The organism is Candidatus Saccharibacteria bacterium (assembly GCA_034521515.1).
GTDB lineage: Bacteria > Patescibacteriota > Saccharimonadia > Saccharimonadales > JAXHMH01 > JAXHMH01.
This window is the reverse complement of the sequence record JAXHMH010000002.1, coordinates 513,716-706,252: the sequence shown is the minus strand read 5'-3', so window position 1 is coordinate 706,252 and position 192,537 is coordinate 513,716. Positions and strand designations below refer to the sequence as shown.

Sequence of the window (192,537 nt, the reverse complement as noted above, 5' to 3'; positions counted from 1 at the left end):
TCAAACGTGCTTCAACTTCGTACCATATTTGCTATCGCCTTTTTCGCCTTCGTGTATACCTTCTTTTAATAAATCTAGGAACACCGCAGCCGACAAAGTTCCGCAAATGGTGTGGCATAAAACGCTAACTTATCTGCAGATTTTTACTTTCAGCAGTAATATACCGCCGATTAATGAGAAAATCCGCCGATTAATGAGAAAATATAATGTGCAATATGTCGCCATGAATAGTCCAATCTATATGTTTGTAATAATAATTTATTTGTTTATGTACTGGCATAGTTTTCAGACCGTTCCTGTGATTTGCCGCAAATAATTCGCAATTTGTCGTAAAATCGCCTATATGAATCAGGAATTCTTGTCATTCAAAAAGACTCAGAGAGTCACGGTCACTTCGTAACCAAGCAGCGTATGCGATTATTTTTTATCATGCAGAAGCATAATGCACTGACTATACGTGACCTTATCAAGCTTCTACCTCGACAAGATCAGGCAACTGTGTATCGCAATATTCGTGTTTTTGAACGTCTTGGCATAATCACGGCTACAACTCGGATGGCACTCCAAGTTGGGAGTTAACGACAAGTTCCGTGGCCATCATCATCACTTAACTTGTCTAAAATGCGGTAGCGTTACCGGCACTGCCAGAAGACAAAGCCCTGAGGCAAACCTTGATAGACTCGGCACTACAGAGGCTTTGAGAGCAACGATCACCAACTAGAAATCCGCGGCCTCTGCCACTCCTGCCAGTAAATTAGGCAAAGTTATTACTCGGGTTAGATTGCGATTTTTATGCTTTTTGCGAGTTTATTTCGCTAAATGCATGTTAAGTTCGAGGGAGAGCAGCCGGAGTTCATTAACGACATATCATCTGCGGTTTTTGGCTCCGTATGTGAGCGTAACTCGGAGTTTTGGCGTTTGCGCTTGGGTGTATAAGCGGATTTCTTTGCGAGCAACTGGCGGCCGTACTCATTATCAAATCCATCTTTCATGCGGATTTACTTCGCTGAAAGTATGTCCATATTGGGAGGAGAGCAGCCAGAGAAAATGTACTTCATTTTCCCTGCGCGTCAGAGGAGGAATCACCTCCTCTCAAATTTTTAGACCCCAGGCAGTCGCCTGCAGGTCAATGGAAGCCTCACACTTCCACCCATATAATACGCCCTTATTTTTTAGCCTTCAAGCCTTTTTGCTTACGTTTTGAGCTCTTTTTAGCCTTGCCTTTTTTCTTCCTTAACTTGTCGGTTATCCCTGGTTTTGGATGCTTGGTCTTATCAACAATATCCACATATTTAAACACCTCGCCACAAGCCCAGCCCACAGCAATACCGCCAACCACGTCCATCGGTAAGTGAACGCCTAAAAATACACGAGAGATACTTACGCCACCGATTAACACCGTCATAACCCACCATTTGTGCTTTCGCGGCAGCACGGTCGATAAAGTAACTGCTATAGCCGTTGCTAACGCCGCATGCCCAGAAGGAAACCCAGGCCCACGCACTATATAGTCACGCACCACTAAATCACTGAAAAATTCAGCCGGCCGTCCACGCCCCAATAAATCTTTTGCTACACCCGACACCACATAAGCCAAACAGCCGCTTAATAGGAGCTTCAATAATATTCCATAGCGCCGATATACGGCATAAAAAATTGCCAACCCGAATAATACAAAAATATTCCCCAGTTGGGTGATTGCCAGCAAGTAGGGCTCGACAAAATTCGGCAGATTATAGAATGTCCAAAAGGCGGCTTCTTCCCACAACGGCAAATTACCGCCACTCACCACCGCAGCCGAGGCCACAAACAGAATCATCGCCATGAAAAGCTGTAGTGTTGGTCCTGGCCTAAACCGAATATAGTGATTTTTTGTCATGTTTATTATTTATTTTGTGTAATCACAAGCATTTTAGCGCGTTTTCTCTGACTAAACAAACACCGGCACAGACTAATGTTTTCTGTCTTTACCTTCTAATCGATAAATCCTGTCGTGATCCAAGCCAAAGTAGTGCGCCACCTCGTGCCAAACAGTGTTTTTTACGGTCTTTTCTAATTCCTCGTATGTCCACGCCTGGTGTTGCATGGGTCGTTTAAATATCGTTATTTTATCTGGCAGTACGCCGCTGTAGTTATTGTTGCGCTGTGTCAACGGCACTCCTTCGTATAGCCCAAATAACGTGACACCGTGATGAAGATGCAGCCGCTCGCGTTGCTCAGGTGACGGTTCGTCCTCAACCACAAAGCCAACATTCTTGATAAAGTTCCCGTAATGCTCCGGAATATCATCAATAGCATCCGTGACCATCTTTTCAAACGCTTCGTCGCTAATATCAATCATCTTTTTGGCCTAATAATTACCCATAGTAGTGAAGCGACAATTAAAAACAAAGCCGCATAAAAGCCGACTTCGCCGTATAGCTCTACCTTGTAGCCCTCGTTAAAATTCATGACAAAATAGGCCACTGCAGTTGTGACATAGGCAGCGACCGCTAATGCAGCGGTGGCAAATATTGCCGATCTACTAAGCAGTAGCATTGACACAATAATTGGTATCAAATACAAGACAACTGCCCGACTGGCCATGCCGCGCTGAAAATATACATAAAACGATACGAACAGGAGATCAGCCGTAATGAGCGCGAAGGTTAGACTTGTATACAAAGCTACGCTGCGCTTTTTTAGCACTTTTGCTAAATACCACACCACTGTTACCGCCACAAAAAGTCCGGCGACCGCTATCCAGCGGTGTAACACCATCTGCGGGGTTATTAACCCCCAAGCATCATAAACCACGATTTGCGCCGCCAAGATAGCGATAAACGCAAAATGCACTCGCCCGATTCCAACGACACTGGCTTGCAGCCGATTAACTTGATTTTGTTTATTTGACATTACGTGCCGCAATTATAACTCTTATGCTGCTGCTAATAAAGACCTCTTAGTAGTTCAGTCACGAAACACGCCGCCGCTTATGCGTATCAACTTATCATCACCCGACCGTTCAACACCCCGACCGTCAGTGTTGGATGTGGTGATGTAGAGCTGGTCGTTATAGATGACAGTCACCGCTCGTATCCTGCCGTATTCGTCCCGCAGATGAGCCTGCAAATCAACAGATTCACCCTCGCCAAGCCTCGCTTCATAAAGCGTCACCCCGCGTAGTCCACCAAAAAAGAGTGAGCCATCCCAATATGTCAAGCTGGCCGGAGCCCATGTCACGTCCGATCCGGAATGAATCACAGGAGCTTGCATACCTTCACGCGTTTCATCGCCCTCAATCACCGGCCAACCATAGTTAACTCCACGCTCAATCAGATTTAGCTCGTCCATCCCGGACAATCTTCCCGACCGGCCGTGTTCGCTTGACCACATCCTTCCCTGATCATCCCAGGCAATGCCCTGAGGGTTACGGTGACCATAGCTATGCACGGCATTACCGAACGGGTTGTCATCAGGTATCTCGCCGTTTTCATCGACCCGTAGTATTTTGCCTGCCAGCGAGCTTGTACTTTGCGCAAGTGCCGTATCGCCAGCATCGCCAGTGGTTATATACAGGTATCCATCCGGCCCAAAAGCAATCCGTCCGCCATCGTGATAAGAGGCGCCAGGGATACCTTCTAGGATACTAGTACGTTCACTCAATCCGTTCTCGTTATATTTATACCGTTCAACTCGGTTGGTCAAACCACCTGCTGTCTCGGTTGTCATGTACAAATAAATTTGCTGGTTGCCCTCAAACTCTGGGTGCAGCGCCATACCTAAAAGACCGCCCTCACCACGGTGAGCTACGCCATCAATTTTATACCTCTGCTCGCCTTGACCTATCCTCACCAGGTTCCCGCTACGCTCAGTCACCAGTAAGTCGCCGCTAGGTAATTGCAAAACTTCCCAGGGAACATCTAGGCTCGTCGCTATCACTTCAATCTCTGATTGCTGTCTGTCTGAAACTTCACTCACGCCTTCTGTTGTCGCCGAATCTGACGGACTAAAAAATTGCTGCATTAGCCACTCCCTAGAAAAATACCAGCCAATACCTGCTAGTAATATCACTAACCCCAGCACTAGTAAAACGTTTTTTAGTTTGCCCATACACTTAAGTATAGCGCATCTAACTTACGGCGAAACGCCGTTTACTTCTTATGCTTCTTCTACCGGAATGAAATAGGCTTCACAAATATTTAATCCAGCATTTGTTATTTTACAGTTCTCGTTAGGTACGAAGAGTCCGTCCTTCATTTGAAAGTTCAACGACATCGAACCCTCTTGGTCTGGTTCAATCATAGAAAACTCTACGTCAAATATTTCGTTTTGCAACACTTTTACTGATCGAATAATGGTTAGGGTTCTAGAGACACACTCGTCCGGATTTATACGAAGTTTATTATTACCTAAAAGCTCAGTAAGCCAGTAATGTTGCCCTTCATTAAGATCCGTTTCGTGCACTCGATTGTCAACGTTTTTAAAGTATTCAACTAAGTCAAATAACTCTTTTTCACTCATAAGTGTATTATAACATTTATAACACTATTGTGCAAACGTAGCATTGACTAGTTTTGAATATTATGTTAATATGATATTATGGAATCTGTGTACCCGGATGAAGTTATCAACCTATCTGAACCACTGTCACCCTATCTTGAGAAGCAGATTACCGACAATTCAACTGTTGCCCGTCTATGGAGCGAGCGACAACCTAAACCTACACCTCAACCGACACGTAAACCTATTGAACCCAATTATACGGAAACTCAAGTACCTTCAAGTGGTATCGAATCTTATGCAGCAACTAATGAACCGACACTCCTACTTGGGCGGTTATTAGACATAAAGCTCTAGTCTCTACTAAAACTGCTGACAATTTCCTCAAACTCCAGTTGGTAATTGCCCCAGTCAGGATATTGAGTGTAGGTCAATATGTAGCTGTCGGTACCGTCAAATGCCACCACACTAACGTACTGCGTGCCAATCGGCGGGCCAACTATCGGTTCCTCAGATTGTGTATAGACAGCTCGGGTTGCTGGCATTCCGTCAAGCTCAGTTACCAAGAAACTTTGGTCATTGATATCGGTTCGTGCCATGAACGCCGTTTCTTCATAACGCCGATCACCGGATGTCTTAGTGATAGATATCAAGCCTCCGAACTCACTTGCGCACACACCTAATAAATCATCGTTTGGCGCAACAAACAGCGAATCGACTCCATCACACGTCGTATCAAGCCAGGCTTCCGGTATCATTACCTCAAAACCACCGCTCTCAGACACCGCAATGCGTGTTGCTGGTTCTTCTTCTGGAGCTGCCTCGTCTGGCTCCTCATCCGAGTCTACTTGTATAGAGGTTTCTTCCGCCGACTCTTCAATAGGTTGTGGCTCGTTACGTTGCCATAACCACCAACCAAAGGCAGCCAATAACATGATAATAATACATATAATAATGAGGTGTACTGGATGCAGACCACCCCTAGAATCAGTGTATACGTGTTTCATTCATAGCCCCCGCTTACGCCGCTAAGTTACCAAAACTACTTATAAAATACCACGAAGTATCTACATTTTGAAAAAAGATTTACACTTACGCTTGAATAAATTCTGCACTGATATTACTGTGTTGCCATGACACAAATCGATAGGCTTTCGCCAGAGACTTTTACCCTAGACGCTCAGTTCACACCTGAAATACCTTTTAAACTTCTAGAGGAGGGCTCAGGAATGTACCATGATTTCTTTGAGCGATATCACGTACACGAAAAAGCCACCCCAATAGCCGTTACATCAGGGAGCAAAGCTGCTGTATGGTTCGGTCAAAACACAGATTACATCGAAGTCCCCTCACTGGTTGTAATTACCCGCGATTCTTTACCAATAGATGACGTATTCGAATACGGTAGTTTCAAAAAATGGTTATTTGGATTTGTAAAAACAGAGGAGCTTGCAACACTCGACAGGCAAGAAAAAGCGGATTACTCAGCTGATGCATCGACATATGAAGCACCTACTTGGGTTGTCGCGCTCGATGGTCTGAAAGACAATATTTCTGCCAACAAAAGCGTATAGACTTAGTCGAGTATTATTTAGATACTCAGGTCTTTCCAGTCAGTGTTGGCTTTTACTGTTTTCTTATCGTTGTGATACTCCATATAGTAATGCCACAATTCACCCTCTACATCCGCGAGGGGAGCATTAAGGCTGCAGGTACTTTGGCTAGAAATTGTCGTTTCGTAATACTTTTTAACACTCGTATCAGATTTTTTCTTCATATAAAGTTTACATTTACCGCTGCGAGATTTGTCCAGGCTAGCCGATACTACTACATTGCTACCGGATTTTTCTGCTGATAGACCAGTCAGGCTGAATTTATAGTAATCTGGGTCTTCGTTTTCTTTTTTGTCCTTATCAGTAGTTGTGTCAGTTGGTTTCTTCTTTACGGTTTCGGTTGTGCCGCTTGTCTTCTTTGGTTCGTCCTGCGTAGTTTCATCTTCTGTTTTCTCAGATTCTGTTTTTTCCTCGCTTTGCTCTGCTAGTGCCAAATCTTTCTCAGCAGCTTGGGCAAATTTTGAATCAAGCTGGGCTTGCTCTGCTGCTTGTTGGCTGGCCTGGTTTTTGCGCTGCGTGTTAACCACGTTACCTATCACAAAGCCAATCACTCCAACCAGTACCACAATGGCAACAATATGTACCGGCGAAAACCCGGTTTGATTTTTATGTATGTTTTTCATCTAGTCTATTCCTGTTTTTATTTTTCTATTAATCGCAAGAAGTATACCACCTGACATCAACTGTGCAAGCAGGTTATACTACTGTTATGTATGGTACACCTCTCGCCGAACGAATGCGGCCAAAAAAACTGGCTGATGTCATTGGTCAAGAGCACTTGCTAGCCAAAGGTCAGATACTGCGCGAAATCATACAAAAACAAAGCCCCACCAGCCTGATTTTATGGGGTCCACCAGGCAGCGGCAAAACCACTCTGGCACGAATTATTGCTAGTGAGACAGAGTCCGAGTTTGTTGAACTAAGTGCCGTCACTGCCGGCAAAGCCGATGTAACCAAGGTTATCGAGCACGCCAAAGCTAATCAGCGTCTGGGCATGACCACTATCTTATTCATAGATGAAATTCACCGGTTCAACAAAGCCCAGCAAGATGCCTTTTTGCCTCATGTTGAGGCTGGAACTGTCGTCTTGATAGGAGCAACCACCGAAAACCCCAGCTTTGAAGTTATAAATCCGCTGCTATCGCGTAGTCGTGTGCTGGTGCTAGAACCCTTAAGCAAAACCGACATAATGCAGGTGCTTAAAGCTGCCATAAAATCAGAGAAACTTACTGCCAAGCAAGTCCCCGCCAAGAGTCTTGATCTGATTGCCGAGCTATCTGGTGGCGACGCCCGCGTTGCGCTCGGTAATCTAGAGTTGGCTCTGCAGCTGGCCGGCAAAAAACCAGTAACTAAACAAGTCGTGGAAACGGCCGCTCAACGCCGTGTACCCGGCTATGACAAAGCTGGCGAAACCCACTACAACGTCATCAGCGCATTTATTAAATCCATGCGCGGGTCAGACGCCAATGCCGCCTTATATTACTTGGCGCGCATGCTACAAGCTGGTGAAGACCCCAAGTTTGTTGCCCGTCGGATGGTAATTTTTGCCTCAGAAGATGTCGGTATCGCAGCCTCGCCGGTGCTAAACCTAGCTGTATCAACCTTCCAGGCAGTAGAACGCATCGGTATGCCAGAGTGTCAGTACAACCTGTTTCACTGCGCGCTGGTGTTAGCCAAATGTGACAAGTCCCGTACCGTAGCCAACGCTATGACCGCAGCTGCCAGCGCCGCCCGCGACCACCCCGACCTACCAGTTCCACTACATGTGCGCAACGCCCCGACCAAACTCATGAAAGATCTAGGTTACGGCAAAGATTACAAATGGGAAGCCAACTTCCAGCACCAAAAAGGCTTCTTGCCGGACGACATCCAGGATCTCAACCTATTTACCTGACATTACGCGCCTAGCCCCTGCACCGTTAATCTGTTAAAATAACCTCGTCAGAAAACGCAGCATCCCAAGTACTAGGTACTGTCTACTGTGTACTGTGTACTAGGTACTAGGTACTGAGTACTATGAGCTAAAGCTCACCTCATTGGGGATTAGCCAAGTTCCGCCATAGGCGGATAAAGTCCAGGCAACGGGTGGTGTTTATCCTGAGCTTGTCGAAGGGACCCCGTGATCGGGCTCGCCGGAGGTGAGTCGAATCATACACTCAAAATTGGTATACTTTTCTTAGCAGTAGGGCGTGGCCAAGTGGTAAGGCAACGGGTTCTGGTCCCGTGATCGGGGGTTCGAATCCCTCCGCCCTAGCCAAGCATTGTAACAGAGGAGACATTGATGAAAGGCTATTCACAAAACATAGAGGAATTAACTAGAGAAAATGATAAGTATAGAAAAGTACTCTATACGAGCAAATATTCCCAACTTGTACTGATGTGTTTGAATCCAAACCAAGAAATTGGTTTAGAAACACATCAAAATAATGATCAATTCTTTAGAATAGAAACAGGCCAAGGTAAAGTAGTGATTGACGATAATGAACACACAGTACGGGACGGTAGCGCAGTAATAGTACCTGCTGGAGCTAGACATAATGTCATTAATACTTCTGACACTGAAAAGCTAAAATTGTACACCATATACTCACCACCGCACCACAAAGACGGCATTGAATTCGACAAATTAGAACCAGCTGAAGCCAGTGAAGAAGAATTTGATGGACAAACAACAGAATAGCTATAAAACAAACCATTGAAGTCTAAAAGTTAAAGATATTGGTGTTTGTCGATAATCTATATTGGGACTTTGGTATTTCCGAAATTTATTAATTGCTTCTGGAGCACTCAGTTGTTGTGCATTAAGCAAGTTGGCAGACCTATCGACGGCCGTTAGACAATATAAAATGTACATATTTAAATGTTTCTGACCTGCATCCCCAGCCAAAAGGTTTGTTTGTAAGCTTTAGCTTGCTGACAAACCTTTTTTGTTTGGTTGCGCGGGATTCGAACGGGTGCGAAATGTCTTTGCTCCCCGGGACTTTCGGAGATTAATCGACGAAAGCGAATCCCTCCATCCCAGCCAGATGTTATAATGTAATCAGTAACTTTCAGATGGAGAGATTAATAGTGAATGAATTTAATATATTTATGTGTGGCAGCTGGCACATTAAGCCAGGAGAGGAAGACTCCTTTATAAAACTATGGCAAGATTTTGCCAATCAATCAGAGTCACCTAGTGCTGGCAGGGCTAGATTGTTACGGGATAAAACCAATTTAAGCCATTTTCTGTCGTACCGTGATTGGCAAAGCCTAGAGGTAGTAGACGAGTGGCGCCAGAGCCCGGAGTTTAAACAGTTTTTTACTCAAGTTAAAAAGGTTGTAGAAAAGGTAGATGTCTACACTCTTGATAAAGTAGCAGATTCTGAAGCTAATAAGTAGATGTTCTAGACCCATAAGGTCAGCCAAATTGCATTTCTGAGATTTTCATTTGTTGTTTCGGTTTGGTTATTTTAACAACTAAACAATATTTACTTCATAAGTTCAAAATAACTCTTCTGGGCAAAGTTCGAATCCTTTCTCTCCCAGAATGATATAAGTGTTTTACCCTGGTTATCACGCCTTATATTAAGAGACGTGACGAGCGACTGTTAGCAACAGCCTCCGCCACCAGATTGAGGGACACTAAATTCAAAGTTTATTTTCTGGCTAATTTCTATTGCTAGATCCTGCGTCATTTTCTGTATGTTGGCCTGGTGTTTGGTCAAGTCTTGTATTGCTGTAACTTTCCCGATTTCACCCTGAAGAGAATTGAGCTTATCCATGGACTCTCCGGCATCTATGCCACTACGCTGTAGCGTAATAACCGTTTCGCGAGTTTCCTGAAACTGACGAATGAGTTCTTGGGCTTTTTTGTCAGCCTGTAATTCTTCCATAGCTTTTTTATATAACTTCATCTCCTTGGTTTCGTTGATGATATCAGCTAGTTCACGGGCTGCTTGCTTGGGGGTTTTTACTGCTTTCGTTTTAGACATAGTTAACATTCCTTCCTTGGTGCAAAATCAACACCGATTTTTTGCTCTAATATATATCCGATGTATCCTGTAGCACGTTTTACAAATGTTTCAGCACGTAAATAGCGCATTATATTTGCATCATCGCGCATTTTCGCCATCGTTTCGCTCAACAATTGTTGTTGCTGGTCATCGACTGGGAGCCCGCTATCTTGCAATGTTTTCATTGTCTCCTGAATCTCTTGTTTTTTCTGCCAAAGTGCGAGCGACTCAGGATGAGCATGTAAATCGTCCTTCGCTTTCTTGAACTCGACGACTTCTGGCACATAATCAAAAACAGTAGATACAAAGCCCTGTAGCTGACTAGCTAGGCGAGGGTCCATGTATTCATGTAGTTTGTTGACCAGCTTCACTACCTTTGCCTCAATTTGTCGTACTATTTCTTCGGCGTCTACATTGCTACCGCTGGATTTATTTGGCCGATCCCATACTTCGATGTCGGCATCGACGTATGTTGATGGTGTACTCGTCTGACCAAGCGTTATGACAATACGGTATCTTTCAGAATCGCTCGGGTTTAGAGTTCTAGTATGTATACCCTCCGTCTTATATCCCTTCGCCTGCAAGGGCTCAGATATTGGATGGTTCTGGTCTACAGATTCTAAATTCAATACAGCTGCATCGGCAGTCCACTCTAGTGCATATTTTTGAACGAGTGTATTGAATATCGCTTGCGCGACTTTTACGCTTACCGCATCATCGCGGCTGACAAACAATACCTTCTGTGTCGAATTATTCTTTTCCATATAGTAAATATCCCGCTTCTCTTAGATTGTTTATACCGTTTAAATCATCAGGCATCATATCGAGGGTGGCAATCGTTCCACTGAATTTCTTTTTCATATCATCAAGGTGCTTTTGTTGCATACTACGACGCTCTTTCCAGAAATTGTTTGTTGCGTACGAATCATTAATCACTAAATTCGCAACAACGAGCGTGGTAGTGATTCCTGCAGATTCAAGCTCTTGTACTGCTCGATGTGCTTCGATGATTGGCGTTGTTTCGGGATACATCACAAAACTAAATGTTGTTTTGCGTGGATCTCGTAGCCTATCGATGACTTTGTCGTAACGTTCTTTAGTTGCTTTGTCTACTTCTGTCACTTGTTCTTGATTTAGCGTTTTTATCTCGAGCTGTTTATCCCAAGCAATTGGTAGGTTCAACAACCGCAGTGTGTGACCGGTCGGTGCGGTGTCGAATACGATAATGTCGTATTCGCTTTGGCTCATGTAGTCCATGAACTTTTCGAATGTAGCCATTTCTTCAGTGCAGGGTGAATCCAGTTCTTCTTCTATAGCACTCAATCTTTCGGCGTCATATTTTTTTCGAGCCTGAGAAAGAATTTTTTCCTTGTATTCTTCAGTAGCTTTTTCGGCATCGATGTGTGCTAGGTCGAGGTTGGGTACATCTTTATGCGGAGTGGGGTGATGATGAATCTCCTGACCGAAGACCTCCTTAAGGTGAGAGGCTGGGTCAGTGGTGAGAACGAGCGTTTTATAGCCTTTTTCGGCTAGCCACAGACCAGTTGCCGATGACACGCTTGTTTTTCCTACCCCTCCTTTACCCGCAAAGAAAATAGTCCGTGTTTGATAGTCTGGATCTGGGGTAAGTAGTTTAACTATGCTCGAGTCAGTTTTTGGATATGAAGATATGGTCTTTAGAGTTTTTGCTTTACCTGATGAAAAAGCATAGTCAGACAAACGCTGCGTTCTAAGGTGCAGATCTTCACCAATTTCTTTTAATTTCGTTAATCCACCAATCTCGCTTGAACGTAAGTACAATATTTTTGGATCAGTCTTGAATGTCTTTATGATTATACGAAGAAACTCTTTTTGCTTTTGCTGTCGCTTCATAGCAAGAGGGTTATCTACGGCTTCAGCAGGAAAGACTCCGTTGACTATAAGGTCAATTGACTCGATGCCAAGACGCTGCAGTTCTTTTATGGATCGTTTGGTTTCTTGTATTGAGGTTGATTCTGGCCGAAGCACAAACGTAAAGCTTGTCGTGTTTTTATCCCGCATCGCTTCTATGGCTCTATCGAATTTTTCTTTTGATTCAGCAAGGGCTGCTGCTGGACCTATGCATGTCTGTCCGCTACTGCCTTCTTTTGAAGCGGTTTCAATTACGCCGCTCCATTCAACCGGCAGTTCTAGTAGTCGTAGCGTGTGGCCGGTAGGTGCGGTATCAAATATAACTTCATCAAATGTTCCTTCTTGCAGAAAATCCGTAAATTTATCAAACGACGCCATTTCTGCCGTACACGGAGAATTGAGTTGCTCCTCGATAACCGTCAGGCTTTCTGCTGGCAATATGTCCCGGAGTGGGCCTAAAGTTTTCTCTTTGTACTCACTGGTTGCGATATCTGGATCAAGCTCCATAGCAAAGAGATTATCAACGCTTTGTATTGGGGTAATATCATGCCCAATCTTCTGATCAAATACATCAGCCAAGTTTGACGCGGGGTCTGTTGTGACGATGAGAGTTTTCTTACCCTGCCCAGCTAAATGTAGGGCGGTAGCAGATGATGTAGTCGTCTTGCCGACGCCGCCTTTACCTGAGAAAAAATAGAACTTAGTTGCCATATAAACTAACCTTTCTTTGCGGCATGCACTTCATCTATCGTGGGATAACTGCCTGTTTTTATAATCTCACCGTCTACGACTGTAATTGGTAAAACTTTTAGTTGCTTTTCTTGTATGAGTTTAATGATCCTTGGATCTTCTTTGAATTTTTCTGGGCTTTGATTTATTAAGTAGCGATTAACCTCAAAAGAAGACTTTTTAAGCTCTGCCAGCATGGTTTCGACATCCATTAGACTCTCGTCGGGATTTGGGCCACAAACACCAGACGAACAACACATAGGTGGATCGTATATTATTACGTTTGACATATTATTTTACCTCCGTTAATTTTTTGCATGCTTCATGGTCGACACAAAGTGACGGGCTGTAGTTTTCAATACTCAGCTCACGCTTGAATTGTTCCTCGAACCGCTTAAATGTCTCAACATTTAGCGAGTAATGCACCCATGATCCGACCTTCCTGGTTTGCACCAAGCCCTCAGTACTCAATTTTTTGAGATGGTGCGACAATAATGACTGATCCATGTCGAGCGATTCGGCCATCGTGCACACGCAGTCCTCTTGCATATTCAAGTGCCGAATTATGTTATACCTATTTTTATCGGCTAAAAGCTTAAATAAATTAAGCACGTTGTCGTCATCATCATATGAACGCATATTCATATGTTACATGAGTTTACTGCTATTGCAAACGATTAGTTACCCTCAAATGAACTTTTGTTATACAGTTTTAAATGAGTAAATCTTGCTATTTATGATGGATATAACAGCATCAAGTATTATCATCCTGCTCATTCTTCAAGAGTTTTTTAATCTGTTCAATTTCCGTTTCAGGGTCGAAGTCATCAATAGAAAAAGTTTGGTCACCGTCCCGTCTATCCAGCCATTCGACAGGCTCATGGCTTTCAGCCGGAAACTAGAGAATGTCCTGAGCTGTGTCGAAGGACTATTATGTACTACCTGTTTTAGTTATTTTGTACGATGAGCGTTGAACCGCCCTGAACGATTAACCCCAAAAAGTACAGCTTTTACCGCCAACTTACCTGCAAGCATTGGGCTCATGTTCTTAGCAGCAACCATGGATTCAGGTGTCGCGTGCCATGCCAGCAGTGCTCGATTTTTCAATATTGGCTGCACTGCAGTTTTACCTGTGCGATGGTCTTCTGAAAGATCCCAGATGCTGTCAACTACTTCTGATACTGCGCCAACGACCTGAACCCATTCTTCAAATTCTTCAAATCTATCCGTACGGCACACATCTGGGACAACGTCAGAAAACAGCTTTCCAAACAATCTACCTTGCGCCAGTCTATGGCGAGTTAGAGACTTAACGGAAGAGTCAACAGGATTGCCTGCATGTAACAACGCAAGACTAATTGAATTATCGACGAATTCCTGGCGATGACTATCTTCAAGCCCAACAAGCTTAAAGTTTTTGACTAGACCTTCAAGAGCGATACTTGCATGAATGTTAGGTAATTGAGGAGCTTCTTCTGCCTCGCCACTTATGAAGCCTACTATATCCTCGACGTTCAACTCACCTTGTTGTCCGTAGTCTCCATCTTCGATGGCGTCAAGATATGTCACTACGGACATAACCGAATGCCATGTTCTATGAAGATTTTCTGAAACTGGTAGGCCAAACTGACGTCTCGCAGAATAATCTATAATATCTACCGAGCTGAATCCAGGTAATAGCGAACCTGTAGGTATCTCTGTCATAAACTTTTCCTTTTGACAAGTTTATCATAGATTATACATAAATCTGCGGATAAACAGCTCCATCTATGGGGTACGTGCTCAGCCATTCGACAGGCTCATGGCTTTCAGCCGGAGACTGGAAAATGCCCTGAGCCTGTCGAAGGACTATTATGTACTACCTTGAGCTGTTGAACGTCGCCTAGACTGTACTTGGAATATTCGCCTAGACCACACTCCAAAACAGCATGAATCAATAATTTCACATTCTACTCCCTGTCAGAGTACGAACCTCTAGGAGCCCAGTTTGAAAACGAACCGATAAATAAGTAGTCGCTCTGGTTGTATCTATTTACGCGTTATTTCGGAAGTGAATAGTAAACTCAACTCGAGTTCTAGAAAAAATTTACTTTTTAGTTTAGTCTATAGGTAAAGTAAAGCGACTGAATTATGGAAACACTGAAATCTATCGGAGGCTCGCTCCTTGGCATCGTAATATTCATAGGTATTATTGTAGCTACGGTTCTACTATTTACATTGGGCGCAAGAGTAGCATTCACAATTCAACCATTCGTTAACTGGCTAACAGGAATATTACTTACAATTAACATAATCACCTTGTTGATCGCTATAGCTCCAAAAGCACGAGGCGTTGCAGGCATTATTATCTTTATCTCATCATACGTCTACGGTTTAAACGCCTGGATATTTGGACTTGCGGTTACGCTTGCCTTATGGGGATGGATAGCCGTTATTATTGGTCTTTTCTTGGGTGGTGTAGGCGTTGTGCCTATTGGCATGTTAGCATCAGCACTTAACGGACATTGGGAAATATTCTGGACTCTGATACTTGCAGTATTCTTGACCTATGGTGCACGAATCATTGGTGCTCTACTTGCTGAGAGTTCCGAAAAAGCCGAAGAAGATGCTGACGTAATTGATTTAGAGCCAGAAAAGGCCAAACGAACATGGAGAGATATAGAGTAATGGAGTTACCGCACTCAAAACTTCGTGAAGAATATACTAACGAGATTAAAGTTATTGAGGCGAACATAAAAGACATTGCTAGCGGTGATGCACCACAAGAACTATATAATTACTCTCAGAATAAGTTAGACAAATTGGCCGAGCGCTTTCAATATTATGAGAAATTAGGAACTGCGCGATACAAGCTATATGAGCTACAGGCAATACTTTATTACTTCCAAAATAAAGACAATGATGCACTTGCTTTCATCAAGCAAGCAATAAAAATGAAAGGTGAATCATACAAGCGAGCAGAACAACTCATAAATCAAATTAACGATACACCCAAAGAACCGCAGGCAAGTACTAAGTCGGAAAAAGAACTAACCAAGGCAAAAAAACGAAAAAAACTAGTAGGACTAGACGGCTGGCTAGCATTTTTTACATTACATACTTTATCTTGACAGCTTTGGTCCCTTTTCAGCTTCATTTCAAGAAGGCCTTGGCCTGATCTGGGTCCGACATAAGTGCACTCAACGAATATCAACCTGGGCTTGGCGATACATTTTCAACGCTAACAGCTTTTGAAAACGTTGCAGTAATTGTATATATAGGTTTGCTTATAGGTTCAGCAATTCTGATATTCAGTCGAAAAAAAGCAGCGAAAACAGTAGCTATTGCTGCATTATCATTCGGTGCTATCTATGCAATAGCCGACTATGCAATTGTTTACAACGTATTAACTGGTGCTGGGTTATCAACTGAATACATAAGCGATTATTCAAAGGATGTAGGACGCAGCATTTTTTATGCGCTTATATGGGTACCGTATTTATTGGTATCTAAACGAGTAAAGGCGACTTTAACAAAATGACCACACACAAAGAGGACTATTCGTGGATACATATTGGACTTGCAATATTAATCGGTGGAGTAATTTTATATTTACTCTTTTTCTCATCAGGCTCTGATTATGTCAAAATCAAATATCGTGATGACAAAGTAAATATTTCTGCTAGTAATTTTGAATCACTCAATAAATCCGATTCAACCGTAAAAGGCGCATGGTATGACAAGGCGCAAGAGTACATGGTCATAAAGCTAGGCAGTACCTACTATCACTATTGCGAGATGCCAAGCGTTGCGTGGAATGATTTCAGAAGCTCAAACCATCCCTACGACCATTATGAAGATAGGATTAGAGGCGATTACGATTGTAGAATTTATAGAGTTCCTAGATATTAGAGATGCATAGGAGGATAAATCGTGGCAAAGAAAGATAAGACAAAAGTAGCCGTCGATAACGGCCCGATGGGTTACGTGCTATTTGTAGCGTGGATTGGTGCGTTTGCGTACTTTTTGCAAACATCTGGCATTCTTCTACGCTTTACTAAAATCAATAGTGCGGCCAGCCTGATCGAAATGTATTACCTGTTTGAGCTATTGAAAGTCGCCTAGAGTGTGTTTGGAATATACGCCTAGACCACGCTCCAAAACAGCATAAATCAATAATTTCACATTCTACTCCCCTGTTAGAGGACGGACCTCTAGAAAGAAAAGTATATTTACATCTTTTGCAGTAATTGGATTACAATAGTTGTATGGATATCACAAGTGAGTATTTGTTCATCACACCCGATGACCTAGAGGCAGGCGCACAAGCGGATAGTCAGCGGGAATGGAACGTTGCCTGTACAACGCAAAATTTTGTACTGCACCATGAAGAATGACACTTCAAGTTAGACCTGCAACACCTCGATGAGTTCCGTGCAAGTCTTGAAGAGACTATGGCGTTATCTGAACCAGAAGGTCACAAACGACAACTTGGCAACGCACACCTAGAGCGCTGTCAAAAACTAGCTGGGGGAATGCTAGACCAGCTATTCGTATAAACCAACAATTCAACATTTTGCTCCCTGTTAGAGGACAGTCCTCTGGGTTCCCTTTGGCATAGCCGTAGCAACGATCTTCTCCGTCAAATTCCATGACGTACCATGTCCAGTTACTCCAGGGTGTGAAGAACTTGGCATGAACGATCATGTCATCGACCTTCAGGTCTTCTGACTTGTAGAGCTCTGGTATGCTCTTTAACTCTTGTTTTGTAAGTAATGATGTTGTGTGCATGATTCCCTCCTTTGGGATGTTATTTTTTATGCACCAACATCACCACGGCATAGGTTCTGGCTTGGCAAGGTGGAGATTCCCCTTAAGGCCACCAAAATAACCCTTAAACAATTGCCTTATGGGTGAATACGACCTTACCTGGGCAGGTTCTATGCGTACACTGAGAAGGCATAAAGAAGGAAACCAACCACAATAACTAAGAGTTTACTTTTGAAGCTGTTTCTGTTTTGTCTAATATTTCTAACACCATCTAGCTTGAGCTGTAAGAGCTAAAAATACTCTTATTAAATTTATATGTCGAATTTCACTAAAGAAAAAAGCTGTCTAGCGCTTAAGCTGAGTCTTTATGTTAAAAGATCTATGCAAATTGAGACCTCGCCTACCTGATACAATAAGATTAGATGAGCTGGGAGCACAACGAAGCTAAGAATGATTTAGAGAAACTACAAAAAAGTATTGCCAACACTTTGCGTGAAAATAATTTCAGCGATACATTAAAAAACTCGCTTAGAGTGACCGCTCATATCCCTGAAATTGACTACTCAAAAATATTTCCAAGAACCCAGTCCGAGCAGATCCAAAAGCTGTTATCAGAAATGACACAGCAACACATTGGACAAGTATCAAAATTAGTAAAGACGTCCCTTGAACTTATCGCGACTAGTTATCCTGATAACTGGAGAGATGGTGAATATCTGTCCTTGCCAGATAATTTAGATAGCCTTATCGCTGAAGGTATCCCTTTAGCATGGACGCCACCCAGGGATATACTAGAAAAGATATTTTTATCTGAATCTCCTGGCAATCGTAGGAAAATTTTGAGTGATAATCATAAGTCAATCGTGAGGCATGGCTTCACGGTGCTTGATTCGATAGATTCATACGTTTTGTCGGAGTACGTAGTTTTTGCAAAAAAATCTGCCACGGCATTCGAGTGTGGTCATTGGGAAGCAAGTCAGGCGCTGAGCACTAATCTACTCGATTCACTTTTGTACAGAATATTTGATGAGCAATCGCGTATAAGTATCACGAGCCAGAAGAACCCCATAGACTGGAAGGAGGAGTCAGTTGGTATAGCTCTAGTGGTTGGCGCGATATCTGCTAGCTATGGAGAGTATTGGCCAAAAAACGGTGATAAAATTCCTAAAAAATACTCTCGCAATGCTTCGACACACGGTGTATCTCCGATGCAGTATTCTAAACTGAATGCACTGATTGCGCTCATGCATGTCGTAAGCTTGCTTAAATGTACTGAGATTGACTTAATCAAGCCAGAGGATAAAAATATATGAACAAAGAGGATCAACGACAACCAAGCAAAGATAAATTAGGGGCGATACACCATTATGTACCACAAGGTTATCTAAAACGGTTTGCAACCAAAAATAATCCGGACCAAATTGTTGCTTATGAGATTGGCAAGAAGCCATATATTACGAATATCCATAATATTGCCGGACAGAGAGACTTTTATACATACACCGTCGTAGAAACCGGACAAAAAGATTCAGCGCTAGAAGATGCGCTCGCCGATGTAGATGCCGAAGGTGTAAACATGATGCGCCTACTTGATGATATGACTGATGGTTTTATTGACTTGCCTGAAAAACAGAAAGGCAATCTACTCGCGTACATAGCTTTTCAGCATACGCGCAATCTTCAAGAGCGGAAAATGTGGGCGACCTCATATGGACAATCAACAAAAATGCATATGCAAGCTGTCGCATCGCACAAAAAGTCGTACCACAAGGATGCAAAGAAAGCATTCGGTGAAAAATACGACTACGAAAAGGTTGAGAATTCTAGAAAAGCGTTCTTAGACGGCAAAGCAGAGATTAAGTTTGACCCGATGGATCAGTATTTCATGGGTGCAGCACTAGATATGAGCAGAACGTTATACGAAATACTTTTCACGCTGAAGAAGGCGGTGCTCGTTAGTAAAACGCACGACGCAGGAGTATTCGTAACCTCCGATAACCCTGTGACTCACTACCTAACAGCGCAGCAGCGCGCTAAACGACCGGCGTTCTTCCAAGGAGTAGGCTATATTGATGCGATATTTCAAATTCCAATAAGTCCGTATAGATGCCTGCTGCTTGTAAATGAAGATATGGTGATGGAAACTTTTCAATACAATCAGGATGCAGTGAATTATATCAATTACTTCACCTATCACTTTGCTGATCGATGGATATTCAGCAACCTGGAAGACAGAACTATTACAGACCATTTCAAGAAGTTCAAGCGAACAGCACCAATTACCAGCATAAGCTCCCCGTTCAACAGAAGTAGCAAATTGTAGCTCTTCCCAATCTCCCGTGCATAGCTCTAGCACATTTCCTGTATTGAGCAGTTTTACGTCTTGCTCAGGACGCTCGAGCTAGCTCTTATTGCTCGTAATAACTTCAAGCCAATCAATGCGGCCAAAAGCAGTAGAGAGTAAGTCACTCCATAGGCTTGCCTTACCTTGCTCACAAGCTAGCTGACGTCGCAGTCGAGACTCAAGCCATCCAGCTTGCTCAAAGTCGCTTACTTGAGAATCCAGAGAACCCAGAGGAACCCAGAGGACTGTCCTCTAACACTATCTCAGATTACAGTAATGGATTGAGTGAGCATGCGTTCAGAAGGGGTAGTTTAAAGGACTCTGAAGATAACATAAAATAAAATATTTTTTTCGCATCGAATCGAAATGCAAGATTAAACGTGACTCTATGGCAAATCATGTATTCCAGCATTAGTTTATGGCTTGTTTTCGTATATAATCAAAATACAAAGAGATTTTTATGAAGCGACGTTTTGAAGATTTCCACAAAACTAAAAAATATATTGAAGCACTTGACGCTGCCTATCAGCAAGACAAGTTGTCAAAAACAGAAATATTAAAAATGCAGTCGAGGCTTGATCAGCTCGCTGATAAATATCAGGAGAACAATGAGATAGGGTCTGATCGTTACCTACTATATCAGCTCCAGGCAATGATTTTTTTAGCAAAAGAAAAATTTGAAGATGCACGGGGCTTCTTAAGAGATGCCGAATCATTAAAAGGTGATGATGATTTTGATTCAGAAATGATTAGTGCGTATCAAAACGGGGTAATCGGTCTAGACGATAATGAAATTCTTGATGCTTATCTCGGACGAGAAACTACTAAAGAAACTTCGAAATCGAACAACCATAAAAAGATAAACAATACCAAGACAATATCTGGTTGGCTTGCACTCTTTGGGCTTATGGTAATTGTAAGCCCTTTCATTAACGCCTACTATTCCATAACCAATATGGGGTTGGTTTTAGACAGCAATACAGATGTCCTCCCTTCGATTGCTGTATATGTTGCAATGGTTTCACTTGGGGGTATAATCATAGCGCAATTATTTTTTGTTTATTGGTTTTGGTTTTTTAGAAAAAAGAAATCTGCTCGGGCTTTTGGAATATTTATTGTAAGTTTCTTGGTTTTACTGTTGCTCTTTGAAATAGTTGCGGGAATAATTGTATTTTCTAGATTAGGCATGTTAAGTGACTTTACGCCAGGTATCGCAGAGTCTATACCTGGACTAGCAGTTTCTGTGGCTTGGCTGTTTTATCTCATAAAAAGCCAGAGAGTGAAGCAAACATTTGTAAACTGAACGTAGAGATTATATAATATATAAGGTGAAGCGTCTTCATGAAACTCAAGATTTTGAGTTAAATAACCAAAAAACAATCGGCGTCAGCAATATCGCTGCTATCTTTCAAGGCAGAAGGCTAGTGTATGGTAGTGGTGTCTTGTTTTTAGTGCTGATGTTTGCAGGGTTCACTACTGGCCACGCCAATTATGTTTTTAATGCGTATCCACCAATGAATCTTGGAGAAAATATTACTACACTTGAGTGCAATTATGCAGATAATGAAATCACGTTAGATGTAGCTACCTACGATAGCGTCTACAGGTATTATCATTACAATTCAACAAAATCATCCAGTCTTGATAACGCACATTTCAATCGACTGGCTGAAAGCCACCCTAACGACACTTTTATCGCTGAACTGGCTGATGATATAAGAGACTTAGGGTATCAATACGGACTAAATGATGATCAGTTGGTCGAGCTCACTACTTGCTTCATTCAAAACATACCTTACGATGAACAAAAGGCTGAAGTGGTCCTAAGCGATGCTTTCATAACAGATAGAGAGTTAGCACAGTACCCATACGAGACTATATACAATAACTCTGGTATTTGTACAGGCAAAACATATCTTGGTAGTGCTCTTCTACAAGAGCTTGGCTATGGCACTGGGATAATGCTGTTTCCTGATGCACAGCACATGGCGCTAGGCATCAAAAGCCCAGACGGATATACGGATTTTGGAACTAGCTATGCGTACATGGAGATGACGGCCCCAGGTTTTGCCCCGGGAGAAATACCTAGCAGTGTAAATGAGTCTAACGGCACGCCTGCTGTTTCAATAAGCTCTATTAATGATCTAGATATATCAGATGATCCTTCAGACTACGAATACACCCCATCCGGAACAATCTCGATGCCAAATATGATAGTTGACGTTAATGAAGGGCAAGAGTATCGTCGCATTGTAATAATTCGCAACCTTGAGCAAGAAATTATAAACCGGTTCGATGGTCTTGAAAGCAGCACCGCTACGCTTAATCAGCAATATGATAAACTTATGCGCCTCGATGCCAATCAGGCAAGTGCCTATAATACATATCTCGCTACACCGTCAACCACTCTAGACTGCGGATATAGCTATGATTACTCGTATAATTCCTACTACTACGATAGTTATTACAGCCCATCCTACAGGTATTCTTGCGACACCGTAAATAATCCTAGAAAGAGTCAAACGTACAACAACTATCTTTATGCTCTTGACAGTTATAACGCTCAAGTAGACTACTATAACCAGTTAATCAGTGAGCACAACAGACTTGTCGATGCCGTTGAAATAAAAATAGATCAGTATAAGTCATTCGATTACCACGAAGCTTGATTACGATAAATGTACTGGCAGCAGGATGTTGTCTAGTTGAGATATATAAAATATACAGTATCATTACTGCACCACTTTGCCTGCCATTGAACGGAGTGTAGACTGCGAGATAAACGGGAAGAAGTTAGTGCAGGTCAGTTATCTGTCGGGAACCCAGAGGACTGTCCTCTAACAGGGGCGTGGATTGTGATTTTAGATACGTGCATATTTTCATATGACTACCTTTTTTATATGGGTTCTGTATGACGTGCAGGAGCTAATGGTGCGGACTAAAGACCGTTTACATTGGACAAATCTTGGGCATTTTCTGGTGGTGTAATAGTCACAGATACATCGTAATCATATTCGATCACAAAGCTACTGTTAGCCTCATCGCTCTCGATGCGGACAATCCGGTTACTACTGTTATCAATGTAAGTTGTGGTATCGGTATTTGTATCTTCATCAACGTATGACCAAACATCGCATGTTCCGGAGCTGCAAGGTGAGCTACCTTCGTAAGTAGCAATATCGCGGAAGTCGTTGTAGTCTTCTTCGTTAAAGTTGAACCTATCCGGGTTAAACGGGCTGGCACTATTGGCTGAATCTTCATTATTGTTGCTGAACTTTACGCAATCACTGCCATCTTGGCAGGCGTAGGTACCGTCTGGCGTGACGTACATTTCTGAACTAGTACCGTTATCGGTAAACTTATAGACTATACTTCCCTGCCCGTCAGACTCGATAGTGCCAGAAATCTCGCCGTCCTCATCAGAACCGGAAATCGTTGCAATGTAGGCGACCTCTTCTGTATCGACCGGATTAAAGCCAGGCTCGGGTGTTTGTCTGTCATTATTATCTGTTGTGGCTTGTTCTTCTTGGTTTTGTTGATTGGTTACATCATCGCCGGTGAAGTACATATATGCAAACACACCGCCGACTACAATAATGAGTCCCGCAAAAAGACCAATTAACTGCTGCTTTGTTAGTCCCATCATACCCCCTGAGTTATTTTCTTACTCCTACCATTATACGTGTCGATGCAATAAAAATGTAACTCTTAGCATTGCGGTTTTTTGTCCAAAATAATTGGTTTGCTATTATTAAGTAGTTGCTTAATCAATAAATGGCACGTGTTTAATCTGCAGAAATTAACCGTTGCTTTATACTGGACGCAATACAATTACATTTGATTTAAAATAAGCCGGGCATTCCGGTGCCAATTTAAGGGGGAACAATATGGGTACAAACAACACTTACGATTTAATCGTACTCGGAACCGGAGGAGCTGGCTATCAGGTTGCGATGCGCGCCAAAGAAGCCGGCAAAAAGGTAGCCCTCATCAACGACGGTCTTTTTGGTGGAACATGCTCTGTTAGAGGTTGTATTCCAAAAAAAGTTTTAGCTGGCACAGCAGAAATTGCTGATATTAATCGACGCCTTGCTGACCTTGATATCGTCGCATCACAACCTGCAATGAATTGGTCTAGCTTGATTACCTTCAAGCGTAGCTTTACCGATGACATCCCCTCTAGTACAGAGAACTCCATAAAAGAAGCCGGGATTGACGTATTTACCGGCAGCCCACGCTTTACTGACAACTTAACACTTGAAGTCAACGGCTCAACACTAACTGCCGATAAAGTTCACATTGCTGTTGGTGCCAAACCTGCAAAATTACCTATTGATGGATTTAAGCACATGATTACAAGCGACGATTTCTTGGAGCTTGATGAGTTGCCAAAACGAATCATCTTCGTTGGTGGCGGTTATATATCGTTTGAGTTTGCGCACATAGCATCACGTTTTGGAGCCGAAGTGACGATATTACACGGTGACGACAAACCGGTTGCCATGTTTGATGACGACATGGTAAAAGAACTCTTAAGTGCATCCGAAGAAATTGGTATTAAGACAGAACTAAACCAACTGGTGACTAGCATAGAAAAAACTGCGGACACGTTCTTGATAAAAACAAAGAGTGGTCAGTCGTTTGAAGCTGATTTGGTAATGCACGGCGCCGGTCGCCCCCCTGCTATTGCTGAGCTGAACCTTGAAGCGACAAACGTCGAGTTTGATCTTAGACGCGGGGTTATAGTTAATGAGCATTTGCAAAGTGTGTCCAATCCCAACGTATATGCTGCCGGTGATGCCGCTGCAGCCGGCCCGCCATTGTCACCCGTCGCCGGTGTTCAAGGATCAATTGTGGCCAAGAACATTCTGGGTGGCAACCTCGAGCAACCAAATTACCTGTCTACCCCAAGCGTTCTGTTCACGACACCAGTTGTGGCGAGTGTTGGCCATAACGAGGCAAGTGCTACACAGTCCCAGTTGGAGTACGATGTTATTAATAAAGATACATCAGGCTGGTTCGACGCAAAAAGACTAAATCAAATCCATTCAAAAAGTAAGGTGCTCGTCGAGAAGAAATCAGGTAAAATCATCGGTGCTCACCTTATCGGGAACCATACCGAAGACCTAATAAACATATTCAGTCTCGCGATTGAGCTTGGCCTAACCACTGATGATATAAAAAAGCCGATTATGGCCTTCCCAACGGCGAGCGATGACATGAGATCTATGTTCTAGAACATGCTAAAACACATCAAGCAATACGCCACTAAGATAATAAAAGATAGTCACGGAAATGTTGTTATAGGCCAACGTCCAAACGCGATACTTATAATATGGGCTACTTTGGCACTTGCACGCCTCTTAGTACCTGCATCACATTCCCTGCATCAAGGTCTCGGTTGGGCAACGTTGTTAGCCGGACTTATCTGGTCAGGACTAGAGCTAACTTTAGGTGTAAATTTGTTTAGACGCTTGCTCGGAGGGTTAATTATGATTTTCTTACTTAGCCGTTTTTTCACCTAAACGCTTTTACATATAATCCATTCAACTTTCGACGTGATAGCATACATATATGCCCAATAGTGAGAACAAGTACGGTACCGAGCTAATTCTTGATTTGTACCAGTGCGATGTGTCTAAATTCACCGAGCAAACATTACGCGTATTTTTTATCGAATTATGTAAAGAAATTGATATGGAACGATACGGAGAACCAATGTTTTGGATTGATAATAGCGACACCCCACACCTAAAAGGAGTCTCTGCCGTTCAGTTCATTACAACCAGTAACGTTACCATACACTGCCTTGACAAACTTCAAACTGTTTTTATTAATTTATTCTCCTGTAAACCTTACGACACCAAGCAGGCAAAAACCTTTTGCGAAAACTACTTTCAAGCCGCTGACAGTAGAGAGTCCGTGATAGGCAGATATTACAATTCTTAACGACACTCTAGGCAAATGAGCGTATAATGGGTATTACCTAAACAGGAGGAGTTAGTATGGTCTATAACTATTATCAAGGTGTGGTAAGAGAGCGTATTAGCAAGCTAGCCTTGCTAACGATAGCGCTACTCTTTTCTTTAACAGCCGCGATCGGTGTGTTTTCAAGTGCTGGCGCGAGTGATCACTGTCAAACAACACCAGCCGGCACGGCCAATTACGTCAATGAAGTACCCAATAATGCGTTTACTGTAACGTGTGAAATTGGTATTTACTTTGACCAAAACGGCACGATTAACCGCGCACAGGTTGAAGGCGCTACCGACAGTGCAATGTCAACCCAGTACGGTATTTACGTTGACGGCGCTAAAGTAGACGTCAGAAATTCTAGCGTGACGGTGGAAGAAGACTATGCCAACCGATTTGTTGGTGTAACGTACCAAGACGGAGCATCAGGTGCAGTTCGTAACAGCGAGTTAACTGGTGCACTTCGTGCCGCTGTTGTTGTTCGTGGTGCAAACACAGATGTATCCGTGCAGAAGAATTTGATAGCCGGCACCGGGGCAAAAACGAGCGGATGGGCAGAAAACGGCGTACAAGTCGACCAAGGTGCAACCGCCAGCATCAAAAACAATCAGATTGAAGGATTTTGGTGGGATGGCGAATCTAACTGGGCGTCAACCGCTATCATGTTGTTTGCAGATAAGTCTTCTGTGGTTAACAACGATGTAAAAGACAGCGAGTTCGCTTTTTATGTAAGCGGCGACAAAAATAAGGTTAAGGGTAACACAACCAACTCTACGGTTGTGAGTTCTGTATTCAGCGCTTATGGAATACTAGTTTCCGGCGAGAAAAATCATATTGCTGGCAACAAACTAACCAGCGACGATGGAGCCGTAGGTGTCTACTTCTTCCCAGGATCTGAAAAGAACCGTCTAACCGGAAACCGCGTGAGCGGCTTTGCATACCCAGTGTATGACGGCGGAGACAACGTAGTGAGAGGTCTAGTAACCCCAGTACAATAAAAACACAGTAAAAATATCTTTTAAAAAGCCGCCTGCTTAAAAAGGGGCGGCTTTTTAATGCATAGCCACAATAATAACCTGCAGTTAACGACCACCGCGATCCAGCTTGTATTTCTGATGATACAATAACCTTATGAAGCGTTTGATTGCCGGCTTATGTTCTATACCAATTCTTTTGCTGTTTATTCCAGCAACCTCGAGCGCTCAATCCGTTGATAACTTCACGTTTGATTCTTTTGATGCCGACTATTACCTATCCCAAGACGATGAAGGCCGCTCGCATATGCGGGTTGTTGAAACGCTGGTTGCTCAGTTCCCAGACCATGACCAAAACAAAGGTATCGTGCGTGAAATCCCCATAACCTATGATGGACACCCGCTTTCTTATGAGTTTGTATCGCTTACGAGGAACGGGCAGCCGGAGCCAGTTTATGATGAATCCAAAGAAGGCGGGTTTGCAATTGTTGAAACCGGCACCGATGAATACGTAACTGGCCAGCAAACGTACGAGTTCACTTACACCCTCCGGGACGTCACCCGCGATCTTGAGAACACTCAGGAACTTTTCTGGAACGTCAACGGTACTGGCTGGCGACAACCCTTTGAGAGCGTAACCGCCCGCGTACACTTGGATGACTCTACAAAAAACGCCTTCACTGGCAAAATTACCTGTTACCAGGGCAGGCCTGGTTCTCGTTATAACTGCGAGAGTCAGATCGGAGAAAGCCTCGTGACGTTTACGACTACTCGTCCGATGAAATCTGGCGAAACACTGTCGCTGGTTATGGAGTTTGAACCTGACGCCTTTTCTGCATTTGCTGAAGGTAGTGCCGGGCTTGTCCGTTGGATTATTGCTGCAATCTCGGTATTTCTAACAGTCGCCGGTACGTTTCTAGGCATAGTTGTACGACGCCGTTCACCTGATGCACCGGGGAGAGGTACTATTATCCCGGAATATACACCGCTAAAACATATTTCGCCCCTGTACTTAGCTTCAATTTATGAGAATAACAAAATGATGTCTCGCGCCGTGACTGCTCAAATTATGGATCTGGCGGTGCGCAAATTTGTGAAAATTATTGAAACCGAGCGTAAGCAACATTTTTTCAGCAGCAAACCGGTATTTGAACTGGAGCTAAAGAAGACCAAAGGTCTTTCTGACAATGAACTAAAGTTCTTGAGCGCCTTTTTTGGCGACATACTCAAACCCGGCGCACGCTACAATCTATCTAAAGCAAAACCAAAAACTACCAAAAAGCTCCACAGACTAAAGACAAAACTTGATAAGCAAAAAATAGACGACGGCTACCGATATAAGGCCAAAAATCTGTGGTTACCGCTGGTTGTTCTGGGAATCGCCTTCGTGTCAGCACTGGGAGTATTTATCAACATGTCAGAAGCCGGATTTGTGCTATTACCACACCAGGAATGGCGAACCATACCCTTACCTTTGAGTGTCATCGCCTTTATTGTTATGAGTATTATACTTGGTAAAAACGCCAAGCCGTTAACCAACAAAGGCCGAAAGGTAGTTGACTATCTAAAGGGTGTAGAAATGTACGTCAAGCTGGCAGAGGCTGATAGATTGCGATACCTTCAGAGTCCAGAAGGAGCCTTGCGCACCAGTGTTGACGCCAAGGACACCGGCCAAGTGGTAAAGCTCTATGAGAAACTACTGCCCTACGCAGTTTTATTAAACCAAGAGAAACAGTGGTTCAAGCAAATTGGCGATTATTATGAGCAACAACAGTCCGCACCAGCTTGGTACGCCGGAACAAGCAGCTTTAACGCGGCTCATTTTTCAACTGCAATGAGTCAGGTAAGTTCTACCGCTACGACATCAAGCGGCAGTGGGTTTTCCGGCGGTGCCGGCGGAGGCGGCGGCGGAGGCGGCGGTGGAGGCCGTTAAAACCCCCTAACCCAACCTTGGTTTACGCCAGTGCTGCGAAGTGCTACTATTGATGTAGACGTATAAATTAAGAGGGGGAGACTCTATATGGCGAACGACAACGCATCTGCAGACAACGACAAAAAACAAAACGGTGAAGATCTTGAGCAAGTAAAAATAATGGCAGCACTCGCCTACTTTGGCATTTTGTTCTTTTTACCACTAGTAACCAATCCAAACAGCCAGTTTGGTAAGTTTCACGCAAATCAAGGGCTGATGCTACTCATTTTTGGGTTTGCCGGCACCACAATAGGTACCATAATCCCACTTATCGGTTGGTTTTTGATTCTGCCGGTTGTGAGCATCGCATCGCTCGTATTCTTTGTTATGGGCATCATCAACGCGCTCAACAAGGATATGAAACGACTACCGCTCATCGGTAACTTCGATCTCATTAAGTAACAGGAAATATTATGGCTGAAAATACATCACCTTCTAAAGACAACCAATCACAACAAACGCCTCCACCACCAAATCAGGGTCAGAAGAAGACATTAAAAATTATCCTGATTGTACTGGCAGTGCTTGTGGTGTTAGGTGTGCTTGGCACAATGCTGCTTGGCTTTATCGGTGCCAAAGTCGGTAAAGAAATATTCGAGCAATCTACCAACACGCAAATAGAAACCGATGGAGACAATGTTTCTATAGAATCAGACGACGGGTCACTGCAGGTTGGCGGTGCTGAATTGGCAGACGACTTCCCAAGCGAAGTTCCGCTTTATGACCCAGCTACAGTTACGTCTTCTAGCTCATACAGCGCCGGGGAAAACAAGGTTTGGTCTGTACGGCTCACGTCAGACGACGAGGTGGATGACATCTACGCCTTTTACGACGACGAGTTTAGCGACGGTTGGGAAGTTCAGTCTACAAGCTCGCGCAATGATACCAGAACCATTAGCGCACTGAGGCAAGATGAAATTACACGAGTAAACGTGGTGATTGAGGCTGGCGACCAGTCTGAGCTCACGCTTTCTGTTACTCGCCTAGAGAACAACGAGTAAGACACTACTACCAAAAAATAATTTAAACGAGCAGGAAAAATCTGCTCGTTTAAATTTTATAAATCTACTTTTAATCGTACTAGACTGCTCGTTGCGCTACTAAAGCAATACTTTAATTAAGCTTGTTCAATTTTGCCGCAGGCAAGCCTTGGGCCGCCACTATGACCAGAACCAGTTTCACCTGGCGTATGTGGATCTGGATTAGCGTGCACCATCAGAGATGTGCCTTCTTCTGGCTGCAAGATTGATACCGGTCCATCAGACAACGTTACGCGAGTAGTTATTGTTTCTAGCTCGCCCTTGCCTTGCTCGTCAACAGTAATACTTGGTAAGTCACCGGCGTGATAGCCATGGTTGGCATCGGCATCAGTATTACCAGAAGGGCCTGGATCAAAATGACCACCGGCACACTTGAACCCTTCGCACTCGCAGTCACCCTTTTCGTGAATATGCACGGCGTGCCGCCCGGGCGTGAGTACGCTTGGGTCACCATCTAACGCTAACGCTATGTGCACATACTTCCATCCATCCACGTCGTATTCGGTAAACTCTGCTGTACCCTTTATACTCGGTCCATCCACCTGAGCCTTGGCCTGGTTAGTTATATTTTTATCTTCAGCATCTAGACGGACTTTCATCGATTACTCCTTTGCTTTATTGCATAAATTGCAGCTATCAGCCCCGATGCGGCGACGACACCTACTGCAATCCAGGTTAATACACCTAGACTTAGGGTGTGCTCTACAGTGTGATGCGCGAAATTTACCATGTAATACCCTCCTGTTATGACCCCTAGTATAGTGGATATGGCAATAAATTAACAAGTGAGCAGTACGTAGTACATAGTACACAGTACCTAGTGTGTAGTACTTAGAGGTTAGCGGATAGTGATGAGTGGTGAGTAGTGAGGAGTGAGTTATGAGTAATGAGGGGATAGGGGTTAGTGGATAGGGTTAAACGGTAGAAATGTAGCGATATAGTATGTTTTATTGTATTATATAGCTTATGTCGAACCCAGAGTTTTGCCCAGAACCACCACAACGGGTGACTTTTAGAGGTATTGAGACAGGCCCGAATGATCTGCAACTTGAGTTTGAAATTGATGATTATACTTATCTTAACGCGACTCACAACACGATAACCGGTATGTTTGGTATCGCCACCGTGAATGTTCGTCCAGATCTACGCAGGCAAGGTGTTGGTACACGATTATTGCAAGCGGCTTTTGATACTGCGCTAGACTATGAAGCAAGATTTATCCATGCAACACTCAGATCTCGTGAATCGATTGACTTAATGCAAGGATTTTTTGGTAAAGACGCAGTCTCAATCGACAGACTTGGAAGTTATGCTCAAGATTACGTCCCAGACTTTGCCAACAACAATGCAAAACTCTTTTTTGAGATTGACCCCAGCGAACTCTAAACCAAAAACCCAAGCACTGTGTACTATGTACTAGATACTGCGTACTAGGTACTGTGTACTGTTGTGCTGTGTACTGGTTGCTGGGTACTGGGTACTAGGTACTCACGTCTCACTACTCACCGCTCTCCACTAACACGCAATGGTATAATTGTAATCACGAACGTAATCATAATGGATAATGGGGGCTCAAGGATGAATAAGGGGTTTTTAGCAATAATAGCGATCTTTGTACTAGTGGCCGGCATCGGGATATTTATGGTATTCCAGGATAATGGTGCTACCAATGGAGCCAATAACCCAGAAACCTCCACCCAAGCTACTGACCAGCAGACAAATACGAACCCAACAACAAACAACAGCGATTCTCAAGACCCAAGCTCAACTGCTTCTGACGCACAACAGGTAACCTACGACGGAAGCTCTTTTAGCCCAAGCGAAATATCTATCAGTGCCGGCGAAACGGTAATTTTTACAAATAACGCTGATCGTTCCATGTGGGTGGCTTCCGATACGCACCCCAGCCACACTGACTTACCGGAATTTGATTCCGGCCAAATTCCAGTCGGCGGAACGTATAGTTTTACTTTTGAAGAGAGTGGAACGTGGGGTTACCACAATCATCTAGCCTCACACATTACCGGTACTGTTATTGTTGAGTAATCTAGCCCGACAAAAAATATGTTATGTTTTGCGGTAACACATTAGCGTGTTAGGGTGGTGCTTATGGAACAAAATTCAAGCAAGGATAAATCTACAGACAGCAGCGGTTTTTCACGCGGGCTGAAAAACTTTAATTATATGGTCTGGTCAACAATCGGTGTCGCCGTATTGACCCTAATGGCAGTTGCAGTTTTTGGTAGCGGCACGTGGGTAGAGAACCTTAACCTAACTAAACAACCAGAAGTCGCCCAGCAACAAGACACTCAAGGCTCTCAAACACCACCACCTCAACAACAGCAACAGCAGCCAACCCAGGAACAACTTGACTGCGTAAGTGATGAGGTCGGCGAAGAACGCTTTACTGAGTTACAACAAGGTCAGCAACCCAACCAAGAAGAAACAGCTGCTATTCAAACCTGCTTAAGTAGTTAAAGCACTGGATACGCTTCTTGCATTAAACGCGCCAGTCGACTGGCGCGTTTAGCATTATCCGTTATTTTTTGTTTTTATCGATATTCGGGGTTGTCACTTGCAGCATTAGTAACCTCTTGCCATCCCTCCGTGGTGTTACCTACTGCTGGCAGACCATTGTTGTCTTTTAACAAGCGTGCCATGTGCATTAAATTCCAAGCCATGAAAGTGGTGTTTCGATTGGTAAACTGATTATCAAAACCAGCCGGCGGATTAAGCACCTTACCGTCCCACTCGGTGTCTCCGTAACTCGGACCTGGTCCAGCCTCACCCAGCCACGCACAGTCTGCCTGCGGCGGTATGGTGTAACCAATATGCCCCATAGCATACAAGATATCCATCGCGCAATGCTTTGCTCCGTCTTCATTACCCGTAATAACACACCCGCCTGTCTTGCCATAATAAGCATACTGATTTTTGTGGTTCATGTCGCCGCTATAGGCGTACATCCGCTCAATAACTTGGGTAGCAACACTTGACTTTGCGCCAAGCCATATCGGGGTTCCAATCACCAAAATGTCGGCATCCATAATTTTTTGCTGAATCATCGGCCAATCATCAGTTTGCCCTTCTTGGTTGCCGTCTTTGACCATGCCAAAGGCGATTTCATAATCAAGCGCGTAGCGATGCTCAATCTTCACTCCTTGCTCGCTCATGACACTGGCTGCTTTATCCATCAATGTCTGTGTGTGCGATTGCGCTTTATCCTGCTTAATCGAGCAATTTATAAATAGTGCTTTTAGATCGTTATAGGCTGTATTTTGTTTATGCATACACTCATTATACGCTTTATTCGCTATGGTGTTGGTTTTACTTCGGAGTTCTGAGTATTCGTATTGTTAACAAAGATATATATAGATGTTGCAGCTGCTAAAAATGCTCCGGCAGCAATAAGTTCGAGGTTCTCCTCTACAAGATGATCCATCAAGTTAAACGCAATAGGGTACCACCAATGTGTTGCCTGAAGTGCAGCCCAAGCAGATTGCAGCCCCGGGTCGCCAATACTTAGTGCAAAGTTATAGAACTTGTCACCAGCAATCTCGTATACGTTTTGAGATACCAGCTTAGAAAATGCAGTACCTGCGAACGACAGAGATCCGGCTGCAAAATAAAATACATAAGCGATGATGATATATACCTTGGCGCGTGCCAACTGCTTCAGTGGTGCACCATAGCGAATATAGGCGTACACAGGAATGCCGCCAAGCACTATGAAGTAAAGCATCTCAAATAGTGTGCCAAACACGCCTTGATCTTGCTCATCAGCAATTGCTTGCACATAACCCATAAGAGTGTGCCTAATGCCTGCAGCATCCTGCATGAGCATCAATAGCAAAGCTACAGCTATCAGTAGCGTAAACATAAACAGTTGCGTAGTTTGGCGGCGAGCTTCCTTACTGGTTTGAGCTATTCGACGCGCATAAAGACTGCCGGCGCAATACATCATAATTAAAGCTGAGCTGCCGAGCAAACCGTATTGGAGGATCTCCGCCAACCCACCATTTCTACCCCAGTGAGCAAAAAATAGAGGCACATAGTCAGTGTAAAAATATAACGGGTTAACCGCAAAAAGTATGTCACGTAATCCAAAAACATTGCGCAAGTCTACAAAATAAAACGCCAAAAGCGACACAATAGCTACACAAACACCTGCAAAAAAAATGTAGTCTGGCAGTGTTAACCGCGACAATTGTTTTTGTAATGTCCGTTTCATAATTCTATTAGAATATCATAAAACCAGGGGCGCGTTTATATTTATATACTGTTAATCATGTGTCTATTGTCGGATATCTTCGAGACGATGATCGTGAATGATACCTCGCTGACCAAGCCGGACAATTAATATCGCGGCCACTACTATTATGATGAAAACCAAAAGTAGCTTTAGGTCAATAGACGGCAAAACATTACGCGTTAAATCACCTTCTACAATTTCTTGCCAGGGCCATACTTTACGGAGCGAGCCAATCATCATACCGATAAGCAGCGCAACTACTACGTTGTGATGAGACAGTAGTAGCCATGACAACAACCGCGAAAACAGCGCTAACCCTATTGCCCCGCCGATAACTAAAAACAGTAGTAGTGAGATATTCTTATCCGACACAGCCTGCAACACTGCCGTATAAGAACCAATTATCAACATGATTAATGATCCGGAAATACCTGGTAGTATCATGGCGCAAAATGCCACGAGACCAGTCAAGAAAAACACCAAAGGCGTGGCTGGCAAATCACCGGCAGTTAAGCCGACGATTAAAAACACTGACACTGCGCCTGCGACCAACGCCAGCTTATCCTGCATACGCCAACGTGGTAACCGCTGGCTTACAACATAGACTGAGCCGACTATCAGCCCAAAAAAGGCAGCGTAAATATAAGTCGTGTGATTATCAATCAAGTACGAGACAAGACCGGCCATAGTAAAAATAGCCAACACGATACCGCCAAGCAACGGAACCAAAAAATTAAACGGCACACTGCGAAAGGCGGCGATGATGTTACCTTTCAAAGTAAGTGTGATTGTCTTGCTTGTGACACTTTTAATGGCCGCCACTAACTCTTCGTATATACCAAAAATAAAGGCGATTGTACCGCCGGAAACTCCCGGAACCAAATCTGCCAAACCCATAAAAGCACCGATTCCAAACAGGTTAAACTTGCGGTTTGACTTACTTGAGTTATTTGACAGTTTTGTATTTTTAGCTTGTCTTGTCACCATTACAGTATAATGCCAGTCCGTAAAAAATCATAAAATCCTATTGCAGATGTTTAAGTGTATGCTAAAATACTTATATGCAATCAACTAGCATTCATAATCCACAACTAACCAACTCGGAAGAGCGGCTAATTTATATCATGCAACTACTTGGCGACAAGACGCGTTATAAGTTGTTCAAATTGCTCATGTCTCGCCAGGAAATGTGCGTTTCAGAAATAGCAGATGAACTAGATATATCACCGTCAGCCGTATCGCAACACTTTCGTAATTTTGAGATTGTCGGGCTAGTTGATAAGCAACGGTTCGGACAGCGCATATGTTATGTTTTGAAGAACCAGGATGATTTAGTTCATAAGATCGAACAAATCGCGGTTGAAGAAAGTAAATAAAGGAGGGCAACCATGTCTAAAATAACAATCTATAGTACGTCAACCTGCGGGTATTGCAAAATGCTCAAGAGCTACCTGCAAAACCACGATATAACGTACGATGAGAAGATAGCCGATGAAGACCAGTCACTCGCCAAAGAATTGTATGAGAAAAGCGGTCAACTTGGTGTGCCGTTTACAATCATTGAGCAAGATAATGGCGAAGAAGTGAGCGTGCTTGGTTTTGACAGGCACAAGATTGACCATGCACTCGGTCTTGCCAAATAATAGTAAAAATATCGACTAAATTAAGGGGATCTATGCCACGATCAATCACGGCAGCAGAACTAAAAGACCTACGACAAAACAATAAGCAAACCGTTGTCATAGACGTACTTGCGCCAGAAAGTTACGAAGCACGTCATATTCCAGGTGCTATAAACATACCTAACGGACCAGAATTAATCCACGAGGTAGAAAAGCAAAACATCGACAAGGATACGCCGCTTGTTGTGTATTGTTCTTCGGCAACGTGTGGGGCTAGTCCCGCCGCCGCTGCTTCAATCGAGAAAGCTGGTTTTACAAACGTGGCTGATTTCGACGACGGCCTAGCAGGCTGGCAAGATGCAGGCTTTGGTTTTGAAGGATCCGCTGCTTAACCAGTCTCTTATCTACCTTAAAACCCATGCTAAATTTAAACGCGCCACTCGACTGGCGCGTTTAACGTTTTAGGGTTTGTGGGCTCAATCGCCAAGCTGCTAGCTTGTAAGTAATTGCGAACATAGAGGTGAACGCCAGTCCACTGATGCAAAAAGTTGCCAGTGCAGCCGTTGACGGGCGTAACATGATTAAGCCCGCACCGGTTCCAATCATATACACCGCAGCTGTTACAACGTACTGCTTGATGCGTTGCAGTACACCTTTACGTAGAAGTGCCGATGCTATACCGTGCGCAACCACACCAAACGAGATAAAAGCACCGGCAATATGTAGGGTTAGTAAGGTTTCAGACATAACAGGTATATCCTAAAGAACGATAGTGCTTTGGACAAGGTGAATATGCAAAAGCTGTAGAACAAGTAAACCAATTAATCCAACAGCAATTAACAAAACCACTCTGACAAATTGACTGTCATTGCTCTGTTTTAAAGTTTTTATGAGCTTGCCGTTATTAGCATGTAGTTTAAGCGTGAGGTAGGCACCAACCACTCCAAATGCCATAACCATAAGATAACCGGTTATCAGCACCACCCAAGAATATTCATTCCAAACTCGGCTAAAGGCCACCATAATAAATGCGGTGTACCAGGAAACAATCGAAACCGCGCCCGTTAGTGCAAACAACCAGTACTTAGACTGAAGGGAGGCAGACCGAAACGACTTTCCGATGCTCTTTTTCAGGTACGGAAATACCTTGGTATGAAATATGATACCGTTTGCTACCAAAACACTAAATATAATTAGCTTCATCTGGAAAAAACTCCATCCCAGGCGTGGTATTTCGCCCAGTTCCCTGTATTCAAGCAACATAGCTGCCGCACCCGACACAATCAGTAATGCAACACTTGTCCAGACCAGAAAAGATAGAGTTTTTATTAACTTGTACTCGTCTTTAGATACCTGCCCGTCTTTAGTTGAGCGAATAAACACCAAGTCACTAGCAGTAGCTCCGCCTATACCAAACGCGAAACCAAGTAGGTGTAGTGCGACCAGGAATGTATGAAGTTCCATATTGTATGCCTAAATTTCTATTATTATTAATTTCTACTGTTAATGTACTACTTTTATAAAATTTATGCAAAATGCTTCCGGTTATATTGCCATAAACTTAGGTTGCATTAAAAAGTATGTACTAGGCGTGAACATCGGATGATGGCATCTCGCTCAAGGCGTTGCTGCGGGTAGTTGGATGAGCCTGGCTCATGATTCTTCTGCTTAAAATACTTACGAATATCGGAGCGACGACGCTGGTAACGATAACCATGCCGATAACAGCCGAAAGCAATTCTGGCGGTAAAATACCTTCCCCGAAACCTAGAAACGCTACTGCTAACGCAGTTGCAAGTTGCGGTATTGCTGACGATCCAACTAACATGCTAGAAAGATTATCAAGCCCACTCAGCCGTGCGCCGATCCAGCCGCTGAAAAACTTTGAAATAACCAGTGCTACCACAACAACAAATGTAATAATCAGCGGACGCAAGCCTTCTGTAAAAACCGATAAATCGGTGTTCGCACCAACTGACACAAAGAATATAGGCACAAAGAACCCGTAGCTAATGGCGTGCAGCTTGGCTTTAATAATTGCGCTATCCATAGCATGTGATAAGATCATGCCGCCGAAGAAACCGGCAATTATAGCGTGCAAACCGATGAACTCAAAGAACACCACTAAGCCGATTAAGACTAATATGGTAAAGCGTAATTCCCGCTCAAACATATCGGGAGCATCCTTAGCGGGACGCGGCACAACCAGCCACCGTACCCGCGGCAGCACCCAGGCAAAAGCTCCTAGTAGAACCATAGCGAACGGATAAACCAATAGCGAACTCACGCTTGGGCCGCCACCGGTTGCAAATTGTAAAAACACTGAAAGCAGCAGCAGGCTCAGTGCATCAATAATAACCGTTGAACTAACAATGGTTCGCCCAAGTTTGGTTGTTAATATGTTGTTGGCTTGAAATTGTGGCAACAACATGGCAATTGCTGGCGACATAAACACGATGCCCATAAGAATTGCGGGGGTTAAACCATAACCAAAACTCAAGATAATTCCTGTCCCGACCAACGGCGGTAATATTCCAATAAACAGACCGATTATCGCGATATCGGCTTTTATGTCTTTTAGCTCCGAAAGTTTTGCCTCCAGCCCCGCCATAAACATCAAAAATACCAACCCGATAGTTGCCAGGAAATCTATGGTCTCGTTACCGCTGAACCAACCGAAGCCATTTGGACCGGCAATGATTCCACCAACAATAAGCGACACTACCCATGGAATGCGCGCTCGAGCAAACGCCCAAGAGAAGACTACGGCAATGAGCAATATAATAAAAAATGGGATAAATTCTTGCATAGTTTAGCTACTCGCCTATTATTTAACCACAGGGTTAGGTCTTACCCAACAATGCTTGTGTTTTAACGGAAATCTGGGTCTATCTTTTTAATAATAAAGAACTTGTGTAATTCACCAGCAGCGATAATCGGAGCCATCGCGATAACCGTCGTGATCAAGAAGTGCTGAACTGAAATTGGTTCAAGCGACAATACCCCCTGAAGCGGCCCGAACAAAGCCAGCATCTGTGTAACTACCGCAATAGTCAACCCAACGTAGAAAGCTTTGTTCATAGTCTTGATACGGATAAATATGGATTGCCACAAGCTTCGGCCGTTAAACGCATCAGCCCATTGCATCACTACAAGCGCACTGAAAGCGATAGTTCGGGCATAATCTTCGCTCATAAACTGGTTGAAGTAATGGAACAAGCTTAGGGTTACGGTTGCCATAACGGCGGCAATAAAAATCATCCGGCTTATCACGACCTTACCAAGAATCGGCTTGTTAGGCTTGCGCGGTTTACGGCGCATAACATCGCTTTCGCCCGGCTCCAAACCTAACGGGATAACCATAGCAGTATCGGTAACCAGGTTAATCCACAAAATCTGAACCGCTAGTACTGGAACCGGCATACCAATCAGTAAAGCTACCATAAATGTTAAAGCTTCACCGGCACTCGTCGTCAGTAATAAGAAAAGCATTCGCCGAATGTTGTCAAAGATCTTCCGACCTTCGCTCAAGGCGGCAGTAATGCTCTTGAAATTATTGTCAAGCAGTATGATATCACCAGCATCTTTGGCTATCTCAGAACCGCTACCCATGGCAAACCCAATATGCGCGTTAGTCAAGGCCGGTACATCATTAACACCGTCGCCAGTCATGGCGGTAATATCATGCTCTTTTAATACTTCAAGAATGCGATGTTTGTGCTCCGGAATTACGCGGGCAAAAACTCGAGAATTCTTGACTGTTTCCGACAGTTCTTCGTCGCTCATGTCTTTTATACGACGGCTATCAAATACTTGGTCGCGTGAATCACACAGTCCGAGCTGGCGGCCTATGCTGTATGCCGTCTCAAAGTGATCACCGGTAATCATTCGTACCGTAATACCGGCGCGTTGAGCTTCGCGGATTGCCCCCTTTGATTCTGGGCGTAGTTCATCGGCAACCGCAATGAGTGCCAAAAACTCAATCGGTACGCCTTTGAGCTCATCAAGATCTTTAACTTGTTTATCGTTGACCCGACCCAGCGCAATAACCCGGAGCCCTTGTGACGATAGCTCAGTAAGCTCCGCCTCCACCTTGCTTTTTTCAGCTGCAGTCAGTGTTGTCTTTTCCAGTATACGCTCAGGTGAACCCTTCAGATAAATGCAGTGTTTGCCCTTATGTTTCCAGACGTTTCCACTCATTGCTACAACCGGATCGAACGGATGGCTGGAAACTTGTTCGTATGATTCTTTGCTTGGCGAATGTTTTTTGGCATAGGCGATGAAGGCTTCGTCCAGCGGGTCGTGTGCTACATCGTTTTTGCGGTTGGTACTTAGTAATAAGTAAGCGGCGGTCTGGCTTAAATCAGCTTTTGGATCCAGGTGCCACAAAGTGTTTACCTCCAGTAGATTCTTGGTGAGCGTGCCGGTCTTGTCACTGGCAATTGTGGTGATCAGCCCGATATTCTCAATGGCTGCCATATTCCGAACCAAAGCCTTGCGGCGAGCCATCCGACGCATGCCAAACACCAAAACAACCGATATAGCTACTGGCAAACCTTCCGGTATAACCGATACAGATAAAGCCAGTACAAAGTGAACCGCCTCTGCAAAACTAGTATCTCTGAAAAGACTTAAAATAATCAAGAATACCGCCAACACAGCAACAACACCGACAATATATTCAATTAGTTTGTCTATTTTTTGCTGTACCGGCGAGCTGGTTTCGCGGTTTTGAGCCAATACAGCAATTTTGCCAAACTCTGTATCGTTGCCGGTTGCAGTTACTAGTGCTGTAATTTCGCCGTCGACAATAAACGAACCCGAAAAGAGCATGTTTTTCTGGGAATACGTTTCTTGTTCACCGGATAATGCAGCATCTTGTTTGGTAACGGGAGCCGATTCGCCGGTCAGTAATGACTCGTCCGCACGCACATTGCTAGCATTAATGATACGAGCGTCAGCCGGAACTTTCTGACCTTCATACAATCTGATGATATCACCTGGTACCAGTTCTTCGACCGGTATTTCTGCCGTTTTATTATCACGCCAGACTTCGACCTTAGCGGCATCATATTTTTTGAGTGTTTTAAGGACTCTCTCTGTAGAAAACCGTTGGATATAATATATAGCTGCGCTAATTGAGATTATGACTAGAATTATTATAGCGTCCAGGCTTTCACCCATGAAGAAGCTGATACCGGCTGCCAAGAACAGTATGGCCATAAAAATACTACGAAATGGCTCGATAATCTTCTTCCAAAGGGGCTCGCCCTTTAAGGTCAAAGCGTTTGGCCCATACTGCTCGGTTCGCTGTTACCTTACTTCAGGCTAACAAACCCGCTTCGCTAGATTCAAGTGAATGCAAGGCCTCATTAGTGGACTGATTATAATATGGCTTCATATGTTTTGATTTAACCTGATTAAGCTTAGTGTATCATAAAATGCTTTTCGGCGAGTTAATTGTTTTATGCGCGCGAATTACGCTATACTGTTTATGATTAATTTATGGATGTAGACAAAAAAATACGGTTCAGCCCCGGACTAGCGATCAGCTTATTTATCATACTCATCCCCTCGCTCGCCTGGATGATTGGGTTCGACTTTGCCGATAAAGATCTTATTGAAATTATCGGTCATATTGTAAAACGAACGGCAGCTTTTGCCGGTATGGCAATGTTTGCTTGGTCACTAATACTAAGCGGGCGTTTTAAGTTCCTAGATACATGGTTTAGAGGGCTTGATAAAGTTTATGTGGCACATAGATTTTTCGGTACCGCTGCTTTGGCACTCCTGTTGTTCCACCCTCTTGGCTACACCATACTGCACATAGCAGATAACGGTGCCGGTAATCTTCTTCAACATTTTCTTGGTTTTAGCGACTTAGCGGTTGCGCTGGGTCGGGTTTCGCTCTACGGTCTTATTCTTATTGGATTATGGTCAATTTTTTTCAAAGTTCGACACGAAACATTTATCGCGGTTCACAGGTGGCTTGGAGTGCTATTTGTTATTGGCGCGGTACACGCCTTTTCATCCGGTCCTGAGTCAGTGCTGGCAAACAATCAGTTTATGTGGTGGTATATGTTCATACTGTCACTTACCGCTACGCTAACCTTCATTCACTATTCATTGCTGGCCGACTTCCTCCATCCTTATTATAAATACAAGGTTTCCAACGTTCACGTGTTACCGGGTGGCGTTATTGATATTGAGCTTGAGCCAAAATACCGAATCCCTAGCTTTAAACCAGGGCAGTTTTTTTACGTGGCGTTTGATGCTATGGACGCCGAAGAATATCACCCCTACTCTGTCGCTTCGAGCAATGATAGCTCAAAGATGCGATTTTTAGTCAAACAACTTGGAGACTACACTAATAAACTGGCTGATTTAAAACCAGGTACTAAAGCTCGCCTGAAAGGACCTTACGGCGGCTTCACTTTTAATGACAAAAAACATGGTAAACAGCTATGGATTGCTGGTGGTATTGGTGTAACGCCGTTTTTGAGTAAGGCGCACAGCCTTCGCTTCAGTAAACTAGCCCCCGAGGTCAAAATGTTTCACTGTGCTCGGGCAGACGAAGAGGCGATTGACAAAGATATCCTGGACATAATCGAACAAGGTCATCGAGCCTTTGATTACACCTGTCTGCCGGAAAATGAATTTGGCATAATTTCTCTGAAAGATATCGCTGAGCAGATTGGCGAGCTAGATGATTATGCGATATATATATGCGGCCCGCCCGGTATGTTGAAAGCTTATGAAAGCCAGGCACAGGAGCTTGGTCTCGACAATCAGCTATATTTTGAAGAATTTAGTTTTTAACACTGTTTTACAAGTAGCTGAAATCGCACCACTTTAATATAAAAACTTTGCTTGCAAGCGACCGACCCTTTTATGTTTGTGGGTTTGGTGTGTTTTCAAGTTCGAAAGTCGGCTCGGTCATTGGATCGGCTGGTTCATCCAAGCCCGGTAATGGCCTATTGAGTTCATCCAGTAACTGTTGAATCGGTACAGTATCAGATGGTGGTTCTATCTCAAACTCTGAGCCTAGCGGTTTGGCTTCAAAATCAAGTGTGACATAAATATCATTGTCTGCTTGTTCAAACTGCAATGTAGCTTGGGTAGTATGCGTCTTTATATTGGTCTCAATGTCAAATTCAGCCGATAAACCAGAGTCACCTTCATAAAACCGCATGAACATAGGAACACTGTCTCCTCCCTGGTAGGATTGGCCGATCTCTGTATAATTGTTTTCATTATCGTTATCGGTTACACGAATCTTGTGCACTAATTTAGTCCGAGTATCTATCCAAACTTCGATTTCATCCTCTATCTCGCTCTCTGTATCGCGCTGGCATGATTCCTGAGCCGATGATTTCCACTCCTCGATTTGCTGACTATCAACGTCCTCTTGATTTTGTACGGCATCGGTTGATAAGACCGAATCAGCCAGCTCATAACAGAACGCCGCAGCATTATCCAGGTCTACAGTCGCTTCATATCGGTTGGCTGTCACATTATCCTCAAGACTCTCTGTCCCCTTAAAATCACCCATCTTCAGTACTGCGCGTTCATCATCGGAGGTAAACAGTCTGTCACGGATAGGAGTAATTGCCGCTTGAGTAATTTCGGTAAGTTCTTCGGCCGTCAGTAGTTCGTCTTCTTGGTCGTCACGTTCAAAAGCATCAACAATATCATCTGGCGCGGACGTTTCTAGCCAATCGCCCGACACCTCTATCCATTGTCCGTCATAGTTTGAGATACCCGGCATAAACATATCAAGCCCAAACGAATCAATCCCTGTAATCCTAAAGTAGCTATCTGGGAAAACCGCATCTTCGGGTTGTTCGGTCAAAAAATCAACCTCCATACTTGCGTTTTCCCCATCAGCTGACAAATCAAACGCTAGACTACTATCAATAACCTCATCTGTATAGCGTGCACTCATCGAACCGGTAATAATTCCCCCTTCGAAAGCTGCGTCAAGCTGGGCACTAAAATCCATGCTTTTGAGAGTGTCGAGAGATTCTTGCTCGACGCTCGACAACACAATTTCTTCGAAAGCTTCACCTGATCGCTCCATGCCAGCCGCCCAAACATTTTCTGGTCGGTTGGGGATATACCAACCAAACACGCCAGCAGCTCCTAAGGCAAGTAATGATATTGTTATGGCTATGGCGACCTTAAGAGACATTTTCTTTTTCTTGTTGATTGGTTCCGGCTGTTTGGCAACCTCTGGAGTTCCTAGAGAAGGAGTACTATTTTGCACGTCTGGCTTATCTTGGCTTGGTAATTCACCTGTAGCTGATTGTGCTGGCTCCGCCGAAGTTGATTCGGCCGGCTTGCTAGTATCTGAAGACTCTACCGGGTCAGAATCTAGTCCAGTCGGTTGGTTGGTCGGATTTTGTGGCTGAATTGTTTGGTCAGGTTGCACTGATTGCTCGTTTGTGGAATCTGTTGATTCTTGTGCCTGTTGGTTTAAGTTTTCAGACTGATTGCTTACACTATCGTCTTGATTTTCTGGCTTATTCTTGTCGCCATCCATTAGCTTTATACCTCTAATTGCTTACGATTATAAATCATTGTTAAAAACTATAACACAGCACACTGTTTATGCCAGTTGTCCTAGCAGCGCCGTGGCAATAGAAAAGTAGATGACCAGACCCATCACATCGGCGACTGAGGTGATTAACGGCCCGCTAGCAACCGCTGGGTCTATCTTCAATCTAGAGAGTAAAAACGGCAACAAGCTACCAAGCAAGTTCGTTAGAACAACAATAACTGCCATAGATAGACCGACAATTAACCCAATAACCGGACCGCCTCGAATCATACCGACTCCAGCGCTGGCAATACCAAGCACTATAGCCAAACTTATACCAACCGCCATTTCCTTATAAATTGTTTTAAACCACTGAGATAAACGAACCTCTCCGGTGGAAATCGCTCGTATCATGAGCGTAGCTGATTGTGCTCCCGCATTTCCGCCGCTGTCGATAAGCAACGGGATAAAGAAGGCCAGTGCCAATGCGGCGGCAAGTGTTTCTTCGTAAGCCGCGATGACTCCGGATGAGGCCAGGTTTATAACCACCAACCCAATCAACCAACCGGCTCGACGGTGTACCAGTCGCCACACTCCGGCTTTTTGATAGCTTACATCAAGATTGGCTATGGCCGATGTTTTATGAAAATCCTCAGTTGTCTCTTCTTGGGCAACTTCGATAACGTCGTCAAAAGTCACAATACCAATCAACGTATCCCCGGAATCAACAATCGGTATAACCGACAGTTTGTGACTATTCATTAACCGAACAGCGTGCTCCCTGTCGTCATAAGCCGACAGACTAATGACCCTATCATCCATGATACTTGTCACGCCTTGATCTGATTCAGCTAGTATTAACCGGTTAAGTTCGATAAAACCCGACAGTTTCCATGTCTTGTCGACCACATACACTACATTGATGGTTTCGCTTTCTTTGGCTCGATCGCGCATGTGTTCAAGCGCTTTTTCTACTGTCCAACTATCTTTCACAGCCACAAAATCAGGGGTCATTAAGCGTCCGATACTATCTTCGGGGTAGCCAAGCAATTTAACGGCTTCTGCTCTATCTTCAGGCTCTAACATATTGAGCATCCGTCTAGTAACTTTGGCGGGCATCTCCTCAATCAGATTGACGCGCTCATCGGGTTTTAAGGAGTGCAGCAGCTTGGCTGTCTCTTCCTTACTTAAGCCCTTTAGAAGCTGTTCTTCCTGATGAAACTCTAAGCGACGAAAAACTTTTGAAGCAAGGGTTCTTGGGAGCAAGCGAAATACCAGCGTGGATTGGGCATCGCTGAGCTCATCGATTATCTCAACAACCGTCTGCGTGTGAAGGCGTTTTAAGTACGTACGCAGATTAGAAATCTGACCCGCATGGATGAGTTCCCTGACTTCATGTACGTGCTCGTGAGTTTTTGTGTGACTTTTTGGCATACACCTATTAAACCATAGTAATGAAAAAACCCGTTGAGTAGGCGGCATTTTAGTCTTTTCATGTCGATAGCGATAAAATTATCATAGTGACAGCTTTCTAGTTTAGCTAGAATTTGGGTATTAGAATGGGAGGTATATAAGATGACAATAACTAGTTCGGCCTTTCGACACGAAGAAATAATTCCAAGCTCTTACACCTGTGATGGAGATAATGTGAATCCTCCTCTTACGTTTTCCGATATACCAAAAGATGCTGCCGGTTTGGCATTGATTATTGATGACCCGGACGCACCTGCAGGACTGTTCACTCACTGGATGCTGTATGATATGTCACCAGCCACACTGCAGATACTTGAAAATTCTATTCCTAAAACCGGCCTTCAGGGCAAAAACGATTTCGGTAACCAAAATTACGATGGTCCTTGTCCACCTGACGGTAAACATAGATATTATGTAACATTGTTCGCCCTTAAATCGCCAACCAAACTTGAAAAAGGTGCCACTAGACAGCAACTAGACAACGCGCTTGAAGGAAACGTCCTAGAAAAGGCAGTATTTATGGGATACTACGAAAAACCAAACAACACTAGTCTGCCTGACGGCAATAATTTAGATAATTATACCGATGATCGAAACACCACAGACGGTCAGGTCATTGGTGCTTAATTAAGGGTACGAAAAGATAACCCGGGTGCTGCATGTCACGAAATTTATCTGACGATAACTTGTCAATCACATGAACAGAACCTTCGACTGGTATAACCGCGCGGCCGCCAACTTTCAACTGCTGCAACAACTCATCAGGCAGCGAACCAGCCGCTGCACTTACCAAAATCCGATCATACGGTGCGTGCCTTGGCAGACCATACACCTCGCCTGCCTCAAAAAAGGCAACATTATCAATCCCCTCCCGTGAGCAATTATCCTCACCAAATTTTTTAAGCTGAGGCACTTTTTCTACAGCGTAAACCCTCCCCTCTTTACCGACCAGATTGGCCAGTAAAGCACTGGTCCAACCTGAACCGGAGCCGACATCAAGAATTTTTTCGTTTTTTTGAACCTCCAGCCACTCCAACATCCGGCGTACCGTCGATGGTTGACTATTGGTTTGACCATAACCGATTGGGAGCGGACTATCTAAATCTGCTTTGTGTTTTATATCATCGGGTAAAAAATCTTTTCTTTTTATCACCCTAAAAGCTCGCTCTACTGGATCTACTTGGTTGTTCTTTGACATACCAAAACCCCTTTCTATGGTAAATTCTACGTAAAGAACACTCAATATGCAGCCGGTTTGTTCACATATCCTCCGCTTTTAATGTAATACGCACAGTTTATAAATAATAGTTAGCTTAGTAAAAACTGGTACAATAAAGCTTATGCAAATACTTTTTACATTACTGGTTCTAATTATATGGACGGCTATCTGCGCTTACGGCATACGGCAGAGTTATAAACGACGTTCTAAGCCAATATTACTGGTTTGGGTTAGCATGTTTATCATCGTTAGCGTCTACATAATACTTACGCTTATTGATTAAGCAATTTATTAGGGCTAAACGGCTCATAAATTCTATTGATTTACCGCAATAACTGCCTATTTACCATGGTTTCTATGCCACCAAGGCACCCCAAACTACAACTGCAGTCACGTATCAACCTATACGATTTACCTGCCTTAAAGCACCGGGCATGTCTTGTACAAATTGTCTCGTTGCATCATTTGACAGAGGATATGCGCTTGCCAAATCGACCAGGCTGAACCCAGCATAGCTCGCAGACTTTAACATTCGTAGTGCTCGCTGCCTATTTTCTGCATACTCCTGTACGACCTCACCAGCCGCGTCTGAATCCGCATCGAAGAACTTAGCGCACATACTTTCTAATCTGTCGATCGAAAGTCTTGACGCCACTCTATAAGGAAGGAAGGCTGCATATTGCTCAGTATCTGTGTCACTAAATTCATCGTCTTTACCTATCGTCAAAAACTTTCGAATATGTGAATCCTGTTTTAGCTCGGCGTGAAGGTCGTTAATACCAAGAGAACTAGTTACCCCTAAAGATACCGCGTATGTGTAGAGCATCTTTATTCCTGCATCTCGCGCAAAACACAAATCTGAATTATCGCCAATTGGCTTAATGGAATGATAAGCGTCTGATATAAACGCTCTCAGTGTACTGGCCGCCACACTTACTTCTACTTTTTCATCACGAACTCTCACGGCATCTACCCCTGTCTTTAGCGCACCTAAAGCATCATTTTCAAATATTACATGTAGCCGATCAGAGTCATGGACGAGCCTGTCCAGTTTCTCCACCCAAGCTTGTTCGAGCCCATATGAAGCAAGAGAAGCTACTATATACTCCCCTTCGCCAGCTACTAACTCCTTCAAATCGGGCACATTTGGCTCAATATCATCAGGGAGACTAATTATATCCTCCACGCTACTAAAAACTTCGCGTGCGTAACGCGTCTCATCGAATAAATCTTTTGGATTATCACTCTGTTCCATAGTTTTATTGCACTCTATTGTCCTGGCTATCCTGCTGATTACGCCATTTATTAATCTCGGCGTGATGACCGCTCAGCAGTACGTCCGGCACGTGTAATCCTCGGAATTCCTCCGGTCGTGTATATTGCGGGAATTCTACTGATTTGTCATCCTGCTGGAAACTCTCAATTTCAGCAGACGTTTCGCCACCGAGCACTCCAGGCAAAAGCCGCACCACGCTATCTATGACCACCATTGCCGGCAATTCTCCGCCTGTTAAAACATAGTTGCCGATGCAAAATTGTTTATCAATCCAACTTGTGACGCGCTCATCATAACCTTCATAACGAGGACAAACTAAAATCATTCCCTTAGCTTTAGCGGCCAATCGCTTGGCGTCAGACTGCTTATACGTCTTACCGCGAGGCGTCGGCATAATCACTGTAGCGCTTGGATCGTTCTTTTTAGCCTGCTCAATCGCTGATACGAGCGGCTCAACCATCAATAGCATGCCGTCACCGCCGCCATACGGCGTGTCATCAACCTGCTTTCGCGAGCCTAAACCAAAGTCGCGTAGGTTTACATACGCAAACTCAACCGCGCCCTTATCTTGCGCCTTCCAGAGCATGCTAGCGTTTAGCACACCTTCAAACATCTCTGGAAACAATGATACAATTTGCACTTTCATCCAAATCATTATACCAAATATCACACGACTTTCATATTTTCGACGGCCGTCGTAAAATTGAAAGTATGTCTCGTTTAACACCCACAACACAATATATACTCAAATCCCTTGTTCCCTATACCAAGGCAAACTTGTTGCTCAGTTTCCAGCCTTCTAAGTTTTTTGCAGAGCTAGAACGAGTAGAAAAAATTTCTGCAAACACATTGCAAACGGCCTATTACCGTGCTATTAAGTCTGGCTTGCTTATCCTAGACGATAACGGAGTTCCAAGACTGACCGACAAAGGTCGGCATCGTGTAAAACTATACAAGCCTAAACGCCTTGAGGCGGGGGCGTTTCTGCTGGTGGTGTTTGATGTACCCGAAGACGAGCGATACAAGCGTCAACATCTGAGAGATCTATTAAAGGAACTGTCCTTCAAGAAAATACAGCAAAGCGTTTGGGCTACTGAATACGATCATCGTGATTACCTAAAGGCTGAAATCAAGGAGTACAAACTTGAAAAATACGTACAGATTTTTGAAGCCGTGTCACTTAAAACATCCTGACTTTCACATTTACGACGGCCGTCGTAAATGTGAAAGTCGTGGGACTGTTGGGTGATGATACAAAAAGAACCCCTTTAGGGGTTCGCTTTGTCACATAAGGCTCCCACCCGCGACATAATCACGAGTGGCTCGCAATGAGCCCTTACAATGTTTTTGTTTTTAATTGCCGGAGGTTGCGGCCGTCGATAACTACTTAAATATACCGCAACCTCTGTTCTAATACAATACTTTTTATGGATATACTGTGGATATCTGTGTTACACGTCTAGGTCGTCAAACTCTTCCAGTTCTTTTCGTGTCTTGCTGGCCACTGAATCTTCATCATTATCGTCCGCTACAGTTTCCGTATCCTCACTCTGGGCTTCTGGTGCTTCAGCTTGATCACCGTTATCGATAATTTTTAAATTATATCGGGCATCGTTTTTAGTACCTAGTGCACGTAGTAACGTACGTAAACTCTGAGCAGTTGCCCCACGCTTACCAATAACACGTCCTAAGTCGTCCGGGTCAACAGTAAGTTCTAGTAACACACCTCTTTCATCTATAGTGCGTTCAACTGTTACCGCATCCGGTTTGCCAACCAGTGATTTGACGATATATTCGATGAATTGCTGATCAATATCTTTAGCCATGACTGATACTCCTCCCATTACTGTCTTTGCAGTTTTATTATACCAAATTAAGGTTCAATTATTTGTCAGACTCTGCTTCTTGGCTTGGCTTATCATCTGCCACTTCAGTGGCATCTTCTGTATTCTTATCCGGCGCCTCATCAGCTGCTTCGGCGACCTCTTCTTTGGGTGTTTCTTCAGTAGATTCTTCTGTTTTTTCTTCTGCGGGACGATTCTTCCGAAGTTTATCTGTATTTTTAATAGAGCGCTTCTTTGAGTCAGTCAGTTCAACCCATTTTGGCAGCTTAACGCCTTCACTTTTTAGAAGTCGGGCGACACGCTCCGACGGTTGAGCACCGTTCTGTAAATAGTAAGAAGCTTTGTCTTTATCAACAACCGCTTCCTTGCTGTGTGGATTATAATACCCCAGACTGGCAACTAGTTTACCGCTGGTAGGGGTCCGGCGCGAGTCTTGAACTACGACGCGGAATTGAGCGTGACCTTTACGGCCAGTACGCTGCATACGAATGACTAACATCCCTATCTCTCTTTCTTGTTAAATGAATAATTACTAACCTGTGCATTTTACAGGGAATGACCTCTGTTGTCAATCAATTAATCAACCAATCCTTCATTCTTTTTTGAAACTACCATGCAAGACTATGCACAGAAGACTTATATTTTTGGCGTGGTAGGCTTTCTGAGCCTAATATGTTCTTTATTGGTATTTTTTGAGTGCAGACTCGGCAGCAGAAACCTGACCAGCCTGCTTGCTTGGTCCTTCGCCCTGACCCTTCATAGCACCATCGACATACACTCCAACGGTAAACACTTTATCGTGGTCTGGACCTTCTTCACTAAGAACCTTGTACTGAGGTGTATGCCCTTCAGTGCTCTGGACAAGTTCTTGCAACTGCGATTTTGGATCCATCCAAGAACCTGTTTCAAGGATTTCTTTAAACGTCACGAGCAAACTCTCCGTAATAAATTTCTTAGCAGCTTCATAGCCCTGATCTAGGTAGATAGCACCGACAACTGCTTCATAACTGTTGGCTAAAATCTGTGCGCGAGCACGATCTGTTCCACGCTTTTCGCCGCGGCTTAAACGCAGTAGTGGCTCAAACTCGTACCTCTCGGCAGCTGCGCCAATGCTTTCAGTTCGCACCAGGGCACTACGCCAATTAGTAAGTGTGCCTTCCGGATCGGTGAAGTTTTCGTACAAGTATTCTGTAACTACCAGTTCAAGTACAGCATCACCCAAAAACTCAAGTCGCTCATTGTGCTCTCGAACTGATTTACGATGCTCGTTTAAATATGAACGATGCGTAAAAGCGGTTATGAGTAGATCTAGATCGTTAAACTCAATTTCGAGTTTTTCTTTTGCAAATTTTTTATACGGTGTGGTGTCCATAGTTTGTTACTTATGCTGACAGATAAAAGCCAGTAAACTGTACGGCATATTGCCCATTTACTCGTTCCTATCTACCTGCTTGCTCCTTTCATGAATGTGAATTACGAATTTTTTTAAGTGCCAACAAAATTAGCTTACCAATATCATCATATTCTATCCTATCAAGTGCTTCGGGCGCCGAAAACCACTGAATACCATTCATCCATTCTTCGGGTTTGAGTTTATCAGTGTCACTGAGAGCCTTCACTAAAAATATTTCGGTTGTCATTAATACAAGACTATTAGTACGTCGGTAACGGAAATTTATCTTACCTAACCAGTTGAGTACTCTAACCTGTTGAAGGCCGGTTTCTTCCCGAATCTCACGCTCTGCAGTCTGTTTTGCTGACTCACCTTCTTCGATGTGACCTTTCGGTATAGTCCAGCGGTTCTTGGCATCTTGAATCAGCAGGATCTCTACCTGCTTAGACTTTGGGTTGTGACGAAATATAACTCCGCCTGCAGTTGGCTCCCGCACAACTTCGTTGATAGCTGGACGCCGCTGAGATACAAACTTCTTAAACCCTCTTATTGGCTTTGGTCGTTTCACCATTTATCTTACTTCTCTTCCTTAGGCTTTGCTGGTTTCTCTGGTTCTGATTGCGGACTGTTTTGTTTTAAAACCGTCCCCAGCACACCATTTATAAATTTGCTTGAATTTTCTCCACCAAATGCTTTAGCGAGTTCGACTGCTTCGTTGATGACTACCTTTGGTGGCACTTCTGCTTCGTGTAGCAGCTCATACGCGCCCATCCTTAGTACCAACCGATCCATTCTCGCAATCTGATCAAGCGGCCACTCTGGAGCAATTGGTTGAATTATGTCATCAAGAGACTGCTGTCTTTGATTGACTCCATTTACCAATCTTTCAATAAACGTCCGGTCATCTACCATTGCCTTGTAGCGACTAATGTTACGCTTAAGAATGCTTGAGAGTTTTACATTCTTATCATTACACTCTTGTCGAAACTCCTGTTCGTATAGCGTTTGCAAAGCAATGATTCGGCCGAGATGTCGATTTGCGCTCATATTGTTAAACTAATTCCTAGCTCCAGTATAACCTACCGGCGAAGCGTACTTAAGCTTTTTTGCCGGTTTCTTTTTTGGTTGTATATGCCTTGACTGGCGACTTGGCGTTTACTGCGCGCGCTAACTTAACTACCAGATGGCTGCGCCGTGTACCGGTCGCACGATGACTTGTTCGCTTCTTTGGTTTACCCATACGAGTACAGAGCTCCTGCTTACCTAATTGATGAATGTTATGATGTATAGTAGCCTAAAACTACAATAAACTCAAGTAGTTAGGCATTGACTTTTTAATATATTAATGTTATAGTACAACAATGAACTTTTTTCGACGCAGCACTCTCGACACCTCATCAATCGATGAGTTTGAAGAACAAAGGCTAGCACTCCAACCCGACCTATATAAACTAGCTCATGAAACCGCAGTTGCTAACGGTGAGGTTGTAGATTTATTCCCTACCGAAAAAGACCCCTTAAGCCATCGAGTCATTGGTGATTACCCTGTTGCTGGCCATGTCAAAGTTGTTCCAGCCGCTGAACATAGACATAGCGTTGAATTATTCGATCAAGACCAGGTTGGCTAGACTACAAAGTTAACTAGTTTATTTGATACGTAGATTGATTTTTTTAGATGCTGATCTTTTAGATAACTAGCTACTTTTTCTTCGGTTTTTGCAGCCTGTAAAATAGTCTCTTTATCTGCATCAGGTGCAACACTAATATTAGCGCGGACTTTGCCGTTAACTTGCACGACTATGTTCATCATATCTGCAATCAGGTATTGGTCATCGTGTACAGGCCAGTCACTTGTATGAATAGTGCTTTTGTAACCCAGATCGTGCCACAGTTCTTCTGCAATGTGTGGTGCAAATGGCGCAAGAAGCTGTAGAAGCGTAGCTAAAGACGACCGCCACTCACGCGCATCAAAATCGTCATCGGACTTTATTTTATATAGCGCATTAGTGTATTCCATCAACGCTGCGATGGCAGTATTAAAGTTCATTTCGTGCAAATCTTCGCTCACCTTCTTGATGGTTTTATGAGTCTCCCTTAGAATTTGCTGCGAAGCAGCGTTATCTTGACTTTGGACTTTGGAGATTGGAGTTTGGACTCTCTCTAGGTACTCTTGAACAAGCGACCAGACTCGAGCTACAAAACGGTGAGTACCCCCAACTGTCTCAGAACTCCACGGCGTAGTCTGATCGTATGGTGCCAAAAACGTAATTGCTAAGCGCAAGGCATCAGCTCCGTAACCTGCATCAAGGATTTCGTTCGGATTTACAATATTACCTTTACTTTTACTCATCTTTGAGCCGTCTTCGGCCAAAATTATGCCTTGTCCGCGGCGAGCTAAATACGGCTCTGGAGTCGGCACTAGACCTATATCATAAAAGAATTGGTGCCAAAATCGGCTGTACAAAAGATGTAGCGTGGTGTGCTCCATGCCGCCAAGATATAAATCTACCGAACCCCAATACTCTAGCTTTTTCTTATCTGCAAATGCACGGTCGTTGTGAGCATCGTAGTAACGTAAATAATACCAACTGCTCCCCGCCCAGTTCGGCATAGTGTCGGTTTCGCGCTTGGCAGCTCCGCCGCATTTTGGACAGTCGACGCTCACCCAGTCTTCAATTTCTGCAAGCGGGCTTTCGCCACTATCGGTCGGTTCGTAATGTTCTACCGGTGGCAATTTTACTGGCAACTGGCTGTCGGGAACAGGCACAGCTCCGCATTTTTTACAGTGGATAATCGGAATAGGCTCGCCCCAGTAGTGTTGACGGCTAAAAATCCAGTCACGTAAGCGGTAGTTGACCTGTTCCTCAGCCATATCCTTATTGGCTAGAGCTGCCACGATTTTATCGCGTGCTTCACTGGAGGATATACCGTTATACTCACCTGAATTGACCATCTCACCCTCACCGGTGTAACAGCCTTCAAAGCCCTTTGGCGCTTGAACCACTTCTATAATCGGTAAATCAAACTTCTTGGCAAAACCGTGATCACGTTCATCATGAGCCGGGACTGCCATAATTGCGCCAGTGCCGTATCCGGATAGCACGTAGTCAGCAATCCAGATTGGAACTTTCTCATGACTGATTGGGTTAATGGCGTACGCGCCGGTAAACACACCGGTTTTTTCACGATTTGTGTCTTGGCGTTCAATCTCGCTCTTGGCCTGAGCTTGCTTGACATAGGCTTCTACGTTTTTGCGTTGTTTTTCTGTAGCAATCTGTTCTACTAAGTCATGCTCTGGTGCCAATACCATAAACGTTGCCCCAAACAGCGTATCTGGCCGCGTAGTAAAGACTTCGATTTGTTTTGACTTTGAGCCCTCAACTTTAAACTTGATCACGGCTCCTCGTGAGCGGCCAATCCAGTTGATTTGCTGGTCAGCGATACGGCTTGGGTAATCCACTGTCTCTAGTCCGTCAATCAAACGATCAGCATAATCGGTGATACGTAGCAACCATTGATTGAGCTCTTTCTTCTCCACCGGTGTGTCGCAGCGCTCGTGCGTGCCGTTTACAACTTCTTCATTCGCAAGACCTGTCTTACATTTTGGGCACCAGTTAATGGCAATCTCTTCCTGATATGCCAAGCCTTTGTTAAAGAACTGTAAAAACAACCACTGCGTCCACTTGTAATAATCCGGATCGGTTGTCTTAAAGCTACGCGACCAATCGATGCTATAGCCTAGGCTTTCGAACTGTTCTTGGAAGTTAGCAGCGTTTGTCTCGGTTGCTACTTGCGGTGCGACTTTATTCTTAATGGCAAAGTTTTCGGTCGGTAAACCAAACGCATCATAGGCCATCGGATACAGCACATTGTACCCTGTCATTCGCTTATAGCGCGCCAGTATATCGCCTAGCGTGTATTCGCGGATGTGTCCCATATGCAGACCGTCACCAGATGGGTAGGGGAACTCGGTGAGCATGACAAACTTTGGCCGCGACTCATCAAAATCCAGCGCTCTATAAATGCCCTGGCCAGCCCAAGTTTTCTGCCACTTCGGCTCTATCTCTTTCGGGTTGTAACGTTTCATATCAATTAACACCTTATCACATCTGATAGATTGTCACCACTGTTACGCTACATTACGCCAGTGCGGGAAGCGTTTATCGGTGCCGCGCTGGATGGCTTCTAGATCTTTCATCAGTTTCTTGGTAATTATACCTGGTTTACCGTCACCGATTGGACGACGATCAATCGACAAAATTGGCGTCACCCGAACCGATGTACCACACAAAAATGTCTCGTTTGCTTTATACAGCTCAGTACGGTCAATGCTCCGCTCCTCTACCAAAATATTGTCCTCCTTGGCGATTGATAGTAACGAGTCGCGGGTAATTCCCTCTAGAATGTCCGTCGATGTATCTGGCGTCACAAGCTTATCGCCGCAAACTATAAACAGATTCGCAACAGTGCTTTCGGCAACGTGGCCGTTATGATCTAGTGAAATTGCATCATCATAACCGTTCAATATCGCCTCGTTTTTCATTAGTGCTGCATTTATATAGCTCCCATTCACCTTAGCTTTGGCTGGAATTGAATTGTCTGAATTACGCACCCAACTAGAGACACACAGGTGAGCCCCAGACGAAGGTAAAATTTCACCGGCTGGATATACGTACACGCTTACACTGTTTTTCAAGCCGTGAATTTTGGTACCAGACTGGATTTCATCGATAAACACGGTAACACGCACCAGAGCATCTTCTTGGACTTTGTTGATCTTTAGTAGCTCCAGCACGACGGACTCAAACTTTTCATACGTCCAAGATTCTACAAACCCGTGTAAGTCCATAATCCGCGCAGAGTTAACCAGCCGCTTATAGTGATCTTTCATCCGAAATACATATAATTGCTGCTCTTGCTCATTCCAATTGACCGGAATAACCGTATAGACACTTAACCCATACAAAACCGGAGAGCTGGCAATGCTAAGCTTAGCCTCCTTGAATGGAACAAAACTTCCTCTTAGATAAGCTTTTGATTGTGTGAGTTTCATAACTTAACCTAAAATTGTTTGAGGTAGTTGGTGTTAAATACTGTATTTTGCCGTTGTTGTTCCTGCCAGCGCTCTTCGGCCAACCTCACTAATGTCTGCACCAGCTCAATACTGCTTAATCCAGCTGCACGCCAGTTGTGGGCGTACAACCCACCAGGCAACGGATTGACCTCATTAAAGTAGACTGTGCCATCTTTCTTATCGATAAGCATGTCTATGCGCGCTGTCCCTGCAAGCCCAAGCGCTTTGTAAGTGTCTATCCCTACCTTTTCTGCTTTTTCATACAGTGCTTTGTCTAGTTTAGCTGGTAGTTCGCTGTAGCCTTGCGCACCTTTTGACCCACCTGACTTGCCGCCTTTTTTACCGCCCTGTAGGTACTTGGTGTCAAAATCAAAGAAGTCTTCCGGGCTGGTAAGTGGGCGCTCCAATAAAGCTGGTTTTAGCTCCTCATTGCCAAGAATTGGCAAAGTTACTTCAATAAGATTTGGCACTTCTTCTTCAACTAATACTTTGGTGTCGTAGTGGCAAGCTACCTCTATAGCATTTTGTAGCTCACTACGGTTCTTGACCCGTGATATCCCTATGCTAGAGCCAAGATGAGCTGGTTTTACGAATAATGGGTATTTCAAATCTTTTTCAATGTTATCGAGAATTTGCTTGGGTTTTTGAGCAAAATTATCACGCATAAAATACTGGTAAGCGGCAACCGCTACATCTTGCGACTCGGCAACCTGTTTAGCCAATACTTTGTCCATACTTAAGACACTGCCGTCAATATCACAGCCAACAAATGGTACATTAGCCATACGCAGCAAACCCATAAGGCTGCCGTCCTCGCCGTACGTTCCGTGCATTGCCGGAAACACAAGATCTACTTTTTTGATGGTTTTTCGGCCAGCGATACCGCTGGATTTTATAAGCGTCATGCCACCGTCAAACTGCACACTGACAGGGTTTGATTTATGGAGAAAATCACGGATATCTCCAGAGGTGAACAGTTTAATATCCTTGAGTTTGTCATCCCAATACCAAGCTCCGTCTTTAGATACATATATTGATTCTACTTTGTATTGCTTTGTGAGCTCCAAAGGTTTTATAACACTGGCTAGTGCCGTAACAATTGATACATCATGCTCAGTTGATCTGCCGCCGAAAATAACCGCTATCGTTTTCATAAATCTAGCTTATATCACATTTACTACAATTTCAACCTACAATTAACGTATACAATTAGCTAACTACCTAATATCAACGTATAATTTCTTCACTTTATGTCCGATCGGACATAAAGTGAGGATTTTTGCTTAATTCTAGTCGTCAATCAGGATAGAGCAAATCCAGCGGTAACTAGCTGTAGTTGTCTGTCCAGTCGTTCTGCATTAGCACGATATCACCCTGGGCAACAAAATGCTCCAGATTGGTATAAAACTCTAATGGCTTGCCTTCTATAAGCAGCTCGCCATCAAAACCAGCTTCACGCAGCCCATTTTGTATATAACTGGTGGTTGAGTTCTGCATAAGCACCACTTTATCGGGGTGTGCAGCGGCAATTGCTCGCCCAAGCTCTTCGTGAACCTGCTGCTTCATGTCGCCTTGCTCAACAAAGCCAGGTGTAACGTAAATTTTGTTTCCATCAGCTGTAAGCTCATTTAAGAATCGCAGCCCGGCTTTGGCTCCCTCAATATTACCGTTATAAGTATCATCAATAATCCAAGCTCCGGCCATCTTGTATGGCTGCATCCTATGCTCATATGGTTGCGTGTGAGAAACACCCTGTTCGATCTGTTTATCGCTAAGCCCGAGCTGTTTAGCGATTGCCGCAATGGCGCATAATGGCCCAATCTGGTGCAAACCAAGTAGAGAAGTTTGAAGGCTAAGTTTTTGCTTTTTATGGTTTAGAGTGAACTCAGTCCCGCTTATAGAGGATTTTATGTCATCAACCTTCCACTCCCCAACCCCATTAATGGTATAGGCTATACTTTTATGCACTCTGTCACTTAATTCAAACGATTCGCCGTTGGTGTAAAGATTATCTCCGACATAATGCACAACATCCGAAAAATCCGCCATCACAGCATCGAGAGAACCATATTCATCAAGATGTGCCGGCGCTAGACCAGTGATAACCGCTATGTCCGGTTGCGTAAATGCGGCCATTTTGCCAACATCCCCCGGATACGCTTCACCATATTCTATGATCAAGACTTCTTCGTCGCCCTGAAGACGGTTAATCCAACGAGCCTGGCTAATTAGGACATTTTTGTTGCCAGGCGTTGCAGCGACGCGCTTTCCTTCTCTCAGCACAGTTTCAAGCAGTTGCTTCATGGTAGTTTTGCCGTAACTTCCCAAGATTGCTATGACCGTTACGTCCATAGATTCTAACTGTGCTTTTGCTCGAGTAATCTCTTTGCGCTCTGCAGGATTTACGACAACCAAGCGTGCTAGTAAAGCAACAGTTGCAAGAACCCCCGCGACTACGAACGGTGTACCAACAAAAATTATTACCGCGATTGGATATAATCCGTCAACAACAGACCAAGCAGCAGCCGCCAAACTAGCTACCCAAGTCATATAAGCTAGCACGAGTAACATCTTAGCTTTTCGTGTTTTAACAAGAGTTTGTCGCGCCATAACCCGGTTTAAGTCCGGGTAACGTAACAGCCAGCGCAAAAATAATTTTGGCTGATACTCCACCTGCTGCAACATATACACTAGAATGTGCGGTGCTTTTAGTCGGTAATAGCTCAAAAAATTCATGACTTTTCTCCGAGAAAAGCCTGTACTCGTTTAACGACGTCTTCGGCAGCATCCTGATGAATAAAGTGGCCAGCTTCTGGCAAAACGTCAAGCTTAGAGTTTTGAATGAGGCTGTGGAACGTTTCACCATAACTAGTAGGCGTAGCGTTATCGTGGCCGCCATACAAAAGCAATGTTCGGGCGGTAATGTTTTTGGCATCGGACTGAACATCGTCTGTAATAACTTTCTTAAACGTTTCTTGCATATGTTCAGCAACCAACATATCCGAGCCAATAGATCGGTAAATTCGATTTCTTAAACCGCGCTTAACGGACATTGGCAGTGGCATGGTAAGATATTTACCAAGCTTAACCAGATAGCGGAGTGCTTTTTTGTGCACCTTATATACATCTCGAATCCCTGATGACGCCAGCAAGATTAACTTGTCAGTCTGAAGCGTATCCGTACCTAGGCCACGGGTTGCAATTGCCCCACCGTTTGAATGGCCGATTATAGCGTAAGGCGGTTGTATGCCAACCTTTTTTACAAAGGACGCTGTAAACTCCGCATACTCATCAAGACCCCAAGCTGTGTTAGGCGTCTGTGATTTACCAAACCCCGGTAAATCAACTGAAACCACGTGATAATCGCCCGATAATTGTTTTTGCAAAATGGAGAACGTATCGGCACTATCACCCCAACCGTGCAATAAGAGTATTGCTTTACCCTTACCCCTGGAGGTGTAGTTAACCAATAGGTCGCGTACGATTGCTTGCATGTGTCAAAGTATAGATGAGCAAGGTCTTAAATGCCATGAAAGGACAACAAAAAACCTTACTGGACACTCTGAAGGCGTGTCTGAAGTTCATCAACAGATATGGTTTCTTCCGCATCGGGTATGGTAATCGGAAGCAAAGCACCGTGCGAACTGTAGCGTTCTGTACGTCCGGAATCTACGAAAACAAGTTCACGTAATTGCCGCGACCAGACATCAACCGTTATCTGAAACTGTAAGTCCGGCGAGTCGCTAAATTGAGCTGGGTCAATATCCTCCAGATGGTTAAGCTCTACGGATTGAGCGAATTGTTTGAGCATAACAATGTAATCTTCTGGTGTAACGGTTACCGTATACGTCAGCTGTGGTCGCCATCCCCAGAGACTCTTTTCGGTATCAGCGTAGTCGACTTGAAATACATCGCGGTTAGCTATAGTTTGTGTTAACTCCTGACGATCTTCGTGCGCCAACACTCCGAAAGGTACAATCCCTAAACTTGCTTCCGTGAACAGTTCACCATCCGTCTGCCCGGAGGATGACTCAGCGCGACCCCACTCATCAATTGTCTCGCTAAAATCCAGCGGTTGATTATCAGCTCCCACTTCAGAGGTTTCGATACTTCGATAACGAATAAGGTCTTCTTTTGGTGTACCCACCGCCTCTGTTACAACATGCGCATCCGATTCGTCGTTGGGATACGTTAAATCTGTAATCGACCGGGCAGCCTGTTGTCGGTAGGCTTGTAGTAGGATTGTCTGGTCTATCGACTGAAAGTCATCCGACTGCTCCACCGAACGCCCTATACCATACGTTTGAAAACTATTTTCTAACATACCTAGGAAAACGTTACGCGGGCTGCTATATACATGTTGAAACCAGAGAAAGCCAGATATAAAAAATGCACATACACCTATAACTAGCAGCACCCGAGCGGTTATGTTACTAATTTGAGGTAAAATCTGAGATTTGTTATTCATAAAGTCTATTGTATCAGCAAAGAAGTTCCTATGCTCCTTTGCCATAACGTCCTTTGTAACAATCAAATGGTGGAGACGACAGGGACTCGCCCTGTCGGCCGACAGGGCGCCATATCTCATGATATGGCGAACCCTTGACCTGTCGCCGCGGCGATCGCAATAGCTAAAAATGGTGGAGTCGGGGAGAATCGAACTCCCATCTCATCCATGCCATGGATGCATACTAGCCGTTATACGACGACCCCAATATATGTTTCAACTCCTCACGACCTCTGCCCGTCTTAAAGTACATTTCTCTTCTGTAGGCCTCTGTCCGTGTATTATAGCTTTCTTTGTAGACAAGCTCAAAAGGTCTTGTGAATTTAGTTGCCTTGGGCTTGCCATTGTCATGCTCGTGCAGCCTTTTTGCAACATCAACTGTAGAACCCGTGTATAGGCGCCCAGTCTTTAAACTTTTTAGTACGTCTACGTAATACTTATCGACCTGTCGCCGCGGCGACCGCTCTAGCCAACTGAGCTATAGCCCCACCAAGTATTTTCGATCGAGAATTCCTTTTAACTCCTTAAGTTACTTCTTTGCGAATCGAACAAATTATAGCAGACTTAGATACCGATCTCCTTACGAACCACGCTGTTAGTCGGTTATCTGGTTGTAAAATTCTTGAAGAAAATCCTGACCCCACTCGGCAATACCTTTAACCTTTAGCTCGCCGTGGTTAATTTCTTGGCATAAATCTAAAAACGATTGGTATCTAATTCCAAAAATAATATTCTCTTTACCGTAGTAGACAAGCTCGTCCTCGTTTTCGAATCTTAGATGATTGGCCAGCATACGGAATACTTTCGTTACTGCATGCCCTACAGTCTGACTATCTTGCGGAAGATTATTGTGGAAATCTACAATGTCCGCCTCTGTAACACATTGCGGATTAACAGCCGTTTCTTCTACATTAAGACCTCTGGCAATCAATGTTTTATCTATTCTATCCGAGATAACATTCGTAACTTTATCAGACGCTTGTAAGCCATGCACCAACAGCGTGTGGTATCCCAAGTGTTCGTATCGTTCTTGTGTGACATACTGACTGACCAAAATACCACCGATAGACTCAACAACCTCCACCGTTTCTTCGGTTATCCCGCGAACTACTTCGGGCGAATTGTTTATTTTATGTAAAACATCGTGGGTTGGTTGACCCAGATCATCTTGTTGGCGTTCACTCATAAACTACTCCCTAAACTCATATACTACTCTTTGCAGCAAAAACCGCTCCATCCCTTTTTAGAATCAGAGCGGTTGCTCGTGCGCGCCCACCAAAGGGCTTTTTGTTTTTGATGTTTGTTTTATCTCGCGCAAGCAGCCCTTGCGCACGATCACTTTTATAATAACCGTTTTTGCTTATTTGTCAATAATATCGAGGAGATCTTCTTCAGAAATTTGCTTTGTGCCGTATCGATCTGCTTTGGTAAGTTTACTGGAGCCAACATTTTTACCCACCACGAGATAATCCGTATCTTTACCTAAAGATGACTGAAATGTGCCACCAAGTGCCCTTATTTTTTCTGCTGCGACATCTCGACCCATTGTTTCTAGAGTGCCGGTTATAGCAAATTTTTGTCCGTTTAATTTACCTCCGGTCTGTTTTACTTCTTTTGGCCAAACGCCGAGTGCGCGAAATTTGGCCAACAATCGCTGGTTGTCGTCATCTTCAAACCAAAGCACAATTGAGCTAGCGACGATATCACCCACGCCTTCAACTGATTGCAGTTCTTGAAGAGTGGCGCTACCTAAATTATCGAGCCGTTTAAAATGATTCGCCAGATCAATAGCGGTCTGTGCACCAACGTGGCGGATGCCTAAACCATAGATAAACCGATGCAATGGCGGAGTCTTTTTTGCCTGTATACCATAGACGAGCTTTTTGGCGCTCACTTCTGCAAATCTATCTAGTTTAATAAGCTGATCTTCTTTAAGTGTAAAAATATCTGCTAAATCCGATACAAGTCCGGCATCAACCAAAGCTTCAACATTTTTTTCTCCCAAAGTATCTATGTCAAGCGCGCCTTTACTGGCAAAGTGACGTAGGCCTCGCTTTAAAAGCAGCGGCCCAGTGGCGCCTTTTACCCGATACACAGCCTCACCTTTAGGTCGCACAAATTCCAAGTCTCCGTGCTGACGCTTTAGCTCTTGCTCCATGTTAAATCGTCTGGTACCGCGAGGACGTAATTCATGTACAACCCGGTCGACTTGCGGAATAATATCGCCCGCCTTATATATAACAACCGTATCGCCAACTCGTATATCTTTACGTTCAATCTCGTCAGCATTATGCAAGCTGGCATGTTGCACGGTTGTACCGGCAACTACCACCGGATCAAACACAGCTACAGGTGTTGCGGCTCCCGTACGGCCAACGCTTATAGCAATGTCTTTTACAGCCGTCGTGGCTTCCTCCGCTGGGTATTTATAAGCCACAGCGGCACGAGGGTTTTTACCTACAACGCCAAGTTGAGCATATAAACGGCGGTCGTTTAATTTAATAACAATGCCGTCGGTGTGAAACGGCAGCTCGTGACGTTTCTCTTCCCACACGTCAATAAATTGCATCACTTCGTCCACCGTTTTTACGACTTTACGCTCCTTATTAACCATGACACCCAGCGACAAAATCGTGTTGTAGGCATCAGCGTATGTTGGCACATCTTCATTGTTGTCGCGCAACAAATCCCAACCTCTAAATTGCAAGGGTCGGGCAGCCACTAATTTTGGATCGAGCTGACGTATTGTTCCGGCTGCTAAATTGCGCGGGTTCATAAAAACCGGTAAACCCTCTTTTTCTCGTTGTTTATTGAGAGCCTCAAAATCTTTTTTGAGCATTATAATTTCACCGCGAACTTCAGTGCGGCCTTTAAGGAAGATGCTATTTGTACCATCATCATGCAGCCGGAGCGGCACACTGCTAATAGTGCGAACATTTTGTGTTACATCCTCACCAATCAACCCATCCCCCCGAGTTATCGCACGTTCCAGAACACCGTTGTTGTAATGCAACGCGCACGCCAAGCCGTCCATCTTAAGTTCACAACTAAACTCGTGCGTCTGACCAGGTGCTAATTTATCAGTCCGCTTAACCCAGGCCTCCACATCTTCACGGTTGAATACATCATTGAGACTAAGCATTCGTGATGAGTGCTCAAACTTTTCAAACTTATCAAGCGGTTGATTCCCAACCCTTTGCGACGGTGAATCGGACGTTATTAATTCCGGATTTGCTTGCTCAAGATCTTTAAGTTCACGCATCAACCCGTCATACACCGCATCACTCACCGATGGCTTATCCAGTACATGATACTCATAATTATATTTATTGAGCAGCTGCTTTAGTTCTTTGTATCTTGCTTTAGTTTTAACCATATCTATAGAAGTTCTCTATACAAGGTATACATATAGCTATGCACGACCGCTAATGCAAACATTGTACCTATGAAAAATATATATTCAGCAATCAGAGTTACGGTTAATAACAACGGTACCATTATGACCGCTGCACTAATCAATAGTATGAAAGGGAGTACCATGATTTTTCTCATCAAAGACCAGCGTCTGTAACGAACCAGTTCGCGTGCCGAACGTAGTGCCGACATTGGCGTCATGTCTGGCAAGGTTACGATATATAGCGCAAAGAGCGAGGAACTTACCATATACAGCGACAGAAGTATCAGCAGACCAAGAACTAGCAGCCAGATAACCTGTTCTGCACCGGTAACAGCAAGCCCACCTGAAACCACTATGCTGTAGAACGCACCGCCGATGATAGCCGGCAACAATTGCAAACCGACCACCGCCAAAACTAGAATGAAAGGAACAAGTGGATACATGCCTTTATAGAACGCGTCACGTATCCTGATTGGCTCCTTGGCGTAGGTTTGACGTAACGCCCAAATAAGAGCCAAGCTTACCATTATAAGTAATATAGTTTGGTATAGGCCAGCTATTCCTGAACTAGCATTACCGGTTGAGCCCACCAATAAACCATATAGCGTTAAGCCGGTAAACAAACGACCACTGCCAGCTAATAGTTCATCAACGACTCCACGTAGCTCGGTGACATCCCCGCCGACACCAAAGCCTTTGACGAACACTACGGTTAAAAGTAAGTAAACGGCCGTTATACCAATAAAAACTTTTTTATGCGCCAATATATGCGCCAGACTCCACTTCAATAACTTGAGCGAGCTAGGGAGCGAGCCATTTGGATGTTTAATGGGTTTACTGATTTTAAATGAACGGTACGTTGGTGCCGCGAGTTTCCGGGATTTTGTTGTAGCCCGTTTCTTGGTTTCTTTATTCCCGATTGTTGGTTTTTTACTCGATGCGCTCATTAAGTCCTCTAGGCGTGTGTTCCCATTTCTCGTAATCTTTTAGCTCGTTCTTCGACTGGCGGATGAGTACTAAATAGCTTGGACATTGACTTACCTTTTAAGGGGTTAGCAAAAAATAAGTGAGCTGTTGAAGTGTTTTGTCGTTTCATAGAACTGCCACGCGCACCAATCTTTTCTAGCGCGCTCGCCAAACCTTCTGGATAACGCGTGGTTAGTGCTCCGGTCGCATCTGCCAAAAATTCTCGTCGCCTGGATACTGCCAGCTGAATAAGCATAGCAATGATAGGCGCTAAAATCGCCGCAACTATCCCTAGTATCATGATAATCCCATGACTACTATTATTGTTACGATTGCCACCACCAAACCAAACCATCCTAAGCATAATGTCCGCTAGGATTGAAATGACTGCTACAAGCGCAAAAGCTATCATTGTTACCCTAATATCATAATTTTTTACATGTCCTAGTTCGTGAGCCATAACCCCTTCCAGCTCTGTATCTGTCAATAAGTCCAAAATTCCGGTAGTTGCAGCAACCGACGCAGTTTTTGGGTCACGCCCAGTTGCGAAAGCGTTTGGCGCCGGATCATCGATTATGTACACCTTGGGCATCGGCATACCGTTGGTTATGGCAAGGTTCTCCACGATACGCCACAACCTTGGATTATCGCGTTTTTGTATTTGGTGAGCACCGTTCATTGCAAGCGCAGCACGCGACCCAAGCCAGTAACTCAATAAGGCATAGATACCGGCTCCTGCTAATACATATGGGGTTATTGCTGGCTCTCCCATGTACAGAGCAAATACCCAACCAAGCCCAGCCACGAGCACGACGAAAAAGAACATTAACAAGAAGGTTTTACGTTTATTAGCAGCAATCTGGCTATACACGGGCCGCTACACTCCAATTCAACTATTATCTATCAATTATTAACTATAAGCTTTCGCCTGTGGGCGAATGCTTAGAATTTGACGTCGGTTGGCTTGGCAATTGCTGCGGCTTCTAATTCTTCTACTTCAAAGAAGTCCCGCTCTTTAAAGCCAAGCATGCCAGCAAAAAGATTGTTAGGGAAAACCTTCACTTTGGTGTTGAGATCCCTAGCTGAACCGTTATAGAACCGACGAGCTGCCTGAATCTTATCTTCTGTGTCTACCAATTCTTCTTGCAGATGTTTGAAGTTTTCGTTTGCCTTAAGGTCTGGGTAGGCTTCAGAGACCGCAAATAGGCTTTTTAAAGCCCCTGTAAGCATGTTTTCTGCTTCTGCTGACTCTTTAACACCACTAGCGTTAACCACAGCACTTCGCGCTTCAGTCACTTCCTTGAACACACCCTTTTCATGCTTGGCGTAACCTTTGACGGTATCAACCAAGTTCGGGATTAGATCAGCCCGGCGTTTTAACTGTACGGTTATGTCACTCCATGCCTCGTCAACGCGAACGTTAAGTTTCACTAAACTGTTATAAACAGCAATCAGGAATACAGCCAACAGGCCAACAATTCCAAGAATAATCCATATTGTCATTTTTAACTATCCCCCTACATTTATGTACTTTCAATTATACATCATCACTAGCGTAAATTCACGATGTTTCCGTAGCTCTCACAACTGCAGTAGCCCTGTTTTCGAACCCCTGCCCGGCGCCATACAAGAAAAAACGATCATGCTGCAAGTATGGTCGTTTATTCTTGGTGGGCGAGGTGGGACTTGCCCTGTCATCCGACAGGGCACCATATCGGATGATATGGCGAACCCTTTAACCACACCTGCTGTCGTAAATTAAAACAGCTTCCGCTATTTCACGGAAGCTGTCATGCAATTTCAAGTTGGTGGGCGAGGTGGGACTTGAACCCACACGAGTTATTCACTCAACGGATTTTAAGTCCGCACTGTCTACCAATTCCAGCACTCGCCCATTGAAATATTTAGGTTTTGGAGGCGCGTACGGGTAACGCTCCCGTCTAGCAGGTTTTGCAGACCTGTGCCTAACTTCTCGGCCAACGCGCCAGCTACCAGTGAATTATAGCTTACCAAGCTATTTTGATAAAACTAGTTCCGTTTTCTTTGAAGAGGCCACGGGTTTTATATGAGCCCTTCGACAGGCTCAGGGTCATTCGACTAACAAAAACGCCCATGGTTTACCATGAGCGAATGAAATGAGTCGAATGGTGCGAGACACGGGACTCAAAACACCGCGACCGCTGGCGCTATCGCGGTGTGACCGTGGCCAATAGTTTTCTTTGAAGAGGCCACGGGTTTGAGTCGGCGACATACCAATGAAAAACCCGGCGCTATGGCCGGGTTTTTCATTGGTGCAGTACCTAGGTAAAAGTTTACACACTATTAAAGATGAGATGGCTAGATGGAGGGAGATTTTGGAAGTTCCATATAATGAGTATTTACTAGACAGGTAAGCACAGGGATTCACACAAGAAATTGTTGAGTGTTGCTATTTATTCAATATCATTCAAGTTGAATTTCGAAAGAGTATACTTATATTGATGGATAAGGTTATCTCAGACGAATTGTGGAGAGTTGCGGAGTACATATTCTTCGCAGTAATTATCGTTTTTGCATATCGTATAGGTAGAAACGGGCTGAACAATAGTAATAACGAGCTTAAATTAGTTGAGCTTTATAAGCGTTTAGGGATTGGTGTTCTCATCATCCTAGGAATTGCTTTATTCGCTGCATTTAATGTTGGTCAGTCGACATGTATTGAACAAGATTTTGAACCACGAGGTGGATGTATTACTTACGCCGATGATGGATATGAACCTCAATCAAATGAACAGATTGCCACGTTTGCATTTGTGTCCCTATTATTTGGGGTGCCCTACCTTTTTGGTGGGTGGGCAAAATATAACTATGTGAGCAGTGGAAAAGCCGAAGAAGATGAGAAATTTGAAAGAATCAGAAAAAAATTAGAAGACGAAAAATTCTATAGAGAATTAGGAAAGGAAAGGAAAGGAAAGTAAGAACAGTTACTAAATCGCAAAAAATTGTGTCCAAAAACTCCAATTATTGCGAAATGTGAGCGAGAAGTTACAAGAAATAAGGGCGGAAATAGCCCCCCTCGTCACCTTAGTTGGTAACAAAAAAGCCCGAGCTAATGCTGCTCAGGCCCATTTGGTGCAAGATAGTTGACGCATTTCAAACATCGGCAATTGATGCACAAGATGATTATAAACTGAAACATATTGTTGAACAATTCCAGTTAGCAGATAATATAATTTAACTGGTTTTAATCTTCAAACATAGGCAGTGTGAAGTTATATAGACTTTACTACAGAAACAGATACACTTCATTTAGGTCAACAACGTTAGACTGTATAGCAGGGTGCATAAGTAGTCGCCCGTTCTTTGTATCTGACGGTGTATTGGTTTATATTCCAACCCCTCCCAATTATAATCTAGGAACTTCTCTGTTGACATAGTTACCTTAACAGCCATTTCTTCGTCCGTTTCACCCCTATCATCGGTAAAGTCAGTTCTTGACTCAACTTCTATGCCGGCTACTTCACTAATATTTGCTATTTCTTTACCCCAACCAACAAAGTTAGTGTAAGTAGTTTCTATTGCGTCTTCTTCATCCCAAAAACTTTCATCATAGTACGATAAAAAGGCAGTCCCAGTACTTTCATCAAAGTTAATTTCTACATTATTTCGACCAGTAGTCTCGTCAGCTGCAACCCATAACCTATCTATGGTAGTAGTATTTGACTCTTCTTGCTCAGCTGGTTCACTTTCAGCCTGCGTAGTTTCGTTACTTGCTTGTGAGCTATTGCTCGAAGTATCTGTTGAAGTATCTGTTGTAGCGATACCGATTAGGATAGGCAGCATCACAACTACGACCACTGCAGTAACGGCGATTTTTACATTCTTACTCCACTTTGACTTAGCCCAAGCATACCAAATTAGAAAATACGGGAATAATAATATTGCAGCTACTAAACCCCATCCGTGCTTGTACCATTCTTTATTTTGATTAGTTTTTTGCTGCTGTTCCGACATAACCTCACTCCTATTCGCTATTTCATAAAATTACTAACTCTTTGTTAGCAAATATCAAATATTCCGTTATCAAAAATAGCATATTACATTTGTTTCTGCTAACACTACGTTAGTGGTCTTACTGTTCACATAAAAGTAATTTGAACAGTAAATGAAACGTAATTCAATGGAGCTGCACCTACTGCAGCTGAAGCTTGCGCATTCGCCGTGCTCGATGCAAGCATCTGCGCGTGGCTCATTGGCGCCCAAACCCTCGTTCTGCGCCTAGGGCGCATCACTGGACGGGGTTTGTATCCACCCCCGAGCCAGAATGAACAGATTTTAGTTTCTGGTTAGGAGAAATTGAAGCACGGACGAAACGTATAAGTGATACGTAGAGAGAGTGCTGGAAATTTCGGCACCGCCAGGACGAAACAGCCAGCGGAGTGATGAGCTTCGCTCATAAGCAGGCTGGCTGATCTGTCATTCTGGTGCGCTGTTAGCTACGAAATTAAAACTTCATTTTATGCTCTGGGTGTTTCTTCAGATTCTGTCTCTTCAGCATCCTCTTCGTCTGCAAACTCATAATTGAATGTCATCAATAGATCCAAGAATTTGATGATTTTATCTGCATCTTCCTTAGTAGAAATTACAAGTTCGTGATTAGACTCATTGCCCATGTCCTTGATTTCTTTAACCCATGTACTGCTTTTTGGGGGTGTGAAGTGATTAGTCTCAAGGTAACTAACGTACTGAACGAATTTTTCACCTTCCTCAGCTCCGAGCGATACAGCTATATGCATCAATAGCTTACGTCCACCCATCACAACCAGAGAATAAGCCCCATCGGCACTTGCTCGGCGCATTTCTGCATAAAGCAAATCAATATCGTTGGGCAACTTTTTTATACTTCGCCCAATCATTGGCGCAGGAATTTGTTTAATGGTTTCGTCTATTAATGTCAGTCTATTACAATCGTGACAAAGATATGCTCTTGCCGTCTGATTACTGTGGTTACCAGCAAAGGCATAATAACCTCGATCTGATGAAACTCTGTTACCACAGTGGCCACAGGTAAATCTTAGTGACGACAGTGCTTCTAGGCTCTTCCAGTCTCCTTTTAGTCTTTCCATAATTAGCAATTATAACTTAATCCGTTAAAACCTGAAATTAACATATAAAAAAGAGCGCTTTTGGGCTCTAAGGTTGCGAATGGTGCGAGTGAGAGGATATCGGCAGGCCTCTTCCGCTCGAGCTTACTCTATGCAAGCATCTGCGTGAGCTCTCGCTTCACCAAACCCTCGTTCTACGCCTAGGGCGCATCACTGGACGGGGTTTGTATCCACCAGACCAATCAAAAAACCGAGCACAAGGCTCGGCTCTTTCATTGGTGCGAGACACGGGACAGCGGGCTGAAGCCCTTTTCCGCTTGCTTGAAAAGAAAATACCTTCGGTGCTTTCTTTTCTGCGCTGCGCTCCAACAAACCCTCGTTCGCTTTGCTCACTTACACGGGTTTGAATCTGTGCTAGACCAAATAAAGAACCCCAGACAAGCTGGGGTTCTTTATTTGGTGCGAGACACGGGACTCAAACCCGTGGCCTCTTCCTTGGCAAGGAAGCGCTCTATCAGCTGAGCTAGTCTCGCATATTACTCTGACAATTACAGTCAGTTACTGATAAATTGTTAATGACTCACTCCCGTGACAGCTGCCAGAGCGCTTGCGCGTTTATTATTTCTTCCAGCAAGCTGGGGCAGCTGACCTGCCCGTTCTGTCCAACGGACAGGCCGGGCTAGTCTCGCATAAACACTACTTAACAGCGGTGAATTATAGCTGACGAAACCTCTTAGGGCAAGTTTTACTATTGAGATTCGCGAGCATTTTCAAGTAAAACGTCGTGGAGCTCTTTGGCATCTTCTAAACTAATACCGGGGAGATATCCCTCTGATGCGGTTATGGTGCCACCGACACTGCTTTTAGCACCTGCAGCATTACCAGCAGTTTCTATACTTATCCTGGAAAGCCCGAGTATCCTGTCTGCTAATCCCCGACTTATGTTAACGTTTTGAATTTGCTGGTATGGAATCGTCACCTGATGTTTATGAACAACGCCGTGTGTTTTCTTGAAACCCGTTTCGTCAACGGAGTAATAAAAACTGTTGAAAACGATCTGGGCAGTAATATAAAGCACTATCAAATACACAGCCAAACCAAGACCGGCATAAATGGGCTCTACAACCAAACCAATAGCTAGTAGCCCAAACACAATAGCCGTTTTTGCGACATAAGACATATAAAACGACAATACAGCACGGGGGCAGAGTTGGCGTTTGGGTATATAATTGTCTGCCTTTGTAGATTTTTTAGGAGATCTACTGGTTGAGGAATCCTCTATGGCGACTGCTGCTGCTTGTAACGCTACAGCTGGAGCTTTTGCTTTAAACGCTCCAGCTTCACTGCCGTGCTGTGGAGCACCACACTCCGGACAAAACTTCGATTTTCCTGGTATATGCTGACCGCAGTTTATGCAATACTTCTTGTTCATTACTTATCATTCTAACATCAATGTGAGTACCTGTAGCATCTAGTTATATCGAAAAATAATTTATAAAGAAAAAAGCCCACGGTAATGTGGGCTTTTTTCTTGGTGGCTCCTCTCGGACTCGAACCGAGGACACAAGGCTCTTCAAGCCTCTGCTCTACCAACTGAGCTAAAGAGCCACATCTAGATTAAGTTTGTAATGTGCTGCCCTCACTAAGCAGGCTTTCATCGCTAGCTCTAACACTCGCTGATAGTAAATTATATCAGCTCGCTATTTAGGTAAAGTTTCGACTTATCGAAACTTGACGCTAATCAAGCCTCTGCTCTACCAACTGAGCTAAAGAGCCAGGAATGACTAAACAATAAGTATGGTGGGTTGTGAGGGGCTCGAACCCCCGACCCCCTGTGTGTAAAACAGGTGCTCTAGCCAACTGAGCTAACAACCCTTATTTTTTTATTACTTAATGTACAGCTTTTCTCTTAACAGGCGTGTATGTACGTCAGTTGGCTAGAGCTGGCTTATTCTCTAACTTGCAACATTCTGTTGCGGCAACTGAGCTAATCACCCGAATTATTTAACATTTATCATTGATCAATTTACAAATTGTAGGTAAATGCTAAATGTGAATTTATTAAATGTACTATGTTTGTACTGCAAGATAATACCACAACTGACCTTGGTGTGCGAGAGAGGACAGCGCTCCGGCTTGCGCGCGGAGCTAACCTCCCCGCTCTCCGCCGACTAGCGGATTATTTTTTAAGGATCAAGGCTATTAATCTAGGCCCTTCGATTCACTTTGTTCACTCAGGGTCATTCGACTCAGCATGATGGTTTACCTTGAGCGAAGCAGGATTGTATCCTGCTGAGTCGAATGGTGCGCGAGAGAGGACTTGCCCTGTCATCCGACAGGGCACCATATCGGATGATATGGTGAACCTTTTAATAATGCTCCGATTACCGCCAACAATAAAACGGTATTACCATTCTGGTGCGCGAGAGAGGACTTGAACCTCCACAGCCTTGCGGCCACTGGCCCCTCAAGCCAGCGCGTCTACCGATTCCGCCACTCGCGCACATGTTTGTCACGCAGGCGCGTCTACGATTGTCCACTCGAAGCCGCCACTCGCGCATAACCGCCGTATTGTATCTGTTACATACCTAAAACACAAGCTCTAAACGTTGGGTTACGTCCGTGGCATGTGGCCGTATAGATGACCCATAGAATACTCGTGCCTAAGTAGTGGTTTGATATCATTTAGCTCAACATTTATTTTTACGCCCGGATTTAATGTTCCGTAAGGATCAAATATCTGTTTGGTCTTCTGAAACAAAGCGTAAACCTCTTGACCATACATCTCTTGAAGATATGGTGCACGCAACCTACCATCGCTATGGTCACCACTCGTGCTACCGCCAAGGCTTATCACCATTCTGTAGTAGTCATCTATCAGCTTAAAGGCTTTTTGGCGATCGCCCACTTGACTTAGATCTAAGAATGGCTGCATGCGCAAATTACCATTTCCGGCGTGCCCCCAAACCGCAGGCTGCAGATTGTAGCGCTTGAACATTTCATAAACATTGTCTAGATATTGCTGGAACTTATCAATCGGCACTACACCATCATCAATAATGGGCAATGCCCTGGTTGAACCTTGGTCGTGCCAAGCCACACTGGCAGCACTGTGGCGAATTTTCCAGAGCTCGTCCTTTTTATGTGTATCGGTTTCTATACGGTACTCAACCTGGTAGCGTTTTAATAACTTGGTGGTCTTTTTGGTCATACGCTTCTGAGTTCGTTCACTGAGATTGTCAAATTCAATAAGGGCAACCAACTTAGTGAAAGGAGGTTCTAAAACACCCTTTAGTTGATTTGGGTTGTGTTCTTGCAAAAAATTCAGCAAATTTTCGTCAACAATTTCAATGGCTGATGGAATTTCAGAAAGATTGCGTAAATCCTGAATTGCCTGTTCGGCGACCTGGACATCATCAAAAAGAGCGGCAATCAAGGTGGTATTGGGGTTATGTGCCTCGGTCTCCAACACAGCCTCAGTAACAATACCAAGCGTGCCTTGAGAGCCAACAATAAGCGGTGTTAAGTCAAAAGAGCCATCTTTACGCTTAACTTCATTAAGAGCATATCCGGCCGCGTTTTTTGAAACAGTTAGTTTTGCACTATTTAGAGCTTCCTGATTCTCCTCAATTAATGTGTCGAGGTTCCTGTAGATTTCTCCCTCAAAAGACGCCAAACCAAGTTTTTTATTGAGTTCTCGTTTACTCAGACGTTTGGTTTCTATAACTTCACCATTTGCTAGCACAACCCGTAAACTCTTTGTAAAATCCCTTGTGCAGCCGTATTTGACTGACTTTTCCCCGCCGGCATTATTCGCAATGGCACCACCAACGGTTGAATACTCCATGGAGGCCGGAAATGGCGGCAAAAATCGTCCGTGGGTATGCAGAGTCTGCTGGAGTTTGCCGTAATTTATTCCCGGCTCTACGGTCACACTGCCGGTTTTGCCGTCTAGCTCCAGAATCCGGTTCATGTGTGCTGGAAAAACTGTCATTATGCCTGAACCAAGTGCTGCACCTGATTGATCTGTACCGAGACCACGAGCTGTTATGGGTATAACTCGGCCTCGTTCCGCTAACTGCCAAGTAAAACGAGTGGTTTTACGTATATCTTGCTCATTTCGAGGATAAATAATAATTGACGGCGTAACAGTAAACACGCTGCTGTCCGTCGCAAAATGTTTGCGAGCATCAGCCGATGTTACCACTTCACCACTAAGATGTTCCTGAAGATAGTGCGCAACCTTGTTCATAAAATATGCGATTGTCCTGATTAAGCGTTACCGTGACTGGTAGCTATCATAGCATAATACACCTATACTTTTCAGTCCAAATCAACTATCGTCATCTTATTATTGAGTTTTTATATTTAAGCCCGTAAGATACGATTGGCTCTGCGCGAGTGGCGGCTTCGAGTAAACTATCGTAGACGCGCTAGCGCGGGTAGTAATAGTAATCTGCGCGAGTGGCGGAATCGGTAGACGCGCTAGCTTCAGGAGCTAGTGAGCATTACGCTCGTGGAGGTTCAAGTCCTCTCGCGCACCAGAATGGTAATACCGTTTTATTGTTGGCGGTAATCGGGGCATTATTAAAAGGTTCACCATATCATGCGATATGGTGCCCTGTCGGATGACAGGGCAAGTCCTCTCTCGCGCACCATTCGACTCAGCAGGATACAATCCTGCTTCGCTCAAGGTAAACCATCATGCTGAGTCGAATGACCCTGAGTGAACAAAGTAAATCGAAGGGCCTAGAGTAATAGTCTTAACCTCCATTAGTGATCCGTAAGTCGGCGGAGAGCGAGGAGGTTAGCTCCGCGCTATTTGTTTACTTTAGTGGTTCTTGTCATCCAATTGTGTACGTTGCTGTATCTATCGCTCGTTGTATTAACAATCTTTTGATCGAAGTTGTGCAGATTTCCTCGAACAACATACAAAAACCTAGGCTGATATAACATTAAGGCCGGTGCATCACGTCGCCATGCCTCCAGGAACGGCTCGTATTTTGCATTTCGCAGTGTTTCATCTATTCTAGTACGACCTCCTTCCAAAGCAACATCAGCTACTTCGGAACTATATTCGCTCAAATTTAACCGGGTATCGGAGCGCGGATCTGCCTGCGAGCTGTGCCAATAAGCGAACACGTCCGGGTCAACACCTATGCTTATGCCGTAAAGTAAAGCGTCATAATTATGAAGTGCCATTAGTGATTGAAACTCGTTATCTGATGGTTGATGAACTTCCACCTCAACTCCGATATCGCGCCATTCGGTTTGCAGGGTTTGGGTTACATAGGTGAACTCGCTGCTATTTTGAGCGTGCAACCTAAAACTCAAACGCTCGCCATCTTTCACTCTAATACCGTCGTCCCCTCGTTTCCAGCCGGCTTCCGATAGCAGCTTGTTAGCTCGAGCTTTATCGTGGTTTAGCTGCGTAACAGATGGGTCGTATGCGAAATGCTCGCGCAAAAACGGTGAATCAGCCCCAATAACCGGGTAACCTAAGCCCTGAATCAAGGCATTGGTGTCGACTGCTCGCACTAAAGCTTGGCGAACCTGTCTATTTTTCAGGTACTTGTGATTATTATTAAAAAACGTGGCAATCTGTCCAGTAAAAGGAATAGAGTGCTCGGTGGCATCGATTTTTTCAGCTAGCGTATCTGGTACCGTACGCAGACCAACCATTGCGTTTATCTCGCGTTCTTCAAAACTATTCAATAACCGTTCTTCACTGCGGAAGGCTCTAAGTGTCAAGGTTTGGAGCTTTGGCATGCCATCATGATACTGCTCATGCGGGACAAGACGGATCCGCTCTTCCCGCTCTTCTGGGGTTCGACCGCTCACTTCTATGATGTCAAATTTGAATGGACCCGAACCGATCGGATTCACCGTATTAAAAGCATGTCCGCGCATCTGTGACGGTTCGACTGTAGCCAGAATGTGTTTGGGTACGATACCGTTTGTCATAGAATGCGGGAATGAGCTTAGCACATTAGGAAGTGTAAAGGTAACAGTCCGCTCATCTTGAATTTCCAGTTCAACATGCTGCCAGCTCGCAAACAGTGGTGACCTTGTATCGGGATTTTGTATCAATTGATAAGTAAACTCAACATCCTCTGCAGTTACATCTTCTCCGTCTTGCCACTTTAGATTATCTTTCAACACAACGGTGTAGCTCTGTTCTGATTCATCAAGTTCCCAGCTTTCAGCCAGGTCGCCGGTTAGTTGATTATTTTGATCGTATTTAAGTAGACCGGAAAACACCAATTGCGATACCGCGCCATCAAAACCCCCAGTTGCATACAATGGATTAGCATTAGTAAAGGCTCCTAATACACCTTCTGTGTAGCTGCCACCAACTGTAGGAACCGTCTGTTGATAATAAGGACTTAACGCTCGAACCTGCGCGATAACTACACCTATCATCAATACAAAAAGCAGCAACCATCCTGCGACAAACCGCCGCACCCGATATAGCCGTCCAAGTCGGCGAATAAGATGCCGCTCAAGATGCTCTTCGGCTTGAACGCCTATATCTTCGACATGTCGCCGGCTACGACGTATCTTGCGACGTAGACGTAGCTTGGTTGCTCTATCTATCACAAAAACCTCCTGCGGAGGGATCTATCGATTTACATTGGCCAATTTCCAGTAATTTAGCAGTTACCATTTGCCATATTTTACTAATGTAATATGAGAAATGATATCTAAATGTAAATTGTGAAATGGTAAATTTAAAATCGTTTTTCATGAAAAACGTCTAAGCGACGAGATGCATAATAAGAGACGACGCAAACACAAAAGCAACAAAAATTGTTATTTGGTGAAGCGTCATGTCAGTTCCGCGTCTTGTCATGTTAATTTCCCCACTCCCGGCACCGCCAAACCCTGCACCAAGGCTCGCCCCGCGAGTCTGCACAAGAATCAATGCGATGAGAATCACAACTGAGACTAGACTTATGTAGTTATATATATTCATGGTGCGTTCTTACCTTACTCTGAGATTATTCCAAAATTGCTGATACTAGGTAGTTTACCAGCCCTATAACCATCCCGGCAAGAATAGCCGCCCAAAAACTTGCCACATACAGTTGCGGATATAGTGCACTAACCAACCACACCATAAGCCCGTTTATTACAATCATAAATAGACCTAGACTGAACAAAATAGCCGGCAGCGATAATATAACGACAATCGGTTTAATAATGGCGTTAATCAATGCCAGAATAAGACCGGCTAACACGATAACCCCTAAACGGCTATCATATGTAATACCGCCAAAAATGCCAGCCGCAACCCACAGTCCAAGACTGCATACAAACCAGCGCATCAGTAATCGTGATAAAGCATGTTTCATTCTATACTCACCATTCTAGGCTAGGCCGGCAGCCGTGGCAAGTTGCTCGACAGCACATCGATACCGCTTTTAGTTATAACAATGTCATCCTCAATACGAACTCCTATATTCTCTTTTGGGATATATATACCAGGCTCCACTGTTAATACCATGCCTGCCTCTAGTGGCTGGGAGTAATCCCCAACGTCATGAACATCCAAACCCAAAAAGTGTGATGTTGCATGCGGAAAGTACTGCCGGACAGTTGATTGTTTGATTGTTTTTATCAATCCCAGTTCACGAAGCTTCTCGCCGGCATACGTTTCAATCTTTTGCTCATATTCACGCATCGTAACACCCGGCTTTAGACAGCTATAGGCGAACTCCTGAACTGATACTACCGCATTGAGCACAGCCCGTTGACGCTTGGTGGGTTCACTGGTGGTATATGTACGGGTTATATCGGCTGCGTAGCCCTGCACTTCTGCCCCAATGTCCATCAGCAACATACTTTCCGTGCCAATATTGGCAGTATTGATGTTGTAGTGCAGTACGCAAGCGTTTATTCCAGATGCAACTATTGGCTCGTAGGCATGAGTTGCCCCGTGGCTCCTAAAATAACCGGTAAAAAATGCTTCGGCTTCGTATTCACGCTTCCAGGAAGAACGATATTTAGAACTTTCTTTAAAAGCTCTAGTTGTTAGATCAACCGCAGCACGTATCGATTCCAATTCTGGTGGCTGTTTAATCTGCCTCATTTTAACTAAATGCTTAGTAAGATCCAGAAGTTCCAGGTTTTGGTTTTGCTGCTTTAGACGAGATACGAGCTGAGATCGCGCTGGATTAGTATACAGCCCAATTTGATCCTGATAGCTTGGCGGTGGTGACAGGGTGGCAACGTGCCGCACACGCTTAACACGCAAGCCTAGCCGTTTCCAACCCTCTTTTGCAGTCAGTATTTCCGAGATTCCAGATTTTTCACGAAGGGCAGCTTCATCGTGCACGCCATCAAATATCTGTTGTACTTCGCTAAGTTCCGGCAAAATGAGGTATTCTTTGTCTTTATCGAGCACCAGCAGAACATCGGCTTCATCGATACCAGTCAAATACCAAAAATTACTGTCTTGCCTAAACGGAAAGGCGCTGTCACGGCTCCGTTGCAACCTTCCGGCTGCACTCATAACAATCGGTGCCGTACCACTAAAAAGTTGCCGCAAACGTTTGCGGTTACCAATAAAAAAATCACTCGTAAAATAAGATTTCATGCTGCAGTCCGATAGTATAACACTAGATATCACCGGGTGACGATTTTCTATGCGCCCGTAAGTATTTATGAAGTGTAGCGGCTTTTTTAGCACCGACTACCTTTTCGAGTGCTGCCTGATCCGCTTGCAACACCCCTTTCATGCTGCCAAATGCTTTGAGCAGTTTCTTACGAGTCGATGGTCCGACGCCGGGGATATCATCAAGTAAGCTGGCGGTTTGTCGCTTGGTTTTGAGCACCGAGTGATAGCTCACAGCAAACCGGTGTGATTCATCACGAATGCGTTGCAGTAATTTGACGATGTGTGAACTGTGCGGCAAGGAAACTATCGTAAAAGCCTCAGTATCAAACCGATGCCCAGCCATGGATTGCAAGGCTTCGGTATTTAGCCTTACGTTGGATTTTGTTTTATGAACCACCAGCTCTTCGTCACGTTTAGCCAAGCCAATCATCGGGATATCCAATCCGGCCTTATCGCGCGCTTCTATTGCTGCTGTTAACTGTCCTCTACCGCCATCAATCAGGCACATATCCGGCACGCCCCATTTTTTGCGGTTATTTTCGCGCAATCGCCTAATAAGTGCCTCGTTAATGTGTGCATAATCATCATTACCAGGAACTCGCAGTTTAAACTTGCGGTACGCTGCTTTATCAGGCACACCGCTCACGAACACCACCATGCTGGCCACATTATCGGTTCCTTGCAAATGAGATATGTCATAACCCTCTATGCGGCGCGGAATGGCCGCTAATCCCAGCAACTCTGCCAAACCACTCAAGGCAAGGTCTTTACTTATGTCCAAGCCTTCCCGATCAGAAAACACGATTTGCCGCGACAAACCCTTCAAAGCCGTATATTGATTACGTAACTTAGCAGCTTGCTCAAAATTTCGGACTTTAGCGGCTGCCTTCATCTCCCGTTCAATATCCCGCATCAGTTTAACCCGCTCACCTTTTAAATACTGCATGAGACGCCTGAGATTCAACCGATAATCTTGGAGCGATGTCTGGCCGCTTTCCAGACCCGGACAAAGGCCAAGATGCACCTGAAGACAGTTGCGCTTTGGTATGGAATTCGCGTGCGTAGAATACGGAAAAATTCTGCGTAAATACTTCAACGCCCGCCGCACCGCCAAAGCACTAAAATACGGCCCCATATAACGCGCACCATCGTCCAGCGGCCGCCGAGTCAATGTAACGGTTGGATGTTTGGCATCGTAGTCAATCCTCACATACGTCAAGCTCTTATCATCACGCAGCAAAATGTTATAACGCGGCATATAGCGACGAATAAGCTCAGCTTCTAAAAATAAAGCGTCCAGCTCGGTCTCAACTTCCGTCCATTCAACGTCGGCTATTTCGGCAATCAGCGCTTCTGTTTTAGGGTCACGCGCACGACTTTTTTGAAAGTATTGCCTTACCCGATTACGCAAAACAGCGGCTTTGCCAATATAGATAATGTCGCCACTCTTATCTTTATAAAAATAAACACCTGGGCTTTTAGGTATCTTAGCTAATTTATTATCCAACATTTTTGTCATTTATTACCTTTCAGGCCAACATGTCGTTTCATTAAGCGTTTTTCCCATGCACGAACGCGCAGCACCCAATCCCAGGGGCTATCCGGGCCAATATTTTCCACCCAAACTGTCGTAAAACCACTCCGGTTGCCACCCAGCACATCAGCGATTAGTTTATCGCCAATAATAGCGATTTCTTGTGGTTCAGCCTGAAAATGCTCTATGATGCGCTTGAAATAGGCTTTTTTGGGCTTGCGGTGGTATAAATTTGCTCGGACAACACCCGCGTCAATACTTTCTGCCAATGCACCTAGGTCATTACTTAAACGGTTGCTGGCAACGCACCAACCATCGAACAAGTGCCGCTGCTGTTTAATATGACGTTTGGTTTCTTCTGATAATTCTGTACCCCTAAAATGAACCAATGTGCTGTCCGCGTCAAATGCTATAAATTTTATGCCACGATCTTTGAGCAGTTTAAAATCTACCTCAAAAACTGATGGCGCCATAAAATCCGGCACAAAATTTGGTGTATTCTTATGTCGCATTAGACGTCTCATACTTTTACAGTATAGGTTATAAGGTTTAGTTGTGACCAATTGTACCCGTTTTGGCTATAAACATTTTATGCACACTTCGGAAAGAAAATAGAGAACACGTGTAATTTGATTGAAGGTAATAGAGCCGCCGAGGCGGGGGCTGGTTTGACGAATTGTACGTCAGAAATCCAGCCCCCGCCTGGTTCATGTCAGTCGTCGCTGCTCAGCGTCCTCAAGCTCCGATCTTTGGTGACCCAAAACCATCCGCAGATAATCAAAGTCAGGCCAATTGCCAAAGCGAGGGCGCCACGTTGACGTTCGGCATCCTGCCAAATGTAGTAGCCACAAGCGGCCGCTCCACCGACAAATACTGCCAAGACGACGACAAATCCTAGGGTCTTTTCAACCATAATACGCATTCTTACTCCTTGGTTTGTAGGCTAAAAGAACGGTCTCCGCCCGAACTTTTGTCCCCCTACGAGACCAAGGTTGTCGCTTGCCTGATAGGCCTGCGACATAATGGAAGACACGTGTCCTCCGAACTATGCACACCTCTGTTAAATCGCCGGAAGCCCAAAAGCATCCATAGTATCATGGTACACTATTTTTGCAAGTTTGTCAATTTATTGTACTTCTACTGATTTTTTGGTGCATGTGTCGCATAAATCTTGGTTAGCGCACGCTTTACAGACAAGAACCAAGCGATTACAGGAAACGTCGTCGCAGTTTTCGAAATTACTCGTTTTGCCCTGGCAATGAACACACTGGCCTATATCTACAGATTTTTTAGAAAAACGATGCGTCATGCGATCATCAAAAATATACAGTGCTCCTTCCCATAGCCCGTCGTCCTTGTACGTTTCACCGTACTTCACAATGCCGCCATCCATCTGATAGACCTCTTTAAAGCCTCGCTTTTTCATTAGGCTGCTTAATACCTCACAACGAACACCGCCGGTACAGTAAGTCACGACTGGCTTGTCTTTTATATCTTCGTATTTATCGCTGTCAATCTCTTTTAGAAAATCTCGGCTAGTCTTAGTGTCCGGAACAACCGCATTTTTAAAACGACCGACTTGCGCCTCAAACGCGTTACGTCCGTCAAAAAACACCACATCATCGCCGCGTTCCGCGAGCAGCTTGTGTAATTGTTTTGGTTTGAGGTGTTTGCCTCCCCCAATAACTCCATTTTCATCAACCTGGACTTCGCCTGAAGCATCAAACGCTACCAATTCAGGTTTAACTTTAACTCGCAGCCTGGGGAATTCTTCGCCAGTACCTTCACTCCACTTATACTCAATACCTTTGAAAATGACCGATTTGTTCATCTCTTTTTTATACGTTTTTAGATCATCCAAATTACCACCAAGAGTGCCGTTAATGCCATGCGGGCTGATAATTATGCGTCCTTTTAAGTTAAGACGCGTGCAAAGTTCGCGCTGCCAGCGCATGGTCATTTCCGGATCCGTCACCGGCACAAATTTGTAGTACAGTATGACTTTCTGCATAGTGGTTCTATAGTTTTATGCTTCTTTAGAGACTTCAGATTCGTCGGATGGCTCTTCGTCTTTTTCTGTATCATCAGGTTCTTCTGCTGGTTCTTCGTCAGGCACGCCCTGATCTTCGGCAAGACTCTCGGCAGCGGCATCAGCTTCGGCAACCTGGTCTCGTGGCATTTCAACGACTGCTAACGTCAAATCTGGATCGGTTAGGATTGTAACGCCTTGCGGTGCCTTAATATCAGATACGTGTACTCGATCGCCCACATCTGCCAGAACTGTCGCATCGGCTGTTAGTTCGTCTGGTAAATCTTTAGGCAATGCCTCAACATCAACCGTGTCGTACTGTGTCAGGATAAGCAGATTTTTCTTCTCGGCCGGGATTTCTTCGCCGACAAGCACGACTGGGATTTCCGCGGTGGTGGTTTCGTTCTGGCGGATTGCCTGGAACACAATGTGGCGCATCTTGTGTTTGGTAGGGTCAAAATCAACGTCCTTTATAAGCGCTAAACGCTGTTTTGAACCAATCTTAAGAGAAACCGGATGGTGCCGACCGGCTTTTTGATAGGCTTTTTCAAGTGCTACGGCATCACCCATAACATGCATGGACTCCTTACCGTGGTTATGAATAACCGCAGGTACTTGACCCTGGGTACGCAACCCAGTCAAACCTTTACGGATAACTTCTCGTTCTTTTAGCGTAATTGCAATATCGTCAGACACATTTCCTCCTCAGGCTTTTGTACAATCTATTATAGCAAGACTGTTTGCGTGTTACCAGAGGCGCCGTACGTTTTTCTCACAAATGTTCGTCAATAGAAAAGCGGTGTTTACGTAAAGCCAACTCAGCAAGCGCACTGTAGGGCACGTAATGGCCAGTTTTGGAACGGATTGCCCGTTCGCTAGATTTCAATGCTATCTGCCTCGTAATGTTTTTGAACACACTCGGATCAGCACACTCTGTAGCAACATGGTGCGCGTCAGTAATTTCGTAACCATGCGCAACTAAACCCTCTTCGATTGAAGTCATCAACTCCTCAGAGCTCGCTCCGTAAGGCAGTGCTTGCTTGCAAGCTATGACGTAACCAGTCAGAATCTCAAGCTTCTGAGTCTCCGGCGCATCTGGTGATGTCTCAGCAAGAAGCGATACGAAGGCCTCTCTGTCGCTCTCGAAAGATACATGGCTCAATTCAATATCCATAATATGTTTATTATAACATATCTGCAAGATATTTGCCAGTGTACGAGCCTTTGGTTTTTGCTACTTGTTCAGGGGTGCCAACAGCTATTATTTCACCACCAGCCTCGCCGCCCTCCGGCCCCATATCTATTACATGATCGGCGTTCTTAACCACATCTAAATTATGCTCGATTACAATCATACTGTTACCGGTATCAACCAGGGCATGTAAAACACCGAGCAACTTGTCCACGTCATCCATATGAAGTCCAGTCGTTGGCTCATCCAGTATGTACAGCGTGCGCCCGGTAGGACGCCGCGACAGCTCAGTCGCCAGTTTGACGCGTTGCGCCTCGCCGCCAGATAATGTGGTCGCTGGCTGGCCTAGCGTAATGTAACCCAGCCCAACTTCTACCATAGTGTTCAGTTTACGAGAAATTGATGGAATATTTTGGAAAAACTCCAGTGCCTGCTCACAAGTCATCTCCAGTACATCGCTAATGGTTTTACCTTTGTAGTGGATTTCCAGAGCTTCACGGTTATAGCGTTTACCATTACATACTTCGCACGATACATACACATCGGGCAAGAAATGCATCTCGATCTTGATAATGCCATCACCGGCGCAGTTTTCGCAGCGACCACCGCGTACGTTAAAACTAAATCGCCCTGGCCCATAACCGCGTATCTTAGATTCCGGGACACTAGCAAATAACTCACGAATCGGGGTAAACAATCCGGTATAAGTAGCCGGATTAGAACGCGGTGTTCGTCCAATAGGTGACTGATCTATGATGATTGCTTTGTCCAGCTGCTTTATCCCCTCAATATCATCATGTTTTCCAGGTACGCTATTGGCACGCATCAATCTAGCCGAAAGTTCTTTAGCTAAAATATCGTTGATGAGCGTTGACTTACCAGAGCCGGATACACCGCTTACTACAATTAGTTTTCCAAGCGGAATGTCGACTGTCAGATTTTTTAGGTTGTGCTCCCTGGCACCATGGATTGTCAGCGACTTCCCGTTCCCACTGCGACGCTTTTTTGGCACTGGAATTTGTAAGTCACCACGTAGGTACTGACCAGTGATGCTCCGTTTATTCTTGGCTACCGTTTCCGGTTTTCCTTCGGCAACAATTTCTCCGCCACTCAGCCCAGCACCCGGACCGATATCAAGCAAATAATCAGCTGTGCGAATAGTCTCCTCGTCGTGCTCAACAACTATTACAGTGTTGCCGAGATCGCGCAGATGCTGAAGTGTGCGCAAAAGCCTGGCATTGTCACGCTGATGCAGGCCAATAGATGGCTCGTCCAAAACATACAGCACACCTTGCAAACCAGAACCAATCTGTGTCGCCAGCCTAATGCGTTGCGCCTCGCCGCCAGATAGCGTTGCCGCACTCCGCAATAAGTTAAGGTAGTTTAGTCCTACGTCTTGCATAAAAGTAAGCCGAGCTTTAATTTCTTTTAATATCTGGTGGGCAATTTTGCGCTCTTTATCAGACAGTTTGAGATTATCAAAAAAGCTGGTTGCATCGTCTATAGATAGCTCGCAAACGTCCATGATTGAATAACCGGCGACTGTGATAGCCAGAACTGCCGGACGTAGTCGGCGCCCCTTACACTCGTGGCATGATTTTTCGCGCATAAAGCGCTCAATATCACGACGCATAAAATCGCTATCGGTCTCTTTATGGCGACGTTCTAAGTTTGGAATAACTCCCTCGTAAGTAGTATCAAACGACCGACCCATACTGAGCTTAACCTTATAGGTTTCAGACCCACTGCCATACAGCAGCTTGTCTAGGTCTGTCTGTTTAAGCTCACTGGTTGGCACATGCAAACTGAAACCATAACGCTCGGCTACTGCCTGCATTTTCTTCATATACCAAGCGTCGGCGTTTACCCGGTTAAACGGGCGGATTGCGCCCTCTGCAATAGTCAACCGGCCATTAGGGATAACTAAATCAGGATCCACTTCAAGGCGTGAGCCAAGACCAGTGCAGACCGGACAGGCACCTTGCGGACTATTAAAGCTGAAGGTTCTTGGCTCTAGCTCCGGAATCGCGACTTCCGGATGATCTAAGCATGCATAAAGCAACGAGTATTCCAGCTCTTCTTCACTATCAGCGTTGACGACCTTGAGTTTACCGTCAGTAATATCAAGAGCCTGCTCTATAGACTGCACCAAGCGCCCGCGACTATCTTGGTCATTCACGACCCGATCTACGACTACTTCTATGGTGTGCTTGTACTTTTTATCAAGCTCTGGGAACTCGTCTAGTGCGTAAACAACCCCATCGACCCTAGCCCGGGCAAAACCAGCCCGCATGTATTGCTCGGGTATATGCTCAAATGCACCTTTTTTGTCTGCGACGACTGGCGCAAGAATCATCAACCGGGCACCTTCGGTTTGACCGACAACTTGATCGACAATCGCCTGAGTGGTCTGACGCTCTACCGGTTTTTGGCAGACTGGACAATGTGGCGTACCGATACGAGCAAACAGCAAACGAAGATAATCATATATTTCAGTGACTGTGGCAACAGTACTGCGCGGATTGCGGCTGGTTGATTTTTGATCAATGCTGATTGCCGGGCTTAACCCGTCGATCTGGTCGACATCCGGTTTCTCCATGAGCCCCAAAAACTGGCGCGCATAGCTACTCAACGATTCAACGTAGCGGCGCTGGCCTTCGGCGTAAATCGTGTCAAAAGCAAGGCTAGATTTACCGGATCCGGATAGGCCTGTAATAACCACCAGCTTATTGCGGGGGAGCTCCACGCTGATGTTTTTCAAGTTGTGCTCACGCGCACCTTGCACACGAATCATCTCATGCGAGGTTGCTTGTCCCGTAGCATCCGCTTTTTGCGGATTGCTATCGGGATGTTCTCGCGCTCCCTGAACTCTTATCACATCACTCATAAAACCAGTCGATTATACCGAAAAAACAGAGTAAAGTCGAGGTATACGCAGCTCAACTAACAGCACGCAAACCTTTGCCTCCACGGTTACGCACTCTAGTTGGTTGGTTTGAATATTTCTGTTTAGACCTTGCTTTGAAACCTTTGTCGTTCTGGAATAGCCTTCTTCCAGTATCAAACCCATCTACGTGTAAGTTCCCGGACACTGATGGCATAAACGACTTTGGTTTAACTTGCTTGTTTTTGCTTTTTGGCCTCATTACCGTCGACATATGGGGCACAAAATCACTGTCATTCTCATCACTACTTAGTACATCGACGCGCATCGTATCCATTACAATATCCAGTAGTTTCGATCTGATATGTTCAACTTCTGGAGTTTTCTCAACTGTAACTCCTAAGAATCGTCCAAACTCTGCCAAACCCCGCACTTCTCTTGAAGGCCTGAGCACCATCTGGCTTAAGGGTAGGCTCCCTAGATAATCTACTGTGTGTTTGTTTGCATTATCAAGTGCTATGAGATCGCGCTCTGTCACAACATCAATAGCAGTCTCCTGGTAGTCAAGCATGGTCACATGGACTTGATTATATGCAACAACGTCTCCAAACTGACGAGGTATGTCGTCCAAAAAACCTTTCATGGCACGTGTATTACCGTTAATTGTTAAGATTGCCCCTATGCCCTGACGTTCGACACTAGCCATTATTGTCTCCCGGTTTTTTATATTATTACAGCCCACACTATACGTAACAAGATACAATAATTTTCAAAACTTTCCTATTATTAACAAGATTATCTAGGGTTCACTAAAATATTGTGATATATTATTGACTTTTGTGCGATTTTCTGTATATTTATAATCAATTAACTGGTGGTTTTTATGTTGGAATTTATTGTTTTGGGGCAAGTCCCTGGCACTCAGTTTTATATTACCTTTTTGCAAATAACAGCAATTATGTTGTTTTTGCTGGTTATTACGCTTGTAAAAATCGACACGAGTAAATCTCATTCAAAACAAGACACTAAAAAATCAACCAATAGAAATAAGGGTGCTAAGAAGACTCAGACGGCATAATAGATTGGCCGTATAGCTGGAGCTCTTCGAGAATGTATTGTTTTTCAGGTGTAAGGTGCGGTGCTTTGGCTAGTTCTGATAAGCGCTCGAAGTAACGCGCCAGTCGACTAGCTTCTTTACCGCCAAGCAGTTTTTGCGTCTTGAATCGTTCCCACTGTACGCGCTCTTCGTCACTTAGGGTTTGCGGGAAATGTCGAGCCTTGTAAAGCGGCAATAGAGCTCGTAGACGCTGATCGTTAAAAACAATGTCTAGGCTCTCTAGTTCCTCGGCATCGGAGGCTCTCACGACGCTCATTTTCGGCTTATCTTCGTCAGGAATAAACCCATCATATAGCTGAGCATCGACTAGTTGCTCGTCTTGCAAAAGAGTAGCTTGTTGTTCCTTTTCTAATATTTCTAAGGCAGCAATAATGTTCTGGCCAAGATTAGCTTTTTGAAGTTTTTGATAATTTTTTTGGATAGCTGTTAGAGAAAGACCCAGCCGCTTTTGACTCGCTTGATCCAGGACGGCGAGTGGCGCTATTGCCGGACAGCGATTATATTTCAGCATTTTTACGGGAAGCCGCTCAGGTATTTCACCCGTGTCCTGGTCGGCGGATTTATATCGCCACTTATCTGCCAGTTCAGCCGGTTTGAGTGCTTTGTACTCATCTGGGTCATGACGCAAATCAAACACCAGTGCAGCCTGCTGTTTTGGATGTTTGGCCACCATACCAACAGCTGTGGTTTTCTCCCATGCATTATCATATCTACCGGAAGTATATATAAACGGGGAGCCGCCTTCTACAAGCTCGGCAACTTTTTGCTTATTGCGCATCTGCAGCAAAAAATCAAACAATTTGGGCTGTTTATTGCGTATTAATCGAGCCAGTGCAATGGTAGCCCGCACATCACTTAGCGCGTCATGCGCATTTGCATGCTCAAGCTTATTGGCCGAGCTAAGTAGTTCTAGCCGGTTGCTTGGCTTGCCATCACTATCCATTGGCCATTTTATACCATCTGGACGTAACGCTCTCGTCATTCGCACAAGATCAAGCAAATCCCAGCGGCTCTTACCGTCAGACCACTGCCATTCGTAAGGATCGTAGAAGTTCCGATATTGCATATATCGCATAAATTCGTCGTCAAAACGAACCGTATTAAACCCGACAAACGTTGTGTTTGGTATAGCTATTTGTTCATGAAAAATTTTTAAAAACTCTGGCTCAGACATACCCTCAGCGATTGTTTTTTGTGGCGTAATACCGGTGACCATAATCGCACGCGGGTCAGGAACAGTGTCTTCGGTTAATTTGATTAGATAATCATGAGGTTCACCTATGGGTTTTAATTGCATGTCGGTGCGGATCCCGGCAAACTGCATAACACGATCATGCCTTGGATTGGTTCCCGATGTTTCAAGGTCGTAAAAGAAAAAACTAGCAGCCATACAGCTACTAGTCTAGCACTTTTCAGTGACTGCATACTTACAGCTTTATTTTACCGTATTTGCCAAACCAAATATTGTCTTCTGGTTGAGCACCTTGGCGCTCTAATTCGTGAGCTATACCCATCTTTTTCATAATATCGCGTAGGCGTTGAACCGCGTGATAGTTACCAAAATCGGTTTTAGCAGCAAATCGTTCGATTTTACGTCCGGTTACCATGAATCCGCCCTCCTCAGTTGGCTGCACTAACCAGCTCTCGGCTGTATCGGCCAACCTCAATACCGGCACGCCCGCTTCCGGTTCTTCTTGTTCATGTTGAGCGGCAATCTTTTTACGCTGGGCAATGACGACCTTTTGTACGGCATAGAGCAGATCATTGACTCCTTTTTTACTTTGCGCGGATATTGCAAAAATCTGGGTGTTTTTTGGTAGAGCCACCCGTAGTTCATCACTTCGATCGGTAATCATGTCATCGTCTAAACCGTCGATTTTATTAAGCACTACAATCTGTGGCTTACTGGCAATATCTAGCTTATAAGCCTCAAGTTCAGAACGTACCGTTTTATAAGTTGTAATTAGATCTTCCTGATAAATGTCAATCATATGTACCAAGACTAGAGTCCGCTCAACATGGCGTAAAAACTCGTCGCCAAGACCTTTACCCTCGCTGGCGCCTTCTATTAGTCCAGGAATATCTGCAAACAACAAGCTAGATTTTTTATCAATATCAACCACTCCGAGATTTGGTCGTAAGGTTGTGAATGGATAATTGGCTATATCGGGATGAGCGTTACTAATACTAGCTAATAAGGTGGACTTTCCGGCATTAGGCAGGCCTACTAAACCAACATCGGCAATCATTTTTAATTCAAGAGAAACCTGAAGTTCTTCACCCGGTTCGCCTTTTTCGGCTACACGGGGAGTCTGTCGCTTACTGGACGTAAAGTGGGCATTACCGAAACCACCTTTGCCGCCCGCAGCTATGAGTTCTTGTTGACCGTCTTGTACTAAATCAGCAAGGACTACTCCATCTTGGTTAGTAACGACTGTGCCAACTGGCACTGGTACGACTAAATCCTGGCCACTTTTACCATGTTTTTTTCGCTTTCCGCCTGATTGACCGGGAGTAGCTTTTAATAAGCGCTGGTAACGAAATTCGGCCAACGTGTTCTCGTTATTACTTGCCTGGAGCACAACGTCGCCGCCGTCGCCGCCGTCGCCACCATCTGGACCGCCTTTATCGACAAATTTTTCGTGGCGAAAACTGACGACGCCACTACCGCCATCTCCAGCCTTGAAAGTAACCTGTGCCTTATCAACAAACATCATTACTAGGATATAGGAAATAGAAACCAGAAACTAGCAAAGAATACAAAACCATAATACTGACCATGACCAGCCTATTGCTGTTTGTTCGTTACAGGTTTCTAGTAAACGAACCCGTAACTACCAAAATCGGCAGGTGAAATCGTACGATAAGTAACTCCACCCCAAATCGGGAAATTCATATCAGATACAAGAATTGAACCATCGGGGTTCACTTTTTCTACATAGCCAACGTGTCCAAGCCCACCGGCAATCGCGGTATTTCTGTGCCAAATGACCGCCCCGGCTCGAGGTGTATCCCCAACCGGTAAACCGGCTCGTTGAGCAAGCACAAACCACGTTGCCGCATTACCAAGATTGGTTGGCAACGGGTTACCTGTTTGCATACGCCGATTGGCCGCATGCCACGTGCACCAACCGTAGATGTAGCCATTTCCGCCATAAGAAGCACGATAAAAAGTGTAGTTACTGTATGTCGGCGTCGGAGCTGGTTTTCGCCCACCGCGAATCAATATATTCTCACCGACTTTCAGCCCTTTTAGTTCGGCATCGTTATCGGCAATTAGTTGAGCTTTGTTCGCGTTGTACCGCTCCGCGATACTGTCTACCGTGTCACCGGAACGCACTTCATAGACAATACCATTGACTGGAGGCACGTAAAGATCTTGGTTGACCTGTAGGGCGTCTCCCACTATACCGTTTGACCAACGTATAGAATCTGATGTGACACCATATTTCCGAGCAACACTTGAAACTGTCTCGTCGCGCTTAACGGTATGAACAACTATATCGCTTTTTGATTTAAGATCAGTAGTAACAAGTTGCGGTTTTGTAGCAATAGATTCGTCAGACGACGTAACCGCCATATTGGCACTAACGCTGTCTGCCTGGTTAACCACCGCAACCGATTCTTCAAGATCAGCCATCATAGCCACGTTTACCGCAATATCGGCTGATGATAACTGGTCGAGCGGATTAGCTCGCTCCGTGGCTTCCTCTGATACTCGAACGACAGTCTGCCCTGCTAGCGAACTTGATGCAGGCTCGTAGGTTATAAAACCAATTACGGCTATAAGCAACACTATATTTGCACCAACTAAACTATACCGAGCGATACGCTTACGCGACCGTCCGATACGTTTTTTGATCAACCGTCTCAGTGTTGAGCTAATTGATTTTCTAGAACTGAGCCGTTGGCTTAGTGCTGAAATACTTGTACGAATGATAGTTCTCCCGGTTTGTCATTACGCCAAACCGTCTTTCTAAACTGGTTCTTATTTACAATTATAGGCAAAAGAGTCGACCTGTTTTGCCTTATAGGTAGTTCGCAGTTTAATAGCAACAGAGCTAAGTGTTTCACCGTGACGGTTAAGCTTAACGCTGTTACCGGGCGATAATAGCATAATACTAACCCTAGTTCAAGTTATATCGCGTCTTTTCACCCCTGTTATATTACTTATTGCTGACATCTTTCACGGCAATAGAGTTGCACATTACGTTGATGCTCCTCATTAGTATGAGAGAAGTAATTGGTACAGGTACCACCTGCTTCTAGGCAGTCATCTCCACTCACAAAGAAAAGATAATTTGTATCGGCAGGGCGAACAACCGCCTCGAGTGAAGACAGAGTTACATTGCTTATTGGCCCTGGTGGTAGTCCAGGATTTTGATAGGTATTATACAAAGAGCTATAACTTGAAGTTGGCGGTTTATTGTCAAGTATTGCGCCGTAGTCCGTCGTCGCGTTAGATTCAAGTGCCATACCTTCATCCAGCCGACGCAAGAAAACCTGGGCGACTTTTGGCCGATCTTCTGGATTGTGATCGCTAACCTCCTGCTCTATGATAGATGCTAAAATGATGCCCTGGTGCACCGAGAGGCCTTGATTAGTAATACCGCTGCGAATCTCATCCGTTAAACGCTTATGCATTTCATCCAAAGAAGCTTCGATGATTTGTTCTGGAGTGGTCTCAGCAGTCTTGTGAAACGATTCAGGATATAAGTAGCCTTCCAGGCTGGCACTATCTGGCTTGTCCGCTAAAGCAGGATGGTTCGCATAATTATCTGCCTCCAGAGCTCGTTCGACTGCCTGAGGCTCAAAACCATGGTTAATAAGTGCATCCTTAACTTCATCAAGGCGCTTTCCGGGCAGTATTGTCACAAGATCGGTTTCGACGCGGCCGTGTGTTAGCGTATCGACAATCTCTTGCGTGCTCAGACTTGGTTTAAGCGAATATGTTCCGGCTTGTATCTTGTCGCGTAATCCAGTATTGCGCACGTACCACTCAAATGCCCAAGTACTTTTTATAAGCCCTTCGTTCTGTAGTAAATTGGCGATTTCAGTTGGAGTTGCACCCAGTTCTATGGTTATTGACTGGCTGGTTTCTGAATTACTAACCGGCTTTAAGTTTTCCATGTAGGTATTGTGCGCCCACGCGCCAGCGCCCACCACGATAAATATAAAAACAACTAAAACAATCAGCACCACTTTTGGCCAGTTACGTTGAGAACCATTTGATGTGTAATTATTCATTATTAGCTATTTTCCTTTGTCATATGTTCTGCTAAATAATCTTCAAGTATATAGGTTGCTGCGAGTTCATCGATGGTCGGCGGTTTGCCTCTGTACTTTTTTGACTGCAAGTGTTCTTGAGCTTTTTGGGAAGTGAGTGCTTCTTCCTGAAAAAAAATAGGTATATGGATATGGTTTTTTAAATCCTCTGCAAATTGCCTGACAGATTTAGTCTGTTGTGTCTCGGTGCTCGCTAAGCTTCTCGGCAGGCCAACAACCAGCAAGCCTGCTTTATGCTCGTCAATAAGCTCTGCTATGGCTGCATGTATCTTGTCCGACATTATCAATGTCGTTAGCGGCTCAGGGAGCCGGGCAACAATGTTAGCTCGTGCAACGCCTATACGTACCGATCCAACATCAAGCGCCAATATCGTATCACGGCTCGTCGGTTGCTGCATCTTCCTCTTCTATCTCTTCTTCATCTACCGGCTCATCAACACTTTGTATTATCAGATCAATCTTGTCTTCGTTGCGAGGTGTCGAAAATACCCAGAACGGATTGTAATCAATGATTGTGTCTCGGATGCCTGGACGATCCTTGATTATGCGCTCTGTATCGGATCGTGATGTACCTTTTATCTCCGCTTTGATTGATGCTTCATCGAGCTCTGGTCCGGCAGTCACGAACGTACGTACATTCACACGAGCGTCACCGCTCGGCTCGGTTGCTGTGACCCGAAAGGTTGCATCATCAAGGCCGTCATCCAAAATAGTCTGACGCTCGGTATCAATATCTTCGGCAACATCGTTTGCAATTAGAGTGTGTAGTCCCTCGCGATTAACTCCTAGCATGGTGTATACGATTGTCGCAGTAATAGTTGCTTGGTCTGCCTCAGCTCCTACATTTGGGCTGCTACCAACGTCTGGATCTCCTGATTGGAAGGTACCCTCCAACGGTATGTAACCGGCTGCACTCAGCTCATCTTTAAGCTCTTGCGTAGCAACCTCTTTGTTGCGCTCTATAAGCCGATCGCGAGCATCGTTAACATCCTTTTGCCTAACCACACTCACTATTTTATCTGTACCACCGGTCATTTCTGACCCCTCTGCAACCATTGCCGGATAATCTGAGACTGAGTACTCACGTTCATCGACGTTGTAGTCGGTTCCTGGATTTTGAGCAACGACATCTACTTCATCGCTTGGACGATTTTTATTGCAGTCATCACCACTCAAACTACTGTGGTTGCTGGGCTCCACCTCGACATCTTCTGTCAGGATGAATGTTAAATCGCCAGAACTCACGCCCGTACCAGCTGGAACCGTGCGCGTCCTGGTAGCAATAAGATCCAACAAGCTACAATTATATATAACGACTGTACCGGTAGCTTTATCGCCAATGTTTTTTTCACCGGTTGCATCGGTTTTTTCGGTATCGGTTTGGCGCAATTCTTCGCTCACCCCGGGTACGATTGATAATTCTTCATCAATGTCTTCAAGTCCTGGGCGCACCACAAAATCAACGTCGCTACTGACAGTCGTGGTTCGGGTTTCAATGGTGATAGTAGCTCGCGGCAAAACAAACGCTGCCACATACCAGCCAGCAACCAGCAAGATAATAAGCACCAGTCCGATAATCAGTCGCGTTCGAAACTTATTAAAGTTTGGTATCTTCAGTTTTTTACCCGACTTTTTCTTGCTCTTTGTAGTTGATTCCTTGGAGTCAGTCCCTGTATCTTCTGGGGTGTCAACTTCAATAGGCTCATCATCGCCGGCTAGTTCACCAACCGTCTTTGTTGAATCAACCGGTAAATCTCCAGCTGATACTTCTTCGGAAATTTCAGCGTCAATTGTCGCCGAACTGACCGAAGGAGCCACCGGTATTTCCGGACGACTCTGAAGTGTCTTAGCGGCATGCAGCCCAACCGCTCCAGCCAACGGTAGCAAGCCTGCCTCCGAGGTAATTAAAACGATTTTTTTCTTGGCAGTATCACCGGCACGCTTTAATAATTTCATGTTAACAATAGACTGAAGCATAGCCGCACGCTTTGGTAACACTAGAGCAACAATCTTATGTGAAGACGACTGCACTTTTTCAATGATACTAGTAATTTCGTCGTCTATATCTATGTAGACAATGTCTTTTTGGGCAGAACTCATAGCAACACCCCTCCAGCCTGAAAGCTCAAATAGCAAAATTCAAAATTCAAGCCAGCGCAGCGGTTGGCTGCTTTGAACTTTGAGCTTTGAACTTTGAGCTTTGTTCGTATCATACTCTTAGCATCCTATCTATACGTTCTCTAATGGAACCAGCCGGTTGATCGTTTTCTTGCAAGAGCGTGTCAGCGCCGACTCGAAGTAGACCCATAGCTGTAATAAATGTGTGGTCAGCCACGTCTCCAGTTTTGTCAACCATACCCACAACCTTATCAGGGTCAATATGTTTAACAACCGGTTTTTTACTAAATGGTAATTCTTTTTGCCAATCTTGTTGCTCCAGACGCTGCACAAGTAGATCTAGACTGGAACCGCCACCGCACAATAGAATCTGATTTGGTAGGTGGTCGAGTTTATCAAACTCAGCAAGCGCCAGCTCAACACCAGATGCCCAAACCTCGAGTGTCTTATCTAGAGCTGCCTCAACAGCTGGGGCTTTTGAGCGAGGTGTTTTATTGGTACTTAGCCCAAGCTTGAGCTCCTCGGCTTCCGCAAAACTGACCCCCAAATCACGTTCAACGGCACGAGTATATGCCCGGCCACCAATCCCAAACATCTTGGTGCCTTGCACACCACCTTCATCAATAACAGCAATATCAGTTGTACCGCCACCAACATCCATCAGAATTGCACTCATGTTGGCATTTGTATCGTTACCGATTACTGATCTGGCAACCCCAAACGGTTCAGCAGCAACTGCCAACAAATCCAGATCCAACTCTTGTGCGGTTCGTTCAAGTGCCCCGATATGAATCATGGGCGCAAAAGCAGTGTAAAGTTGAACTAACACATCTTTTCCTTGGAACCCCACAGGATTTGTAACGGCATACCCATCGATGTCTATACTGACTAACGCGCTATTTACTAACCTAATTTCGACCTCTTTACCGCCCAATTCCCAGGCAAGTTGTTGCTTGGCTTTCGCTTCGGCTCGACCTTGAACAAGCGATATAATTCGTTCAACTTCTGGTATATCTAATGGCCGAGTTGGATTTTTACGTGTGCACTTAACGGTTGTAGTCGTGCCCTTAACTAATTCACCAGCAATACCTATGACCGCGCTCCGTGCATTGACCCCGGCCTGTTGCTCGGCCTGATTAAGTGCCGCATCACAATTACCAACAACTGCGGCGATATCAGCAATAGCTCCAGCTTGCATATCAGACAATTCTTGATGCGCCCGACCCACTCCTAGCACTTCTAGCTCGTCACCCTTTAGTTCGGCAACAAGTGCTTTGACATTTTCGGTACCAATATCAAGACCGACAATATACTGTCCGTCGTTCTTCTTTTTTCTCTTATCCAGTACAGAGCTCTTGAGGCTCTTCATTTTATCAAGCATACCTAGTAGTAGACCTTCTGTTGATTACACAGTAATGTAAGTTGGATTTTAATCATATACCTCGCAAAGACCTTTTTAGCTACTATCAATTTATTACTAAGTGACACAGAAAGCTCACTGCAAGGCATAATCGGAATAATTATAACACGCCACAGGTGTTTTGAAGACCTGAAATTAGCTTATTTTAGGACGGCTTTGATGCGGCGGAGCTGGCTTCCTCTTTTTGCGGCTTCGCCTTATGAGAGGGGAGTATCCCCTCTCATCGCGCCGGGCGCGGAATAAATCCGCGCTTCGGGCTACTCTCCCCTAAACCAGGACGGCTTTGATGCGGCGGATGCCGGCGGAGCTGGCCTCCTCTTTGATGATTTTAAACTTTTTACCATCCTCAAACAGTTGCAGAGTATGATCAACGTGCGGGCCGCCACAAATTTCAAAACTAAACGGCCGTTCATCCTCTGGCGCTTTTGGATTCTTCATGGAATAAACCTTGACCGTATCACCATAACGATCACCGAACTGCCCGAGCGCGCCTAAGCGTCCAGTGGCTTCTTCCGTCGGATATTCAGCCCAGCTAATACGTAAATCTTTCGCAATTTCTCGGTTAACGATTTCCTCAACTTCATCAAGCTGCTCGCGAGTAACCTTTTCTGGGTGGCTAAAATCAAAGCGCAGGCGTTCTTCAGTAATGTTACTACCACGCTGAATGACGTGGTCGCCCAGTACGTCGCGCAAGGCCTGATACATCAAGTGTGTTGCAGTATGGTACTTCTTGTGCTGCATGGTCTGTCCACCCAGACCACCCTTAAACGCCCCTTTGGCCGCCGTTTGACTCCGCTCCCGCTGCTCTTTCATCCTCGCCTCGAACTGCTCACGCCAATTTTCATCAAGTTTGATATCTTGCTTAAACGCTTCTTCAACACTTAGCTCAACCGGGAATCCATAGGTGTCATAAAGAGTAAAGATTGCTGCACCGTGACTTTGTACTTTAGACTTTCCACTTTCAACTCCGAAAAGGTTTTGAAACTCTTTTAAGCCTTTTCGAATCGTTTGGCGGAAGGCTTTTTCTTCTTTAATTAGCGTATCTATAACTTCTTGGCGCTTGGCGGCAACTTCTGGGAAATCATCGTGATATATGTCTGTAATAACAGGCACGATGTTCTCTAAAAAGTTCTGCTCAACACCCAGATCAAAGGCGTAACGGATAGCTCGACGAACCAACCGGCGCATGACATAACCCTGCTCTTTGTTGCTTGGCTTTACGCCGTCAACTGCCAGGAATGTAGCGACCCGCAAATGATCAGCAATAACCCGCATACTTTCGGTGTGGCTGTCGTACTTTTTGCCGCTGAGCTTTTCTAGCTCTGTGACAATTGGATGAATCAGGCTAATCCAAAACACGTCTGGGCTGTCGATTGCAGCTGCGGCAATGCGTTCTAGGCCACCGCCAAAGTCAACATTTGGTTTAGCGAGCGGCTCAAAACCAGCTTCTGTGCGACGATACTGCATAAATACTTGGTTGCCGATTTCCATAAATCGGCCGGAGTCGCTGGCCGGGTGTGGTTCTCCGTAACCTTCAGCATGGTTTTGGTCACCAAAGTCATAAAATACTTCGCTGTCTGGCCCACATGGGTCACCAATCGGCGTCTTGTCTAGGCCACCGGCACGGCTCCACCAGTTTTCGCCGTCGTCGTAAAAGAAAATCCGCTCACCTGGGTGTATTCCTCGCTTGTCGCCGTCTTCTTGCGAGCCGACTTCTACAATCTTGGCGTCAATACCTTTTTCTTTAAACAGCTCCTGCCAAATCCCGGCAGCTTCGTCATCACGCGGAATGTTATGCTCTTTGCTACCTATAAAACACGTCACGTAAATTTTGTTAGGGTCGAGGCCGACGACATCTGTCAGAAACTCGAAAAACCACCTAATCTGATCTTTTTTAAAATAATCACCCAAGCTCCAGTTGCCAAGCATTTCAAAAAATGTGGTGTGGCGGTTATCACCAATATCATCAATATCCTGAGCACGCAGACAGGTCTGACTGTTTACAAGCCTATTGCCTTCCTGATGTGGTTCACCTAGCAAGTACGGAATAAGCGGCTGCATACCCGAGCCGGTAAACAGTGTGGTTGGGTCATTGTACGGTACGAGCAAAGCCCGCGGAATCACCTCGTGATCACGCTGCTTAAAGAAATCTAAGTAAGCCTTACGGATTTGTTGTGCATTCATTAGTATGTATTGTACCAGAGGTCACCCTAGATGACGATGCCGCCGCCTAAGACGCGGTCTCCATCGTAGAGGACAGCGGATTGACCTGGCGTGAGGGCGCGGATTTCATCTTTTAGTTCTAGCTGCGCATTTGGTTCAGCAGAAATGAGCGTGGCTTCTACGAGCGGGGCGCGGTGACGCGTCCTTACCCGATAGGTTCTACCGGACTCCGGTGCTCCGTTAATCCAGTGTGTACTTGTAAGTTTAATGGCTTTACTCCATAGATTTTTGTCAGCGATGTCAGACGTGACGTAAACCTCGTTTTTATCCATATCTTTGCCGGTAACGTAGAAAGGCAGGCCACCGCCAACATTCATGCCATGCCGCTGGCCGATGGTGTAGAAGATTGCGCCATCGTGTTCGCCAATCGTGACACCGTTCTGATCTTTGATTACGCCAGGCTCGGTTTTGACGTACTGCTGCAAGAACTCTTTAATGCCGACCTTACCGACAAAACAAATCCCCATGCTCTCCTTCTTACCAGCTGTAACCAACCCGAATTTCTTGGCGAGTTTGCGCACTTCCGGCTTGGTGTAATCACCCAGAGGAAACAGTGTTTTTTCTAGCGCTGCTTCCGTCACCCGATACAAAAAATATGTTTGATCCTTGTTGTCGTCCTTGGCTTTTTGTAACTCTGCAGTTCCCTTTTTGCCTTTTGCCTTTTGCCTTTTGCTAACTTTTGCGTAATGTCCTGTTGCTATCAAATCAGCGCCGTCCCCTAAAGCCGCATCTAAAAACAACTTGAACTTTACTTCCTGATTGCACACGATGTCCGGGTTTGGAGTGCGCCCAGCCTGGTATTCATTAATCATATAATCTACCACCTTTTGGCGATACTGGGTCTCAAAATCATACATTTTAAAGTCGATGCCTAACTGTACAGCTACGCGCTTGGCGTCTTGATAGTCTTCTTTCCAGGGGCACGGGAAACCGGGCAGGTCTTTGCTCCAATTTTTCATGAACACACCTACAACCTTATAACCATGTTCTTTGAGCAAGGCTGCCGTGACGGAGCTATCCACCCCGCCGCTCATTCCAACATACACACATGGCTTATGCGCCTCACTGTCCTGCTTGCGTGTAGAGCTCGCAACACTGACAGTTCTTTTGGCGTGCTGCGACCTCTGTATGTCCGCTACTCGTTCGCTGTACGTCATGTACACCTCACTCCGTTGCTCGTCGCATCACCCACATCACATCCAACTGCAAAAGCCATGGTCTTCATCTGGCCTATTTTATCAGACATCTCGCCACTTCCTATCACTCTAGCTTAGCTATAGCTAGTACAAAAATATAGCTATACCATATTATTCTTATTTCCAAGACCTGGTCTTGGAAATAGCTAGAATATTACATAACTACTTTTATTGTTCGCTACTGCGGTGTAGGTTTGGAAAAGAAAACTCTAGAAAGGGCGTTCGCCGCGCTCAATCTTGCTACGAATTGAATGTAGTTGATATTTCTTGCCGAGCCAAAAAGTTGAGAATATAAACGGTATCAATATGGCCGCCGGCTGCCAAAGTATACGAGTTCGTGCCGCGGCTGTCGCCTGACCTTCCCCTGCTGCATCAGCATCCGTTTGGCTGAGAGGCCCGTTAGCGACTCCTACCAACTGTAAGAAGGCAGCTGTATCATTATTATCAGTTGCCCTAACCACAACGTTATACACTCCAGGGTTATCGTAGACATGTTCAATGTCAAACTCGCCGGGTAGCCCGATCGTAAACAGATCCGGCGGTGTACCGTCACCCCAATCGACACTCATTGCATACGGCCCCTGTCCGCCGCTCAACGACACAGGCCACGTCAAGGTTTGCCCCGGGTTAGCCCCCCTCTTGGCAAAACTACTAGTCAGTGTCGGACGGGCTATGCCTCCAGGAGCTGGATTATCAAATACTACGGAAACTGTGTTTGAATCCGGCCCTGCTTGATCAAGTTCGTCAAACACCCGTGCCACTAGCTCGTTGTCGCCGGAAAACAGGTCGGTCACAATAGAGTAGCTGCCGTTGTCACACTGAGCTGATCCAGCAAAAACATTGTTCTTAAACAACTTTATAAGCAAATCGTCCGAACAAAGCCCCGACACCGTAATTGGGACTTCGCTGAAGGTTTGGCCGTTACTTGGAGATGTGATCGTTGCTCCAGTCGTAGGTGGCGGCGAGCTGATGCGCCCTTCAACACCAACAGAACCACTTTGTTCGGAAGATTGCGCCTTCGCTATGGTTGGTAACATGAACGGTACCATCAAAATTGCAATAATTAGTGTTGTTTGTATTAGACGTGTCATGTTTCTTGTTATGCTAAATAACCTCTCCTTATACTAGCATACGGCCGTACAGAAGAGGTTATTTTAGTTTACCGCAATATATTTATTTCTTACTAGAACTGGACTTGGTTTTAAAGCTCCCCGTAGTGACGCGCTTGCGTGCATAATAGACGCCGGTACCGATCAGAATGATTAATACTAACACGCCTATGACGAACCACGCCGGCAAGTACCAAAACGAATCGCTTAGTATGAGTACTTCACCGCCATTACCAAAACTAACACTAGCGGTAGCTATGTAACGTCCTGGCATACTTACTCCTTCAATATCATTCTTGAAGGTACGGCTACTTTCCGGCAATACATTGCTCCGAGGGTTCCCGGTATTTATCTCGTAATTATGTACTTCATTACCAAACATATTTGATACCGACACGTTGCCAAATGGCTTTTCAAAACCATTGCCTTGATTAACAATGTGCAACCCAACTTGCTCTGGAGGTGATGTAAAGAATGTCCCAGCAATATCCTGTCGATAAAATTCAATATTTCTCAGCTGTACTTGTTCGCGAATTTCACCAGGTACTTCCACGAGTAAGATTGATGAGACACTAGCAGTTAAAGACACCTGCCCGTCGTCCTGGCTAGGGGCTCCTTCAGGAACAGCTAAATATCGAACGACACCGTAGTATCCGCCAGGAGCTGTATCTTCAGGCACGGAAACTACGATCTCAACCGATTGATCTTCACCTTCAGCGAGCGTGATCTCGTCTAGCTCCGGCATAAACGGGCGTATGCTTGGGACATCAATCTCTTCGTTAACTACAATTTGTGGTTGCCCGGTCTCATCATCCGAGTAAAAATCATTGACCACTGGCCTAGCAGTAATACTGTTAGTTGTAACGTTACGTACGTTAATCGTAAACGTACTGCTTGAACCTGGCTCAATACGCAACTCTGTGCGTGTTGGCGATACGCTCAGGCCACTCCCGCCTTGCTGTTGAGCAAGAACTGCTGGTGCCAAACTAATAAAACCAAGTGATGCTACTGAAATAACCGTCAGCAGCTTGCCAAATACCTTCATACTTATCATCCCTCCTTAATTTCCCGTTTCCATTATAACTAAACATCATTGTACAAGGAACGCGTGCCCTGCGCAATTCTCTTCAGGTTAAAAATCTGCAACCGCGGTATATGTAAACGTCCCGCTATAAACGCCGGGAGGCTGCTGCGGGGAAATGTTCGCCATGTATGACACTGTCATTACGGTAAAGTGAGTCGGGATATTCGATTCAGATATAACCGAACCTGGCTGAAACCTAAATTGATTAACTGTGCCGTATCCACTTACTGGTGCGGATGTACCGCTACCTGTAGGGTTACTGCCAACGGATGGGTTAGTGTTACTGCGTAGATTAATCCCAAACTGTGATGTTCCGGGTAAGCTTGCGGCTGACGGATTAAGGGCGGGTATAACGTTATTGCCTGAAGTTAGGGTCGTACCGTGTACTGAGACCGAGAAGCCGTCAGGATCATTGGTTGCGCCGGCGAACTGCGATGTTCCGGTCTTTGCAGCTGATGTGTCAAACTCACCAAGATCAACCAAAAATCCAGCACTGGAGCTACAGTCCGGGGCAATTGTTACTCCAACACAGAACACCAAGAAAGGAGGGACATAAGCAGTGGTAGTTATAGAAGTTACAGTGCTAAAAACAACCGCACCATCGTCAACAAACGGCCCGCTTCCATCATCAGTTGAGTGTAGGCTAATCCGAACATAAGTTGAATCGTTTGGAGCGCTTGGATTTGTTACGTTATCAAACACGTATTGGCTAGGCCCTGGTGTGGTGACAGTTGAAGTACGGCTTATCACAATGGTGTTGTCGTCAGTTGCTGAGTGCATACTAAAGCCAGTCTCTCCTGCTTCAAAATCAAGACTAGCCAGTGACACATCTAACCCTGTTGGCGGTGTACAGGGTGTTGAAAATAAAGGCGTATTACTGCAAAATTCAAACTTTATAGAACCGACTGAGTTTGAGGAATTAATATCAAAACCAAAAATATAACTTGTGGTTGCTCCGCCTTGAGGGTTTAACACCTGTACCGAGCGACTAGTCAATAACGCTGCGTGAGCAGGTCGAACAATTAGTAACGGTGCCAACACAAGTGTTAGCACCGTAACAATCGACAAGATTTTTTTGCGTACGTTTTTTTGCATTGGTTATAGTTTAGAACAAAACCATGTAAAACGTAACCGTTAACTTAGACTAAAACGTCGGTGTTGCTACGTATGTACTGGTGACAGCATATTGACCAGTTGGGGTGGTCAGTGAAGCAGTCGCAGCAAACTGAATCAACAGAACTTCGTTATCAAGTACGTCATTCGAGCTAGCTATCGGTACGACGTCGCCAGTCGGATCCCATGCCCAGCATGGCTCGTCTGCTGCACCGGTACAAGCTGTGGCATTGCCAGTCGATCCATCACCTCTATAGTCAGCATCTCGTACCATGTTAGAAGTCAGGCCGCCCTGGTTGATATCTGACACGGTCATGCCGAATGATTCTGTTCCAGCCACTATATTAACTGGTGCGTTAAAACCGGGGATTCCGTCATCCCAGCCAGCACTATTGAAACACTGGTCAACCGATGATTCAGTTGGTTCGTTTTCACAATCTGCGCCAGGAATACGTAGTGAGCCCAGGTGATCAGAAGCGCCACCGGTGGTATCCTGTTCGGCATAGTAGGTTACTCCTGCGCCTTCTTGAGCATTGGTGGCGACAAGGGCGTATGAACCGCTGGCTCCACCCTGCCCGGTTGTCTCGCAGGGGTTACTCAATGTCACACACACGTCAAGAAAGTCGACCGCCCCAAGATCCTGAGTAGTGCCGCTAATTTCCGTACATTGATCCGTATCGCCGTCGGTTGCTTCAGTAGTATCTGTCCCTACACAAAATACCAAACGTTCTTGGACACGAGCAGTCACGGTAATCTGCTGTACGATTGCGGCTGCAACCACACCGTAGTGTTGGTGATCAGCAGTAGCAAAATCTTCACCGCTATATAGGTTTATACGAACATATATGGTTTGCTCATCGTCCGGGTGATTTATGCCACTTAGCGTAATGGATTTCGTGCCGGAAGTTTCGTCAAGCGCTTCAGTTCGAGTTAGACAGGCTTCAAATGCACCATTAGTTGCAGCTGTACAATCATTTTCATCAATGCCTCCGTTGCTAGCAAAAGCAGTTGCTTGCGAGAAGCTCTGAGCATCAACTGTAAAACTCGAGGCATCAAAAGCTGTGCCGGAATCTGTTGGAGCTACACATGTTCCAAGCGGATCTTGACACCACTGGATACGTATACTTTGAACAGCCGTGTCGCCGCCGGTTGGGATGTCAAATTCAAAGACGTACTCAACATCGGTTGCTTCAGGGTACGATTTGTCTATGGTTGCGCTACGGGATGGTAGCTGCTCGGCACTTACAATTTGGCTACTCATTAATGGCAACAAACTTGCAACTAACAATACAGCTATTGCAATGTATGACACCGCTCTTTTAAATAATATTTCTTGTGTTTTCATCTTTTCTCCTATTTTTGTTTTTGTTTATTTTTATTGGTGTAACTTAGACTAAAACGTCGGTGTTGCTACGTATGTACTGGTGACAGCATATTGACCAGTTGGGGTGGTCAGTGAAGCAGTCGCAGCAAACTGAATCAACAGAACTTCGTTATCAAGTACGTCATTCGAGCTAGCTATCGGTACGACGTCGCCAGTCGGATCCCATGCCCAGCATGGCTCGTCTGCTGCACCGGTACAAGCTGTGGCATTGCCAGTCGATCCATCACCTCTATAGTCAGCATCTCGTACCATGTTAGAAGTCAGGCCGCCCTGGTTGATATCTGACACGGTCATGCCGAATGATTCTGTTCCAGCCACTATATTAACTGGTGCGTTAAAACCGGGGATTCCATCATCCCAGCCAGCACTATTGAAACACTGGTCAACCGATGATTCAGTTGGTTCGTTTTCACAATCTGCGCCAGGAATACGTAGCATGAGCCCAGGTGATCAGAAGCGCCACCGGTGGTATCCTGTTCGGCATAGTAGGTTACTCCTGCGCCTTCTTGAGCATTGGTGGCGACAAGGGCAAATGAGCCAGTTGTATCGCTAGGGTTGTTTGTTTCACAAGGGTTACTCAATGTCACACACACGGCAAGAAAGTCGACCGCCCCAAGATCCTGAGTAGTGCCGCTAACTTCTGCGCAATCATCCGTAGCAGCTGCCGAACCTGCACTCGTCTCTGTCCCTACACAAAATACCAAACGTTCTTGGACACGAGCAGTCACGGTAATCTGCTGTACGATTGCGGCTGCAACCACACCGTAGTGTTGGTGATCAGCAGTAGCAAAATCTTCACCGCTATATAGGTTTATACGAACATATATGGTTTGCTCATCGTCCGGGTGATTTATGCCACTTAGCGTAATGGATTTCGTGCCGACATCTTCTGGTGTTGTTTGTGTTCGGGTTAAACAAACCTCGTATGTGGAGTTGGTTGCAGCCGTACAGTCGTTTTCATCAATGCCTCCGTTGCTGGCAAAGGTTCCGGTTTCTGTAAAGCTTTGGGCATCAACCGTAAAGCCAGAGGCATCAAAAGCTGTGCCGGAATCTGTTGGAGCTACACATGTTCCAAGCGGCTGTGTACACCACTGCAAACGGATACTTTGAACAGCTGTTCCGCCGCCAGTTGGGATGTCAAATTCAAAGACGTACTCAACATCGGTTGCTTCAGGGTAGGATTTGTCTATGGTTGCGCTACGGGATGTTAGCTGCTCGGCTCCAACTTGTCCTATTCCAAAGGCTGGCAACAAAGCCACTAATGCGAGAACCCCGGCAGCTAATAATAAGCTGACTCGTCTTGTTAGTTCTAATGATTTCGGCATGGATTTCTCCTTATAACTGTTTGTATTTTGATAGCTATAACAACTTTATACCACGATGCTTATGGCTTGTGCAACTATTAGTTAGTAGTTTTCCACAGCTTTATCGTGATTGGAATGTATTAATAATCTCTTCAAACTCTTTTCCGTCAGGGTTTGCTCGCAAGTCTCTATAATACAAAACGTATTGCGCCTCACCGTTATCTGGCCGCTGTAGTGTTATAAGCGGTTCACCGCCGTCTTCTCCTGCGAGTACATCAAAAATTACGCCATCTACCAGGCACGTAAAAGTTACGCCGCTGAAAGTAATTGTTCTTGGACTTTTGTTTTGATCTTCTATTGACTCACCACAATGATCGCTTATACCATTCTTAGCGTTTAGTAGACCGTCCTTTGTTGGATTAACAGCGACCACTCTGGAAGCTCGGAGACGCGCCATTTCAGCAGGAGTCGGGTTTACGTATACCTGAAGGTCATGCTCAATCAAGCGCCCACGGTAAGCTCTGTACATATAAAAATCATCGGATGAGGCCTTAGCATCTTCTACCCATTTATCACTGGCTTGGAATTGAAAGTAAGCCGACCGAAACACCGTCAACGGCGATACCTCCGAACTAATCTGCAGATCAGACGTAACGGGTTCAGGTTCTTGTTGCTCAAAAAGCGGAACTAGAAACCAGCCAACCGCAATCAAAACCAACACAAGAGCTGTAACAACTGTAGTTTTCAACAGTAGACGAAGTTTGCGTTTATGTGGCTTATGTTCTGCGTAATAGTGTTCGGGCATGCGTACTACTTTCTGTTACCTATAACAGGAACGCTGCTTATATAAATAATACCACAGCCACAAACATATTCGACACACCACTAAAAGGTTGGTACCGCAGCAAGTTCATGCTCCATAACATAAGCCCCACCGGGAGTTATAGAAGAAACGTTTGCAACATAGGATATCGTGTAATTAGTTTGCCCGACAGCTTGATTACCCGCCGTTGCTGGAGACTGTGCAATTGTCTCGCCCTTACCGTAGCGGAATTGATCTGCAACGTTGTACCCGGCAGCAGCCGCTCCGTCAGCAAAGTCGTCATCAGGCACATTTGTTGGATTTGCACCAATATTAGGGGTGGTATTTTCGACCAAATTGATACCAAATTGTTCAGTCCCAACCGATGGCGTATCAGTTGTCGCCATGCCGTCCAGCTCAACGCTGCCGTTTGTCGGGGGATCACTTAACGTAATGATAGAGTACGAACTAGAAAGATAAGTTCTGACATAAAAATTCGCATCACCACTTGCAGTCGAGCCAACATCAAGTGTTCCTAAATCAACCGAGTTTGATTGAACAACAAACTCTAAGAAAGGAGCATTCTGGCTAAGAAAGCCTGCTTCTGAGCGAAACCCGGCACTCGAACTCTCGCCAACTCCTAAGCTACCTGACGAACCTTGTGCGTTAAAGTTATCAGAGTTCATGTCAACTTCACCGCCAGTTCCAAAAAAATACTCGTCAACACTATAATTACTGGATGAGGGAGTCTGAGCAGCGACCGGTATAGCCGCACTGACTATAAGCAAAACGCTCAATAGCAATGTCCTGTTTGTTTTTTTCCATTTCATGTCACGACCATGATACCATAAGCAATTAACTTTTTACTCCTGTCATATATGGCAATTTTTATCAAACGGCTCCACGTGCAAGCAACTCACAAGCTACAACGAAGAATAACGCTTACGTTTTAGCGAAAAAATAGGTATGATGGTACCTGTAACAGTTAATGACCAGTATATATGGATTCAAATAAAGATAACGATAACGGCGAATTAAGCACCCTTGAAGATCAAGGGACGGTTACTCAAAGCACCCAAAACGCCCAGCCTGACCCTAATTCTTCACAGCCTCCAGCCGATCAGCCGCAACAACCAAAAAAGAAAAGAAAGCTCACTGAGCGTATCCAGGGTGCAATAAGCCGCATTAATATATACTTGTTGTTCTTCATACTAGTTGTTGTGGTCTCTGGGCTCATTGTTTTTGTTAGTTTTCAGCGTCAATCACAGGAAGATAGCGACACCACATTCGATGGGCAACCCTTGACCCAGGAAGAGCTTCAACAAATTCGCGATAGCGAGACCACAATTGGCGATGCGCAACATACACTGAACATTGAGTCCAATGCAGACTTTAAAGGCAGCGTGCTGGTGCGCGATAGCCTTGATGTGGCTGGCACTATCCGCGTAGGCGGCTCCTTAAGTTTGCCGGGTATAACCGTGTCCGGAACAAGCAGCTTTGAGCAGATTCGCAGCGAACCAACTTTCCATTGCCGGTAACACAGATATCCAGGGCGAACTTTTAGTAGAGTCCGATTTATCGGTGACAGGAAGTGGTACATTTGGAGGCACCCTGTCCGCTGCGTCACTCAATATAGAAACGCTGCAATTAAACAATGACCTCCAGCTTAATAGGCATATTGATGCAGGTGGGGCAACACCATCACAGACCAATGGCAGCGCCCTCGGCGGCGGCGGTACCGCATCTATCAGCGGCACCGATACCGCAGGTACCGTCAATATCAACACCGGAAACAGCCCGCCCGCTGGTTGTTTTATTACGGTCAATTTTTCTGTACCGTTTAACGGCACTCCGCATGTGGTAATTACGCCTGTTGGATCTTCGGCTGCAAGTTTAAATTATTATATAACCAAGTCTGGTTCCAGTTTCAGAATATGCACAACCAACCCACCTCCGGCAGGAGCTAATTTTGCATTCGACTACGTAGCAATCGACTAATATTTAGAACATTCCTCAAGCCACCAATACCTACCTGTTTTTTATTAGTCTTTAGTCAATTAAAAAGATTACGGTGTGTTAAACGTCAAGAAAAACAACCACATTATTGGATTTAACGTGCATAATGCCACGCTGGATACTTATTTTCTCTTCTCCTTGATCGGTTCTTACAATAATATCGCAAGGGTTCAACAGCGTCATGAAGTGATGATGTTGCGGTAATACGTCAAACGGACCGGTATCGTTTTCTGCAGAAATACTTTTTGCTTCTCCATCAAAATAGACTTTAAACGGAGCGTAGACTTTGATGTGCATAAAACCTGGTTTTGGTTGCTGTTTTTCTTGCTGTTTGTTTTCTTCTGGCATGCGATTTCCTAGGCAATAATTTCTTCAATAGAGCGCAGTGTTTCCTCACGTGTTGAATACTCTCCGGGTACACCATTATGTTTGGTCATCACGTGCATATTCTGGGTGAAGTTCTTTATTAGCTGCTTTGCTTTAGCGTAATCTGCACGATCAGTAGCCGAAAGCTCATTTTCGCCAATAATTGCGATGATACCTTTTAGGGATTCGTATTTTTGTAACAATGACTGTACTTGAACACTCAAAACGTAGTGTCGCTCGCCAACAATATCGGGCGTCAGCAAACTTGAGGACGTTTTGTTAATATCAACAGCTGGCCGCTGGCCTTGCTCGGCAACTTTACGCGAAAGCACAATAATCGAGTCTAGCTCGTGTTGAATAAGTTGTACAGCCGGGTCGCTTAAGTCGTCGGCCGGCACATAGATAGTCTGTACAGAAGTAATCGAACCCTTCTCGTTGGAACTCAGTCGATCCTGCAGTACTTTGATATCGGAGAATATGGTGGATCCATAGCCGCCTTCGCTAGGTACTTGATCAAGAATGGTTGATAACTCATTGCGAGCTTGGACATATCGATACATGTTGTCTGCAAAAAACAGGATATTTTTACCCTGTTCATCACGGAAATACTCTGCAGAAGCCACGGCCGATACACCAATAAGCGAACGCTGGACAGGGTTCTCGTTCATCTGGCCAAAGAACATGCATGTATCTTTCAAAAGATCGTTCTCGGCTAATGTCTCCCATAGTTCATGACCTTCACGGATACGCTCACCAATACCGGCAAAAAACGACAAACCAGACCCATGTTTAGCAATATTGTTAATAAGCTCCATGGTTAACACGGTTTTACCGACACCAGCTCCACCGATAATACCGATTTTACGGCCTTTCACGAACGGCGTGAAAAAATCAATCACCTTGATGCCCGTCTCTAGGATTTCCGGCTTTTTGTTTGAAAATTCAGTCGATAACGATGGCAGTTTTAAAATATCTTTCACGGCAACATCTTTACCTTCGATACGCTCTTTACCATCTAACGGGTCGCCAACAGCGTTCAAAATACGACCAACAGTTGGCTCCCCAACCGGTATCTCAATACCTTTGCCGGTACGTTTGGCCGCCATGCCGCGTTGCAACCTTCTGTCAGAAAATATGTTCAAACACACGGCAATGCCGCCACGGTCGAGGTGGTTAACGAGCAGCTTGGTATCGTGACCATTATCGACAAGCAATACTTCACCAATCTCGGGCACGTTATCATCAAACTGTGCACGAACAACAATATCTTTGATGGATACAACTACGCCTGGATTCATATCTGTACCTTCGTCTTTCTAAGTCCATTAACTAGCTCTTTTAACCGCTCGTCTTTCAAAGCTCGTCGTGCGTGGTTATATGCTAGATGTAGTTCAGATTTTGACTCATCGGCCTTTTGGTGTGAAGCTGACATAGCCCGAAACCGCGAAGCATATTGCGCAAGCTTGGAGTCTAATATTAGCTGGCTTAGTGCAATGTGCAACATGGATCGTTCCAGGTGGCTTACTACTTCGTAGGTGCTCGGTTCAAATATATAATTTACTTCTGATATGAAATCTTCCGATTTATCAGAATCCTTACCCTGCTCTTGAACGGCTGCAGAAAGTTCAATACGGCGCACGTCTTGTACCATTAACGATACGTATTGCTGATAAAACACCGAGGTAGTTTTGTACTGCTGGACATATTTGATAATAGGGGTAACATTGATGTTCTGGTCACGCGTTGGCAACTTAAAGTATTTTCTATAAGATACACCTCTTTGCGCGAGCTGAACCGCTCCGTGATGTCCAATAACTAGGATGTCTTGCTTGTCTTTGTCGTAGGTCTTCATCATAAGTTGGATGAGCTTCTGGTCGATATCGCCGCTAAATCCGCCCTCAGCCGTAATTAAAATATATAGCTCCTTGTCGATGCTTTCGTCTTCGTCCATAGAACGACCAAATCTAAATAGACTGTCTACACGTAGCTGTGAATAAATGTGCCACAACTCATGAAAAAACTGTGTCGCTTGTAGAACTTGGTTCTTGATCTGTGCTATGCGCATACTGGCGATACCTTCAAATACACTCGTTAGTTCGACAAGCGTGCCAACAGCTTTTTCCTCGCGCTCGATTTCACTAGGATGCCTCATTTCTTGGCTCCTTTCTCGACGGTTTCTTCCTTCTTATCTGATTTGTCAGCTTTAGGTTTTTGAGGCGGTTCAGACTTTTGTTGGTTCTGATTACTATCGTCTGGAGGTTTCTGCTCAGCAGCTGGCTGTTTTGATTGCTCTGCACCTTTGAGCTCTACCAAACACGTAGCTTTAAACTGATCTTTAATACTATCAAACTGTTCATCATTTGTTACTTTTTCGGCAAACTCAGGAGACTTTTGTTTGAGAAGCGACATATCTAATAATTCACCGTCCTCCAAGTTCAAGACGACGTCAAGCATAAGCTGTTGAGCCATGAACGAGAACGTATCATCGGGGTTTTGCGTGAGCAGTTCAAAAATACGTTTACCGGTTTCTAGGCTGCGCTTTGCTTCTACTGCCAGCTCTGAACCAAAGTGCGAAAACTCCTCCGCCTCACGATATCCTGCTAAAGTTTTTAAGGCTTGCGAGGCTAACTCTTTTTGACGTTTATTATGCCCGACGCCACCAACACGAGTTACAGATAACCCGAGGCTCAGTGCCGGACGAATTCCGCTTCTAAATACATCCATGTCTAAAATCCACTGCCCGTCGGTAATAGACATAATATTTGTCGGCAAATAGGCTGTTGCGTCGCCGCCATAGACGTTGACAAGCGGAATACTGGTAAGATGGGCTCCGTTACTATCAAGCCGTCCAGCACGCTCCAATAAGCTAGAGTGAGCATAAAACATGTCACCCGGGTAAGAATCCCGCCCTGGACTCACCCCTGATAACAATGCAACTTCTCGGTAAGCATGGGCGTGACTGGTTAAGTCATCATAAATAATAATGGCGTCTTGGCCTAAGTCTTGCCACAAATACTCAGCCATAGCACAAGCCACATACGGCGCTAGATAGCTGGTAATAAGCGACTCGAACATGGTCGACACCACCACAATCGCTTTTTCTAACCCGCCACTTTCCTGCAACCTGGTAACCAACATGTCCACATCGCTTCGACGTTTAGTAATCATGGCATATACAACCACTTGGTCGGTATTTTTCTGGTTTGTCGTAAGCTGAGTTACCAGCGTACTTTTACCCGATTTACTATCGCCAAGCAATGCCATACGTTGACCTCGTACTACTGGAAAGAACGCATCTATTGCAGTCACGCCGCTCTCTAGCTGCGTATCTAGGGCTTTACGTTGATAAAGCGCCGGCGCGGTGTTAAATACCGGTCGTGTAGCATCGACAGCTATCGGGCCTTTACCGTCAAGCGGCTCGCCAGTTATTGAGACAACTCGTCCGATAAAATCTTTCCCGACTTTACAGACCAATTCTTGGTGCTGGATTACAGCAACTTTACCTATTTCCATCTCGGTATCACCAAGATGTAACACCACTACATGGTCGGTAAGAACCTGGTGAACAAACCCTTTGCTACCGTCGCTAAACAAAACAAGTGCGTTGATAGAACAAGGCTGCAGCCCTTCTACGCGCAGCAGAAATTTGTTAACGGAGATGACTTCACCTACTGGATTACCCGCTTCGACAAGTTTGTCAAAGTGTCGATTGCCGCTATTCATGAAGTTACCTCGTCAGCTGTTTGCTTTGGCGGTGCGGGTTCAACCTCTGGAGCGTTGTGCAGTTTTGTCAGTAGTAATTCTCGCTTACTGTCAAAGTAGTTTCGCAAACTAAAATCAAAATATTTGTTTTGCGTTCGAACCACACAACCAGCTCCTATACCTGGCTGTAAGCCAATTTGAACCAGTACGTGCGGGTGAATCTCCTGCCGTAACCATTGCATCAATTTCTGCATGAACTGCGGCGGCGGATCAGCCTGAAAACTAATATGCAGTAACGGTGCCTGTTCTTTAAGCTCTCCAAGAAAGGCACTTAGTCGCTCTCTGTCATCTGTAACCAAGGCATTTAGCTTGTTTGTAGACAATAGTTCGTCAAGCAGTTTACTTGTCTTTGGAAGCTGCGGCTGCGTACCCGGCTCACGAATCGTGCTGGCCTTTATAAAATTATTGAGCGAGTCTACCTCACGAAACAAACGGTTCACATCAACACGAGTTGCTGCGCTTAGCGGTAACTTTATAGTGGGTTGCTTTGGTTTATCAGCCATTTCCACTTAGATCCCTTATAATTGCGTCCTTGTTGGCCTCCAAATCAGATAGAATAAATTCCAATTGGTCATTTAAATCAATTTGGTCGCCTATTGCTGCCAAAACATAATGGTTGATTATATCCGTCATATCGTTCTCGAACCGCTTAATCAACCGCTGACGCTCATCGGCAAGTTCTTTCTGGAGTTGTTGCCCCATTAATTGACGTTGTTGTTCAACGGCTTCTTGCGTCTTATTTATGGAGTCAATTGCCAGCTGTTTGGCGTCAGTGATTGACTCTTCATACTTGGCAAATTCATCCTGCAACTTACGGGTTATTTCTGTTTTCATGAACTCATTAAGCTGAGACGTCGTCAGCCTAAGGTCTTGCTGTAAGAACATAGCATTTTCGCCTATAATCTTCTCAAAGTGCAATCGCCCACGATTACGCAGCTCCTCACGAAATTCGTCGTTAAATATATGCTCGACATCTTCTTGAGCTTTGCCTGTTAATACGCCGGTGCCTTGCTGGGTTTTACCAGAACCGTTTATCTTAAACACAACCCACAAGAAGGCCAGAGTGCTGGCGAGAATGCTTCCGATTATTAATATAAGTTGATACAGTTCCACGTATTGCCCACCTTCTGAACCTTTATAACCTTAGTAGTAAATATACCGCAAATATGCTCGTAATAAAAACGATCAGTCCGACTATGATAACCTGAACCATACTTCTAATAATGGAACTTTTGGACAACGGGTTACGCCCAATAGATATGATACCGCTTTTCACACCCCCGTACATGAGAGTCGCAGCAATTGCCGTACCAATGATAAATATAACCAAGCCGACATAAACCCTAAGCGCGTCAACTCGCTTACCGGCTATTTGTTCTGCAGCGCGACGCAAAAACTCCGGTACGTTTTCTTCTACTTTTAATATCGGGTTTCTGGCAACCGTTATATCCACCTCTACTCTTCCCAGGGCTACAGTTTTTCCGGACACCTCCGTGGTTCCGAACGAATCCTGTCCGTCAAAGCTTTCTAATGCGCGACCGACCACAACCGGCGCACTGGTATCAACTTTCATACCAATACCACGCAACGAAGAAATCGTAATATAATCACCAGCATTAATCGCTCCATTCTGGTTACTAACTATCACGTCATACCGTCCGGTTGTAGCCACAAAAATAGTGTTTTCCTCGTCCGATAAGGTAATCGGGGCATCGTTTTGACCGACAGTCACTCCGAGCATTTGATCGGCAAACTCTATGGAGAGAGGCTCTACATATGAGGTGTCTTCGTCGTCGAATTTAACAATAAGACCGCTCTGGAGCTGTTCTTCGGTATTATAACCTTGTGACACGGCTTGTGCCTGTACAGCACCCCGAGCACCAAGCATCACCAACACAATCAGTAATGCCAGAGCAAATATTTTTGGAACCGTGATAAATTGTCTTATTTTTGTCTTCATGTCAATAATTATGCTCTTAGTATAAGCATATCTGTTATCTGTAGCAAGCCTGAATCAAGCGTGACTAACTAGTTTGCTTAACATATCGACTGTTTTTTTGATATCGCTCTCCTTGGTTTGACGACCCATAGTAAAGCGGAGTGAAGCTTGAGCCTGCGACTCACTTAAGCCGATTGCTCTTAAGACGTGTGATGGCTCTTCCTTGCTGGCGCTACAGGCCGAACCTACAGCACACATAACACCACGCTGATCCAACTCCATCATAATTCGCTCGTTATCTGTGCCCGGAATGGTTATGTGGACGTTGTTGGGCAAACGTTGTTTCTTAGTGCCGTTTATGACCGCCTGCGGTATTTTTCTCTTAAGCAAATCGAAAAAAAGTGATTGCAGCTCTAGAGTACGTTTGCTTTCCGCCTGCTTGTCCCCTTGAACGAGATCAAGCGCCGCAGCAAACCCAGCAATATTGGCTGGACTTTCCGTGCCGCTCCGACGGCCGTTCTCTTGTCCGCCGCCATCAATCAACGGCACAAGCTGAATGCCAGTCCGGGCATACAACAATCCGGTCTGCTTTGGACCATAAATTTTACCAGCATTTAGCGTCAACAAATCGACACCGAGGCCATGCACGTGCAGGTTAAGATAATTACCAGCCTGACAGGCATCGGTATGTAGATAGATTGGAAGACCGTCTTTTTGGTTATATCTACGAGCTCTTTCTTCTTCGACAACCTGCGCCACCTGCCGCAAGGGCTGGATAGTACCGATTTCATTATTGGCGTACATAATGCTTACCAAAACTGTCTTATCATCAATTGATTTGGCAAGTTGTTGTATGTCAACCAAGCCACTCGGCCTAACCACAGCTTCACGGCAATTGTAGCGATGCGCTGGCGCCATTACGGCTTCGTGCTCTACCGCACTTACTACCATGTTCGCATCAGGAAACTGGCGCATCACGCCATGGATAGCTAAGTTATTGGCTTCGGTACCACTGGCGGTAAAAGTAATTTCAGCTGGGCGAGCACCAAGCCACCGAGCAATACGTCCGCGAGCTGCCTCAATCTCGTCGCGCACAGCTTTACCTGATAAGTATGGTGCCGATGGATTGTAAAACTTTTGCATATAATACGGCTGCATAGCCTTGAAAACGCTTGGATCAAGCGGTGTTGCAGCGGCATAATCAAGATAAATCGACTTATTCATACCACGTCTAGTATAAAGGCAGCTCGAGACTTAGGCGAACTGATAAATTTCAGCTCGTGTCCGCCGTACATACAGCTTAATAGCGTCACGTAGATGAATCGCTTCTTCACGGCTTAAGCTTTGGTAATGCCCGTTTTGAGATTTTATGACACCGTTTGGTCGTACATCATATCTGGTTGTAGTTATCTGGCGTTGACCATTATTGTCGATCCATTCTTCATGCCACACCCAAGTATGCTCGTCCAGACAGAAAAACTCTCGCCTACCGCCCGGAGCTACCGACCCGAACAACTGACCGCCAATACGTGCTTCGTGTCTGATGAGTTTTTGCTGTAACTCAGCACGTCTTTGAGCTTGTTTTTGGGCAATAATGTTGCTGAAAATTTTCTTTACAATCATGCCGCTATACCCTGCCTAGATTGATCGTTGCTTTCTTGAGACATGTCGGTCTTGCTGTTTCCAGGAAACTCAATAACGTTTGATGGTTTAGCTTCTGAGTCTCCTGTAATAGGGTTTTTCTGGCTCAGTAGAGCAATCCTCTGACGTAGAGCTGCTTGATCGTATTGATCATAGGAAGTAGCGTCAAGATCTGGAGTTTTATACTCCGGCTGCACGGCCATAACTTGCTCAGTAAACTGATCAGGCTCTGGACCGATCTGTCGTTCCAGCGCAGCAATAGTTCTATCTGCCGCCTCGTTAAGCACGGCAAACCTGCTGCTTAGTTCTGCAGAAACTTTTTCTAGTTCTGGATTATTATGATTCATGCCAGTTTAAACAACTCCTTAGCGTTATGGGTTGTGGCCGCAGCTAATTCCTCAAGGGTTTCTCCCCTCAAGTCACTTAAGAATTTAGCGGTCACCACCACATGTTTCGGCTCGCAGATTGTACCACGATACGGGACAGGGGTCAAGAATGGAGCGTCAGTTTCAAGCAACAATTTTTCAAGCGGTACCGCCTTTGCGGCCGCTTGCTGCTCCTGGTCTTTGGTGAAAGTCATAATACCGTTGAGGCCAACGTAGAGGCCGTGGTCTAAAATCCGGCTCAAATTGCCCCTGTTGGAGCTAAAACTGTGCACCACTCCGCGGATACCCTTATAGTCGTCTAAAATCTCAAAAAAATCATCAAAAGCCTGTCCAGCATCTTCTGATGATGCTGCGGCTTCCCGCACATGGAAAATTAACGGCAAATTATGTTCTTTGGCAATATCTAGTTGATAACGAAACATCTTTTGCTGATCACTTTTTGACGAATGCATATAGTGATAATCCAGCCCTGTTTCTCCGACAGCTACGACTTTTGGTTCTTTGCCAAGCCCACGCAATTGCTGAAGTGCATGATGATCGTGCACATATTCACCACTTTCATGAGGATGAATGCCAATACTAGCCCAAATGTTATCATGTCGCTGAGCCATTTTTATGCCGAGCTCACTATCCCGCAAAGTACACCCGACGGCAATTAACCGCTTAACGCCATCCGCTTTTGCAGCGGTGATTACCTCCTCCGGATCAAGCTCGTAATCCGGGAAGTGGATATGACAATGTGTATCAATAAACTCCACAGTACTTACGCACCACACCTTTCCAAACCAAGCAAAGCCCGGCTCTGCAAGATACTCTTGGCTCGCACCACATTTTTCAGCTGTGCTACTCCGTCGTTGTATTCAATATATAGCTCTGTCAGTTTATCGCTGAGAAAATGCACTGTGCGCTCAAATGCGAAACTACTGTACATACCTGGACTAAGCCCCTTTCTGTTCGGCTAAGCCCTCTGGTGCGGAATCTCGGCGTGGAAACAGCGTCCCTTCAATCGGCTCAACGACCCCTTTTTCAAACACTGCTTTTATTTTACTGCTTGTTTGTGGCATAAAAGGCTCCAATAAATCAGCAATCTGCAGCAGCGCACCTGCTTGATAGGACAATACTTCTCTTAAATGTTCTTTATCACCCTCTTTGGCTATTACCCAGGGCTTTTGCTCGTCGATATATTGGTTTAGTCCTCGAACTTGGTTCCAGACTTCCTCAAGCGCTCTATCAAAATGGCATTGCTCAATCGCCTCACGGTATGTAGCGGTATCGTGCTCAGTCTGCGGAGTATCGCCAATAACTCCATCTTGATAACGATTAATCATAGCGGTTGTCCTTTGCACGGCATTGCCAAGCTCGTTGGCGAGCTCATTATTATAAACTTCGTGCAGTCTATCCCAACTAAAATCACCGTCGTCATAACTTGGAATGTGCCGCAAGAAAAAGTAGCGGAAAACGTCAGTGTTGTATTGGTCTAAAATTTGCTTGGGTGTCACGTAGTTGCCGAGTGACTTACTCATTTTTTTGCCTTCTATGTTGATAAAGCCATGTACAAATAATTTTTCTGGTAGTGGTAAACCAAGCGCCAGCAGCATACCCGGCCAAATTGCCGCATGAAACCGCAATATATCCTTGCCAATAACCTGCACATTGGCTGGCCAGTACGCCTTAAAATCTTCGTGTTCGGGATAGCCGAGCACCGTAATATAGTTCATTAGCGCTTCGAACCAGACATACATAACTTGTGTCTTATCATTTGGCACTGGTACGCCCCAACCGATCTTTTCTTTAGGCCGGCTAATACTAATGTCTTCTAAACCTGACTTAATGACTGATTCAATCTCATTTTTGCGACTTGCCGGAATAATCTGAAATGACTTATCATTGATGGCTTCTGCGATTTGTGGCGCATACTTACTAAGCTTAAAAAAATAATTTTCTTCTTCGATCTTTTCATATGCCTTGTCATGATCTGGGCATATATTATTATTCTCCTTAGCGGTAGCTTCGGTAACAAACGCTTCACAACCCGTGCAATACAAACCGCTATAAGCGTGCTTGTATATATCACTTTCTAAGGCTTTCCAGATAATTTGCGCGCGCTGTTCATGCCCTTTATCAGTAGTACGAATAAATCGATCGTTGCTAATATTCAATGCCTTGGCTAGATCACGGAAATTCTGGCTCATGTTTGCAGCAAACTCCTCGGGCTTGAGGCCAGCTTCTGCAGCTTTATCGGCAATCTTGCCGCCGTGCTCATCTGTACCCGTGCTAAAAATAACTGGCTTGCCCTCTTTGCGAGCATTCCGCGCCAGCACATCAGCCATAATAAATTCTAGAGCGTGCCCAATATGCGGTTCGCCATTAACATAAGGAATAGAAGTCGTCACAAAGTAATTCATATACCCCTAGTCTACCTCAAGAGACGCTACTTTTCAGGCTTTTCTTGTATTATTTTCGCAGACTAACCTACGTTTATAGGAAATATCTGTCTGATTCTTCTTCTAAAACCGTCGCGCAATATAATCCCGCGGCCTGAAGTCGCTGGCAGCCAGCACTACTCGCCCACGTTGCAATAGCTTCAACCACAGGGCTTCTCTCGGGTTCTGATTCGTTATACGTTAGTTGCTTTACGATCCGAGCGACCTGCAGAACGTTTTTCCCGCTCACGACGGCATCTTCAACGATAAGCAATAAATCAGGTTCACTGCCCTGCGGTTCTAGTTCGAGCAATTTATCACCAGCATCGCGATAACCAAACGGTTTGTCTTCTTTCTCAAACGTAAATGAGTTATCCGGTAATTTACGGCTGCGATACACTTCAATACCACCAAGACCTTTTGAGACTTCATCGGCGATCTGATTACTGCCGCTATCAACCGTCACTAAACCAACTGGCCATGGATCATAATGGTCGATGATAAAACCAGTTATCAGCTTAGCTTGCCGCTCAACCGATAAGGAGTTTTTTATTCGGCTGTCATGGCTTTCTGAATTCGGCACAACAAACGCTTCAACTAAAGGAGATCTTTGATGAAACGTTTCTTGCGTTGACACTTTTTGTTTGCCTTTTTTAGGTTATCTTTAATTGTACGCTTAGTGTCAACAAAACAGTAGCATTTTAGGTAGACGACAGATGCCACAACCTACAGTGGCTGCATTGATAGACTTTAAGCTCTAAACCTCGCTGATATTTAACTGCGACTGCTCCGCCTATGGCTTGCTCCTTCGTATCAAACACTAATTTATCTACGCAAGGCAAAATATTTTCATTATCCACCCATTAATTCTAACCCAAAAATCCAAAAAAGATGCGCTCGAGGACATCAGTAACAACGACTATAGCCTTGTATGCAGCACACAAGGGATGAGGGACGCACGTAGATGCGATGCACGGAAATGACGAAGCGTGGACTGAGCCGTACAAATAGTACGGTGAAGGAACACTGGAGTCATTGACACAGCAGCGCGCTACGAGTCAGCGGTGTTGCAAGCTCCGCCAGCAAGCAGGCTGACGATGCGTCACTCGTCGACGTATTCTTGGCAGAGTCTCTCAAATACTGCATTACTCCAACCAAACCCGGTCTGGGTCGGATAAAGACCCTTGAGCGGCGGCTTGTGCGGCTGAACAACATTATATTTCTCTAAGAAAACACCGTGCTTGTTATACCAATTTAAGTTTGTGTGCAGCCACTTGTTAGCAATACGGCGAGCGTCGTCGTCGTAGCCATAGCGCTGCAAACCTTTAACCACAATATAGTGAAGCGGCGCCCAGCCATTGGGGTGCGCCCACTGGGTCGGTACGCTGCCTGGCATAAACTGGTTTGATGGCTGTGCGTCAGTTGTGGCCAAGCCGCCCTTACTCTCAAACCTAGTTAGAGATCCAACCATATCAACAGCTCGTTTTTTATCTACCATACCAGCCCACATCGGATAAAAACTGGCCAGTGAGGCTACACCACCGCGGCGTTTTTTAACGTAATTGTAATCATAATATAAACCTCGTAAATCACTCCACATTAGCTTATTCATAACTTTAGCCCTCTTGTCGGCTGAAACTTCCCACTTGGCTGCTGTCTTTTTATCCTTTAGGTGACGATAATAGCGCGCAAAATCCATTTCATATTTGTATAACAGCGCGTTTAAATCCACTGGTAAATATTCCAAACATTTATGCCCAAACCGCGGCGTCATGTCCCAGCCACTTTCCGCCTCAGCCAAGTTGTGCAGATAGTTGATGTCATAGTAGCGACTGAGCCCTTCATGCACCTGCCTTACGTTTGGTTTGACTGTTCCCATCCAGACAGTTGTGTATTCGGCCTCGGCCACTGCCATAGCATCTTTAAGCCACTTATCACTAAGGTTATAAGCTTCGTACACTTCCCATATAAAACTGGTTAGAAACGGTGGCTGACTACGTCCCATAAGATAAGTACGCGAAGCGTTTGGAATAATCTTAAACCGCTTAAACATATAAATCAGGTTGTCAACAATGCCGACAAGAAGGTCTTTGTGTCGCTCGTCATACAATCCCTGCGCCATAAAATAGCTGTCCCAGTAATACATCTCGTTAAAGTCAAACTCGTGCCCTTCTTCGTACGCCGGCACGAGATATTTGTTGGGTAGCCCAAGTAAACTCTCATCATCTTTACGGTGTTTACGCTCCAGTCGCTTCCAGTAACCACGTATATATTGGCGCGCTTCGCGTACTTCTTCGGGTTTTATATTTTTGGCGCTGCGCAGGAACGTCATATTGTTTCGGACGATCTGAGCCGCGTTACGTGCGCGATCAAGCATAACTTCAGATTAGGCGGTTTCTCTCCTCTGGTCAAGGAGTAACGGGAGTAAAAACCGCTTTTCTCTACCTCTAATTTTTTAGTACCATCTGGCAAATTCCTTATATTAACCAACACACTGTTTTTGCGTTGATGTAATTTACGCTCTGGAAATGTTGGTATTTATTAGTGCGATACAAATGTCAACGCTTCGCCCGGGCGTCCGGCGCGGCCGGCACGACCTACACGGTGAGAGTAATCTTGGTAACTCTGTGGGGTAGAATAGTTAATCACGTGCGTTATATCCACTACGTCAATTCCACGAGCCGCCACATCGGTTGCAACCAGTATCGATATCTCATTCTTTTTAAAGCGATTTAAAGCGCGTTGACGCTGACCCTGGCTTTTGCCACCGTGAATGGCGTCGGCTTTAAAGCCACGAGCAATCAGCTCGTTACTGAGGCGTTCCACGCTGCGTTGAGTTTCATCAAACAAGATAATCTTAGCAACTTCGTCCTGGATCAAAACTTCATGCAACTTGTCTATCTTTTCCATGTTGCCACGGAACCGTATAACATCTTGGTTAACGTTGTCGCTAGTCTCACCAGTTTTTACGGATACGGCTACCGGATCGTTCGAAAACGTCTCAATCAGCTGCTGTACTTTAGCGTCCATGGTAGCGCTGAAGAAAAATGATTGGCGCTCTTTATGCAAATTGCTCAGTATAAACCGCACGTCCGCAATGAATCCCATATCAAGCATGCGGTCGACTTCGTCTAATACCACTACATTAAATATGTCTAGTTTGAGTGTTTTACGCTCGATGTGGTCTTTGATACGTCCCGGCGTACCTATAACGACTCGAGGACGATTACGCAGGTCACGTAGCTGCGGACCCATTGATGTACCGCCTATAAGCAGTACGCCCGTCAAACCGCTACCTTTGGCAATAGACTTGAGCTCGTCCTCGATCTGCTGCGCCAACTCACGGGTTGGTGCCACGATAAGAGCGTTGCTGTTCTTGTCTTGCATTAATTTGTGTAGCACTGGTACTGCAAAAGCTGCCGTCTTACCGGTTCCGGTATTAGCAATACCAATGATATCCTGGCCGATAAGCCCCATTGGGATAGTCTGATCCTGAATAGCAGAAGGAATTTTGTATCCCTTAGCTGTCAGGTTTTGCTTGATTAAGTCATGCACCTTAAAGTCCGCAAAGGTGTTTTGCGGTACGTAGTCGGGTGTATCGATCGGCTTTGCCTTTTGGACAAAACGATCCGGATTAATATATTGACCACGGCGCTGACCACGGTTATTACCACGAGCATTACCACCTGGGCGGCGGCTACTGTTGTTACGGGCACTCGAATATACCGAGTGACGTCGTTTAGTTGTGTTATAAGGCATAAAAAAGAATCCTTGTGTGTTATTAGTTATTGATACCTAGCTTGTTCAAATGAAGCCAAAATATCTAAACTAACAGACTCGGATTCACTTTTAACAATCAGTAAACTCTAGCACGATATATGTCAAATGTCAACACTAACCGCGCCATTATCCCAGTATTTAACTAGACATCTATAAACGCGCCAGTCGAGTGGCGCGTTTATTCCCCTACCCCAAAATCACAGCAAAATATGTTTTAAAATCTAGTAATCCTAGTTAAGTAAAGTGATTTGGTGTTAAGTTTTTAATGCAATAGAGGTACTCCTCTGATGCTGCTTTATTGTGCTACAATAAGACAAAGGACAAGCGTGATGTTGAGCCAGAAATCAAAACCAACATTTGTATCATTAAAGCAGGCTCTTAGGTCTATCTATAGACCGGGGTTAGTATTATTGGGTTTGGTGGTTTGCGCTGGTTTATGGCCAGGTGTAGCCTTGGCTCAACTCACCCCACCAAGTGGCCCCAATAGCCCTAGTTCGCAGCGTCCGACACTAAATCAAGTTTATGAGAAGCTAACGACTGGCTCTGCTTCGCCAACCCAATCCGGTTTCGTCGGGCCAACCAGCGGACCAAGTAGCACTACTATGCATAGTCTCAATGACTTAATGGCTCTCATGCCGGAAGTAGATGACACCAATTGCGCTCAGCCAAGTGACGTAATAGACGGCCAAACCTATTGGGGATTATGCAGTGGCGAATGGGGATACTTGACTGGAACAGCAGCAGATGTCGAGACTGAGTGGCCGGTGCAGTTACCGGCTAGCGGACAAACTGATTGTTACGACGTAGCCGGAGACCCCATCTCATGTGCCGGTACTGGCCAAGACGGTGAGTACCAGTATGGTGTAGCCACCAGCCCTCGGTTCACTGACAACAACGACGGCACCGTAACCGACAACCTCACTGGCCTAATATGGCTCAAGAACGCTAATTGCTTTGATAGCAGAACATGGGAGCAAGCTTTGTCGGATGCTAACACTCTCGCGAGTGGCACTTGTGGTTTGAGTGACGGATCTATCTCAGGCGATTGGCGGCTATCAAACCGGAAAGAAGTCCTAAGTTTAATTGACTATCAGCAAGCGTTTGCCTCACTGCCAATTGGCCACCCTTTTACCAGCGTGACAAATAATACTTACTGGACATCAACTACTAGGTTGTATGACGAGTCTACGGCATGGACTGTACATTTAGCCGGTAGTAGTAGCCATGGTGCTAAGACCGATACCCACTACCTATGGCCCGTACGTTAATGATTAAAATCGTTGGTCAATTATAGTATCTTGCGTTGTGTCCGAGATTAACTCGTATATCCAGTTACTCCGTGTGGCTCTACTGGTTTATTTTGCGATTTTTTCGGAAATACTTACGAGAACCCCTCCGTGGAAATGTATAACTAGCAATAAATTGGAACAGGTGGACAATAATGTTAATTGAAATAAATATCTTAGATTGTGGCTGTGTTTTTTCTTAAGGCCGCCCTCTTAACGTACTGGCCACACGTAGTAGCCGGTATCAGTCTTATATCTACCTGAGATCCATCCCGTGCCGAAGTTAATAGTCCAAACAGTGGGCCTAAAGGACATTCTTGTAGTAGATGTCCAGTAAAAACTTGATTCCATACCACTAAAAGGGTGGCCAATTGGTAGTGTCGGGAAGGTTTCCTGTAAATAAACTATGCTCTCTAGTTCGGTAATGTTAGGTAGCCGCCAATCTCCGGCACTACTGCCATCGGTAAGCCCGCAAGAGCCACTGGCCAGTCCATTGGCTTCACTCAGAGCATTGGCCCATGTTTCTGTACCAAAGCAATTAGCGTTCTTGAGCCATATTAGGCCAGTGAGGTTGTCGGTTACGGTGCCGTCGCTGTTGTCGGTGAAACGTGGGCTGGCGGTTTGACCCATTTGGTACTCACCATCTTGGCCAGTACCGGCACAAGCTATGACACTGCCTGCGGCATCGTAGCAGGTGTCTTGACCGGTAGCCGCGAGTGAGATTGAAATGAAGCCCTCACCGAACTCACTTGTGTCACACAAACTCCAGTAGGTAGAGCCTGGTATGACCTGGCTTGACTCGGCGCAATCCTCATCTACTTCTGGTAGTAGGCCGAACAGTTCATCTAAGCTACACATCGGGGTACTATCACCCGGGCCAGACGTTGGTTCGGTGAAAGTTGCCACCATACTGCCGGTGGCACCTGTTTCTAGGCGGTTGCATAGATCATCTAGGGTGTAGCTCTGACTGGACGGATCAGTTGGTGGGGCTGGTGGGTTTAGGTTGGCAAACACTGCACCGCCAATACCAAGCAATAGTACGGCAATCAGGATAGGAACAATCCGCTCGCCCATGAAGCTAAGTGTCTTTTTGATATCTGTGGCTAGTGTTTGTATTAACCGTTTGATAGTGGCTCCACTGTCTTGCTGTCTTACTGTCTTGCCTACTTGCTTATGGTAGGTAGTATAGCAGAGGGAAGGGCTAGGGTACAGGGTATAGGGTATAGGGTGTAGGGTGGAGACAGGGTTAAGGGTGAAGGGTTTAGGGTGGAGAGATTAGGATGAAATGTTCTGGGGTTTAGGGTTTAGGGTTGTGTGGGGTATGGGGTTTAGGAGTTAGCAGAAGCCCCTAGTTACGAAAACACACGATTACACGCATGTTTGGTAGACTCTGCTTCTTTTTGTGCTGCACCCTTCACCCTGCAACCTTCACCCTAAACCCTTCACCCTGTACCCTACACCCTGCATATGTTGACATTCTGCTAACACGCAGCTTCTTACAAAAATGCACATATGTGCAAAATGGTAATAAGTTTAATTAGGTAAAGTGCCCAAATCATTATTTTGAGCTTTTTTCACAGTGCATGTTCAAGAAAAAGTTTCATTACGCAAGCCGGCTTGCGTAATGACCAGACCTTGCTTTTTGCCCTGCCCAACCCCAGTACCAGCAAACCAACCTGATTAGACATAACTAATGAGTTAACAATTAAGCTTTACGACCACAATCAGAATACTTTACCACATGCAGCATTATACAAAATTACGCATATGTGCAATTTTGTATAATGCTTTGTTTGGTTGGGTGGGTGGGTTAATTATCTGCTATTGGTTATTTTTTGTTGGCGCGTTTGCGTTTATTGGGGTCTAGTTCGCGTTTGCGCAGGCGTAGATTTTTGGGCGTGACTTCTAATAACTCGTCCTTTTCTATAAAATCCAGGCATTCTTCTAGGCTCAAGATGGTTGGCGGTGTCAGCTGCACTACGCCGTCGCTACTGCTGCTGCGCATATTGGTCAGGTGTTTGGCTTTACAAACATTGATTTCCATATCTTCTTGGCGCTTATTAAGACCCACAATTTGTCCGGCATAAACCTTCTCGGCAGCACCAACAAAAACTTCACCGCGTGAGGCGGCTGTTTCAAGCGAATAAGGCGTCGTAGTGCCGGCTTCAAAGGCAATCAACACACCGTTGCGAAGCTGCTGCAAAGGTGCACCAAGTGGCTGGTAGCCAATCATCAGGCTGTTCATGATAATCGTGCCCTTGGTATTAGTAATCATAATATTACGCAGACCCAGCAGCGCACGGGTTGGCAGTTTGTATACAAGTTTGGTTACATCCTTAGTGCCAGCAAACTGCTCTATAAGCTCTGCTCGTCGTTTACCCAGCTCCATTTGCACACTACCGACATGTTCGGCTGGTACTTCTATGACCAATTCTTCAATGGGCTCCCACATCGCATGCGCCGAACCAGCCTGCTGACCGGCAGAGCCGCCCACCCGCTGGTTCTCTTGGCCTTCCGCTGTGTTGCCAGCTCCAGTACTCACTTCACCGTACCCCTCGTACGGCTCGCTCCGTGCTTCGCTGTCGCCTTGCGGAACACTCAAGCGCATGCCCTGTGGCACATCCATTTGTTTGCGTAACACGACAGTTGGGCGGCCGACTTCAAACTCATACCCTTCACGGCGCATGGTTTCTATCAATACGCTTAGGTGCAATTCACCGCGTCCGGATACCAAGAAGCCAATACCGTCTTCTTCGACGCGCAAACCAACGTTAGTTTCCAACTCCTTATGTAGTCGCTCACCTATTTGTCGGCTGGTCGTATATTCACCCTCCGTACCCTTAAATGGGCTGGTGTTTGGACCCAAATAAATCTTAAGTGTCGGAGCTTCTACTTCCATGATCGGCAAAGCCTCGGGTTCGTCTGCATCGGCTATGGTTTCGCCAATCTGAGCGTTTGCAATACCCGTGAGTTGCACAATGTCGCCAGCTACACCCCTAGGTACTTCAAATTTTATTACCCCTTGACTCATGTATACATTGTCGACTCGCGCTTTTACTTGACCGCCGTCTTTTTGACATAGAGTTACAGTGTCGCCGGACTTTACATTGCCTCGCCTAATACGCCCAATGGCGTATTTACCTTTAAACGTATCGTAAGCCAAAGCGGTCACTAGCATCTGAAACGGTTTATTAAGCTCTACGGCTGGGGCTGGTATTTCCTTAATAATAGCCTGGAAGATTGTCTCTAAGTCAGCAGGTGCTTCGGGATTTTCTGGCGTAGACTCCCATGACTTACCATCGCGGGCAATCGCGTAGTATACCGGGTAGTGTAGTTGGTCTTCGTGGACTGCCAGTTCCAAAAATAAATCAGCAAGTTCATTCTCAACTTCTTTTATTCTGGAGCCACCCTTATCAATTTTGTTAATAATTACTATTGGTTTGAGTTCGGCAGCCAGAGCCTTACTGAGTACAAACTTAGTTTGTGGCATCGGGCCTTCTTGAGCGTCGACTACCAAAATGCAGCCGTCTGCCATGTTTAAGGTGCGCTCCACTTCACCTGAGAAGTCAGCGTGTCCCGGGGTATCGACTATGTTAATCCGGTAATCATCGTGTTGCACGGCAGTGACCTTGGCAGTAATCGTAATACCGCGTTCTTTCTCTTGATCGCCACTGTCCATGATAAGATCCTGGCTCATCTCTGCCTGATTATCACGAAAAGTTTTAGATTGCTTTAATAGACCGTCAACCAGCGTGGTTTTACCATGATCAACATGCGCAATGATTGCGATGTTACGGATTTTAGTAGGGTCTTGAATAGTGCTCATACGTTACTCGTTAATTTATATTGGCTCATTAGTTTTCAATAAAAATGACGCTCGCCAAAAGTGGCAAACGCCTTACTCTTGACTTTATTATAACACACCTCACCCCTGAAACCTACAGTTTATTCTGCTTGGTTTGATACTGCTACACTTTATGTAAATTTGTTACACTGGGTACGTATAGGAGGCTCGTATGGCGATAAAGATTCAGATTATTCTTGGCAGCACACGCCCAAACCGACGCGGCGAAAGCGTGACACAATGGGTTTATGAACTCGCCAAAACTCGTGATGATATAGAGGCAGAACTAGTTGATATCAAAGATTACAACCTACCTTTACTGGACGAACCAGAACCAGCCGGCAGCAAAAATTATGTACATGAACACACCAAACACTGGAGCGCCAAGATTAATGAGGCCGACGGCTACGTTTTTGTGACTCCAGAATATAACCACAGCGTGCCTAGCGCCATGAAAAACGCCGTCGACTTTTTATACAGCGAATGGAACAACAAGGCCGTAGGATTTGTAAGCTACGGTGGCGTTGGAGGCGTGCGTTCTGTGGAGCACTGGCGTAGCATTGCTGGGCAATTGCAGATGGCTGATGTTCGCGGACAGGTCACACTTATGAACCGCGATGATTTTGACGAACTACAAGTCCAGCCCAAAGATCATCATGAACGAGCCGCCCACGCTATGCTCGACCAACTATCCTCATGGGCCTCCGCCCTGAAACCACTTCGAAATAAGTAATAAATACAAAAAGCCACGCGGTCTATACCAGTCGTTTTCTTAAGAATGCTTTGCCTGAGGCAGTTTTGAGATATGCCTCGAACTCAGAAGCTTTTTCAGGCGATTCAAAACAGCCATACCAAACAATCTTCCACGGGATATATTTCTTTGTATGACCTGATTGACCTGAATTATGCTGTTTTAATCGGCTTTTCAGATCCTGAGTCTTACCGTAGTAATATTTTGATTTATTAGTTTCGCTTTGAAGTATGTATACAAAGTTCATACAACTAATTATAGCCCTACTTCGCTAAACCTTCTCCGCTAAAGCTTCGAAGGTCAAGAGCTTCGAAGGGCATTCTTCGCTAATCTCTTTATGAGCAATGTATGGCAACCCAGTTCGTAAAATGGCCTGCCATTCGTAGCTCACGAAAGTGAGCGAAGAATGGTGGAGCTGGCGGGTACTGCCCCCGCGTCCGCTAGTTCAACTAGTTAGTCTGTCCTACAGGTTTAGGCTATTTGGTATAACTTTACGGAGTAAAAACAGCCAAAAGACCGTAAAGCTTGATTCTTATGTCTTAGCTTAGCTTAAGAATCAATCGCTAAGAGCAACCTTGGTGATATGACGTACCTAGACAATACCAAGGTGTCTTGTTAGGTACGGCTACCAGTAATTAAACTGTAGCTGGTGCGAGTGCAAAGTTACTGCGAGCAAACAAGTTTGCTACAGTTTCCTTAGCGTCGCTAATTGAATCTTTTGCATCTATTCAGATGTGTCTATAACGCTGACAAGCGACCTGCTGAGCTAACTGTTAAAGTCCAACGTCGAGCTTAAATTCAGCCCCCGAAAACACACAACCGCTGTTAAGCATAATGGAATGAATCCATAATTCATTAACAGCTGGCCGCATACTGCTGTGTCAGAAGTTCCGCTACTCCTTCACCGTATTGTTTATACGGCTCAGTCCGTTGCTCACTTCTTCCGTGCATTATGCACCCTTGTGAATTTTCGGTAGATGAATGAAAGTGCGTTTTTAATGGCTTTCTAGAGCCTTCCCGTCTGGTGACGGTAAAGGGTATTATAGCACCAAACTTATGCTTATGTCAATCTATTGGATTGGTGACTTATCCGATTTGGCGGGCTTGTTGGTTCATGCTTTTTAGCATAGATCGCAGTTGAAGCTGCTGTTTGGCGGACAGGCATTGCACCACCGTGTGATGTAGCTGATTGAGCGCACCCTCCGCAACCTCCAGCACTCGCGAATCTTTGCTGGTTGGCAGTAGTACATGCTGACGCCTGTCGGCTTTGCTGACTCCCCGATAAATTAAACCATCCTCTAACATTAAGCCGACCTGGCGGCTCACGCTTGCTTCGCTCTGACCTAAAAAGTCGGCCACAAACCGCTGTGACACGCCTTGGTGTAAGCACACTACCCTGAGTATCTTCTGCTGTGATAAACCAATGCCAAACCGTTCTTGCAAAATTTGATCTGACTGGCGGTCAAGTGAGAAGGCCAGGTAATGTAGTAATGTTCCGATAGCGTTAGTTTTATCCATATGTTAAGCATAATACAAAATACTTAAACATGTTAAGTATTTATTCGTGAAGGGTAGGGGAGAGTGAATGGAGTCTAGGCTTGATTAACTGCTTGGTAAAGTTTGTACCATTGGTTCATAGACAGTTCTTGCGGGCGGGATTTAGGGTCAATCTCAGCGGCCTCTAATATCGCTAAAACCCCCTGCTTGGACGATATTTTCCCCTTCCCAGCCCCATTTCGTGAAGCTTCACGATCAGATTGCTTATCGCTCCGCTCAGAAATGAGGCGGGACGCGGCTAAGGAATTATGCAGAGTTTTGCGGCGGTTACTAAAGCCAGCATTAACTACTCTAAAAAACTGCTTTTCGTCAACATCGCTAAACAGTAGACGCTCACGGCGACGTAAGACCAATACTTGTGAATCTACCTTGGGGGATGGTGTAAACAGCTCCGACGGAACAACCAACCCACTGCTGACTTCCCAGTAAAACTGTGCACTAACGCTCAGCAAAGACATGCTACCCGGCTCAGCAGTTACTCGCTCGGCAACTTCTTTTTGGACTAATAGCGCTGCGATTATTGGTGGATTGGCGGACTCACTAATCACACGTATCAAGTTACTGGTTAAATAGTATGGGATGTTAGCGACCAGTTTGTAGTTTTTGGGCAAACTGGTTAGGTCAAACGACATGATGTCTTGTTGAACAACCTTGAGATTCTCCTCAGGTACACGGTAGAGTAGCTCACGTGCTAGCAGCTCATCAAATTCTACGGCCACCACTTCCCTGGCGGATTTTACTAATTTTGCGGTCAGCGTACCCAGACCAGGGCCTATTTCTAGCACCGCATCTTCATTGTTTATATCAGCAGCATGACACATCGCTTCCAGCGCGTTATCGTCGTGCAGCCAATGCTGCCCTAACGACTTTTTGGCGTATGGCGTATCTTTCATTGCTTATAGCTTAGCAGAACCCATCTTTACGGACTTTCAAATATTAGACGGCCGTCTAATATTTGAAAGTTTTTTGTAATAGGCGGTTGTGTGTTGGGTCTGTTTTCGGTTTACATTGATAGAAGGTAGAGGCCGGTTGAGTCATCCTTTTGGCGAGACAAGCCAGCTTCACCAAACCAACGGTGCAAAAATACTTCACAGGTGCCACCGACAGCTACTTCTTTAACGTGGCCACCGATTGCCTGCAGGTTCTTATCACTAAATGAGCCGTGTATATGCAACACCGGTTCATCGCTAGACCAAGCGACATTGCCCTGCAGGCTAGTTATTTCTAGCAACTGGTCGAACTTCTGCCACTGGTATTCTTGAGCGTCTAGGTCGTAGTAACCTAACTCCGCCCACAAAGCAGCGCCTAATCCACTCACCCACGCACCGCGTATATTCTCCTGTTTTACTAACTTGGTTAGATTCTCAACAAGCAAGTCGCCTTTGTCTAGCTTTACCAGCCAATTATAGCCATCAAATTTATATGTCATACGGTTATTGTATCAGGAAGATACCGTCACCTAGTACCAGGAAGGATATCGACTATTAAAGGTATTCCATGCACTACATGGAGCACCGTACGTTCTAGTAATATAGTCTAACCCCCAAGCTATCTGAGTTGCTGGATTTGTCCTGTAATCTGCTCCGTTTACTGCCATTTTACTTGCTGGTAATGACTGCGGAATACCGTATGCACCACTTGATGGATTGCCCACCAGATGATTCCAGCCGGATTCTTTCTGCCACAACTGATACAAACAGTACCACTCCGAACCTGTCCAGCCGCGCTCAGCTGCCATTCGCTCGCCCAATTTCACGTTTTCTGATGGATTACTAATAATCACCTTTGTGCCATGCACTTCAACCTGCTGGACAGGTTCACGTAACACTGATTCTTGGAGTATTTTTCGACTTACTTCTTGATCGTTCTCGAGCTCTATTTCGTAAGTTACAGCCTTGAGTCCCTCTGAACCACGCTCCTGTACTCTAACTGTACCGGCTGCCAAGTTAGGATCTTGTATTACCTCAACCGGCATTTCAATCGGCTCCTCAACCACATCTATCTCAATGCCAGTCTGCAGTACAAACACTTGTAAATTAGGCGTAAGTTCTGTGTCTGCGCTTGGTCGCAGTGTATCGTCCTCTCTTAATTGCACGCCTTTTTCTTTCAATAGTTCCTCTACCGTTTTAACATGTGTGCGAATATCTATAACCGTGCCGTATAAGTTAAATTTGACAGGCGTAGCACGCTCGATGACTATCCGCTCCGCAATCAAGCCTTCTTGGATTGCCTCGGTTGGATTGGTCAAGTCGGTGGCTATGCGCTGAATCCGATCTTCCGGGTAGACAGTCAGGCCGGCGTCTTCGGCGACTGCCTGCGGAGTCGTCTCGGCGCTCACGACAATAGTCTTTTTATCATCATCAACTACCAAGATTGGCTTGGCTTTATAAACGTCAACTTCAAAATCGTGGACGGTGATCTCAGTATCAAGTGCTGGTTCAATAATATCTTTTTCTTCTACAGAAATGTCGCGACGTTCTAGCAGCTCGCCAACCGTACGAGCCCGCGTAGGAACAACCTGCTCTTGACCATCGACACGCAATAGGACAACTCTTGAATCACTTGCATCTATTGTTTGTCCACCAAATAGCAAGAATGCTGCTACAGAAATAAACAACAGCACGGCAAACGTACCTGCCGGAATAGCCAAGGGGTGGTTCCGGAAGTAGTGCAACCTACTCTTGTGTGAAGTAGACGATTTTTTGGATTGTGATTTCTTACTCATATGATGGTATGCTCGTCAAAAGGATCTCTAGTGAGGATATATTCTTCCCAATTTGAGCCAAATGTAAGTATAGCACAAAATACCCCTAATCAACTGTGTTGCTGGCACGTAAGATTTGCTTGGTTTCTTGGCTCACCTCCGGCTTTTCGCATACCATAGATAACTCTATCCATTCAACCTCAGTAACTTCTAGCCACTGCTTCTTGAGCTTATGCGGTTTGGCTATCTGCGCCAGAAACGCCACATGACGATAGCGCAAACCTGCACTACTAACCCAACCTTCGTTGACCTGTTGCAATTGGTTATTTTGTATTGTAATGCCGGTTTCTTCCTGCAGTTCCCGCTTTGCACCGTCTATTGCTGGTTCTTGCCTGTGTAAACCGCCACCTGGCAAAGACCACTTGCCGTCACTCAACCAACCCTTTACCAATATAATCTTGCCGTCAGCTATAACAATAACCCTGGTACGTGACCGACCAAACCGCAGATATACCCACAAAAGTGGCCAACAAACCCAAAACGCGATACGACCACTCAAAATCCAGAGCTTATTCATGAGACTATTGTACCTTTGTTGATAAATTTTGCGGAGCTATTACTTACAGTTTTTCGAGTGGGGCGAAACTGCTGTTGAGTTTTTTGGCGCCTTTGCCTTTGAAATAGATTGCAACATTATCTCCGTCTACTTCCATAACTGTGCCAACACCAAATACCTGATGCCTGACACTATCACCTTCATTTAAATCAGGTACATATCGTGGTTCGCTATCACCGGTTGGTTTAGGCGCACCAGGGGCTACAAACGGCTCGGCCGAATGTGATGTGGGCGTCCATTTACCTGAGGTATCGGTTTGCAGTTTGCCATCTATCTCGCTCAAAAATCGAGACGGCGGATTATGCTGCACACCACCGTATAACATGCGCGATGAGGCGTAGCTAAGTATCAACTCTTCTTTAGCGCGGGTCATACCTACGTAACACAACCGACGTTCCTCTTCCATTTCGTGTTGATCATACAGTGCGCGGGAGTGCGGAAAAATAGTTTCCTCCAGGCCAGCCAAAAACACCACCGGAAACTCCAGACCTTTTGCGGCATGCATGGTCATGAGTGTCACGGAATTGTTGTCAAAATCTGCTGAATCAAGACCGCTCACCAGAGACACTTCTTCCAAAAATCCGTCCAGTCCTAGCTCCTGATACTCTTCGGCAACGCTCAGCAGTTCCTTGACGTTTTCTTGCCGTGATTCACCTTGTAGTGTCTTATCGTCAAGATAGGCCATGTAGTCAATCCGGCGAATCAACGAATCAAGCAGCCCGGTTAAGGGCACATCGTTCACAAGTTCACGCATTTTTGTAAGTAGGTCGCCAAGCTCAACCAAGCCTTTACGGGCTTTACCCGTGATACCATCGTACTCCCCGACTGTATCAAGCGCCTGTTGCAAAGTAAGGTTGCGCTCAATCTGCCAGTTATAAAATTTTTCTAACGATTTAGTGCCTATGCCTCGAGTTGGCACGTTAACAATACGCGCAAAACTGACACGATCTTCTGGCTGATATATCAAACGCAGGTACGCCAATATATCCTTGATTTCTTTACGGTCATAGAACCGTTGCCCGCCAATAATCCTATACGGGATACCGTAACGCACGAACATTTCTTCAATCGCGCGGCTTTGGGCATTTGTGCGGTACAGCACTGCAAAGTCTTTATATTGTCTAAAGCGTGCGTCAACCGCATTTTGAACCCGCCGGATTATCGCCTCACCTTCGGCTCGCTCATTATGAACTTGAATGACCTGCACTGGCTGCCCGGCGCCTGCATCAGTCCACAATTCTTTACTTGAACGCTGTTTATTTTTGGATATAACTGCGTGTGCTGCGTCCAAAATCGCCTTAGTACTGCGATAATTTTGTTCCAGCTTAATCACCGCGGTGTCTGGATAGTCATTTTCGAAATTGAGGATATTGCGAAAATCAGCCCCTCTCCATGAATAAATCGATTGCCAATCATCGCCTACAACCGCAATGTTTGTTTGTTCGTTTGTCAGTAGCTTAATTAGCTTGTACTGCGCCGAGTTGGTGTCTTGGTACTCATCAATCATTACATAACGAAATTGCTGCTGCCACTTATGGCGAATTTGCTCGTTGTTTTTGAGCAGCTTTACCGTCTGGGCGATAAGATCGTCAAAATCTAGTGCACCAGCTTGTTTGAGTATGCGTTCATAGATCGGGAAAACCTGGGCAGCTGTTTTGTGCATTGGGCCGCTGCCTGTAGATGAATATTCAGCGGCAGATATTAGTTCGTTTTTGGCGCTACTAATCAAGCCGGATAAGGTTCGAGGTGGAAAGGCTTTTTCATCAATCATCAGTTGTTTGCAAGCCTGCTTTATGGCTGTTAATCGGTCAGACTCGTCAAAAATAACGAAGTTTTTTGGCACTCCGCCGTGCTCGCCATCTTGCCGCAGCAACCTGACGCAGATACCGTGGAAAGTGCCCATAAAAGGCATAAACCCTCTTGGCACATCCATCACGCCACCCTGCCAGCTAGCAGAGCCATCTGCACTGGTGTTGTTGGCGGCGGATTGTTGCGTTGCTACCTGCTGTGCTCCTTCACCGTACTTTCTGTACGGCTCAGTCTGCGCATCGCTAGCGCCTTGCACTCCATCCGCCTGGATGCCCCAAGAGTTGCTGCTTTGCATCAAGTTCCAAACCCTCTCGCGCATTTCACGGGCAGCTTTGTTGGTAAACGTAACCGCCAATATGTTATAAGGTGTGGCCTTATGTTGGGCAATTATATAGGCAATGCGGTGCGTTAAAGTCTTGGTTTTGCCAGAACCAGCACCCGCTAAAATAAGCAACGGCCCCTCGGTCGTCTCGACCGCCCGCCGCTGCTCGTCGTTTAACCCGCGTAAAACATCCTCCGACATCACAATATTGTACCAGTTAAAAAGATTACCCGATGCACTAGCAAATTAAACTGGTATGTCTATAGTTAAAATTTCTGTTTGGGCGGCAAAGAACCCGGCTGCGACCGCTACAAGCAGTAGCGCAATAAGCATGAAGATTAACAGTCTTTTATTGCGGCGTTTGGCTACTTGGCCTATCGGCACGAAGTAAGTTTTGTCTTCTATATGTTTTTCCAGTGCATTCTGCCTCTCTAAATCTTCCGGGCTGATGCCGCCATTTTTATCTTTTATAGCCTGCTGCGCGATAATATCAACTGTTGCTTCATCAGCCTGTTTAGTACTCGGCTCGGATACAGCTCGCGGCTTGGTTTCTGGTTGGTTATTTCCTGATGATTTGTCTGATGGTTTATCGGTCTCAACTGTGTTACTTGTTTTCGATTCTTCTGGTTCACTTTTAGCCTCGCTTGTATTGGCCTTTTTTTTAGGTTTAGTGTCTTCAAGGGGAGTTATAACTTTTTTAGATGTTGTTTTGGGCGTATCATCTTTATCCTTAGTATCGACATTGGTCTGATTAACCATAGGGTCTTGCAGCATTGGTCCATGTGACGAGATGAGTGGACGGGACGTCGAGCTTGGTGCTTTCTTGCCAGGCTTTGATACATCAAACACTTGATCGTTTTTCTTACTACGCGCTGCTGCCATACTAGTCTTCTCGCTCGCGTTTTATTTTATAGGCCGAGTGAACAATACCGGCAAATTTATGATAATTAAGGCTAGCTCCACCAACCAATGCACCGTCGCAGTCTTCCAGCCTTAGATAGCTGCCAATATTATCGTCGTTAACGCTGCCGCCGTACAGTACTCGCACATTTTTAGCTGCCTTTTTACCATATAAATCTTCGACTTGTTTGCGTATGTATTGCATTGACTTTGCCACCTCATCGGGCTTGGCGATCTCGCCACCAAACGTACTAATTGCCCACACCGGCTCATAAGCAATCACCATATCGCCGACCTCTTTAGCAGTCAAATTGCTAATCGCAGTGACTATTTGGTCGTGAAGTATCTGTTTGGTATGCCCCTCAGTACGTTCTTGTTTGGTTTCACCCACACAAAGGATTGGAGTAATCTCATTACGCACTGCTGCCGCAACTTTATCGCGGATTAACTCGTGATCTTCATTAAAATGCAACCGTCGTTCTGAGTGACCAATAATCACGTAGTGAACCAGGTCGCGCAGCATAGTAAAGCTAACTTCGCCGGTATATGCTCCCTCATCTTTAGGATGGGCGTTCTGAGCAGCTAGCCGAAACTTACGCCTATCAACTTGAGTAGATAAAGGTTGCAAAACAAGCATACTCGGCGCAAGCACAACTTCTACATCACGGTGAATTTTGACGCGTTCTTGCAAACGATGCAACAAAAGCGACGCTTGGCTGGTATTTAGGTTCATTTTCCAATTGGCTGCGATGAGAGTTCGTTTTGTCATAGATAATGCTTGTGTTTATTAATGTTAGTGTAGCATAAAAATCGAGTGCTTCGGACTACTTGTCCAGTAGCGCTTCAACACCTGGCAGTTTCTTGCCGCTCATGAGATCCAGGCCGGCACCACCACCGGTCGATACATGATCAAACGATTCCGTTAATTCACGGCTTTCTATATACCCGACTGTATCGCCACCACCCACTAAGGTGAACGGCCGGTTGCCGTGAGCACCGAGCATGGCATCTACTATGATTTCTGTCCCATGAGCAAACGGCCCAATCGGACCCTGCAAGCCCTCTAGTTCTGTCACTCCCATAGCGCCGTTCCATATCACTGTTCCGGCAAGTTGTATGCCTCCGGCAATGAACGCGCCTGATACCGGCCCGATGTCTAGCACCATTTCATTTTCATGAATTTGCAGCTTAGATTTAGGCGGAGTTTTTGGGTAGCTTTCTATATCGGCTATCACGTGAGCGTCCCAGTCTACAATCCGCGTACCGGCAGTTTTATCCAATTTATTTGCCACTACCCCATCTTGCGGAGTATAGAAAATAAACGGCTGCTTCTTGGCCTTATTAGCGGCCTTTTGCATTATGTCGCGAGCAAGCGAAACATCTTCTCTGTCTACTTTACTTTTTGCAACATCTATACCTTTGGCTAACAAAAAAGTATTGGCCATAGCTCCGCCCACCACTACAAAATCGGCGATATCTATGAACCGCTTCAGTACATCGATTTTATCGGCAATTTTTGCGCCACCAACAATCGCCATCAGCGGACGTTTTGGGTTGTTCATGGCTTCAGTAATCGTACTGACTTCTTGTTCTAGTAATAAACCGGCCACTGATGGTAAATACTTTGTTATAGCATCAGTCGAAGCATGCGCCCGGTGTACAACACCAAAGCCGTCCTGCACAAATATATCGGCGAGTCTGACTAGTTTTTTAGCAAACTCTGCGTCATTTTGTTCTTCTTCTGGATGAAATCGCAGATTCTCCAGCAACAAGACTTCTTTTGGAGCCAGCTTGCTGGCGGCCTGTTCAGCCTGATCGCCGATACAATCCTCTGCAAACGCTACGTTCGTGTCAAGTAACTTGCTTAAATGTTTTTGGACTGGTTTTAAAGAATATTTGTCCTCAACTTCGCCTTTTGGACGCCCTAGATGCGAGCAAATAACTACGGCTGCGCCCTTATCTAGCAAGTAACGTACGGTCTGAACCGATTGTTCAACCCGGAAATCAGCAGTTATTTTGCCATCTTTTACCGGCACATTATAATCCGCACGAAGCAAAACCTTCTTGCCTTTTAGATCAATGTCTTGGATTGTTTGTTTAGAAAAAGCCACGCCCCACCCTTTAGTTTCTAACCATTACCGTTATTTTAACGTAAAAACCCGGCTAGTACTACGGGTTTCGCACTTGAGTAGCCAGTGTGCGTTCTTGCAGGAAAACGGAGTGAGTCGTAGTTTATGCTACGGCGAATGAGTATTTCGTGCAAAACGCGCGCTGGATGCCAAGAAAATCGGGGAGCTACTGGCTCGGCCAGTAGTCACTGATTTGCTGCGAAACCCGTAGATTATTCTAAAACACGTACTTTAATGGTGTCCGTCGACCCGACCACACCAGGGTGCTTGCCAGAAACCGTAATAACCATATCACCCTTGCTCAATACTTTGTTTTGGTGCAGCCAGTTTGTTAGCTTGGTGGCCTGTCGTGGATCATCCGGCCGTACATAACTTTTAATCCCATACACAACTGCCAGCTGCTGTGCCACCCTAATGTCAGGTGTGGCGGCAATAATTGGTTGATCCGGACGTCGAGCGCTAATTTGCAGTGCTGTTGCGCCAGATTTTGTTTCTGCCACAATCGCTTTGGCTTCTAGCGTATTAGCAAGTTTAATAATAGCTTTTGAGATCGCAGCTGTTTGCGAACGATTCTCTTCATGTTCTGGAAAAGTTACTTTGAGCGGCATATTCTCTTGGGTATGAAGAATTACTCGCTTCATGACTTTGACTGACTGTATCGGGTACTGGCCATTGGCGGTTTCGTCACTCAACATAACTGCATCTGTCGATACAATAACCGCTGTCGCTACATCCGATACTTCTGCCCTGGTTGGTTCAGGTAATTCAGTCATGGTCGCTAGCATTTGCGTCGCGACTATAGTGGGTGTGGAATATTGCGCGCCCAGTCCAATGATTTGGCGTTGCACAATTGGAACCGACTCAGCCAGTGTTTCGATTGCTAAGTCGCCGCGCGCCACCATGACCGCATCAGCTTCTTTGACTATTGGCTCCAGATTATCTACTGCAGCTTTGGTTTCAATCTTGGCTATAATACGCGCCGAGCTACCCAGCCCGCGCAGTAAAGTACGGAGTTTTTTGATATCACCTGCATGTTGCACAAAGCTCAGCGCCACATAATCTATGTCGTTTGTCGATCCAAAAACAATGTCTTGCCGGTCTTTCTTGGTAAGAATATCGCCGCCAAAATCAGTGTCTGGCAGGTTGATGCCTTTTCTTTTGATCAAAATGCCGTCGTTTTCAGCACGAGCATGCACGACACCATCACGCACGCTGGTTATGGTCATGCGGATCTTGCCGTCATATAAATAAAGCCGTTCGCCTCGCTTAACCTTTTTGCTTAAGTCGTACTGAGTTGGCAGCACACCGGACTCGTCGTAGTCTGCCTTGTATTTAAAGCTAAAGCTCTGGCTCTCGGCGACATTCACAATACCTTCAAAGTCGCCAAGACGCACTTTGGGGCCCTGTAAATCTTGGATAATGGCTATTGGCTTGCCGTATTTCGCGGCAGCTTTGCGTATCCACTTGATCTGCTTTTCGCGTTCTTCGTGCGTGCCGTGACTAAAGTTAAGCCTAATACCATTAGCGCCAGCTGTAATAAGCTCATAAATAGCCTCGTAACTGTTGGTGGCTGGACCAACCGTAGCTATAATCTTTGTCCGCTTGAATTTTGCCAGCGGAACGTTTGGCACTTTAAAGGTTGTTTTCATCAGATCTTTGCATCACCTTTCCCTGCCAGCTGGCACAGCCAGCTGCGCTGTAAAGGTTCTTGGCGTAGAGCGACATTTTCCGCTGCGATACTCACGTCACCGTATGACATATACGCCTCGCTCCGTTTCTCACGGAGAAATACCACTCTACATCCAAGTGCAAAAGATTTACTTGTCATACTTATTATATTAACCGCTTATGCTCCAGAGATAAAGCAAAAACTTACAGAGAATACCATAGGCTTAATAATCTAAACTAGCGAGAACGGTGATTCCTTGTGTTGATAAGCGTATGATTGCCGGTCGCAGAACCGATCCATTGGGCTCGTCTTATGTCGGCTAATTCTTCTTGTAATTTCCGGCTCGCTTCTGGTGACAGCTTTGCACCAGGAGCAACACGCCCAGGTTCTTTGTTGGAGTGAATCCTAATTACATGACCGATTCCGGGGTTAGAAGGCGTCTCAGTTGGTGCTTGAGGTATAGGGCTCCGGTCAGGGTTCGAATCACTAGGATTGCCTAAGTATAAGTCACTGCCGTGATCCAGCTCATGTTGTTCAGGTTGTAAGTTTTCAGCACTCATACTATAAATAAGTTTATCATAACCATGGGTCTGTAATCAGGTGGTGCTACAGGGTGAGCTAAGGGGGCTTTTTCTAATTTATGGCATTTGTGACCTCACCGGGAATATGGAAATATAATCCGCCCGTTTGGCAACAAGTTGGCGGGGGATTAGCGAACCGCCTGGGGTTTGATTCGTCCGCCAGTCGGCGGACCACCAAACAAAAACTGTGACCTCACGGCTCCAACGCTTTGATGGTATAACTATCCGCTTTGCTTCTAGTTATACCATCGGCTAAATAACGTCAAACGATACATTTGACGTTATGCGAACCCCCTCGGGGTTCGGTTTCCCTGCGGGAAACCACCAAAGAAAAAGCCCCAAACAAACTGCATGGGGCTTTTTCTTTGGTGACCTCACGGGGAATCGAACCCCGATTTCCAGGATGAAAACCTGATGTCCTAACCGTTAGACGATGAGGCCTCGTCAATAAAGCTTATTTACTCGGGTCAATATATCACAACACCTTGACACCGTCCACAACAAGGTCTAACCTTGTTGCAAGGTTAGACCTTGTTATTATGCCGAGTCGTCATGTAGTAAAACAGTTAGCTAGCGATAACTACTACCACGTTTATAATCGTGGTGTAAATAAATCTGACGTTTTTCTAGACTCAGATGACTACTTTTATTTTTTACACCTTTTTAAGCGCCACCTGTCTAACGAACCACTTCAAGATAAGTATGGCAGAGATTTTGCACATCTGTTAAACAAAGTGGAGTTATTGGCTTTCTGCCTGATGCCAAATCACTTCCATCTCCTTGTCTACAATCAGGAAGATAAAGGCCTGCCAGAACTCATGCACCGACTAATGACAGCTTATAGCATGTATTTCAATAAGCGCCACAAGCGAGTTGGCAGCTTATTCCAGGGCACCTACAAAGCAAGTCTTATAGATAAGGATGACTATTTATTACATATTAGCCGGTACATACACCTGAATCCTCAAGACATCAATGTCGACTACGAAACCTATGACTATTCCAGTTTTCCGTACTATATGAAGACACGTACGGCAGAATGGCTTAGGCCGGACAAGATCATGGAACTTCACGACAACAGCACCAAAGACTATAGGAAATTCGTAAGTGAGTACAAGGCACAACGTAAGGATTTGAAGCTCCTAAAAGGAATCCTGGCAGATACTTAATCCTAAATAACGAAACTACAACCCGGAAACTGCAAGGTTAGACCTTGTTGCAAGGTCTAACCTTGCAAAAGGGGTGGGGTGGAAATAAAATACCCCGGTTTTTAGGCCGGGGTGCTTTATTGAGAGTTCGTTTTGAGCGGTCAGTCGTGCTCCTAATCTTCAATGCAAGACTAGCATATTTTTGACAATATCGCTAGTGTTTATCCACAACGATAGCAAATCTTGAGGCTCCATAATCTGATTGCAGACTACCTCACCCCAGGATTTGCTACGTTGCAGGCAGGAGGAATGCACTGCGCATCCTACCTGAGCAAATAAGTCTGGAAACTAAAGCTTGTACTTGGATGCAGTACACGGAAGAAGCGAAGCACGGAGTAAACCGTATATACATACGGTGCTCGAGTACTGGAGCTTCTGACAAAGTACTGCGCCAAGAGCGTGAGGGCGGTGTTTCCGGACTAGCCCAGAAAGCAGGCCGCTCACGCGGCACATGGTTTAGTTTTAGTCACGACGTGACAGAACAAATCGGTGAACTGCTGTACCGGCTAGAGTTGTAGCGGTAAACAAACCAACTACGCTCCCCGCACCAGTGCTTGGCAATTCCTCAGGTTGATCGGGTTTTTCAGGCTTCTCAAATGAAACGCGATCGGTACATGCTTCGCTGGTGTGAGACTTAGTCTCGCCGTCAACAGTGAAGTCTACCGTAACACGTATGTCATATGGACCATTACCTTCGTAAGTGTACTCGCGTGAATCGTCAGTGGTTACGAGCTCATCAGAGCCGTCACCGAAATCGTAGCGGTACTGCTTAACGGTTGCACCATTAGAAGCAGGAGCATCAACATCGACACGAACCTTACGGTCGCTCAGCTTCTTCACTGTAATCATCTCACATTTGTAAACTGGCTTTTCTGGCTCTTCCTCACATTGCTTCGTAACACGAACAGTCGCTTTGTCTTCGATAGTTCCGTGATCCTTTGGCTTAGCATAGCCAATGTTTACAAGATCACTTGTGCCACATTCCACCTCATCTTCATCTACCTCTGCAGTAAACCGGACAAACGCTGAACCTTGTGGTAAATAGCCACCAATCGTGAGTCCGCCGCTTACGATATTATCGCCAGACGTCTTGACCCATTTATTATCGGTGTGACCCGAAATCACGTGCGTAGAGTCAGGAACATATGACAAGCCATCTGGCAGTCGATCACCAACAATAACATCACGCAAGTCTGTGGTACCAACGTTCTTGAACGCCATACCGAAATCTACTTTATCGCCAGGGGCAACATGAACAATTTCACCAAAATCTTCTTTGTCATGAATACGAACATACTTGTCAAGCTCATAGCTCGGAGAGACAACTTTTACTTTGAAGGTTACGAGTGCAACGTATTCGAAACACCCCTTCATGTCACCATTAACATTGTCATCACCAATTAGTACACCGCTGTCAACGATATCATCGCTAAGAGCTCTATCCTGAAAGTTAGACTTAACATTTGCAGAACCTTCGACATAATCGAGTTCTACTGGATATTCACCAGTAAGACTCAATGTGTCTTCAATGACTTCCGGCTGAGCGTTATCTGCACTGACAAACGCACGTGCAGTTTGGTTTTCTGAAAGCCCTTCTGGAAGTTCAACGCGAACACGAGTGTTCTTGGCTACGCCTTGACCACTCTCATTGTGTTTTTTATCAGCATTGTTGTGAACGTAAACGCGCACAAGCAATTCATCACCGCCTCGGACACCGTTCATCGGGTCATAAAAACCGTCTGGAGCATCGTTAACCTTGCCGGTGAAAAAGTCTCTCTCGTCACCGATGTTTGGGACATCTGTAAACGAGTTAAACTGTACGTGATCAAATCCAGGCGTACCTGAACCTTCATATTGCTTTACTTGGCGATCACCACCAATTAGAGCACTGCTACCTGCCGTAAAGAAACCAGCAAACGCAACTATTACTAGCACGCTCACAATAAGCTTCATCGGCAGACGTGAAAATAATGATTTCATTACTCACCTCCTTAAATTATTGCTCCCACCTCTTATATATCTATCATTTATCAATATTCTTTTGCTAAATTGTTAAAGCACAAGACTGCCTGGTTTACCCCTCTCAAAGGTAAACTCACCTCAGTTTGTACATATTTTAGCACAAGAGTTTCAAATTGTCAACCCCGTCAGAAATAAGAAGCTCCTAGTCTGTTTTTCAGATATCTTTTTCCGTGTCCAGACTTTAACTGTTTCTCACGGATGAACGCCGCTTCCTCTATCATGCAGCCTTCGAAGTATATTAGTTCAAATGGACCGCGACCCTTTGTGGATCGAGTAAGTCCAGAATTGTGCTCAGATAGGCGCTTCTGTAACTGGCGAGTAACGCCCGTGTAGAGTTTCCCATCTTTTTTACTTCTTAAAACATACGTATAGAAATACATGTGAGTATTTTAGCACTCGCCAGATTTCCTACGGGGTCAATGTCATGATTAAGCTATGATTATGCTTAACCTTTCTAGTTGTTAATGTACAGTCAAATCAGATCATTACAAGTTATAAAAATGGGGTAAAGCGGGTGAAATCTGATTGTGCGTGAAAGCACTGGTGGAAGCCGAAGCTACCAACTATCAGATTTCACACCGCGATGTGACTACATATTACCGTTTCAAACAGCGATCTGGTTTTTCTCGTCTTACACGAGCGGCTTAACCAGCAACCTGCTGTCAGATTTATTAGCGAACGCTTTCGCATCCACAAGCACTGACAGGTGCTTTTATCGCCACGGACTGCTAGCAGCTATCGACGGGGAATCCCATCGCATCTGTTTCGCAAACCTCCTCGGGCTCCTCATTGGTCGAATCTCGTTCCCTGATATCCTCCGGTAGTTCCGGTGGCGGTGGGGGCGGATCCGAGACCTCGGGAGGATCCTCTGGAAGCGTGGTTGGAGGCGGAGGCTGCGTCGTGGTGGTTGTTCCGGGCTCAGGCTCGGGACGAATCACCGTATCGGGACGCTCCTCCACTGGGATGTTGGGACGAACCCGTTCATCCGGATCGTTTCGGTCGTCGGAAGCCGGCGACTTGTTATGATCCTTACCATCATCATCCGGCGGCGGGTTGTCCGTCGGACCCTCCGGGAGCGGTGGTTTGGCGGTCGTCACGGGGTTACCGCAACGTGACATGACCCAGATCTTCTTTCCGTTAGGAAGTTCGATCAGGATCGCCGTCCTGTCACCACGCACACCCGGATCTGCCGAGACGACCACGTTGCCGTGCTCATCCACACCGGAATTGAATCCCTCAGCGGGAGCCTCATCCGGACGGACGGCCGACATGGCGATAGCCGTTTCCAGCTCTGAAATGAGCACCTCGGCCTCCTGCGTGGCACACCCTTCCTCATCGAAGAGGCTGTTCGGGTCTACCTCGCGGTCGAGGAAAAGCATCAGGTTGCCAGCCAGGAGCTCGGGATCCGTACGGATCCACTGCACCCAGTCGTGCGCCCCGATGCGGGCTTCTTCCTCGTTGGAGGCGGTACGGATGGCCTCGATCTCCTCCGGTGCAATCCGGTGAGTCTCGTTACCTTCCGCATCCAGACTGGACCGCTGCTCAAGTTCCCATGTCGGGCACTCGGCCTCGGTCGTGGTGGTGGTCTCTTCGACCGCCTCTGTGGTGGTCGTGGTCGGAGACTCATCGGCAGATGCCGAAGAGTCGTCGTCATTGCTTCCGCCAAAGGCGAAAACAAATCCGACGAGCAAGGCGAAGACAACCGTGATAGCTGCCCCTCCCTTGTGTTGCTTGATGCGCTCCATTTTGCATCACCTCCTAAAAAGGTGGGTAGGTGGGCGGAGCAGCCCGTGTTTGAACTGAAAGTAGTGGACGCAGAGAGAATGAACTCTCTCACACGACCAGTGTGTGGCATTCCGCGCGCCCGTTCGTGCCCGTCATACAAGAGCTAGGAAGATTCCTCCTCCGAGGCGAACTTCTCCTCTCCGAAGACCCAAGCCCAGTATCCGCCCAAGAGGGTCGGAACCCAAACGAGCAGGAACTGCACGAAGCTGTTCTCCGTCCATCCATCGTCACCGCGAGCCCATCCGAGAATGGTATCGAGATGCGTGTTCATGATCACGAAGATCACAACACCAACCAAGACGGCCAAAAACCACACCTTGATGCGACTCGAAGTGCCGTTCCACTGGGTAGTGGTGGCTCTCACGACTCGCTGATGCGGCCTGGAGCTGGATGCTGGGGGAACTTCTGCCGGCGGATCCTCCCTTGCGGGGGGCTCATCGGCGTTCGGATCCTCGACATCCTCTTCGGCGCAGTACTTGCTCTGGGCGGCAACGATGGCATCGATCTTGTCGACCGTGCCGTCACGCAGCTTGTTGTCGTCTGGAACCGGAATTTCCCACGCGTTCAGGAGCTGATCAAGTTGACCGTTGCTCATGACGGCGAGGTCCTCACGGCTGTAGAGCAGATCGGTGTCGACCTCCTCCTTACCGTCTGGTTCCTCGACAGACGAACTTCCGCTTCTTGCCTGCGCAAGTGCCGCCTTGATTCGAGCATTGTGCGCCTTGCGGCGTTCGAGCTCTTCATGTGCGGCGGTGCGCTGCTGATCGATGCTGTACTGAGCACCGATGAAGCCTTCTGTGAGGGCAGCATCAGTTGCATTCAGATCGGTAATCTGTGAACTGAGCTCGTCACCCTCTTTCTTGTAGTCATCGCCATAACCCTTGAGGGCAGCGACTGCATCGTCGTAATTTGTCATGACTCTCCTTCCTCGATATGAGGGGGTAGGAGCTAGATTGGCCTATGGCCTCACCAGGCTGTGGGATTGCCCACAACAAGTCGACAGCTAAATCTTCCTTTGACGCTCGTATGAGCAAGCAAGGTCGATGTCGCCATCGACTTGTTGCTCATACCCCCTCTTGGGGTTTGAACACAGCACCCTGATTGTCGAGGTCGACAAACAAAGTGCTGTGCTCAAAAGCAAAAAGGTCTTAATCTGTGTTGTTTTTAGGGTTTACTGTAGTCACTGTTCCGTGTCAGGTAAGGCGGAGCTTACTGGGAGCAACCGAAGTTACTCAACCTACTAGCTTCAACACCAATGAGCACGGACCGCCAACTGCTAGCAACAGGGTACGACCCCTGGCGGCTAGTATTAGACGGCCCGCACTCATGATAGTGCGCCTCTCCTTACGGAACACTCCAGATGTCAACATATTGACATCCCGGAGTTTCCTGCATTTCATGCTTTAGGGCGATACAAGGCGCGGACGAGGAGCGACCGGAATCGTACAAACGTACGATGAGGACGCACCACAGTCCAGCAACGCCGTAGCGTCCAAAGAGTAACAGAGGTGTTCTGAACTTTGTTCAGAAGCAGTCTGTTACGGCATGAATTGCAGGATTATAGACTGTAATGATCTGACTTGTAAATGAACCCATAGGTTATGGACTCCCGAACTCCTCAAAAAGTGTAAAAAAGCAGCCCTGAGACGTATAAACTACCTCTGTTGCCGCTCTATCTCCACCTTCTTTAAATGTCCGGTTACGGGATTAGTTCCTCACACCCATAAACTAGGATGCTTCAATTCTACTACAAAAGGCGTATTTTGTCAATATACAACACCATTATTCTACCTCTGTGGCAATTCGCTTATGCTCATCTGTTATCACTCCTGCCAGAATCGTCCTATAAATCACTCTTATAGGCCGTTAGGAGTCGTCTTCACCGTCGTCGGTTACTTCAATCTGTCCGGCCACCTCTAGCTTATCTTTAGGGAACGTAAAGCCAAATACGCTACCTTTACCCTCGGTGCTCTTGAATATTATGGTGCCGCCCTGGGCAATAATGATTTTCTTAGCCATAAACAGACCCAGGCCAGTGCCGTCCGGCCGTGCCTTGCGGGCATTACCCGCCCGATAAAACTTGCCAAACAGTTTGTGTTGCTCGCTCTTTGGTACGCCTATGCCGTTATCGCTGACAGTGAACTCGATGGTCTGCGGCTTCTCCTTCAGCTCAACGTCTATACGCCCATCAAATGGTGTGTAGTAAATGGCGTTGTCTATAAAGTTCATAATCACCTGCCTAATTTTAGTATCGTCCAGCATTAGGTCAGGGAAATTTTCTGGCTTGTCATAGACTAGCTCTAGCTTGCGTGAGACAGCTGTCTCTTGCAACTGACGCACCTCGCCCTCAATAACATCTGCCAGATTAATACGCTTGGGTTCTATTACAAACTTGCCGGTCTTAAGCCGCGATACGTTAAGCAGGTCTGCAATCAAAAACACCATGCGCTGCGAGCTAATAAATGCCTGGTCAAGCAGCTTGTGTTGCTGATCGTTAATCTTGCCGGCATCACCTTCCATAACCATACTGATATACCCCTTCACGCTGGTAAGCGGTGTACGCAACTGGTGCGAGGCCATGCTGATAAATTCGTCTTTGGTTTCGTCCATTTTTTTGAGCTTTTCGTTGGTTTGGCGCAAGCGCTTTGTAGCATCATCTACCTTGTTTTGTAGCGTGATGTTAAAGTTCTCAATTTCTTCAAACCGTAGCGCATTCTGAGCACTAATCACCAGCTCGTTACCGATGATCTCTAGCACGTGCATGTCCTGGGATGTATATGGGTTGCCACTTTTCTTAACACCAAGCAGCATGTATCCAAGACCGCCAACGTCATACTCTAAAGTTGTAACCAACCTTACCACCACGGCAATATCGTGTTCACGTAATACTTCAGCAAGCTCGGCATTACCTTCGTCCAGCTCATCAGTGACGACAATTTTGCGATGCATACTTGGCATTGTCTCGCGGATAATTTTTGTACTTTCCGCACTAAACTTCTTGGATTCTGCGCCAATGGTACGCTGCTCAAAATACGAGGTCTCGCGTATTACAAACGAGCAGTACTCTGCCTTAATGTTGCGCTTTATGATTTCTGAGCTGCCAACCAGCAGGCTTTCGATATCTACCGTCTCGACCAAGAGTTTATTCAGCTCGCTCAAAAACTCCTGCGGATCATACGCATCTTGGTAGAAAATTTTATTTGTCAGTCTATCAAAACGGCTTTTTAGAGGTTGGAACAGTAATACTGTGCCTATCAGCAGAAGTAACGACAGTAAAGCTTCTGCTGATTGACCCTCAAAACGAGCTCTAAGCTCACTGGATATGAAGTGTGAGATGGAGAAATAACCAGCAGCAAGTACAAGGAAAGAGAATGCATAACCTAATGTGCGTGCCACAACAACCCTTATATTAAAGAGTTTGTGCCGTATAATTGCTCGACTTATCAAAAACATAAACGGCAGACCTGTAAGAGGCCCCGCCCATATGTACGTAGTGTCCCCTAATATCGGAATGATTAGGTTAGTAAAGGCAGACACTACCGAGGTTAACGAAATTGCCACAGTTGCATAAATAGTCTGGCTTCTTAGGGCAAAGTGGAGTGTTTTGTTCATATAAACTCGTAATAAATAGGCTGGTGCAACACCCAGATATACAAAAAAGAATGCAGCATAAAGAGAATACCCGTAAGGGCTTACGGCCACCTGATTAACTGGAGCCGCAACTGTACTAGTGATGAAAAAATCGCTGTTTCCTAAATAAATAATCCCCAGCAGTAGCGGGTAAACAGCTAGTGCCCCTTTGCGTAGTGTTGAAAGATGCTTGCTATACGGAAAAACCATCGAGAACAGTAATATAAAATAGCTAGTCCCTAAAGGTGCAGCGAAAAATAAAAACTGACCAACTGTGACCGCTGCTTGCCCGGGAGTGTAAAGCAGAAGGGCAGTACCAAGAGACCAGAAAGAACCAAGCAATGCGAAAAACCCAAAGTAGCGGTTTACACGAGAAGATGGTGCATTCGCGATAACAATGAGGCTTAACAAAAAGTTAACTACTGCGACCGTATATAGCAAGTACTGCATCACTTGATATTGTAATGCAAAATGCCAAAATACTTATGCTATTTGCTAGATAAGACTTTTGGATTGATCAGACGTCCAAAGCTTTGTGGAGCTGAAGGTCCTATACTTAGCTCTTTGAAAGCCCTGCCTACTGCATGAACATCTTCGGAAGTTACTGGACTATTTATAGCACCAAAAGCCCTGGTAGCAGCTAGCGCCCCAACTTCAGCTTCACAACCCCATACATCAGACTCTAGCGCTACCTTGCCTCCGCAAAATTTCACTGAAGGCATATCTTCACGGACAGGCAATCGCTTAATAATCCCGGCACCATCACCAATCACCCACATAACATTCCCGCCTCTATTTTCAATATCGTTACGGGAGACGCTTGGTGGATGGCTGTCATCAATCAAAACTCTTCTATAAAAATCAACTTCGTCATAGCCTTCGTTTTCAGCCAGTGAACCAATGACGGCGCTAACCGTCACGATAGAGGCTTCTATTGCCTGTTTAATGTTGTCTGCGGGTACAACCCGCTCTTCTCCAAACATATCCCTAAGCTTACGTACCATTCTCTGTTGCGTATCACGGTCATCGTCGTAGACATGTAGGTTTGTACCGGGTTGCGACTCAAGCATATATTCAGCAAATGCACTACCTATTGACCCGCAGCCTATAAGTGAAAGGCTGTTCGACTCATCTATATTGAAGACTTCTTTGGATATATCTACAGTTTCTGCAATCATACGCACCGTACCTGCATGACCAGTTGTTGTCTCTACATCTACGTCTATCTTTTTGCCGAAACGAGTAAAGGCAGGTATTACTCCGCCTAAACCTACTACATCAGAGCCATGGTAAGTCGCTGCGAAGTCAACCGTCTCGTTAACAATATTCCTAGCTATTTTTAAAGCCTGACGTCGATCATTTTGGTTTGCGATTTCGGCGGTTATTGGCGTGTACATGGCAATACCGCTAACTTCAGAACCTTCAAATGGCTCATACCTACCCACTTCACAAGGCGGCAAGCTGAGTAATGTTCTATGCCGAGTCATCGCATCAACATAATGCAGCATCGGCAAAGCTGTTTTAATTTCTTCGTATGACTCACCGGGGGCTTCTTCTGTTTCCGACACGGTTACAGGAATTAAGAAAGTGTGCCCACGACGCTCGTCAACTTTACCGCCTTTTTTATACTCAGTAAATTGTTTAACTGCATTTTCTGCAAACTCAAGACTTTGGTCAATCTCTGCCTGGCATATACTGTCACCTACCGCACCAGCAACGCGTTCAAGTTTTTCGAGTAGCATATAGCTACGGTCTATATCATAACTTAGCGTATGGTCGGGCATCCATAGTTCATCGCGCCCCACCCCAACCTGTCTACTTACATCAATCTTCTCACTCATGATGCAACTCCTGAATCTTCAGCGCTATCGCTATATTTACCTCGCACGGGAGTATCATGCCTACCCACAACCCTACCATCCTGTATGTCTACAGTTGTCTTTGCCTGGTGTTGCTCGTGTGTAATAAACACCATTGGCATACCCTCGTCATTTAGCCGACTCATAAGATTATTTATACCGTCTTTTGAAGAGCCGTTCAGCCCAGCTGTAGGCTCATCAGCAAGCAACATTTCTACCTCTGATCCCAACAATGCAGAGGCGAATGCCATTCTTCGCATCTCTCCGTTTGATAGATTAGCGTTTGAACTTGTTGGTAGTTTCTCTAAGCCCACCTCATCTAAAACATCTGCGACTTTTTTATTTGTTGTCTTATTGGCAGCCCTTCGCTCATATCTTGACTCTAGACGATACGGCAGTGTTACTCTTTCCGCTATAGTAAGCCCCCTCATTGGCAGAAAAGTTTGCGGTATAAAACCAACACGACGTAAAGCCTCGCTACGCTCTACTGGTTTCATATCGTATATATCGAACCCATCCCAGAGCACGCGACCCTCAGTAGGTCGATCTTGATTGCCGGGTAGTCCTCCTAAGATTGTGGTTAACAATGTTGTCTTACCAGAACCAGATGGACCCTCTATAGCAGTATAAGTGCCGGGCACGGCTTCTATCTCTAGGTCAACGCCCCTCAGTACATGCTGCCCATATTCAGGTCCCCGCAATAAAAGGCGTTGCATTCCAGTACGTTCTTCTGGGATATGGACATGGATATTTTCTAGTTCTATGTGAAGATGTTCGCTACTCATTACACTTGAACCCTTAGATTATCTGCTTTGACGTTTTTATGAGTTTGACGACGTTCACCTGCCATAAATCCAGCAAACATTACGATCTGACCAACCAATAGTCCGGTTCCTAGGTCTTTCGGTGATGCATCTAACTCAAAACCAAACTGAGCACGTGCTGTCATAGCTTTCATAACAATTCCCAAGGGCGCTGCCAAGGCAGCAGCCTTGATGCTATCAGCATATGTCGTGTAGAGAATAGATGTATTGAGCGAATTTAACGATGTACCTTGGAAGTAAAGCGATGCATCCCTATTTCTATTTTGACCACCCCTATTTACTGCTGCGTATGTTACGCCGGCAGCTGCAACAAGACTTAATTTAAGTAAGTTATCCATTTGAGATGAAGATATTGTGCCTAGAAAAAACCTTTCATACTCATCGTATAGATCTTCGAGTGTCGTCTCAGAATGTTGAATATTGTTTTCTTCGAACTCATTACTGACTTCATCGCTGATATTATTGTTTACCAGTACTGCTGAATACGTCTCTTCAGGAAAGATACCTTCTAGGTCTTCGTTGGAACCGTAAACAGTCACACGGCCAATACCACCTGGCTCAGAACTAATATCTGTAACCTCGAAGTTCTTACCGTCTACTTCAACAATATCACCTATGTTTGCTCGAAGTTGCTCGCCAACTATAACTCCTGGCAGGTCTCCGGTAGTTTCAAGCGAACCTATCTGGCTAATAATTTCGGAGGGCGCGGTAACGATAGCAGCACTAGGGGGCTCAACGCCGCCATTAAGGGGTCTGATGCTACCCAGAGCTACACGAAGTGGCACTACATTAGAGCTCCCGTGCTTTTCAACCAAATCATCCACGGCAGTTTCTGATATCCCTCCATGATTATTTATTACTTGACGCTCATGCTGGACAAAAGGCATATACATGTCTGAAACATCTGTGCCAAGATTAGATTCAATATTTTGCTCAATCGCCTTCACGGGTCTAACGGCCGCCTCAGCACTATCACTAGCTAACGAGCTACCCGTTCCTACGCTCGCCATAAGAAGTGCCGGAAGTAATAATCTTTTCGCGTTACCAGAAGAGTTAGATTGTGAAATTGTCTGCATGGCTGCGCCTCGCTCTGACATGCGAGCATAGCCTACTAATGCTAAAGTTAAGCCAGCTGCGCCTATAAAATATGGGGTGGCTACATCTCGTAAGCCTTCGTTTATATCTACCATGGTACCTGGAAGCTCAGGATCCACATCTAGCGTTAATGGAATACTAAAGCTGTCTACTGTTTCAATTGCATCATCGATCACGTTGCCGACTGGCTCAGTATCATAGGCTGCGTGCGCTCCACCAGCAGTTAATCCTGCAGCCAAAATAACGGCTGCTTTTTTTGTATTAAAAGAACTTTTAACCTTGTCAATGAAACCATGCTGCTGAGTGGTCTCTTGTGCGTCTTGGTGTTCCTGTAATTCTTGTGATTGTAATTCGTGCTCTGTCATTAAAATCCGCTGTTCTATAAATTCTCTAACTATTTTGAAAACAAAAAACGACGTCACAGACTGCCGTGTGGGCAACCCGTAACGTCGTTTTGTCTGCTAAAGAACGTTGCTATACTATCAGAGGTGATTAAAAAAGTCAATAATAGAACAATTCCACAAATATGCAAATGCGTAAAGTAGTTGTTATAGAAGACGAGCATGCCCTAGCAGCAATGTATGCCATGAAGCTGGAAAATTCTGGCTTTGAGGTAAGTGTTGCTCACAACGGCAAAGAAGGCTTGTCGGTTATCAAGGAGTTTGAGCCCAATCTTATTTTATTAGACCTGCGTATGCCGGTTATGAGCGGTGATGACATGCTAGAAAAGCTGCGTCAAGAAGATTGGGGGGCAAACATCCGAGTTATTGTGCTGACTAATATCAGCCGCGATGAAGCTCCGTCCAATCTAGGCTTTTTGGGAGTCGATAGATACGTCGTAAAAGCCCACTACACCCCTGGACAGGTGGTTGAAATCGCCCATGAAATACTAAACACACCAATGCGGTAAAGTTGTCTTTAAGCTAGGTTTTGTCGTAGGATGAGAGTATGACAAAAGTTGCAATTATTGAGGACGATCTAGCTATATCGCAGATGTACCGCATCAAGTTCGAGGCCGAGGGTTATGAGGTAGAAACAGCCGAAAACGGCAAGCTTGGCTTGGAATTAGCCGAGAACATGAAGCCTGATATTATCTTGCTTGACCTAATGATGCCAGAGATGACTGGTGACGAAATGTTGCAGCAATTACGGGCTACTGACTGGGGTAAGGACATCAAGGTTGTTATCTTAACCAATATGGGCGAACAAGAGCTTCCGGCCAAAGTAAAAGAGCTGGGCGTTAGCGCCGTAATCCTAAAAGCCGACATGACGCCGCGACAAGTGGCAGAGCTCGTCAAACAACAACTTGCAAGCTAAAGCTTGATACTTCAGCGTTGATACCGGATACTTATACGCATGAACATCGCAATTTTAGGATTTGCCGGACAAGGCCAATCCGCTTACGAGTATTGGAATCAAGGCGACAATAAACTGACAATTTGCGACCGCAGTACAAAGACTAAGGTGCCAAAAGGCACTAAATCACAACTGGGTAAAGATTATCTAAAAAACTTAGATAAATTTGATTTGTTGGTACGCACACCAGCTCTACACCCAAGCGACATTCAAAAAGCCAACCCTAAACACCCCGACATACTAGATAAAGTAACTACTGTTACCAACGAGTTCTTTAAGATATGCCCTAGCCGCAATATAATCGGCGTGACTGGCACCAAAGGCAAAGGTACAACCAGTACTCTAATCGCCAAGATGCTAGACGCTGCCGGAATACGTGTTCACTTGGGCGGGAATATCGGTATACCGCCATTAGCACTTTTAAAAGACGGTATTCGCCCAGGAGATTGGGTCGTGCTGGAGCTTGCCAACTTTCAGCTCATAGACCTAAAACACAGCCCGCATATCGGTGTTGTGTTAATGATAGTAGAAGAACATCTTGATTGGCACGTTAGTATGGAAGAATATGTAACCGCAAAGCAACAGATGTTTGCCCACCAAAAACCCCGGGACGTAGCAATCTATTTTGCAGAAAATGATACATCAAAGGCGGTTGCTTCCGTGGGACGTGCTAAAAAATTACCTTATTATGACCCACCCGGTGCTTACGTCAAAGACAACAATATAATTATCGACGAACGACCAATTTGTTCAATTAACGACATCAAGCTACTGGGCAAACACAATCTACAAAACGTCTGTGCAGCAATTACTACTGTCTGGCAAGTTCACCAGGACGCCAACGCGATACGCTGGGCGCTGCAGACATTCTCAGGTTTGGAACACCGATTAGAGCTCGTTAAGGAAATCGACAAAGTTAGTTATTACGATGACTCGTTTGGCACCACACCAGAAACCGCCATCGTAGCCATGGAAGCATTCACCGAACCAAAAGTTGTCATTTTGGGCGGATCAGATAAGGGTGCCCGTTATGACAAGTTGGCGTTAACCGTCAAAAATCACAATGTCCGCAAAGTGGTACTGATCGGTGATACGGCTCCTGACATCAAGAAGGCTCTCAAAGCAGTCGACTTTACGGACATCGTGGATGATGGAAAGACCATGAAGTCTATTGTTAAAACGGCACATAAATACGCCAAGCCTGGTGATGTCGTACTACTTTCGACCGGCTGCGCCAGCTTTGGGATGTTCTCGGACTATAAAGACCGCGGTCAACAATTTAAGGACGAAGTCCTAAAACTCGCTTAAGCTGAGCTATAACTGGCTGCTCCGGCTGGATAACGGTCGTTTTATACTCTTTGGCGATGTCTTTTATCTCTTTTTCAATCCAGTGGTAATGCGTACAACCAAGCACGATAACATCGGCACCAGCCTCACACACGTCTGCAATGCGGCTGCGAATCTTGTTGTGATCTATCTGCTTGGACTCGATCATGTAAGGCCAGGCACTGCAGTCCGGTTCTAAAACTTCAACACCGTCCGCATACTGCTGTTTCAGCCACGCGTAGCGGGTGCTCTTGAGTGTGGCTGGCGTAGCGCAGACTGCTATCATGCCAGTTTCGGTTGTAGCGGCTGCAGGTTTTACCATCGGCTCCATGCCAATCAGGGGAGTGCTGATTTTTTGACGTAAATCACTGATTATCGTAGTGGTTACACTATTGCAAGCGACAACAATGGCATCACATCCCTGTTTACTTAACATGTTAAGTATTGGCAAAACAAGTTGTTTTAACTCCTCCGGAGTTTTATTACCATACGGCACATTGGCCTTGTCATCTGCATACACAACATCGGCATCGGGTATAGAACGCTTGATAGCGTCCACTACTGCCTGTCCTCCTACCCCTGAATCAAACACACCAATCTTGGTCATTCTAACCTTTCTGCAAAATCAGGTACATACTCGTGGATTAACGAATAAACCTTGAGTGTATTCCGCTTAGTTTGATCTGGATCGTCTCGACGCCAAATAACTCCAGCAGCAATTTCTTTGCCTTGCATCTCGGGCATTGCCATGACTCTTTTAAGCTGGCTTCCAGTTCTAAACACATCATCTACCAAAAACGGTTTTTCTTTGTTACGCAATATTAACTGACCTATCCGTTGAGACTGTAGTGCGAAAGGTTCGGTTTCGACTTCTGGCTTTCTCAGCTGAACAAACTCAAGATTCCCCATCTGTTCGCTCATAGCTTTTACATAAGCGTTGGCACCCTCAGGTACAGGAATCAAGATATCTGGATCATGTGAACTCGCAAGTTCAACAAGACCAGCGACAATTTTATAAAAAAGGTCTGAATGTTGGTCGACATTATCAAATTCCAATTTCTGTCCTATTAACTGACCATTTGCGGCAACCATCTCTCCTGCCTCTAGAACTCTAGCATCTAGTATCTCTCGCTTTAACTCCGAGTACAATTGTGGATCTATACTCATCTTATTTACTCTCAGCTGATTGTCGAGCGGCGCGGATTACATTGTCAAATAAGGCACAGACAGTCAGCGGGCCAACGCCGCCTTTGGCTGGCGTTACGGTTAAGTCATCGCGTTCATACACGCTCGGGTGTAAATCACCAACGGTTTTTCCGTCTTCACCGGCCACGCCTGCATCTACCACCACTGCTCCTTGTTTTATCATGTCCGGGTATAAAATTGCCGGGCTACCAGTCGCGGTAATAATGACATCTGCATTAATAGTTAACACGTTAAGCTTTTTTGTTTCTCTGTCTGCAGACGAAACGTCTATGTCAGAGTCTTTTAAGATTCGCTCTAGAGGCGCACCTACCAAGCGGCCACGGCCAACTAGCAACACTTTTTTGCCACGGAGGTCAATGTTATAACCTGCCAATAACCACATAATCGCCATTGGCGTCGCAGGCGTAAACCAGGAACCACGCACCGCCTCGCCCTGCCGCCCAGAGTGCGTGGTTCCTGGTAGCCACGCTGCAAGAGGGTTTCCAAGCGCATCTACGTCTTTTTCTGAGGCAACCAGGTTCACCACCTCTTCTGTTTGATCTGTGTCTGCTAACGGCAGCTGGACAATAATGCCGTGAATCGAGATGTCTTCGTTAAGCTTCTGTAGCACATCTTGAACTTTATCTTGGGCTACATTGTGTACCTCAACCTCTACTTGAATATCGGTACCATACTGCTTTTTAAGCCGCACATAGGTGTTGATGACCGGATCATCCTTGCACTGAACAATGGCTAGCTTAGGCTCAACCACGTGCGATTGCCTTAGTTCCCTTACTTGTTTCGCCTGACGTTCTTTTATAAAACCGGCGAGTTCTTTACCGTCTAGAAGTTTCATTAGTCCATAGTATACCAACATTCCACTTGCAATAACAGAGGTAACCTGCTAAAGTTTCCTTGTTACATTTTGTGATACGTTACATCATGTCTACGCCTGTAGAATACAAGGGCCAGCCCGGTAGTGAGCTTTCATTAGCTTTTGCCAGGCAAAAGCCTACTCCGCACTAGTGTGGAGTAAATGAAAGTCTACTACCGGGCCATTAGCTCAGCTGGTTAGAGCACCTGCCTCTTAAGCAGGGTGTCCTGGGTTCGAGTCCCAGATGGCCCTCCATCAAGAAAACCGCCTATCATTTCGGTATATTTGTGTCTTGCTATAATTATCCTATGGCTAGCAATGTCGGAAGTTTTGTAGAAAAACTGGGCTACTAACTAAGTCTGTAGCTTATCGCGTTCTTTAACGTAAACGCGATAAATTTCTTGGCCGGTAATAACCGCAGGAACAGCCAGTAGCGCCCCAATAATCCCAAGTAAATTGGTACCAACAATAACCGATAAAAGCACCGCAAAAGGGTTCATTTTGACCGACTGGCCTAAAACACGTGGTGAAATTATATAGCTTTCAACCTGCTGGATAACTACATAGGCAATCAACACGATAAAAAATAAGCTGGTATCTATAGTGAGCGCAATTAATAACGCTGGTACGGCTGCAAGTATAGGGCCAAGTGTAGGAATAATCTCTAAGAAGGCCGCAATTAATGCTAACACTCCAGCGTATGGCACTCCCAAAATTAGCAACACAACCCATGTCAATAAGCCAACCGCAAAGCTCACTAACAATTGACCTTTAACCCAAGAACCAAGCCGAGCCTCTACCGCCTCAAAACTATCGCTTGCAAACTGCCTACGGCCTTTCTCGCCGGCGCCGATAAAATTAATCAATCCAACCTTAGCTTGCCTGTAGTACGTCAGCCAATAAACCGCTAAAACAGGTACTAACACGATCCCGATGATGACTCGTACAGCTGATCCAGTAGCAGTAAACGCATCAGCTATCATCTGTTCGCTGCGGTCAACAACTCTATTCCGGACTTCGATACCAATTTCTGCACTAAGCAAAGAGTCTACTTCGTCGACTATTTTCGGTGCTCTATTAAATAATTCGCGTCCTTCATCAGCAAGCGCCGGACCGACACTAAACAATAGGGCTATAGGAATTACGACTAACGCTACAATTAGAATTATAGAGGATAGACCGCGTGGTATACGTTTTTGTTTAAGCCATTGTACAACCGGTAAAAAAGCGGTTGTTAGCAAGAATGCCACAAATAATATTATAATTACTTCTCTCAAAACAAACGCTAACGCAAGAGCCGCTACCAATATGAGCAGTTTGTGATTTGACATACAGCTATTGTACTAGGTTATCAAGCGTCCTGCATCTGGTTTTGCATTTTTAACGTAGGTCTGTACTCAGCTTACACATGCTATATAATGAACCATAAGCATGAAGAAACTCACCAACCAGTTCGGATTTTCTCTTATAGAACTACTAATTGTTGTAGCGGTGTTCAGCTTTGCAGCAGGTAGTATCATTAGCCTGTTTATGGGTATCCAGGGTATGCAAAGGCGCGCCGAAGATCTAGAAAGCGCTCGCCATGCGGCAGAACTTAAGATTGAGTCCTTACGAAACATCCACTATAACAATCTGGAGCCGGATGAAACTATTGATTTCACGAGTGAGCTACCAAATGACCTACCAGAACCAAACACCGGAACGGTCGAAGTAAGCGAACCTAGCCCAGGGTTACGACGGGTTAATGTGACAGTATCTTATAATAATGGCCCTGAGCAGCGTGAGGTACGACTCAGCTCCATAATCGGGGCAATCGGGATCACGCAATGAGAAAACTACTCCATAACCAATCTGGAAACACGCTTTTGGAGGTCACTTTAACGGTTGCGGTTCTGGCAATCGTTACCGTTGCTATTTCTATGTTCGCTATTACAACTATGCGGCAATACACAACAGCACAAGCTAAAGCCAATATTTTATACGAGTCTCAACTCGCGCTGACTGTCGCGCAAGAGGATATTCGCCTGGCGGCAAGTGCCGAGGAGCAAAACCGATGGCCTGATGAAAATGCCCCTGGTGCCCCTGACGAATATAGCTGGCAATCAAGTACCGACACGCTCATATTAGCAACGGCAGCCCTTGATAACAGCGGAGACATAATATTTGCTGATCCGGCAGAATATATTAGCGAGAAGAACAATGTCATCTACTTTACAGATAATGGCACTCTATATAAGCGAACACTTGCTTCACCGGTTTCTGATAATGCCGCCACGACCTCCTGCCCTGAGTCAGGGGTAAGTTCATCCTGCCCAGCCGATAAAAAGATGCTAAACAATGTGTCTTTATTTTCGGTTCGCTACCTTAATGAGAACGACCAAGAAGTTAGCCCGCCGGATGCCCGCTCAATCGAACTTACTGTAGTATCCTCGGATCAAGCATACGGACAAGATATAGAAGTTGAGTATAAAACGAGGATGGTATTTAGAAATGATTAGTCAAACAAATAAAACAACGGCCAACCAAAATGGCGGAATTATACTACTTGGCTTACTCGGGTTACTGGTGTTTATGTCGATTGTTGGCTTGTCGCTTTTAAGCTTCTCGGCTACACATGCCAATATTGCTAACCGCAAAGTATACTCCGCTAACGCGGTATTAGTAGCCGAAGCCGGCATCGAAAACTCCGTTAATGAGCTCAACCAAAACGATAGCTTCACCGGGTATTCAACCGAGCAAACCTTCTTTAATTCACAGTCACAAGGACGAGGCACTTTTGTAACAAACGTTACCGATGCAGTCGATACAAATACAAAGATAATCACCTCTACCGGCGAAGTCTATCGGTACAATGACACCTCAGAACCAATGAGCCGTGCTCGTATAGAAGTTACGGTGGTCGGTACTGGATCAGAAGGTTATTCTGTTCACACCGGTCCGGGGGGATTAGTGCTTAGCGGAAGTGGAAGCATCACAAATTCTGACGTCTACGTAAACGGAACTATTGATCTAAGTGGGGCCGCTAGAATTGGTACTGAATCCCAACCACTGAACGTAAACGTTGCTCATTATGCCTGCCCTGCCGGAACGTTACCTGGGCCATCCTACCCAGAGCTTTGTACAAGCGGTGAGCCAATTAGCCTTTCAATGAGCACTTATATCTATGGTTCGGTTTGCGCTACTAACCAGGTTAGTACTGGGCCTAGATCAGGGGGAAACATACTACCAGGCGATGGAGGAGACGGACTCATTGCAGGATGCACGGCACCTTCAGTTAGCCCACCAACATATAATCGTCAAAATCATATTGATTCTATGACAACGACCGCCAATGCAAGTGATATTGATTATAACTGCAGCCAGTGGCAAAGTCCAAATGGGTTTGAGCGTACTTGGCCGGCTAACCTTCAATTAAATGGTAACGTAAACGCTGACAACAGCTGCGACCTTACCATCTCCGGTGATGTATATATTACTGGAGACCTCGACGTTGGCGGAGCGGCAAAAATTACGGCCAGCGAAAGTGTTGGCACCGAACGTCCAGTAGTAGTAGTTGATGGCGATATTAATATGGGCGGTGGAGCTGAACTCATCGCTAACAGTCAAGGTACCGGTATACATTTTATTAGTTATAGAACAAACGCCAGCTGTAACCCTGATTGCACAGATTTATCCGGTAACGAGCTTAAAAGTTCGCAAACTCTCGAGACAGTTAGGGTCGGTGGCTCGGTTAAACTGCCAGGTATGGTTATGCACTCCTATTGGGGTACTGTCAGACTACGAGGAAGCGGCAACGTGGGTGCTGCGGCTGGTCAACGAGTCGACATGAGTGGTGCCGGTACGGTAACGTTTGGTACACAACTTTCTTCAGGAGAAAGCACTTGGACAATAACTTCTTATAAACGAGTCTTTGATTTTGATTAAACATTTGTCGAAAAAGCTTTTTATTCGCCTGCCGAACGATTGCTCGTATAGACAATATATCTGTATATAAACCCGTTTTCTTCCATCGGTGGCTGTTCATCAAAAAGCATGAACTGTTGTTGAAACTGTGGGAAAAACTTGTCACATCCAAAATCTGCCTCAATGTGTGTAAGATATAGCTCGTCGGCATAAGGAAGTGCTTGTTCGTAGATTGATGCTCCGCCTATAACCCAAATGTCGCGTTGTTGCTTACTCAAGAATGCTTCAACGTCGTTAACCACCTCCGCACCATTTACAGCAACCGCATCGAAGCTAGCCACAAAATTACGTCTATCGGGCAATGGCCTGCCAATTACTTCGTATGTTTTACTGCCCATAAGTACCGCGTGGCCTGTTGTCTGTTGCCTAAAGTATTGTTCGTCCGCAGGAATATTCCATGGCTGAAAACCGTGTTTGGCGATTCCAAGGTTTCTGTCTACTGCCGCAATTAATCTAATCATGCTTACTTAAGAGTAGCGGTCTGACATGGTTAAGTAAATAGAACGACCCCGTAACAAGCAACCTTTCCTCGGGTTGTTTAAGTAAGTGTTTAAAGGCTTCCTTAGGGTTCTCGACCACAGTAACAGAGCTGAAACCAACTGATTTTGCGGTCTCTGCGATAGTGTCGGGGCTGATTGGGCCACGCTGTACGTCCTGAGACTTTTTGAACATCGTAACGATAAGATTATCTGATACCTTTTTTAGTTCTTGCAAGCTTTCTTTTAGCGTCACATCTTTTCCGTCGACAAAACTCACCATTGCTGCCATCTTCTGATCAGGGTAAGTCTGCTCAAGCCCACTAACGAGCGCCCCGATTTTATGAGCATTATGGGAGCCGTCGGTAATAATTGTTTTGTCTTGATACTTAAAGGCTTCCATACGAGCCGGAACAGACGTGTGAGCAATTTTATTCAGCGTGTTTGTATCAACAGAGATTAAGTTGTCACGTTTTACGATAAAATCATGCGTGAACTTGGCAAGTGCAAAGTTACGGCGCTGAAAAGGCGGCAAATCTTCTGGCGAATCTTCTATCACGTTATCGGGCAATATGTGTAGTGCTGCGTTTTGTTTTTTGGCAACTTTGTTGAATACGTTCATCACTTCCTTGCTTTGGTGAGCCACAAATACGTCTGCTCCAGGCATAATTATCCCGGCTTTCTCGCCAGCTATGGTTGCTAAATCCTCACCTAAAAATTGCGTGTGATCCATGCCTATATCTGTTATTACGCAAATCTTGTTCGGATTGGTCACAATATTTGTAGCATCCAACCTGCCGCCCATGCCTACCTCAATAACAGCATAATCTGCCTTTTTTTGAGCATATACCCAGTATGCAAATGCCACCAACAAACCAAAGTAAGTAATTTGCATACTCTGCACCTCTGGCAAAGAAGCGAATTCTTTGAACATTTCAACAAACTCATGTTCAGCCAACGGTTGATTGTTAATCTGAACTCGCTCTCGCACACTATCAACATGCGGTGAAACACTCAGCCCAACACGTCGATTGCTCGTCTGTAATAATTCAGATAAAAAATAACATGTGGACGTCTTGCCAGATGTTCCAGCTACATGGACAATTTTTGGTGTATTTTGGGGGTTATTCAAATTAGCCATGAAGTCTTGCATATCTTCCAGTGCAAAGAACCAATTCACCGCCCTAATATCAGGCTGGATAGTTGCCAGCCATGCCTCAACTTGCGCAAAACTCTTCATATCGGTCACTCCGTCATTGTACCTCTGTTATAAAAATACCCCAAGTACATATGAGTATACGCGCCTAGTTACGCCAATTAAAAACGTGCCCCTGTAGGGCACGCTTGTTTTTGAGTGTTCGTTTTAAATCTGGTTATACGCCGCTGATACCATTGAAATCTAGGCACCAGAGCTCATTTGTCTCACTATCACGGATGTAATAGCGCTTGGTGGAATTTGTTGAAGCCATTTGAGACAACCCCCCTTCCTACTGCATATTCTACACTTATACATAAGCCTGTCTGTGATTTACTTCACAAACTAAGCCTTAAACTCTGGTTCTACGGAGTTATTTTCTGATACATATCACTTTTACTCAAAGATGTAAGCACCAACTGCCCAGCTTCTTTCACCAGGAGGCTCAATAGACTGCACACGTTCGCCATCTCTAAAAAGTACATCCTGCCTGACGATATTCTTGTCGATCATTTCGCTCCAAGCCTTGGTAGGTCCTACACCCCAGGGCTTCCAAGGTGTTAAGTCGTCTATTACTAAAACAGTGTCTTGATGTGCAAAATTTCGCATGTTTAGTAAATCCGCTTTAACAACTTCGTAATCATGACTGCCGTCAACGAATATAATGTCAAAATTAAGAGCTGGGTTGTCTTTGTAAAATTGCGGCAGAGTTTCTAGCGAATCACCAACGGTTAGGACATGCCTGTCTGGAAAAGTTTGGTCTATAAACTGTTTGGCTGGCGTAACGTAATCGTATTCTCCAATATCGAATGAGTAGACTTTGACGTCTGGGCTTGCCTCAAGGAACGAGTAGCTAGATAAACCGGCAATAAAACCCACCTCGCCCACTTTCGATACATTTGGCGTTTTGGCTAATGAGGCAAGGTGCGCCAACTCACTTGCATCTGCCGAACCTTCTATAGATTTGCCGGCTTGATGGGCTTCTTTTACAAGATTCTCTAAATACTCAATGCTCATAATAGTTGCCATAAGTATACTCCAGATATACCAAGTTCGTTCCATCCCGACGTTTAGTTTCGGTTATTATGATCCTCGAGTAATAAAAATCCTTCATGGCTCTCCATCAAAGGAGAGCGACGAAGGATGGTACATGGTAATAAACGAAATTCAAACAAATTTACTCGGCTTCAGCCAGTAGTCGCTCGTACATTGCGACCGTTTCTTCGCCAAAGACCTTTATCAATGCTGGGTCATTTTTCACTACCACCTTCTCATGGCCATTCAGGTATGAAACAAGGGGCACATCGTAAGGTTCACCATCTGCTTCAAATGCAGAAACTATATTATCTGCTCCGCTCCATAATTTATCCTCTTTGCAGGGTGATTGCTCCATTAGTTTAATTCTATCATTTTTACTTACTAAAAACTAAGCACTAAACAGGCTATCAAAGAGTCCATGCCAAGCATAGACTCTTTGATTGGTACACCCCTGTCCGTCCTGCCTGGCCTTCTTGTCAGAAAGACAGGAGACTCGGTCAGATAGGCGGGCGGCAGGATAGCGCCCATCAAAGATGGGCTTCTTCGTTCGTCCGCTGACCAGCGGACTCACATACGCCGAACCTCCGCTCGCATAAGCTCGCTTGACGGTTCAAACCCTGGCTCGAGCATCGAGCAGAAATAAAAACCACCTTTTGCAAGGTGGCTTATATTTCTCCTGGTACACCCGGCAGGATTCGAACCTGCGACACCTGGTTCCGAAGACCAGTGCTCTAATCCGCTGAGCTACGGGTGCTTAAACTGAATTTACTCAATACGATTAAATGTTCTCATTCTATGGCAGTTTGCGCAAACAATTTCGCACTTTTTTATCTCTTTTTTTAAGCCAGATAAATTCGAGGCTCTCACAAAGTTGTTAATTATAGTCGTCTTGTCTCTCAAGTGGTCAAAATCCATAACGTAATATGGGTAGGAATTCTTACAATCTGCACATGGAGTGGAAGCCTTAATTTTATTCACATACTCTTTTATTTTTTGGCGTCTAAGTTTGTTCTTTGCTAAGTATTTCTCTTTGTTTTCATAGTAATGGCGTCTGATGGCTGCCCTGCTATCCTCAATGTCCTTATATGCCATAGAAAGATTCTAACATACAAGCGTAGTCCGAAGCCACTTCTTTAAGAGCATAAGGCACATCAGAAGAACCCTTCTAACAAATTGCTAGGTATATCAGTTTTTTGTCTGGCTGTCCTCTGTTGATTCAGAAGATGGCAACTGTTTTGGTTCACTAGCTTGCATGGTTTTTTGCAAGACGTCTAAAACACTGCGCGCATGTTCTTTGCTCATGCCAACTCTAGATACAATAATTGGCTGATTCCCAGGCCCGTTACCTTGCATAAAATTTAACACAACACCGTAATTATTAACGGTTACGTGAACCATATCGGTATAATTTATACGTGCATCGGAAGCGGCAACTGCTACCGGCGTCTTAGCAGCATCTTCTTCTGCGCCAAACCCTTCTGGCATGTTTTGCTGATCGTACTTGGCCAGCTCCCAAAGTTTCAATGCCTCATCTTCTGCCATAGCAAAAAAGCTTATTAGCAGTAGTAGCACATCCTCTGATGGCCGTTGAGCACCTTGCTCAATTTTTCGTAAAACCTCTGGCTCTATCTCAACCGCGCCCGACACCTCTAGAAGTGTTTGGTGTCTATACTCCCTGAGCCGCTTTATGCGAGTTCCGAGAGACCTGTATGGCTGTCGATTCCCTCTTTCAATCATGTACCTACATGGTACGCCAGGCAAAATAAGCTTGCAAGACTACATTATATTTTGCGTCAGATTCAATTGATACTTGATACTTGAAACGTGATACTTGATACTTAAACCTATGTACGTGCTAGACAATGTCCCCCTGAGCGGTTTTTCGACCATGCGCCTAGGTGGAATCGCCGCTCATCTCTGCGAAATAACCGAAAGATCGCAAATTGCTGAGGCAGTATCTTGGGCAACTGAACGGCAACTGCCGATCATAATGATTGGCGAAGGTAGCAATATTATCTGGCGTGATGAAGGGTTCCCCGGTCTAGTGCTCGTTAACAAAATACTCCGGTATGAAGTATTCGATGAAGATGGAACGAATGTCTACGTGACAGCCGGTGGAGGCGAAAACTGGGACGACATAGTAGGCCGCACAGTAAAAGCCGGCCTGTCGGGGCTTGAGGAACTTTCACTGATTCCCGGAACCGTCGGTGCAACACCGGTTCAAAATGTTGGTGCATACGGACGCGAAGTTAAAGATACCATCACAACAGTAGAAGCCTTCGACACACATCAAGGCACGCTTATAACTATACCCGGAAGCGATTGTGAGTTTGACTATCGAACAAGCCGCTTTAAAACGAGTGATCGCGGTAGATTTTTTATCACCGCCGTTACGTATCATCTTATGCGCAATACTATCAAGCAGCCTTTTTATGATTCACTACAAAGATATTTCAATGAACACGGCACAAAAGAATTTACGCCACAAGTAATCCGTGACGCGGTTATTGATATACGTTCTACTAAACTTCCAGACCCAAAAATCATTGCAAACAATGGCTCGTTTTTCCAAAACCCTGTAGTGTCAGCCGGCCAACTAGCTCAGCTTTCAGCCGATTTCCCAGATCTTGTTTATTGGCAAAAGCCTGATGGATCTGCAAAAATATCTGCTGCCTGGCTGCTTGAAAAGACCGGTTATAAAGATTTTCACGATGAACAAACCGGTATGGCTACCTGGCCAAAGCAGCCCCTAGTTTTCGTTAACGAAAACGCCAACCAAACTGCTGATTTGCTCGCTTTCAAACAAAAAGTGTTAGACGCCGTGCAGGAAAAATTCAACATAACACTCAATCAAGAACCAGAACTTTTACCATAACTAGTTTGAAATCTGTGGATAAATACCCTACACTGGGTTTAAGAAATCGCACTATTTACAAAATTAAGACACTTTTATAAAAATAACCACAAAGAGAAAAATGAGCTTGCTCTCCTTTAACCACAACAAACAAAAGTCTCCAGAAACTGTTTCACCCAGAGACAGGGCTGTCGAAGGCTTATTAGACGAAGCGCTAGGTCGCGGTAGGCCGGTGGATAATCATGAAAAAATGCGAAAATATGCGAAGTCCTATAAACATATTCAGCGTGACAAAGCCGACAAATATTTTGATGAAATATATTTTAAGCGCAAAGACCTGGTGGATTATGCTGTAGAGGAACTTAGATATGAGACCGAGGAACGCTACAAAACCTTACATAATAGAGCAGACAGAGTTCAAGGCTACCCATATATAGCAGATAAATTGGCGATTATTTCCGTTGATGAAACCACAATTGTAGAGAACATTGATTACATTGTGGAAGGTGATGCATACAAAGAGCGTGAGCTACTACCAGTCAGCTGTTTCGTGGGTGACGTTGCACTGTCCACTACATTAACTTTGATTAAAAGTGAGCTTGAGTATCTTAAAGAGCCTCTTACTCCCTATGAGATGCCTACCTATCACTCGGCAGCGGAAACTGTAAGGCAAGCTTCTTAACTTCTAATTTAAGCTTTACGAGTTTTTCTTGGTTTTCGTGGTTATCTATGGCCTGTTTCATCCAGTCGGCTAGCTGCTCCATATGTTCCTCTTTGAGACCGCGCGTGGTAAGCGCCGGCGTGCCAAGACGGATACCGCTTGGCTTAAATGGTGGCAGAGGATCATCTGCCACACTGTTTTTGTTTAAGGTTAGGCCGATTTTATCCAGCGCTTCTTCGGCAATTTTGCCGTCAATACCAAAGGCCTTATGAACATCCGCCAAGATAAGGTGATTATCAGTGCCGCCGGTAACTAAACTAAAACCTTGTTTGAGCATAGCTTCGCTAAGCACTTTGGCATTTTTTACGATTTGTTTTGCATAGGCCTGGAACTCTGGCTGCAAGGCCTCGCCAAAAGCTACTGCTTTAGCAGCAATAATGTGCATGTGCGGCCCGCCCTGCATACCTGGAAACACTGCTCTATCAATTAATGTCGGGATATTATCTAGAGTTTTATCGACTTTTTTTAGCGGGTTGCTTACGGTCCCGCGTGTCAGAATCAAGCCACCGCGTGGTCCACGTAGAGTTTTATGGGTTGTGGTAGTAATGACATGAAACCCATAATCGAACGGGTTCTTTGCAGCTCCGCCGGCAATCAGCCCAGCAATATGCGCCATATCGGCCATGAGTAAAGCATTTACCTCGTTGCCGATTGCGGCGAACTTTTCGTAGTTTAACTCGCGAGGATAGGCGCTGAACCCGGCTAGAATAATCTTTGGTTTGTGCTTAAGTGCTAACTCTCGCAACTCATCATAATCTATCTCGCCGGTCTCGATATTTTTCATCTTGTAGCGGATAAAGTTATAGAGCTTGGCGCTACGCGTTACCGGTGCACCGTGTGTTAAGTGGCCGCCGTGACTCAAGTCCATCGCTAGCACCGTATCACCTGGTTCCAGCCAGGCACTATAGACCGCTTCGTTAGCCGGTGCTCCGGAATGTGGTTGCACGTTGGCGTGATCTGCCTTAAATAATTGTTTGGCTCGCTCAATAGCAATTGTCTCAAGTTTATCGGTGTTCTCTTGACCGCCGTAATAACGTTTGCCTGGATAGCCTTCAGAATATTTATTGGTAAAAATGCTACCCATGGCTTCCAGGACATCTCGGCTTACATAATTTTCGGAGGGTATAAGCTCCAAGCCTTCTCGTTGTCGTTTCTCTTCTGCAATGATCAAGTCGGTAACAGCCGTATCTTTCATGCTTTTTGCTCCTCATTGTTATATCTCTTGTTTATAATCATGCTCAGGTGCTTAAGAAATATAACTACAACATAATGAGGTATTTTAACAGCAGAACCAGATCTAGGAAACTATTTGACACGTATATCATGGTTGATATAATTATTTCACCTATATGACAACTAATGAAAAAATTGGCCAACTAATTTACCAGGTACGGCAAGAGCGCAGCATGACCCAAGCTTCGTTTGCTAAAAAACTCGGCACCAGTCAATCCGCTGTCAATCGTATTGAACACGGTAAACAGAACTTAAGCCTTGAAACACTTGGACGTATCAGTGATGTACTCCAAAAACCCATAATTACTATCTCTGGACAATCAATTAACTTCCGTGTTGAGGGCGGTAGCGAACTCCGCGGCACTGTCCAGACCAAAACAGCTAAAAATAGCGCGGTTGCCCTGTTATGCGCCAGCCTGTTAAATAAAGGAACGACAAAACTACTGAAAGTTCCACGCATTGAAGAGGTCAACCGGATTATTGAGGTTCTACAAAGTATTGGTGTGCAAATTAAATGGTTTGGTCACAATAGCTTAGAAATTAAACGACCCGAAAAGCTTAAACTAGACGGTATAAACAATACGGCAGCTCGCCGAACCCGTAGTGTGATTATGTTAGCTGGGGCGTTAATGCATGAATCCAAGGAGTTTAAAATCCCGTATGCCGGTGGCTGTAAACTCGGCAAGCGCTCAATCCAAGCACATATTTATGCCTTGGAAGACTTCGGCCTGCAGACCAAGGTAAAAACAGGCTACTACCACATGACCCGTAAGAATTCCTCGCCAGCTGATGTAGTGTTATATGAAATGGGCGAAACCCCGACCGAGAATATACTTCTAGCAGCAGCTCGCACAAAAGGTAAAAGCCATATTCGCATGGCTCCATCCAATTACAATATTCAAGATCTTTGTCATTTCTTACGCAAATTAGGCGTTAGAATTGACGGCATAGGCACACCCCAATTAACAGTTGAGGGTGTACCCGAAATACGCAAAAATATCTCCTACACTATCGGTGAAGACCCAGTTGATACAATGTTTTTCATCGCCGCTGCCGTTGCAACCAACTCCAAAATCACCATAACTCGCTGCCCGATAGATTTTCTGGAAATTGAGATTCTAAAGCTAGAGAAGATGGGTCTAAAAATAGACCGCAGTGAAACCTACACCAGCGAAAACCATCACACCAAACTTGCCGATCTGACTGTCTATAAACACAACGGGAAACTTACGGCTCCTGTCGATAAAATACATCCACTACCCTATCCTGGTCTTTTGCCAGATAATCTGCCGTTTTTTGTGCCGATTGCGGCTGTCGCTAAAGGCGATACATTGCTGCATGATTGGATGTATGAGAACCGGGCAATATATTTCACCGAGCTTAGCCGACTTGGCGCCAATGTAGAACTGATCGATGCCCACCGTGTTTACGTCAAAGGTCCAACCAAGTTCGTAAGTGGCGACGTCACTTGCCCGCCAGCACTACGACCAGCCGCTATTTTGCTTATTGGCATGTTAGCAGCCGACGGTTTATCAGTTTTACGCAACGTCTACTCAATCAACCGTGGCTACGAAAATATCGCCGCAAGATTGCAAGGCTTAGGCGCCAACATTACAACTCTGCACGAAATATAAAAAGAGGTTTATGCTTGCCGCCAGCGCCTCTTTTTAATTACTTATGTATTATTAGCGTCGTTTTTTCTTAGTAACTGGTTCTTCGGGCGTGAGAACAACAATCAACCACAATACGAACATCCCGACAAGCGCATAAACTAGCATCGCAAACAGGGTAGAAAACTCTAAAACATACTGATTATCAAAGACTTGTGTCGGAAATACACCCCGAAACGGCTGCAATAATACAGCGCTCATTTCATATACCCAGTCAACAAATCCATTAGCTTCGTTTGCTCCAAATAAACGAAGCAAGAATCTCACTCCTAATATTGCTTGCACAGCACCTACGAAAAAGTTTACTAAGTTAGTTGCTAACACCGATAAGCGCATAAGCACCTCCTTGGTTTATTTAGTACCTAAGTTGCATTATACGCCACTGTCTTGGCTAGCAAAAGTTACGCCACACCCTCCTATAACTTATAAAAAGGTGTTCGCTGTTTAGCTGCATGCGTTCTTAGCGGTCGAACATTCTTATCATAGTTGTCCTGCAACAATACCCAGAACACAGATGGTTTTATAGTATTTTGGCTGATACCCATGAACTTTTTATATTTCCGATAAAGTAAATCGATTTGCTCATAACTGGCCTTGTGATAATAATAGCTGTTATCAATTAAATCTGCGGCTCGCACTATTAATGCATCGTATCCAATGCTGTTTGAACACTCAAAAGAATCTACCGCCGCTTGTAGCCTAACATCATAAGAAGCCTGACCCTTTTCAATCGTTAACGATCTCACAATATCCGCCACGTCAGTTCCGAACCTCTTGGCAATGTCTGCATGGGTTGTGTCTGTGTCTTCTAACAAATCGTGAAGTAGTGCTGCTATAACCGAAACTTGTGGAGCTCCGTTTGACCAAAGTGTCGTAGCCACCCGAATACTGTGCAAGATCACTGGCTTGGGGTTATTACCAGACTCAGAAAATCTCGCTGTTAGATAAACAATTGCTTTTTGTATTAGCGTTTCGTCATATCCAGAAGCGGACAGATGTTGCATACCCCCAGCTTAGCAGATGATTTCTGTTTTTCGAACAAAGGATCTTCTGTTCATATTTACTTCAAAATAAAAAGATCCGTGCTAGGATCTTCATGAATTGGGGTGCCTGATGAGATTCGAACTCACGATCTTCGGGACCACAACCCGACGCATTAGGCCTCTATGCTACAGGCACCACAACGGCGCTATTATATCTGTTATATCCCCGGTGAGCAAGCAGCGGGTCACTATATAGTCCGAGGAGCCAAAAACCCAGCTCCTTCATTAACATAATGATGAACTAAATAATGGCAATTATGACAAAGCCATATCAAATTCGATGCGTCATTATTGTTACGGTTTCTGTCCTTATGATGTACTGCTAAAATCCGTGTATCAGTTAACCGGCATCTAGTGCAAACTCTAGGTAATCCTGTCTTAAGTAAGATGCTCCTATACGATGCCTTGCCACCGTTCCAGTTGGAGTGACGCTTGCCAGCGTATAGCATACTGTTCCTCCATACTGTTTGACAGGACCTACCGCAAAAGAATTTTCCGCTCTTAGAGCGCCTCCTGTCTTTGACAGTCCTGTATACCTGCTGTTTACATTGGTGGCAAGGATAAGTCTGCCCCGTCTTCTGCCCTGTATACTGGCAGGCTTTTGAACAAAATTTACCCCAACCCTTCTGAACATGACTTGGTTTGGCGTAAAATTTTTTGTTACAAACCTGGCAAGGACGTGTTGACATACAACAATGGTAGCAGCCATCCCTGTAGATGGTCAATTGGACGGTCTCTGGTGTATCTCCGAACCCGCTGCTCTGACTATTCATAATTACCTTGGGTTTTGTTGGGCTAAACCTATTCTTTAGATTTTGCGGGAATCGTATGCCCAGTGTAGCAACGCCTGCCGCTGGCGTGGGCGACATGTCATATCGCCTGGTTCACAAAACTTTTCTACCTGTGATTTATGCCGATTCATCGCTCGCCAGCGCTTGATTTGCCGCTCATCCTCCTCTGGTATTCGCCTGCCACGATAGTAGCGGCAGTACCACAAAAACCAACCTTTAGGATCTTCAAAATATATCCAACCCTTTCTTTGCCACTCCTTGAGTGACTGGCTGGCGTTTACCTTAAAATAATTCAGGTTTTTATCAGCCGTGCCAATTTCGGATAACTTAGCCCCCTCAAACCAGTCTTCTGGGAATTCGTTTGGAATAGCCTGAAAGTAATCTCCACCAAAAACACCAAGTTGCAGCATCTCTTTCGGTGTCAGCTCCGGTTCAAAATCAGGATGAAAATTCTTCCCAGCTGGTTCATCGAGAGTATAACTGTACCCTTCTTGATATAACTCATTAACACTAATCTGTTTCATATCACGTGGTACCTCGGGAGGGATTCGAACCCCCGGCCAAGACGTTAGAACCGTCCTGCTCTATCCACTGAGCTACCGAGGCACAACAGAGGTGATTATATCACGATATTGTTGTTTAAAAAGTTTTTTACCTTCTGTTGTTTTAAGAAACTTCTCTCGTCGCATCGCATCTGTCTTTAAAGCATACGCTTCGTATCCTACTAAACAACAAGGAAGTCGGGACATAGTTGAAGCAACCTTGCCCAAATCATGTTCACTTTTGCGTCTTTTTAGGTTTTCGGTGTAGCCGGTGCATATCTGGCCATTATTAAGCTTGAGGAAGTATACGTAGAACATGGAATAATCGATTAGGGTGGCGAAGCAATAATTTGGTGCGGGTGGCGAGAATCGAACTCGCATCGCCTGCTTGGAAGGCAGGTATATTAGCCATTATACGACACCCGCAGATTGTTAATTGTTGCTTCTTGAGAATCGCCCTATCATCCGATAGGGCGCCCCGTCGTATGACCGGGGCGAACTCGCATCGCCTGCTTGGAAGGCAGGTATATTAGCCATTATACGACACCCGTAGATTGTTAATTGTTGCTTCTTGAGAATCGCCCTATCATCCGATAGGGCGCCCCGTCGTATGACCGGGGCGAACTCGCATCGCCTGCTTGGAAGGCAGGTATATTAGCCATTATACGACACCCGTAGATTGTTAATTGTTGCTTCTTGAGAATCGCCCTATCATCCGATAGGGCGCCCCGTCGTATGACCGGGGCGAACTCGCATCGCCTGCTTGGAAGGCAGGTATATTAGCCATTATACGACACCCGCAACTTAGCCTATTAAGGCAATAAAACTAGCCTGAACGCCTAGATTATAACAGATATGCGAGCGTTTATCTCTCTTTAAGGGCTTCTTGCAGCTCAGGAGCATCAAGCTGGATGGTCTGGCCGGGTGCAGCTTGGTCTTTGAGCATCTTCTGAGCAACCACATTCTCTACCGCTCGCTGCATTGCCCGCCGCAACGGCCTTGCCCCTAGACGAGCATCATACCCAACGCTCAAAAGCAGCTGTTTAGCCTCATCTGTAAGCGCCACATTAATCTTTTGTGCCCCGAGCCGTTTATTAAGCTGTAGCAATTGCAAATCAACAATCTGCCCTAACTCTTCTTGAGTAAGTGGACGGAATAGCACGATTTCATCAAAACGGTTAATAAACTCCGGTTTAAAGATATTGCTATCAATTAGCTCATTGGTGAAGGCTTCTTCGAACTTCTCTAAAGCTTCGCCTTTGTCGATATGCTGCCTAATTTTATCAGCCCCGGCATTACTGGTTGCGACTATAATCGCGTCTCTGAAGCTCACCGGCTTGTTTTCTTCATCACGAAGCACTCCCTCATCAAGCATCTGCAACAGAACGTTTAACACACTGTCGTGCGCCTTCTCAATCTCATCCAACAACACAACACTAAACGGCTGTTTTATAATCTGCGCACATAGACTGTGCGGATCATTGGCGCCTACTGCCAGTAGCCGTGAAGTGTCCTTAGATTGCGAGTATTGGTTGAGGTCAATTCGCACCATCCTATCCTCACCGCCAAAATACGCATCAGCCACTGCTTTAGATAACTCAGTTTTACCAACACCGGTCGGGCCAAGGAACAGAAACGTACCTATAGGACGATTTTGGTTCCTAACGCCTGCCCGGGCTCGCCGCAGTGCATCGCTAACCAGCGTAACCGCACGACTCTGGTTAACCATACGCTTGTGAATTTTCTCTTCTAGATTGAGCAACACGTCTTTTTCCTCTGCCGTGCTGGCAGTTTGCACTTTAACGTCAAAAGATTTCTCGGCTGCCTGCTGAAGTGAGCGAGCAGTTATAAAATGCTTTTGTTCCGGAAAACCAGCTGCTGCTTCAAGCAATTTTATCGCGCTGCCCGGCATAGCCAGCTCACGAACATAGCGCTCGGCTAACTTATAGGCCTCTTTAAGCGACGGATACATGTACACCACCTTGTACTGCCCTTCCAGGAGTAACACTTGATCCTCCATGACCTGGGTTGCCTCGTCTTCTTCAAGAGGCTTGACCACCACTCGGTTCAAAAGCTGGGCAAGCCCAGGGTTGCTCTGACTCAAGCGCAACCATTCTTGCTCATCAAGCGACAGGACTATACGCAGTGCCCCGTCTTCCAAAACAGGCAATAGCAAGCTTGATAAATCAACACTGCCGGTGCCTTCTTTTAAGAACAGTTCGGCATTATCCAAAAACAGCACGACATTTTTTACTTTTATCGCTTCGTTGAATATGTGGATCAACAACTCCTCAAGCTGCCCTCTGCCCTTGGCGTTAGCTATAAGATGCGTAGGATCTAGTGCAATAATTTGGTTATAGCGCAACACTTCCGGAGCCGATTCAGGCTCCTCCAGGAGCCGCTGTGCTAGGGCATGAACCAACGTAGTTTTACCGACCCCAACTTCACCGACCAACGTGGCGTTACGTTTACCAGGTTGTGCTAGTACATGCATCATCTGATCAACAATTCCTCTGTGGCTTTGCACCGAACGATGCAACATGCCCCCACGTTGAATGCCGTCAGTCAGGTTTAACCCAATATTATTGAGCAGTGGCGCCCAACCAAAACTTAGGTCTCGACCGATCCCACCGTAGTGCTTACGTTGTTTTATCTGTTCAAATACGTCGTCTATGTGCAGTTGCCATTTTAGACCGGCAACTATGTCGCTTTCGTCTAGGTGTATTGACGCCAAATAATTATCCGCGTTAGGCAGCTGCTTTACGAGAGCAGCCGCAACCGTATAACTAGAGACTTGTTTATCGCCGGCTTGCTGAGCGTACGCTAGTGCCTGTTGCCAAAACGTCGCCATGTCTTCTGACTTATCACTCAACCCAGTGCGTAACATGTCGTAGGCAATACCGTACCGTGAACCGAAGAAATATCCACCAGGCTGCTTGGCTATCACTTCACATAGTTGCTGGGGTGTAGTATCGCGACGTATTTTTGCCAACATCCGTCTATCCAGTATTTGGCTGACATCATCTGCCTGATCCAGACTGGCGGTCGGTTCTAAACTTCTTAGCTCGCCGTAGTACCAAAACAGCGGCATAACTGAAAAAGTAATGGGTAACGCTATTAGGTGAGCCAGTGGTTGGTTAGCCCAGACAAGCAAGCCCAACCACGCAATAGATGATGCAATAGCAATAACCCACAGCAGCGCACGCAAAGGCTTAATGTCGAATACCGCTGCAACGCGTGCTTTGGCGGCTCTGTCAGATGCAAAATCGATACCAAGCTGTCTCATGCGGGCAACCACCAACCTGAGATAATACTCACCAGTACCAGTATCGGTACTAAAGGCATAATTATGACCATAACCATACCGCTCACCAAAACGAATAAGACGTTAATACCGCCGGCAACTATCAAAGTGAACCGCACAGTAGAACCAACAAACCGAGATATCATAGAGTCAATAGCTGACCAGAAGAAAGCGCCTATACCTTTGCCGTACTTTCCAGCCACGGTTTGCTTATACGGTGCAAACAAAGTTTTAAATAGTGAACCAAGCGAAAATCGTTCGACGCATATTAGTAATCTATCGGCAATAGCGCGTTGCCACATCCAGCGAATACCGTGACTATACCACCAGGTAAAGCAACTTTTTAAAATCATAACCGTATTGTAGCAAAGTCTTCCTTCGGTTTCTCCGTTTTAGTTAAGAGACTAACAACTAAACCGCAGGAGCACCCACGATAAGACTTTCTAACAGGTAACCGATGCCGTATGCTAACACCGCAGCAAGGACACCAAGAAAGACTGTTTCTCCGACACTACGCCAGATAGACGTCTCGGCAACCTTACTCTTTAATGCCCCGATTGCCACAAAAGCAACCGCGGTAAAAATACAGGCTATTAAGAAAGTGTTATCAAATACTATAAAATCAAATATCTTTTCAAGGGTGTACGCCAACAACGGAATAAGCCCAAAGAATATAAACGCAAAGTAGGTCGTGACCCCATTTATAGCAGGTGATACATCGTCGCTACCTTTGCCTGCTTCACCATGTTTGTGTGCCAGCTCAATCTCAGACTTTGTTGACAGATACGATCCTACGCCCATAGATAAGCCATCGGCAATCAGGTTGGCAAAGCCTAAAACAAGAATAACTGTAACCTCAAAGCCCGCACCGGCCGAACCTGCAACAACTGCAAAGGTGGTTATGGCGCCGTCAATACCGCCATAAACAAACTCGCGTAAATAATCTTCAAAATGTTGCCGTACCTTACCGACAACCCCCTTGTCTTTGCTCATGACTCACAGTATAGCAAAAGATATTTGTTTTTGTGAGCTATAACAGGCTACTGAGCGATAATACTACGATGATCGGAACTGTGAGATTGTCTGTGCCGTAGGGCGATAAATTTTCTACCGCTGCAACAAGTACCGGAACCCAAAGAATAGCTGGCCACATAAGCACGTCAAACCCAGCCGGGCTCCACAATATAATCCAACTTATAATAAGTGCCGAAACCACCAAGCAAGTTGCAGTCCCAATTATAGATTTTGTCTCGACAAACACCTTATAGGAGTTACCTTTGCCAAACTTATTGCCGATAACCGCAGCCAAGCCGTCCGCTACGCTCATGTGCAGGATTGCCGCAGCAAAGATCCATGGTGATGAAGCTAGGGCTGCAACCAAGCCAATGCTTATCGGGTACAGTAAGTCTCCATAGGTTTTACGTTTTACCGAATGAATGCCACGAAAGACCTTTAGAGTGCGTGAGACCAACACTACGACCAGCATTAATGCTGCAATGATTTGGATATGCCACAGTGGCATAAAAAACGCCCAACTAGCAATAAACGATCCGACAGTAATGTGTACTAACTTGCGGGACTGCTCTAGCCCGCGCAATTTTTTATTACGCCACAACGTCTCGCTGGCCAGCAGGATAATAAAGACGACGGCAATCGCCGCCAAAGCAGGAATCATACGCCTTATTGTAGCAAGCGCTATAACTAAAGGCTAAGTTAAGCTCAGTGAAAGAACCCGCGCGCCAATTCTGGTGCGGGGCAGGCTTGAACCTTCGACTTGCATATTTGCTGGTGCAAATCTGCGTCGAAGAACCGAGCCGTTGACTCTAACCAATAAAAAAAGGCTACACAAGGTAACCTTTTTTTATTGGTCGGGGTGAAAGAGACAACGCACGTTAATCCAGACGCCCGCTAACGCTGGGGTCTGTGACTAACGACCGAACCATTCGACTATCGCCAGCTGAAGCTGTCGAGTCGAAGAACCAAATCTTTTCAGCCAAGCATGAAAAAAGAGTCTCAATGAAGAGACTCCTTTTTCATGGTCGGGGTGAAAGGACAGCGGACTACGTCCTTTTCCGCTTGCTTGCCGAGAAAATGCTAAAGCGCTTTCTCGCCTACGCTGCGCTACACCGAACCTTCGACTTGCATATTTGCTGGTGCAAATCTGTGTCGAAGAACCGAGCCGTTGACTCTAACCAATAAAAAAAGGCTACACAAGGTAACCTTTTTTTATTGGTCGGGGTGAAAGGACTCGAACCTTCGACCTCACGGTCCCAAACCGCGCGCGCTAGCCAACTGCGCCACACCCCGATAGGTGTATCTATTTGTTAATTGTTAACGTTCTGTCCTAACCGGTTTGGCCAAACCGCGGTCACATTCTGCGACCCCGTCACCACATCTTAGCAAACAAGTTTGCAAGAGTGGATTCCCTTGCGAAGTGCCACTGGCACTTCTCACGCTAGCCAACTGCCCTGTCCGTCCTGCCTGGCCTTCTTGCCAGAAAGACAGGGGGCTCGGCCAGACAGGCGGGGCCACACCCCGATGGTGCTTGATTGTACGATATCCAATGATAGCATATTTTCAATGATTTACCACTGTTTTATGGCCAGTTAACGGCACTCTTGCTAAACGCGCCACTCGACTGGCGCGTTTAGTATAGAGCTACTTGGTAGCACTTATTTAAACTGTTTCCAGCGATTAATAAGTAGTCCCCACCACCAACCTCTACTGACAACGAGTAGAGTTGGTACGAGAACTGCCACCGACATACTAAACCCAATGCTTCCCAGTGTTAAGCTACTATCCGTGCGTACACTTACTAAGACTGAAAAGTGTTTGGTTTGCACCAAACCGTCGCTATCGCGCACCGACACCGTGCCGGTATAGTGACCAATATCTTGGTACGTATGTTTCGGACTTATATAGCCGCTGCGTTCTAAGCCAATTGATTCTGTCGTGGTGTCGCCCCAATCAATGATAAGCTCGTACGGTTTCTGTCCGTTTTGTATAGACATTCCGATTGACGCTCCGCTGCCAACCTGGACATTATGCCTGTATCTATCCAGGAGTAGTATTAAGCTCTGCTCCGCTTGACCGCTATCAAAAAACACTGTGACACCAGACGATAAACCACTGCAAACATCTTGAATACATGCCCGAACTCGTAGCAAGTGCTGCGAATTACTTGGCTGGAATTCCAGCTGCCATTCACCAAGATGATTAGCAAAAACTGAGCCAATAATCGTGTCACCATCCCAAAGCTCAATCTGGACATTCGACTCAGATAAGCCTCTTATAATGACGGTATCTTTAGTTACTTGTTGCCTATCGGTTGGCTCGGTAATCCCAGGCACCGTAACCGACACCGGTGGCGTCTGCTCCTCAGGCGGCATAGCATTTGATTGTTCGGCCGCAATCACTTGAAACATACGCTGACTAGTAGGCTGACTATATTCCCCAAGCTGGGTATTAACTATTGCAAACACATTGTGCATACCAATATAGAAGCCTGTTGTTGACATGCTGTGCGACCAAACACCCGCACTATTAGTAGCCACGGTACGGTTTGTCATGTTATCTATAGATAGTGTAATTGTGGCTCCAGGAACAGTACGGCCACTAAACGTAATGTCATCGCCTACCTGTACGGTTTGAGATGCTAGTTCGATAGTGGTTGGCAAGAAAAATGTCACGGTTGTCTCTGTTTGGCTGGCAAGGTTAATGTTTTTTGACACCGTATCGGTTAGCTTACCGTCACTAGTCTTTGCAAAAACTCTTATTGTTTGCGTACCGCTGGACTGAGCGGGGAACGATCTAGAAAACAACCCAGAGCTATTGGCGCTGGTTGTACCGATGGTGGTTGAGCCTCTTAAAATCGTAACAAATGCGTTGGGTGCTGTCTTGCCTTCAACTGTAAGTATTGTGTCACCAACATTCAAATTAACATCAACGTGTAGCTCCGGCGCAAACGTGCTTGCAAATGCTGGTTGAGCTACAGGCGAGAGCACCAACATTATCATAAGCAGTATAGAGCAAACCTGTTTTAGGTGTAGTGCGTATAATAGGCGGCTCATGTTGCTTAAAAGGTCTTAGTTTTTGCCCGCTAATACTCTGAAAGCTTCGCGGAAACGATCACGGTAGCGATAGCCAACATAAACTAAGACTCCAATAATAGCCACACCAACCAAAGCCTGCCTAATAGGGAACATAACAAAATTAGTGCTGCTTATCACTATTGCGTTATCACCCCCGTATACCAAGCTCAAGTTAGCTGTATAGCGGCCGAAGCGCAACCCCGAATCTTCCCACGCTGTATCAATCTTTCGGATTGAATCCGGTAGAACATTGCGCTCATCGAGCGCGACACTGGCAACCTCATTACCAAGCATATCGTTAATCGTAATAGTACCCCGTGGTTTTACGTGCACATTACCGCTGTTTTCTATACGTGTTTCAAGTGTGACCGGACCGTTATCATAAAAGCCAAACTCGCTCTCGAAGCTCGCAACATCAAGCTGCTCACGGATGTCACCAGCTACACGCACCAGTAATAACGATCCTATTTCTTGTCCGACAGATGCTCCAGCTTGTCCCTCTTCAAGAGGAGTTGGGTCAGTCTTGAACACCAGTGAACCAAAATGTCCACCTGGTTCGGCGTTTGCAGGAACTGAAACCGTAAAATCAAATTCCTGTGAACCACGCGCCGGGATTGTCGTTTGTCCAGCGTCAACCTCTACCCAGGAAGCCAGCGAATAAGAAGTATCGTCTTCGGTTAAATCAACACCTCCCTCTTCACCAAGCGCCGTAAAATTACGTCTATCAACCAGAACTGTTTGCGGTTCATCGCTTAAGTTAGAGACTTTTATGGTATTAGTGACTGTGTCGCCCGGGTTAGCGGACAGCTCAAATAACGGAGGTGAGATGCTAAGTGTTAGTCTGTCATTTTGAGCTTGTACGACTGCATAGGAAAAAATGCCCAGCAAAATGACTAACGCACCGATAAATACTGTATGTTTCCGTCCCATATAGTTCCTAATGAGGTTATTGTAAATAAGAAAACGTAGCCGAGCAAGTTTCGGCTACGAATTTTAAGTTGCAATTGATTTAGTAAGCCGGAACAGCTGTGTAAATAACAGTGGTGGTATATGTACCAGCTGGTGTATCAGTATCAACGCCAGCCTGGAATCCAACTCGTGTTGTTTCTGTGCCAGTGATTGATGTTGCACTTGTGGCAACTGGAGCATTAGTCGTTGTAAAACCTGCCCAGAGGTTTGTGCCAAATAAATCATCTGTGGTGTAACCAAACGCTTCTGTTCCTGCTGCTGAGAAGGATGTCGGTGTGCCGTTTGTACCAGTATGATTTGTTATTTCGTCACTTGATGCGTTAGTTAGCGGATCGGTGTAGCGAGCATAGATGTTGTAGCCGTTCTGGGCGTTAGTGCCGATTTCTAGATCTTGAGCAGCTATGCCATTGCTACCGATCGTGACCTGGCCAAATGGAACGGTCGTTGCAGTTGTCGTAACTGTCGTAGTTGCACCATTCACAGACTGCGAATCAGCCACACCTGCTACCGTAAAAGTAAAGCTTGGGTCAACAGTCAAACTGACTTGCTGGCCATCTGTGTAGATAAATTGTACGGTTGTTGACTCCACCAGAGTTGAACATGCGGCATCGGAGTACGTACTAAAGACTCCGAAATACCCAGTGTCTTCGACAGTGCCGTTATCTACACCACCCCAAACAATGTTCCCACTTGCACTCGGGGTTTCACCAGTTGCGTACGTAGCACGTAAGGTGTGTCCGGCGCTGGCAGTGTTATCTACTGCCCAATTGCCTGTGTCGATAAGTGTACTAGAACTGAGTGATGAACCTGATGTATCTAGACCAGTAATCGCACCTGTACCATCGGAGTTCGCACCGAGGTCAAGTTCAATACACTGCAGAGATGTCCCTGCAAGTGTGCTCGTGTTAAACGTATAATCTGTTGTTTGGCTTGGGCGTGAATCATCCAGCAACAGTGACGATTCTGTGGGTATTGCCTGCACAAAACTTACTGTTCCGAGTACCATTACTGTTGTTAGCCCAAACGCAACAACTCTATTAAATTTCTGTATCCCCTGCATTGTAAAACCCCCACGGTTCTTATTTTCTATGGCCAATCTCATCGCGCAATGCGCAGTCCCTACTAGCATAAGATGTCTCCTTCATAAGCGCAACCTTTTTTGGCACTGTAAAATTTACTGCGCTCACCCTCTAAAAGCCTTACAAGCGGCTGGTAATCGTTGGCGTACTTTTATAAGCCAGCCAAGAATACTCGCTAAAATGACGATCCCTAAAACTGGCAACCATTGCACTACCAAAAAATACCGTTGCCCACTTTCTAGTACCGTTCCATCCTCCCCGTAACTGGCTTCGATTTGTGCAGAGTATATACCTATCAGCGATGGACTTCTCCACTGAGCACGCAATATTTTTTGTGTATTTGGCAACACCACACGAGGCTGCACGGGTACTTCCCCAAGCGTGTCACCAAAAATATTTTTCACTGTCACCCGTGTTGTAGGAGAAATGTGAATCGTACCTTGGTTTAGAAACTCCGCCGTGATCGGCACATGACGTGACCACTGCAATCTACCTACACTAGGCTCTTGCAGTTCGACATCATATATGGCATCACCAGAAACGGTAATAAACACCAGTATCCCTACCCGAGAAGCGATACTTGCCCCACTAGACATTTCGGTTGCTGGCACGAGCGGCTCAAGCACAATCGTCGCATAATGTCCGCCTGGTTCTGCAGACTCAGGTACAGAAATCTTTGCAGTCAGTTGACGCTGCTCACCTGCATTTAAAATATTGTCGGGCTCATCAACGCTGACCCACTGAGCGGCATCAAAACTATCGGTCTTGGTGTCGTCAATAATTTGTTCGTTGGGATACAACGGCTGGGTGCCGATGTTCAGTGGCACAGGGGTTTTAGTAATATTATTAACATAGAACTCTTTATCTCGTGACTCGCCCGGATCAAGCGTTAACTCAATCAATGCTGGGCTAACAGAAAGCCCCGATCCTGAAACTTCCATGTTATCGCCTACTTGTGCAAATATTAATCTTGGCTGACTGCATACATACATAACAGCGCTCAACATAACCACACAAAACAACGCAATCCTAAAAAGTACACGGGGTTGATGCGAGAAAAAGTTCATAACAACAATCATACGCCTCGGTTAGTAATCGGCTGTCACTGTGTAATAAATTGTCGTGGAGTAGAAACCAGCTGGCTGGTCTTCTGGGGCAACCACCCGGTGCGTGATTGTAAACTCCTCGTCCTGTATAGATACACCAGTTGTGTTGTCGGTGTTATCAGCCACAATATCGCCAGGCGCAAGCGTGGTAAATGGAGCAAACAATGTTCCATCGCCAAACTTATTGGAACCTTGCACATTGGTATCGCTTGAGGTGTAGCCGTACCCCCAGGTACTGCTATCCTCCCAGGCAACCGGAGAAGCATACGACCCTGCGCTAAACCATGGAAGATCATGCGACCCATTTGCGTTGAGTTGCCCTGTTGCTCGAGCCCGAACCGTATAGCCAGCGTAGGCATTCGTGGAGGTCGTAAGCGTGACATCCTCAGAATCTGTGCGGTCATTACTGGCACCAAGATTCTCAAATGTAATGTTTGAAGTCGATACACTAAAACTCAGCGTCGGTAAAACATATTGACCATCGGAACTCACTACCGCTGTATTGCCAGCAACATCTGTAGCCCGAATGTTCGTGTAGTAAACGTGGTTTGTCTGGAGCTCTAGACTGCTGATAGTAAACGAGGTATCCGTACCGACATCCGTCCAATCAACTGTGTCTGTACCACCCGGCGTTGTACCGATTGAATATTCATAGCCAACCGTTCCTGATACATCAAAGTCAAAGCCTTCCCAGTTCGCCGACAGTGTATCTAGTGACCCATCATTAAACATCATGTCCTCTCCAAGGTCATCGCCATCGTATACACTCCCACTAGTTGGTGCAGTTGTGTCTATCCCAAAGTCACGCTCCTCTTCTGGGTTACTACCAAAGTTTACCCAGCTCGAGTAGAGGCCGCCTTGGTCACGCACCCGAGCTTGCCAATGATAGCTATCCGCATCCGCCAGGTTAAGCGCTGCGGTTAATGTTGGAATCTCGCCAGAAATGAGCGTTCGCTCTTCTTCTTCGGAAGGCAATGAATAGTACGTACCGGAAATCGGTCGGTCAACTGTCGTGTCGGGCAATGTCCACCCAATCTGAACATGGTCACCACCAGCTCCTTCATTGTAATTGGCTTCAATGTAGTAATACTGGTCTGCTTCAAGCGTGACGAGTGCAGATTGCTGCTCAGGGTACATTATCCACTCATCTACGCCAGACCAGCCAGGTACGGAAGCTATAGTTGTGACATTTGCCGGGTTCACATCTGTACTTATGCGCAGCTCAGCATTATCGTCGGCCGACAACCAAAATGTGTAATCACCATCTTGTGGTGGGCAAATCAAGGCCGACAGACGACCACCATACGTATCATCAATATTTACTGGACCCTCCAGCGAACCGCCACTTATCGTTTGATTTGAACTAGGACTATTCGGGAAAGCCGGAGCTGCATAGAGTGATGCAATGTCTGTGCCGGCTACTCCATCATACTTTTCAAATAGCGCATTCCCGGTTGGGTCACACTCGTAAATCGGAGCTTGGTACTCCACGGGTTCACCACAGTCATTCTGCACATCCAAGAAGCTGATACCGATTGGGCGAGCTTCAACACAGAGCTCTAAGTCACCTGTTGCATCAAAATCAGTCGCACTGGCTGTAAAGCGTACTGAGCTTTCATTCGTCCAATCACCAACCGCTAAAGGCGAGGTATCGGTCTTGGTTTGAGCCAAAGCCCACGGTTCATTCGGCGCAAAGTTGGGTTCTGTCTCCCACGAAACTGACCAGCTCTGTAAATATGGCGTACCTGCGACATCTGACAATGTAGCCTGTATACAAATTTGGTCATATGTTGTCGTGTTAAGCCCTGATAAGTCAATTGATCCATCTGTTGCGTCAAAGCCAACGGTGTTTCCTGCTAGATCTCCATTCGGAATCTGTGTATCGCAGGCTGTGGATAAACTATGATACAGGCGTAATTTGATATCACCATTTGTTTCATTTGACGTAAACGACGCCTCACCCCAAGTCTGCGGGCTCCGTGCGTAGTCATAAAAGATTTCTGATGACATAATCGTTGCATCATCTGCTGTTTCAGCACGTATCTCTACCGCTCCAGCAACCATATTTTCTAGGGTCCCGTCTCCTGTCCAGTTTAGTCCTATTCCGGCGTCACCGACACGATATTGGGATTGCGCGCGGGCATTTGTGCCCCCACCGGTATCAATATTTGCAAACGTTGTATAGCCACTTGTGCCTGCAATATCTGTCCCTCGCCTCGTGGCAATACCGCCAATTACGAGCGAGCTTGTTTGCGGAGTAGCAGGAAAGCCCATCGACAGCGTGGTTGCTGCGGTTGTCGCTGTAATCGTCTGAATTACCGGGTCGGATGTGTCAAAACCATCCGCCACTTGCAATACATAATGCACTTGGTTTGGGGTATTAGCGCTGTAATTAACGGTAATGGTACCAGAGCCTGGACTTGCCGTTGTCACAGCAGTATAAATTGAATACCTGTAAAAGGTATTGCTCGTACCGAGTTGTGTGGTGCGCTGCGTAAACCCGCCCACTGTGCCAAAGGTGCTCGTCACGGCATTATGCGTGTGTGTTGTAGTACTGCCGGTGCCCACCAGCACAACTATCAAGGCGTTGCCGGCCGGCGAGACACTCGCGGTTGTTGCAGATGCCTGATTGGTTGTCGACGTATATGTCGTCAATTGTGTCGGGTTAGTAATCCCTGATCCGACCGCGCCCAACACCACATCATCACCGTCAACAACCGTATCAGTGAGCTCATTTGTGGCAAATTGCGCTCCATCTGCTTGATACCAACTCATCTCATCCTCTGTACTGCTGTAGGTAAAGCTCCATGGGTCACAGCAGGCGTTGTCTGTAGACCAGTTGCCCCAGGTCGTGCCTCCGTCGGCGGAGGCTCGGACACGGACGTAGTAGGTTGCATTATCGGTAGTGGGGAGACTTGGAGAAAGACTATTGGCAGGGATATTGTATTGGTCGTTGGTGATGTAGGCACCGGTGGTTGTTTGGGTGTAGCTGGTGCCAGAGAAGTCAGATTCGGTGTTGAGTTCTAACTGGATTTGGTTGTAGTTGTCATCTGCAGGAGTTGAGACACGGAAGGTAGGCGTTTGAGTATCTATACGGCTGTTGTTAAAGGCCAGTTGGGTGGAGCCACCTGAGTCGTGGAGAGTGGGGGTTTGGGGGACGGCGGGCAAGAACCTCTCCCAGCGTATGCCCCAGCTTTGCAGCACGGGCGATCCACCGTCTTCTGTGAGCGTAGCCTCGAGGCAAAGCTGTTGATACGTACTGCTATCAAGCCCCGTTATGTCGACTGGCGAAGTCGTGAAACCAGTGCTGTTTCCGCTTAGATCTGTGTCGGAAACCAGTGCATCACATGTACCGGAATCTGAGTACAGCAACCGCATTTCTATTGACCCATTAGACTCATCAGACTCCCAGACCATTTCGTCCCACGTGAGAGCACTTGGAACGCTTGAATAATTGATTGGTTCTGAAGTAACACTGCCAGTCGGAGCAAACGATACATCATAACGAACAATGACGACGCCAGAGCCACCATCACCGCCACCGCCACCGGTACCCTGCGAACCGCCACCACCTCCACCTGTACTTGTTACGCCACTCTGTGCTGAAGAGGTATCAGTTGACCCTGTACCACCACCGCCAGTACCGCCCGGCCCCCCGGTTGTACCAGCTGATGCGCCGCCACCACCAGCAAACCATCCAGCAGGTGATCCACCAACCGCAGAAAATTGAGAAAACTCTAAGCCTGCACCGCCCGAACCGCCAGCACTTGCCGTGCCCGCACCGCCTGCTGCACCGGCACCACCGCCACCGCCGCCACCAGCACCCACCGCATATATATCCGCTGTGCCGCCCTGACTACCAAATCCACCGGAGCTTGAACCTGGCTGCTGCGCAGCGCCACCTGACAGAGTAAGATTGTTCACTCCGGCACCACCACCAGACCCACCAGCTCCCCCGTTGGTATTCAAACCAGCACCGCCACCGCCGCCTATTCCGACAAGACTATCAAATGATGAGTTACTCCCTTGGCTGCCGTCTGCTCCAGAAGCTGCACCGCCAGCTCCACCGGTGCCTACGGTAACTGAATAACTCCCGCTATTGAGTGAAAAGTTTTCATCATGGACTAGTCCACCAGCGCCACCACCGCCACGACCAGCGTTTCCTGCTGAGCCAGCGCCACCACCGCCACCACCGACTACTAGCACCTCACCTGTTGACGAATCCCCAGTCACCGTCAAATTGCCATCGCTTGTAAAAACGTGATACCGGCTATCTCCAATGGTAGTAATGGTCCCGCCAGTTGCCGAAAACGAGCTTGCCGCTAATAGCACGCCATCATTCGTAACTGCAGCATCTAGCGTGCTTGTGTCAAACTGGACGTCTGTTTGCTGGAACCAACTCATCTCATCCTCTGTACTGCTGTAGGTAAAGCTCCATGGGTCACAGCAGGCGTTGTCTGTAGACCAGTTGCCCCAGGTCGTGCCTCCGTCGGCGGAGGCTCGGACACGGACGTAGTAGGTTGCATTATCGGTAGTGGGGAGACTTGGAGAAAGACTATTGGCAGGGATATTGTATTGGTCGTTGGTGATGTAGGCACCGGTGGTTGTTTGGGTGTAGCTGGTGCCAGAGAAGTCAGATTCGGTGTTGAGTTCTAACTGGATTTGGTTGTAGTTGTCATCTGCAGGAGTTGAGACACGGAAGGTAGGCGTTTGAGTATCTATACGGCTGTTGTTAAAGGCCAGTTGGGTGGAGCCACCTGAGTCGTGGAGAGTGGGGGTTTGGGGGACGGCGGGCGCCCGGTCTTCTTCGGGGCCAAAACCAATGTACGTCTCCGGGGCATTCATGTTGTTATACCCAGTCTGAATCCATGCTGAGCTCTGGGCTTGGTTGGCTATCCGTAGCTCATCAACATCACCCGCCATGTGCGTTTCCTGGGTTGGACTGTTACGGTACCCAAAACCACTACGCACCGGGTTCCCCGCCATAGTATTAAGCGATTGTCCGCTACAGTCGGTTGTCGAACCAACTTCTGTGCCATTTAAGAAACCTCGGACGGTTGTACCGTCAAACGTCAAAACGTAGTGGTTCCAGGTATTCAAGGATACCGTACCCCCAGCAAACCAACCCTCAGCACTACATGTCACCCCCCAAGTAGGGGCTCCGTTACTAACTGCGATTCTAAAGTTATAATTATTTCCCCACCCGATTTGCGACCCTTTCCATAGAACAGGGTTATGGTCTGGCGTCGTCCAACTTGTAAACCGCGCCCATGCTTCTGCTGTAAATGAATCCGCTAACTGCAAACTGGTATTATCAGCTATTTCGATGCGTTGCTGGTTATTGCCACCATACCCCCAGCCTCCGTTAATCCTGGAACTGGAGTTAAATGCTGGTGTCGTACCCAAAGGGATACCGTCGTTCCCGACGCTGGTTGAATCTGCCAAAAAATTCCCAGATCCTGATTGCTCTTGAAGGTGCTGCACCATAACATAATCGGCTGGCCAGACATTGTCCGGATCTTGTTGGTTCGTTGCCAGCTCATTACCGTAGTAGATGTACAATTCTGTCTCGATGGTCGCAGACAGGGATGGCAGTCGTACCCACGCATTCAAATCCCCAGTTTGGTCGTTATAACTCTCTAGTTCATACGCAAGCAGTGTTGTGCCGTCATCGAGCGTAAATACAATGTCGTTGGCATCTACATTTGCCACCCCGCCGCCAAAATCGGTACTCCGTAGGTCCGTGTCGGTAACTGATACCAAAATAGGAAAGTTCGCTAAATCACTCCCACCAGAGACCATTGTCTCATCGATCGTGATGAGCTTTCTGTGTTGCCAGTCGTCGTCCATCCAGGCGCCGTCAGCTGCTGATTGTGTGGCCGCAAAAAACGCTATTCCGAGCAATAGCGCCACCACCCCGACCTGACCTGCTACCCTCCGTAGCCACAACCACTTCATTGGTGTAATTATATCTGTTAAACAGTTTGAGGTCAAAGCTCTTCTGCTTTTTCTAAAAACAAAATGTGCCTAGGTAATGATGCGTTGGATGTGTTCAACGCTAATAGCGAAGCCGTTTTTATCCGCTTCGATGATTGTAGCATTAAATTGATGTGGTTTTTCGGTTGCCAGCTGATTTTTGGTGATAGTGCCGTCCTTCCAGCGCGGTATAACTGAGTCGAGCGACACACCTAAACTAGAATGCAAGCTGCCACACATACCAACGTCAGTCATGTGCGCCGTGCCTTTAGGTAGCACCATCGCATCAGCCGTAGGCACGTGCCAGTGATCGCCTATAACCGCCGTGACTCGTCCGTCTAAGTAATAGCCGATAATGCGCTTTTCGCTGCTGTAATCACCATGAAAATTAACTATAGTTGCTGCCCGCTCCACGTCTTTGTTTTCTTGTAAAATTTCATCAACTACAATCAGCGGGTTGTCGACTGGTTTGTCTGCATCGCGCCCGACAATTTTGCCGAGCAAACTAATGACTAAGATTTTGCCGTGCTTGCCTTCCAGATACTTCCAACCCCGACCTGGCGTACCAGCTGGATAGTTAGCCGGGCGTACCACCGGTTGCTGCGGGTCGTTTAGATAGTCCTTAAGCTCGTCCAGTTGAAGCGTCCAGTTACCACCAGTGCAAAAATCTACACCAATTCGCTGCAACCGCTGAAAGTCGGTTTTGGATAAACCTTTGCCGTCAGTTACGTTCTCCGCCTGCGCAACCACCACATCAACCTGGTGCTGTTTTTTAAGATCCGGCAACAACTTTTCAACGGTATTTATGCCAGTCTCGCCCATAATGTCGCCAACGTAGAGTATGTTCATTTTTTCTTGAACCGATCTTTATCCCGCACTAGCAACTTATCAATTGCCCGCTGCATGCCTTTATCTAGATCAATGCCTTCACTGTTTGCAAGGCAAATTACCGTCCATAACACATCAGCTAGTTCATCCTCTAAGTCATCAGCCTCTTCGGTAGTTTTCTTCGGCTTGTCACCATAACGATGGTTGACGATACGAGCTACCTCGCCGACTTCTTCGACCAACCGAGCAATGTTAGACAAAGGCTCCCAATACGGTTTTTCGTAATCCTGCAGAATGTCATCAATTTTTTGCTGTAAATCGGTTAATGAAGATGCACTCATAGGCTTATTACTTAGCGAACTCGATAGCGCGGGTTTCACGAATGACGTTGACCTTGATAGTACCTGGGTATTGCATGCTCGACTCAATCTTGGTAGCAATATCACGAGCCAGCTTAATCGCCGAAAGATCGTCGATGTCTTTAGGTCTCACAAATACGCGAACTTCGCGTCCGGCACTAATCGCGTACGACTTTTCGATACCGTCAAAACTATTGGCCACGTTTTCCAGCTCTTTCATGCGCTCCGCAAAATTCTCGGCGCTAATGTTGCGGGCACCAGGGCGCGCAGCACTTATAGCGTCAACAACTCGCACGATTAGCGCTTCGGTTGTGGTTGCCTCCATGTCGTCATGATGAGCTTCTGCGGCGTGGGCAATTTCTTCTGGAGCTCCGTATTTGCGCAGCATCTCACCAGATATATGGTGGTGCTTGCCTTCCATTTTGTGGGTTAAGGCTTTGCCGATATCGTGTACCAGTGCCGCGTATTTAGACGTCTTTACATCAGCCCCGACTTCTTCGGCAATGATTCCGGCAATATGCGCCATCTCGGTAGAGTGTTTAAGCACGTTCTGACCATAACTAGTACGGTATTTCAGCTCGCCAAGCAGCTGTAATATTTCTTTAGGAATACCGATAATACCAACCTCGCGGGCGGCATCTTCACCGGCTCTCATGACATCCTTTTGGACTTCTTTTTGAGCCTTTTCTAGAACTTCTTCAATGCGTCCAGGGTGAATACGGCCGTCCTTCATGAGTTTTTCTAGAGTCATACGAGCCACCTCACGGCGAATCGGATCAAAGCTGCTTAAGATAATCATGCCTGGTGTATCGTCAACCATGATATCAACGCC

The 192,537-nt window shown here is 45.5% G+C and carries 190 protein-coding genes, 16 tRNA genes, 1 other RNA gene and 2 pseudogenes (1 of these 209 running past the window's edge); 51 read left to right on the top strand and 158 right to left on the bottom strand.

What is annotated here, in order from left to right; translation table 11 throughout:
• Positions 1 to 354: 354 nt before the first annotated feature.
• Positions 355 to 579, top strand: a complete 225-nt coding sequence (locus U5K77_03735; GenBank protein MDZ7744836.1) for a transcriptional repressor — start codon at positions 355 to 357, stop codon at positions 577 to 579.
• Positions 580 to 1,165: 586 nt separating this feature from the next.
• Here U5K77_03735 and U5K77_03730 read toward each other — a convergent pair.
• The 5 genes from U5K77_03730 to U5K77_03710 all read right to left on the bottom strand — a co-directional run bounded on the left by U5K77_03730 (position 1,166) and on the right by U5K77_03710 (position 4,503).
• On the bottom strand, positions 1,166 to 1,879 hold the full coding sequence (locus tag U5K77_03730) for a phosphatase PAP2 family protein (GenBank protein ID MDZ7744835.1): 714 nt from the start codon (positions 1,877 to 1,879) through the stop codon (positions 1,166 to 1,168).
• A 72-nt stretch (positions 1,880 to 1,951) separates the two neighbouring features.
• Positions 1,952 to 2,341 (bottom strand): metallopeptidase family protein, encoded by a 390-nt coding sequence (locus U5K77_03725; GenBank protein ID MDZ7744834.1) that lies wholly within the window; start codon positions 2,339 to 2,341, stop codon positions 1,952 to 1,954.
• A complete protein-coding gene (locus tag U5K77_03720) occupies positions 2,338 to 2,895 on the bottom strand; it encodes a hypothetical protein (GenBank protein MDZ7744833.1) in 558 nt (185 codons plus the stop codon). The genes U5K77_03725 and U5K77_03720 overlap by 4 nt, the downstream gene beginning before the upstream one ends.
• Before the next feature lie 54 nt (positions 2,896 to 2,949).
• Positions 2,950 to 4,092 carry a PQQ-dependent sugar dehydrogenase gene (locus tag U5K77_03715; GenBank protein ID MDZ7744832.1) on the bottom strand — a complete coding sequence of 381 codons (1,143 nt, stop codon included), beginning with the start codon at positions 4,090 to 4,092 and terminating at the stop codon, positions 2,950 to 2,952.
• Between the two features lie 48 nt (positions 4,093 to 4,140).
• Positions 4,141 to 4,503 carry a hypothetical protein gene (locus U5K77_03710; GenBank protein ID MDZ7744831.1) on the bottom strand — a complete coding sequence of 121 codons (363 nt, stop codon included), beginning with the start codon at positions 4,501 to 4,503 and terminating at the stop codon, positions 4,141 to 4,143.
• 78 nt (positions 4,504 to 4,581) lie between these two features.
• Between U5K77_03710 and U5K77_03705 the strand changes: the two genes are divergently transcribed.
• Positions 4,582 to 4,839, top strand: coding sequence for a hypothetical protein (locus U5K77_03705; protein ID MDZ7744830.1), 258 nt, complete (start codon positions 4,582 to 4,584; stop codon positions 4,837 to 4,839).
• Here U5K77_03705 and U5K77_03700 read toward each other — a convergent pair.
• Positions 4,836 to 5,489 carry a hypothetical protein gene (locus tag U5K77_03700; GenBank protein ID MDZ7744829.1) on the bottom strand — a complete coding sequence of 218 codons (654 nt, stop codon included), beginning with the start codon at positions 5,487 to 5,489 and terminating at the stop codon, positions 4,836 to 4,838. The genes U5K77_03705 and U5K77_03700 overlap by 4 nt on opposite strands.
• A gap of 126 nt (positions 5,490 to 5,615) precedes the next feature.
• Between U5K77_03700 and U5K77_03695 the strand changes: the two genes are divergently transcribed.
• Positions 5,616 to 6,056 (top strand): hypothetical protein, encoded by a 441-nt coding sequence (locus tag U5K77_03695; protein MDZ7744828.1) that lies wholly within the window; start codon positions 5,616 to 5,618, stop codon positions 6,054 to 6,056.
• A gap of 17 nt (positions 6,057 to 6,073) precedes the next feature.
• On the opposite strand, the gene U5K77_03690 is transcribed toward U5K77_03695, so the two are convergent.
• Positions 6,074 to 6,718, bottom strand: a complete 645-nt coding sequence (locus U5K77_03690) for a hypothetical protein (protein ID MDZ7744827.1) — start codon at positions 6,716 to 6,718, stop codon at positions 6,074 to 6,076.
• Positions 6,719 to 6,804: 86 nt separating this feature from the next.
• Between U5K77_03690 and U5K77_03685 the strand changes: the two genes are divergently transcribed.
• The 4 genes from U5K77_03685 (at position 6,805) to U5K77_03670 (ending at position 9,476) form a co-directional block, all read left to right on the top strand.
• Positions 6,805 to 7,989 carry a replication-associated recombination protein A gene (locus U5K77_03685; protein MDZ7744826.1) on the top strand — a complete coding sequence of 395 codons (1,185 nt, stop codon included), beginning with the start codon at positions 6,805 to 6,807 and terminating at the stop codon, positions 7,987 to 7,989.
• A 289-nt stretch (positions 7,990 to 8,278) separates the two neighbouring features.
• Positions 8,279 to 8,352 (top strand) — tRNA-Gln (locus tag U5K77_03680).
• Between the two features lie 24 nt (positions 8,353 to 8,376).
• Entirely contained in the window at positions 8,377 to 8,775 is a 399-nt protein-coding gene (locus U5K77_03675) for a cupin domain-containing protein (GenBank protein MDZ7744825.1), read from the top strand.
• Between the two features lie 389 nt (positions 8,776 to 9,164).
• Positions 9,165 to 9,476, top strand: coding sequence for an antibiotic biosynthesis monooxygenase family protein (locus tag U5K77_03670; protein MDZ7744824.1), 312 nt, complete (start codon positions 9,165 to 9,167; stop codon positions 9,474 to 9,476).
• Positions 9,477 to 9,685: 209 nt separating this feature from the next.
• Here the strand turns inward: U5K77_03670 and U5K77_03665 are convergent, their stop codons facing one another.
• From U5K77_03665 to U5K77_03640, 6 genes are all read right to left on the bottom strand, one after another.
• Positions 9,686 to 10,069 (bottom strand): YlbF family regulator, encoded by a 384-nt coding sequence (locus tag U5K77_03665; GenBank protein ID MDZ7744823.1) that lies wholly within the window; start codon positions 10,067 to 10,069, stop codon positions 9,686 to 9,688.
• Positions 10,070 to 10,071: 2 nt separating this feature from the next.
• Positions 10,072 to 10,854 carry a YlbF family regulator gene (locus tag U5K77_03660; protein MDZ7744822.1) on the bottom strand — a complete coding sequence of 261 codons (783 nt, stop codon included), beginning with the start codon at positions 10,852 to 10,854 and terminating at the stop codon, positions 10,072 to 10,074.
• The gene (locus tag U5K77_03655; GenBank protein MDZ7744821.1) at positions 10,841 to 12,691 is read right to left on the bottom strand and encodes a TRC40/GET3/ArsA family transport-energizing ATPase; all 1,851 of its coding nucleotides are present in this window, start codon (positions 12,689 to 12,691) and stop codon (positions 10,841 to 10,843) included. The genes U5K77_03660 and U5K77_03655 overlap by 14 nt, the downstream gene beginning before the upstream one ends.
• Positions 12,692 to 12,696: 5 nt before the next feature.
• Positions 12,697 to 12,999: an arsenite efflux transporter metallochaperone ArsD gene (arsD, locus tag U5K77_03650; protein ID MDZ7744820.1), complete on the bottom strand. Its 303-nt coding sequence runs from the start codon at positions 12,997 to 12,999 to the stop codon at positions 12,697 to 12,699.
• Position 13,000: 1 nt separating this feature from the next.
• Positions 13,001 to 13,354: a metalloregulator ArsR/SmtB family transcription factor gene (locus tag U5K77_03645; protein ID MDZ7744819.1), complete on the bottom strand. Its 354-nt coding sequence runs from the start codon at positions 13,352 to 13,354 to the stop codon at positions 13,001 to 13,003.
• Positions 13,355 to 13,660: 306 nt separating this feature from the next.
• Complete coding sequence (locus tag U5K77_03640; GenBank protein ID MDZ7744818.1) at positions 13,661 to 14,413, bottom strand: hypothetical protein; 753 nt, start codon at positions 14,411 to 14,413, stop codon at positions 13,661 to 13,663.
• 426 nt (positions 14,414 to 14,839) lie between these two features.
• Here U5K77_03640 and U5K77_03635 point away from each other — a divergent pair, with 426 nt between their 5' ends.
• From U5K77_03635 to U5K77_03615, 5 genes are all read left to right on the top strand, one after another.
• Positions 14,840 to 15,376, top strand: a complete 537-nt coding sequence (locus tag U5K77_03635; protein ID MDZ7744817.1) for a hypothetical protein — start codon at positions 14,840 to 14,842, stop codon at positions 15,374 to 15,376.
• On the top strand, positions 15,376 to 15,819 hold the full coding sequence (locus tag U5K77_03630) for a hypothetical protein (GenBank protein MDZ7744816.1): 444 nt from the start codon (positions 15,376 to 15,378) through the stop codon (positions 15,817 to 15,819). The genes U5K77_03635 and U5K77_03630 overlap by 1 nt, the downstream gene beginning before the upstream one ends.
• Positions 15,820 to 16,225: 406 nt before the next feature.
• Positions 16,226 to 16,600, top strand: a complete 375-nt coding sequence (locus U5K77_03625) for a KTSC domain-containing protein (GenBank protein ID MDZ7744815.1) — start codon at positions 16,226 to 16,228, stop codon at positions 16,598 to 16,600.
• A 21-nt stretch (positions 16,601 to 16,621) separates the two neighbouring features.
• A complete protein-coding gene (locus U5K77_03620) occupies positions 16,622 to 16,813 on the top strand; it encodes a hypothetical protein (protein MDZ7744814.1) in 192 nt (63 codons plus the stop codon).
• Positions 16,814 to 16,956: 143 nt separating this feature from the next.
• Positions 16,957 to 17,085, top strand: a complete 129-nt coding sequence (locus U5K77_03615; protein ID MDZ7744813.1) for a hypothetical protein — start codon at positions 16,957 to 16,959, stop codon at positions 17,083 to 17,085.
• A gap of 55 nt (positions 17,086 to 17,140) precedes the next feature.
• Here U5K77_03615 and U5K77_03610 read toward each other — a convergent pair whose 3' ends face one another.
• Positions 17,141 to 17,479 (bottom strand): hypothetical protein, encoded by a 339-nt coding sequence (locus tag U5K77_03610; GenBank protein ID MDZ7744812.1) that lies wholly within the window; start codon positions 17,477 to 17,479, stop codon positions 17,141 to 17,143.
• A gap of 401 nt (positions 17,480 to 17,880) precedes the next feature.
• Between U5K77_03610 and U5K77_03605 the strand changes: the two genes are divergently transcribed.
• The 4 genes from U5K77_03605 (at position 17,881) to U5K77_03590 (ending at position 22,471) form a co-directional block, all read left to right on the top strand.
• Entirely contained in the window at positions 17,881 to 18,771 is an 891-nt protein-coding gene (locus U5K77_03605) for a hypothetical protein (protein ID MDZ7744811.1), read from the top strand.
• A complete protein-coding gene (locus U5K77_03600) occupies positions 18,768 to 19,781 on the top strand; it encodes a DUF4238 domain-containing protein (protein ID MDZ7744810.1) in 1,014 nt (337 codons plus the stop codon). Before U5K77_03605 ends, U5K77_03600 begins: the two co-directional genes overlap by 4 nt.
• 481 nt (positions 19,782 to 20,262) lie before the next feature.
• Positions 20,263 to 21,105 carry a DUF2569 family protein gene (locus U5K77_03595; GenBank protein MDZ7744809.1) on the top strand — a complete coding sequence of 281 codons (843 nt, stop codon included), beginning with the start codon at positions 20,263 to 20,265 and terminating at the stop codon, positions 21,103 to 21,105.
• Positions 21,106 to 21,130: 25 nt separating this feature from the next.
• Positions 21,131 to 22,471 (top strand): hypothetical protein, encoded by a 1,341-nt coding sequence (locus U5K77_03590; GenBank protein MDZ7744808.1) that lies wholly within the window; start codon positions 21,131 to 21,133, stop codon positions 22,469 to 22,471.
• A gap of 269 nt (positions 22,472 to 22,740) precedes the next feature.
• Here the strand turns inward: U5K77_03590 and U5K77_03585 are convergent, their stop codons facing one another.
• On the bottom strand, positions 22,741 to 23,448 hold the full coding sequence (locus U5K77_03585; protein MDZ7744807.1) for a hypothetical protein: 708 nt from the start codon (positions 23,446 to 23,448) through the stop codon (positions 22,741 to 22,743).
• Between the two features lie 241 nt (positions 23,449 to 23,689).
• Here U5K77_03585 and U5K77_03580 point away from each other — a divergent pair, with 241 nt between their 5' ends.
• The 6 genes from U5K77_03580 (at position 23,690) to U5K77_03555 (ending at position 29,722) form a co-directional block, all read left to right on the top strand.
• Complete coding sequence (locus tag U5K77_03580; protein ID MDZ7744806.1) at positions 23,690 to 25,039, top strand: NAD(P)/FAD-dependent oxidoreductase; 1,350 nt, start codon at positions 23,690 to 23,692, stop codon at positions 25,037 to 25,039.
• A gap of 337 nt (positions 25,040 to 25,376) precedes the next feature.
• Positions 25,377 to 25,751, top strand: coding sequence for an S-adenosylmethionine decarboxylase (locus U5K77_03575; protein ID MDZ7744805.1), 375 nt, complete (start codon positions 25,377 to 25,379; stop codon positions 25,749 to 25,751).
• 56 nt (positions 25,752 to 25,807) lie between these two features.
• Entirely contained in the window at positions 25,808 to 26,773 is a 966-nt protein-coding gene (locus U5K77_03570; GenBank protein ID MDZ7744804.1) for a right-handed parallel beta-helix repeat-containing protein, read from the top strand.
• A 133-nt stretch (positions 26,774 to 26,906) separates the two neighbouring features.
• The gene (locus U5K77_03565) at positions 26,907 to 28,682 is read left to right on the top strand and encodes a DUF2207 domain-containing protein (GenBank protein ID MDZ7744803.1); all 1,776 of its coding nucleotides are present in this window, start codon (positions 26,907 to 26,909) and stop codon (positions 28,680 to 28,682) included.
• 87 nt (positions 28,683 to 28,769) lie between these two features.
• Positions 28,770 to 29,123 (top strand): hypothetical protein, encoded by a 354-nt coding sequence (locus U5K77_03560; GenBank protein ID MDZ7744802.1) that lies wholly within the window; start codon positions 28,770 to 28,772, stop codon positions 29,121 to 29,123.
• 11 nt (positions 29,124 to 29,134) lie between these two features.
• Positions 29,135 to 29,722: a hypothetical protein gene (locus tag U5K77_03555; GenBank protein ID MDZ7744801.1), complete on the top strand. Its 588-nt coding sequence runs from the start codon at positions 29,135 to 29,137 to the stop codon at positions 29,720 to 29,722.
• Positions 29,723 to 29,838: 116 nt separating this feature from the next.
• Here the strand turns inward: U5K77_03555 and U5K77_03550 are convergent, their stop codons facing one another.
• A complete protein-coding gene (locus U5K77_03550; protein MDZ7744800.1) occupies positions 29,839 to 30,360 on the bottom strand; it encodes a superoxide dismutase family protein in 522 nt (173 codons plus the stop codon).
• A 367-nt stretch (positions 30,361 to 30,727) separates the two neighbouring features.
• Between U5K77_03550 and U5K77_03545 the strand changes: the two genes are divergently transcribed.
• The 3 genes from U5K77_03545 (at position 30,728) to U5K77_03535 (ending at position 32,239) form a co-directional block, all read left to right on the top strand.
• The gene (locus U5K77_03545) at positions 30,728 to 31,147 is read left to right on the top strand and encodes a GNAT family N-acetyltransferase (GenBank protein ID MDZ7744799.1); all 420 of its coding nucleotides are present in this window, start codon (positions 30,728 to 30,730) and stop codon (positions 31,145 to 31,147) included.
• Positions 31,148 to 31,339: 192 nt separating this feature from the next.
• Positions 31,340 to 31,807, top strand: coding sequence for a hypothetical protein (locus tag U5K77_03540; protein ID MDZ7744798.1), 468 nt, complete (start codon positions 31,340 to 31,342; stop codon positions 31,805 to 31,807).
• Between the two features lie 63 nt (positions 31,808 to 31,870).
• A complete protein-coding gene (locus U5K77_03535) occupies positions 31,871 to 32,239 on the top strand; it encodes a hypothetical protein (GenBank protein MDZ7744797.1) in 369 nt (122 codons plus the stop codon).
• A 74-nt stretch (positions 32,240 to 32,313) separates the two neighbouring features.
• Here U5K77_03535 and U5K77_03530 read toward each other — a convergent pair whose 3' ends face one another.
• The 3 genes from U5K77_03530 to U5K77_03520 all read right to left on the bottom strand — a co-directional run bounded on the left by U5K77_03530 (position 32,314) and on the right by U5K77_03520 (position 35,000).
• Positions 32,314 to 33,051 carry a flavodoxin family protein gene (locus U5K77_03530; GenBank protein MDZ7744796.1) on the bottom strand — a complete coding sequence of 246 codons (738 nt, stop codon included), beginning with the start codon at positions 33,049 to 33,051 and terminating at the stop codon, positions 32,314 to 32,316.
• A 23-nt stretch (positions 33,052 to 33,074) separates the two neighbouring features.
• Positions 33,075 to 33,992 (bottom strand): hypothetical protein, encoded by a 918-nt coding sequence (locus U5K77_03525; protein MDZ7744795.1) that lies wholly within the window; start codon positions 33,990 to 33,992, stop codon positions 33,075 to 33,077.
• A 63-nt stretch (positions 33,993 to 34,055) separates the two neighbouring features.
• A complete protein-coding gene (locus tag U5K77_03520) occupies positions 34,056 to 35,000 on the bottom strand; it encodes a DUF368 domain-containing protein (protein ID MDZ7744794.1) in 945 nt (314 codons plus the stop codon).
• Positions 35,001 to 35,074: 74 nt separating this feature from the next.
• Here U5K77_03520 and U5K77_03515 point away from each other — a divergent pair, with 74 nt between their 5' ends.
• Genes U5K77_03515 through U5K77_03505 form a run of 3 tightly spaced genes read left to right on the top strand, consistent with a single transcriptional unit; the run spans position 35,075 to position 36,027 of the window.
• Positions 35,075 to 35,389, top strand: a complete 315-nt coding sequence (locus U5K77_03515) for a winged helix-turn-helix domain-containing protein (protein MDZ7744793.1) — start codon at positions 35,075 to 35,077, stop codon at positions 35,387 to 35,389.
• 12 nt (positions 35,390 to 35,401) lie between these two features.
• On the top strand, positions 35,402 to 35,656 hold the full coding sequence (locus U5K77_03510; GenBank protein MDZ7744792.1) for a glutaredoxin family protein: 255 nt from the start codon (positions 35,402 to 35,404) through the stop codon (positions 35,654 to 35,656).
• Between the two features lie 32 nt (positions 35,657 to 35,688).
• Positions 35,689 to 36,027: a rhodanese-like domain-containing protein gene (locus U5K77_03505; protein MDZ7744791.1), complete on the top strand. Its 339-nt coding sequence runs from the start codon at positions 35,689 to 35,691 to the stop codon at positions 36,025 to 36,027.
• Positions 36,028 to 36,088: 61 nt separating this feature from the next.
• Here U5K77_03505 and U5K77_03500 read toward each other — a convergent pair whose 3' ends face one another.
• The 5 genes and pseudogenes from U5K77_03500 to U5K77_03480 form a co-directional block, all read right to left on the bottom strand.
• Positions 36,089 to 36,382, bottom strand: coding sequence for a hypothetical protein (locus U5K77_03500; GenBank protein ID MDZ7744790.1), 294 nt, complete (start codon positions 36,380 to 36,382; stop codon positions 36,089 to 36,091).
• 12 nt (positions 36,383 to 36,394) lie between these two features.
• Positions 36,395 to 37,099 carry a hypothetical protein gene (locus U5K77_03495; protein ID MDZ7744789.1) on the bottom strand — a complete coding sequence of 235 codons (705 nt, stop codon included), beginning with the start codon at positions 37,097 to 37,099 and terminating at the stop codon, positions 36,395 to 36,397.
• A gap of 121 nt (positions 37,100 to 37,220) precedes the next feature.
• Positions 37,221 to 38,444, bottom strand: a complete 1,224-nt coding sequence (locus U5K77_03490) for a cation:proton antiporter (protein MDZ7744788.1) — start codon at positions 38,442 to 38,444, stop codon at positions 37,221 to 37,223.
• A 62-nt stretch (positions 38,445 to 38,506) separates the two neighbouring features.
• Positions 38,507 to 39,058, bottom strand: coding sequence for a cation-translocating P-type ATPase C-terminal domain-containing protein (locus U5K77_03485; GenBank protein ID MDZ7744787.1), 552 nt, complete (start codon positions 39,056 to 39,058; stop codon positions 38,507 to 38,509).
• Positions 39,047 to 40,936: pseudogene (locus U5K77_03480) on the bottom strand (cation-transporting P-type ATPase). Before U5K77_03480 ends, U5K77_03485 begins: the two are co-directional and overlap by 12 nt.
• A 204-nt stretch (positions 40,937 to 41,140) precedes the next feature.
• Between U5K77_03480 and U5K77_03475 the strand changes: the two are divergent.
• Positions 41,141 to 42,454 (top strand): ferric reductase-like transmembrane domain-containing protein, encoded by a 1,314-nt coding sequence (locus U5K77_03475; protein MDZ7744786.1) that lies wholly within the window; start codon positions 41,141 to 41,143, stop codon positions 42,452 to 42,454.
• A gap of 70 nt (positions 42,455 to 42,524) precedes the next feature.
• On the opposite strand, the gene U5K77_03470 is transcribed toward U5K77_03475, so the two are convergent.
• Positions 42,525 to 44,177: a hypothetical protein gene (locus U5K77_03470; protein ID MDZ7744785.1), complete on the bottom strand. Its 1,653-nt coding sequence runs from the start codon at positions 44,175 to 44,177 to the stop codon at positions 42,525 to 42,527.
• A gap of 66 nt (positions 44,178 to 44,243) precedes the next feature.
• A complete protein-coding gene (gene mgtE / locus U5K77_03465) occupies positions 44,244 to 45,608 on the bottom strand; it encodes a magnesium transporter (GenBank protein MDZ7744784.1) in 1,365 nt (454 codons plus the stop codon).
• 141 nt (positions 45,609 to 45,749) lie between these two features.
• On the opposite strand from mgtE, the gene U5K77_03460 reads away from it, so the two are divergent.
• Entirely contained in the window at positions 45,750 to 46,274 is a 525-nt protein-coding gene (locus U5K77_03460) for a YbhB/YbcL family Raf kinase inhibitor-like protein (protein MDZ7744783.1), read from the top strand.
• On the opposite strand, the gene U5K77_03455 is transcribed toward U5K77_03460, so the two are convergent.
• Positions 46,261 to 46,845, bottom strand: coding sequence for a protein-L-isoaspartate O-methyltransferase (locus U5K77_03455; protein ID MDZ7744782.1), 585 nt, complete (start codon positions 46,843 to 46,845; stop codon positions 46,261 to 46,263). The genes U5K77_03460 and U5K77_03455 overlap by 14 nt on opposite strands.
• A 142-nt stretch (positions 46,846 to 46,987) precedes the next feature.
• Between U5K77_03455 and U5K77_03450 the strand changes: the two genes are divergently transcribed.
• Complete coding sequence (locus U5K77_03450) at positions 46,988 to 47,149, top strand: hypothetical protein (GenBank protein ID MDZ7744781.1); 162 nt, start codon at positions 46,988 to 46,990, stop codon at positions 47,147 to 47,149.
• Between the two features lie 114 nt (positions 47,150 to 47,263).
• Here the strand turns inward: U5K77_03450 and U5K77_03445 are convergent, their stop codons facing one another.
• The gene (locus U5K77_03445) at positions 47,264 to 48,121 is read right to left on the bottom strand and encodes a hypothetical protein (GenBank protein ID MDZ7744780.1); all 858 of its coding nucleotides are present in this window, start codon (positions 48,119 to 48,121) and stop codon (positions 47,264 to 47,266) included.
• A 4-nt stretch (positions 48,122 to 48,125) separates the two neighbouring features.
• Positions 48,126 to 48,788: a tRNA (guanosine(37)-N1)-methyltransferase TrmD gene (gene trmD, locus U5K77_03440; GenBank protein MDZ7744779.1), complete on the bottom strand. Its 663-nt coding sequence runs from the start codon at positions 48,786 to 48,788 to the stop codon at positions 48,126 to 48,128.
• A gap of 65 nt (positions 48,789 to 48,853) precedes the next feature.
• Between trmD and cas2 the strand changes: the two genes are divergently transcribed.
• Complete coding sequence (cas2, locus tag U5K77_03435) at positions 48,854 to 49,336, top strand: CRISPR-associated endonuclease Cas2 (GenBank protein MDZ7744778.1); 483 nt, start codon at positions 48,854 to 48,856, stop codon at positions 49,334 to 49,336.
• Between the two features lie 257 nt (positions 49,337 to 49,593).
• Here cas2 and U5K77_03430 read toward each other — a convergent pair whose 3' ends face one another.
• The 6 genes from U5K77_03430 to U5K77_03405 all read right to left on the bottom strand — a co-directional run bounded on the left by U5K77_03430 (position 49,594) and on the right by U5K77_03405 (position 52,619).
• On the bottom strand, positions 49,594 to 49,968 hold the full coding sequence (locus tag U5K77_03430; GenBank protein ID MDZ7744777.1) for a KH domain-containing protein: 375 nt from the start codon (positions 49,966 to 49,968) through the stop codon (positions 49,594 to 49,596).
• Between the two features lie 58 nt (positions 49,969 to 50,026).
• On the bottom strand, positions 50,027 to 50,470 hold the full coding sequence (gene rpsP / locus U5K77_03425; GenBank protein ID MDZ7744776.1) for a 30S ribosomal protein S16: 444 nt from the start codon (positions 50,468 to 50,470) through the stop codon (positions 50,027 to 50,029).
• A gap of 195 nt (positions 50,471 to 50,665) precedes the next feature.
• The gene (gene rnc / locus U5K77_03420) at positions 50,666 to 51,358 is read right to left on the bottom strand and encodes a ribonuclease III (protein ID MDZ7744775.1); all 693 of its coding nucleotides are present in this window, start codon (positions 51,356 to 51,358) and stop codon (positions 50,666 to 50,668) included.
• Between the two features lie 88 nt (positions 51,359 to 51,446).
• On the bottom strand, positions 51,447 to 51,950 hold the full coding sequence (locus U5K77_03415) for an NUDIX domain-containing protein (protein ID MDZ7744774.1): 504 nt from the start codon (positions 51,948 to 51,950) through the stop codon (positions 51,447 to 51,449).
• 5 nt (positions 51,951 to 51,955) lie between these two features.
• On the bottom strand, positions 51,956 to 52,426 hold the full coding sequence (nusB, locus tag U5K77_03410) for a transcription antitermination factor NusB (protein ID MDZ7744773.1): 471 nt from the start codon (positions 52,424 to 52,426) through the stop codon (positions 51,956 to 51,958).
• Between the two features lie 49 nt (positions 52,427 to 52,475).
• Complete coding sequence (locus tag U5K77_03405) at positions 52,476 to 52,619, bottom strand: hypothetical protein (GenBank protein ID MDZ7744772.1); 144 nt, start codon at positions 52,617 to 52,619, stop codon at positions 52,476 to 52,478.
• Between the two features lie 121 nt (positions 52,620 to 52,740).
• On the opposite strand from U5K77_03405, the gene U5K77_03400 reads away from it, so the two are divergent.
• On the top strand, positions 52,741 to 53,007 hold the full coding sequence (locus tag U5K77_03400; GenBank protein ID MDZ7744771.1) for a hypothetical protein: 267 nt from the start codon (positions 52,741 to 52,743) through the stop codon (positions 53,005 to 53,007).
• Here U5K77_03400 and leuS read toward each other — a convergent pair.
• The 15 genes and pseudogenes from leuS to U5K77_03325 all read right to left on the bottom strand — a co-directional run bounded on the left by leuS (position 53,004) and on the right by U5K77_03325 (position 67,309).
• Positions 53,004 to 55,466 carry a leucine--tRNA ligase gene (gene leuS, locus U5K77_03395; GenBank protein ID MDZ7744770.1) on the bottom strand — a complete coding sequence of 821 codons (2,463 nt, stop codon included), beginning with the start codon at positions 55,464 to 55,466 and terminating at the stop codon, positions 53,004 to 53,006. The genes U5K77_03400 and leuS overlap by 4 nt on opposite strands.
• A gap of 42 nt (positions 55,467 to 55,508) precedes the next feature.
• Positions 55,509 to 56,432 carry an aminotransferase class IV gene (locus tag U5K77_03390; protein ID MDZ7744769.1) on the bottom strand — a complete coding sequence of 308 codons (924 nt, stop codon included), beginning with the start codon at positions 56,430 to 56,432 and terminating at the stop codon, positions 55,509 to 55,511.
• Positions 56,433 to 56,440: 8 nt separating this feature from the next.
• Complete coding sequence (locus tag U5K77_03385) at positions 56,441 to 57,607, bottom strand: D-alanine--D-alanine ligase family protein (protein MDZ7744768.1); 1,167 nt, start codon at positions 57,605 to 57,607, stop codon at positions 56,441 to 56,443.
• 172 nt (positions 57,608 to 57,779) lie between these two features.
• Positions 57,780 to 59,189, bottom strand: a complete 1,410-nt coding sequence (locus U5K77_03380) for a Mur ligase family protein (GenBank protein ID MDZ7744767.1) — start codon at positions 59,187 to 59,189, stop codon at positions 57,780 to 57,782.
• Entirely contained in the window at positions 59,186 to 59,947 is a 762-nt protein-coding gene (locus tag U5K77_03375) for an alpha/beta hydrolase (GenBank protein MDZ7744766.1), read from the bottom strand. Before U5K77_03375 ends, U5K77_03380 begins: the two co-directional genes overlap by 4 nt.
• A 56-nt stretch (positions 59,948 to 60,003) precedes the next feature.
• Complete coding sequence (locus U5K77_03370) at positions 60,004 to 60,921, bottom strand: hypothetical protein (GenBank protein ID MDZ7744765.1); 918 nt, start codon at positions 60,919 to 60,921, stop codon at positions 60,004 to 60,006.
• A gap of 170 nt (positions 60,922 to 61,091) precedes the next feature.
• Positions 61,092 to 61,166 (bottom strand) — tRNA-Ala (locus tag U5K77_03365).
• Positions 61,145 to 61,384, bottom strand: a pseudogene (locus tag U5K77_03360) (GIY-YIG nuclease family protein). The gene U5K77_03365 and the pseudogene U5K77_03360 overlap by 22 nt, the downstream one beginning before the upstream one ends.
• A gap of 171 nt (positions 61,385 to 61,555) precedes the next feature.
• Positions 61,556 to 62,146 carry a hypothetical protein gene (locus U5K77_03355; GenBank protein ID MDZ7744764.1) on the bottom strand — a complete coding sequence of 197 codons (591 nt, stop codon included), beginning with the start codon at positions 62,144 to 62,146 and terminating at the stop codon, positions 61,556 to 61,558.
• A 174-nt stretch (positions 62,147 to 62,320) separates the two neighbouring features.
• Positions 62,321 to 64,336, bottom strand: coding sequence for an NAD-dependent DNA ligase LigA (ligA, locus tag U5K77_03350; protein ID MDZ7744763.1), 2,016 nt, complete (start codon positions 64,334 to 64,336; stop codon positions 62,321 to 62,323).
• Positions 64,337 to 64,338: 2 nt separating this feature from the next.
• Complete coding sequence (locus U5K77_03345; GenBank protein MDZ7744762.1) at positions 64,339 to 65,304, bottom strand: hypothetical protein; 966 nt, start codon at positions 65,302 to 65,304, stop codon at positions 64,339 to 64,341.
• 8 nt (positions 65,305 to 65,312) lie between these two features.
• Positions 65,313 to 66,194 (bottom strand): M48 family metalloprotease, encoded by an 882-nt coding sequence (locus tag U5K77_03340; GenBank protein MDZ7744761.1) that lies wholly within the window; start codon positions 66,192 to 66,194, stop codon positions 65,313 to 65,315.
• 71 nt (positions 66,195 to 66,265) lie between these two features.
• Positions 66,266 to 66,826 carry a LemA family protein gene (locus tag U5K77_03335; GenBank protein MDZ7744760.1) on the bottom strand — a complete coding sequence of 187 codons (561 nt, stop codon included), beginning with the start codon at positions 66,824 to 66,826 and terminating at the stop codon, positions 66,266 to 66,268.
• A 303-nt stretch (positions 66,827 to 67,129) separates the two neighbouring features.
• A tRNA-Leu gene (locus tag U5K77_03330) sits at positions 67,130 to 67,217 on the bottom strand.
• 18 nt (positions 67,218 to 67,235) lie between these two features.
• Positions 67,236 to 67,309: transfer RNA gene (locus U5K77_03325), tRNA-Cys, on the bottom strand.
• 494 nt (positions 67,310 to 67,803) lie between these two features.
• On the opposite strand from U5K77_03325, the gene U5K77_03320 reads away from it, so the two are divergent.
• Positions 67,804 to 68,280 (top strand): hypothetical protein, encoded by a 477-nt coding sequence (locus tag U5K77_03320; protein MDZ7744759.1) that lies wholly within the window; start codon positions 67,804 to 67,806, stop codon positions 68,278 to 68,280.
• 331 nt (positions 68,281 to 68,611) lie between these two features.
• Here the strand turns inward: U5K77_03320 and U5K77_03315 are convergent, their stop codons facing one another.
• The 8 genes from U5K77_03315 to U5K77_03280 all read right to left on the bottom strand — a co-directional run bounded on the left by U5K77_03315 (position 68,612) and on the right by U5K77_03280 (position 74,659).
• Complete coding sequence (locus U5K77_03315) at positions 68,612 to 69,316, bottom strand: hypothetical protein (protein ID MDZ7744758.1); 705 nt, start codon at positions 69,314 to 69,316, stop codon at positions 68,612 to 68,614.
• A 503-nt stretch (positions 69,317 to 69,819) separates the two neighbouring features.
• Positions 69,820 to 70,428 carry a DUF4145 domain-containing protein gene (locus tag U5K77_03310; protein ID MDZ7744757.1) on the bottom strand — a complete coding sequence of 203 codons (609 nt, stop codon included), beginning with the start codon at positions 70,426 to 70,428 and terminating at the stop codon, positions 69,820 to 69,822.
• Positions 70,429 to 70,864: 436 nt separating this feature from the next.
• A tRNA-Gly gene (locus U5K77_03305) sits at positions 70,865 to 70,940 on the bottom strand.
• A 215-nt stretch (positions 70,941 to 71,155) separates the two neighbouring features.
• Positions 71,156 to 71,839, bottom strand: coding sequence for a PH domain-containing protein (locus U5K77_03300; GenBank protein ID MDZ7744756.1), 684 nt, complete (start codon positions 71,837 to 71,839; stop codon positions 71,156 to 71,158).
• Positions 71,840 to 71,939: 100 nt separating this feature from the next.
• Positions 71,940 to 72,015 (bottom strand) — tRNA-Phe (locus U5K77_03295).
• Between the two features lie 190 nt (positions 72,016 to 72,205).
• Positions 72,206 to 72,282 (bottom strand) — tRNA-Val (locus U5K77_03290).
• Between the two features lie 541 nt (positions 72,283 to 72,823).
• Positions 72,824 to 72,910 (bottom strand) — tRNA-Leu (locus U5K77_03285).
• A gap of 111 nt (positions 72,911 to 73,021) precedes the next feature.
• Positions 73,022 to 74,659, bottom strand: coding sequence for an FAD-binding oxidoreductase (locus tag U5K77_03280; protein ID MDZ7744755.1), 1,638 nt, complete (start codon positions 74,657 to 74,659; stop codon positions 73,022 to 73,024).
• 206 nt (positions 74,660 to 74,865) lie between these two features.
• Between U5K77_03280 and U5K77_03275 the strand changes: the two genes are divergently transcribed.
• Positions 74,866 to 74,951 (top strand) — tRNA-Leu (locus tag U5K77_03275).
• Positions 74,952 to 75,225: 274 nt separating this feature from the next.
• Here U5K77_03275 and U5K77_03270 read toward each other — a convergent pair.
• The 12 genes from U5K77_03270 to U5K77_03215 all read right to left on the bottom strand — a co-directional run bounded on the left by U5K77_03270 (position 75,226) and on the right by U5K77_03215 (position 87,372).
• Positions 75,226 to 77,007, bottom strand: coding sequence for a peptide ABC transporter substrate-binding protein (locus tag U5K77_03270; GenBank protein ID MDZ7744754.1), 1,782 nt, complete (start codon positions 77,005 to 77,007; stop codon positions 75,226 to 75,228).
• Between the two features lie 157 nt (positions 77,008 to 77,164).
• On the bottom strand, positions 77,165 to 77,383 hold the full coding sequence (gene secG, locus U5K77_03265) for a preprotein translocase subunit SecG (protein MDZ7744753.1): 219 nt from the start codon (positions 77,381 to 77,383) through the stop codon (positions 77,165 to 77,167).
• 25 nt (positions 77,384 to 77,408) lie between these two features.
• Positions 77,409 to 77,762 (bottom strand): phage holin family protein, encoded by a 354-nt coding sequence (locus tag U5K77_03260; GenBank protein ID MDZ7744752.1) that lies wholly within the window; start codon positions 77,760 to 77,762, stop codon positions 77,409 to 77,411.
• Between the two features lie 20 nt (positions 77,763 to 77,782).
• Positions 77,783 to 79,006: a Xaa-Pro aminopeptidase gene (locus U5K77_03255; GenBank protein ID MDZ7744751.1), complete on the bottom strand. Its 1,224-nt coding sequence runs from the start codon at positions 79,004 to 79,006 to the stop codon at positions 77,783 to 77,785.
• A gap of 22 nt (positions 79,007 to 79,028) precedes the next feature.
• Positions 79,029 to 80,546, bottom strand: coding sequence for an excinuclease ABC subunit UvrC (locus tag U5K77_03250; GenBank protein MDZ7744750.1), 1,518 nt, complete (start codon positions 80,544 to 80,546; stop codon positions 79,029 to 79,031).
• The gene (locus tag U5K77_03245; GenBank protein MDZ7744749.1) at positions 80,543 to 81,085 is read right to left on the bottom strand and encodes an HAD hydrolase-like protein; all 543 of its coding nucleotides are present in this window, start codon (positions 81,083 to 81,085) and stop codon (positions 80,543 to 80,545) included. The genes U5K77_03250 and U5K77_03245 overlap by 4 nt, the downstream gene beginning before the upstream one ends.
• A 188-nt stretch (positions 81,086 to 81,273) precedes the next feature.
• Positions 81,274 to 81,474, bottom strand: coding sequence for a hypothetical protein (locus U5K77_03240; protein MDZ7744748.1), 201 nt, complete (start codon positions 81,472 to 81,474; stop codon positions 81,274 to 81,276).
• Positions 81,475 to 81,687: 213 nt separating this feature from the next.
• Positions 81,688 to 82,572, bottom strand: a complete 885-nt coding sequence (locus tag U5K77_03235; protein MDZ7744747.1) for a rhodanese-related sulfurtransferase — start codon at positions 82,570 to 82,572, stop codon at positions 81,688 to 81,690.
• Positions 82,573 to 82,587: 15 nt separating this feature from the next.
• Positions 82,588 to 83,286: a 50S ribosomal protein L25 gene (locus tag U5K77_03230; protein MDZ7744746.1), complete on the bottom strand. Its 699-nt coding sequence runs from the start codon at positions 83,284 to 83,286 to the stop codon at positions 82,588 to 82,590.
• A 76-nt stretch (positions 83,287 to 83,362) separates the two neighbouring features.
• Positions 83,363 to 83,764 (bottom strand): hypothetical protein, encoded by a 402-nt coding sequence (locus U5K77_03225; protein ID MDZ7744745.1) that lies wholly within the window; start codon positions 83,762 to 83,764, stop codon positions 83,363 to 83,365.
• A 10-nt stretch (positions 83,765 to 83,774) separates the two neighbouring features.
• Positions 83,775 to 86,576, bottom strand: coding sequence for an excinuclease ABC subunit UvrA (uvrA, locus tag U5K77_03220; GenBank protein MDZ7744744.1), 2,802 nt, complete (start codon positions 86,574 to 86,576; stop codon positions 83,775 to 83,777).
• A gap of 145 nt (positions 86,577 to 86,721) precedes the next feature.
• Entirely contained in the window at positions 86,722 to 87,372 is a 651-nt protein-coding gene (locus U5K77_03215) for a hypothetical protein (GenBank protein ID MDZ7744743.1), read from the bottom strand.
• Between the two features lie 177 nt (positions 87,373 to 87,549).
• On the opposite strand from U5K77_03215, the gene U5K77_03210 reads away from it, so the two are divergent.
• On the top strand, positions 87,550 to 87,744 hold the full coding sequence (locus tag U5K77_03210; GenBank protein ID MDZ7744742.1) for a hypothetical protein: 195 nt from the start codon (positions 87,550 to 87,552) through the stop codon (positions 87,742 to 87,744).
• Here the strand turns inward: U5K77_03210 and sbcB are convergent.
• The 17 genes from sbcB to U5K77_03125 form a co-directional block, all read right to left on the bottom strand.
• Positions 87,722 to 89,173 (bottom strand): exodeoxyribonuclease I, encoded by a 1,452-nt coding sequence (gene sbcB, locus U5K77_03205; GenBank protein MDZ7744741.1) that lies wholly within the window; start codon positions 89,171 to 89,173, stop codon positions 87,722 to 87,724. The genes U5K77_03210 and sbcB overlap by 23 nt on opposite strands.
• A gap of 37 nt (positions 89,174 to 89,210) precedes the next feature.
• Complete coding sequence (obgE, locus tag U5K77_03200; protein ID MDZ7744740.1) at positions 89,211 to 90,500, bottom strand: GTPase ObgE; 1,290 nt, start codon at positions 90,498 to 90,500, stop codon at positions 89,211 to 89,213.
• 98 nt (positions 90,501 to 90,598) lie between these two features.
• A complete protein-coding gene (locus U5K77_03195; GenBank protein ID MDZ7744739.1) occupies positions 90,599 to 91,648 on the bottom strand; it encodes a LysM peptidoglycan-binding domain-containing protein in 1,050 nt (349 codons plus the stop codon).
• 305 nt (positions 91,649 to 91,953) lie between these two features.
• On the bottom strand, positions 91,954 to 93,030 hold the full coding sequence (mltG, locus tag U5K77_03190) for an endolytic transglycosylase MltG (GenBank protein MDZ7744738.1): 1,077 nt from the start codon (positions 93,028 to 93,030) through the stop codon (positions 91,954 to 91,956).
• 2 nt (positions 93,031 to 93,032) lie between these two features.
• Positions 93,033 to 93,467: a Holliday junction resolvase RuvX gene (gene ruvX, locus U5K77_03185; GenBank protein ID MDZ7744737.1), complete on the bottom strand. Its 435-nt coding sequence runs from the start codon at positions 93,465 to 93,467 to the stop codon at positions 93,033 to 93,035.
• The gene (locus U5K77_03180; protein ID MDZ7744736.1) at positions 93,445 to 95,169 is read right to left on the bottom strand and encodes a hypothetical protein; all 1,725 of its coding nucleotides are present in this window, start codon (positions 95,167 to 95,169) and stop codon (positions 93,445 to 93,447) included. Before U5K77_03180 ends, ruvX begins: the two co-directional genes overlap by 23 nt.
• Positions 95,170 to 95,278: 109 nt before the next feature.
• Complete coding sequence (locus U5K77_03175; protein MDZ7744735.1) at positions 95,279 to 96,556, bottom strand: cell division FtsA domain-containing protein; 1,278 nt, start codon at positions 96,554 to 96,556, stop codon at positions 95,279 to 95,281.
• Between the two features lie 318 nt (positions 96,557 to 96,874).
• A complete protein-coding gene (locus U5K77_03170; protein ID MDZ7744734.1) occupies positions 96,875 to 98,791 on the bottom strand; it encodes an alanine--tRNA ligase in 1,917 nt (638 codons plus the stop codon).
• Between the two features lie 26 nt (positions 98,792 to 98,817).
• Positions 98,818 to 99,987, bottom strand: coding sequence for a tRNA 2-thiouridine(34) synthase MnmA (gene mnmA, locus U5K77_03165; protein MDZ7744733.1), 1,170 nt, complete (start codon positions 99,985 to 99,987; stop codon positions 98,818 to 98,820).
• A gap of 248 nt (positions 99,988 to 100,235) precedes the next feature.
• Positions 100,236 to 101,117 carry a hypothetical protein gene (locus tag U5K77_03160; GenBank protein MDZ7744732.1) on the bottom strand — a complete coding sequence of 294 codons (882 nt, stop codon included), beginning with the start codon at positions 101,115 to 101,117 and terminating at the stop codon, positions 100,236 to 100,238.
• 82 nt (positions 101,118 to 101,199) lie between these two features.
• The gene (locus U5K77_03155) at positions 101,200 to 102,180 is read right to left on the bottom strand and encodes a hypothetical protein (protein ID MDZ7744731.1); all 981 of its coding nucleotides are present in this window, start codon (positions 102,178 to 102,180) and stop codon (positions 101,200 to 101,202) included.
• 87 nt (positions 102,181 to 102,267) lie between these two features.
• The gene (locus tag U5K77_03150; GenBank protein ID MDZ7744730.1) at positions 102,268 to 103,314 is read right to left on the bottom strand and encodes a hypothetical protein; all 1,047 of its coding nucleotides are present in this window, start codon (positions 103,312 to 103,314) and stop codon (positions 102,268 to 102,270) included.
• A 49-nt stretch (positions 103,315 to 103,363) separates the two neighbouring features.
• Positions 103,364 to 104,677, bottom strand: a complete 1,314-nt coding sequence (locus U5K77_03145; GenBank protein ID MDZ7744729.1) for a hypothetical protein — start codon at positions 104,675 to 104,677, stop codon at positions 103,364 to 103,366.
• 48 nt (positions 104,678 to 104,725) lie between these two features.
• On the bottom strand, positions 104,726 to 105,034 hold the full coding sequence (locus U5K77_03140) for a hypothetical protein (GenBank protein MDZ7744728.1): 309 nt from the start codon (positions 105,032 to 105,034) through the stop codon (positions 104,726 to 104,728).
• The gene (locus U5K77_03135; GenBank protein ID MDZ7744727.1) at positions 105,034 to 106,041 is read right to left on the bottom strand and encodes a hypothetical protein; all 1,008 of its coding nucleotides are present in this window, start codon (positions 106,039 to 106,041) and stop codon (positions 105,034 to 105,036) included. The genes U5K77_03140 and U5K77_03135 overlap by 1 nt, the downstream gene beginning before the upstream one ends.
• A 100-nt stretch (positions 106,042 to 106,141) precedes the next feature.
• A complete protein-coding gene (locus U5K77_03130; GenBank protein ID MDZ7744726.1) occupies positions 106,142 to 106,825 on the bottom strand; it encodes a hypothetical protein in 684 nt (227 codons plus the stop codon).
• A gap of 80 nt (positions 106,826 to 106,905) precedes the next feature.
• The gene (locus U5K77_03125) at positions 106,906 to 107,652 is read right to left on the bottom strand and encodes a hypothetical protein (GenBank protein MDZ7744725.1); all 747 of its coding nucleotides are present in this window, start codon (positions 107,650 to 107,652) and stop codon (positions 106,906 to 106,908) included.
• A 171-nt stretch (positions 107,653 to 107,823) separates the two neighbouring features.
• Here U5K77_03125 and U5K77_03120 point away from each other — a divergent pair, with 171 nt between their 5' ends.
• Positions 107,824 to 108,360 carry a hypothetical protein gene (locus U5K77_03120; GenBank protein ID MDZ7744724.1) on the top strand — a complete coding sequence of 179 codons (537 nt, stop codon included), beginning with the start codon at positions 107,824 to 107,826 and terminating at the stop codon, positions 108,358 to 108,360.
• Positions 108,320 to 108,820, top strand: a complete 501-nt coding sequence (locus U5K77_03115) for a hypothetical protein (protein ID MDZ7744723.1) — start codon at positions 108,320 to 108,322, stop codon at positions 108,818 to 108,820. Before U5K77_03120 ends, U5K77_03115 begins: the two co-directional genes overlap by 41 nt.
• A 78-nt stretch (positions 108,821 to 108,898) precedes the next feature.
• On the opposite strand, the gene U5K77_03110 is transcribed toward U5K77_03115, so the two are convergent.
• From U5K77_03110 to U5K77_03040, 15 genes are all read right to left on the bottom strand, one after another.
• Entirely contained in the window at positions 108,899 to 109,186 is a 288-nt protein-coding gene (locus tag U5K77_03110; GenBank protein MDZ7744722.1) for a hypothetical protein, read from the bottom strand.
• Between the two features lie 8 nt (positions 109,187 to 109,194).
• The gene (locus tag U5K77_03105; protein MDZ7744721.1) at positions 109,195 to 110,502 is read right to left on the bottom strand and encodes a F0F1 ATP synthase subunit beta; all 1,308 of its coding nucleotides are present in this window, start codon (positions 110,500 to 110,502) and stop codon (positions 109,195 to 109,197) included.
• The gene (locus U5K77_03100) at positions 110,499 to 111,356 is read right to left on the bottom strand and encodes a F0F1 ATP synthase subunit gamma (GenBank protein MDZ7744720.1); all 858 of its coding nucleotides are present in this window, start codon (positions 111,354 to 111,356) and stop codon (positions 110,499 to 110,501) included. Before U5K77_03100 ends, U5K77_03105 begins: the two co-directional genes overlap by 4 nt.
• A complete protein-coding gene (locus U5K77_03095) occupies positions 111,353 to 112,927 on the bottom strand; it encodes a sodium-transporting two-sector ATPase (GenBank protein MDZ7744719.1) in 1,575 nt (524 codons plus the stop codon). The genes U5K77_03100 and U5K77_03095 overlap by 4 nt, the downstream gene beginning before the upstream one ends.
• Complete coding sequence (locus U5K77_03090) at positions 112,924 to 113,469, bottom strand: hypothetical protein (GenBank protein ID MDZ7744718.1); 546 nt, start codon at positions 113,467 to 113,469, stop codon at positions 112,924 to 112,926. Before U5K77_03090 ends, U5K77_03095 begins: the two co-directional genes overlap by 4 nt.
• The gene (locus tag U5K77_03085; protein MDZ7744717.1) at positions 113,462 to 114,079 is read right to left on the bottom strand and encodes a hypothetical protein; all 618 of its coding nucleotides are present in this window, start codon (positions 114,077 to 114,079) and stop codon (positions 113,462 to 113,464) included. Before U5K77_03085 ends, U5K77_03090 begins: the two co-directional genes overlap by 8 nt.
• A gap of 22 nt (positions 114,080 to 114,101) precedes the next feature.
• Positions 114,102 to 114,926: a hypothetical protein gene (locus U5K77_03080; protein MDZ7744716.1), complete on the bottom strand. Its 825-nt coding sequence runs from the start codon at positions 114,924 to 114,926 to the stop codon at positions 114,102 to 114,104.
• 54 nt (positions 114,927 to 114,980) lie between these two features.
• A complete protein-coding gene (locus U5K77_03075; GenBank protein MDZ7744715.1) occupies positions 114,981 to 116,129 on the bottom strand; it encodes a cysteine desulfurase family protein in 1,149 nt (382 codons plus the stop codon).
• Positions 116,130 to 116,159: 30 nt separating this feature from the next.
• Positions 116,160 to 116,528 (bottom strand): hypothetical protein, encoded by a 369-nt coding sequence (locus tag U5K77_03070; protein MDZ7744714.1) that lies wholly within the window; start codon positions 116,526 to 116,528, stop codon positions 116,160 to 116,162.
• Positions 116,525 to 116,893 (bottom strand): hypothetical protein, encoded by a 369-nt coding sequence (locus tag U5K77_03065; protein MDZ7744713.1) that lies wholly within the window; start codon positions 116,891 to 116,893, stop codon positions 116,525 to 116,527. Before U5K77_03065 ends, U5K77_03070 begins: the two co-directional genes overlap by 4 nt.
• Entirely contained in the window at positions 116,890 to 117,690 is an 801-nt protein-coding gene (locus tag U5K77_03060) for a TatD family hydrolase (GenBank protein ID MDZ7744712.1), read from the bottom strand. Before U5K77_03060 ends, U5K77_03065 begins: the two co-directional genes overlap by 4 nt.
• A 180-nt stretch (positions 117,691 to 117,870) precedes the next feature.
• Positions 117,871 to 119,337, bottom strand: a complete 1,467-nt coding sequence (metG, locus tag U5K77_03055; protein ID MDZ7744711.1) for a methionine--tRNA ligase — start codon at positions 119,335 to 119,337, stop codon at positions 117,871 to 117,873.
• Positions 119,338 to 119,410: 73 nt separating this feature from the next.
• Complete coding sequence (locus U5K77_03050; GenBank protein ID MDZ7744710.1) at positions 119,411 to 119,992, bottom strand: hypothetical protein; 582 nt, start codon at positions 119,990 to 119,992, stop codon at positions 119,411 to 119,413.
• Positions 119,993 to 120,457: 465 nt separating this feature from the next.
• A complete protein-coding gene (locus tag U5K77_03045) occupies positions 120,458 to 121,732 on the bottom strand; it encodes a trehalase family glycosidase (protein ID MDZ7744709.1) in 1,275 nt (424 codons plus the stop codon).
• Between the two features lie 164 nt (positions 121,733 to 121,896).
• The gene (locus tag U5K77_03040; protein MDZ7744708.1) at positions 121,897 to 123,114 is read right to left on the bottom strand and encodes a DEAD/DEAH box helicase; all 1,218 of its coding nucleotides are present in this window, start codon (positions 123,112 to 123,114) and stop codon (positions 121,897 to 121,899) included.
• 473 nt (positions 123,115 to 123,587) lie between these two features.
• Here U5K77_03040 and U5K77_03035 point away from each other — a divergent pair, with 473 nt between their 5' ends.
• Complete coding sequence (locus U5K77_03035; GenBank protein ID MDZ7744707.1) at positions 123,588 to 124,403, top strand: DUF1566 domain-containing protein; 816 nt, start codon at positions 123,588 to 123,590, stop codon at positions 124,401 to 124,403.
• 231 nt (positions 124,404 to 124,634) lie between these two features.
• On the opposite strand, the gene U5K77_03030 is transcribed toward U5K77_03035, so the two are convergent.
• Positions 124,635 to 125,495, bottom strand: a complete 861-nt coding sequence (locus U5K77_03030; GenBank protein ID MDZ7744706.1) for a DUF1566 domain-containing protein — start codon at positions 125,493 to 125,495, stop codon at positions 124,635 to 124,637.
• A 754-nt stretch (positions 125,496 to 126,249) separates the two neighbouring features.
• Positions 126,250 to 128,247, bottom strand: a complete 1,998-nt coding sequence (locus tag U5K77_03025) for a GTP-binding protein (GenBank protein ID MDZ7744705.1) — start codon at positions 128,245 to 128,247, stop codon at positions 126,250 to 126,252.
• 190 nt (positions 128,248 to 128,437) lie between these two features.
• Between U5K77_03025 and U5K77_03020 the strand changes: the two genes are divergently transcribed.
• Entirely contained in the window at positions 128,438 to 128,998 is a 561-nt protein-coding gene (locus U5K77_03020; GenBank protein ID MDZ7744704.1) for an NAD(P)H-dependent oxidoreductase, read from the top strand.
• Positions 128,999 to 129,020: 22 nt separating this feature from the next.
• On the opposite strand, the gene U5K77_03015 is transcribed toward U5K77_03020, so the two are convergent.
• The 15 genes from U5K77_03015 to U5K77_02945 all read right to left on the bottom strand — a co-directional run bounded on the left by U5K77_03015 (position 129,021) and on the right by U5K77_02945 (position 141,744).
• Entirely contained in the window at positions 129,021 to 129,263 is a 243-nt protein-coding gene (locus tag U5K77_03015) for a GIY-YIG nuclease family protein (GenBank protein MDZ7744703.1), read from the bottom strand.
• 160 nt (positions 129,264 to 129,423) lie between these two features.
• Positions 129,424 to 129,822: a transfer-messenger RNA gene (gene ssrA / locus U5K77_03010) on the bottom strand.
• Positions 129,823 to 130,102: 280 nt separating this feature from the next.
• Positions 130,103 to 130,534: a MarR family winged helix-turn-helix transcriptional regulator gene (locus U5K77_03005; protein MDZ7744702.1), complete on the bottom strand. Its 432-nt coding sequence runs from the start codon at positions 130,532 to 130,534 to the stop codon at positions 130,103 to 130,105.
• Positions 130,535 to 130,608: 74 nt separating this feature from the next.
• Positions 130,609 to 131,466: a 16S rRNA (adenine(1518)-N(6)/adenine(1519)-N(6))-dimethyltransferase RsmA gene (gene rsmA / locus U5K77_03000; protein ID MDZ7744701.1), complete on the bottom strand. Its 858-nt coding sequence runs from the start codon at positions 131,464 to 131,466 to the stop codon at positions 130,609 to 130,611.
• Between the two features lie 110 nt (positions 131,467 to 131,576).
• Positions 131,577 to 132,002 (bottom strand): PPC domain-containing DNA-binding protein, encoded by a 426-nt coding sequence (locus U5K77_02995; protein ID MDZ7744700.1) that lies wholly within the window; start codon positions 132,000 to 132,002, stop codon positions 131,577 to 131,579.
• Between the two features lie 30 nt (positions 132,003 to 132,032).
• The gene (locus tag U5K77_02990) at positions 132,033 to 133,298 is read right to left on the bottom strand and encodes a ubiquitin-like domain-containing protein (GenBank protein MDZ7744699.1); all 1,266 of its coding nucleotides are present in this window, start codon (positions 133,296 to 133,298) and stop codon (positions 132,033 to 132,035) included.
• Between the two features lie 85 nt (positions 133,299 to 133,383).
• Positions 133,384 to 133,854 (bottom strand): NUDIX hydrolase, encoded by a 471-nt coding sequence (locus tag U5K77_02985; GenBank protein ID MDZ7744698.1) that lies wholly within the window; start codon positions 133,852 to 133,854, stop codon positions 133,384 to 133,386.
• A 43-nt stretch (positions 133,855 to 133,897) separates the two neighbouring features.
• On the bottom strand, positions 133,898 to 136,225 hold the full coding sequence (locus tag U5K77_02980; GenBank protein ID MDZ7744697.1) for a UvrD-helicase domain-containing protein: 2,328 nt from the start codon (positions 136,223 to 136,225) through the stop codon (positions 133,898 to 133,900).
• A 45-nt stretch (positions 136,226 to 136,270) separates the two neighbouring features.
• The gene (locus U5K77_02975) at positions 136,271 to 136,906 is read right to left on the bottom strand and encodes a hypothetical protein (protein ID MDZ7744696.1); all 636 of its coding nucleotides are present in this window, start codon (positions 136,904 to 136,906) and stop codon (positions 136,271 to 136,273) included.
• Position 136,907: 1 nt separating this feature from the next.
• Positions 136,908 to 137,693, bottom strand: a complete 786-nt coding sequence (tpiA, locus tag U5K77_02970) for a triose-phosphate isomerase (protein MDZ7744695.1) — start codon at positions 137,691 to 137,693, stop codon at positions 136,908 to 136,910.
• Between the two features lie 55 nt (positions 137,694 to 137,748).
• Positions 137,749 to 139,035 carry a phosphoglycerate kinase gene (locus U5K77_02965; GenBank protein MDZ7744694.1) on the bottom strand — a complete coding sequence of 429 codons (1,287 nt, stop codon included), beginning with the start codon at positions 139,033 to 139,035 and terminating at the stop codon, positions 137,749 to 137,751.
• Positions 139,036 to 139,265: 230 nt separating this feature from the next.
• Positions 139,266 to 140,702, bottom strand: a complete 1,437-nt coding sequence (gene pyk, locus U5K77_02960) for a pyruvate kinase (protein MDZ7744693.1) — start codon at positions 140,700 to 140,702, stop codon at positions 139,266 to 139,268.
• Entirely contained in the window at positions 140,702 to 140,881 is a 180-nt protein-coding gene (locus tag U5K77_02955) for a hypothetical protein (protein ID MDZ7744692.1), read from the bottom strand. Before U5K77_02955 ends, pyk begins: the two co-directional genes overlap by 1 nt.
• A 77-nt stretch (positions 140,882 to 140,958) precedes the next feature.
• Positions 140,959 to 141,282, bottom strand: a complete 324-nt coding sequence (locus U5K77_02950; protein MDZ7744691.1) for a hypothetical protein — start codon at positions 141,280 to 141,282, stop codon at positions 140,959 to 140,961.
• Between the two features lie 387 nt (positions 141,283 to 141,669).
• Positions 141,670 to 141,744, bottom strand: a tRNA-Glu gene (locus U5K77_02945).
• Between the two features lie 98 nt (positions 141,745 to 141,842).
• On the opposite strand from U5K77_02945, the gene U5K77_02940 reads away from it, so the two are divergent.
• Positions 141,843 to 142,472, top strand: coding sequence for a transposase (locus tag U5K77_02940; GenBank protein MDZ7744690.1), 630 nt, complete (start codon positions 141,843 to 141,845; stop codon positions 142,470 to 142,472).
• A 501-nt stretch (positions 142,473 to 142,973) separates the two neighbouring features.
• Here U5K77_02940 and U5K77_02935 read toward each other — a convergent pair.
• The 8 genes from U5K77_02935 to U5K77_02900 form a co-directional block, all read right to left on the bottom strand.
• On the bottom strand, positions 142,974 to 144,491 hold the full coding sequence (locus U5K77_02935; GenBank protein MDZ7744689.1) for a PKD domain-containing protein: 1,518 nt from the start codon (positions 144,489 to 144,491) through the stop codon (positions 142,974 to 142,976).
• A 167-nt stretch (positions 144,492 to 144,658) separates the two neighbouring features.
• On the bottom strand, positions 144,659 to 144,913 hold the full coding sequence (locus U5K77_02930; GenBank protein ID MDZ7744688.1) for a GIY-YIG nuclease family protein: 255 nt from the start codon (positions 144,911 to 144,913) through the stop codon (positions 144,659 to 144,661).
• 348 nt (positions 144,914 to 145,261) lie between these two features.
• Positions 145,262 to 146,278, bottom strand: coding sequence for a hypothetical protein (locus U5K77_02925; protein MDZ7744687.1), 1,017 nt, complete (start codon positions 146,276 to 146,278; stop codon positions 145,262 to 145,264).
• 143 nt (positions 146,279 to 146,421) lie between these two features.
• Positions 146,422 to 147,234, bottom strand: a complete 813-nt coding sequence (locus U5K77_02920) for a hypothetical protein (GenBank protein MDZ7744686.1) — start codon at positions 147,232 to 147,234, stop codon at positions 146,422 to 146,424.
• Between the two features lie 950 nt (positions 147,235 to 148,184).
• Entirely contained in the window at positions 148,185 to 149,930 is a 1,746-nt protein-coding gene (locus tag U5K77_02915; protein MDZ7744685.1) for a HAMP domain-containing sensor histidine kinase, read from the bottom strand.
• Positions 149,931 to 150,436: 506 nt separating this feature from the next.
• Positions 150,437 to 151,789: a hypothetical protein gene (locus U5K77_02910; protein MDZ7744684.1), complete on the bottom strand. Its 1,353-nt coding sequence runs from the start codon at positions 151,787 to 151,789 to the stop codon at positions 150,437 to 150,439.
• Positions 151,786 to 152,592 carry an ATP-binding cassette domain-containing protein gene (locus U5K77_02905; protein MDZ7744683.1) on the bottom strand — a complete coding sequence of 269 codons (807 nt, stop codon included), beginning with the start codon at positions 152,590 to 152,592 and terminating at the stop codon, positions 151,786 to 151,788. The genes U5K77_02910 and U5K77_02905 overlap by 4 nt, the downstream gene beginning before the upstream one ends.
• Positions 152,592 to 154,091 carry a hypothetical protein gene (locus U5K77_02900; GenBank protein ID MDZ7744682.1) on the bottom strand — a complete coding sequence of 500 codons (1,500 nt, stop codon included), beginning with the start codon at positions 154,089 to 154,091 and terminating at the stop codon, positions 152,592 to 152,594. Before U5K77_02900 ends, U5K77_02905 begins: the two co-directional genes overlap by 1 nt.
• A gap of 161 nt (positions 154,092 to 154,252) precedes the next feature.
• Between U5K77_02900 and U5K77_02895 the strand changes: the two genes are divergently transcribed.
• Genes U5K77_02895 through murD form a run of 3 tightly spaced genes read left to right on the top strand, consistent with a single transcriptional unit; the run spans position 154,253 to position 156,390 of the window.
• Positions 154,253 to 154,636 (top strand): response regulator, encoded by a 384-nt coding sequence (locus U5K77_02895; GenBank protein ID MDZ7744681.1) that lies wholly within the window; start codon positions 154,253 to 154,255, stop codon positions 154,634 to 154,636.
• A gap of 38 nt (positions 154,637 to 154,674) precedes the next feature.
• Positions 154,675 to 155,043 carry a response regulator gene (locus tag U5K77_02890; GenBank protein MDZ7744680.1) on the top strand — a complete coding sequence of 123 codons (369 nt, stop codon included), beginning with the start codon at positions 154,675 to 154,677 and terminating at the stop codon, positions 155,041 to 155,043.
• 39 nt (positions 155,044 to 155,082) lie between these two features.
• Complete coding sequence (gene murD, locus U5K77_02885) at positions 155,083 to 156,390, top strand: UDP-N-acetylmuramoyl-L-alanine--D-glutamate ligase (GenBank protein ID MDZ7744679.1); 1,308 nt, start codon at positions 155,083 to 155,085, stop codon at positions 156,388 to 156,390.
• Here the strand turns inward: murD and murI are convergent.
• From murI to U5K77_02870, 3 genes are read right to left on the bottom strand one after another with little or no spacing between them, the layout of a single operon-like run.
• Positions 156,362 to 157,015, bottom strand: coding sequence for a glutamate racemase (murI, locus tag U5K77_02880; GenBank protein ID MDZ7744678.1), 654 nt, complete (start codon positions 157,013 to 157,015; stop codon positions 156,362 to 156,364). The two genes, murD and murI, sit on opposite strands and share 29 nt — an antisense overlap.
• Complete coding sequence (locus tag U5K77_02875; protein MDZ7744677.1) at positions 157,012 to 157,575, bottom strand: phosphoribosyltransferase; 564 nt, start codon at positions 157,573 to 157,575, stop codon at positions 157,012 to 157,014. The genes murI and U5K77_02875 overlap by 4 nt, the downstream gene beginning before the upstream one ends.
• A 1-nt stretch (position 157,576) precedes the next feature.
• A complete protein-coding gene (locus U5K77_02870) occupies positions 157,577 to 158,449 on the bottom strand; it encodes a bifunctional 5,10-methylenetetrahydrofolate dehydrogenase/5,10-methenyltetrahydrofolate cyclohydrolase (GenBank protein ID MDZ7744676.1) in 873 nt (290 codons plus the stop codon).
• A 196-nt stretch (positions 158,450 to 158,645) separates the two neighbouring features.
• On the opposite strand from U5K77_02870, the gene U5K77_02865 reads away from it, so the two are divergent.
• A tRNA-Lys gene (locus tag U5K77_02865) sits at positions 158,646 to 158,722 on the top strand.
• Positions 158,723 to 158,820: 98 nt separating this feature from the next.
• Here U5K77_02865 and U5K77_02860 read toward each other — a convergent pair.
• Complete coding sequence (locus tag U5K77_02860) at positions 158,821 to 159,798, bottom strand: AI-2E family transporter (protein ID MDZ7744675.1); 978 nt, start codon at positions 159,796 to 159,798, stop codon at positions 158,821 to 158,823.
• A gap of 100 nt (positions 159,799 to 159,898) precedes the next feature.
• Here U5K77_02860 and U5K77_02855 point away from each other — a divergent pair, with 100 nt between their 5' ends.
• Genes U5K77_02855 through U5K77_02845 form a run of 3 tightly spaced genes read left to right on the top strand, consistent with a single transcriptional unit; the run spans position 159,899 to position 162,391 of the window.
• Positions 159,899 to 160,297 (top strand): prepilin-type N-terminal cleavage/methylation domain-containing protein, encoded by a 399-nt coding sequence (locus tag U5K77_02855; protein MDZ7744674.1) that lies wholly within the window; start codon positions 159,899 to 159,901, stop codon positions 160,295 to 160,297.
• Positions 160,294 to 160,965, top strand: coding sequence for a hypothetical protein (locus tag U5K77_02850; protein ID MDZ7744673.1), 672 nt, complete (start codon positions 160,294 to 160,296; stop codon positions 160,963 to 160,965). The genes U5K77_02855 and U5K77_02850 overlap by 4 nt, the downstream gene beginning before the upstream one ends.
• Positions 160,958 to 162,391 (top strand): hypothetical protein, encoded by a 1,434-nt coding sequence (locus U5K77_02845; protein ID MDZ7744672.1) that lies wholly within the window; start codon positions 160,958 to 160,960, stop codon positions 162,389 to 162,391. Before U5K77_02850 ends, U5K77_02845 begins: the two co-directional genes overlap by 8 nt.
• Positions 162,392 to 162,411: 20 nt before the next feature.
• Here U5K77_02845 and U5K77_02840 read toward each other — a convergent pair whose 3' ends face one another.
• From U5K77_02840 to U5K77_02815, 6 genes are all read right to left on the bottom strand, one after another.
• The gene (locus U5K77_02840) at positions 162,412 to 162,891 is read right to left on the bottom strand and encodes a dihydrofolate reductase (GenBank protein ID MDZ7744671.1); all 480 of its coding nucleotides are present in this window, start codon (positions 162,889 to 162,891) and stop codon (positions 162,412 to 162,414) included.
• Positions 162,884 to 164,146 (bottom strand): Mur ligase family protein, encoded by a 1,263-nt coding sequence (locus U5K77_02835; protein MDZ7744670.1) that lies wholly within the window; start codon positions 164,144 to 164,146, stop codon positions 162,884 to 162,886. Before U5K77_02835 ends, U5K77_02840 begins: the two co-directional genes overlap by 8 nt.
• Before the next feature lie 351 nt (positions 164,147 to 164,497).
• Entirely contained in the window at positions 164,498 to 165,130 is a 633-nt protein-coding gene (locus U5K77_02830) for a class I SAM-dependent methyltransferase (protein MDZ7744669.1), read from the bottom strand.
• A 148-nt stretch (positions 165,131 to 165,278) separates the two neighbouring features.
• Positions 165,279 to 165,494, bottom strand: a complete 216-nt coding sequence (locus tag U5K77_02825) for a hypothetical protein (protein MDZ7744668.1) — start codon at positions 165,492 to 165,494, stop codon at positions 165,279 to 165,281.
• Positions 165,495 to 165,816: 322 nt separating this feature from the next.
• Positions 165,817 to 165,893 (bottom strand) — tRNA-Arg (locus U5K77_02820).
• Positions 165,894 to 166,324: 431 nt separating this feature from the next.
• Entirely contained in the window at positions 166,325 to 166,876 is a 552-nt protein-coding gene (locus tag U5K77_02815) for a helix-turn-helix domain-containing protein (protein ID MDZ7744667.1), read from the bottom strand.
• 109 nt (positions 166,877 to 166,985) lie between these two features.
• Here U5K77_02815 and murB point away from each other — a divergent pair, with 109 nt between their 5' ends.
• Together murB and U5K77_02805 are read left to right on the top strand one after the other, a co-directional pair.
• Positions 166,986 to 168,014, top strand: a complete 1,029-nt coding sequence (gene murB, locus U5K77_02810; protein ID MDZ7744666.1) for a UDP-N-acetylmuramate dehydrogenase — start codon at positions 166,986 to 166,988, stop codon at positions 168,012 to 168,014.
• 100 nt (positions 168,015 to 168,114) lie between these two features.
• Positions 168,115 to 168,675, top strand: a complete 561-nt coding sequence (locus U5K77_02805; GenBank protein ID MDZ7744665.1) for a hypothetical protein — start codon at positions 168,115 to 168,117, stop codon at positions 168,673 to 168,675.
• Here the strand turns inward: U5K77_02805 and glyA are convergent.
• On the bottom strand, positions 168,632 to 169,909 hold the full coding sequence (gene glyA, locus U5K77_02800; protein ID MDZ7744664.1) for a serine hydroxymethyltransferase: 1,278 nt from the start codon (positions 169,907 to 169,909) through the stop codon (positions 168,632 to 168,634). The two genes, U5K77_02805 and glyA, sit on opposite strands and share 44 nt — an antisense overlap.
• A 154-nt stretch (positions 169,910 to 170,063) precedes the next feature.
• On the opposite strand from glyA, the gene U5K77_02795 reads away from it, so the two are divergent.
• Positions 170,064 to 171,581, top strand: a complete 1,518-nt coding sequence (locus tag U5K77_02795) for a UDP-N-acetylglucosamine 1-carboxyvinyltransferase (GenBank protein MDZ7744663.1) — start codon at positions 170,064 to 170,066, stop codon at positions 171,579 to 171,581.
• 51 nt (positions 171,582 to 171,632) lie between these two features.
• Here U5K77_02795 and U5K77_02790 read toward each other — a convergent pair whose 3' ends face one another.
• The 20 genes from U5K77_02790 to rny form a co-directional block, all read right to left on the bottom strand.
• The gene (locus U5K77_02790; protein MDZ7744662.1) at positions 171,633 to 171,953 is read right to left on the bottom strand and encodes a YggT family protein; all 321 of its coding nucleotides are present in this window, start codon (positions 171,951 to 171,953) and stop codon (positions 171,633 to 171,635) included.
• Between the two features lie 80 nt (positions 171,954 to 172,033).
• Complete coding sequence (locus tag U5K77_02785; GenBank protein MDZ7744661.1) at positions 172,034 to 172,621, bottom strand: HD domain-containing protein; 588 nt, start codon at positions 172,619 to 172,621, stop codon at positions 172,034 to 172,036.
• 98 nt (positions 172,622 to 172,719) lie between these two features.
• Positions 172,720 to 172,796: transfer RNA gene (locus U5K77_02780), tRNA-His, on the bottom strand.
• A 672-nt stretch (positions 172,797 to 173,468) separates the two neighbouring features.
• Complete coding sequence (locus U5K77_02775; GenBank protein MDZ7744660.1) at positions 173,469 to 173,975, bottom strand: hypothetical protein; 507 nt, start codon at positions 173,973 to 173,975, stop codon at positions 173,469 to 173,471.
• A 6-nt stretch (positions 173,976 to 173,981) separates the two neighbouring features.
• Positions 173,982 to 174,057 (bottom strand) — tRNA-Arg (locus U5K77_02770).
• Positions 174,048 to 174,311: a GIY-YIG nuclease family protein gene (locus U5K77_02765; protein MDZ7744659.1), complete on the bottom strand. Its 264-nt coding sequence runs from the start codon at positions 174,309 to 174,311 to the stop codon at positions 174,048 to 174,050. The genes U5K77_02770 and U5K77_02765 overlap by 10 nt, the downstream gene beginning before the upstream one ends.
• Positions 174,312 to 174,344: 33 nt before the next feature.
• Positions 174,345 to 174,419, bottom strand: a tRNA-Gly gene (locus U5K77_02760).
• Between the two features lie 439 nt (positions 174,420 to 174,858).
• Entirely contained in the window at positions 174,859 to 177,279 is a 2,421-nt protein-coding gene (locus U5K77_02755; GenBank protein ID MDZ7744658.1) for an AAA family ATPase, read from the bottom strand.
• The gene (locus U5K77_02750) at positions 177,276 to 177,650 is read right to left on the bottom strand and encodes a hypothetical protein (protein ID MDZ7744657.1); all 375 of its coding nucleotides are present in this window, start codon (positions 177,648 to 177,650) and stop codon (positions 177,276 to 177,278) included. The genes U5K77_02755 and U5K77_02750 overlap by 4 nt, the downstream gene beginning before the upstream one ends.
• 58 nt (positions 177,651 to 177,708) lie before the next feature.
• The gene (locus U5K77_02745) at positions 177,709 to 178,290 is read right to left on the bottom strand and encodes a VIT1/CCC1 transporter family protein (GenBank protein MDZ7744656.1); all 582 of its coding nucleotides are present in this window, start codon (positions 178,288 to 178,290) and stop codon (positions 177,709 to 177,711) included.
• Positions 178,291 to 178,327: 37 nt separating this feature from the next.
• Positions 178,328 to 178,972, bottom strand: coding sequence for a hypothetical protein (locus U5K77_02740; protein ID MDZ7744655.1), 645 nt, complete (start codon positions 178,970 to 178,972; stop codon positions 178,328 to 178,330).
• A 555-nt stretch (positions 178,973 to 179,527) separates the two neighbouring features.
• Positions 179,528 to 179,604, bottom strand: a tRNA-Pro gene (locus U5K77_02735).
• 365 nt (positions 179,605 to 179,969) lie between these two features.
• Entirely contained in the window at positions 179,970 to 181,367 is a 1,398-nt protein-coding gene (locus tag U5K77_02730; protein MDZ7744654.1) for a hypothetical protein, read from the bottom strand.
• A 15-nt stretch (positions 181,368 to 181,382) separates the two neighbouring features.
• The gene (locus tag U5K77_02725) at positions 181,383 to 182,318 is read right to left on the bottom strand and encodes a DUF916 domain-containing protein (GenBank protein ID MDZ7744653.1); all 936 of its coding nucleotides are present in this window, start codon (positions 182,316 to 182,318) and stop codon (positions 181,383 to 181,385) included.
• Positions 182,319 to 182,397: 79 nt separating this feature from the next.
• Positions 182,398 to 183,486 (bottom strand): hypothetical protein, encoded by a 1,089-nt coding sequence (locus tag U5K77_02720; protein MDZ7744652.1) that lies wholly within the window; start codon positions 183,484 to 183,486, stop codon positions 182,398 to 182,400.
• Between the two features lie 54 nt (positions 183,487 to 183,540).
• The gene (locus U5K77_02715; protein ID MDZ7744651.1) at positions 183,541 to 184,515 is read right to left on the bottom strand and encodes a hypothetical protein; all 975 of its coding nucleotides are present in this window, start codon (positions 184,513 to 184,515) and stop codon (positions 183,541 to 183,543) included.
• Positions 184,516 to 184,524: 9 nt separating this feature from the next.
• Entirely contained in the window at positions 184,525 to 190,500 is a 5,976-nt protein-coding gene (locus U5K77_02710) for a DUF2341 domain-containing protein (GenBank protein ID MDZ7744650.1), read from the bottom strand.
• Between the two features lie 69 nt (positions 190,501 to 190,569).
• A complete protein-coding gene (locus U5K77_02705) occupies positions 190,570 to 191,367 on the bottom strand; it encodes a TIGR00282 family metallophosphoesterase (GenBank protein ID MDZ7744649.1) in 798 nt (265 codons plus the stop codon).
• Positions 191,364 to 191,687, bottom strand: a complete 324-nt coding sequence (locus U5K77_02700) for a nucleotide pyrophosphohydrolase (protein MDZ7744648.1) — start codon at positions 191,685 to 191,687, stop codon at positions 191,364 to 191,366. The genes U5K77_02705 and U5K77_02700 overlap by 4 nt, the downstream gene beginning before the upstream one ends.
• A 7-nt stretch (positions 191,688 to 191,694) precedes the next feature.
• Positions 191,695 to 192,537: the 3' portion of a ribonuclease Y gene (gene rny, locus U5K77_02695; GenBank protein MDZ7744647.1), read on the bottom strand. It continues 672 nt past the right edge of the window; only the last 843 of its 1,515 coding nucleotides appear in the window; the start codon falls outside the window, past its right edge — the gene reads right to left on this strand; its stop codon occupies positions 191,695 to 191,697.

Coding starts and splice junctions, on each gene's coding strand:
- U5K77_03040 (MDZ7744708.1), bottom strand. CDS start 123,114: ATGCCTTATAACACAACTAAACGACGTCACTCGGTATATTCGAGTGCC.
- U5K77_02930 (MDZ7744688.1), bottom strand. CDS start 144,913: ATGTATTTCTATACGTATGTTTTAAGAAGTAAAAAAGATGGGAAACTC.
- U5K77_02985 (MDZ7744698.1), bottom strand. CDS start 133,854: ATGAATAAGCTCTGGATTTTGAGTGGTCGTATCGCGTTTTGGGTTTGT.
- U5K77_03485 (MDZ7744787.1), bottom strand. CDS start 39,058: ATGCCGGTTCCAGTACTAGCGGTTCAGATTTTGTGGATTAACCTGGTT.
- murI (MDZ7744678.1), bottom strand. CDS start 157,015: ATGACCAAGATTGGTGTGTTTGATTCAGGGGTAGGAGGACAGGCAGTA.
- U5K77_02805 (MDZ7744665.1), top strand. CDS start 168,115: ATGAGCTTGCTCTCCTTTAACCACAACAAACAAAAGTCTCCAGAAACT.
- U5K77_03695 (MDZ7744828.1), top strand. CDS start 5,616: ATGACACAAATCGATAGGCTTTCGCCAGAGACTTTTACCCTAGACGCT.
- U5K77_03495 (MDZ7744789.1), bottom strand. CDS start 37,099: ATGGAACTTCATACATTCCTGGTCGCACTACACCTACTTGGTTTCGCG.
- U5K77_02940 (MDZ7744690.1), top strand. CDS start 141,843: ATGCCGAGTCGTCATGTAGTAAAACAGTTAGCTAGCGATAACTACTAC.
- U5K77_03030 (MDZ7744706.1), bottom strand. CDS start 125,495: ATGGGCGAGCGGATTGTTCCTATCCTGATTGCCGTACTATTGCTTGGT.
- U5K77_02935 (MDZ7744689.1), bottom strand. CDS start 144,491: ATGAAATCATTATTTTCACGTCTGCCGATGAAGCTTATTGTGAGCGTG.
- U5K77_02855 (MDZ7744674.1), top strand. CDS start 159,899: ATGAAGAAACTCACCAACCAGTTCGGATTTTCTCTTATAGAACTACTA.
- U5K77_03110 (MDZ7744722.1), bottom strand. CDS start 109,186: ATGCCAGAAGAAAACAAACAGCAAGAAAAACAGCAACCAAAACCAGGT.
- U5K77_03525 (MDZ7744795.1), bottom strand. CDS start 33,992: ATGAAACGGACATTACAAAAACAATTGTCGCGGTTAACACTGCCAGAC.
- U5K77_03095 (MDZ7744719.1), bottom strand. CDS start 112,927: ATGAATAGCGGCAATCGACACTTTGACAAACTTGTCGAAGCGGGTAAT.
- sbcB (MDZ7744741.1), bottom strand. CDS start 89,173: ATGGCTGCTAGTTTTTTCTTTTACGACCTTGAAACATCGGGAACCAAT.
- U5K77_03080 (MDZ7744716.1), bottom strand. CDS start 114,926: ATGAAGACAAAAATAAGACAATTTATCACGGTTCCAAAAATATTTGCT.
- U5K77_03690 (MDZ7744827.1), bottom strand. CDS start 6,718: ATGAAAAACATACATAAAAATCAAACCGGGTTTTCGCCGGTACATATT.
- U5K77_02895 (MDZ7744681.1), top strand. CDS start 154,253: ATGCAAATGCGTAAAGTAGTTGTTATAGAAGACGAGCATGCCCTAGCA.
- rpsP (MDZ7744776.1), bottom strand. CDS start 50,470: ATGCAGCGTACTGGCCGTAAAGGTCACGCTCAATTCCGCGTCGTAGTT.
- U5K77_03355 (MDZ7744764.1), bottom strand. CDS start 62,146: ATGAGTGAACGCCAACAAGATGATCTGGGTCAACCAACCCACGATGTT.
- mltG (MDZ7744738.1), bottom strand. CDS start 93,030: ATGAATAATTACACATCAAATGGTTCTCAACGTAACTGGCCAAAAGTG.
- mgtE (MDZ7744784.1), bottom strand. CDS start 45,608: ATGCCAAAAAGTCACACAAAAACTCACGAGCACGTACATGAAGTCAGG.
- U5K77_03145 (MDZ7744729.1), bottom strand. CDS start 104,677: ATGAAAACACAAGAAATATTATTTAAAAGAGCGGTGTCATACATTGCA.
- U5K77_03345 (MDZ7744762.1), bottom strand. CDS start 65,304: ATGAGCGCATCGAGTAAAAAACCAACAATCGGGAATAAAGAAACCAAG.
- U5K77_03660 (MDZ7744822.1), bottom strand. CDS start 10,854: ATGGAAAAGAATAATTCGACACAGAAGGTATTGTTTGTCAGCCGCGAT.
- mnmA (MDZ7744733.1), bottom strand. CDS start 99,987: ATGACGTACAGCGAACGAGTAGCGGACATACAGAGGTCGCAGCACGCC.
- U5K77_03070 (MDZ7744714.1), bottom strand. CDS start 116,528: ATGATTGTAAAGAAAATTTTCAGCAACATTATTGCCCAAAAACAAGCT.
- U5K77_03415 (MDZ7744774.1), bottom strand. CDS start 51,950: ATGGTGAAACGACCAAAGCCAATAAGAGGGTTTAAGAAGTTTGTATCT.
- U5K77_03025 (MDZ7744705.1), bottom strand. CDS start 128,247: ATGAGCACTATTCAAGACCCTACTAAAATCCGTAACATCGCAATCATT.
- U5K77_03105 (MDZ7744721.1), bottom strand. CDS start 110,502: ATGAATCCAGGCGTAGTTGTATCCATCAAAGATATTGTTGTTCGTGCA.
- cas2 (MDZ7744778.1), top strand. CDS start 48,854: ATGTCTCGTTTAACACCCACAACACAATATATACTCAAATCCCTTGTT.
- U5K77_03515 (MDZ7744793.1), top strand. CDS start 35,075: ATGCAATCAACTAGCATTCATAATCCACAACTAACCAACTCGGAAGAG.
- U5K77_02875 (MDZ7744677.1), bottom strand. CDS start 157,575: ATGAGTATAGATCCACAATTGTACTCGGAGTTAAAGCGAGAGATACTA.
- U5K77_03445 (MDZ7744780.1), bottom strand. CDS start 48,121: ATGGAACAGAGTGATAATCCAAAAGATTTATTCGATGAGACGCGTTAC.
- U5K77_03705 (MDZ7744830.1), top strand. CDS start 4,582: ATGGAATCTGTGTACCCGGATGAAGTTATCAACCTATCTGAACCACTG.
- U5K77_03575 (MDZ7744805.1), top strand. CDS start 25,377: ATGCCCAATAGTGAGAACAAGTACGGTACCGAGCTAATTCTTGATTTG.
- U5K77_02815 (MDZ7744667.1), bottom strand. CDS start 166,876: ATGATTGAAAGAGGGAATCGACAGCCATACAGGTCTCTCGGAACTCGC.
- U5K77_03560 (MDZ7744802.1), top strand. CDS start 28,770: ATGGCGAACGACAACGCATCTGCAGACAACGACAAAAAACAAAACGGT.
- U5K77_02915 (MDZ7744685.1), bottom strand. CDS start 149,930: ATGAACAAAACACTCCACTTTGCCCTAAGAAGCCAGACTATTTATGCA.
- U5K77_03520 (MDZ7744794.1), bottom strand. CDS start 35,000: ATGGTGACAAGACAAGCTAAAAATACAAAACTGTCAAATAACTCAAGT.
- U5K77_03320 (MDZ7744759.1), top strand. CDS start 67,804: ATGGATAAGGTTATCTCAGACGAATTGTGGAGAGTTGCGGAGTACATA.
- U5K77_03335 (MDZ7744760.1), bottom strand. CDS start 66,826: ATGACAATATGGATTATTCTTGGAATTGTTGGCCTGTTGGCTGTATTC.
- U5K77_02955 (MDZ7744692.1), bottom strand. CDS start 140,881: ATGACAAGTAAATCTTTTGCACTTGGATGTAGAGTGGTATTTCTCCGT.
- U5K77_02905 (MDZ7744683.1), bottom strand. CDS start 152,592: ATGAGTAGCGAACATCTTCACATAGAACTAGAAAATATCCATGTCCAT.
- U5K77_03005 (MDZ7744702.1), bottom strand. CDS start 130,534: ATGGATAAAACTAACGCTATCGGAACATTACTACATTACCTGGCCTTC.
- U5K77_02925 (MDZ7744687.1), bottom strand. CDS start 146,278: ATGGAGCGCATCAAGCAACACAAGGGAGGGGCAGCTATCACGGTTGTC.
- U5K77_03315 (MDZ7744758.1), bottom strand. CDS start 69,316: ATGTCGGAACAGCAGCAAAAAACTAATCAAAATAAAGAATGGTACAAG.
- U5K77_02890 (MDZ7744680.1), top strand. CDS start 154,675: ATGACAAAAGTTGCAATTATTGAGGACGATCTAGCTATATCGCAGATG.
- U5K77_02750 (MDZ7744657.1), bottom strand. CDS start 177,650: ATGATTTTAAAAAGTTGCTTTACCTGGTGGTATAGTCACGGTATTCGC.
- U5K77_02795 (MDZ7744663.1), top strand. CDS start 170,064: ATGACAACTAATGAAAAAATTGGCCAACTAATTTACCAGGTACGGCAA.
- U5K77_03455 (MDZ7744782.1), bottom strand. CDS start 46,845: ATGTCAAAGAACAACCAAGTAGATCCAGTAGAGCGAGCTTTTAGGGTG.
- glyA (MDZ7744664.1), bottom strand. CDS start 169,909: ATGAAAGATACGGCTGTTACCGACTTGATCATTGCAGAAGAGAAACGA.
- U5K77_03595 (MDZ7744809.1), top strand. CDS start 20,263: ATGAAGCGACGTTTTGAAGATTTCCACAAAACTAAAAAATATATTGAA.
- U5K77_02840 (MDZ7744671.1), bottom strand. CDS start 162,891: ATGATTAGATTAATTGCGGCAGTAGACAGAAACCTTGGAATCGCCAAA.
- U5K77_03120 (MDZ7744724.1), top strand. CDS start 107,824: ATGGATTCAAATAAAGATAACGATAACGGCGAATTAAGCACCCTTGAA.
- U5K77_02765 (MDZ7744659.1), bottom strand. CDS start 174,311: ATGTTCTACGTATACTTCCTCAAGCTTAATAATGGCCAGATATGCACC.
- U5K77_03125 (MDZ7744725.1), bottom strand. CDS start 107,652: ATGAAATGGAAAAAAACAAACAGGACATTGCTATTGAGCGTTTTGCTT.
- U5K77_03210 (MDZ7744742.1), top strand. CDS start 87,550: ATGTTGGAATTTATTGTTTTGGGGCAAGTCCCTGGCACTCAGTTTTAT.
- U5K77_02710 (MDZ7744650.1), bottom strand. CDS start 190,500: ATGAAGTGGTTGTGGCTACGGAGGGTAGCAGGTCAGGTCGGGGTGGTG.
- U5K77_03380 (MDZ7744767.1), bottom strand. CDS start 59,189: ATGAATTTTTTGAGCTATTACCGACTAAAAGCACCGCACATTCTAGTG.
- U5K77_02745 (MDZ7744656.1), bottom strand. CDS start 178,290: ATGAGCAAAGACAAGGGGGTTGTCGGTAAGGTACGGCAACATTTTGAA.
- U5K77_03555 (MDZ7744801.1), top strand. CDS start 29,135: ATGGCTGAAAATACATCACCTTCTAAAGACAACCAATCACAACAAACG.
- U5K77_02775 (MDZ7744660.1), bottom strand. CDS start 173,975: ATGAAACAGATTAGTGTTAATGAGTTATATCAAGAAGGGTACAGTTAT.
- U5K77_02845 (MDZ7744672.1), top strand. CDS start 160,958: ATGATTAGTCAAACAAATAAAACAACGGCCAACCAAAATGGCGGAATT.
- U5K77_03020 (MDZ7744704.1), top strand. CDS start 128,438: ATGGCGATAAAGATTCAGATTATTCTTGGCAGCACACGCCCAAACCGA.
- arsD (MDZ7744820.1), bottom strand. CDS start 12,999: ATGTCAAACGTAATAATATACGATCCACCTATGTGTTGTTCGTCTGGT.
- U5K77_03450 (MDZ7744781.1), top strand. CDS start 46,988: ATGCAAATACTTTTTACATTACTGGTTCTAATTATATGGACGGCTATC.
- secG (MDZ7744753.1), bottom strand. CDS start 77,383: ATGAATATATATAACTACATAAGTCTAGTCTCAGTTGTGATTCTCATC.
- U5K77_03550 (MDZ7744800.1), bottom strand. CDS start 30,360: ATGAAAGTCCGTCTAGATGCTGAAGATAAAAATATAACTAACCAGGCC.
- U5K77_03300 (MDZ7744756.1), bottom strand. CDS start 71,839: ATGAACAAGAAGTATTGCATAAACTGCGGTCAGCATATACCAGGAAAA.
- U5K77_03475 (MDZ7744786.1), top strand. CDS start 41,141: ATGGATGTAGACAAAAAAATACGGTTCAGCCCCGGACTAGCGATCAGC.
- U5K77_03065 (MDZ7744713.1), bottom strand. CDS start 116,893: ATGAATCATAATAATCCAGAACTAGAAAAAGTTTCTGCAGAACTAAGC.
- U5K77_03510 (MDZ7744792.1), top strand. CDS start 35,402: ATGTCTAAAATAACAATCTATAGTACGTCAACCTGCGGGTATTGCAAA.
- U5K77_02715 (MDZ7744651.1), bottom strand. CDS start 184,515: ATGATTGTTGTTATGAACTTTTTCTCGCATCAACCCCGTGTACTTTTT.
- U5K77_03675 (MDZ7744825.1), top strand. CDS start 8,377: ATGAAAGGCTATTCACAAAACATAGAGGAATTAACTAGAGAAAATGAT.
- metG (MDZ7744711.1), bottom strand. CDS start 119,337: ATGAATTACTTTGTGACGACTTCTATTCCTTATGTTAATGGCGAACCG.
- U5K77_03715 (MDZ7744832.1), bottom strand. CDS start 4,092: ATGGGCAAACTAAAAAACGTTTTACTAGTGCTGGGGTTAGTGATATTA.
- U5K77_03385 (MDZ7744768.1), bottom strand. CDS start 57,607: ATGAAAACGATAGCGGTTATTTTCGGCGGCAGATCAACTGAGCATGAT.
- U5K77_02975 (MDZ7744696.1), bottom strand. CDS start 136,906: ATGGCAGCAGCGCGTAGTAAGAAAAACGATCAAGTGTTTGATGTATCA.
- U5K77_03135 (MDZ7744727.1), bottom strand. CDS start 106,041: ATGCCGAAATCATTAGAACTAACAAGACGAGTCAGCTTATTATTAGCT.
- U5K77_03180 (MDZ7744736.1), bottom strand. CDS start 95,169: ATGAGTTCTGCCCAAAAAGACATTGTCTACATAGATATAGACGACGAA.
- U5K77_03250 (MDZ7744750.1), bottom strand. CDS start 80,546: ATGACAAAAATGTTGGATAATAAATTAGCTAAGATACCTAAAAGCCCA.
- U5K77_03215 (MDZ7744743.1), bottom strand. CDS start 87,372: ATGGCTAGTGTCGAACGTCAGGGCATAGGGGCAATCTTAACAATTAAC.
- U5K77_03630 (MDZ7744816.1), top strand. CDS start 15,376: ATGGAGTTACCGCACTCAAAACTTCGTGAAGAATATACTAACGAGATT.
- U5K77_03160 (MDZ7744732.1), bottom strand. CDS start 101,117: ATGACACGTCTAATACAAACAACACTAATTATTGCAATTTTGATGGTA.
- U5K77_03635 (MDZ7744817.1), top strand. CDS start 14,840: ATGGAAACACTGAAATCTATCGGAGGCTCGCTCCTTGGCATCGTAATA.
- rnc (MDZ7744775.1), bottom strand. CDS start 51,358: ATGGACACCACACCGTATAAAAAATTTGCAAAAGAAAAACTCGAAATT.
- U5K77_03610 (MDZ7744812.1), bottom strand. CDS start 17,479: ATGCACACAACATCATTACTTACAAAACAAGAGTTAAAGAGCATACCA.
- U5K77_03100 (MDZ7744720.1), bottom strand. CDS start 111,356: ATGAGGCATCCTAGTGAAATCGAGCGCGAGGAAAAAGCTGTTGGCACG.
- U5K77_02785 (MDZ7744661.1), bottom strand. CDS start 172,621: ATGCAACATCTGTCCGCTTCTGGATATGACGAAACGCTAATACAAAAA.
- U5K77_03640 (MDZ7744818.1), bottom strand. CDS start 14,413: ATGACAGAGATACCTACAGGTTCGCTATTACCTGGATTCAGCTCGGTA.
- U5K77_02900 (MDZ7744682.1), bottom strand. CDS start 154,091: ATGACAGAGCACGAATTACAATCACAAGAATTACAGGAACACCAAGAC.
- U5K77_03570 (MDZ7744804.1), top strand. CDS start 25,808: ATGGTCTATAACTATTATCAAGGTGTGGTAAGAGAGCGTATTAGCAAG.
- U5K77_03150 (MDZ7744730.1), bottom strand. CDS start 103,314: ATGCAAAAAAACGTACGCAAAAAAATCTTGTCGATTGTTACGGTGCTA.
- U5K77_02755 (MDZ7744658.1), bottom strand. CDS start 177,279: ATGAGACAGCTTGGTATCGATTTTGCATCTGACAGAGCCGCCAAAGCA.
- U5K77_03685 (MDZ7744826.1), top strand. CDS start 6,805: ATGTATGGTACACCTCTCGCCGAACGAATGCGGCCAAAAAAACTGGCT.
- U5K77_03460 (MDZ7744783.1), top strand. CDS start 45,750: ATGACAATAACTAGTTCGGCCTTTCGACACGAAGAAATAATTCCAAGC.
- uvrA (MDZ7744744.1), bottom strand. CDS start 86,576: ATGATTCGTGTGCAAGGTGCGCGTGAGCACAACTTGAAAAACATCAGC.
- U5K77_02720 (MDZ7744652.1), bottom strand. CDS start 183,486: ATGCTAGTAGGGACTGCGCATTGCGCGATGAGATTGGCCATAGAAAAT.
- U5K77_03470 (MDZ7744785.1), bottom strand. CDS start 44,177: ATGGATGGCGACAAGAATAAGCCAGAAAATCAAGACGATAGTGTAAGC.
- U5K77_02790 (MDZ7744662.1), bottom strand. CDS start 171,953: ATGCGCTTATCGGTGTTAGCAACTAACTTAGTAAACTTTTTCGTAGGT.
- U5K77_03390 (MDZ7744769.1), bottom strand. CDS start 56,432: ATGAAACTCACACAATCAAAAGCTTATCTAAGAGGAAGTTTTGTTCCA.
- U5K77_03240 (MDZ7744748.1), bottom strand. CDS start 81,474: ATGGTTGAAAAGACCCTAGGATTTGTCGTCGTCTTGGCAGTATTTGTC.
- U5K77_02850 (MDZ7744673.1), top strand. CDS start 160,294: ATGAGAAAACTACTCCATAACCAATCTGGAAACACGCTTTTGGAGGTC.
- U5K77_03260 (MDZ7744752.1), bottom strand. CDS start 77,762: ATGAAACATGCTTTATCACGATTACTGATGCGCTGGTTTGTATGCAGT.
- U5K77_03580 (MDZ7744806.1), top strand. CDS start 23,690: ATGGGTACAAACAACACTTACGATTTAATCGTACTCGGAACCGGAGGA.
- U5K77_03370 (MDZ7744765.1), bottom strand. CDS start 60,921: ATGAATAACAAATCTCAGATTTTACCTCAAATTAGTAACATAACCGCT.
- U5K77_03405 (MDZ7744772.1), bottom strand. CDS start 52,619: ATGGGTAAACCAAAGAAGCGAACAAGTCATCGTGCGACCGGTACACGG.
- U5K77_03090 (MDZ7744718.1), bottom strand. CDS start 113,469: ATGGCTGATAAACCAAAGCAACCCACTATAAAGTTACCGCTAAGCGCA.
- nusB (MDZ7744773.1), bottom strand. CDS start 52,426: ATGAGCGCAAATCGACATCTCGGCCGAATCATTGCTTTGCAAACGCTA.
- U5K77_03235 (MDZ7744747.1), bottom strand. CDS start 82,572: ATGCAGAAAGTCATACTGTACTACAAATTTGTGCCGGTGACGGATCCG.
- tpiA (MDZ7744695.1), bottom strand. CDS start 137,693: ATGACAAAACGAACTCTCATCGCAGCCAATTGGAAAATGAACCTAAAT.
- U5K77_03015 (MDZ7744703.1), bottom strand. CDS start 129,263: ATGAACTTTGTATACATACTTCAAAGCGAAACTAATAAATCAAAATAT.
- U5K77_02870 (MDZ7744676.1), bottom strand. CDS start 158,449: ATGAAACTTCTAGACGGTAAAGAACTCGCCGGTTTTATAAAAGAACGT.
- U5K77_03255 (MDZ7744751.1), bottom strand. CDS start 79,006: ATGAAATCTTATTTTACGAGTGATTTTTTTATTGGTAACCGCAAACGT.
- pyk (MDZ7744693.1), bottom strand. CDS start 140,702: ATGAAAACAACCTTTAAAGTGCCAAACGTTCCGCTGGCAAAATTCAAG.
- murB (MDZ7744666.1), top strand. CDS start 166,986: ATGTACGTGCTAGACAATGTCCCCCTGAGCGGTTTTTCGACCATGCGC.
- U5K77_03400 (MDZ7744771.1), top strand. CDS start 52,741: ATGAACTTTTTTCGACGCAGCACTCTCGACACCTCATCAATCGATGAG.
- U5K77_03615 (MDZ7744813.1), top strand. CDS start 16,957: ATGGATATCACAAGTGAGTATTTGTTCATCACACCCGATGACCTAGAG.
- U5K77_03280 (MDZ7744755.1), bottom strand. CDS start 74,659: ATGAACAAGGTTGCGCACTATCTTCAGGAACATCTTAGTGGTGAAGTG.
- U5K77_02835 (MDZ7744670.1), bottom strand. CDS start 164,146: ATGAAGAGTTTTGCGCAAGTTGAGGCATGGCTGGCAACTATCCAGCCT.
- U5K77_03530 (MDZ7744796.1), bottom strand. CDS start 33,051: ATGCATAAACAAAATACAGCCTATAACGATCTAAAAGCACTATTTATA.
- U5K77_03585 (MDZ7744807.1), bottom strand. CDS start 23,448: ATGATGGGACTAACAAAGCAGCAGTTAATTGGTCTTTTTGCGGGACTC.
- U5K77_03505 (MDZ7744791.1), top strand. CDS start 35,689: ATGCCACGATCAATCACGGCAGCAGAACTAAAAGACCTACGACAAAAC.
- obgE (MDZ7744740.1), bottom strand. CDS start 90,500: ATGATGTTTGTTGATAAGGCACAGGTTACTTTCAAGGCTGGAGATGGC.
- U5K77_03535 (MDZ7744797.1), top strand. CDS start 31,871: ATGGAACAAAATTCAAGCAAGGATAAATCTACAGACAGCAGCGGTTTT.
- U5K77_03500 (MDZ7744790.1), bottom strand. CDS start 36,382: ATGTCTGAAACCTTACTAACCCTACATATTGCCGGTGCTTTTATCTCG.
- U5K77_03625 (MDZ7744815.1), top strand. CDS start 16,226: ATGACCACACACAAAGAGGACTATTCGTGGATACATATTGGACTTGCA.
- U5K77_03565 (MDZ7744803.1), top strand. CDS start 26,907: ATGAAGCGTTTGATTGCCGGCTTATGTTCTATACCAATTCTTTTGCTG.
- U5K77_02700 (MDZ7744648.1), bottom strand. CDS start 191,687: ATGAGTGCATCTTCATTAACCGATTTACAGCAAAAAATTGATGACATT.
- U5K77_03710 (MDZ7744831.1), bottom strand. CDS start 4,503: ATGAGTGAAAAAGAGTTATTTGACTTAGTTGAATACTTTAAAAACGTT.
- U5K77_03175 (MDZ7744735.1), bottom strand. CDS start 96,556: ATGAAGAGCCTCAAGAGCTCTGTACTGGATAAGAGAAAAAAGAAGAAC.
- U5K77_03375 (MDZ7744766.1), bottom strand. CDS start 59,947: ATGCAAGCAATCGTACGCGACCTATTGGTTAACTACACCTCCAGGGGT.
- U5K77_03225 (MDZ7744745.1), bottom strand. CDS start 83,764: ATGGATATTGAATTGAGCCATGTATCTTTCGAGAGCGACAGAGAGGCC.
- U5K77_03310 (MDZ7744757.1), bottom strand. CDS start 70,428: ATGGAAAGACTAAAAGGAGACTGGAAGAGCCTAGAAGCACTGTCGTCA.
- U5K77_03665 (MDZ7744823.1), bottom strand. CDS start 10,069: ATGTCTAAAACGAAAGCAGTAAAAACCCCCAAGCAAGCAGCCCGTGAA.
- U5K77_03155 (MDZ7744731.1), bottom strand. CDS start 102,180: ATGAAGGTATTTGGCAAGCTGCTGACGGTTATTTCAGTAGCATCACTT.
- U5K77_02740 (MDZ7744655.1), bottom strand. CDS start 178,972: ATGATTCCTGCTTTGGCGGCGATTGCCGTCGTCTTTATTATCCTGCTG.
- U5K77_03075 (MDZ7744715.1), bottom strand. CDS start 116,129: ATGAATAAGTCGATTTATCTTGATTATGCCGCTGCAACACCGCTTGAT.
- U5K77_03430 (MDZ7744777.1), bottom strand. CDS start 49,968: ATGGCTAAAGATATTGATCAGCAATTCATCGAATATATCGTCAAATCA.
- trmD (MDZ7744779.1), bottom strand. CDS start 48,788: ATGAAAGTGCAAATTGTATCATTGTTTCCAGAGATGTTTGAAGGTGTG.
- U5K77_03600 (MDZ7744810.1), top strand. CDS start 18,768: ATGAACAAAGAGGATCAACGACAACCAAGCAAAGATAAATTAGGGGCG.
- U5K77_03655 (MDZ7744821.1), bottom strand. CDS start 12,691: ATGGCAACTAAGTTCTATTTTTTCTCAGGTAAAGGCGGCGTCGGCAAG.
- murD (MDZ7744679.1), top strand. CDS start 155,083: ATGAACATCGCAATTTTAGGATTTGCCGGACAAGGCCAATCCGCTTAC.
- U5K77_03490 (MDZ7744788.1), bottom strand. CDS start 38,444: ATGCAAGAATTTATCCCATTTTTTATTATATTGCTCATTGCCGTAGTC.
- U5K77_03605 (MDZ7744811.1), top strand. CDS start 17,881: ATGAGCTGGGAGCACAACGAAGCTAAGAATGATTTAGAGAAACTACAA.
- U5K77_03170 (MDZ7744734.1), bottom strand. CDS start 98,791: ATGAATGCACAACAAATCCGTAAGGCTTACTTAGATTTCTTTAAGCAG.
- U5K77_03700 (MDZ7744829.1), bottom strand. CDS start 5,489: ATGAAACACGTATACACTGATTCTAGGGGTGGTCTGCATCCAGTACAC.
- ligA (MDZ7744763.1), bottom strand. CDS start 64,336: ATGGTTAAAACTAAAGCAAGATACAAAGAACTAAAGCAGCTGCTCAAT.
- U5K77_03545 (MDZ7744799.1), top strand. CDS start 30,728: ATGTCGAACCCAGAGTTTTGCCCAGAACCACCACAACGGGTGACTTTT.
- U5K77_02730 (MDZ7744654.1), bottom strand. CDS start 181,367: ATGAGCCGCCTATTATACGCACTACACCTAAAACAGGTTTGCTCTATA.
- U5K77_03540 (MDZ7744798.1), top strand. CDS start 31,340: ATGAATAAGGGGTTTTTAGCAATAATAGCGATCTTTGTACTAGTGGCC.
- U5K77_02860 (MDZ7744675.1), bottom strand. CDS start 159,798: ATGTCAAATCACAAACTGCTCATATTGGTAGCGGCTCTTGCGTTAGCG.
- U5K77_02725 (MDZ7744653.1), bottom strand. CDS start 182,318: ATGGGACGGAAACATACAGTATTTATCGGTGCGTTAGTCATTTTGCTG.
- U5K77_03245 (MDZ7744749.1), bottom strand. CDS start 81,085: ATGAGACGTCTAATGCGACATAAGAATACACCAAATTTTGTGCCGGAT.
- U5K77_02705 (MDZ7744649.1), bottom strand. CDS start 191,367: ATGAACATACTCTACGTTGGCGACATTATGGGCGAGACTGGCATAAAT.
- U5K77_02910 (MDZ7744684.1), bottom strand. CDS start 151,789: ATGAGTGAGAAGATTGATGTAAGTAGACAGGTTGGGGTGGGGCGCGAT.
- U5K77_02950 (MDZ7744691.1), bottom strand. CDS start 141,282: ATGAGTGCTGAAAACTTACAACCTGAACAACATGAGCTGGATCACGGC.
- U5K77_03130 (MDZ7744726.1), bottom strand. CDS start 106,825: ATGCCCGAACACTATTACGCAGAACATAAGCCACATAAACGCAAACTT.
- U5K77_02920 (MDZ7744686.1), bottom strand. CDS start 147,234: ATGACAAATTACGACGATGCAGTCGCTGCCCTCAAGGGTTATGGCGAT.
- U5K77_02825 (MDZ7744668.1), bottom strand. CDS start 165,494: ATGGAGCAATCACCCTGCAAAGAGGATAAATTATGGAGCGGAGCAGAT.
- U5K77_03720 (MDZ7744833.1), bottom strand. CDS start 2,895: ATGTCAAATAAACAAAATCAAGTTAATCGGCTGCAAGCCAGTGTCGTT.
- U5K77_02995 (MDZ7744700.1), bottom strand. CDS start 132,002: ATGACATATAAATTTGATGGCTATAATTGGCTGGTAAAGCTAGACAAA.
- rsmA (MDZ7744701.1), bottom strand. CDS start 131,466: ATGAAAGATACGCCATACGCCAAAAAGTCGTTAGGGCAGCATTGGCTG.
- U5K77_03725 (MDZ7744834.1), bottom strand. CDS start 2,341: ATGATTGATATTAGCGACGAAGCGTTTGAAAAGATGGTCACGGATGCT.
- U5K77_02990 (MDZ7744699.1), bottom strand. CDS start 133,298: ATGAGTAAGAAATCACAATCCAAAAAATCGTCTACTTCACACAAGAGT.
- U5K77_02830 (MDZ7744669.1), bottom strand. CDS start 165,130: ATGGCAACTATTATGAGCATTGAGTATTTAGAGAATCTTGTAAAAGAA.
- ruvX (MDZ7744737.1), bottom strand. CDS start 93,467: ATGCAGCAACCGACGAGCCGTGATACGATATTGGCGCTTGATGTTGGA.
- U5K77_03045 (MDZ7744709.1), bottom strand. CDS start 121,732: ATGCTTGATCGCGCACGTAACGCGGCTCAGATCGTCCGAAACAATATG.
- U5K77_03645 (MDZ7744819.1), bottom strand. CDS start 13,354: ATGAATATGCGTTCATATGATGATGACGACAACGTGCTTAATTTATTT.
- leuS (MDZ7744770.1), bottom strand. CDS start 55,466: ATGAAACGTTACAACCCGAAAGAGATAGAGCCGAAGTGGCAGAAAACT.
- U5K77_03730 (MDZ7744835.1), bottom strand. CDS start 1,879: ATGACAAAAAATCACTATATTCGGTTTAGGCCAGGACCAACACTACAG.
- U5K77_02980 (MDZ7744697.1), bottom strand. CDS start 136,225: ATGTCGGAGGATGTTTTACGCGGGTTAAACGACGAGCAGCGGCGGGCG.